204 protein-coding genes and 6 pseudogenes (2 of these 210 cut by a window edge) are annotated in these 228,622 nt (G+C 65.4%); 96 read left to right on the plus strand and 114 right to left on the minus strand.

The window, feature by feature from the left end; translation table 11 throughout:
* Window positions 1–131: the start of a nuclear transport factor 2 family protein gene (locus tag ACVWY5_RS29945; protein ID WP_028334791.1), read on the minus strand. 292 nt of this gene lie to the left of the window's left edge; only the first 131 of its 423 coding nucleotides appear in the window; its start codon is at window positions 129–131; the stop codon falls past the left edge of the window.
* Window positions 132–282: 151 nt separating this feature from the next.
* Here ACVWY5_RS29945 and ACVWY5_RS29950 point away from each other — a divergent pair, with 151 nt between their 5' ends.
* A complete protein-coding gene (locus ACVWY5_RS29950; RefSeq protein ID WP_028334790.1) occupies window positions 283–1,197 on the plus strand; it encodes a LysR family transcriptional regulator in 915 nt (304 codons plus the stop codon).
* Between the two features lie 79 nt (window positions 1,198–1,276).
* On the opposite strand, the gene ACVWY5_RS29955 is transcribed toward ACVWY5_RS29950, so the two are convergent.
* Complete coding sequence (locus tag ACVWY5_RS29955; protein ID WP_028334789.1) at window positions 1,277–1,894, minus strand: glutathione S-transferase family protein; 618 nt, start codon at window positions 1,892–1,894, stop codon at window positions 1,277–1,279.
* Between the two features lie 170 nt (window positions 1,895–2,064).
* On the opposite strand from ACVWY5_RS29955, the gene ACVWY5_RS29960 reads away from it, so the two are divergent.
* A complete protein-coding gene (locus ACVWY5_RS29960) occupies window positions 2,065–3,330 on the plus strand; it encodes a flavin-dependent oxidoreductase (protein ID WP_028334788.1) in 1,266 nt (421 codons plus the stop codon).
* A 136-nt stretch (window positions 3,331–3,466) separates the two neighbouring features.
* Here the strand turns inward: ACVWY5_RS29960 and ACVWY5_RS29965 are convergent, their stop codons facing one another.
* Together ACVWY5_RS29965 and mutY are read right to left on the minus strand one after the other, a co-directional pair.
* A complete protein-coding gene (locus ACVWY5_RS29965; protein ID WP_028334787.1) occupies window positions 3,467–3,886 on the minus strand; it encodes a PaaI family thioesterase in 420 nt (139 codons plus the stop codon).
* A 147-nt stretch (window positions 3,887–4,033) separates the two neighbouring features.
* Window positions 4,034–5,125, minus strand: a complete 1,092-nt coding sequence (gene mutY, locus ACVWY5_RS29970) for an A/G-specific adenine glycosylase (protein WP_028334786.1) — start codon at window positions 5,123–5,125, stop codon at window positions 4,034–4,036.
* Window positions 5,126–5,266: 141 nt separating this feature from the next.
* Between mutY and ACVWY5_RS29975 the strand changes: the two genes are divergently transcribed.
* The 4 genes from ACVWY5_RS29975 (at window position 5,267) to ACVWY5_RS29990 (ending at window position 11,424) form a co-directional block, all read left to right on the plus strand.
* Entirely contained in the window at window positions 5,267–5,746 is a 480-nt protein-coding gene (locus ACVWY5_RS29975) for a DUF721 domain-containing protein (protein WP_028334785.1), read from the plus strand.
* 122 nt (window positions 5,747–5,868) lie between these two features.
* Complete coding sequence (locus tag ACVWY5_RS29980; protein ID WP_026193256.1) at window positions 5,869–6,525, plus strand: DsbA family protein; 657 nt, start codon at window positions 5,869–5,871, stop codon at window positions 6,523–6,525.
* A gap of 333 nt (window positions 6,526–6,858) precedes the next feature.
* The gene (smc, locus tag ACVWY5_RS29985) at window positions 6,859–10,323 is read left to right on the plus strand and encodes a chromosome segregation protein SMC (RefSeq protein ID WP_028334784.1); all 3,465 of its coding nucleotides are present in this window, start codon (window positions 6,859–6,861) and stop codon (window positions 10,321–10,323) included.
* 135 nt (window positions 10,324–10,458) lie between these two features.
* Entirely contained in the window at window positions 10,459–11,424 is a 966-nt protein-coding gene (locus ACVWY5_RS29990; protein ID WP_028334783.1) for a small ribosomal subunit Rsm22 family protein, read from the plus strand.
* Here ACVWY5_RS29990 and ACVWY5_RS29995 read toward each other — a convergent pair whose 3' ends face one another.
* A complete protein-coding gene (locus tag ACVWY5_RS29995) occupies window positions 11,425–12,441 on the minus strand; it encodes an IS30 family transposase (RefSeq protein ID WP_456671729.1) in 1,017 nt (338 codons plus the stop codon). It abuts the gene before it with no gap.
* Between the two features lie 268 nt (window positions 12,442–12,709).
* On the opposite strand from ACVWY5_RS29995, the gene ACVWY5_RS30000 reads away from it, so the two are divergent.
* The 4 genes from ACVWY5_RS30000 to ACVWY5_RS30015 all read left to right on the plus strand — a co-directional run bounded on the left by ACVWY5_RS30000 (window position 12,710) and on the right by ACVWY5_RS30015 (window position 16,345).
* On the plus strand, window positions 12,710–13,270 hold the full coding sequence (locus tag ACVWY5_RS30000; protein WP_028333175.1) for a LemA family protein: 561 nt from the start codon (window positions 12,710–12,712) through the stop codon (window positions 13,268–13,270).
* 146 nt (window positions 13,271–13,416) lie between these two features.
* A complete protein-coding gene (locus ACVWY5_RS30005) occupies window positions 13,417–14,646 on the plus strand; it encodes a M48 family metallopeptidase (RefSeq protein WP_028333176.1) in 1,230 nt (409 codons plus the stop codon).
* 226 nt (window positions 14,647–14,872) lie between these two features.
* Window positions 14,873–15,616: a P-loop NTPase family protein gene (locus ACVWY5_RS30010; protein ID WP_016839706.1), complete on the plus strand. Its 744-nt coding sequence runs from the start codon at window positions 14,873–14,875 to the stop codon at window positions 15,614–15,616.
* A 60-nt stretch (window positions 15,617–15,676) separates the two neighbouring features.
* The gene (locus tag ACVWY5_RS30015) at window positions 15,677–16,345 is read left to right on the plus strand and encodes a P-loop NTPase family protein (protein WP_028333177.1); all 669 of its coding nucleotides are present in this window, start codon (window positions 15,677–15,679) and stop codon (window positions 16,343–16,345) included.
* 149 nt (window positions 16,346–16,494) lie between these two features.
* On the opposite strand, the pseudogene ACVWY5_RS30020 reads toward ACVWY5_RS30015, so the two are convergent.
* Window positions 16,495–17,033: pseudogene (locus ACVWY5_RS30020) on the minus strand (adenine phosphoribosyltransferase).
* 115 nt (window positions 17,034–17,148) lie between these two features.
* The gene (locus tag ACVWY5_RS30025) at window positions 17,149–19,314 is read right to left on the minus strand and encodes an anthranilate synthase component I (protein ID WP_028333178.1); all 2,166 of its coding nucleotides are present in this window, start codon (window positions 19,312–19,314) and stop codon (window positions 17,149–17,151) included.
* A 357-nt stretch (window positions 19,315–19,671) separates the two neighbouring features.
* On the opposite strand from ACVWY5_RS30025, the gene ACVWY5_RS30030 reads away from it, so the two are divergent.
* Entirely contained in the window at window positions 19,672–20,670 is a 999-nt protein-coding gene (locus ACVWY5_RS30030; RefSeq protein WP_038377345.1) for a VOC family protein, read from the plus strand.
* A 215-nt stretch (window positions 20,671–20,885) separates the two neighbouring features.
* On the opposite strand, the gene ACVWY5_RS30035 is transcribed toward ACVWY5_RS30030, so the two are convergent.
* From ACVWY5_RS30035 to petA, 3 genes are all read right to left on the minus strand, one after another.
* Window positions 20,886–21,560, minus strand: coding sequence for a dienelactone hydrolase family protein (locus tag ACVWY5_RS30035; RefSeq protein WP_028333180.1), 675 nt, complete (start codon window positions 21,558–21,560; stop codon window positions 20,886–20,888).
* Window positions 21,561–21,744: 184 nt separating this feature from the next.
* Complete coding sequence (locus ACVWY5_RS30040; protein ID WP_028333181.1) at window positions 21,745–23,817, minus strand: cytochrome c1; 2,073 nt, start codon at window positions 23,815–23,817, stop codon at window positions 21,745–21,747.
* A gap of 72 nt (window positions 23,818–23,889) precedes the next feature.
* A complete protein-coding gene (gene petA / locus ACVWY5_RS30045; RefSeq protein ID WP_016839713.1) occupies window positions 23,890–24,420 on the minus strand; it encodes a ubiquinol-cytochrome c reductase iron-sulfur subunit in 531 nt (176 codons plus the stop codon).
* A 277-nt stretch (window positions 24,421–24,697) separates the two neighbouring features.
* Here petA and ACVWY5_RS30050 point away from each other — a divergent pair, with 277 nt between their 5' ends.
* The 6 genes from ACVWY5_RS30050 (at window position 24,698) to ACVWY5_RS30075 (ending at window position 28,227) form a co-directional block, all read left to right on the plus strand.
* Entirely contained in the window at window positions 24,698–25,183 is a 486-nt protein-coding gene (locus ACVWY5_RS30050; protein ID WP_028333182.1) for a tRNA (cytidine(34)-2'-O)-methyltransferase, read from the plus strand.
* Window positions 25,184–25,193: 10 nt separating this feature from the next.
* The gene (queE, locus tag ACVWY5_RS30055) at window positions 25,194–25,826 is read left to right on the plus strand and encodes a 7-carboxy-7-deazaguanine synthase (protein WP_028333183.1); all 633 of its coding nucleotides are present in this window, start codon (window positions 25,194–25,196) and stop codon (window positions 25,824–25,826) included.
* Between the two features lie 27 nt (window positions 25,827–25,853).
* Window positions 25,854–26,219 (plus strand): 6-pyruvoyl trahydropterin synthase family protein, encoded by a 366-nt coding sequence (locus ACVWY5_RS30060; protein WP_028333184.1) that lies wholly within the window; start codon window positions 25,854–25,856, stop codon window positions 26,217–26,219.
* A 2-nt stretch (window positions 26,220–26,221) separates the two neighbouring features.
* The gene (gene hemF / locus ACVWY5_RS30065; protein WP_028333185.1) at window positions 26,222–27,118 is read left to right on the plus strand and encodes an oxygen-dependent coproporphyrinogen oxidase; all 897 of its coding nucleotides are present in this window, start codon (window positions 26,222–26,224) and stop codon (window positions 27,116–27,118) included.
* Window positions 27,109–27,849 carry an HAD family hydrolase gene (locus tag ACVWY5_RS30070; protein WP_028333186.1) on the plus strand — a complete coding sequence of 247 codons (741 nt, stop codon included), beginning with the start codon at window positions 27,109–27,111 and terminating at the stop codon, window positions 27,847–27,849. The genes hemF and ACVWY5_RS30070 overlap by 10 nt, the downstream gene beginning before the upstream one ends.
* 111 nt (window positions 27,850–27,960) lie before the next feature.
* Window positions 27,961–28,227, plus strand: coding sequence for a DUF2158 domain-containing protein (locus ACVWY5_RS30075; RefSeq protein ID WP_028333187.1), 267 nt, complete (start codon window positions 27,961–27,963; stop codon window positions 28,225–28,227).
* Window positions 28,228–28,369: 142 nt separating this feature from the next.
* Here the strand turns inward: ACVWY5_RS30075 and ACVWY5_RS30080 are convergent, their stop codons facing one another.
* The 4 genes from ACVWY5_RS30080 to ACVWY5_RS30095 are packed head-to-tail and all read right to left on the minus strand — an operon-like array spanning window position 28,370 to window position 31,192.
* Window positions 28,370–29,626, minus strand: a complete 1,257-nt coding sequence (locus tag ACVWY5_RS30080) for a CCA tRNA nucleotidyltransferase (protein WP_028333188.1) — start codon at window positions 29,624–29,626, stop codon at window positions 28,370–28,372.
* Window positions 29,623–29,886: a DUF6111 family protein gene (locus ACVWY5_RS30085; RefSeq protein ID WP_028333189.1), complete on the minus strand. Its 264-nt coding sequence runs from the start codon at window positions 29,884–29,886 to the stop codon at window positions 29,623–29,625. Before ACVWY5_RS30085 ends, ACVWY5_RS30080 begins: the two co-directional genes overlap by 4 nt.
* Complete coding sequence (locus ACVWY5_RS30090) at window positions 29,883–30,518, minus strand: CoA pyrophosphatase (protein ID WP_371852161.1); 636 nt, start codon at window positions 30,516–30,518, stop codon at window positions 29,883–29,885. The genes ACVWY5_RS30085 and ACVWY5_RS30090 overlap by 4 nt, the downstream gene beginning before the upstream one ends.
* Before the next feature lie 32 nt (window positions 30,519–30,550).
* Entirely contained in the window at window positions 30,551–31,192 is a 642-nt protein-coding gene (locus ACVWY5_RS30095; protein WP_028333191.1) for a DUF1285 domain-containing protein, read from the minus strand.
* Window positions 31,193–31,433: 241 nt separating this feature from the next.
* Between ACVWY5_RS30095 and ACVWY5_RS30100 the strand changes: the two genes are divergently transcribed.
* The 6 genes from ACVWY5_RS30100 (at window position 31,434) to ACVWY5_RS30125 (ending at window position 41,318) form a co-directional block, all read left to right on the plus strand.
* Window positions 31,434–32,438 carry an AAA family ATPase gene (locus ACVWY5_RS30100; protein WP_028333192.1) on the plus strand — a complete coding sequence of 335 codons (1,005 nt, stop codon included), beginning with the start codon at window positions 31,434–31,436 and terminating at the stop codon, window positions 32,436–32,438.
* Window positions 32,438–33,379, plus strand: coding sequence for a DUF58 domain-containing protein (locus tag ACVWY5_RS30105; RefSeq protein ID WP_028333193.1), 942 nt, complete (start codon window positions 32,438–32,440; stop codon window positions 33,377–33,379). Before ACVWY5_RS30100 ends, ACVWY5_RS30105 begins: the two co-directional genes overlap by 1 nt.
* Window positions 33,379–36,189, plus strand: coding sequence for a DUF4159 domain-containing protein (locus ACVWY5_RS30110; RefSeq protein WP_028333194.1), 2,811 nt, complete (start codon window positions 33,379–33,381; stop codon window positions 36,187–36,189). The genes ACVWY5_RS30105 and ACVWY5_RS30110 overlap by 1 nt, the downstream gene beginning before the upstream one ends.
* Window position 36,190: 1 nt before the next feature.
* On the plus strand, window positions 36,191–38,254 hold the full coding sequence (locus ACVWY5_RS30115) for a membrane protein (RefSeq protein WP_028333195.1): 2,064 nt from the start codon (window positions 36,191–36,193) through the stop codon (window positions 38,252–38,254).
* Window positions 38,255–38,417: 163 nt separating this feature from the next.
* The gene (locus ACVWY5_RS30120) at window positions 38,418–38,840 is read left to right on the plus strand and encodes a DUF2946 family protein (RefSeq protein ID WP_028333196.1); all 423 of its coding nucleotides are present in this window, start codon (window positions 38,418–38,420) and stop codon (window positions 38,838–38,840) included.
* A gap of 111 nt (window positions 38,841–38,951) precedes the next feature.
* Entirely contained in the window at window positions 38,952–41,318 is a 2,367-nt protein-coding gene (locus ACVWY5_RS30125; RefSeq protein WP_028333197.1) for a TonB-dependent receptor, read from the plus strand.
* Between the two features lie 170 nt (window positions 41,319–41,488).
* Here the strand turns inward: ACVWY5_RS30125 and ACVWY5_RS30130 are convergent, their stop codons facing one another.
* The 3 genes from ACVWY5_RS30130 to ACVWY5_RS30140 form a co-directional block, all read right to left on the minus strand.
* Window positions 41,489–41,806: an EthD family reductase gene (locus ACVWY5_RS30130; protein WP_016839733.1), complete on the minus strand. Its 318-nt coding sequence runs from the start codon at window positions 41,804–41,806 to the stop codon at window positions 41,489–41,491.
* 113 nt (window positions 41,807–41,919) lie between these two features.
* On the minus strand, window positions 41,920–42,432 hold the full coding sequence (locus ACVWY5_RS30135; RefSeq protein WP_028333198.1) for a GNAT family N-acetyltransferase: 513 nt from the start codon (window positions 42,430–42,432) through the stop codon (window positions 41,920–41,922).
* Between the two features lie 39 nt (window positions 42,433–42,471).
* A complete protein-coding gene (locus tag ACVWY5_RS30140; protein ID WP_050387377.1) occupies window positions 42,472–42,996 on the minus strand; it encodes an NUDIX domain-containing protein in 525 nt (174 codons plus the stop codon).
* 112 nt (window positions 42,997–43,108) lie between these two features.
* Between ACVWY5_RS30140 and ACVWY5_RS30145 the strand changes: the two genes are divergently transcribed.
* Window positions 43,109–43,996: a metallophosphoesterase family protein gene (locus ACVWY5_RS30145; RefSeq protein ID WP_028333200.1), complete on the plus strand. Its 888-nt coding sequence runs from the start codon at window positions 43,109–43,111 to the stop codon at window positions 43,994–43,996.
* Here ACVWY5_RS30145 and ACVWY5_RS30150 read toward each other — a convergent pair.
* The 3 genes from ACVWY5_RS30150 to ACVWY5_RS30160 form a co-directional block, all read right to left on the minus strand.
* A complete protein-coding gene (locus tag ACVWY5_RS30150; RefSeq protein ID WP_028333201.1) occupies window positions 43,993–44,718 on the minus strand; it encodes a glycine-rich domain-containing protein in 726 nt (241 codons plus the stop codon). The two genes, ACVWY5_RS30145 and ACVWY5_RS30150, sit on opposite strands and share 4 nt — an antisense overlap.
* A gap of 21 nt (window positions 44,719–44,739) precedes the next feature.
* Window positions 44,740–45,312, minus strand: coding sequence for a hypothetical protein (locus tag ACVWY5_RS30155; RefSeq protein ID WP_028333202.1), 573 nt, complete (start codon window positions 45,310–45,312; stop codon window positions 44,740–44,742).
* A gap of 312 nt (window positions 45,313–45,624) precedes the next feature.
* On the minus strand, window positions 45,625–45,834 hold the full coding sequence (locus tag ACVWY5_RS30160; protein ID WP_016839740.1) for a DUF4170 domain-containing protein: 210 nt from the start codon (window positions 45,832–45,834) through the stop codon (window positions 45,625–45,627).
* 428 nt (window positions 45,835–46,262) lie between these two features.
* Between ACVWY5_RS30160 and ACVWY5_RS30165 the strand changes: the two genes are divergently transcribed.
* A complete protein-coding gene (locus tag ACVWY5_RS30165) occupies window positions 46,263–47,705 on the plus strand; it encodes a helix-turn-helix domain-containing protein (RefSeq protein ID WP_028333203.1) in 1,443 nt (480 codons plus the stop codon).
* 797 nt (window positions 47,706–48,502) lie between these two features.
* Here ACVWY5_RS30165 and ACVWY5_RS30170 read toward each other — a convergent pair.
* Window positions 48,503–48,838, minus strand: coding sequence for a GYD domain-containing protein (locus ACVWY5_RS30170; protein ID WP_028333204.1), 336 nt, complete (start codon window positions 48,836–48,838; stop codon window positions 48,503–48,505).
* Window positions 48,839–49,243: 405 nt separating this feature from the next.
* Between ACVWY5_RS30170 and ACVWY5_RS30175 the strand changes: the two genes are divergently transcribed.
* Entirely contained in the window at window positions 49,244–50,194 is a 951-nt protein-coding gene (locus ACVWY5_RS30175) for an aldo/keto reductase (RefSeq protein ID WP_028333205.1), read from the plus strand.
* A gap of 255 nt (window positions 50,195–50,449) precedes the next feature.
* Here the strand turns inward: ACVWY5_RS30175 and htpX are convergent, their stop codons facing one another.
* The gene (gene htpX / locus ACVWY5_RS30180; RefSeq protein WP_028333206.1) at window positions 50,450–51,379 is read right to left on the minus strand and encodes a zinc metalloprotease HtpX; all 930 of its coding nucleotides are present in this window, start codon (window positions 51,377–51,379) and stop codon (window positions 50,450–50,452) included.
* Window positions 51,380–51,616: 237 nt separating this feature from the next.
* Window positions 51,617–53,269, minus strand: a complete 1,653-nt coding sequence (locus ACVWY5_RS30185; RefSeq protein ID WP_051376065.1) for an ATP-binding protein — start codon at window positions 53,267–53,269, stop codon at window positions 51,617–51,619.
* A gap of 215 nt (window positions 53,270–53,484) precedes the next feature.
* Between ACVWY5_RS30185 and ACVWY5_RS30190 the strand changes: the two genes are divergently transcribed.
* From ACVWY5_RS30190 to ACVWY5_RS30205, 4 genes are all read left to right on the plus strand, one after another.
* On the plus strand, window positions 53,485–54,801 hold the full coding sequence (locus ACVWY5_RS30190; RefSeq protein ID WP_028333207.1) for a lytic murein transglycosylase: 1,317 nt from the start codon (window positions 53,485–53,487) through the stop codon (window positions 54,799–54,801).
* Between the two features lie 256 nt (window positions 54,802–55,057).
* A complete protein-coding gene (locus ACVWY5_RS30195; RefSeq protein ID WP_028333208.1) occupies window positions 55,058–55,561 on the plus strand; it encodes a DUF1993 domain-containing protein in 504 nt (167 codons plus the stop codon).
* A gap of 99 nt (window positions 55,562–55,660) precedes the next feature.
* Entirely contained in the window at window positions 55,661–56,521 is an 861-nt protein-coding gene (locus ACVWY5_RS30200) for an SDR family oxidoreductase (RefSeq protein WP_028333209.1), read from the plus strand.
* Between the two features lie 85 nt (window positions 56,522–56,606).
* Window positions 56,607–57,710, plus strand: a complete 1,104-nt coding sequence (locus ACVWY5_RS30205) for an alkene reductase (protein WP_028333210.1) — start codon at window positions 56,607–56,609, stop codon at window positions 57,708–57,710.
* Window positions 57,711–57,911: 201 nt separating this feature from the next.
* On the opposite strand, the gene ACVWY5_RS30210 is transcribed toward ACVWY5_RS30205, so the two are convergent.
* The 20 genes and pseudogenes from ACVWY5_RS30210 to ACVWY5_RS30305 all read right to left on the minus strand — a co-directional run bounded on the left by ACVWY5_RS30210 (window position 57,912) and on the right by ACVWY5_RS30305 (window position 82,014).
* Window positions 57,912–59,654, minus strand: coding sequence for an ABC transporter substrate-binding protein (locus ACVWY5_RS30210; RefSeq protein ID WP_028333211.1), 1,743 nt, complete (start codon window positions 59,652–59,654; stop codon window positions 57,912–57,914).
* Window positions 59,655–59,769: 115 nt separating this feature from the next.
* Window positions 59,770–60,096 (minus strand): DUF2160 domain-containing protein, encoded by a 327-nt coding sequence (locus tag ACVWY5_RS30215; RefSeq protein WP_016846242.1) that lies wholly within the window; start codon window positions 60,094–60,096, stop codon window positions 59,770–59,772.
* A gap of 9 nt (window positions 60,097–60,105) precedes the next feature.
* Window positions 60,106–60,912: a carbohydrate ABC transporter permease gene (locus ACVWY5_RS30220; protein ID WP_028333212.1), complete on the minus strand. Its 807-nt coding sequence runs from the start codon at window positions 60,910–60,912 to the stop codon at window positions 60,106–60,108.
* A complete protein-coding gene (locus ACVWY5_RS30225) occupies window positions 60,912–61,814 on the minus strand; it encodes a carbohydrate ABC transporter permease (RefSeq protein ID WP_028333213.1) in 903 nt (300 codons plus the stop codon). The genes ACVWY5_RS30220 and ACVWY5_RS30225 overlap by 1 nt, the downstream gene beginning before the upstream one ends.
* On the minus strand, window positions 61,814–62,899 hold the full coding sequence (locus ACVWY5_RS30230; protein ID WP_028333214.1) for an ABC transporter ATP-binding protein: 1,086 nt from the start codon (window positions 62,897–62,899) through the stop codon (window positions 61,814–61,816). The genes ACVWY5_RS30225 and ACVWY5_RS30230 overlap by 1 nt, the downstream gene beginning before the upstream one ends.
* Before the next feature lie 12 nt (window positions 62,900–62,911).
* Entirely contained in the window at window positions 62,912–64,051 is a 1,140-nt protein-coding gene (locus ACVWY5_RS30235) for an ABC transporter ATP-binding protein (protein WP_028333215.1), read from the minus strand.
* Window positions 64,048–65,592, minus strand: a complete 1,545-nt coding sequence (glpD, locus tag ACVWY5_RS30240; RefSeq protein WP_028333216.1) for a glycerol-3-phosphate dehydrogenase — start codon at window positions 65,590–65,592, stop codon at window positions 64,048–64,050. Before glpD ends, ACVWY5_RS30235 begins: the two co-directional genes overlap by 4 nt.
* Window positions 65,487–65,723 carry a hypothetical protein gene (locus ACVWY5_RS30245; protein WP_321176725.1) on the minus strand — a complete coding sequence of 79 codons (237 nt, stop codon included), beginning with the start codon at window positions 65,721–65,723 and terminating at the stop codon, window positions 65,487–65,489. Before ACVWY5_RS30245 ends, glpD begins: the two co-directional genes overlap by 106 nt.
* A 335-nt stretch (window positions 65,724–66,058) precedes the next feature.
* A complete protein-coding gene (locus tag ACVWY5_RS30250) occupies window positions 66,059–66,718 on the minus strand; it encodes a hypothetical protein (protein ID WP_028333218.1) in 660 nt (219 codons plus the stop codon).
* 212 nt (window positions 66,719–66,930) lie between these two features.
* On the minus strand, window positions 66,931–67,770 hold the full coding sequence (locus tag ACVWY5_RS30255; RefSeq protein ID WP_028333219.1) for a DeoR/GlpR family DNA-binding transcription regulator: 840 nt from the start codon (window positions 67,768–67,770) through the stop codon (window positions 66,931–66,933).
* Window positions 67,771–67,908: 138 nt separating this feature from the next.
* On the minus strand, window positions 67,909–68,103 hold the full coding sequence (locus ACVWY5_RS30260) for a hypothetical protein (protein ID WP_016846235.1): 195 nt from the start codon (window positions 68,101–68,103) through the stop codon (window positions 67,909–67,911).
* 175 nt (window positions 68,104–68,278) lie between these two features.
* Complete coding sequence (locus ACVWY5_RS30265; protein WP_283090571.1) at window positions 68,279–68,710, minus strand: acyl-CoA thioesterase; 432 nt, start codon at window positions 68,708–68,710, stop codon at window positions 68,279–68,281.
* Between the two features lie 26 nt (window positions 68,711–68,736).
* The gene (locus ACVWY5_RS30270; RefSeq protein ID WP_028333221.1) at window positions 68,737–70,833 is read right to left on the minus strand and encodes a 3-hydroxyacyl-CoA dehydrogenase NAD-binding domain-containing protein; all 2,097 of its coding nucleotides are present in this window, start codon (window positions 70,831–70,833) and stop codon (window positions 68,737–68,739) included.
* Between the two features lie 2 nt (window positions 70,834–70,835).
* On the minus strand, window positions 70,836–72,119 hold the full coding sequence (locus ACVWY5_RS30275) for an acetyl-CoA C-acetyltransferase (RefSeq protein WP_028333222.1): 1,284 nt from the start codon (window positions 72,117–72,119) through the stop codon (window positions 70,836–70,838).
* Window positions 72,119–74,387 (minus strand): annotated as a pseudogene (locus ACVWY5_RS30280) (acyl-CoA dehydrogenase). Before ACVWY5_RS30280 ends, ACVWY5_RS30275 begins: the two are co-directional and overlap by 1 nt.
* Before the next feature lie 373 nt (window positions 74,388–74,760).
* Window positions 74,761–76,002, minus strand: a complete 1,242-nt coding sequence (locus tag ACVWY5_RS30285; protein ID WP_028333224.1) for an SMP-30/gluconolactonase/LRE family protein — start codon at window positions 76,000–76,002, stop codon at window positions 74,761–74,763.
* A 310-nt stretch (window positions 76,003–76,312) separates the two neighbouring features.
* Window positions 76,313–76,936 (minus strand): flavin reductase family protein, encoded by a 624-nt coding sequence (locus ACVWY5_RS30290; RefSeq protein WP_028333225.1) that lies wholly within the window; start codon window positions 76,934–76,936, stop codon window positions 76,313–76,315.
* A gap of 159 nt (window positions 76,937–77,095) precedes the next feature.
* On the minus strand, window positions 77,096–77,704 hold the full coding sequence (locus ACVWY5_RS30295; RefSeq protein ID WP_028333226.1) for a TetR/AcrR family transcriptional regulator: 609 nt from the start codon (window positions 77,702–77,704) through the stop codon (window positions 77,096–77,098).
* A gap of 21 nt (window positions 77,705–77,725) precedes the next feature.
* Window positions 77,726–80,863 (minus strand): efflux RND transporter permease subunit, encoded by a 3,138-nt coding sequence (locus ACVWY5_RS30300; RefSeq protein WP_028333227.1) that lies wholly within the window; start codon window positions 80,861–80,863, stop codon window positions 77,726–77,728.
* 44 nt (window positions 80,864–80,907) lie between these two features.
* On the minus strand, window positions 80,908–82,014 hold the full coding sequence (locus ACVWY5_RS30305) for an efflux RND transporter periplasmic adaptor subunit (protein ID WP_028333228.1): 1,107 nt from the start codon (window positions 82,012–82,014) through the stop codon (window positions 80,908–80,910).
* Between the two features lie 183 nt (window positions 82,015–82,197).
* Between ACVWY5_RS30305 and ACVWY5_RS30310 the strand changes: the two genes are divergently transcribed.
* The gene (locus ACVWY5_RS30310; RefSeq protein WP_028333229.1) at window positions 82,198–82,479 is read left to right on the plus strand and encodes a hypothetical protein; all 282 of its coding nucleotides are present in this window, start codon (window positions 82,198–82,200) and stop codon (window positions 82,477–82,479) included.
* A 61-nt stretch (window positions 82,480–82,540) separates the two neighbouring features.
* Here ACVWY5_RS30310 and ACVWY5_RS30315 read toward each other — a convergent pair whose 3' ends face one another.
* From ACVWY5_RS30315 to ACVWY5_RS30325, 3 genes are all read right to left on the minus strand, one after another.
* Complete coding sequence (locus ACVWY5_RS30315) at window positions 82,541–83,866, minus strand: MFS transporter (RefSeq protein ID WP_028333230.1); 1,326 nt, start codon at window positions 83,864–83,866, stop codon at window positions 82,541–82,543.
* A 221-nt stretch (window positions 83,867–84,087) separates the two neighbouring features.
* A complete protein-coding gene (locus tag ACVWY5_RS30320) occupies window positions 84,088–85,251 on the minus strand; it encodes a winged helix-turn-helix domain-containing protein (RefSeq protein ID WP_028333231.1) in 1,164 nt (387 codons plus the stop codon).
* A gap of 78 nt (window positions 85,252–85,329) precedes the next feature.
* Complete coding sequence (locus tag ACVWY5_RS30325; protein WP_028333232.1) at window positions 85,330–85,572, minus strand: hypothetical protein; 243 nt, start codon at window positions 85,570–85,572, stop codon at window positions 85,330–85,332.
* A gap of 157 nt (window positions 85,573–85,729) precedes the next feature.
* Here ACVWY5_RS30325 and ACVWY5_RS30330 point away from each other — a divergent pair, with 157 nt between their 5' ends.
* Entirely contained in the window at window positions 85,730–86,362 is a 633-nt protein-coding gene (locus ACVWY5_RS30330) for an OmpA family protein (protein ID WP_028333233.1), read from the plus strand.
* 62 nt (window positions 86,363–86,424) lie between these two features.
* Here ACVWY5_RS30330 and ACVWY5_RS30335 read toward each other — a convergent pair whose 3' ends face one another.
* The 4 genes from ACVWY5_RS30335 to ACVWY5_RS30350 all read right to left on the minus strand — a co-directional run bounded on the left by ACVWY5_RS30335 (window position 86,425) and on the right by ACVWY5_RS30350 (window position 90,098).
* Window positions 86,425–87,729 carry a phospholipid carrier-dependent glycosyltransferase gene (locus ACVWY5_RS30335; protein ID WP_028333234.1) on the minus strand — a complete coding sequence of 435 codons (1,305 nt, stop codon included), beginning with the start codon at window positions 87,727–87,729 and terminating at the stop codon, window positions 86,425–86,427.
* 290 nt (window positions 87,730–88,019) lie between these two features.
* Entirely contained in the window at window positions 88,020–88,508 is a 489-nt protein-coding gene (locus ACVWY5_RS30340) for a VOC family protein (RefSeq protein ID WP_028333235.1), read from the minus strand.
* 30 nt (window positions 88,509–88,538) lie between these two features.
* The gene (locus tag ACVWY5_RS30345; RefSeq protein WP_028333236.1) at window positions 88,539–88,976 is read right to left on the minus strand and encodes a VOC family protein; all 438 of its coding nucleotides are present in this window, start codon (window positions 88,974–88,976) and stop codon (window positions 88,539–88,541) included.
* 105 nt (window positions 88,977–89,081) lie between these two features.
* Window positions 89,082–90,098 carry an alpha/beta fold hydrolase gene (locus ACVWY5_RS30350; RefSeq protein ID WP_028333237.1) on the minus strand — a complete coding sequence of 339 codons (1,017 nt, stop codon included), beginning with the start codon at window positions 90,096–90,098 and terminating at the stop codon, window positions 89,082–89,084.
* 216 nt (window positions 90,099–90,314) lie between these two features.
* On the opposite strand from ACVWY5_RS30350, the gene ACVWY5_RS30355 reads away from it, so the two are divergent.
* Complete coding sequence (locus ACVWY5_RS30355) at window positions 90,315–91,841, plus strand: amidohydrolase family protein (RefSeq protein WP_028333238.1); 1,527 nt, start codon at window positions 90,315–90,317, stop codon at window positions 91,839–91,841.
* 112 nt (window positions 91,842–91,953) lie between these two features.
* Here ACVWY5_RS30355 and ACVWY5_RS30360 read toward each other — a convergent pair whose 3' ends face one another.
* The gene (locus tag ACVWY5_RS30360) at window positions 91,954–92,691 is read right to left on the minus strand and encodes an enoyl-CoA hydratase-related protein (RefSeq protein WP_028333239.1); all 738 of its coding nucleotides are present in this window, start codon (window positions 92,689–92,691) and stop codon (window positions 91,954–91,956) included.
* Window positions 92,692–92,766: 75 nt separating this feature from the next.
* A complete protein-coding gene (locus tag ACVWY5_RS30365; RefSeq protein WP_028333240.1) occupies window positions 92,767–93,285 on the minus strand; it encodes a cupin domain-containing protein in 519 nt (172 codons plus the stop codon).
* A gap of 146 nt (window positions 93,286–93,431) precedes the next feature.
* On the opposite strand from ACVWY5_RS30365, the gene ACVWY5_RS30370 reads away from it, so the two are divergent.
* Window positions 93,432–93,635: a CsbD family protein gene (locus tag ACVWY5_RS30370; RefSeq protein ID WP_028333241.1), complete on the plus strand. Its 204-nt coding sequence runs from the start codon at window positions 93,432–93,434 to the stop codon at window positions 93,633–93,635.
* A gap of 57 nt (window positions 93,636–93,692) precedes the next feature.
* Here the strand turns inward: ACVWY5_RS30370 and ACVWY5_RS30375 are convergent, their stop codons facing one another.
* The 3 genes from ACVWY5_RS30375 to ACVWY5_RS30385 all read right to left on the minus strand — a co-directional run bounded on the left by ACVWY5_RS30375 (window position 93,693) and on the right by ACVWY5_RS30385 (window position 96,346).
* Window positions 93,693–94,682: a D-2-hydroxyacid dehydrogenase family protein gene (locus ACVWY5_RS30375; RefSeq protein ID WP_028333242.1), complete on the minus strand. Its 990-nt coding sequence runs from the start codon at window positions 94,680–94,682 to the stop codon at window positions 93,693–93,695.
* A 47-nt stretch (window positions 94,683–94,729) separates the two neighbouring features.
* Window positions 94,730–95,188: an FKBP-type peptidyl-prolyl cis-trans isomerase gene (locus ACVWY5_RS30380; protein ID WP_028333243.1), complete on the minus strand. Its 459-nt coding sequence runs from the start codon at window positions 95,186–95,188 to the stop codon at window positions 94,730–94,732.
* Between the two features lie 63 nt (window positions 95,189–95,251).
* Complete coding sequence (locus tag ACVWY5_RS30385) at window positions 95,252–96,346, minus strand: NAD(P)/FAD-dependent oxidoreductase (protein ID WP_028333244.1); 1,095 nt, start codon at window positions 96,344–96,346, stop codon at window positions 95,252–95,254.
* Here ACVWY5_RS30385 and ACVWY5_RS30390 point away from each other — a divergent pair.
* Window positions 96,287–96,478 carry a hypothetical protein gene (locus tag ACVWY5_RS30390; protein WP_028333245.1) on the plus strand — a complete coding sequence of 64 codons (192 nt, stop codon included), beginning with the start codon at window positions 96,287–96,289 and terminating at the stop codon, window positions 96,476–96,478. The two genes, ACVWY5_RS30385 and ACVWY5_RS30390, sit on opposite strands and share 60 nt — an antisense overlap.
* A gap of 100 nt (window positions 96,479–96,578) precedes the next feature.
* Here ACVWY5_RS30390 and ggt read toward each other — a convergent pair whose 3' ends face one another.
* On the minus strand, window positions 96,579–98,165 hold the full coding sequence (ggt, locus tag ACVWY5_RS30395) for a gamma-glutamyltransferase (RefSeq protein ID WP_028333246.1): 1,587 nt from the start codon (window positions 98,163–98,165) through the stop codon (window positions 96,579–96,581).
* Window positions 98,166–98,335: 170 nt separating this feature from the next.
* On the opposite strand from ggt, the gene trhO reads away from it, so the two are divergent.
* Complete coding sequence (trhO, locus tag ACVWY5_RS30400; protein ID WP_051376067.1) at window positions 98,336–99,127, plus strand: oxygen-dependent tRNA uridine(34) hydroxylase TrhO; 792 nt, start codon at window positions 98,336–98,338, stop codon at window positions 99,125–99,127.
* Complete coding sequence (locus tag ACVWY5_RS30405; protein ID WP_028333247.1) at window positions 99,120–99,335, plus strand: SlyX family protein; 216 nt, start codon at window positions 99,120–99,122, stop codon at window positions 99,333–99,335. The genes trhO and ACVWY5_RS30405 overlap by 8 nt, the downstream gene beginning before the upstream one ends.
* 29 nt (window positions 99,336–99,364) lie before the next feature.
* Here the strand turns inward: ACVWY5_RS30405 and ACVWY5_RS30410 are convergent, their stop codons facing one another.
* Complete coding sequence (locus ACVWY5_RS30410; protein ID WP_244482612.1) at window positions 99,365–100,252, minus strand: LysR family transcriptional regulator; 888 nt, start codon at window positions 100,250–100,252, stop codon at window positions 99,365–99,367.
* 379 nt (window positions 100,253–100,631) lie between these two features.
* Here ACVWY5_RS30410 and ACVWY5_RS30415 point away from each other — a divergent pair, with 379 nt between their 5' ends.
* The 3 genes from ACVWY5_RS30415 (at window position 100,632) to ACVWY5_RS30425 (ending at window position 103,157) form a co-directional block, all read left to right on the plus strand.
* Window positions 100,632–101,045, plus strand: coding sequence for a TadE/TadG family type IV pilus assembly protein (locus ACVWY5_RS30415; RefSeq protein WP_028333249.1), 414 nt, complete (start codon window positions 100,632–100,634; stop codon window positions 101,043–101,045).
* A 1-nt stretch (window position 101,046) separates the two neighbouring features.
* The gene (locus ACVWY5_RS30420) at window positions 101,047–102,717 is read left to right on the plus strand and encodes a pilus assembly protein TadG-related protein (RefSeq protein WP_028333250.1); all 1,671 of its coding nucleotides are present in this window, start codon (window positions 101,047–101,049) and stop codon (window positions 102,715–102,717) included.
* A 152-nt stretch (window positions 102,718–102,869) separates the two neighbouring features.
* The gene (locus ACVWY5_RS30425) at window positions 102,870–103,157 is read left to right on the plus strand and encodes a PilZ domain-containing protein (RefSeq protein WP_321176714.1); all 288 of its coding nucleotides are present in this window, start codon (window positions 102,870–102,872) and stop codon (window positions 103,155–103,157) included.
* Window positions 103,158–103,281: 124 nt separating this feature from the next.
* On the opposite strand, the gene ACVWY5_RS30430 is transcribed toward ACVWY5_RS30425, so the two are convergent.
* A complete protein-coding gene (locus ACVWY5_RS30430) occupies window positions 103,282–103,467 on the minus strand; it encodes a hypothetical protein (protein ID WP_028333252.1) in 186 nt (61 codons plus the stop codon).
* 122 nt (window positions 103,468–103,589) lie between these two features.
* Here ACVWY5_RS30430 and hemE point away from each other — a divergent pair, with 122 nt between their 5' ends.
* The gene (gene hemE, locus ACVWY5_RS30435; protein WP_028333253.1) at window positions 103,590–104,636 is read left to right on the plus strand and encodes a uroporphyrinogen decarboxylase; all 1,047 of its coding nucleotides are present in this window, start codon (window positions 103,590–103,592) and stop codon (window positions 104,634–104,636) included.
* Window positions 104,637–104,738: 102 nt separating this feature from the next.
* On the opposite strand, the gene ACVWY5_RS30440 is transcribed toward hemE, so the two are convergent.
* The 3 genes from ACVWY5_RS30440 to ACVWY5_RS30450 all read right to left on the minus strand — a co-directional run bounded on the left by ACVWY5_RS30440 (window position 104,739) and on the right by ACVWY5_RS30450 (window position 109,096).
* A complete protein-coding gene (locus tag ACVWY5_RS30440; RefSeq protein ID WP_028333254.1) occupies window positions 104,739–106,352 on the minus strand; it encodes a choline dehydrogenase in 1,614 nt (537 codons plus the stop codon).
* A gap of 157 nt (window positions 106,353–106,509) precedes the next feature.
* Window positions 106,510–108,099 carry a bifunctional 3-(3-hydroxy-phenyl)propionate/3-hydroxycinnamic acid hydroxylase MhpA gene (gene mhpA / locus ACVWY5_RS30445; protein ID WP_028333255.1) on the minus strand — a complete coding sequence of 530 codons (1,590 nt, stop codon included), beginning with the start codon at window positions 108,097–108,099 and terminating at the stop codon, window positions 106,510–106,512.
* 1 nt (window position 108,100) lies between these two features.
* On the minus strand, window positions 108,101–109,096 hold the full coding sequence (locus ACVWY5_RS30450) for a VOC family protein (RefSeq protein WP_028333256.1): 996 nt from the start codon (window positions 109,094–109,096) through the stop codon (window positions 108,101–108,103).
* Between the two features lie 271 nt (window positions 109,097–109,367).
* On the opposite strand from ACVWY5_RS30450, the gene ACVWY5_RS30455 reads away from it, so the two are divergent.
* Entirely contained in the window at window positions 109,368–111,329 is a 1,962-nt protein-coding gene (locus tag ACVWY5_RS30455; RefSeq protein ID WP_028333257.1) for an EAL domain-containing protein, read from the plus strand.
* Between the two features lie 37 nt (window positions 111,330–111,366).
* Here ACVWY5_RS30455 and ACVWY5_RS30460 read toward each other — a convergent pair whose 3' ends face one another.
* The 5 genes from ACVWY5_RS30460 to ACVWY5_RS30480 all read right to left on the minus strand — a co-directional run bounded on the left by ACVWY5_RS30460 (window position 111,367) and on the right by ACVWY5_RS30480 (window position 117,230).
* Window positions 111,367–112,302 (minus strand): PDR/VanB family oxidoreductase, encoded by a 936-nt coding sequence (locus tag ACVWY5_RS30460; RefSeq protein WP_321176722.1) that lies wholly within the window; start codon window positions 112,300–112,302, stop codon window positions 111,367–111,369.
* Window positions 112,303–112,411: 109 nt separating this feature from the next.
* Window positions 112,412–113,401: a DUF2778 domain-containing protein gene (locus ACVWY5_RS30465; RefSeq protein ID WP_028333259.1), complete on the minus strand. Its 990-nt coding sequence runs from the start codon at window positions 113,399–113,401 to the stop codon at window positions 112,412–112,414.
* Between the two features lie 261 nt (window positions 113,402–113,662).
* On the minus strand, window positions 113,663–116,029 hold the full coding sequence (locus ACVWY5_RS30470) for an EAL domain-containing protein (RefSeq protein WP_028333260.1): 2,367 nt from the start codon (window positions 116,027–116,029) through the stop codon (window positions 113,663–113,665).
* 148 nt (window positions 116,030–116,177) lie between these two features.
* Window positions 116,178–116,588: a DOPA 4,5-dioxygenase family protein gene (locus tag ACVWY5_RS30475; RefSeq protein ID WP_028333261.1), complete on the minus strand. Its 411-nt coding sequence runs from the start codon at window positions 116,586–116,588 to the stop codon at window positions 116,178–116,180.
* A 21-nt stretch (window positions 116,589–116,609) separates the two neighbouring features.
* On the minus strand, window positions 116,610–117,230 hold the full coding sequence (locus tag ACVWY5_RS30480; RefSeq protein ID WP_028333262.1) for a class I SAM-dependent methyltransferase: 621 nt from the start codon (window positions 117,228–117,230) through the stop codon (window positions 116,610–116,612).
* Between the two features lie 188 nt (window positions 117,231–117,418).
* On the opposite strand from ACVWY5_RS30480, the gene ACVWY5_RS30485 reads away from it, so the two are divergent.
* Window positions 117,419–118,123: a hypothetical protein gene (locus ACVWY5_RS30485; protein WP_028333263.1), complete on the plus strand. Its 705-nt coding sequence runs from the start codon at window positions 117,419–117,421 to the stop codon at window positions 118,121–118,123.
* Between the two features lie 21 nt (window positions 118,124–118,144).
* On the opposite strand, the gene ACVWY5_RS30490 is transcribed toward ACVWY5_RS30485, so the two are convergent.
* Window positions 118,145–118,798, minus strand: a complete 654-nt coding sequence (locus ACVWY5_RS30490; protein ID WP_028333264.1) for a PilZ domain-containing protein — start codon at window positions 118,796–118,798, stop codon at window positions 118,145–118,147.
* Between the two features lie 392 nt (window positions 118,799–119,190).
* Here ACVWY5_RS30490 and ACVWY5_RS30495 point away from each other — a divergent pair, with 392 nt between their 5' ends.
* On the plus strand, window positions 119,191–120,003 hold the full coding sequence (locus ACVWY5_RS30495) for an enoyl-CoA hydratase (RefSeq protein WP_028333265.1): 813 nt from the start codon (window positions 119,191–119,193) through the stop codon (window positions 120,001–120,003).
* Window positions 120,004–120,280: 277 nt separating this feature from the next.
* On the opposite strand, the gene ACVWY5_RS30500 is transcribed toward ACVWY5_RS30495, so the two are convergent.
* The 8 genes from ACVWY5_RS30500 to ACVWY5_RS30535 form a co-directional block, all read right to left on the minus strand.
* Window positions 120,281–121,063 carry an SDR family NAD(P)-dependent oxidoreductase gene (locus ACVWY5_RS30500; RefSeq protein WP_028333266.1) on the minus strand — a complete coding sequence of 261 codons (783 nt, stop codon included), beginning with the start codon at window positions 121,061–121,063 and terminating at the stop codon, window positions 120,281–120,283.
* A gap of 85 nt (window positions 121,064–121,148) precedes the next feature.
* Entirely contained in the window at window positions 121,149–122,066 is a 918-nt protein-coding gene (locus ACVWY5_RS30505) for a DUF1932 domain-containing protein (protein ID WP_028333267.1), read from the minus strand.
* 5 nt (window positions 122,067–122,071) lie between these two features.
* Window positions 122,072–122,941: an ABC transporter substrate-binding protein gene (locus tag ACVWY5_RS30510; RefSeq protein WP_028333268.1), complete on the minus strand. Its 870-nt coding sequence runs from the start codon at window positions 122,939–122,941 to the stop codon at window positions 122,072–122,074.
* A gap of 19 nt (window positions 122,942–122,960) precedes the next feature.
* Window positions 122,961–123,692 carry a TetR/AcrR family transcriptional regulator gene (locus ACVWY5_RS30515; protein WP_028333269.1) on the minus strand — a complete coding sequence of 244 codons (732 nt, stop codon included), beginning with the start codon at window positions 123,690–123,692 and terminating at the stop codon, window positions 122,961–122,963.
* Between the two features lie 59 nt (window positions 123,693–123,751).
* The gene (locus ACVWY5_RS30520) at window positions 123,752–124,630 is read right to left on the minus strand and encodes an SMP-30/gluconolactonase/LRE family protein (protein WP_028333270.1); all 879 of its coding nucleotides are present in this window, start codon (window positions 124,628–124,630) and stop codon (window positions 123,752–123,754) included.
* A 35-nt stretch (window positions 124,631–124,665) separates the two neighbouring features.
* Window positions 124,666–125,736: an aldose epimerase family protein gene (locus tag ACVWY5_RS30525; protein WP_028333271.1), complete on the minus strand. Its 1,071-nt coding sequence runs from the start codon at window positions 125,734–125,736 to the stop codon at window positions 124,666–124,668.
* A gap of 2 nt (window positions 125,737–125,738) precedes the next feature.
* On the minus strand, window positions 125,739–126,668 hold the full coding sequence (locus ACVWY5_RS30530; RefSeq protein ID WP_028333272.1) for a Gfo/Idh/MocA family protein: 930 nt from the start codon (window positions 126,666–126,668) through the stop codon (window positions 125,739–125,741).
* A gap of 238 nt (window positions 126,669–126,906) precedes the next feature.
* On the minus strand, window positions 126,907–127,932 hold the full coding sequence (locus ACVWY5_RS30535; protein WP_028333273.1) for a histone deacetylase family protein: 1,026 nt from the start codon (window positions 127,930–127,932) through the stop codon (window positions 126,907–126,909).
* 178 nt (window positions 127,933–128,110) lie between these two features.
* Between ACVWY5_RS30535 and ACVWY5_RS30540 the strand changes: the two genes are divergently transcribed.
* Window positions 128,111–128,722, plus strand: coding sequence for a TetR/AcrR family transcriptional regulator (locus ACVWY5_RS30540; RefSeq protein WP_028333274.1), 612 nt, complete (start codon window positions 128,111–128,113; stop codon window positions 128,720–128,722).
* 3 nt (window positions 128,723–128,725) lie between these two features.
* On the opposite strand, the gene ACVWY5_RS30545 is transcribed toward ACVWY5_RS30540, so the two are convergent.
* Both ACVWY5_RS30545 and ACVWY5_RS30550 read right to left on the minus strand, forming a co-directional pair.
* On the minus strand, window positions 128,726–129,676 hold the full coding sequence (locus tag ACVWY5_RS30545; protein WP_028333275.1) for a fatty acid desaturase: 951 nt from the start codon (window positions 129,674–129,676) through the stop codon (window positions 128,726–128,728).
* A 14-nt stretch (window positions 129,677–129,690) separates the two neighbouring features.
* The gene (locus ACVWY5_RS30550; RefSeq protein ID WP_028333276.1) at window positions 129,691–130,722 is read right to left on the minus strand and encodes an alpha/beta fold hydrolase; all 1,032 of its coding nucleotides are present in this window, start codon (window positions 130,720–130,722) and stop codon (window positions 129,691–129,693) included.
* Between the two features lie 213 nt (window positions 130,723–130,935).
* Between ACVWY5_RS30550 and ACVWY5_RS30555 the strand changes: the two genes are divergently transcribed.
* The 7 genes from ACVWY5_RS30555 (at window position 130,936) to ACVWY5_RS30585 (ending at window position 139,345) form a co-directional block, all read left to right on the plus strand.
* Complete coding sequence (locus ACVWY5_RS30555) at window positions 130,936–132,273, plus strand: MFS transporter (protein ID WP_028333277.1); 1,338 nt, start codon at window positions 130,936–130,938, stop codon at window positions 132,271–132,273.
* 321 nt (window positions 132,274–132,594) lie between these two features.
* Window positions 132,595–133,500, plus strand: a complete 906-nt coding sequence (locus ACVWY5_RS30560) for a LysR substrate-binding domain-containing protein (RefSeq protein ID WP_028333278.1) — start codon at window positions 132,595–132,597, stop codon at window positions 133,498–133,500.
* A 126-nt stretch (window positions 133,501–133,626) separates the two neighbouring features.
* Window positions 133,627–134,568, plus strand: coding sequence for a 5-dehydro-4-deoxyglucarate dehydratase (gene kdgD, locus ACVWY5_RS30565; protein WP_028333279.1), 942 nt, complete (start codon window positions 133,627–133,629; stop codon window positions 134,566–134,568).
* Window positions 134,569–134,611: 43 nt separating this feature from the next.
* Window positions 134,612–135,967 (plus strand): glucarate dehydratase, encoded by a 1,356-nt coding sequence (gene gudD, locus ACVWY5_RS30570; protein ID WP_028333280.1) that lies wholly within the window; start codon window positions 134,612–134,614, stop codon window positions 135,965–135,967.
* An 18-nt stretch (window positions 135,968–135,985) separates the two neighbouring features.
* Entirely contained in the window at window positions 135,986–137,434 is a 1,449-nt protein-coding gene (locus ACVWY5_RS30575) for an aldehyde dehydrogenase family protein (RefSeq protein ID WP_028333281.1), read from the plus strand.
* 108 nt (window positions 137,435–137,542) lie between these two features.
* On the plus strand, window positions 137,543–139,084 hold the full coding sequence (garD, locus tag ACVWY5_RS30580; RefSeq protein WP_028333282.1) for a galactarate dehydratase: 1,542 nt from the start codon (window positions 137,543–137,545) through the stop codon (window positions 139,082–139,084).
* Window positions 139,085–139,177: 93 nt separating this feature from the next.
* Complete coding sequence (locus tag ACVWY5_RS30585; protein ID WP_410712152.1) at window positions 139,178–139,345, plus strand: hypothetical protein; 168 nt, start codon at window positions 139,178–139,180, stop codon at window positions 139,343–139,345.
* Window positions 139,346–139,356: 11 nt separating this feature from the next.
* Here ACVWY5_RS30585 and ACVWY5_RS30590 read toward each other — a convergent pair whose 3' ends face one another.
* Both ACVWY5_RS30590 and ACVWY5_RS30595 read right to left on the minus strand, forming a co-directional pair.
* Entirely contained in the window at window positions 139,357–140,862 is a 1,506-nt protein-coding gene (locus ACVWY5_RS30590) for a CYTH and CHAD domain-containing protein (RefSeq protein ID WP_028333284.1), read from the minus strand.
* A gap of 92 nt (window positions 140,863–140,954) precedes the next feature.
* Complete coding sequence (locus ACVWY5_RS30595) at window positions 140,955–141,212, minus strand: hypothetical protein (protein ID WP_028333285.1); 258 nt, start codon at window positions 141,210–141,212, stop codon at window positions 140,955–140,957.
* 197 nt (window positions 141,213–141,409) lie between these two features.
* On the opposite strand from ACVWY5_RS30595, the gene ACVWY5_RS30600 reads away from it, so the two are divergent.
* On the plus strand, window positions 141,410–141,586 hold the full coding sequence (locus ACVWY5_RS30600) for a hypothetical protein (RefSeq protein ID WP_167350459.1): 177 nt from the start codon (window positions 141,410–141,412) through the stop codon (window positions 141,584–141,586).
* 48 nt (window positions 141,587–141,634) lie between these two features.
* On the opposite strand, the gene ACVWY5_RS30605 is transcribed toward ACVWY5_RS30600, so the two are convergent.
* Genes ACVWY5_RS30605 through leuC form a run of 6 tightly spaced genes read right to left on the minus strand, consistent with a single transcriptional unit; the run spans window position 141,635 to window position 147,582 of the window.
* Complete coding sequence (locus tag ACVWY5_RS30605; protein WP_028333286.1) at window positions 141,635–142,507, minus strand: ABC transporter permease; 873 nt, start codon at window positions 142,505–142,507, stop codon at window positions 141,635–141,637.
* Window positions 142,504–143,337 (minus strand): ABC transporter ATP-binding protein, encoded by an 834-nt coding sequence (locus ACVWY5_RS30610; RefSeq protein ID WP_051376069.1) that lies wholly within the window; start codon window positions 143,335–143,337, stop codon window positions 142,504–142,506. The genes ACVWY5_RS30605 and ACVWY5_RS30610 overlap by 4 nt, the downstream gene beginning before the upstream one ends.
* On the minus strand, window positions 143,334–144,395 hold the full coding sequence (locus ACVWY5_RS30615) for an ABC transporter substrate-binding protein (protein ID WP_028333288.1): 1,062 nt from the start codon (window positions 144,393–144,395) through the stop codon (window positions 143,334–143,336). Before ACVWY5_RS30615 ends, ACVWY5_RS30610 begins: the two co-directional genes overlap by 4 nt.
* The gene (leuB, locus tag ACVWY5_RS30620) at window positions 144,395–145,528 is read right to left on the minus strand and encodes a 3-isopropylmalate dehydrogenase (RefSeq protein ID WP_028333289.1); all 1,134 of its coding nucleotides are present in this window, start codon (window positions 145,526–145,528) and stop codon (window positions 144,395–144,397) included. The genes ACVWY5_RS30615 and leuB overlap by 1 nt, the downstream gene beginning before the upstream one ends.
* Window positions 145,525–146,175, minus strand: a complete 651-nt coding sequence (gene leuD / locus ACVWY5_RS30625) for a 3-isopropylmalate dehydratase small subunit (RefSeq protein ID WP_028333290.1) — start codon at window positions 146,173–146,175, stop codon at window positions 145,525–145,527. The genes leuB and leuD overlap by 4 nt, the downstream gene beginning before the upstream one ends.
* 3 nt (window positions 146,176–146,178) lie before the next feature.
* Complete coding sequence (gene leuC, locus ACVWY5_RS30630; protein ID WP_028333291.1) at window positions 146,179–147,582, minus strand: 3-isopropylmalate dehydratase large subunit; 1,404 nt, start codon at window positions 147,580–147,582, stop codon at window positions 146,179–146,181.
* A 145-nt stretch (window positions 147,583–147,727) separates the two neighbouring features.
* On the opposite strand from leuC, the gene ACVWY5_RS30635 reads away from it, so the two are divergent.
* The gene (locus ACVWY5_RS30635; RefSeq protein WP_028333292.1) at window positions 147,728–148,516 is read left to right on the plus strand and encodes an IclR family transcriptional regulator; all 789 of its coding nucleotides are present in this window, start codon (window positions 147,728–147,730) and stop codon (window positions 148,514–148,516) included.
* A 277-nt stretch (window positions 148,517–148,793) separates the two neighbouring features.
* On the opposite strand, the gene ald is transcribed toward ACVWY5_RS30635, so the two are convergent.
* Entirely contained in the window at window positions 148,794–149,909 is a 1,116-nt protein-coding gene (gene ald / locus ACVWY5_RS30640) for an alanine dehydrogenase (protein WP_028333293.1), read from the minus strand.
* Window positions 149,910–150,035: 126 nt separating this feature from the next.
* Here ald and ACVWY5_RS30645 point away from each other — a divergent pair.
* From ACVWY5_RS30645 to ACVWY5_RS30655, 3 genes and pseudogenes are all read left to right on the plus strand, one after another.
* Window positions 150,036–150,526: pseudogene (locus ACVWY5_RS30645) on the plus strand (Lrp/AsnC family transcriptional regulator).
* 192 nt (window positions 150,527–150,718) lie between these two features.
* Window positions 150,719–151,693 (plus strand): hypothetical protein, encoded by a 975-nt coding sequence (locus ACVWY5_RS30650; protein ID WP_321176721.1) that lies wholly within the window; start codon window positions 150,719–150,721, stop codon window positions 151,691–151,693.
* An 85-nt stretch (window positions 151,694–151,778) separates the two neighbouring features.
* Window positions 151,779–152,489, plus strand: a complete 711-nt coding sequence (locus ACVWY5_RS30655; RefSeq protein WP_028333295.1) for a type 1 glutamine amidotransferase — start codon at window positions 151,779–151,781, stop codon at window positions 152,487–152,489.
* Here ACVWY5_RS30655 and ACVWY5_RS30660 read toward each other — a convergent pair.
* On the minus strand, window positions 152,486–153,364 hold the full coding sequence (locus ACVWY5_RS30660; protein ID WP_028333296.1) for an NmrA/HSCARG family protein: 879 nt from the start codon (window positions 153,362–153,364) through the stop codon (window positions 152,486–152,488). The two genes, ACVWY5_RS30655 and ACVWY5_RS30660, sit on opposite strands and share 4 nt — an antisense overlap.
* Before the next feature lie 124 nt (window positions 153,365–153,488).
* Between ACVWY5_RS30660 and ACVWY5_RS30665 the strand changes: the two genes are divergently transcribed.
* Window positions 153,489–154,385 (plus strand): LysR substrate-binding domain-containing protein, encoded by an 897-nt coding sequence (locus ACVWY5_RS30665; RefSeq protein ID WP_028333297.1) that lies wholly within the window; start codon window positions 153,489–153,491, stop codon window positions 154,383–154,385.
* Between the two features lie 22 nt (window positions 154,386–154,407).
* On the opposite strand, the gene ACVWY5_RS30670 is transcribed toward ACVWY5_RS30665, so the two are convergent.
* Both ACVWY5_RS30670 and ACVWY5_RS30675 read right to left on the minus strand, forming a co-directional pair.
* Window positions 154,408–154,758, minus strand: coding sequence for a hypothetical protein (locus ACVWY5_RS30670; protein WP_051376072.1), 351 nt, complete (start codon window positions 154,756–154,758; stop codon window positions 154,408–154,410).
* A gap of 187 nt (window positions 154,759–154,945) precedes the next feature.
* Window positions 154,946–155,881, minus strand: coding sequence for a LysR substrate-binding domain-containing protein (locus ACVWY5_RS30675; protein ID WP_028333299.1), 936 nt, complete (start codon window positions 155,879–155,881; stop codon window positions 154,946–154,948).
* A 186-nt stretch (window positions 155,882–156,067) separates the two neighbouring features.
* Here ACVWY5_RS30675 and ACVWY5_RS30680 point away from each other — a divergent pair, with 186 nt between their 5' ends.
* The 6 genes from ACVWY5_RS30680 to ACVWY5_RS30705 all read left to right on the plus strand — a co-directional run bounded on the left by ACVWY5_RS30680 (window position 156,068) and on the right by ACVWY5_RS30705 (window position 164,360).
* Window positions 156,068–157,054 carry a hydroxyacid dehydrogenase gene (locus ACVWY5_RS30680; RefSeq protein WP_038377330.1) on the plus strand — a complete coding sequence of 329 codons (987 nt, stop codon included), beginning with the start codon at window positions 156,068–156,070 and terminating at the stop codon, window positions 157,052–157,054.
* Window positions 157,055–157,105: 51 nt separating this feature from the next.
* Complete coding sequence (locus ACVWY5_RS30685; protein ID WP_028333300.1) at window positions 157,106–158,437, plus strand: MFS transporter; 1,332 nt, start codon at window positions 157,106–157,108, stop codon at window positions 158,435–158,437.
* Between the two features lie 29 nt (window positions 158,438–158,466).
* Window positions 158,467–159,795: an MFS transporter gene (locus tag ACVWY5_RS30690; protein ID WP_028333301.1), complete on the plus strand. Its 1,329-nt coding sequence runs from the start codon at window positions 158,467–158,469 to the stop codon at window positions 159,793–159,795.
* 21 nt (window positions 159,796–159,816) lie between these two features.
* A complete protein-coding gene (locus ACVWY5_RS30695) occupies window positions 159,817–160,842 on the plus strand; it encodes an amidohydrolase family protein (protein WP_028333302.1) in 1,026 nt (341 codons plus the stop codon).
* Window positions 160,843–160,875: 33 nt separating this feature from the next.
* On the plus strand, window positions 160,876–161,550 hold the full coding sequence (locus ACVWY5_RS30700; RefSeq protein WP_028333303.1) for an RraA family protein: 675 nt from the start codon (window positions 160,876–160,878) through the stop codon (window positions 161,548–161,550).
* Between the two features lie 323 nt (window positions 161,551–161,873).
* Window positions 161,874–164,360 (plus strand): TonB-dependent receptor, encoded by a 2,487-nt coding sequence (locus ACVWY5_RS30705; protein WP_283809438.1) that lies wholly within the window; start codon window positions 161,874–161,876, stop codon window positions 164,358–164,360.
* Window positions 164,361–164,377: 17 nt separating this feature from the next.
* Here the strand turns inward: ACVWY5_RS30705 and ACVWY5_RS30710 are convergent, their stop codons facing one another.
* From ACVWY5_RS30710 to ACVWY5_RS30720, 3 genes are all read right to left on the minus strand, one after another.
* A complete protein-coding gene (locus ACVWY5_RS30710) occupies window positions 164,378–165,151 on the minus strand; it encodes an SDR family NAD(P)-dependent oxidoreductase (protein WP_028333305.1) in 774 nt (257 codons plus the stop codon).
* A 195-nt stretch (window positions 165,152–165,346) separates the two neighbouring features.
* Entirely contained in the window at window positions 165,347–165,967 is a 621-nt protein-coding gene (locus ACVWY5_RS30715; protein ID WP_028333306.1) for a hypothetical protein, read from the minus strand.
* A 63-nt stretch (window positions 165,968–166,030) separates the two neighbouring features.
* The gene (locus tag ACVWY5_RS30720) at window positions 166,031–166,939 is read right to left on the minus strand and encodes a LysR family transcriptional regulator (protein WP_028333307.1); all 909 of its coding nucleotides are present in this window, start codon (window positions 166,937–166,939) and stop codon (window positions 166,031–166,033) included.
* Between the two features lie 135 nt (window positions 166,940–167,074).
* On the opposite strand from ACVWY5_RS30720, the gene ACVWY5_RS30725 reads away from it, so the two are divergent.
* The gene (locus tag ACVWY5_RS30725) at window positions 167,075–167,848 is read left to right on the plus strand and encodes an SDR family oxidoreductase (RefSeq protein ID WP_028333308.1); all 774 of its coding nucleotides are present in this window, start codon (window positions 167,075–167,077) and stop codon (window positions 167,846–167,848) included.
* 19 nt (window positions 167,849–167,867) lie between these two features.
* On the opposite strand, the gene ACVWY5_RS30730 is transcribed toward ACVWY5_RS30725, so the two are convergent.
* Both ACVWY5_RS30730 and ACVWY5_RS30735 read right to left on the minus strand, forming a co-directional pair.
* Complete coding sequence (locus ACVWY5_RS30730) at window positions 167,868–172,217, minus strand: translocation/assembly module TamB domain-containing protein (protein WP_028333309.1); 4,350 nt, start codon at window positions 172,215–172,217, stop codon at window positions 167,868–167,870.
* A complete protein-coding gene (locus ACVWY5_RS30735) occupies window positions 172,217–174,241 on the minus strand; it encodes an autotransporter assembly complex protein TamA (RefSeq protein ID WP_456671730.1) in 2,025 nt (674 codons plus the stop codon). The genes ACVWY5_RS30730 and ACVWY5_RS30735 overlap by 1 nt, the downstream gene beginning before the upstream one ends.
* A gap of 977 nt (window positions 174,242–175,218) precedes the next feature.
* Between ACVWY5_RS30735 and ACVWY5_RS30740 the strand changes: the two genes are divergently transcribed.
* The 20 genes and pseudogenes from ACVWY5_RS30740 (at window position 175,219) to ACVWY5_RS30835 (ending at window position 197,449) form a co-directional block, all read left to right on the plus strand.
* Window positions 175,219–176,469, plus strand: a complete 1,251-nt coding sequence (locus ACVWY5_RS30740) for an ABC transporter substrate-binding protein (RefSeq protein ID WP_028333311.1) — start codon at window positions 175,219–175,221, stop codon at window positions 176,467–176,469.
* A 136-nt stretch (window positions 176,470–176,605) separates the two neighbouring features.
* Entirely contained in the window at window positions 176,606–177,424 is an 819-nt protein-coding gene (locus tag ACVWY5_RS30745; RefSeq protein ID WP_028333312.1) for a helix-turn-helix transcriptional regulator, read from the plus strand.
* Between the two features lie 120 nt (window positions 177,425–177,544).
* A complete protein-coding gene (locus ACVWY5_RS30750) occupies window positions 177,545–178,555 on the plus strand; it encodes a branched-chain amino acid ABC transporter permease (protein WP_028333313.1) in 1,011 nt (336 codons plus the stop codon).
* 3 nt (window positions 178,556–178,558) lie between these two features.
* Window positions 178,559–179,644 (plus strand): branched-chain amino acid ABC transporter permease, encoded by a 1,086-nt coding sequence (locus tag ACVWY5_RS30755; protein WP_028333314.1) that lies wholly within the window; start codon window positions 178,559–178,561, stop codon window positions 179,642–179,644.
* Window positions 179,637–180,420 (plus strand): annotated as a pseudogene (locus ACVWY5_RS30760) (ABC transporter ATP-binding protein). Before ACVWY5_RS30755 ends, ACVWY5_RS30760 begins: the two are co-directional and overlap by 8 nt.
* Window positions 180,413–182,623 carry an ABC transporter permease gene (locus ACVWY5_RS30765; protein WP_028333315.1) on the plus strand — a complete coding sequence of 737 codons (2,211 nt, stop codon included), beginning with the start codon at window positions 180,413–180,415 and terminating at the stop codon, window positions 182,621–182,623. Before ACVWY5_RS30760 ends, ACVWY5_RS30765 begins: the two are co-directional and overlap by 8 nt.
* Before the next feature lie 3 nt (window positions 182,624–182,626).
* Window positions 182,627–183,460 carry a phosphoenolpyruvate hydrolase family protein gene (locus tag ACVWY5_RS30770; RefSeq protein ID WP_028333316.1) on the plus strand — a complete coding sequence of 278 codons (834 nt, stop codon included), beginning with the start codon at window positions 182,627–182,629 and terminating at the stop codon, window positions 183,458–183,460.
* A 25-nt stretch (window positions 183,461–183,485) separates the two neighbouring features.
* Window positions 183,486–186,380 (plus strand): flotillin family protein, encoded by a 2,895-nt coding sequence (locus tag ACVWY5_RS30775; RefSeq protein ID WP_028333317.1) that lies wholly within the window; start codon window positions 183,486–183,488, stop codon window positions 186,378–186,380.
* 9 nt (window positions 186,381–186,389) lie between these two features.
* Complete coding sequence (locus tag ACVWY5_RS30780; RefSeq protein WP_016847814.1) at window positions 186,390–186,827, plus strand: SRPBCC family protein; 438 nt, start codon at window positions 186,390–186,392, stop codon at window positions 186,825–186,827.
* 216 nt (window positions 186,828–187,043) lie between these two features.
* Window positions 187,044–187,487 (plus strand): SRPBCC family protein, encoded by a 444-nt coding sequence (locus ACVWY5_RS30785; RefSeq protein ID WP_028333318.1) that lies wholly within the window; start codon window positions 187,044–187,046, stop codon window positions 187,485–187,487.
* A 15-nt stretch (window positions 187,488–187,502) separates the two neighbouring features.
* The gene (locus ACVWY5_RS30790) at window positions 187,503–188,321 is read left to right on the plus strand and encodes an FAD binding domain-containing protein (RefSeq protein ID WP_028333319.1); all 819 of its coding nucleotides are present in this window, start codon (window positions 187,503–187,505) and stop codon (window positions 188,319–188,321) included.
* Between the two features lie 5 nt (window positions 188,322–188,326).
* Window positions 188,327–188,806, plus strand: coding sequence for a (2Fe-2S)-binding protein (locus ACVWY5_RS30795; RefSeq protein WP_028333320.1), 480 nt, complete (start codon window positions 188,327–188,329; stop codon window positions 188,804–188,806).
* A gap of 12 nt (window positions 188,807–188,818) precedes the next feature.
* The gene (locus ACVWY5_RS30800) at window positions 188,819–190,411 is read left to right on the plus strand and encodes a molybdopterin cofactor-binding domain-containing protein (RefSeq protein ID WP_028333321.1); all 1,593 of its coding nucleotides are present in this window, start codon (window positions 188,819–188,821) and stop codon (window positions 190,409–190,411) included.
* 2 nt (window positions 190,412–190,413) lie between these two features.
* Entirely contained in the window at window positions 190,414–191,436 is a 1,023-nt protein-coding gene (locus tag ACVWY5_RS30805; RefSeq protein ID WP_028333322.1) for a xanthine dehydrogenase family protein molybdopterin-binding subunit, read from the plus strand.
* Window positions 191,437–191,445: 9 nt separating this feature from the next.
* Complete coding sequence (locus ACVWY5_RS30810) at window positions 191,446–192,327, plus strand: AAA family ATPase (RefSeq protein ID WP_028333323.1); 882 nt, start codon at window positions 191,446–191,448, stop codon at window positions 192,325–192,327.
* Window positions 192,324–193,442: a VWA domain-containing protein gene (locus ACVWY5_RS30815; RefSeq protein ID WP_028333324.1), complete on the plus strand. Its 1,119-nt coding sequence runs from the start codon at window positions 192,324–192,326 to the stop codon at window positions 193,440–193,442. The genes ACVWY5_RS30810 and ACVWY5_RS30815 overlap by 4 nt, the downstream gene beginning before the upstream one ends.
* Window positions 193,439–194,329: an amidohydrolase family protein gene (locus ACVWY5_RS30820; protein WP_028333325.1), complete on the plus strand. Its 891-nt coding sequence runs from the start codon at window positions 193,439–193,441 to the stop codon at window positions 194,327–194,329. Before ACVWY5_RS30815 ends, ACVWY5_RS30820 begins: the two co-directional genes overlap by 4 nt.
* 51 nt (window positions 194,330–194,380) lie before the next feature.
* Window positions 194,381–195,229, plus strand: coding sequence for an MBL fold metallo-hydrolase (locus ACVWY5_RS30825; RefSeq protein WP_026193286.1), 849 nt, complete (start codon window positions 194,381–194,383; stop codon window positions 195,227–195,229).
* Window positions 195,230–195,241: 12 nt separating this feature from the next.
* Window positions 195,242–196,813 (plus strand): isochorismatase family protein, encoded by a 1,572-nt coding sequence (locus tag ACVWY5_RS30830; protein ID WP_028333326.1) that lies wholly within the window; start codon window positions 195,242–195,244, stop codon window positions 196,811–196,813.
* Between the two features lie 9 nt (window positions 196,814–196,822).
* Complete coding sequence (locus ACVWY5_RS30835) at window positions 196,823–197,449, plus strand: FMN-dependent NADH-azoreductase (protein ID WP_028333327.1); 627 nt, start codon at window positions 196,823–196,825, stop codon at window positions 197,447–197,449.
* A 218-nt stretch (window positions 197,450–197,667) separates the two neighbouring features.
* Here ACVWY5_RS30835 and ACVWY5_RS30840 read toward each other — a convergent pair.
* The 3 genes and pseudogenes from ACVWY5_RS30840 to ACVWY5_RS30850 all read right to left on the minus strand — a co-directional run.
* Window positions 197,668–198,603: pseudogene (locus ACVWY5_RS30840) on the minus strand (sensor histidine kinase); the annotation flags it as partial.
* Between the two features lie 424 nt (window positions 198,604–199,027).
* On the minus strand, window positions 199,028–199,720 hold the full coding sequence (locus ACVWY5_RS30845; protein WP_028333329.1) for a response regulator transcription factor: 693 nt from the start codon (window positions 199,718–199,720) through the stop codon (window positions 199,028–199,030).
* Window positions 199,721–199,870: 150 nt separating this feature from the next.
* Complete coding sequence (locus tag ACVWY5_RS30850; protein WP_080667014.1) at window positions 199,871–200,395, minus strand: hypothetical protein; 525 nt, start codon at window positions 200,393–200,395, stop codon at window positions 199,871–199,873.
* Between the two features lie 436 nt (window positions 200,396–200,831).
* Here ACVWY5_RS30850 and ACVWY5_RS30855 point away from each other — a divergent pair, with 436 nt between their 5' ends.
* Entirely contained in the window at window positions 200,832–202,295 is a 1,464-nt protein-coding gene (locus tag ACVWY5_RS30855) for a catalase (protein WP_028333330.1), read from the plus strand.
* A 184-nt stretch (window positions 202,296–202,479) separates the two neighbouring features.
* Here ACVWY5_RS30855 and ACVWY5_RS30860 read toward each other — a convergent pair whose 3' ends face one another.
* The 3 genes from ACVWY5_RS30860 to ACVWY5_RS30870 form a co-directional block, all read right to left on the minus strand.
* Window positions 202,480–204,819 carry a Tex family protein gene (locus tag ACVWY5_RS30860; RefSeq protein ID WP_028333331.1) on the minus strand — a complete coding sequence of 780 codons (2,340 nt, stop codon included), beginning with the start codon at window positions 204,817–204,819 and terminating at the stop codon, window positions 202,480–202,482.
* Between the two features lie 121 nt (window positions 204,820–204,940).
* Window positions 204,941–205,795 (minus strand): amidohydrolase family protein, encoded by an 855-nt coding sequence (locus ACVWY5_RS30865; RefSeq protein ID WP_028333332.1) that lies wholly within the window; start codon window positions 205,793–205,795, stop codon window positions 204,941–204,943.
* Window positions 205,792–206,838 (minus strand): aldo/keto reductase, encoded by a 1,047-nt coding sequence (locus ACVWY5_RS30870; protein WP_051376073.1) that lies wholly within the window; start codon window positions 206,836–206,838, stop codon window positions 205,792–205,794. The genes ACVWY5_RS30865 and ACVWY5_RS30870 overlap by 4 nt, the downstream gene beginning before the upstream one ends.
* A gap of 351 nt (window positions 206,839–207,189) precedes the next feature.
* Here ACVWY5_RS30870 and ACVWY5_RS30875 point away from each other — a divergent pair, with 351 nt between their 5' ends.
* Window positions 207,190–208,320, plus strand: a complete 1,131-nt coding sequence (locus ACVWY5_RS30875) for a hypothetical protein (protein WP_028333334.1) — start codon at window positions 207,190–207,192, stop codon at window positions 208,318–208,320.
* A 27-nt stretch (window positions 208,321–208,347) separates the two neighbouring features.
* On the opposite strand, the gene ACVWY5_RS30880 is transcribed toward ACVWY5_RS30875, so the two are convergent.
* On the minus strand, window positions 208,348–208,662 hold the full coding sequence (locus ACVWY5_RS30880) for a hypothetical protein (protein WP_028333335.1): 315 nt from the start codon (window positions 208,660–208,662) through the stop codon (window positions 208,348–208,350).
* Window positions 208,663–208,743: 81 nt separating this feature from the next.
* Between ACVWY5_RS30880 and ACVWY5_RS30885 the strand changes: the two genes are divergently transcribed.
* Window positions 208,744–209,322 (plus strand): TetR/AcrR family transcriptional regulator, encoded by a 579-nt coding sequence (locus ACVWY5_RS30885; protein ID WP_028333336.1) that lies wholly within the window; start codon window positions 208,744–208,746, stop codon window positions 209,320–209,322.
* A 49-nt stretch (window positions 209,323–209,371) separates the two neighbouring features.
* On the plus strand, window positions 209,372–209,776 hold the full coding sequence (locus ACVWY5_RS30890; RefSeq protein ID WP_028333337.1) for a GFA family protein: 405 nt from the start codon (window positions 209,372–209,374) through the stop codon (window positions 209,774–209,776).
* A 148-nt stretch (window positions 209,777–209,924) separates the two neighbouring features.
* Here the strand turns inward: ACVWY5_RS30890 and ACVWY5_RS30895 are convergent, their stop codons facing one another.
* The 3 genes from ACVWY5_RS30895 to ACVWY5_RS30905 all read right to left on the minus strand — a co-directional run bounded on the left by ACVWY5_RS30895 (window position 209,925) and on the right by ACVWY5_RS30905 (window position 211,886).
* Entirely contained in the window at window positions 209,925–211,043 is a 1,119-nt protein-coding gene (locus ACVWY5_RS30895; protein ID WP_028333338.1) for a branched-chain amino acid ABC transporter substrate-binding protein, read from the minus strand.
* A gap of 86 nt (window positions 211,044–211,129) precedes the next feature.
* The gene (locus ACVWY5_RS30900) at window positions 211,130–211,681 is read right to left on the minus strand and encodes an AraC-like ligand-binding domain-containing protein (protein ID WP_080667015.1); all 552 of its coding nucleotides are present in this window, start codon (window positions 211,679–211,681) and stop codon (window positions 211,130–211,132) included.
* Complete coding sequence (locus tag ACVWY5_RS30905; RefSeq protein ID WP_198400064.1) at window positions 211,593–211,886, minus strand: hypothetical protein; 294 nt, start codon at window positions 211,884–211,886, stop codon at window positions 211,593–211,595. Before ACVWY5_RS30905 ends, ACVWY5_RS30900 begins: the two co-directional genes overlap by 89 nt.
* A 57-nt stretch (window positions 211,887–211,943) precedes the next feature.
* Here ACVWY5_RS30905 and ACVWY5_RS30910 point away from each other — a divergent pair, with 57 nt between their 5' ends.
* Window positions 211,944–212,210: a hypothetical protein gene (locus tag ACVWY5_RS30910; protein ID WP_157340657.1), complete on the plus strand. Its 267-nt coding sequence runs from the start codon at window positions 211,944–211,946 to the stop codon at window positions 212,208–212,210.
* 41 nt (window positions 212,211–212,251) lie between these two features.
* The gene (gene paaZ / locus ACVWY5_RS30915) at window positions 212,252–214,279 is read left to right on the plus strand and encodes a phenylacetic acid degradation bifunctional protein PaaZ (protein ID WP_028333341.1); all 2,028 of its coding nucleotides are present in this window, start codon (window positions 212,252–212,254) and stop codon (window positions 214,277–214,279) included.
* An 8-nt stretch (window positions 214,280–214,287) separates the two neighbouring features.
* Here paaZ and ACVWY5_RS30920 read toward each other — a convergent pair whose 3' ends face one another.
* The gene (locus tag ACVWY5_RS30920; protein ID WP_028333342.1) at window positions 214,288–214,947 is read right to left on the minus strand and encodes a TetR/AcrR family transcriptional regulator; all 660 of its coding nucleotides are present in this window, start codon (window positions 214,945–214,947) and stop codon (window positions 214,288–214,290) included.
* A gap of 585 nt (window positions 214,948–215,532) precedes the next feature.
* Here ACVWY5_RS30920 and ACVWY5_RS30925 point away from each other — a divergent pair.
* A pseudogene (locus ACVWY5_RS30925) lies at window positions 215,533–216,482 on the plus strand (FAD/NAD(P)-binding protein).
* A complete protein-coding gene (locus ACVWY5_RS30930) occupies window positions 216,463–216,933 on the plus strand; it encodes a hypothetical protein (RefSeq protein ID WP_321176710.1) in 471 nt (156 codons plus the stop codon). Before ACVWY5_RS30925 ends, ACVWY5_RS30930 begins: the two are co-directional and overlap by 20 nt.
* Window positions 216,934–217,007: 74 nt before the next feature.
* Here the strand turns inward: ACVWY5_RS30930 and ACVWY5_RS30935 are convergent, their stop codons facing one another.
* From ACVWY5_RS30935 to ACVWY5_RS30945, 3 genes are all read right to left on the minus strand, one after another.
* Window positions 217,008–217,805 carry a MetQ/NlpA family ABC transporter substrate-binding protein gene (locus ACVWY5_RS30935; protein WP_028333343.1) on the minus strand — a complete coding sequence of 266 codons (798 nt, stop codon included), beginning with the start codon at window positions 217,803–217,805 and terminating at the stop codon, window positions 217,008–217,010.
* A gap of 33 nt (window positions 217,806–217,838) precedes the next feature.
* Window positions 217,839–219,164: a PLP-dependent transferase gene (locus tag ACVWY5_RS30940; RefSeq protein ID WP_028333344.1), complete on the minus strand. Its 1,326-nt coding sequence runs from the start codon at window positions 219,162–219,164 to the stop codon at window positions 217,839–217,841.
* A 149-nt stretch (window positions 219,165–219,313) separates the two neighbouring features.
* Window positions 219,314–219,550, minus strand: a complete 237-nt coding sequence (locus ACVWY5_RS30945; RefSeq protein WP_321176709.1) for a hypothetical protein — start codon at window positions 219,548–219,550, stop codon at window positions 219,314–219,316.
* A 30-nt stretch (window positions 219,551–219,580) separates the two neighbouring features.
* On the opposite strand from ACVWY5_RS30945, the gene ACVWY5_RS30950 reads away from it, so the two are divergent.
* Window positions 219,581–220,981, plus strand: coding sequence for an LLM class flavin-dependent oxidoreductase (locus tag ACVWY5_RS30950; protein WP_028333345.1), 1,401 nt, complete (start codon window positions 219,581–219,583; stop codon window positions 220,979–220,981).
* 41 nt (window positions 220,982–221,022) lie between these two features.
* Here the strand turns inward: ACVWY5_RS30950 and ACVWY5_RS30955 are convergent, their stop codons facing one another.
* Window positions 221,023–221,799: a MetQ/NlpA family ABC transporter substrate-binding protein gene (locus tag ACVWY5_RS30955; RefSeq protein ID WP_028333346.1), complete on the minus strand. Its 777-nt coding sequence runs from the start codon at window positions 221,797–221,799 to the stop codon at window positions 221,023–221,025.
* 28 nt (window positions 221,800–221,827) lie between these two features.
* The gene (locus ACVWY5_RS30960) at window positions 221,828–222,622 is read right to left on the minus strand and encodes a MetQ/NlpA family ABC transporter substrate-binding protein (protein WP_028333347.1); all 795 of its coding nucleotides are present in this window, start codon (window positions 222,620–222,622) and stop codon (window positions 221,828–221,830) included.
* A 372-nt stretch (window positions 222,623–222,994) separates the two neighbouring features.
* Between ACVWY5_RS30960 and ACVWY5_RS30965 the strand changes: the two genes are divergently transcribed.
* Window positions 222,995–223,945: an aliphatic sulfonate ABC transporter substrate-binding protein gene (locus ACVWY5_RS30965; protein WP_431017559.1), complete on the plus strand. Its 951-nt coding sequence runs from the start codon at window positions 222,995–222,997 to the stop codon at window positions 223,943–223,945.
* Window positions 223,946–223,958: 13 nt separating this feature from the next.
* Here ACVWY5_RS30965 and ACVWY5_RS30970 read toward each other — a convergent pair whose 3' ends face one another.
* From ACVWY5_RS30970 to ACVWY5_RS30985, 4 genes are read right to left on the minus strand one after another with little or no spacing between them, the layout of a single operon-like run.
* Window positions 223,959–224,624, minus strand: coding sequence for a methionine ABC transporter permease (locus ACVWY5_RS30970; protein ID WP_028333349.1), 666 nt, complete (start codon window positions 224,622–224,624; stop codon window positions 223,959–223,961).
* Window positions 224,614–225,738: a methionine ABC transporter ATP-binding protein gene (locus tag ACVWY5_RS30975; protein ID WP_028333350.1), complete on the minus strand. Its 1,125-nt coding sequence runs from the start codon at window positions 225,736–225,738 to the stop codon at window positions 224,614–224,616. The genes ACVWY5_RS30970 and ACVWY5_RS30975 overlap by 11 nt, the downstream gene beginning before the upstream one ends.
* A gap of 50 nt (window positions 225,739–225,788) precedes the next feature.
* A complete protein-coding gene (locus tag ACVWY5_RS30980; RefSeq protein WP_028333351.1) occupies window positions 225,789–226,109 on the minus strand; it encodes a 4Fe-4S dicluster domain-containing protein in 321 nt (106 codons plus the stop codon).
* Window positions 226,106–227,734 (minus strand): FAD-dependent oxidoreductase, encoded by a 1,629-nt coding sequence (locus tag ACVWY5_RS30985; protein ID WP_028333352.1) that lies wholly within the window; start codon window positions 227,732–227,734, stop codon window positions 226,106–226,108. The genes ACVWY5_RS30980 and ACVWY5_RS30985 overlap by 4 nt, the downstream gene beginning before the upstream one ends.
* 313 nt (window positions 227,735–228,047) lie before the next feature.
* Here ACVWY5_RS30985 and ACVWY5_RS30990 point away from each other — a divergent pair, with 313 nt between their 5' ends.
* Window positions 228,048–228,622, plus strand: partial view of an LLM class flavin-dependent oxidoreductase gene (locus tag ACVWY5_RS30990; protein ID WP_028333353.1) — the start only. The gene runs 766 nt beyond the window's last position; only the first 575 of its 1,341 coding nucleotides appear in the window; its start codon is at window positions 228,048–228,050; the stop codon falls past the right edge of the window.

A 228,622-nucleotide genomic window follows, 5' to 3' on the forward strand; every position in this document is an offset into this window, starting at 1 on the left:
CCGGTCACGGTCCAGATCGCGTCGTCGGCAAGCGTTGCCATGAACAGCGAGTTCTCGCGCACCGCGGGATCGGGACTGCCTGCGATCACGAACATCTCCTGCACCAGTTTCTTGTTGTCGGCTGCGCTCATGGCGCCTCTCCTTGCGATTGATAGACCTTGATTTCAGGCGTTTGCTCACGCGATACGGTCTTCGGCTCGCGTGAAAAATGCCTTGCCCGCAATCCTGCGGCGCCTGCGCGCATTCTTCCAATCGATAGGTGGTATGATATATATTCACGGGATGAATTTGAATTCGCTTGACCTCAATCTGCTGGTCGCGCTCGACGCCCTGCTGCGTGAAGCCAATGTCAGCCGCGCCGCGATGCGGCTCAATCTGTCGCAGCCCGCGACCAGCCACGCGCTGCAGCGGCTGCGCGACCTGATCGGCGATCCGCTTTTGGTCCGCAACGGCGCGCGGATGGAGCTGACGCCGCGGGCGCAGGCGCTGCGCTCGCCGCTGGCCCATGCGCTCGACCAGGTGCGTACGCTGTTCGTCTCCGACGATTTCGACGCCGCGCGCAGCGACCGGCACTTTCGCCTGATGATGCCCGACCTCGCGGTCGAGCTCCTGATGCCGTCGCTGATGGAAAAGGTGACGCTGATCGCGCCGAACGTCACCATCGACGTAGTGCCGTGGCGGGGACCTGCGATCTTCACGCCCGAATTCGCCCGCACCATCGATCTCGTGATCTCGATCGGCGACTCCTTCAAGGGCTTTCACCGCCAGCGGCTCTACACCGACAGCGATGCACTCGCGGTGCGCCGCGGCCACCCCGCCGGCACGAAGCTGAAGAAGCGCGAGGCGTTCCTCGCCGCACGCCATGTCGCCGTGATCATCCGCGGCCAGAACGAGGACCTGATCGACACCTGGCTGCGCGCCAAGGGCATCGAGCGGCGGATCGCGCTGGTGGTGCCGGGCTATATCGAGGCGCTGCACGTCACCGCGCGCACCGACCTCGTCGCCTTCGTGCCGCGCCGGCTGATCTCGGCGCTGTCAACGCAATTATCGCTGATGACGGTGACGCCGCCGCTCGATCCCGGGATCGACGAGCAGCACATGTTCTATCCGACCCGCGCGCAGATGGACCCCGGCTCGCTGTGGCTGCGCAAGCTGATGCTGGAGACCGGACGCGAGTTGGAGACGGGGAAAGTGTAGCGGCGCGCTCTATCCCCGCGTCGTCCCGGCTTGCGCCGGGACGACAGCGAGTTCTTGGCTTCCGCCTTGTCCTCCGCGCTTACACCCTCTGCTCCGCCAGCACCTTCTGCACCGCCGGGCGGCTCTCCATCGCAGCGCGATGCGCCTTCACCTTGGGCAGCGTTGCGATATCGACGCCGTCGCCGTCGAGCCAGAGGGTCAGCGTGTAGAGATAGGAGTCGCCGACGGTGTAATTCTCGCCCATCACCCACGGGCCCTTCAGCATGTCGCGCTCGATCAGGTTGAAACAGGCGCCCATGGTCTTCGGGACCATCGCCTTCATGTCGGCGAACGAAGTCTCCTGCGTCGCCCAGCGCGCACCGCGCATCTTGTGGGCGTGGCAGATATGCACCGTGGAGCACAAATAGGAGTTGAAGGCCTGCAGCCTGGCGAATTCGAAGGCGTCGTCGGGCGCGAGCTTCGCCTGCGGAAAGGTCTGCGCGATGTAGGCCAGCATCGCCGGCGTCTCGGTCAGCACGCCGCGATCGGTCACCAAAGTGGGCACGCGGCCCTTCGGATTGATCTTCAGGTATTCCGGGCTGTTCTGCTGGTTGGTCTTGAAGTCGATCTTCTCGGTCGTGTAGGGAGCGCCGGCCTCGGCCAGCGCGATGTGAGACGCGAGCGCGCAGGTGCCGGGGGCAAAATAGAGCTTGAGCATGTCGTTGTCCTCTCCGGGCCTTGTCGGCTCGCTCTGAACCCGGCCCTGGCTTTTTATGGGATGCAACGGAGGTTAGCGGCAGCCCCCTTTGCCGTCCACCCCGCGCGCCGCGGAGCTTGCCCGCGGCGGTGCCGTCGTGCGATGACCATGGCCAATCGAGGGGATTTTTCATGACTGTGCTCATTGCAGGCGGCGGAATTGGCGGGCTGACGCTGGCGCTCAGCTTGCACCAGATCGGCGTGCCGGCCCGCGTCTTCGAGAGCGTGCCCGAGCTGCGGCCGCTCGGCGTCGGCATCAACGTGCTGCCGCATGCGGTGCGCGAACTGATCGAACTCGGCCTGCACGATGTGCTCGACGCTTCAGCAGTGCGCACCCGCGAGCTCGCCTATTTCTCCAAGCACGGCAAGCCGATCTGGAGCGAGCCGCGCGGGCTCGAGGCCGGCTACAAATGGCCGCAATTCTCGATCCATCGCGGCCGGCTGCAACAGCTGCTGGTCGATGCCGCGACCGAACGGCTCGGCGCTGAAAACATCCTCACCAGCCATCACCTCACCGGCTGGACCGAGACCGCCGACGGCATCCGCGCCGACTTCATCGACCGCGCTACCGGCAAGTCCGCCGGCAGCTATGACGGCGCGGTGCTGATCGCCGCCGACGGCATCCATTCGGTGGTGCGCGAGAAGCTCTATCCGCAGGAGGGGCCGCCGATCTGGAACGGCCGCATCCTGTGGCGCGGCATCACCCGCGGCGATGCCTTCCTGACCGGACGCACCATGATCATGGCCGGCCATGAGATCCTGAAATTCGTCTGCTACCCGATCTCGAAGGAGGCCGGCCCCGACGGCAAGTTCGACATCAACTGGGTCGCCGAGCGACACATGCCGCCGACCTATCAATGGCGCCGCGAGGACTACAACCGGACCGCCAAGCTCGACGAGTTCCTGCCGTGGTTCGAGAGCTGGAATTTCGACTGGCTCGATGTCCCCGGCCTGATCCGGAACTGTCCGCACGCCTACGAATATCCGCTGGTCGATCGCGATCCGATCCCGCAATGGACGTTCGGCCGCGTCACGCTGATGGGCGACGCCGCGCATCCGATGTATCCGATCGGCTCCAACGGCGCCTCGCAGGCGATCCTGGATGCGCGCGTGCTGACGCGCGAGATCCTGGCGCGTGGCCCGACCCAGGCGGCGCTCGCCGCCTATGAGGCCGAACGGCGGCCCGCGACCACGGACCTCGTGATGCTGAACCGCCGCAACGGCCCGGAGCAGGTGATGCAGCTGGTCGAGGAGCGCGCGCCTGATGGCTTCAACGTCGTCACCGACGTGCTGTCGCAGCAGGAGCTGGAAGACATCGCCGCCAACTACAAGCGCGTCGCCGGTTTCCAGGTCGAGGGACTGAACGCCAAGCCGCCGATCGTGCAGCGGGCGGGCTAAGTTGTAGCGCGGCGCACTATCTATCACCGTCACCTGAGGAGCCGCGAAGCGGCGTCTCGAAGGATGAACGGCCCGGCTGGTGAGGCTCGCTCCGCTCGCACCTCAGCATGACAGCCTTACCAATGCGGGCGCGGCTTCACCGCAGCGCGCGCGCCGCCTCCACCAGGCGGATGCTGCTGCTTGCGGTGGCGAGCAGTGTGCCGTCGACGGCGATCAGCTTCCCCTCGACGAAGGCGATGGTCTTGCCGAGCTGGGTCACCGTCGCCTCGCCGGTGATCGGCCCCGGTTTTGCCGGCGCCAGGAAATTCACGGTCATCGTGATGGTCGTGGTGAAGAGCCGGCCCTCGGTCATCACGAACACCGCCGGCCCCATCGTATCGTCGAGCATTGCCGAGAGCATGCCGCCTTGGATGAAGCCGGCCGGATTGCAAAAATCCGGCTTGCCGTCGAACACGATCCTGATCCAGCCCTCCCGCGGACGGGCGTCGACCACGCGCCAACCCAGTAGCTTTGCGACGGACGGCATCGGAATGCGGTCGAGTGCGGTTGCGATCATGGCGGCCTCCGGTTTCCGGAGGTAATAGCGAAGCCCTGCTGCCAGCATGGTGTCAGCAGGTCAGAGCATGATCTGGAAAAGTGGGAACCGGTTTTCCGAAAAGATCATGCTCAAAAAAATGAGCCGATGATGTGATTCATCCCATCGTCAGAGATCGAGCCCATGCGCGACAACCTTGCGCATCAGGTTCGGAAACGCCTCGCCGTCCAGCGTCGCCACCGGCACCCAGCGCATGCCGTCCGGCGCGCGGCTCCGCGGCGGCACGCTGGCGGTATAGACGACGAGCTCGAGCGGGAAGTGCGTGAACACGTGGGTGACGACGCCCGCCTTGCGGTGCCAGTGCGTGACGCCCTTCAGTTCCGGCGCCTGGGCAAGTGCCGCAGCGTCTTCCTGCCCGGCCAGCCATTGCGATCCCGGAACCTCGGTCATGCCGCCGAGCAGGCCCTTTTCCGCGCGCGAGCGCACCAGGAGCTCGCCGCCACGCGTCACCACGAAGGCCGCGCCGCGGCGCAACGTGCCGCTCTTCTTCGGTGCCTTGCGCGGGAACGACTCCTGGTCGCCGCGCGTGCGCGCCGCGCAGTCGTCGTTCAGCGGACACAATGCGCAGGCCGGCTTCTTCGGCGTGCAGATCGTGGCGCCCAAATCCATCAGCGCCTGAGCACTGTCGCCGGCGCGGGACGGGCCGAGCAATGTTGCCGCCATCTCCTTGATCTGCGGCTTGGCCTGCGGCAGCGCCTCCTCGATGGCGTAGAGCCGACTGACCACGCGCTCGATGTTGCCGTCCACCGGCATGGTGCGGCGGTCGAAGGCGATGGCGGCGATCGCGGCAGCGGTGTACGACCCGATGCCGGGCAGCGCGCGCAGGCCGTCTTCGGTGTCCGGAAACACCCCGCCGTGGTTGCTCATCACCGCGACCGCGCAGGCGTGCAAATTGCGCGCCCGCGAATAGTAGCCGAGCCCGGCCCACATCCTCAGGACGTCGTCGAGCGAGGCACGCCCAAGCGCGGTCACATCGGGCCAGCGCGACATGAATTTCTCGAAATAAGGCCCGACCGCCCGCACCGTGGTCTGCTGCAGCATGATCTCCGACAGCCAGACGCGGTACGGATCGGTCCGCTGCCCCGCCACTGCGCGCCACGGCAGTGTCCGGCGATGCCGGTCATACCAGGCGAGCAGCCGCGCCGGGCGGTCGGCCTGCTGATCGGTCGATTTGATTTTGGCGGCCGCGCGAGAGCTCATGAACGTATCTTAGCCACATCTCGCCATGTCATGCCCGGGCTTGACCCGGGCATCCACGTCTTTTCTTCGCCCGGCACGGAAACGCCGGCACAATGATGAACACGGTTTCAGCCACATCACCACCACTGCTATAACCCTCCCATGTCCAGACCCGGCCCGATCAGCGCCAAGCCCCTGTCGATCCTGCTCAGCGACGTCTTCACCGACGCCTACGCCAAGCAGGGCTTTGCCGCGCGCGAACTGGTGACGCGCTGGACCGAGATCGCGGGCGAGCGGATCGCGGCCTATTGCGAGCCGCTGAAGATGCAATGGCCGCGGCCGGTGGAGGGACAGCCGCAGGAGCCGGCGACGCTGGTGCTGCGGGTCGAAGGCCCGATGGCGCTGGAGATCCAGCACTCCTCCGACGTCATCCTGGAGCGGGTGAACCGCTTCTTCGGCTGGCATGCGGTCGGCCGCCTGACCATCCGGCAGGCACCGCTCTCGCGCCGCAGCCGCCCGGTACGGCCGCGCCCGCCGGACGCCAAAACCGTGGCCCGGGAGGCGGCAAACCTTGCGGCCGTCGAGGACGACGATCTGCGCGCGGCGCTGGCCCGTTTGGGTGCCTCGATCAAGCGAAATTGACGCTTTTCGGCAGGCCGGTCGCGAGACCGCGGCATTGCCACCATGGCCGTTTCAAGCTAGCGAAGGCTTCTTTTTCGGGACCCCTTCATTGTGGCGTGAATGCGCCAATCCGGGAGCTGACCTTGATCATCACGCGCCGCGCTTTCACCACCGCTCTCTCGCTGACCGGGCTCGCCGCCCTCGCCGGCCTGTCGCCGCTGCGCCTGATCACCGACGCGTTCGCGCAGACTGCCGCCGAGGTCGCCAAGCCGCAGTCGCTGCCGGACATGGGGCTCGGCCCGCAGGACGCCAAGGTAACCATCATCGAGTACGCCTCGATGACCTGCCCGCACTGCGCCAATTTCAACGAGACAGTGTTCCCGAAGATCAAGTCGACCTACATCGACCCCGGCAAGGTCCGTTACGTGTTCCGCGAATTCCCGCTCGACATCAAGGCCGCCGCCGGCTCGATGCTGGCGCGCTGCATCGCCAAGGACGACGCGCCGAAGTTCTTCGCCGTGATCGATTTGCTATTCCGCCAGCAGAACGACTGGGTGGTCAAGAACACCACCGAGACGCTGACGCGGATCGGCAAGCAGGCCGGCCTCAGCCAGCAGCAGGTCGAGGACTGCCTGAAGGATCAGAAGCTGCTCGACAAGATCGCCGCAGACCAGAAGTACGCCAACGAGGTGCTGAAGGTGAACTCGACGCCGACCTTCTTCGTCAACGGCGAGATGCTGAAGGGCGAGACCTCGTTCGAGGAGTTCAGCAAGCACATCGATCCGCTGCTGAAGAGCTGATCGGGAGCCCGCGAACCTGACGTCTTTGTGCCTCGCTTCGAGTCGAGGCACGATAATTGTGGATGATTTGCGATCACGGCACGCGACCGTCGCATCATTTGGTTGTTGAAAACTTGATTCGCACGATGCGAATCGTCGAGGACATGCAAGGGCCATAAAACCCTGCAAATCCCTTGGGAAAAGCTTGCTCAAGCGGTTGCCCTCACGCGCTCGCATCGCCATTGTCGCCGCTCATGAGAGCTGCACGCAGCAACTCACCCACACACCGACATTGCCTTCCATGGTATTGTCACGGCAGGGAGATTCGCGCCCGGCCAAACGAGATTTGTGTACATGAAGCTCACGCGCCTCCGCCTGCACGGTTTCAAGTCGTTCGTTGAACCCACCGATTTCATGATCGAGCCGGGCCTGACCGGCGTCGTCGGACCGAACGGCTGCGGCAAATCCAATCTCGTCGAAGCGTTGCGCTGGGCGATGGGCGAGACCTCGCACAAGTCGCTGCGTGCCGCCGACATGGATGCGGTGATCTTCGCCGGTTCCGGCAACCGTCCGGCGCGCAACCACGCCGAAGTCGTGATGACGATCGACAATTCGGATCGCTCGGCGCCGGCTGCGGTGAACGACAGCCAGCTCCTGGAAATCTCCCGCCGCATCGAGCGCGAGGCGGGCTCGGTCTACCGCATCAACGGCCGCGATGTCCGTGCAAGAGATGTGCAGATCCTGTTCGCCGATGCCGCCACCGGCGCGCGCTCGCCGGCGCTGGTCCACCAGGGCAAGATCGGCGAGATCATCCAGGCCAAGCCCGAGCAGCGCCGCCGCGTGCTGGAAGACGCCGCCGGCGTGGCGGGTCTGCATGCCCGCCGCCACGAGGCGGAACTGCGGCTGAAGGCGGCCGAAACCAACCTCACCCGCGTCGAGGACGTGATCGGCCAGCTCACCGGCCAGATGGAAGGCCTGAAGAAGCAGGCGCGCCAGGCGATCCGCTACCGCGAGGTCGCGGCCAAGGTGCGCAAGTCCGAGGCCATGCTGTTCCATCTGCGCTGGATCGAGGCCAATGCCGACGTCAACGACGCCGCGCAGACCCATGACATCTCCGTGCGCGAGATGGCCGAGCGCACCCGCGAGCAGGCCGAATCCGCCCGCATCCAGGCGATCCGCGCCGCCGAATTGCCGGCGCTGCGCGATGCCGAGGCGCGCGCCGCCGCCGGCCTGCAGCGCCTGACCAACGCGCGCGAGATGCTCGACCGCGAGGAGCAGCGCGCCAAGGAGCGCGTCGGCGAACTCGATCGCCGCCTCACCCAGTTCGCCCAGGACATCGCGCGCGAGCAGCAGCAGACCTCCGATGCCGACATCGCGCTGCAGCGGCTCGACACCGAAGATGCAGAGCTGAAGGAAGAGATCAAGTCGCGCGTCGAGAAGCGCTCCGGCGTCGACGAGCGCGTCGCCGAGGCCGAGGAGATCCTGGCCGCGACCGAGCGTCAGTTCTCCGAGCTGACCACGCAGCTCGCCGATCTCACCGCCAAGCGCAACCAGCTCGAAGCCGGTGTGCGCACGCATCGCGACAGGCTGGCGCGGCTCGATCAGGAGATCGCCAGCGTCCAGGCCGAGGAAGCCAAGCTCGCGCAGGAGACCGGCAATCTCGGCGACATCGACGCGCTGGCCGCCGCCATGGAGATGGCGCAGCAGACGCTCGCCGAGTCCGAGGCCGCCGTGCAGACCAGCGAGGCGCATCACGCCGCCGCGCGGCAAACGCTGGAAGCCTCGCGCAATCCGCTCACCGAAGCGGAGAAGCGCGTGCAGCGGCTCGAGACCGAGGCCCGCACCATCTCCAAGCTCGTCACCAGCGAGACCAAGAATCTGTGGCCACCGATCATCGACGGCATCACCGTCGCCAAGGGCTACGAGAAGGCGATCGGCGCCGTGCTCGGCGACGACCTCGATGCGCCGGTGGATTCCTCGGCGCCGATGCGGTGGACCAATATCGGCGTGGCCGGCGAAGATCCTTCGCTGCCCGATGGCGTCGAGCGGCTGGCCGACCATGTCCAGGCGCCGCCGGAATTGGCACGCCGCCTGGCCCAGATCGGCGTCGTGGCCAAGGAACGCGGCGCCGCGCTGGTGTCGCAGCTGAAGACCGGCCAGCGGCTGGTGTCGCTCGAAGGCGACGTCTGGCGCTGGGACGGCTTCGTCGCCGACGCGCATGCCCCGACCGGCGCCGCCCGCCGTCTTGCCGAACGCGCCCGTCTGGTCGACATCGAGCACGAGCTGGAACAGGCTCGCATCGATGCCGCCGCCAAGCGCCAGGCGCTGGAGACGGCTGAAGAGGAACTGCGCTCGGCGGCCGCCGCCGAGGGTGCCTCGCGCGAAGCCGTCCGCGCCGCCCGCCGCGAGGCCGACGCCGCGCGCGAACGCCATGCCGCCACCGAGCGCGAGATCAACCGCCACGCCGCCCGCAAATCGGCGCTGACCGAGGCGCACAGCCGCGTCGCCGCCGACCGCGCCGAGGCCGAAGCCGCGCATGAGAGCGCGGCTGCCGCGCTCGCCGAACTGCCGCCGGGTGTCGAGACCGAGGCCCAGCTCGCCGCGGTTCGCGCCGAGATCGACAACCAGCGCCGGGCCGCGGCGCAAGTCCGCGCCGAGGCGCAGGCGCTGGCCCGCGAGGCCGAGCTCGCCGACCGCCGCGTGCAGGCGATCGTTGCCGAGCGCAATGAGTGGCAGAACCGCAAGACAAGCGCCGCCTCGCAGGTCGAGACCGTCGAGGCGCGCATCGCCGAGGTGTCGGCCGAGCGCGAGGAACTCGCCAACGCGCCCGAAGTCTTCGCCGAGAAGCGCAGCGCGCTGATCACGGAGATCGAGCACGCCGAAGGCGATCGCCGCATCGCCGCCGACGCGCTGGCGACCGCGGAAGCCGCGATGGCGGAAACCGATCGCCTCGCCAAGGCCTCGCTCGAAGCGCTGTCCTCATCCCGCGAAGCTACCGCGCGCGCCGAAGAGCGTATGGAAGGCACGCGCCGCCGCCTCGCCGACATCGAGCGCGAGATCCACGACATGCTCGAGGTCGAGCCCAGCGCGGTCGTCGGCATGGCCGAGATCGAACCCGGCCAGGAGCTGCCGCCGGTCGCGCAGGTCGAGGAAGAGCTCGAAAAGCTGCGCCGCGACCGCGAGCGGCTCGGTGCCGTCAATTTGCGCGCCGAGGAAGAGCTCAAGGAAGTCGAGACCCAGCACACCGCACTGACCACCGAACGCGACGATCTCGTCGAAGCGATCAAGCGGCTGCGGCAGGGCATCCAGAGCCTCAACCGCGAGGCGCGCGAGCGCCTGCTGACCTCGTTCGAGACCGTCAACAACCACTTCAAGCGGCTGTTCACCGAGCTGTTCGGCGGTGGCGAGGCCGCACTGCATCTGATCGAGAGCGACGATCCGCTCGAGGCCGGCCTCGAGATCATCGCCAAGCCGCCCGGCAAGAAGCCGCAGACGCTCTCGCTGCTCTCGGGCGGTGAGCAGGCGCTGACGGCGCTCGCGCTGATCTTCGCGGTGTTCCTGACCAACCCGTCGCCGATCTGCGTGCTGGACGAGGTCGACGCGCCGCTCGACGACCACAACGTCGAACGGTTCTGCACCCTGCTGAACGAGATGACCGGCTCGACCGAGACGCGCTTCATCATCATCACGCACAATCCGATCACGATGGCGCGGATGAACCGGCTGTTCGGTGTCACCATGGCCGAGCGCGGCGTGTCGCAGCTGGTGTCGGTCGACCTGCAGGGCGCGGTGGACATCCTCGACCAGAACGTGGCGTAACGATTAAATGCCGTCATTCCGGAATGGTCCGAAGGACCATATCCGGAATCTCGAGATTCCCCGGGGGCGCAATTGCGCCCCTGGGGTTCGATGCTGCGGCATCGCGTCGGAATGACGTGCAAATGACGGCGAGCCATGACCTCACCCGACCTCCCCGCCGAACTGCGCGCGGCCCTCAACGCCAGGCTCGAAGGCCTGTCGCGCAGCGACGCCGCCGGCCGCGCGGCGGTGATCTCGCAGACCTATCGCGAAGGCGGCGGCTCCTCGACGATCAGGACCGAGACCGATGCGCTGGCCTATGCGCTGGCGCGGATGCCGGCGACCTATGCTGCGGTCGTGGCATGTCTCAATGCGCTGACCGAGATCAGGCCGGACTTCGCGCCGGCGCGCCTGCTCGATGTCGGTGCCGGTCCGGGGACCGCGACCTGGGCCGCCGCGGAAGCGTTCACGTCGCTGCGGGACTTCACTCTGCTTGACGCCAATGGCGCGTTGCAGACGCTCGCCGAGGGGCTGTTTCACGGCAGTATTCGCCTGCATGACATCAGCTACGAACTCGGCCAGGCGCGTGCCCTGCTCGGTAAGGCCGAGCCCGCCGACCTCGTCGTCGCCAGCTACATGATCGGCGAGCTCGGCGACGCGGAGCGCGGGGCGCTGGCCGATGCGCTGTGGTCGAAAACCAGCGACACGCTGCTGGTCGTCGAGCCCGGCACGCCCGCCGGCTATGCGCGGATCATCGCACTCCGCGCGCGATTGATCGCTGCGGGTGCGCATGTCGTTGCCCCCTGCCCGCATGACGGCGGCTGTCCGCTGGTCGCGCCCGACTGGTGCCATTTCTCGCAGCGCCTGCAACGCTCCCGCGCGCACAAGCAGCTCAAGGGCGCCAACGTCCCGTTCGAGGACGAGCGCTTCGCCTATGTCGCGCTGAGCCGCACCAAGGCCGCGGCACGCCTGTCCCGCGTGCTGGCGCAGCCGGATCTCGGCAAGGTCGAGATCGCGGCCAAGCTGTGCACGCCCGAGGGCGTCACGGTCGCCAGAGTGCCGCGCCGTGCCAAGGGCGATTACGCCCGCGCGCGGCACTGGCGCTGGGGCGATGCGGTCTAGTTACTTGCGTCGTCCCGGCGAAGGCCGGGAGGTGGATTCACATTCGAAGTGCAACACTTGAGCAAAAGCCTCGGCAGGCGTGCGGTAGTCAAGGCATTTGCGCGGGGTGTTGTTGTAGGCGGCGATGAACTGGCGGAATCTGGCGGTCGAGAGGGTTACGAGATCGGTCTTGCGGGGAATAAAGCGGCGCATCCTGCCGATGGCGTTCTCGATGCCGCCCTTCTGCCAGGGGGCGTGGGGATCGCAGAAGAAGGTCTCGATCGAGAGGCGGTGCAGCGCCAGGTGACCGGCGAACTCGGTGCCGTTGTCGAAGGTCACGGTCTGGCGCAGCTCTTGTGGCAGGGTCGCGAAGAAGCCCACGAGATGGCGGGCGACACCGCGCGCGACCTTGCTGGCAAGGCGGATGCCGAGCAGCAGACGCGAGGTGCGCTCGTGCACGGTCAGCACGGCCTGACCGTATTTCGAGAACATCATCAGGTCGGCCTCCCAGTGTCCGGGCACGCTGCGGTCGGCCACTTCGATCGGCCGATTTGCCAAGGAAACACGGCCTTCGATGAAGCTTGCGGGGCTGCCGCCCCTCTTGCCGCGGCGGCCGCGCTTGCTCTTGGCGCGCGGCAGATAGCGCCGCCAGTTGAAGTTCGTGGTGCGCCTGAGTTGGGCATAGATGAAGCGGTAGATGGTCTCGTGCGAGATCACCTTGCGCCCGGACTCGCGGGCCAGCCGGCCGGCGACCTGCTCGGGCGACCAGCCCCGGCGAAGGCGTTCCAACACCGCGCGGCGCAGGCCGGGCTCCCGTTCGAGGCGTCCGCCCGTCCAGCGCCGCGCTCGCATCTGGTGCTGGGCATAGTTTGGCTTGTAGCCGACCTGGCTCCCCCGATTGCGCCTCAGTTCCCGAGAGACCGTTGATGGCGAGCGATCCAGAGCTGCCGCGATTTGCCGGACCGAGCTGCCATTGGCCGATAGGCAGGCAATCTCGCATCGGTCGTCCAGAGAGAGCTGCTTGTAACTCCGCCCCATGGCAACACCTCCTCAAGGAAGTGTTGCACTTCGTTTGTGAACTCAGGGGACCCATAACCACCGAGGTTTGTTGCGAGTGAAGTCGTCGCCGCTTGCGCCCCTTCCGCGGGCCGCGGCGTATGGGTCCCGGCCTTCGCCGGGACGACGATATTGAACTAATTTGCGGCCATCACCGACTAACGCTTGCCCACCTTTCCGCGGCGGGCTGCCCTGCGCCCCGATCTTGGGCTACGGTGCCGCCGTCTCGTCCATCAGGAGCTGCCCCGTCATGTCGACCAGCTGGATCGTTATCGGCGTCATCGTGCTTCTCATGCTGTTTGCATTCGGCGCTTACAACCGCCTCGTGGCGCTCAGCCAGCGGGTCGGACAGGCCTTTGCCGACATCGACGTGCAGCTCAAGCAGCGTCACGACCTGATCCCGAACCTGGTCGAAACGGTGAAGGGCTATGCCGCGCATGAGCGCGGCACGCTCGACGACGTCATCAAGGCGCGCAATTCGGCGATGTCGGCGCAGGGTCCGGCCCAGGTCTCGGCGGCGGAGAACCAGCTCTCCGGCGCGCTCGGCCGGCTGATCGCGCTGTCGGAGGCCTATCCGGACCTCAAGGCCAACGCCAATTTCCAGCAACTCGCCTCGGAGCTGTCCGATCTCGAGAACAAGATCGCCGCCAGCCGTCGCTTCTTCAACAACGCGGTCCAGGAATACAACACCGGCATCCAGCAGATGCCGGCCGCGCTGTTCGCCGGCATGTTCGGCTTCACGCGCAAGGATTTCTTCGACCTCGGCGCCAGCCGCACGGAGGTCGAGGCGGCGCCGAGCGTGAAGTTCTGATTACTTCCTTCGAGATGACGCCCCTTCGGTCATTCCGGGGCGATGCAACGCATCGAACCCGGAATCTCATCTCACTCACTAATCTCGAGATTCCGGGTTCGCGCGTGCCACGTGCCCCGGAATGACGGTGGAAGCGGACGCGCACCATGGCCGCCTATGGTCTCTACACGCATATCGCATCGAACAAGTTTCGTTCGATGCTGCTGCTTGCCGGCCTGTTCCTGCTGATCTACGTGCTGGTCTATGCCGGCGCGCTGGTCGCGGAGGTGATGATCGATAGCGGCCGCACCGTCGACTATTACCTGACGCGGGCCTCGCGCGACCTGGTCTCGGCCTTCCCGTGGGCGACGATCGCGGCAGCGGCCTGGATCGTGATCGCCTATTTCTTCCACCAGAAGATGATCGATGCCGTCACCGGCGGCGAGAGCGTGACGCGGCAGCAAGAGCCGCGGCTCTACAATCTCCTGGAAAATCTCTGCATCTCGCGCGGCATCCCGATGCCGAAGCTGAAGGTGATGGACAGCCTGGCGCTGAATGCGTTCGCGACCGGACTGAACCGGAGCCAATACGCCATCACCGTCACCACTGGCCTGTTGAAGGCGCTGAACGATAAGGAGATCGAGGCCGTGCTCGGCCACGAGCTCACCCATATCAAGAACGGCGACGTGCAGCTGATGGTGATCGCCGTGATCATCGCCGGCGTGGTCGGCTTCTTCGGCGAGTTGTTCTTCCGCCTGTTCACAAACCTGTCGTGGAACTCGAGCGGCGGCGGAGGCGGCTGGTCGTCTTCATCCTCTCGCTCCTCGTCATCCTCCTCGGACCGCGACAGCAAGGGCTCGGGCGGCGGCGCGATCATCGTGATCATCATCGCGGTCGCGCTGATCGTGCTGGCCTGGCTGCTGTCGCAAGTGGTCAAGCTCGCGCTGTCGCGCTCGCGCGAATTCCTCGCCGATGCCGGATCGGTGGAGTTGACCAAGAACCCCGACGCGATGATCTCGGCGCTGCGCAAGATCGAGAACCGCGGCGAGCTGCCGGACGCCACCTCGGCGGTGATGGAACTCTGCGTCGACAATCCGCGCGAGGGGTTTGCCGACCTGTTCGCCACCCATCCCTCGGTGAAGTCCCGGGTCGATGCCCTGGTGAAATATGCCGGCGGCCACGATCCCGGACCGCTGGCGCTGTCGGACGAGACGGAGCCGCAGGATGAGCCGTCCGCGGCAGGCGACCAGCCTCCGCCGGCGACCCATGGCCCATGGGGCGATACGCCGCCGGCGCAGCCGAACAATCCGCCGCCGCTTCCGGGCACAACTCCCAGGCAGGGACCGTTTGGTCCGCTACAAGGTCCGCTCCAGGGCCCTTGGGGCCCGCGCCGCTGACCGCTTTAGCGGTTTGATTTGACCATGATTGCCTCGGAAAATCGGCTGCGCATTCTTCCGGATCATGGCCCTAGCTTACTCAGTCCATTAAGGAAATTCCCACCAAACCGATCGTGGGCGCCTTAAGGAATTGAATTCTCCCTCGTTTCTGCCATGTTCGCGCCCAAAGCAGTGTGGGGACTTGCCGATCGCCATCGCGATCGGGAGCGCGCTTTAAGGGACTTCCATGGCAAAGCCGGTTGTGATTGTGGTGGGTGCCGACAAGGGCGGGGTCGGCAAGACCACCGTCTCGCGGACGCTCCTCGACTATTTCAGTGCCAATAACGTGCAGACCCGGGCGTTCGACACCGAATCGCCGCGCGGGACGCTGAAGCGCTTCCATCCCGACATCACCGAGATCGTCGACATGACGACGACCGCGGACCAGATGAAGATTTTCGACACGCTGAACTCGGGGCCCTCGGTCACCGTGATCGACGTCCGCGCCGGCCTGTTGTCGCCCGCGCTGGCCTCGTTGCGCGATATCGGCTTCCTCGACGCAGCGCGCTCCGGCCAGATCACCTTCGCCGTGTTCCATATCCTCGGCCCGTCGATCGCCTCGCTGGACGAGATCGCCGAAACTGCCAACTTCATGAGCGGCGCGAAATATTTCCTGGTGAAGAACTTCATCAACGACACCCAGTTCTTCCAGTGGGACCAGGCGACCTACAATTCCTACTTCCACCGCATCAAGGATGCCGTGGACCTGACCATCCCGAAGCTCAACGAAATGGCCTATGAGCAGGTCGAGGTCTCCTCGGTTCCGTTCCTGAAATTCGTCGCCAACAAGGGCATCAACGACGACGCCGCCAACTACTCCTTCGTGCTGCGCGGCTATGTCCGGCACTGGCTCGCCAATGTCTGGAGCGAGTACGACCGGATCAAGCTGACCGACCTCGTCGGAGCCAAGTCGGCCAAAGGCGAAAAATAGTCAGATCTTCGACCTTGATGGGGCTGGATTAGGCGAAAATTTGGCCTGATATAGCGGGCGATGTCATCCACGCCCGTTTACATCATCTGCTCGCCCCGCCCGCAGGTCGGCAAGACGCTGATCGCGCGGCTGCTCGGCGAATTCCTGTTGCTCAAGAACGGCGACGTGGTCTGCTACGACATCAATCTGAAGGAGCCGTCGCTGCTCGACTACCTGCCGCGGATCACCGAAACCGCAGACGTGATCGACACCTACGGCAAGATGCAGCTGATGGACCGCGTCATCGTCAATGACGGCATCGGCAAGGTGATCGACCTCGGCTACCACGCGTTCGACGAATTCTTCAGAATGTGCGACGAGATCGGGCTGATGAAGGAGGCGCTGCGCCGTCGCGTCGCGCCGGTCATCCTGTACGTCGCCGATACCGACCGCGCCTCGGTGCGCGGCTACCAGACGCTGCTCGGCATGATCCCGCCGAATGCGCTGATCGTCATCGACAACGAGTTCGTGGTGCGCGGCGAGCTGCCGCCGGTCATGACCGCCAGCCGGGTGCTGCGCTTCCGCGCGCTGCCGGTGTTCCTGAAGACCTATATCGACCGGCTGAACTTCTCCTTCACCGGCTATCTGCGCCAGGAAAAGGATTCATCGACCGAGCTGCATCAATGGATCCGGCGGAATTACACGACGTTCCGCGATCTCGAATTGAGCGTGCTGTTGCAGCGGGGATGACCGTCGTCCCGGCCAAGCGAAGCGCGAGCCGGGACCCATAACCATCGCTGCGCGTTTGGCGAAAGCTGCGCCTACAGCGTCGCTCCACAATCACTGGTCGTGGTTATGGGTCCCGGCTTTCGCCGGGACGACGCGTGGAGGGAGCGGCGCTAATGTCCCTCGAACGCCATCAGCGTGCGCACCGGCACGTCCATCGCGCGCAGCTTGGCCGCGCCGCCGAGGTCGGGCAGGTCGACGATGAAGCAGGCAGCGACCACGTTGGCGCCGATCTGGCGCAGCAGCTTCACCGCGCCCTCCGCAGTGCCGCCGGTCGCGATCAGATCGTCGACCAGGATCCGCGCTCGCCGGGCTGCACGGCGTCGGCATGCATCTCCATCTCGTCGATGCCGTATTCCAGCGAATAGGCGATCCGCACCGTGGTGTGCGGCAGCTTGCCCTTCTTGCGGATCGGCACAAAGCCGGCGGAGAGCTGATGCGCCACCGCGCCGCCGAGGATGAAGCCGCGGGCCTCGATGCCGGCGACCTTGTCGACCTTCGCCCCCGCCCAGGGATGCACCAGCTCGTCGACCGCACGACGGAAGGCCCTCGCATCCGCCAGCAGCGTCGTGATGTCGCGAAACAGGATGCCCTTCTTCGGGTAGTCCGGGATGGTGCGAACGGTCGCCTTGATGTCGTGGTCGAAGGTCATTGGTCTCGCTCTGAGGGTCATTCCGGGGCGATGCGAAGCATCGAACCCGGAATCTCGAGATTCCGGGCCTGGTGCTAACGCACCATCCCGGAATGACGATGGTTAAACTTTGCCTTCACTTGCTACTCACATTAAGCCGGAATGCATTCTCGACAATGCGCAGGCCCACCTCGTTGCCGAGCGACATCAGCGATTCCGGGTGGAATTGCACGCCGCCGACCGGCAGGGTCTTGTGCTCGATCACCATCGCGACGCCGTCTTCGGTGGTCGCGGTCACCGCCAGTACCTCGGGCACGCTGTCGCGCTCGACAAACAGCGAATGGTAGCGGCCGATCACGATTTCATTGGGCAGGTTCCGCATCAGCCGGCCGCCGCGCACCTGAACGCGCGAGGGACGGCCATGCGCGGGCTGGCCGAGCTGGCCGAGCTGCCCGCCGAAATACTCGCCGATCGCCTGCACGCCGAGGCAGACGCCGAAGATCGGCAGCTGCTTCTCCAGCGCGGTGTCGATGGTCTTCGCGATGCCGAAATCCTCCGGGCGACCCGGCCCGGGCGACAGCACCAAAAGGTCCCAGCCCTTCTTCTTGAGCATGTCCTGGGCATGGACGTGCCTGACCACGGTGACGTTGGCGCCGACCTGGCGGAAGTAATCCGCCAGCATGTGCACGAAGCTGTCGTCGTGATCGATCAAGAGCACGTTCTTGCCGGAACCGGTGGCGTCGGGCGCGAAATCCGACAGCGGCTTCGGCGGATCACCGCGCAGCGCCTGGAACAGCGCCGCCGCCTTGACCTGGCACTCGCGATCCTCGGCAGCCGGATCCGAGTCAAACAGGCAGGTCGCACCGACGCGCACCTCGGCGAGGCCGTCCTTCATCCGGATGGTGCGGATAGTGAGCCCGGTGTTAATGCTGCCGTCGAAATTCACGCAGCCGATCGCGCCGGCATACCAGCGCCGCGGCGACCGCTCGTGATCCTCGACGAATTGCATCGCCCACAATTTCGGCGCGCCGGTCACGGTCACGGCCCAAGCGTGGGTCAGGAAGGCGTCGAGCGAATCGAAGCCCGGCCGCAGCATGCCCTCGACGTGATCGACGGTGTGGAACAGCTTTGAGTAGGTCTCGATCTGACGCCGCGCCAGCACCTTGATGGTGCCGGGCACGCAGACGCGCGCCTTGTCGTTGCGGTCGACGTCGGTGCACATGTTGAGCTCGAACTCGTCCTTCTCCGAGTTCAACAGCTTGCGAATCTGCTCGGCATCGCCGATCGAATCCGAACCGCGCGCGATGGTGCCCGAGATCGGACAGGTCTCGACCCGGCGGCCGTCGGAACGGACGAACATCTCCGGCGACGCCGAGACCAGGAATTCGCCGTCGCCGAGGTTCATCAGCGCGCCGTAGGGCGACGGGTTGATGCGGCAGAGCCGCTGGAACACTTCCGCCGGCGAGCGCTCGCAGGGCTCGGCAAACAGCTGCCCAGGCACCGCCTCGAACAGATCTCCGCGGGCGAACGCCGCGCGCGCGACCTCGACGGTCGCCTGGTACTCGCCCGGGGCGTGATCGGCAAAGCCCTGCCGGCCGTTCCTGGCGTAGAGGCTCGGCGCGGTCTCCTGCGACAGACCAGCCGTGGATTTGCCCTTCCACGCGAACTCGTAAGTGAGCGCCACGCCGCGGCCGGTGGCGCGGTCATAGGCCAAGAGACGGTCCGGCACGTAGAGCACGATGTCGCGCTGGTCGGCCTCGCGGGCGCGCTTCTGCACGAGATCTTCGATCTGGAACACGAGGTCGTAGGCGAAGGCGCCGAACAGGCCGAGCAGCGGATCGGCATTGGAGGTGAACGCCGCCACCATGTCGCGCACCAGCGACATCACGCTGGCGCGACGCGTGCGTTGGTCTTCCTCGACCGGCGCGGCGCCGCGGATGATATGGCCGGCGAGCCGCGTCGCACTCCGCTCCGAGATCACGACGCAGGGTTCGCGCAGCACGTCGCCGAGGAAGGCGATCAAGACCTCGCCGCGCGGGTTCAGCGCCTGCAACGAGAAGTTAGTGCCCGACGTCTCCAGCACCAGCGGCGGATCGGCGAAGCCGAGGTCAAAGCTCTCGTAGCGGCCCGGCACCGTCGTGCCCGAGGACAGCACCACGCCGCGGCGGCGGTCCAGCAGCGCGATCAAATCGTCGAGGCGGTTGGCGCCGCCGGTGAACTGCTCGACCACGCGCGCGACCGCAAGGCCGCCATTGGTCAGATATTCGCTTCGAGCCGGCAGGGAGAAGACTGTCCTGTTCATGTGATCCTCTTACGAGACTTGCCGAGAGAGCGCCACACAGGACAAACGAAGGGCAAATAAACGAACCATCGGTCGCACTGCGATGGCGACCTTCGACGTTTGTGAAAAAAGAAAACGCACCGGCCACCTATGAAAAGGTGGGCCACCAACGACGGGATGGGCTGGCAACGGTGCTCATGGCCCGTTACTCACCACCCGGCGCGGGCCGTGTCAAGGGATGGCGCGGCACCCCTGCCCCAGGGCGGGACGCCCCCTGGATGGCATTTTCGGGGTTTGAAGGGGCAAGAAACCGCGTAGCATTTGTCGAAATGGCGGCCGGTCGGCCGTCCAAAAAACAGACAGATGGCGGAGGCGCAGATGGCGATTTTGGGTCTCGGATATGCCGGCTTCGGCTCCGACGCGCTCGACGACTGGCGGCAGTTCGGCACTGGCCTCGTCGGGCTGCAGGCGGTCGAGCGCGGCAACTCGTTGCTCGCGTTCCGGATGGACGACCGCAAGCAACGCATCGTGATCGACCGCGCCCAGGGCGAAGGCACGCGGTTCTTTGGCTGGGAGGTGGCTGACGGTGTGGCCCTCGACGCGCTGGCGGCACGGCTGGAGCGCGCCGGCGTCGCGGTGATATCAGAGCCGCAGGCCCTCGCCGACGCGCGACGGGTGCGCGGCCTGATCTCGTTTCGGGATCCCGCCGGCAATCGTCTTGAGGCGTTTCATGGCGCCGAGATCGACGACACGCCGTTCAGGCCGGGCCGCTCGATCTCGGGCTTCCGCACCGGGCCACTCGGCCTCGGCCACGCCGTGCTGACCGTCGAGCACATCGCACCCGTGATGAGCTTCTATGTCGACGTGCTCGGCTTCGGCTTGAGCGACTACATCGAAAAACCGTTCCGCGCCTATTTCTTCCACATCAATGCCCGCCACCACTCGCTGGCGCTGATCGAGACCGGCACGAACGGCATGCACCATCTGATGGTCGAGCTGTTCTCGCTCGACGATGTCGGCCAAGCCTATGACGTCGCGCAGCAGGAAGACCGCGTCAACGTCACGCTCGGCCGCCACACCAACGACCTGATGACGTCGTTCTACGCGAGGTCGCCGTCCGCCTTCATGGTCGAGTGCGGCTGGGGCGGCCGCGAGATCAATCCCGCGAACTGGACACCGTTCGAGATGCATGACGGCCCGAGCCTGTGGGGCCACGAGCGGGTCTGGCTGTCGCCGGAGGACCGGGCGGTCGCGCGCGAGATGCGGATGCGTGCAGCCGCCGAGGGCAAGCGCGCACCGGTGCAAGTGATGGAAGGTAATTTCAAGCTGATGTCCGGGACCTGCCCGTGGTGGGACGGGGTGCGAAATAACAGCTGACAATCGGTAGCCCGGATGAAGCGCAACGCAATCCGGGCGACGAGCTATGCGTAGTGAGATGGCGCGCCTCACACTCACCTGTCGTCCCGGCGAACGCCGGGACCCATAACCACAGGGTGCAGTTGCTGGCGCATGACTACCAATCTGCCCATTACGGCGGTCGCGGCGTATGGGTCCCTGCTTTCGCAGGGACGACAGCTTGCTTGAGGATACACCTACCCTAGGTGCTTCTTGAAGAAGTCCGTGGCGCGGCCCCAGGCGAGTTCGGCTGCCTCGCGGTCGTGCACCGACTGGCGCTGCTCGTTGACGAAAGCGTGCTCGGCGTCATAGCGGAACAGCTCGAGCGACTTGCCGGCGGCCTTCATCGCCTTCTCGAAATTGCCGACGAGTTCCGGCGTGCACCAGTCGTCCTTGTTGGCGAAATGCGCCTGCAGCGGGATCCTGACGTCGGCGGGCTTGGCGGCCTGCTCCGGCGGGATGCCGTAGAACACGACGCCGGCGGTCAATTCCGGCACATGCACCGAGCCGATGATGGTCACCGCGCCGCCGAGGCAGAAGCCGGTGAGGCCGACCTTGGCGCCGTTCTTGGCGAGATACTGCGCAGCGCCACGCACCGTCTGCGTGGTGGCGTCCATGAAGTCGAGCGAGTTCATCTCTTTGCCCGCGGCATCGGTGTCGTGATATGGCACCACCTTGCCCTTGTAGAGATCGGGCGCCAGCGCATCGAAGCCAGCCACCGCGAAGCGGTCGCACAGGCCCTTGATCTGGTCCGACAGGCCCCACCATTCCTGGATCACGACGACGCCGGGCGCGTTGCCGCGCGCCGCATTGGCGAGATAGCCCGACGCTTCCTTGCCGTCCGGACGCTTGAAGCTGATGCTGGTACCCATGAGTTCCTCCGCAATGTTTGCCGGCTGATTGGCCGGCATCTTGTCCGCACTCGGCGGTCGACGCAATTGACGACACTGTCATTCCGGGTTCGATGCTACCGCGTCGCCCCGGAATGACGGAGAGATTGCAAACAAAAAAGCCCCCGAAGGGGCTTTTTCAAACTCGATATACCGTACCCCGAGATCAGTGGGCGTTGGCCCAGACCTTGCGCTTGGTGAAGTACATCAGGAAGGCGAAGACGACCAGGAAGAAGAACACCTGCATGCCGATCCGCTTGCGCTCCTCCATGTGCGGTTCGGCGGCCCACATCAGGAACGTGGTGACGTCATGCGCATACTGCTTGACCGTCGCCGGCGAACCGTCGTCGAAGGTCACCTGACCGTCGGACAGGGGCTTCGGCATCTTGATGGCGTGGCCGGGGAAGTACTTGTTGTAATACGAGCCCTCCGGGATCGTGACGCCGGCCGGAGCCTTGTCCTCGAAGCCCTGCAGGATGGCGTCGACGTAATCCGGTCCCTGCTCCTGGTACTGGGTGAAGAAGTCGATCGCGAACTGCGGGAAGCCGCGCTTGTAGGACCGCGCCTTGGTGATCAGCGAGAGGTCGGGGGGCGCCGCGCCGCCGTTGGCCGCGCGCGCGGCCTGCTCGTTCGGGAACGGCGACGGGAAGTAATCCGCCGGGCGGCCCGGACGCTCGAACATCTCACCCTGGTCGTTCGGGCCGTCCTTGATCTTGTACTCGGACGCGAAGGCCGCCGCCTGCGCCGGCGAATAGCCGGGGCCGCCGGGATCGGCAAGGTTGCGGAACGCGACATAGGACAGGCCGTGACAGGCCGCGCAGACTTCCTTGTAGACCTTCAAGCCGCGCTGCAGCGAACCACGGTCAAACTTGCCGAAAGGGCCGGAGAACGACCACTTCTGGGCCGGCGGCGCAGTGCCGCCCTCATCTGCCTTGGCGTTCTGGGTGCCGCCGACGAGCAGGCTGCCGGCCACCACCATCGCGAGCATTACAGAGGCCGCGGTCGCGGCCCTGCCCTTGCTCTTCGCCAGCACGTCGTCGGCGATCGAGTTCGGCACCGGGCGCGGCGTCTCGATGCGGGCGAGCAGCGGCAGCACGATCAGGAAGTAGGCGAAGTAGCAGACCGTCAGGATGCGGCCGGCGATCACATAGATGCCCTCCGGCGGCTGCGAGCCGAGGTAGCCGAGCAGGATGCAGACCACCACGAAGATCCAGAAGAACTGCTTGGCCAACGGACGATACTTCGACGAACGGGTCCGTGCGCTGTCGAGCCAGGGCAGGAAGCACAGGATGATGATCGCCGAGAACATCGCCACGACGCCGGCGAGCTTGTTCGGGATCGAACGCAGGATCGCGTAGAACGGCAGGTAGTACCATTCAGGCACGATGTGCGCCGGCGTCACGCCCGGGTTCGCCGGGATGTAGTTGTCGGCATCGCCGAGATAGTTCGGCATGTAGAAGATGAACCAGGCGAAGAAGATCAGGAAGCAGGACACGCCGAACATGTCCTTGATCGTCGCATACGGCGTGAACGGCACGGTGTCCTTCTCGGTCTTGGCCTCGACGCCGGCCGGGTTGTTCTGACCCGCGACATGCAGCGCCCAGACGTGCAGCACGACCACGCCGGCGATCACGAACGGCAGCAGATAGTGCAGCGAGAAGAAGCGGTTCAGCGTCGGGTTGCCGACCGAATAGCCGCCCCACAGCAAGGTCACGATGCTCTCGCCGAAATAGGGCACGGCCGAGAACAGATTGGTGATGACGGTGGCGCCCCAGAAGCTCATCTGGCCCCACGGCAGCACGTAGCCCATGAAGCCCGTCGCCATCATCAGGAGATAGATGATGACGCCGAGGATCCACAGCACCTCACGCGGCTCCTTGTACGACCCGTAATAGAGGCCGCGGAACATATGGATGTAGACGGCGAAAAAGAACATCGACGCGCCGCAGGCATGCATGTTGCGCAGCAGCCAGCCATAGTTGACGTCGCGGACGATCAGCTCGACCGACTTGAAGGCGAGGTCGGCGTGCGGCGTGTAGTGCATCGCCAGGATCACGCCGGTCAGGATCTGCAGCGCCAGCATCATCGACAGGATGGCGCCGAAGGTCCACCAGTAGTTCAGGTTGCGCGGCGTCGGATAGGCCACGAACGAGGAGTGGATCAGGCCGAAGATCGGAAGGCGCCGTTCGATCCACTTCAAGGCGGGGTTGCTCGGTTGGAAATCAGATGGTCCGCTCATTGATGCGATCCTGAAGAAGAAAAACGACGCGATGGGTCCAAGTGGAAGCTGAAATCCCGGAGGGGCCGGGACTTAGCCGATCTGGATTTTGGTGTCGGAAAGGAAGGCGTAGGGCGGCACCGCCAGGTTGGCGGGCGCCGGCCCCTGGCGGATACGACCGGAGGAGTCGTACTGCGAGCCGTGGCAGGGGCAGAAGAAGCCGTCGTAATTGCCCTCATGGGCGATCGGGATGCAGCCGAGATGGGTGCAGATGCCGATCACGACCAGCCACTGGTCGTGGCCGGCCTTGACGCGGGCCGAGTCGGGCTGCGGATCGGGCAGGCTCGAGAGCGCCACGCTCTGGGCCTCCTGGATCTGCTTCTTGGTGCGATGGCTGATGTAGATCGGCTTGCCGCGCCAGAAGACCTTGATGTCCTGGCCCTCGGCGATCGGCGTCAGATCGACCTCGATCGGCGCACCGGCCGCGATCGTCGCGGCATCCGGGTTCATCTGCGCAACCAGCGGCCAGACGGTGGCGGCTGCGCCGACCGCGGCGGCAGCTCCGGTTGCAACAAAGAGAAAATCACGGCGTGTCGGATGGTCCGCCGAAGACGCTGTCGTCACGATTCCTAGCCCTTTCTTTTCTGCAGCCGGTGGAACCGCCCCGGAGACGCAGGACGCGCCCCAAGAAAGGCTGCCGGCGCCCGCGGCCCCCGCGGCGGCAGAAAACCGCTATTCCCCACCCCAAATGGCGGAACAGCAGTCCAGAATCGTTCTATTGGCACCCTTGCCGGACGAGCGCAAGCCCGCTATCGGCTCGCACACGTGCAATGCACGAAATCCGCGCCGAGCGATGTTTTATTGAGACAATTTCATCCGGATTTCACAGGCCGCCCGCACCATGCAGATCGCGCTGTTCCAGCCCGACATCCCCCAGAATACAGGGACGATTCTGCGCCTCTGCGCCTGTCTGGACGTGGCAGCCCATATCATCGAACCGGCGGGATTCGACACCTCGGACCGGAATTTCCGCCGGGCGGGTATGGACTATCTCGACCATGTGCGGTTGAAGCGTCACGACTCGTGGTCGAAATTCGAGGAATGGCGGGCCGAGGCCGGATGCCGGCTGGTGCTGTTCACGACCAAGGCGGCGAAATCCTATCTTGATTTCGCGTATACGGCCTCCGATGTGCTGCTGTTCGGGCGCGAGACGGCAGGGGTGACCGACGCGGTGGTGGCGGCTGCGGATGCGCGGCTGGTGATTCCGATCCGGCCGACGATGCGTTCGCTCAATGTGGCCGTCACGGCGGCCATGGCCGTCGGCGAGGCGCTGCGGCAGACCGGTTCAGGAAGCGCCGGTTCGGGAATTGCCGGTTCGGCAACTTAAGGGATTTTTGGTGAGCTACGCGGTCAAGGAGATCTTTCTCACCCTGCAGGGCGAAGGCGCCCATGCGGGCCGCGCCTCCGTGTTCTGCCGCTTCGCCGGCTGCAACCTCTGGAGCGGCCGCGAGCAGGACCGCGCCGGCGCCGTCTGCAAGTTCTGCGACACCGATTTCGTCGGCACCGACGGCACTCTGGGCGGCCGCTATGCGACCGCCGAAGAGCTTGCGGGAACCATTGCCGCGCAATGGACCGGGGGCGAAGCCGACCGCTACGTGGTCCTGACCGGCGGCGAGCCGCTGCTGCAGGTCGACGCGGCCTTGATCGATGCCCTGCACGGCCGCGGCTTTGCGATCGCGATCGAGACCAACGGCACCATCGCCCCGCCCGACGGGCTCGACTGGATCTGCGTCAGTCCCAAGGCTGCAGCCGAGCTCGTGGTGCGCAAGGGGCACGAGCTCAAACTGGTCTATCCGCAGGTGGAGAACACACCGGAGGATTTCGCGGGGCTTTCCTTCGAGCGCTTCTCGCTGCAGCCGATGGACGGGCCCGACGTGATCGAGAATACCGAGCGGGCGATCGCCTATTGCCTGAAGCACCCGCAATGGCGCCTCAGCGTGCAGACGCACAAGTCGCTCGGGATCAGATGAACTAACAGAATCGGATTGTTGAACGAGATGTGGGAATTGACGAAAGCGTTTCGGTTCGAGGCTGCGCATGCGCTGTCCGGAACGACCTTTGGCGCCGCCAGCGAGGAGATTCACGGTCACTCCTTCCGCGCCGAAGTCACCGTACGCGGCACGCCCGATCCGAAAACCGGCATGGTGGTCGATCTCGGCCTGCTCGAACGCGCGATGGCCGAGGTGCAGAAGACGCTCGACCACAAGTTCCTGAACAAGATCGAGGCGCTCGGCGTGCCGACGCTGGAGAATCTGTCGCGCTTCATCTGGGAGCGGTTGCAGCACGCAGGCAAGCTGACCCGCGTCAGCGTCCATCGCGACAGCTGCAACGAGAGCTGCACCTATTTCGGCCCGCAAGGTTAGTCATGCTGCCAACAGATCCCGCCATCATCGAGGACCGCAAGGCGCGTGCGCGCGGCTGGTTCGAGGCGCTGCGCAACGACATCTGCGCCGCCTTCGAGAAGCTCGAGGACGACGCCCCGTCCACGCTTTATCCCGGCGCCGCCGGCCGGTTCGCGCGGACCCCCTGGGACCGCACCGACCACACCGGCAAGCCCGGCGGCGGCGGCGTGATGTCGATCATGAAGGGCCGGCTGTTCGAAAAGGTCGGCGTGCACTGCTCGACCGTGCACGGCGAGTTCGCCCCCGAATTCCGCGCGCAGATTCCCGGCGCGGCCGACGATCCGAGGTTCTGGGCGTCGGGCATCTCGCTGATCGCGCATTTGCGCAATCCGAACGTGCCCGCCGTGCACATGAACACCCGCTTCGTCGTCACCACCAAGGCCTGGTTCGGCGGCGGCGCCGACCTGACGCCGGTGCTGAACCGCCGGCGCACCCAGGAAGACCCCGATACGGTCGCCTTCCATGCCGCGATGAAAGAAGCGTGCAGCGGGCCGAACGGCGTCGCCGACTACGACAAGTACAAGAAATGGTGCGACGAGTATTTCTATCTGCCGCATCGCAAGGAAGCGCGCGGCATCGGCGGCATCTTCTATGACTGGCACGACAGCGGCGACTGGGAGGCCGATCTCGCCTTCACCCAGGACGTCGGCCGCAGCTTCCTGAAAATCTATCCCGACCTGGTGCGGCGCAATTTCGCGGCCGCCTGGAGCGCCGAGGATCGCGACGAACAGCTTATCCGCCGCGGCCGCTATGTCGAGTTCAACCTGCTCTATGATCGCGGCACCATCTTCGGCCTGAAGACCGGCGGCAATGTGGATTCGATCCTGTCGTCGCTGCCGCCGGAGGTGAAATGGCCGTGATGAACCTGCCGCGCGCGATGCTGATCGACATGGATGACACTATCCTTTCGGCCTATGGACGCCCCGAGATCGCCTGGAACACGATTACCACGGAGTTCGCCGCGGAACTGGCGCCCCTGCCCCCGGACCAGGTCGCGACGGCGCTATTGGCCTATGCACGGCAATTCTGGTCGACCGCCGAGCCGATTTGGCGGATCAAGCTCGGCGAGGCGCGGCGGCTCACCGTGAAGGGCGGCTTCGCGGCGCTTGCGGCGGCCGGTCACCGCGCGCTGCCCGACGATCTCGCCGACCGCATCGCCGATCGCTTCACCGCCTACCGCGAGGAGGAGATGTTTGTCTTCCCCGGCGCGCATGAAGCGATCGACGCGTTGAAGGCCCTCGGCATCAAGCTCGCGCTGGTCACCAACGGCGCCGCCGACATGCAGCGCGCCAAGGTCGAGCGCTTCGCGCTCGGCCATCGCTTCGATCACATCCAGATCGAAGGCGAGCACGGCTTCGGCAAGCCGGAGGAGCGCGCCTACCTGCACGCGATGGAAGCGCTCGGCGTCACCGCACCGGACACCTGGATGATCGGCGACAATCTCGAGTGGGAAGTCGTGGCGCCGCAGCGGCTTGGCATCTATGCGATCTGGATGGACGTCCATGGCGTCGGGCTGCCGCCGGGATCGACCATCAAGCCGGACCGCATCATCCGCTCGCTGGGCGAACTGGTTCCTGCCGCGCGCAAATAACGCAGCGGCTGATTTCACAGCAAATCCACTGCGCCAGGCGCCGGCCGTGATTTGACTGTCATCACCGGTCGCTAGCCTGCCGCCCGCGTTATCCAGCGCGGAGGGAAAATCATGGAACTGAAACCAGGCGATATTGTCATGCTGAAGTCCGGCGGCCATCCGATCACGGTCGTCGAAATCGACGAGGACAAGGTCGAGTGCCTGTGGATGGGTACGGACGGCGATCTGTTTCGCGAAACCTTGCCGCTCGTCGCGCTCGAATCGACCGAGCTCGATCCGGAGGACGATGAAGAGGAAGACGACGAAGACGAGGACGACGCGGAAGAAGAGGACGAAGACGACGACGGCGACCGCAAGAAGAAGCGCAAGGCGGCGTGATCTTTTGGCGCGATGCTGACTGGCAGGTGCCGGCAGCATCGTCTCCATGCGACGTTCGACCGATCGTCGTTCAGCCAATTGCCACCGTGCCGCCGCGGATCACGGCGGCATCGAGACGCCGGCAAGAAAACTCAGAGGAAATTCAAAGCCGATGATCGCGGGTGAAACGGGCCGCGGTCTGGTCGGCGATATCGGACAGTATCTTCGGCTCCAGCGGAAAGTCCGCGGCCAGCCAGGCATCCTCCGCCAGGGTCAGGACATGCCCCAGTGCTGGTCCCTCGGCAATGCCGCGTGCGATGAAATCCGAGGCCCGCAATGGAAAGTGAGGGGCGCGCCAGCGCTCTGGCAGCGTGGCGAGCGCGCGCCACTGATCGACGTCCTGGCCCGCGCCGGTTCGCGCCCAGGCCAATAGCACCCGGTCGCGATAGGGCTCCTCGTCGAGCCGGTAGAGCCTGCGCCTGGCATGGGCCTCGTCCATGCCGGGCAAGCGCCACCAGCGATGGCCCATCGAATCGAGCGCCTTGGCCTCGGCGTTGGAGAGCCGCAGCCGGCTGGCGATACGCCGCGCGTCCTCCGTCACGGCGACCGTCAGCGCGGCGAGCCTTCGCATCGCACTCGGCGCGAGCGCCATCAGCCGCTCGATTTCGATCATCGCCGCGAACGGCCCGGTATAGGCGACGCCGCCGAACAGCGGCTGCAGCAAGCCGCCGTCACCCATCGCGACCACCGCGCTCGCGGCGCCGTTCGCGACCACGAGCTTGAGCATCTCCATACGGATCCGCTCAGCCGAGAGGCCGCTCAAGCCGGCGCGCCCACTGACGCAGGCGAGATAGCCGGTGCGATCGACCTCGCTCGCGCCATAGGCGGCATGGAAACGGAAGAAGCGCAGGATGCGCAGATAGTCCTCGGCAATCCGCTGCGCGGGGTCGCCGATGAAGCGCACGCGCCTCGCCTCGATGTCGGCGAGGCCGCCGACGTGATCGTGCACGACGCCCGAAGCGTCGACCGACAGGCCGTTGATGGTGAAGTCGCGCCGCTCGGCGTCACGCACCCAGTCACGCCCGAACGCCACCCTGGCCTTGCGGCCATAGGTCTCGGTATCCTCGCGCAGCGTCGTCACCTCGAAGGGTTGGCTATCGACGACCAGGGTCACCGTGCCGTGCTCGATGCCGGTCGGCACGCTCTTGATGCCCGCCCGCTTGGCGCGGCGGATCACCTCCTCCGGCAGCGCCGTGGTGGCGATGTCGATGTCGGCGAGCGGAATCTGCATCAAGGCGTTGCGCACGGCCCCGCCGATCACCCGCGCTTCCTCGCCGTCGGCGTTGAGCAGGTCGAGTACGCGCGCCGCAGGCCCGGAAGCGAGCCATGGCGCGTCGGACAACAGGCGCACCTCGCTCATTTCTCAACTCCCGGCACCAGCTTGCCGTTCTCGATATGGGCTGGAACGTAGGTCGAATTCGGCGGCGCGCCAGTCAATTCGGCCAGCAGCACGAAGCTCACGATGACCATCACCAGCGCCACCAGCGTCAGCTTTGCGATCATGTCGAGCGGCCATGACGCCGGCAGCGTCACGCCGGACCGCGTCGCGATGAGGAAGATGGCATAGACCGCGAACGGGACCAGAAAGATTCCGATCTCGGTCAATACCGTGCGGATCATGACAGATAGATCCGCTCATACAGCACGCGCAGAATGCCCGCGGTCGCGCCCCAGATGTAGCGCTCGGCGAACGGCATCGCGTAATAGGACCGGTCCATGCCGCGGAATTCCTTGGTGTGGATCTGATGATTCTCGGGATTCATCAGGAAGGCGAGCGGCACCTCGAACGCATCGACCACCTCCGCCTCGTTGATCGCAAGCGTGAATCCCGGCTTCACCTTCGCGACCGTCGGCAGAATGCGGAAGCCGAACGCGGTGCCATAAAGGTCGAGATAGCCGACCGGGTCGATGAATTCCCGCTTCAACCCGACTTCCTCGCAGGCCTCGCGCAGCGCGGCATCGAGCGGCGAGGCGTCGGTGGCGTCGATCTTGCCGCCGGGAAACGAGATCTGGCCGGCATGGCTCGACAGATTGGGCGAGCGCTGCGTCAACAGCACGGTCGGCTCGGGGTGATCGACCACCGGGATCAACACCGCGGCCGGCCGCACCGGCTGCTCCTGCGCCACGATCTCGAGCATGCGGTCGTTGCCGGAGTCTCCGGTGCGCGGAATGATATGCGGATCGACCAGGCCCGGCGGCACATCGAAAGTGAGCCGCGTGCGGGCCCGCGCGAAGAATTCCGTCGAGCTGATCGTCGCCGGCTCCACCTTCAGCAACGGCTCGTTCAAAGTGCGTCCCTCACCTGACTGGCATCGGCCATCGCGAAGAACTCGCCGCCGGACTCGATGCCGAACATCTCCTGACCATCGACCATCCGCTGCTCGCCCATGTCAACCAGATCGTAATAGAGTGCGCGGGTGACCTTGGCCCACAAATCGGCGCGGACATGCAGATAGGGCGTCAATCCGCCGTCCTCGGCCGCCTCGAATCTGAGGCCGTGGCCTTTTTCGCAATCGACCCAATCGTCGACATTGGTGCGGAACCTGAGCAGGCGGCCGCGCACGTCTTCCCCGGTCTGCATTTCCACGGCAAGGAACGGCGCGTCATCGACGCGGATGCCGACCTTCTCCACCGGTGTCACGAGAAAGTGCTTGCCGTCCTCGCGCTTCAGGATCGTGGAGAACAGCCGCACCAGCGCGGGGCGGCCGATCGGCGTTCCCATGTAGAACCAGGTGCCGTCAGGCGCGATTCGCATGTCGAGATCGCCGCAGAATGGCGGATTCCACAGGTGAACCGGCGGCAGGCCCTTGCGTCCGGCCGGACCCGATGTCGCAGCTTGATTGGCGGCCGTGGTGAGCCCTTCGAGACCCTTGCTCCCGAGGCCCGTAGTTTCCCTGCCGGAATCGCTCTGCCCTTGCTTCGCCATTGTTTGCCTTAAAGTTTCCTACCTTCAATCTGGCACGTTTGGTGCACATATCCTGAGATGTGGTCGGGATGTCATTCTCGCCACATCGTGATGCTGTTCATACCCTGAAACACCGATAAGGTGGGGATAGTTTAATTCAACGAATACATGGCCTTCGCTCAGGTTTAGCATGAGGGCCGAGATGACGACAGATGATGACGACGCGCCAATGTGCGCGCATCGTCAAGAAGGAGCGGATCGAATGGCTGGTGCAGACAGCGTCGAGAAACTGGAGGATGTGATCGTCCGTTCGGCCGAGCAGGTCGCGGGCCAGATCAAGGCCGCCAAGGAAGCGGTCTCCACCGTCATCTTCGGCCAGGACCAGGTGATCGAAAACACCCTGGTGACGATCCTGTCCGGCGGCCACGCGCTGTTGATCGGCGTGCCCGGCCTCGCCAAGACCAAGCTGGTCGAGACCCTCGGCGTCACGCTCGGCCTCGATGCCAAGCGCATTCAGTTCACCCCGGACCTGATGCCGTCGGACATTCTCGGCGCCGAAGTGCTCGACGAGAGCTCGGCCGGCAAGCGTTCGTTCCGCTTCATCGCAGGTCCGGTGTTCGCGCAGTTGCTGATGGCCGACGAGATCAACCGCGCCAGCCCGCGCACCCAGTCGGCGCTGCTGCAAGCCATGCAGGAGCAACACATCACCATTGCCGGCGCGCGGCATGATTTGCCAAAGCCGTTTCACGTGCTCGCGACACAGAACCCGCTCGAGCAGGAAGGCACCTATCCGCTGCCCGAAGCGCAGCTCGACCGCTTTCTGATGGAAATCGACGTCGACTATCCCGATCGCGACGCCGAGCGGCGCATCCTGTTCGAAACCACCGGCGCCGAAGAAGCCGCGGCCAAACCGTCGATGGATGCCGAGACGCTGCTCACCGCGCAACGCCTGGTGCGGCGCCTGCCGGTCGGCGATTCCGTGGTCGAGGCGATCCTGACGCTGGTCCGCGCCGCGCGTCCCGGCACTGAGGGCGGCGAGGCCGGCAAGCTGATCGCCTGGGGCCCAGGTCCGCGCGCCAGCCAGGCCTTGATGCTCGCGGTGCGCGCCCGTGCATTGCTCGACGGGAGACTCGCGCCGTCGATCGACGATGTGCTCGATCTCGCCGAGCCCGTGCTCAAGCACCGCATGGCGCTGACCTTCTCGGCGCGCGCCGAGGGCCGCACCATTCCCGACGTGATCAAGCAACTGAAGACCCGGATCGGTTGATGGCCGCAGACAACAGGCACCAGAACGAGGAGATCCTTGCGGTTCGACGTGCCGATGGCGAAAGCCGAACGCTCGCCGCATCGCTGCCGCGTCTGGTTCTTGAGGCCCGCCGTGTCGCTGCCAACGTCATCCATGGCCTGCACGGCCGCCGCCGCGCCGGCTCGGGCGAGAATTTCTGGCAATACCGCCGCTTCGTCTCCGGCGAGCCGTCGCAGCGCGTCGACTGGCGCCGCTCGGCACGCGACGACCATCTCTATGTCCGCGAGCAGGAGTGGGAAGCCGCGCACACGGTGTGGATCTGGCCCGACCGCTCGCCGTCGATGGCCTTTGCCTCGCGCGAGGCGCGCGACAGCAAGCTGGAGCGCGGACTAATCGTAGCCTTCGCGCTCGCCGAGCTGCTCGTTGCGGGCGGAGAACGCGTCGGCATTCCCGGCCTGCTGAATCCGACGGCAAGCCTCAACGTGATCGACAAGATGGCGGAAGCGATGTTGCACGACGAGAAGACGCGCGCGAGCCTGCCGCCGTCCTTCGTGCCGTCGTCGCTGGCCGAAGTCGTCGTGTTGTCGGATTTCTGGTCGCCGATCACGGAGATCACGGCGATGCTGGCCGGGCTTTCCTCCTCCGGCGCGCACGGCACCATGATCCAGGTCGTCGATCCGGCCGAAGAGACCTTCCCCTATTCCGGGCGCGTCGAATTCGTCGAGCCGGAGATCGGCAGCGTTATCACCGCGGGCCGCGCCGAGAGCTGGGCGAGCGATTATGTCGCCCGGGTCGCGCTGCATCGCGACCAGATCCGCGGCGAGACCAATCGGCTCGACTGGCTGTTCTCGACCCACACCACCACCCGCTCCGCGGCCGAGCTGTTGTTGTTCCTGCATGCCGGCATGATGGTGAGCAAGGGCGGCGGCCGCTCAATAGTCAAGGCGGGACGCAGCGCATGATCGCAGGCCTCCCCCTCTCCTTCGCCGAACCGCTGCTGCTGCTGGGGTTGGTCAGCCTGCCGGTGCTGTGGTGGCTGTTGCGCGTGATGCCGCCGCGGCCGCGCCGGATCGAATTCCCGCCGACGCGGCTGTTGTTCGACATCGCGCCCAAGGAGGAGACGCCGTCGCGCACGCCGTGGTGGCTGACGCTGCTGCGGCTCGCCGCCGCCGCGCTCGTCATCTTCGCCGCTGCCGGCCCGATCTGGAATCCGCAGACTGGCGTTGCCGCCGGTAAATTGCCGCTGGTGATCCTGCTCGACGACGGCTGGAGCGCGGCCTCGAGCTGGGACGCGCGGATCAGGGCCGCGGACGAACTGATCGCCAACGCCGACAGCGACCGCCGCGGCGTCGCGCTGGTGCCGCTGTCCGAGCCCGCGCGCGACATCACCCTGATGCCAGCCGGCGCCGCGCGCGTCGCGCTGCGCCAGCTCGCACCAAAGCCCTACTCGGTCGATCGGGTTGAAACCCTCGGCGCGCTTGGACGTTTCCTCAAGTCGACCGGCGACTGCGATATCGCCTGGCTGTCCGACGGCGTCGACACCGGCCGCGGCAGCGAATTCACCGAGGGGCTCGGCAAGGTGATCGAGAGCCGCAATCTGACGATCTATGCGGGCGGAGCCCAGTCGGCGCAGGCGCTGGTCGCGGCCGAGAACGCCGCCGCCAAGATGACGGTGAAGGTGCTGCGCACCGAGAGCGGCATCGCGGCGGGAACGGTGCGCGCGGTCGACGCCAAGGGCTCGCCGATCGGCGAGGCCCGTTACACATTCGGACCGCAGGATCGCGAGACCGAAGCCGCCTTCGATCTTCCGGTCGAATTGCGCAACGACATCGCACGGCTCGAAATCTCCGGCGAACATTCGGCCGGCGCCGTGCAGCTGCTCGACCGGCGCTGGCGCCGCCGCGCCATCGGCGTGGTCTCGGGTGCGAGCAACGACACCGCGCAGCCACTGTTGGCGTCGACCTTCTATCTCTCCCGCGCGCTGTCGCCATTCGCCGATGTCAGGCTCGGCGATCGCGGCGCGCCGCAGCAGGTGATCGGGCAATTCCTCGACCAGCGGCTGCCGATGATCGTGATGGCCGACGTCGGCACGCTATCGCCGGAGATTCGCGACCGGCTCAATGCCTGGATCGAGCAAGGCGGCGTGCTGGTGCGCTTCGCAGGTCCGCGCCTCGCCCAGGCCGATGACGACCTCGTTCCCGTCAAGCTGCGCCGCGGCGGACGCACGCTCGGCGGCAGCCTGACCTGGGAGAAGCCGCAGCACATGGCCTCGTTCGCCGCCGATGGCCCGTTCTCGGGCCTCACCGTGCCGAAGGACATCACCGTCAACCGCCAGGTGCTGGCCGAGCCCGACGCCGTGCTCTCGACCAAGAGCTGGGCCTCGCTGGAGGACGGCACGCCGCTGGTCACCGGCGAGCGTCGCGGCAAGGGCGTGGTCAGCCTGTTCCATGTCGGCGCCGACATGCGCTGGTCGGACCTACCGATGTCCGGCACCTTCGTCGAGATGTTGCGCCGGCTGATCGACATGTCCGGCTATACCTCGAAGCCCGGCCCCGGCGTCGCCAGCGATCCCAATGCCGAGACGGTTGCGCCGCTGCGCACGCTCGACGGCTTCGGCGTCTTCGGCCCGCCGCCCTCGAGCGCCAAGCCGATGTCGGCGGACTATCGCGATCGCGGCACGGCCGACCATCCGCCCGGCTTCTACGGCACTGCCGAGAGCCCGATCGCGGTCAACACGCTCGCCTCCGCCGATCGGATCGCGCCGCTCGACACCTCGGCCCTGCGCGCGACGCGTGCGAGCTACACCAACGCCGAACCGCGCGACCTGCGCGGCATCATGCTGTCGACGGCGCTGGCGCTGTTCCTGCTCGATGCGATCGTGGTGGCCTTGCTCGGCGGCGGCCTTGCCGCGCTGGTCCGGCGGCGCGCGGCGCCGGCCGTTCTCGCGTTGGCCTTCATCCTTGCGACCACGATGGTGCCCGCGCCGAGCCGCGCGCAGAACGCCAGCAGCGACGACTTCGCCATCAAGGCGGTGTCGCAGACGCGGCTCGCCTACGTCGTGACCGGCAATGCCGACGTCGATTCCATCGTCAAGGCGGGGATGTCCGGACTGACGCTATTCCTCGGACAGCGCACCGCGCTGGAAGCCGGCGATCCCGTCGGCATCGATCCCGCGCGCGACGAGCTGGCGTTCTTCCCCCTGATCTACTGGCCGATCGTGCCGGGCGCGGCGAAGCCGCCGCAGGATGCCATCAACAAGATCGACGCCTACATGAAGCAGGGCGGCACCGTCATCTTCGATACCCGTGACGCCGTCGAAGCGCCGCCGGGGGACAACGGCTCATCGCAAACGCCCGGCATGCAGACGCTGCGCGAATTGCTGTCGACTCTCGACGTGCCCGAGCTCGAGCCGGTGCCGCGCGAGCACGTGCTGACCAAGACGTTCTATCTGCTGCGCGACTTCCCCGGCCGCTTTAACTCCGGCCAGACCTGGGTCGAGGCGCTGCCGCGCGAGGACGACGACGAGGCTGCGCAGCGCCCGGCGCGCGGCGGCGACGGCGTCTCGCCGATCATCATCACGTCGAACGACCTCGCCGGTGCCTGGGCGATCCGCCCCGACGGCCAGCCGATGCTGCCGCTGACGCCGGGCGAGCCGCGCCAGCGCGAATTCGCCTTCCGCGCCGGCGTCAACATCGTGATGTACACGCTGACCGGCAACTACAAGGCCGATCAGGTGCACGCGCCTGCCTTGATCGAGCGGCTGGGACAATAACATGAACTACGGCATCGCGTTCACACCGTTGGTTCCTTCGCTCGTGCTGTGGCTCGCGCTCGGCGCGATCGTCGTCATCGCCGTGTTGCTCCTGGTGTCGCGCGCGCGGGGCGCCGCGGTGCGGGTCGCCGCGCTGGCGCTGATCCTGCTGGCACTGGCCAATCCCTCCTTCACCCGCGAGGACCGCGAGCCGCTGTCCTCGGTCGCTGCCGTCGTGGTCGACAAGAGCCCGAGCCAGAATTTCGGCACGCGCAACCAGGAGACGGACAAGGCGCGGCAGGCGCTGGTCGACAGCCTGAAGCAGATCAAGGGCCTCGAGGTCCGCGTCGTCGAGGCCGGTCAGGCCGATGGCGAGACCGATGGCACCAAACTGTTCGGCGCGCTGACGTCGGCGCTGTCGGACGTTCCGGTCGAGCGCGTCGCCGGCGCCTTCATGATCACCGATGGCCGCGTGCACGACATTCCCGCCAACGCCCAGGCGCTCGGCTTCCAGGCGCCGGTCCACGGGCTGATCACCGGCCGCAAGGACGAGCGCGACCGCCGCATCGCGATCACAGCCGCGCCGCGCTTCGGCATCGTCGGCCAGACCCAGACCATCACCTTCCGGCTCGATGACCAGGGCGTCACCGGCGAGCGCGCCAAGGTCACGATCCGCCGCGACGGCGAGGTGATCAACGAGCGCACGCTGACCAGCGGCCAGACCTCGAGCGTCGACATCGACATCAAGCACGCTGGGCCCAACATCGTCGAGATCGAGGCCTCGCCGCTCGAGAACGAGCTGACGCCGGTCAACAACCGCGCCGTGGTCGCGATCGACGGCGTCCGCGACAAGCTGCGCGTGCTACTGGTGTCCGGCGAGCCGCATTCCGGCGAACGCACCTGGCGCAACCTGTTGAAGTCCGACCCCAGCGTCGATCTCGTGCACTTCACCATTCTGCGTCCGCCGGAGAAGCAGGACGGCACGCCGATCAACGAGCTGTCGCTGATCGCGTTTCCGACCCGCGAGCTGTTCCAGCAGAAGATCAACGAATTCCAGCTGATCATCTTCGATCGCTACGCCCGCCAGGGCGTGCTGCCGATCGCCTATTTCGACAACATCGCGCGCTATGTCCGCGCCGGCGGCGCGGTGCTGGTCTCCGCGGGTCCCGACTACGCCTCGACCACCAGCATCTGGCGCACCCCGCTGGATTCGGTGCTGCCGGCCGAACCGGTCGGCGTGACCGAGAAGCCGTTCTACGCGCACTTAAGCGATGCCGGTAAACGTCATCCGGTGACGCGCGGGCTGGAAGGCTCGAATGCCGAGCCGCCGCATTGGAGCCGGTTCTTCCGCACCGTCGATACCCGCAACGCGATCAATCCGCCGGTCATGACCGGCGCCGACGGCAAGCCGCTGCTGCTGCTGTCGCGCTTCGGCGAAGGCCGCGTCGCGCTGCTGCTCTCCGACCACATCTGGCTGTGGGCGCGCGGCTACGAGGGCGGCGGCCCGCATCTCGATTTGTTGCGGCGGGTGTCGCACTGGCTGATGAAGCAGCCCGACCTCGATGAAGAGGCGCTGCGCATGCAGGTGCAGGGCAAGGATCTCATGGTGGTGCGCCAGACCATGGCCGACACCGTCTCGCCGGTCACCGTGACGTCGCCGAGCGGTACCACGCGTGAACTGACGCTCACCGCCGGCGATCCCGGCGAGTGGCGCGCGACGCTGCCCGCCAACGAGCTCGGCCTGTGGCAGGCCACCGACGGCACGCTGAAGGCGCTGATCAATGTCGGCCCGACCAATCCGAAGGAATTCTCGGAGGTCACCTCGACCACCGACATGCTGAAGCCGCTGGCGCAGGCGACCGGCGGCGATGCACGGCGCATCGTCGACGGTTCGAGCCTCGACATGCCGCGCGTCGTGCCGGTGCGCTCCTCCTCGATCTTCCGCGGCGACGGCTGGCTCGGCGTCAAGATGCGCGACGCCAGCGTCGTCAAGGGTGTCGGCGTGCTGCCGATGTTCGCCGGCCTGGTCGGCCTGCTGCTGTTGCTCGGCGCATTCGCGGCAACATGGCTGCGCGAGGGACGCTGAGTCCGGCCGGGCTCACGTCTGCGTTGCATCAAGCACACACAGGCAACGCATCGACACGGTTTGTCTGAACGCTGGTTGACATCGCGCAAGCCATCCGATGTTATAATGTAACATCGGAGCGCTGGGGTGTTGATGCGCTCCCGATTGGGCGGGCGTTATCGGCATGCAGTGGTTCCGGCGACACATCAAGACTGGCTCACGGCTGGCGCTGTTCGCGCTCGCCGTCCAGTTCTTGCTGTCATTCGGGCATTTCCATCCGATCGCGGCTGCGCAAGCGGCGCCCGCAGTCCAGACCGGGCTGTCGCTGGTCGATCTCGCCTATATCGGGACCTCGGCGACGCCGGACCTCGCCGTCCAGGTGACCGGGACGCCACAGCCTGCCAATCCCGACAACGACCGGCATCCAACCGACAATTGCGCGATCTGCGCCGTCATCTCGCTCGCGAGCAGCATGCTGTTCACGGCGCCGCCGGTGCTGTTGCTGCCGGAAGCCATCGAGCTTCTGTTCCGCACCACCAATGCCGAATTTGCCCATCTGAAATCGGCGCCGGCGGCCTTCCACTCCCGCGCACCTCCCCTGTCCTGACATCGACTGATTGCTGCACGCCCTGAGCGGACGGTCGCGTCACATTCGCGGCCTGCGCCAGCGGGGCAAATCGGAATCGATCCGTCATTTCGACGGGCCTGGATCGGGACAATGACACTTCAGAAGAAACGAGCACTCCACATCGGGAGCGTGAGCTGGCTATTGCTGGGCGCGATGAGCCACAATGCGCTTGCCGACGACACGCCGACGCAACTCCCTGACATCACCGTGACGGCACCGAGCCCGATCCAACGGCACCGGACCGCGCCAACGCGCACGCCGAGCCATGTTGCCCGGTCCGCGCCGAGCCGCAACCGCGAACGCGCCGCGGCCGTGCAACCGGCGCCTGCGGCACCGGCGCCGGCACCGCAGCAGGGGGTGCTGCCCGTGGTGACCGATCAGTTCGCCACCGTCACCGTGATATCCAACGAGGAACTGCGGCGCTCCGGCAGCGCCACGCTCGGCGATCTTCTGTTCTCCAAGCCCGGCATCACCGGTTCGAGCTTCGCGCCCGGCGCGTCGAGCCGGCCGATCATCCGCGGCCTCGACGTCAATCGCGTCGGCATCGTCGAAAACGGTCTCGGCGGCGGCGGCGTGTCGGATCTCGGCGAGGATCATTTCGTCCCGATCGATCCGCTCTCGACCAACCAGATCGAAGTGGTGCGCGGTCCGGCCGCGCTGCGCTACGGCTCGACCTCGATCGGCGGCGTCGTCAGCGCCACCAACAACCGGATTCCCGATGCGATACCGACCTGCGCGGCGGCGCCGTTCCAGAGCTACGGATTGCCGGTGAAGGCTCCGCTGGCCGACGCCGGCGCGCCGGGTTGCCTCAATGTCGAGACCCGCACCTCCGTGAGTTCGGTCAACCGCGGCGTCGAGGGCGGCATGCTGCTGGACGCCGGCGGCAACAATGTCGCCGTGCATGCCGACGTCTATGGCCGCACCACCAGCGACTACAGCATCCCGAGCTATCCCTATTTATTTGTGCCCGGCCAGCCATTCAACGGCCGCCAGCCGAACTCCGCGACGCAGTCGGACGGCGCGTCGGTCGGCGCCTCCTATTTCTTCCAGGGCGGCTATATCGGCGCGGCGATCACCCAGAACGACTCGCTCTACCACATCCCCGGCACCGACGGCGCCGATCACCAGACCCGGATCGACGCGCACCAGACCAAGATCGCCGTCAAGGGCGAGTACCGGCCCGATACTGCTGCGATCGATGCGGTGCGGTTCTGGGTCGGCGCGACCGACTATCGCCACAACGAGCTCGGCCTTGCCGATCCGACCGACCCGTTCAGCGACGGAGTGCGGCAGACCTTCACCAACAAGGAGCAGGAAGCCCGCGTCGAGGTCCAGATGATGCCGTTCAACGCGCGTTTCGCCACGGTGACAACCGCGTTCGGCGTGCAGGCCGGGCATCAGGAGCTGACCGCGCCGAGCCCGGACGATCCAGGCTCGCTGTTCAACGGCCTGTGGAGTCCGAACAACAACAACCGCATCGCGGGTTACGTGTTCAACGAGTTCAAGTTCACGGATTCGACCAAGGCGCAAATCGCCGGCCGCATCGAGCATGTCGACCTGCACGGATCGATGCCGAATTTCCCGGCGGACTATCTGCCTGACGGCGCACCGCAGAGCTCGATCGCACGCAATCCGTCCTACACGCCAGTCAGCGGCAGCATCGGGCTACTGCAGAACCTGCCCGGCGATCTCGTCGGCAGCATCACCGCGCAATATGTCGAACGCGCGCCGAAGCCTGCGGAGCTGTTCTCGCGCGGCGCGCATGATGCGACCGCGACCTTCGACATCGGCAATCCGAACCTGACCATCGAGACCGCGAAATCGGTCGAGATCGGCCTGCGCAAGGCGACCGGACCGTTCCGCTTCGAAGCCACCGCCTACTACACCCGCTTCAGCAACTTCATCTATCGCCGCCTGACCGGCGTGATGTGCGGCGACGATTTCGACTCCTGCGGCAATGGCGACCCCAACAATGAGGCGCGGCAGGCGGTTTATTCGCAGCGTGACGCGATCTTCCGCGGCGCCGAATTCCAGAGCCAGTTCGACATCGGCCCGCTCAACGGCGGCATCTGGGGCATCGAGAACCAGTTCGACGTGGTGCGCGCCACCTTCACCGACGGCACCAATGTGCCGCGAATTCCACCGGTGCGGCTTGGCGGCGGCTTCTATTGGCGCGACAGCAACTGGCTGACCCGCATCAATCTGGTGCACGCCTTTGCGCAGAACGACATCGCCGTCATCGGCGAGACCCCGACCGCGGGCTACAATCTCCTCAACGCGGAGATCACCTACAACACCAAGCTGAATTCGTCATGGATCGGCGCGCGCGAGATGACGCTCGGTCTGGCCGGCAACAATCTGCTCAACCAGAACATCCGCAACTCCGTTTCCTATACCAAGGACGAGGTGCTGATGCCGGGCCTCGGCGTGCGGGCGTTCGCCAATCTGAAGTTCTGAGCCAAGCGTATCCCTCTGCCGCCAGCGGCAGAGGGATTTTGCGATCGCGTAGCCCGGATGGAGCGCAGCGCAATCCGGGAGATTGCTCCCGCGATGAGACTGATCCCGGATTTCGCTTCGCCCCATCCGGGCAACCAGCGTCTCTGAGGGGAGCCGCGTAACCTGCTCGATCAGTGGCCGACGACGACTTCGCTGATCTGGATCACCGGCTGCAGATCGGTGTAGTTCGGGATGTCCCCCATGATCTCTTGGGCGTGCTTGCCCATGCCGGCGGCAAAGGCCTCAACCGAGTCACAGAAGATGTGGCACATTCCGACATAGGTTGCGGGTTGCCCCGGGGCGCCGCCGGCGAGGCCCTTGTCGACGGTGTAGTATTTGCATGCGTCGCCCAGCCGCGCCTTCACCAGCGGCATGTGCTTGTCGCGATAATAGTCGTGATCAAAGCGTGCGCCTGGATTATTCGGATACATCACACTGACCTTGATCATGGCGCACACTCTCCCTGTTGATATGACATGCGCCGGTCTTGTCCCGGCGCTTGCCTCAACTGTGCTTCAGTTTCCGATGGTGCGCAACCGTTCCGGCACCGCTCGCGCGGATGTCAGATCGCCTTGCTCCAGTCCGGCTGGATCGGCCCGGATACGCCCTCGAACGCGCCGTCGACCAGTTCCATGACAAGCAAGCGACTGTAATCGACCGGGCCGGGCATGGTCATGCGTCCCTTCGGGACCGGCTTGAAGCCGATCCGCGCATAATACGGCTCGTCGCCGACCAGCACGATCAGCCGATGGCCCTTGGCGCGGGCATCATTGATCGCACGCTCGAGCAGCGCACGGCCGACGCCGCGGCTGCGGAACGGCGGCTCGACCGTCAACGGCCCAAGCATCAGGGCCGGCGTATCGCCGATCGTGACCGGCAGCTGGCGCACCGAGCCGACCAGCAGCGTGCCGATCCGCGCCGTGAAGGAGACATCGAGCAGATGGTCGACATGCTCGCGCAGCCGGTAGGCGCTGAGCACGAAGCGGCCGGGCCCGAAGGTGCGCTCGTGCAGGCGCTCGATCGCCTGGGCGTCTTTCGGGGTCTCGGTCAGGATGGTCAGGGACAATTCGGTCATTGTGGGGCGCGGGATAGCATCTGGCGCGGGCGCGGTCCATCACCGCCATGTCGCCGTCGGCGGCTTGCCCTCGAGCACCTCCGCGATCCGCAGCCGCGTGCCGGGGGTGGTCTCGTCAGGCAGATCAGCCGGATCGAAGAAGCCGCAGGCCACGATCTCGCGATTCGGCTCCGGCAGGCGGTCCTGCCGATAGTTCCTGACGACGTAGACCGCGACATGATCGCGCGGCGAGACGTGGCTGTTGTGGAAGATGCCGTGCAGCGCCGGCTCACCCTTGAGCTCGATCCGCCCTTCCTCCTCCAATTCGCGCCGCAGCGACTCGATAAAGCTTTCGCCGACCTCGACCCCGCCGCCGGGCAGATACCAGCCGTGGACGTAGCTGTGCTTGACCAGGAACACCCTGTTGTCGGCATCGAGCACGACGGCACGGACCCCGAGCGTCATGCTGCGGACCAGCCGCCAGTAGAAATGAAACACCCATCTGATCTGCGGCTCGTAGCGCTTGCGTAAATCGAGCAGGACCGTCACTGAACCCTCGACATCATGGTGCTTTGATCCGTGCATTGATCCTTGCGCGCCTGCGCGGCTCTTGCCAATACAGGGCAGGACGTTCGGGATAGCACGACATGACCGGCTGCCGGCCACTTTTCGCGGACAATCCGAAGGGAATCGCATGATGGCGGCGTTCCGCCTCGCGCATCTGTCGGACCCGCATTTGCCGCCGCTGCCGGCGGCGCGGCTGCGCGATCTCGCCGGCAAGCGCGCCTTCGGCTACCTGAACTGGACGCGCAACCGTCACAAATATCACCGCCGCGACGTGCTCGACGCGCTGGTGTCGGACATGCAGGCGCAGCAGCCGGACCATGTCGCCGTGACCGGTGACCTGGTCAATCTGGCGCTGGATGCCGAGTTCAATCCGGCCCGGCAATGGCTGGAGGGCGTGGGTTCACCTGCCGACGTCACCGTGGTCCCCGGCAACCACGACGCCTATGTGCGTGCGACCCGGCATCGCTTCGTCAGTCACTTCGGCGACTATCTGCGCGGCGACGCCGACGGCGCGGCAACGCATTTTCCGTTCGTGCGCCGCCGCGGGCCGCTTGCGCTGATCGGCGTCTCCTCGGCGGTGCCGACGCCGCCGCTGATGGCGACCGGCTGGCTCGGCCATCCCCAGCTCGATGCGCTTGATGCGATTCTCGCGCAGCTGTCGCGGGAGAACGCCTTCCGCGTCCTCCTGGTGCATCACCCGCTGCACTCCGACGGCCGCGCCAAGCGGCTGACCGATTCGCATCAGCTGCTGGCGCTGCTCAGGCGCCACGGCGTCGAGCTGGTGCTGCATGGCCACGACCACATCCATTCGACGATGTGGTTCGACGGCCCGGAGCGGAGGATCCCGGCGATCGGCGTGCCGTCGGCATCGGCGCTGGCGCGCAAGCACTATCCGGCTGCGGCCTACAATCTGTTCACGATCGAGCGTGACGGCAATGGCTGGCGCTGCGAGCAGACCGTACGCGGCCTCGGCGATCACGCCGGCATTCGCGAATTGAAGCAAGTACGACTGTCCTAATCGCCGCCCCCGCCGCCGCCACACCCACCGCCGCCGCTGTCGCCGCCGCCGCCGTCACCGCTGCCACTGCTCCCGTCGCTGCCGGCATCGTCGAAGCCGGCTGACGATCCGTCGATCGAGGAGTCGGAGAAATCGCCGCCGCAATAGGGACTGCTGCCACCGATGCCGCTGCGGCGCAGCGCCTCGCAGTCGGTGTGGTAGATGAAGCCGTTCGCGATGTTCAGCTTGGCGTCGAGCGCGAACAGCAGCGGCAGCCGGGTCGGCCTGACCGGATCGATGTTCTCGTATTTGCAGCAGTACCACCAGACCCGCCGCAGCCCCTCATTGCTCCTGCGCCGCTCCTTCACCAGGACGACCGCGGGGGTGTGATGCAGGAAGCCGCCGAAGGCGCGGCGGCAGAACGCGTCGTATTCGCGGGTGTAGAGAATGAATTCGTGCCAGAGGTCGTCGGCCGCCTGCGACGGCATCGAGACGTAACGCCTGCCGCTCATCAGATAGGCGAGGAAGAACTGCCGCAGGCCGCGCGAGACCAGCGCGCTGTCCTTGCGGGTGAAGCCGGGGTGACGCTTCTCGAGCCGCGCCAACAGGCCCGCCGGCCAGTGAAAGGTGCGGATGTATTCGGCACGCCGCAACGTCTGCCACTTGCCGAACAGCACGGCGCTGCCGACCACCGCGGCGGCCGCGAGGACGCCGAAAAATGCCGAGGCGGGTGTTATGACCACGATGCCCCGCCCCTCGAGCGGCTAGAAGTTTTGCAAGCTCGCAAACAGCGCGAGGCCGAACAGCGCGAGCGCGCCCATGACGAAGCCGAACACGAACACGCCGATCCCGCCACGGCGCTTCGGCGCCACCGGGACGGGCGGCGGCGCCGGCCGCTCGGCAACCGGAAGCGGCGTTGCCACCATCGCATGCTCGCGCTCGATCAGGCGGCGCGCGACATAGTCGGTGACGGCATCGACGATCGCGGCCACGTCATGCGATTCGGCGAGCACGATGCGGCCGAACCTCGTGTCCTGCACGAAGCGGTAGATCCGCTTGTCGCGCCCCATCAGCACATGCGCGACCACGTCGATCCACAGCCGCGGCGTCTCGCCCTGGCTGATGCCGCGGTCGAACAGATCGACCTTGTCCGGCACCTGCGCGAACAGCGGATCGAGCGCATCGTTGAGGATCTCGAGCCGCGCCACCTCGGCGTCGCGCAGTTCGACGACAACACCGGTGCGATCGGCCGCCTCGATCCGCGCCCGCCGCAGCGCCTCTCGCAGCGTCGGCCGCATCTCGCGCGCCTCGCTGCCGGTGTTCTGCGGATCGGACATGCCTTGCGGCCTCGTGGTGACGGGTTTCCTGCGCATTAACCTATCAGCAACCAAGATGTCCGCAAAGGGCGTTGGTTCCCAAGCACTTAGGCCGCCACTTATCCCCAGATCAAGGGCCTGACGCTGTCCCAAAAGCGGTCGACCCCACCCGGATGAAACCGGATGGGGCCGCCGTCCTTGGACGTTTTCTTAGCTGCCTCACGATGCGATCGCGTATCGCGACGTCATCTCTTGTTTGAGCATCATCTCCGCGCAAACGCTTGCGTTTGTCGCGAGGGAAAACCGGTTCCCACTTTTCCGGATCACGCTCGCTCAGGCCGAAACCCGTGACGGCTCCTCGACGATGGAGAAGCGCACGCCGGCCTTGTGGCGGCTCTCTTCCGAGACTTCCTTCCAGCACTCTTCGGCTTCCTTGCGGGTCTTGAACGGACCGCGGACCTGGGCCGAGCCTTCGACGAGCTTGTGGAAGTTCATCGACCCGAACTCGCCGCCGATCACCCAGAAATTGCTGCCTTTGCTCATCGTCAGTCTCCTTCAAAAAATCGGGCTGCCTTTGCCCAGCCGCCTGCACCTTAATTCCCGCAACTGTTCGCCGCATCGACATTCTTGACAGCGCATTGCGAATTGCGTGTCAGGAGATAAACGCGAAAACGCGAAGTTCGTACAGATGCCTTGTTTTTTATTGGTGATGTCATGTAACATCTGAACTTGTAATAAATGTCGATTTGTAAATATTGTCACAACATAGGTCAGGAAGCCTGCCATGCCCGCCGGTTTTTCTTCTCCCTCTCCCCGTTCTTACGGGAAGAGGGTTGAGGTGGGGGGCTATCTCCGCAGCGAGACTCGCGGAGAGTCCCCCTCACCCGGATCGCATCTGGCGATGCGATCCGGCCTCTCCCCGCGCGCGGGGCGAGGCGGTCAGAATTTGCTGCGACAATCGAGACCAACCCGTGCCCGGTGAATCCGGCAAGAAGCTGTTCGTCGGTCCGCGCTTCCGGCGGATCCGCCAGCAATTGGGGCTGTCGCAGACCCAGATCGCCGAGGGGCTCGGGATCTCGCCCTCCTACATCAACCTGATCGAGCGCAACCAGCGCCCGGTGACGGCGCAGATCCTGCTGCGGCTGGCCGAGACCTACGACCTCGATCTGCGCGACCTCGCCACCGCCGACGAGGACCGCTTCTTCGCGGAACTCAACGAGATCTTCTCCGATCCCCTGTTCCGCCAGATCGACCTGCCGAAGCAGGAGCTGCGCGACCTCGCCGAGCTCTGCCCAGGCGTGACGCATGCGCTGCAGCGGCTCTACGCCGCCTACACCGAGGCCCGCCGCGGCGAGACGCTGGTGGCGGCGCAGATGGCCGATCGCGAAGGCTCGCAATTCGACGCCAACCCGATCGAGCGGGTGCGCGACCTGATCGAGGCCAACCGCAACTATTTTCCGGAGCTCGAGACCGCCGCGGAGAATTTGCGCGACGAGCTCAACGTGCCGACCGAAGGCCTCTTCACGGCGCTGACCACGCGCTTGCGCGAAAAACATTCGATTCTGACCCGCGTGATGCCGGTCGACGTGATGCGCGAGACGCTGCGCCGTTTCGATCGGCACCGCCGGCAGCTCTTGATCTCCGAACTCGTCGACAGCTCCGGCCGCAGCTTCCAGCTTGCGCTGCAGATCGGCTTTGTCGAGTGCGGCGCCGCGATCGACGCCATCGTCAGCCGCGCCGGCCCGCTCGACGACACCGCGCGCCGGCTCTACCGCATCACGCTCGCCAATTACTTCGCAGCCGCCGCGATGATGCCCTATCAGGCGTTTCATTCCGCAGCCGAAGCCTTGAGCTACGACGTCCACGTGCTAGCGCAGCGCTTCAACGCCGGCTTCGAGCAGGTCTGCCACCGTCTCACCACGTTGCAGCGGCCGAACGCGCGCGGCGTGCCGTTCTTCCTGCTGCGTGTCGACAATGCCGGCAACGTGTCGAAGCGGTTCTCCTCCGGCACCTTCCCGTTCTCCAAGTTCGGCGGCACCTGCCCGCTCTGGAACGTGCATTCGACCTTCGACATGCCGGATCGCCTGCTCAGCCAGGTGATCGAATTGCCGGACGGCACGCGCTACTTCTCGATCGCGCAGATGGTGCGCCGGCCGGTGGCGCCCTACCCGCAGCCGCAGCCGCGCTTCGCGATCGGGCTCGGCTGCGAGATCCGGCATGCGGCCAAGCTCGTCTATGCCACTGGCATGGATCTGGAAAAGGTCGAGGGCACCCCGATCGGCGTCAACTGCCGGCTTTGCGAGCGCGAGAATTGCAGCCAGCGCGCCGAGCCGCCGATCACGCGCACCTTGATCCTGGACGAGACCACGCGGCGCGTGTCCTCGTTCGCGTTCTCGAATGCGCGGGAGTTGTGAGCTCAGGATCAATCCACCGCGGCAAAGGCCTTGCACCAGCCATCCTTGCTGATCGCGCCCCGACCACCTTGCAGCCATCGGGCGCGACAAACAGCGTGCACATGCCGCAGGAGTAGATGCCGTTCGGCGTATCCTGATATTCCGCCTGCGGTTTGGTCATCTTGTCGGAGGCCGCGGCGGTTCGCGGCAGAAGTGTCGCAGGAAGCCCTGCGATGGCGGCGCCGATGAAAGTGCGGCGCGAACGTCCGGGTTGTTGTTTGGCCATGATGTTCACCCCATGCGTCGTCCCTGCGAAAGCAGGGACCCATACGCCGTGACGGACATTGTAGACGGGACTCGTCGTCCCAGCGTCGCTCGACAATCAGCATTGGTGGTTGTGGGTCCCTGCTTTCGCAGGGACGACACCGAGCTTGTGGCTCAGCCACTGAGTCATGCCTCCGCATTCTCGCGACATGAGACATCAACGGTCGCACAACTAGTCGCTCATTGTTTTAGACATGTGACGCGCGCCGAGATGCCGGCGGTGCGATGCGCGCGTGACTCAGGAATGGCGGCGATTTTCGCCCGACGACATGCCGAGCGAGGCGGCGGACGTCATGCGACGGCACAACCAGCCGGGGCTTGCGAGCCGGCATGCGCGCAGGACATCCGCCTGAGCGACTGCCCATCCGTCGACCGCGCCCCGGATCTGTGGCGCGCAACGGCCCTCGCCTTCGCGCGGCGCGCTGGCAAGCGCCGCCGCGCGAGAGAGACAACAGCGTCAGATCGATCTGCGCCGTTTTGGATCGCTCGGTCTGCTAGCCGCCGGGCGGCGTGTAGGCGGTCTTGAGCTTGGTCGCGTGCTGACGCACCACCTTGATCTCATCCTGGGTAAAGAGCCGGACCAGCCGCACATTCTGCATGGCGCCGGCCGCCACGACCACGCCGCTGATCGCAGGCGCGAAGCTCGGATCCGGCACGTCGAAGATCACCATCACGCCGGGGCCATCGGTCGCCGTGCTGTACATCGAAATCAGCTTTCCGCCGGCGGCCTCAATCAACTTCTTCGCGGCCTCGTATCGATTGGTCGTCGGGTTTTCCATGATGTTGTTCAGGGAACGCGGGGTGTATTCACCAGAGAAGCAGAAATGCATGGCAATCGCTCCGTTTGGTTGGAATGAAAAAAACATTCACCCAGGCGCGCGGCCCGAGCAGAGCATTTCGTACTGAAAAATGAGAAGAAATGGCCTGCCGATGGCCAGTCGCGCTGCCGCTCATTCTCCGGATTTCGGCGCAACCGGTGGCAGCTCGCCGCGCAATCTACATCAGACCCGCGGCAAATAAAATCGCGTTTCTGCTCTGCGACGAAATCTCTCCTTGGTCGATGCGGCACCGAGGGGCAGCGCGCCTGACCTGACCGACGAACGGATCCGATCCATCCGAGCTGGCCAAGCGACGCATGGGCGCCTGCCAGGCGGTTACGGGACGACGCCTTGCAAACAAGGGCGATCTGCCTCAGTGTCCGGCGCCCGCTATCAAGAACAAGCGAAAGAAAATTCATGAAGCATCGCGCGCTCGGCCGCTCCGGCCTCACTGTTCCTCCCCTGTGCTTCGGCTGCAATGTATTCGGCTGGACAGTGGACGAGACGTCGTCGTTTCGCCTGCTCGACACCGTGCTCGATCAGGGGCTGACATTCCTGGATACGGCGGATGTCTATTCGCGCTGGGTGCCGGGCCACAGCGGCGGCGAATCCGAAACGATCATCGGCAAATGGATGAAGGCGCGCGGCAACCGCAACCGCATCATCCTCGCCACCAAGGTCGGCATGGACATGGGCGGCGGCAATGTCGGGCTGAAGCCGGACTACATCGCGCGCGCCGTCGAGGACTCGCTGCGGCGGCTGCAGACCGATTTCATCGACCTCTACCAGTCCCACAAGGACGATGAGACAACACCGCAGGAAGAGACGCTCGCGGCCTATGACAAACTGATCAAGGCCGGCAAGGTCAGGGCGATCGGCGCCTCGAACTTCTCGGCGGAACGACTCCAGAGCGCGCTCGACATTGCCAAGGCGAACGGCCTGCCGCGCTACGAGAGCATGCAGCCCGAATACAGCCTCGCGGAGCGCTCAAGCTACGAAGGCGCGCTGCAACGCGTCTGCGAGGCGAACGACGTCGGCGTGATCACGTTCTTCTCGCTCGCCGCCGGATTTTTGACCGGCAAATATCGCTCGGAGAGCGACTTCGCCAAGAGCCCGCGCGGTGCACGCAGCATTCCAAAATACATGAACCCGCGCGGCATGCGCATCCTGGCCGGTCTCGACGAGGTCGCCGCGGAAACCCACGCCGAGCCGGCCGCGGTTGCGCTCGCCTGGCTGATGGCAAAACCCGCCGTCACCGCGCCGATTGCCAGCGCCACCAGGCCCGAGCAGGTCGCAACGCTGGTCGCGGCGACCAAACTTGAGCTGAGCAAAAACCAGGTCGAACGGCTGGATGCCGCGAGCGCGTAGCGCGGCTCCACTTCACCTCGCCCCGCGTGCGAGGAGAGGCAGAGGCCGCCTTCGGCGGCCGTTCTCAAGAACGCCGAAGCAAGGCTTCGGCTATGACGCATCGCTAGATGTGTTCCGGGTGAGGGAGAGCTTCCGCGAATGCAGCTACCGCCGTATTTGCGGAGACAGCCCCTCACCCCAACCCTCTCCCCGTAAGAACGGGGCGAGGGAGCACACCGCCTTCGCGGCTGCCGTCCAATCCCGCCTCACCTCACCCTAGCCCCACGGGCCGCGCTGGCCGGATCCGCCCCACGGGCTGCGCGGCGGATAGCTTCCACCGGCCGGGCGCGGCGCGGTCTGGGTGCCGAGTTCGGCGGCGAGCTGCTGCAGCGCGGCGATGCGGTTCGCGGTCGAGGGGTGGGTCGCGAACAGGTTGTCGACGCCGTGGCCCGACAGCGGGTTGATGATGAACATGTGCGCGGTGGCCGGATTGCGCTCGGCCTCCATGTTCGGCACCTGGTGCGCGGCGTTCTCGATCTTCGCGAGCGCCGAGGCAAGCCACATCGGCTGGCCAACGATGCGGGCGCCATAATTGTCGGCGGCGTATTCGCGGGTGCGGCTGATCGCCATCTGCACCAGCATGGCGCCGAGCGGCGCCAGGACCATCATCGCGATCGAGCCGACGATGCCGGGTCCGTTGTTGTTGCGGTTGCCGCCGAAGAACATGCCGAACTGCGCCAGCATCGAGATCGCGCCGGCGATCGTCGCCGTGATCGTCATGGTGAGCGTGTCGTGATGCTTGATATGCGCAAGCTCATGCGCGATCACGCCGGCAAGCTCCTCGCGGCTGAGCTGCTGCATCAGGCCCGTGGTGACGGCGACGGCCGCATTCTCCGGATTGCGGCCGGTCGCGAACGCATTGGGCTGCGCCTCGTCCATCAGGAACACGCGCGGCATCGGCAGCGCGGCGCGCTGCGCCAGCTCGGCGACGAGATTGTAGAGTTCGGGCGCCGAGCCCGCATCGACCTGATGGGCGCCGTACATCGACAGGACCATGCGATCGGAATTCCAGTAGGTGAACAGATTTGTCGCAGCCGCGACCATCAGCGCGATCACGGCGCCGGTGCCGCCGCCGATCAGATAGCCGACCCCCATGAACAGGGCGGTGAGGCCGGCAAGCAGGAGCGCGGTGCGGAAATAGTTCATCGTGGTTCCCTGACGGCAGACGGAATGCTGCCACAACTGACGCCACTGAGGTAGGGATTTTGCCGCTGACGCCGCAAGGGGAACCAGTGCGTCGCAGCGACGCGGCGCGGGTTAACATCGGTTATGTGCAAGCAGTCACCCCTAGCCCGGATGAAGCGCAGCGAAATCCGGGATCGCTTCTGCGGCGCACATTGCCCCCGGATTGCGCTTCGCTCCATCCGGGCTACAGGGGCGCGCCTACGCCGCCGGCTCCTGCGCGATCGCCGCTTCGTCCTCGCGCAGCGCGACGCGCAACATACGGGCGAGCTCGGCGCGGCTGTAGGGTTTTGCCAGGAACAGGATGCCCTGCTCGAGCTTGCCGTCCTGATCGATGGCGTCATCGGTATAGCCCGACGTGAAGAGGACGCGAAGGCCGGGGCGGCGCTTCCGCGCCTCGGTGGCGAGGTCGCGCCCGTTCATCGCGCCCGGCATGATGACGTCGGTGAACAACAGATCGATCGGCGCGCCGCTGTCGAGCACGGCAAGGGCTTCGCGGCCATTATTGGCCGACAGCGTGGTGTAGCCGAGGCTCTCGATCTGGGTCAGCACATAGGAGCGCACCAGTCTGTCGTCCTCGACGACGAGCACGATTTCCCGCGCGCCGCGCGCGTCCGGCTGCCGCCGCTCGGGTACTGCTGCCGCAGAGACCACCGCCGCGCGCGGCAGATAGAGCATTACCCTGGTGCCGCGACCGATCTCACTGTCGAGCACGACGTGGCCGTTGGATTGCTTGACAAAGCCGTAGACCATGCTGAGGCCGAGCCCGGTGCCCTTGCCGACGTCCTTGGTGGTGAAGAACGGTTCGAACACCTTGGCCAGATCGGCTTCCGCAATGCCCCGGCCGTTGTCGGTCAGCGCGATCGCGACGTAGTCGCCGGCGGCAAGCCCGTCATGGCCGTTCACGTCCGATGGCTTGAGCTCGGCGGTGCGGGTCTCGATCGTCAGCCGGCCGCCCTTCGGCATCGCGTCGCGCGCGTTGAGCGCAAGGTTGATGATCGCGGTGACGAGCTGGTTGCCATCGACCAGTACGCGCGGCAGATCGGGTTCGGAGCGAAAATCGATGTCGACATGGTCGCCGATGGTCGGCCGCAGCAGCTCGATGGTGTCGACCATCAACGCGTTGACGTCGATGTCGCTCGGCTGCAGCGGCTGCTTGCGCGCGAAGGCGAGCAGATGCCGCGTCAGCGATGCGCCGCGCTCGGCGGCGTCGCGGATCAGCGCGGTGATCTCCGTGAGCTGGCGGTTGTGAGTGACCGCCTCGGCCAGGATGTCGATCGTGCCGGTGATGACGGTGAGGATGTTGTTGAAGTCGTGCGCAATGCCGCCGGTGAGCTGGCCGACCGCTTCCATCTTCTGCGCCTGACGGATCTTGCTCTCATTGGCCTCGGCCTCGCGGAAACGCTCGAGCAGGAATTCCGAGCGCTGGCGCTGCCGTCCCTCCTCCGCGAGCGCGACATGGGCCTCGCGCAGCTGCTCTTCGGTCGGGATCGCGAGGATCCGCGGGATCAGCGGCCAGAGCAGCACTGCGGTGAAGATCGAGGCGACAGCGGTCAGCGCCTTGAGCAGGCCCTCGAGACCGTAGATCGGCACCCACAGCGTGTAGATCGAGAACACATGGTTGAGGCCGCAGGCGAGGATGAACGCGGCGAACGGCCACGCCATCCAGCCGAACTGGAAGTCGCGCCGCTTGGAGACGAGGATCGCCAGCGCAAACGGAATCGAGAAATACGAAGCGGCAATGATCGCGTCTGAAATCACGTGGAGCCAGATCAGCTCCGGCTCCCACAACAGGCAGATGCCGTGCGGCGAAAACGTCGACGAATCCAAGAGACGCTCGAGAAAACTCCACATGGGTCCCTCCGGGCGTGATCGATCCGCCGACACCCCTGCCCGCGAATCACCCGCCGATCATAGCGGCGGCGTCTTGCCGTGCCGAAGCCCAATTGGTCTAAGAGCGGCACCCCCGTTGTTGCCTGGTGTCGCCCTGGTGTATGCAGATTGGGCTTCAATTCCCCTTTTTCCAACCGGTGACATCGATGCCAGCCTTTCCCCTCCGCGCCCCGATCATGATCGCAGCGATCGCGGGGGCGCTGGCGCTCTCTACCCTCGCCTCGGCGCAGCAGCCGTTGCCCAGCCCCTTGAATCCCGCGCCGGTCAGGCCGCGCCCTGCCGCCGTCGCCTCGCCGAGGGCTGCGTCCTGCCACAACGGGCAAACTTTCGATCGCTTCCTCGCCGAGCTGAAGCAGAAGGCGGTTGCCGCCGGCGTCTCGCAGCGCACGATCGCGGAGGCCGCGCCCTACCTGATCTACGACCAGGGCATCGTCAACCGCGACCGCGGCCAGCGCGTGTTCGGGCAGATCTTCACCCAGTTCGCCGGCCGCATGGCCGCGAACTATCGTATGCAGCAAGGCCAGCAATACATCCGGACCTATGCCGCCGCGTTCGCGCGCGCCGAAAAGGAATATGGCGTGCCGCCGGCGGTGATCGCGGCGTTCTGGGGACTGGAGAGCGATTTCGGCGTCCAGATGGGCAATTTGCGGACGCTGAAATCGCTGGTGTCGCTGGCCTATGATTGCCGCCGCTCGGAGATGTTCCAGGGCGAGACCATCGCCGCGCTGAAGATCATCGAGCGCGGCGACCTGACGCCCGACGAGATGATCGGCTCATGGGCCGGCGAGCTCGGCCAGACGCAATTCTTGCCGACGCATTATTTCAACTACGCGGTCGACTATGACGGCGACGGCCACCGCAATCTCCTGCAAAGCGGCCCCGACGTGATCGGCTCGACCGCGAACTACATCGCCACCGGATTGAAATGGCGGCGCGGCGAGCCGTGGCTGCAGGAGGTGCGTGTGCCGCAGGCGGCAAACTTCCCGTGGGACCAGGCCGACCTCACCATCAAGCTGCCGCGCTCGACATGGGTATCGCTCGGCGTCAGCTTGACCGACGGCAAGCCATTGCCGAATGACGAGATGCCGGCCTCGCTGCTGCTGCCGATGGGCCGGATGGGTCCGGCGTTCCTCGCCTATGCGAATTTCGCCGCCTACACCGAGTGGAACAACTCGCTGATCTATTCGACCACCGCCGGCTATCTCGCCGGCCGCATCGCGGGCGCACCGCCGATGCAGCGGCCGCACGCGCCGGTCGCGCAATTGCCGTTCAATGAGATCAAGGAGCTGCAGGGACTGCTCGCGCGCGCCGGCTACGACGTCGGCAAGATCGACGGCGTGCTCGGACAGGCAAGCCGCAGCGCGGTGAAGGCGATGCAGATGAAATACGGCCTGCCGGCGGATTCCTGGCCGACTGCGGAGCTCCTGACGCGGATGCGCGGCGGGCCCCGCACCCAGCCGGCCGCCGATGCCGCGGCACCGGGGATGCGGTAGAGCGAACGCCCATTTTCCGTAGCCCGGATGCAGCGCAGCGAAATCCGGGACAAGCCCCGATGCGCCTCCCCGGATTGCGCTTCGCTCCATCCGGGCTACGCGGCCTCGAACGATCCGTCACCCTGTGAAGGCGCACGGCTGGGAAATATTTGACCAACTGTTACAGCCGCCCGCAGTTGTATTCTTCCCTTCGCCGCCCCACTTGCAGCATCGCCGTTCGGTAACATCCGAATTTCATCAGAACAGGGAGCATCACATGTCCTTTCATGACGCCGTCGTCCCCGCCTACCTGCAGATCCTCAATAGCCTCACCGGCGAGCTGACCAAGGCCGAGGTGCATTGCGAGGCGAAGAAGATCGCGCCCGAGGTGCTGCTGGGATCGCGGCTCTATCCCGACATGCTGCCGCTGACCAAGCAGGTGCAGCTGGTCTGCGATCACGCCGCACGGGGCTGCGCGCGGCTGACCCATAGCGAAGTGCCGTCGACGCCCGACACCGAGAAGAGCTTCAGTGAACTGAAGCAGCGGCTCGCCAGGACGATCGACTATGTGAAATCGTTCAAGCCGGCGCAGTTCGACGGCGCCGACGCCAGGGACGTCACCTTCCCGATCGGCCCCGATCGCACGATGACCTTGAAGGGCCAGCAATTCCTCAGCGCGTTCTCGTTCCCGAACTTCTATTTCCACGCCGTGACCGCGCACGACATCCTGCGCCACAACGGCGTCGAGATCGGCAAGCGCGATTTCCTCGGCGTCAGCTGACGCGTTTCGGCGATCATATTCCCCGCGACGGGATTTTCGCTTCACGCCCTCGCCCGTGCTACTGCTCCCTGACAACAACAAGACGTCAGGGAGCACGCCATGTCGACCACAACCCACGCACCGAAAGCCATCGATCCGTCCGCTTCGCTGCATGCCGAAGCACTCGGGCTGGCGAAGAACCACGGCCGCCTCGCCGGGCGGCGCATCATCGTGGTCGGCGCGGGACAGCGCACAACCGTGGATGAAGCGCCGCCGATCGGCAACGGCCGCGCCATAAGCGTGCTGTTCGCGCGCGAGGGCGCGTCGGTCGCCTGCCTCGACGTCAACAAGGACGCCGCCGACGATACCGTCGCGCAGATCACAGGCGAAGGCGGCAAGGCCTTCACCGATGTGGTCGATGTCGCCGACGTCGCAGCGATCGCGCCCGCGGTCGAACGCTGCGCGCAAAGGCTCGGCGGGCTCGACGGGCTGGCGCTCAATGTCGGCATCTCCTCCGGCCTGTCGCTGCCCAAGATGACGGCCGAAGCCTGGGACCGCGACTATGCCGTCAATGTGCGCAGCCACATGCTGTTCGCGCAGAAGGCGCTGGAGGTGATGGCGCCGGGCGGCGCGATCATCCTGGTCTCCTCGATGGCGAGCCAGCGCGCCGGCGGCCGCAACCCGGCCTATGAATCCTCCAAGGCGGCGCAGATCGCGCTGGGGCGGGCGATCGCGCGGGCCGGCGAGGACAAGGGCATTCGCTGTAATGTGATCGCGCCCGGCTTCATGGACACGCCGATGGGGCGCGACGCCAGCCGCAGGCGATCTGACCGCGCCGTGACAGTGCCTTTCGGCCGCCAGGGCACCGGCTGGGAGGTCGCCTATACTGCGCTGTTCCTGATTTCGAATGAATCCTCCTACGTCAACGCGCACACCCTGTTCCTCGATGCCGGCCACATGGGCGGAATTGTGCGCAGCTAGCCTGCGGAGCGCGAATGCCTCGGGCATTGCGCTCGTCGCGGCAATGCACAATTCTCCTTCATCAGTCATTCTCTGGAACATTTACATGAGCCAATCGACCAAACTTCTCGAGCCCTACAAGCTCGGCCCGCTGACGCTGCCGAACCGCCTGGTGATGGCGCCATTGACGCGCAACCGCGCGGTGCCGCCCGGCATGGTGCCGAGCCCGCTCGCGGTGGACTATTACGGCCAGCGCGCCTCCGCCGGCCTTCTGATCACCGAGGCGAGCCAGGTCTCACAGCAGGGCCAGGGCTATCAGGATACGCCCGGCATCTATTCGAAGGAACAAGTCGAGGGCTGGCGCAAGGTCACCGATCGCGTGCACGAGCGCGGTGGCCGCATCTTCATCCAGCTCTGGCACGTCGGCCGCATCTCGCATGTCGCACTGCAGCCGAACGGCGGCGCGCCGGTGGCGCCGAGCGCGATCCGCGCCAAGGGCAAGACATTCGTCAACGGCACCTTCGCCGACGTGTCCGAGCCGCGCGCGCTGGAGCTGTCGGAAATTCCCGGGATCATCGAGGACTTCAAGCGCGGCACTGCGAATGCGCTGGCGGCCGGCTTCGACGGCGTCGAGATCCATGGCGCCAACGGCTATCTGCTCGACCAGTTCGCCCGCGACGGCACCAACAAGCGCACCGACGCTTATGGCGGCGGAATCGAGAACCGCGCCAAGCTGATGCTGGACGTGTCCAAGGCGGTCGCCATCGAGGCCGGCGCCGATCGCACCGGCATCCGGATCTCGCCGGTCACGCCGGCCAACGACATCACCGACTCCAATCCGCAAGCGCTGTTCGACTACATCGTCGACCAGCTCAGTGCGCTGAAGCTGACCTATCTCCACGTCGTCGAGGGTGCAACCGGCGGCCCGCGCGATATCGCGCCGTTCGACTACGCCTCGCTGCGCAAGCGCTTCAAGCAGGCCTATGTCGCCAACAACGGCTACGATTTCGCGCTGGCGGAGAAGGTGCTGGAGGCCGGCGCGGCCGACCTGATCGCGTTCGGCAAGCCGTTCATCTCCAACCCCGACCTGGTCGAGCGGCTAAAGGCCGGCGCGCCGCTCAACGAGTGGGACAAGGCGACCTTCTACGGTGGCGGCGCCAAGGGCTACACGGATTATCCGACGCTGAAGGCGGCCGAGGCGGCGGAGTAAGGTCGACCAAAGACTGTCATGCCCCGCGAAGACGGGGCATCCAGTATTCCAGAGACGACAGCGATTGATCGAGACGCCGCGGCGTACTGGATCGCCCGATCAAGCCGGGCGATGACAGCGGAGAAAACAAAAAGGCCGGGATCGCTCCCGGCCTTTCGTTGTCTTCGGATGGCGTGGGCTGGTACGCCTTTGCTTGCTGCCTTACTTCGCTTCGGCGCGCTTCGGCGGGTTGGCCGGCCACGACTTGATCAGCGTGTCGTAGTCGACCGTCTCGCCCTTCGGCTTCTCGTTCGCGAGCTTGCGCTGCGGAGCGATGGTGCCGTCCTTCTCGGCCTTCTTGTACCAGAACTCGGCGGTTTCCTTCTTGTTCAGCTTCGGTCCGCAGGCGCCCTGCACACCGGACTTCTCAAGACGCTCCATCACCGAATCCTGGGCCGCGGCCAGCGCGTCCATCGCCTGCTGCGGCGTCTTGGTACCGGACGACGCATCGCCGATGTTCTGCCACCACAGCTGCGCGAGCTTCGGATAGTCGGGCACGTTGTTGCCGGTCGGGGTCCACTGCACGCGCGCAGGCGAGCGGTAGAACTCGATCAGGCCGCCGAGCTTCGGCGCACGCTCGGTGAACGACTTGTCCCAGATATCGGACTCACGGATGAAGGTGAGACCGACATGGCTCTTCTTCAGCGACACCGACTTGGAGATGATGAACTGCAGATAGAGCCAGGCTGCCTTGCGGCGATCCGGCGGGGTCGACTTCAGGAGCGTCACGGAGCCGGCGTCCTGATAGCCGAGCTTCATGCCTTCCTTCCAGTAAGCGCCGTGCGGCGACGGAGCCATACGCCACTTCGGCGTACCGTCCGCGTTCATCACGGCGATACCCGGCTTCACCATGTCGGCGGTGAAGGCGGTGTACCAGAACATCTGCTGGGCGATGTTGCCCTGCGCCGGCACCGGACCTGCTTCCGAGAAGGTCATGCCCTGGGCCTGCGGCGGGGCATACTTCTTCAGCCAGTCGAGATATTTGGTGATCGAGTAGACCGCGGCCGGGCCGTTGGTGTCGCCACCACGCTCGACCGAGGAGCCGACCGGGCGGCAGCCTTCCATGCGGATGCCCCACTCGTCGACCGGCAGGCCGTTCGGGATACCCTTGTCGCCGTTGCCGGCCATCGACAGCCAGGCGTCGGTGAACCGCCAGCCGAGCGAGGGATCCTTCTTGCCATAGTCCATATGGCCGTAGATCTTGACGCCGTTGATCTCCTTGATGTCGTTGGTGAAGAACTCGGCGATGTCTTCATAGGCCGACCAGTTCACGGGAACGCCGAGCTCGTAGCCATACTTGGCCTTGAACTTGGCCTTGTACTCGGGGTTGGTGAACCAGTCGTAGCGGAACCAGTAGAGGTTCGCGAACTGCTGGTCGGGCAGCTGGTACAGCTTGCCGTCCGGCGCCGTGGTGAACGACTTGCCGATGAAGTCGTCGACGTCGAGCATCGGGTCGGTGACGTCCTTGCCCTCACCCTTCATGTAGTCCGACAGGATGATGGTCTGGCCATAGCGGAAGTGGGTGCCGATCAGGTCGGAGTCGTTGATCCAGCCGTCATAGACGTTCTTGCCCGACTGCATCTGGGTCTGCAGCTTCTCGACGACGTCACCTTCCTGGATGATGTCGTGCTTGAGCTTGATGCCGGTCAGTTCGGAGAACGCCTTGGCCAGCGTCTGCGATTCATATTCGTGCGTCGTGATCGTTTCCGAGACGACGTTGATCTCCATGCCTTTGAAGGGTTCGGCGGCCTTGGCGAACCACTCGAGCTCCTTCTTCTGGTCTTCCTTCGACAGCGTCGAGGGCTGGAATTCCGCGATCCACTTCTGGATCACGGCTTCGTCGGCGGCGCGGGCCGGCGTGGCGACCGCGAGCGAGGCGGCGATCAGCGCGGCGGCGCTGGTCATAGTCAAAAGACTATCCTTTGTCGTTCTCAAATGTCGCATTATGATTCCTCCGGTTGCAGCGACAAACAAAACCCCAGGCCCGGGTAGACCCCGGATCTGCTCTTCTTCGCTTTCGTCAGACGGTGCGAAAGATCGCCACGGCTGAAAGAAGCGAAATCAGCGTTGCGAGCCACAGGCTCGAAATTTCCACACCCTCGCCGATCGGCAGGGTGAGGATCGGATCGGTGCCGACGAGGCCGATCCACACCAGGTGGATCACCGCCGCCAGCACCAGCGAAATGAACAAACGATCGCCGCGCGTGGTCGGGATGCGCAGCACGCCGACCCGCTCGGCCTCGGGATAGACCGCCGCTAGCCAGGTCATCACGCCGAGCGTAGAGGCCAGCAGCACGAAGAAGATCGCGGTCGGCAGCGTCCAGGCCATCCATGCGATGGATTCCATAAGTGCCTCCTAGACCCGGCCGAGCGCGAAGCCGCGCGCGATGTAGTTGCGGACGAACCAGATCACCAGCGCGCCCGGAATGATGGTGAGCACGCCGGCGGCGGCGAGCAGGCCCCAGTCCATGCCGGCCGCCGAGACCGTGCGCGTCATGATCGCCGCGATCGGCTTGGCCTGCACCGAGGTCAGCGTGCGCGCGAGCAGCAGCTCGACCCAGGAGAACATGAAGCAGAAGAACGCCGCGACGCCGATGCCGCTTGCGATCAGCGGCACCAGGATCTTGATGAAGAAGCGCGGGAACGAATAACCATCGAGGAACGCGGTCTCGTCGATCTCGCGCGGCACGCCGGAGACGAAGCCTTCGAGGATCCACACCGCCAGCGGCACGTTGAAGATGCAGTGCGCGAGCGCGACCGCCCACGGCGTATCGAACAGGCCGATCGCCGAATACAGGTTGAAGAACGGCAGCGCGTAGACCGCCGCCGGCGCCATGCGGTTCGACAGCAGCCAGAAGAACAGATGCTTGTCGCCGAGGAAGCGGTAGCGCGAGAACGCATAGGCCGCCGGCAACGCCACCGCGATGGAGATGATGGTGTTGAGCACGACGTATTCGAGCGAATTGATGTAGCCCGAATACCAGCTCTCGTCGGTGAAGATGCGCTTGTAGTGCTGCAGCGTCGGCGTGTGCGGCCACAGCGTCATCGTCGAGACGATCTCGGCGTTGGTCTTGAAGCTCATGTTGACGAGCCAGTAGATCGGCAACAGCAAGAAGATCAAAAACAGCGCCATGATCAGGCGGCGGCCGGGGATCGAATGCATCACGCCGCTCCTTCCTTGGCCGGACGCTCGGAGCCGGCATTGACCATCACGGTGTAGAACACCCAGCACACGATCAGGATGATCAGATTGTAGACCAGCGACAGCGCCGCGGCCTTGCCGAGGTCGAACTGGCCGAGCGCGATCTTGACGAGCTCGATCGAGACGAAGGTCGTCGAATTGCCTGGGCCGCCGCCGGTGACCACGAACGGCTCGGTGTAGATCATGAAACTGTCCATGAAGCGCAGCAGCACCGCGATCAGCAGCACGCGGTTCATCTTCGGCAGCTGGATCGCCTTGAACACCGCCCAGCGCGAGGCGCCGTCGATCTGCGCCGCCTGGTAATAGGCGTCGGGGATCGACTTCAGCCCGGCGTAGCAGAGCAGCGCGACGAGGCTGGTCCAGTGCCAGACGTCCATCACGATGACCGTGACCCAGGCGTCGACCTCATTGGACACGTAATTGTAGTTGAGACCGAGGTGGTTCAGCACATAGCCGAGCAGGCCGATATCGGGCCGGCCGAAGATCTGCCAGATGGTGCCGACCACGTTCCACGGAATCAGCAGCGGCAAGGCGAGGATGACGAGGCAGGCCGCGACGCTCCAGCCCTCGCGCGGCATCGACAGCGCGACGACGATGCCGAGCGGCACCTCGATCGCGAGGATCACGGCAGAGAAGAACAGGTTGCGACCGAGCGAGGCCAGGAAGCGGCCGCCGAGATCGGTCGATGGATCGAGCAGCTCCTTGAACCAGCCGACACCGTTCCAGAAGAACTGGTTGTTGCCGAAGGTGTCCTGCATCGAATAGTTCACGACGGTCATCAGCGGCAGCACCGCCGAGAACGCGACCACCAGGAACACCGGCAGCACCAGAAACCAGGCTTTTTGGTTGATCGTCTTGTCCATCAGGCGACCCCCTCCACCAAATGGCTGTCGGCATAGACGTGAACATGCGCGGGATTGAAGATCAGCCCGGCGGTATTGCCGGAGACCGAGAAGCCCGGCGGCACGCGCGCGGCGAATTTGGTATCGCCGACCTGCACGCGGGCGAACTGGATGCGGCCGAGATCGTCGATCCGCTCGATGGTTGCCGACAGCAGCCCTGACGCCGGCGGCGCGACATCGACGAATTCCGGCCGCACGCCGACCTCGATCTTCTTGCCCGCAGGCAGCACACCATAGTTTCGATGCAGGCCGATGACATGGCCGTCGACCCGCGCCTCGTGACCACGGACCTCGGCGGGCACGATGTTCATGCCGGGCGAGCCGATGAAATAGCCAACGAACGTGTGCGCCGGCTTGTCGAACAGTTCGGCCGGCGTGCCGCTCTGCACCACGCGGCCGTCATGCATGACGACGACGGTGTCGGCGAAGGTCAGCGCCTCGGTCTGGTCGTGAGTGACGTAGATCATCGTGAGGTCCAGCTCGCGATGCAGCGCCTTCAGCTTGGAGCGCAGCTGCCACTTCAGCTCGGGATCGATCACCGTCAGCGGTTCGTCGAACAGGACGGCCGCGACGTCGGAGCGCACCAGCCCGCGGCCGAGCGAGATCTTCTGCTTGGCGTCGGCGGTGAGCCGCGTCGCCTTGCGTTTGAGATAGGGCGTGAGGTCGAGCAGATCGGCGATCTGCCTGACCCGCGCGTCGACCTCGGCCTTCGCGACGCCGCGATTCTTCAGTGGGAAGGCCAGGTTCTGGCCGACCGTCATGGTGTCGTAGATCACCGGGAACTGGAACACCTGCGCGATGTTGCGCTTCTGCGTCGACAGCGGCGTGATGTCACGGCCGTCGAACAGGATCTTGCCGCGCGACGGCGTCACGATGCCGGAGATCAAATTGAGCAGCGTGGTCTTGCCGCAGCCGGACGGCCCGAGCAGCGCATAGGCGCCGCCTTGCCGCCAAGTCATGGTGACCGGCTTCAGCGCAAAGGATTCCTGCGGCGCGTCGTTGCCACCGTAGGAGTGCGCGAGATCGACGAGGTCAATGCGGGCCATGAAGCATCTCCCTCACTTGCCGTTGCCAGCTGACGCGTTTGCTGTACGCGCACTGCGATGCACGTTGCCCGAAAACGCGGTCGCAGGCGACGCGACGAGGCGGTCGGCCGCGTCGAACACGAAGATGTTGTCGGGATCGAGCGCGGCGTCGAGCACCTGCCCGGGTTCATATTCGTGCACGCCGTGCAGCACCGCGACCCAGTTCGAGCCGTGGACATGGACGTGCACAAAGCTCTCCGACCCAGTGATCTCGGTCACCGTCACCGCGGCGGAAAATTTGTGGCGGCCGGCCGCGACATTCCCGACCTCGAGCTGGTGCGCGCGGAAGCCGGTCCGGTAGAGGCCGTCGGGCAGATTGGCATAGAGGCCGGCCGCGGGCGCCTGCTCGCCACCGGCATAGATCACTTGCGCCCCCTTCTTCTCGATGCCGATGATGTTGAGCGGCGGATCGGAAAACACCTGGGCGACGCGCAGCGTGTCGGGATGGCGGTAGACCTTCGGCGTCGCGCCGGTCTGCAGCGCCCGGCCTTGCCACATGCACACCGTGTCGCCGCCGAGCAGCAGCGCTTCCGACGGTTCGGTGGTGGCATAGACGAAGATCGCGCCGGAGGCCTCGAAGATGCGCGGCAGCTCGGCGCGCAGCTCCTCGCGCAGCTTGTAGTCGAGATTGGCGAGCGGCTCGTCGAGCAGCACGAGGTCGGCGCCCTTGACCAGCGCCCGCGCGATCGCGGTGCGCTGCTGCTGGCCGCCGGAGAGTTGCAGCGGCGTGCGCTTCAGGAACGGCTCGAGCCGCAACAGGCCGGCCGCTTCCGCTACCCGCCGCTCGATCTCGGCGCGCTGCTTGCCCTGCACGCGTAGCGGCGAGGCGATGTTCTCGTAGACCGTCAGCGAGGGATAGTTGATGAACTGCTGATAGACCATCGCGACCGAACGCTGCCGCACGTCGGCGCCGGTGACGTCCTTGCCGTCGACCAGCACGCGACCGGTGGTCGGCTTGTCGAGGCCGGCGAGCAGCCGCATGATCGAGGTCTTGCCCGACAGCGTCGGCCCGAGCAGCACGCTGAGCGTGCCACGCTCCAGCGTCAGCGACACATCGCGGATGGTCGCAATGCCATCCACGGTTCGCGTGACATTCTGCAGTGTGACGCTCATGCCCGTCCTCCCGCTTCGCGGAGGGGACGTTCACCGGACACGCGGTTGGCGAGCATCCACTCGTCGAGCGCGGCGATTTCACCCGCCGTCATCCGCAAGCCCAGCTTGGATCGTCGCCAGACGACATCGTCCGCAGTCCGAGCCCATTCGTTCGCCATCAGGTACCTGACTTCGCTTTCCGTCAAGGTGGCGCCGAAGGAGCGGCCGAGATCGGCCGTCGATATTGCGTTGCCCAAGACTTTGCTGGCGCGCGTGCCATAGGCATGGGCGAGACGATTGGCGTGCGATTGCGCGAGAAACGGATAGTTGCGGATCAATTCGGCGCTCAGCGCCGCGACCGCGGATACATCCATGTCGCCGCCGGGCAGCGGCGCCTTGCCGGTCCAGCCCTCCTGCGCCTTTGTGCCGCGGAGATAAGGCGACAGCCGCTCCAGCGCCTCTTCGGAGAGACGGCGATAGGTCGTGATCTTGCCGCCATAGATCGACAGTAGCGGCGCACCGCCGGGCGTATCGAGCTCGAACACGTAGTCGCGGGTCGCGGCCTTGGCTTCGCTCGCGCCGTCGTCATAGAGCGGACGCACGCCGGAGTAATTCCAGACCACGTCCTCGGGCTTCACCGGTTTGGCCAGATACGCGCTGGCGGACGCGCAGAGATATTCGATCTCCTCCTGCGTCGCCTTAACCTTGGCCGGATCGCCGTCATAGTCGCGATCGGTGGTTCCGATCAGCGAGAAGTCGCCCTGATAGGGAATGACGAAGATGATGCGGCCGTCGGCATTCTGGAAGATGTAGGCACGATCATGGTCGTAGAGCTTCGGCACCACGATGTGCGAGCCCTGCACCAGGCGCACCTTGGCGCGCGCGTTGACGCCGGCGCCCGAGGCCAGGACCTGTTCGACCCAGGGGCCGCCGGCATTGACCAGCACGCGTGACTGGATCGTGTCGCGGGCACCCGTGACACTGTCCTCGACCGTGACGTGCCAGACGCCGTCGACCTGCCTGATCTCGACCGCGCGGGTGCGGGTGCGGATCTCGGCGCCCCGATCGGCGGCATCGCGCGCGGTCAGCGCAACCAGCCGGGCGTCGTCGACGAAGCAGTCGGAATATTCGAAGCCCTTGGTGTAGCGGCCCGGAATCAGCGGCTTGCCGACCACGTCGCGGGTCAGATCGACCGAGCGCGTCGCCGGCAGCAAATGCCGGCCGCCGATGTGGTCGTAGAGGAAGAGGCCGAGACGCAACAGCCAGGCCGGGCGCAGGCCGGCGTGGTGCGGCAAAACGAAACGTAGCGGCCGAATGATGTGGGGCGCGATCTGCCAGAGGATTTCGCGTTCGATCAGCGCCTCGCGCACCAAACGAAACTCGTAATATTCGAGATAGCGCAGACCGCCATGCACGAGCTTGGTTGACCAGGACGACGTCCCGCTAGCCAAGTCATTCATTTCACAGAGGAAAACAGAGTTACCCCGGCCTGCCGCATCGCGCGCGATGCCGCAGCCATTAACGCCGCCTCCAATGATGGCGAGGTCGTAAATTCGATCCAAAGAACGCTTCCCCCGGCAACCGCCTTCGCTTTGACGGTTTTACTTTCGGATTGGAGTAAATCACAACCAAAAACGAAAGCAAAGTGAAAATGGGGAACTTTCGCTGGGGATTTCTTGGGCGGCGTGCTCACGGTCAGAGCTTTTGGGGAGACGGGAGGGACGACGCTTGAGGCAACGCCGGGCAAGACGGTGGCGGACGATCAGGGACGCTGTGGCGATCGTCCAACGCGCAATTCCGGCAAGGCCTTCTCGGGGTCGTAGGTGCGGCGAGCGCCACTGCCGACCCGCCTTGCACACGCGCGGCTGTCACGCACAAGCCAAACGATGAGCGCAAGCACGCCGATCATCGCGACGGCCGTATGACCGCCGCCGAACAGCACGAAGAGAACCAGGGATGCGACGAAAAGGATCGCATACCATTTGAGGGCGAAGCGGAGATAGATTCGCCCGACGGAGCGATCCCTGTTCACCTGACCACCCGATTGCCTGGCAGCGACGCCGACAGCACGAGAAAGAAAAGCGGAAAGAACACGAAGACCGCGACATAGGCCCAGAGGTGTCCGCCGCCGAGCGCGACTTGCAGGCCGCTATGTCCCGATGATTTTCGGTGCGCCAGGATCGCCCAGAATGCAAAGCAGAACAGCGGCATCGTGAGATACTTCCACTGCTCGCGCCAGTCGCGCAGGATGGTCACGAGGTCGCCAAGCAATGCAATCATGAACAGGGAAAACGTGACGGCATAGAGCGAGACCAGAGGCAGGAAGAGGTGCTCGAACCTCACTCGCGCGATTGCTTCAGCCGACATCGGGATGCCATCCGCAAACATGCTCCCGAACGGCGGGATTGCGAACAACCGCATGTCAAAGCCCATCGCCTGGCCAAGCCAGAACACGACGATCGCCATCAGGCCGATCGCCGACTGCGCGAGGAAGGCCCCGCTCGCGGTGCGCTGACACAGCGATCCCGAAAAGAAGATCCGCGACAGTCCGTAAAGCAGTTTCCTGCCACGGCCGTTCTGCGTTTCCAGCTCTGAAAGCCAGGCCGGGCCGTTCCCGCCGCCGAAGCGAAAGATGTCGGCCCGGACGCTACGCGATGGCGGCTGGGTCTCACCATCGAAAGCGCGCATGACCGCAAGCGCGGAAACACCGCCGGCCAGCGCCGTTGCGCACGCGGATGGACGTTAAAGCCAAGGACGAACGAGACGATACCGAACAGCGCCGCCATGCCCAATGCCGTGACGATCTTGAATTGCGTGCTGACCAACGAACCGCTCCACCTCAGGCAGGCTACAGCAGCAGCCGAAAGGCATCCGAAACAAGTTCGCTAAAACTTGAGTGATCAAGCGCCTTGCGCGCTGCGCAGCGTCGCGGGTGCCGCGTCGGCGGCGTTGTCGTCGAGATCGACTTGCGGCTTGTCCATCGCGACGACCACCTCGATACCGCGGCTATGGCAGATATTGGCGAGGCCTGCGGGGAGCGGTGAATCGGTCACGAAGGTCTGGATCTGGCTCATATGGGCGATCCGCACCGGCGCGCTGCGGCGCAGCTTGGTCGAGTCCGAGACCAGCATCACGTTGCGCGCATTGGCGATGATCGCCTGCGCGACCTGCACCTCGCGATAGTCGAAGTCGAGCAGCGCGCCCTCCTCGTCGATCGCGGATGCACCGATGATGGCGTAGTCGACCTTGAACTGGCCGATCAGCTGCGTCGCGGTGGAGCCGACCACGGCGCCGTCGGCGCGGCGCACCGTGCCGCCGGCCACCACCACCTCGATGCGCGGATGGCGGTACAGCAGCATCGCGACGTTGAGGTTGTTGGTGATGACCAGCAGATCTTCATGTGAGGTCAGCGCGCTCGCGACCTCTTCCGTGGTGGTGCCGATATTGATGAACAGCGAGCAGCCGTTCGGAATCCGTGCCGCCGCGGCCGCGCCGATCGCCTTCTTCTCCTCGGCGGCGACGAAGCGGCGCGCCTCGTAAGCGAGGTTCTCGACGCCCGAGGCGATGATCGCGCCGCCATGGATGCGGGTCAGCGACCGCTGGTCGCAGAGATCGTTGAGGTCCTTGCGGATGGTCTGCGCCGACACCTCGAATCGCTTGGCGAGGTCTTCGACCATGACCCGGCCGAACGCGCGCGCGATGTTGAGGATTTCAGTCTGGCGATGGGAGAGTCCGGCCACGGCGGCCCCCTTGAAACGGCGAGTCGCCCATGGTGCGACCGTTCGGCACGGAGGTCAACGTGCAGTGCCGGGTCAGGGAAGGCCTGGGCGAAGGTGGACGCTTCGCCCAGGCCACGCGCAATGACGCGAAGGCGCGTTCTACGACGCCATCTGCATGGATTGACCGGTGAGCAGCCGGCGCGCCGCGCGCTCGGCCTCGCGGGCATTGCGGAAGATCTGGCCTTCAAGGCGGTCGAAAAGGTGCGATGCAGCAAAGAACTGATATCCACGCGCATCGCGCACCACGATACCCGCCGTCTGCGAACTCACTTCGATCACGTAACTGTCGGACATTGTCAGCCTCGGTTTGACTCCGGCCCGACAACGGAGTCGCTGACTGTTTGTTCCTCGATTATTTGCGCGGCGAAGCGCAATAAACTCCGGGTTTTTGCAATCAAATCACGCTCCGGACTCAGTTTCGACGCGTTTCCTTTCCCACCGAATCAGCGGCACTGGCGCGCGAAAGATGTCAGGTTTCGATCGTCGCACCGTCGCGCTGGATCGGCTGCGGATGGCCCTGCTCGTCGATCGAGACATAGGTGAAATTGCCGTCGGTCACGAGGATCGACTGCTGCTCGCGGCGGCGCAGCACCCAAGCCTCGAGATGCACCGTGATCGAGGTGCGGCCGATCCGCACCAGATTGGCGTGGACGGAGACGAGATCGCCGACATTGACCGCCTTGCGGAAGTTCATCGCGTCGATCGCGACCGTCACGGTGCGCGACTTCGCCGCCTTGGAAGCGAACACGCCGCCACCGAGATCCATCTGGCTGAGCAGCCAGCCGCCGAAGATGTCGCCATTGGCATTGGTGTCGGCTGGCATCGCCAGCGTGCGGATGCAGAGATCGCCCTTCGGCTCGATCTCGCTGCTGAGCGGCGCGTGAGCGTGGGCGTCGGTCACTTGCGAGTCGGTCACTTGCGGATCGCTCACTTGAATGCCTCCCAGCCGGGATCCGGCGCAAATCGTCCGCCGAACTTGCGCATCAAGGCCTGCATGGCCGACACCACATTGTCGACGCCGCGGCTGCGCGCATAGTTGAGCGGGCCGCCGCGGAACGGGGCATAGCCGGTGCCGAAGATCATCGCGCCGTCGACCATGTCGGGATTGTCGACGATGCCTTCGCGCAAGGCGGCAACGCAGACATTCGAGATCGGCAGCACCAGGCGGTCGATCATCTCATCGGTGACCCGGGGACCGGTCTCCGGCAGCGGCGCCTTTTCCGCCTTGCCGTCCTTCCAGGTATAGAAGCCCTTGCCGGTCTTGCGGCCGAGCTCGCCTTTGACGACTTTTTCGCGCAACCATGCAGGCGTCGGCGGCAGGGTGTCGCCGAACTTCGAGCGCAGCATGTCGCCGACATCGAGGCAGATATCGAGGCCGACCTGGTCGGCGAGTTCGATCGGCCCCATCGGCATGCCGAACTCGACGGCGGCCGCGTCGATCAGGCGCTGGTCGGTCTTCTCGTCCAGCATCATCATCGCTTCCAGCATGTAGGGCGTCAGCGCGCGGTTGACGAGGAAGCCGGGCGAACTCTTCACCGGCAGCGGCAGGCGGTCGATGGCGCCGACGAAAGCGAGCGCCTCCTTGAGCATCGTGGCATCGGTGTCGTCATGGCTGACGACCTCGACGAGTTGCAGCCGCGACACCGGGTTGAAGAAGTGCAGGCCGAGCAGCCGCTCCGGCCGTGCCAGCGTGGTGCGCAGATCCTGCAGCGGGATGCTCGACGTATTGGTGGCGAGGATCGCGCCCGGCTTCAGCTTCGGCTCGAGGCCGGCATAGACCTTCTGCTTCAGCTCGAGCTTTTCCGGCACTGCCTCGATGATCAGATCGGCATTGCGGACGCCCTCGCCGTCCATGTCGGGAATCAGCCGGTCCAGCGCGTCGCGCTGGTCGATCCGCTTGCGCATGATCTTGCCGAACAGCTCCGACGCCCGCTTCATCGCGCCCGCGATCGGCTCGGCCTTCATGTCGGCGAGCGTCACGCGCATGTCCTGGTTGGCGCACCACGCCGCGATATCGCCGCCCATCGCGCCGGCGCCGATGACGTGGACGTGCGCAACCTTGTTGCCGCTGCCGGCGAGCTTCTTCATCTGCTCGCGCAGGAAGAACACGCGGATCAGATTCTGCGCGGTCGGCATCACCATCAGATTAGCGAACGAGGCCTTCTCCGCATTCAGCATCGCCGAGCGGTTGCCGGCGTACTTCTCCCACAGATCGATCAGCGCATAGGGCGCCGGGTAATGCTTGCGTGGTGCCGCCTTCTCGGCCTCGCTGCGCATCCGCGAGGCGAGGAAACCACGCGCCGCGCCGAGATTGAGGAGCGAGTTGAGCGCGCCCGGCCTGGCGCGCTTCAGCCGGCCGAACACCGCGTCCTTCACCGCGTTGCGGACATGGCGCTCCTGGGTGACGGCGTCGACCAGGCCGAGCGACTTGGCGCGGCGCGCGTCGATCGTCTTGCCGGTCAGCATCAAGGTCATGGCCTGCATCGGGTTGACCAGCTCGGTGAAGCGCACGGTGCCGCCAAGACCGGGATGCAGGCCGAGCATCACCTCGGGGAAACCGAACCTGGCATCGTCGATCGCGATCCGCATCTGGCAGGCCAGCGCGACCTCGAGGCCGCCGCCGAGGCAGAAGCCGTGGATGACGGCGACCGACGGCACGCGCAGCGCCTCGAGCCGGTCGATCACCGCATGGGCGCGGCCGATCGCGGTCTCGACCGCGCTGGAATCGCTGGCGCCGCGAAACTCATTGACGTCGGCGCCGGCGATGAAGCCGCTTGGCTTGGCCGAGCGCACCACGAGACCGGTCGGCCGCTGGTTCTCCAGCGCCGCGACGATGGCATCGAGCTCCTCGAGCAGATCGGCCGACAGCGTGTTGGCGCTGGCGCCGGCGCGATCGAACAACAGCCAGGCGATGCCATCCTCGTCGCGGGTCAGCTTGAAATTCTTATAGGGGCTGTCGGCGGCAGGCTTCGGCCCGAGTTCGAGCACGCGGCCGGCGAGAACGTCCATGATCCGTGAATCCATGATCACACCGTCTCTATCAACATCGCGCCGCCCTGCCCGCCACCGATGCATTCGGTGGCAACGCCGCGCCTGGTGCCGAGCCGCTTCATCGCATTGACCAGATGCAGCACGATGCGGTTGCCGCTGGTGCCGACCGGATGGCCGAGGCTGATCGCGCCGCCGTCGACGTTGAGCTTCGCGCGGTCGATCTCGCCGGCCGCGCCGTCGAGTCCGAGAATCTCGCGGCAGAATGTCTCGTCGTTCCACGCCGCGAGGCAGCCGAGCACCTGCGTGGCAAAGGCCTCGTTGAGCTCCCAGGTCTCGACATCCTGCAAGGTCAGGCTGTTGCGCTTGAGCAGCGCGCTCGCCGAGAGCACCGGGCCGAGGCCCATGATTGAGGGATCGAGCGCCGACCACTGGCTATCGAGGATGACGGCCTTCGGCGTCAGCCCGTGCTTGGCCACCGCCTTCTCAGACGCCAGGATCACCCAGGAAGCGCCGTCGGTGATCTGCGAGGAATTGCCGGCGGTGACCTGGCCCCACGGACGCTCGAACACCGGCTTCAGCTTTGCCAGGGTGTCGGGCGTCGAGTCCGGGCGGACGCCGTCGTCGTGGTCGTAGAACTTGCCGTCGCGGGAGAACGCGGTCTCGACCTCGCCCTTGAGAAAGCCCTGCTGCTGCGCGTTGGCCAGCCGCTGATGGCTCTCGGCAGCATATGCATCGGACTGGGCGCGGGTGATGCCGAAGAGATGGCCGACCTTCTCGGCGGTCTGCCCCATGTTGAGCTCGGTGATCGGGTCGGTCAGCCCGCGCTCGAGGCCGATGATCGGCTTGAAGTAGCTCGGCTTCACCTTCAGCGCCGCGGCGATCTTGGCGCCGAGCCCCTTGGCGCCGGCGAAGCCGGCAAACCAGCGCACGCCGGAATTGGGCCAGACCAGCGGCGCGTGGCTCAAGGCTTCGGCACCGCCGGCGAGGATCAGGTCGGAGATGCCCTCGCGGATGTAACGATAGCCGGTATCGATCGACTGCATGCCAGAGCCGCAATTGATCTGCATCGTGAAGGCGACCATCTGCTCGCCCATGCCGAGCCTAAGCGCCGCAACGCGTGCCGGGTTCATCTCGTCGGCGATCACGTTGACGCAGCCGAGGATGACCTGGTCGAAGGCGGTGGGCGCGAAAGGCTGCCGCGCCAGCAGCGGCCGGCCGCATTGCACGGCAAGATCGACCGGGGTGAACGGGCCGGGACCGGAGCGCGCCTTCAGGAACGGCGTCCGGCTGCCGTCGACGATAAAGACTGGTCGCGCCATCAGCTCGCCGCCCTCTGCTCACCAAGCTCCTGGAAGAACTGATGCACGTCGGCGGATTTCTTGTAAATCGGGGACAGCGCCTCCGGCGCAAAATCATCGACCTCGATGACTTTGGCGACGGCCTCGTGGGCAGCGGCAAGCTTCTCGCCGTCGGCCTCGGTGATGACGCCTTTCTTGACCGCCTCCTTCCAGTCATGCAGGCGCGCCGCGCGCAGCTGCTTGGCGGCATCCTCGGCCTCGGTGACGAGGCGGAAAGCCTTCTCCAGCCTTGCGATGCCGCCGTCATCCTCGACAAAAGCGAGGTCCGGCGTCAGGCGGTCACGCGCCGCGGAGGGCGACAGCACGAGCTGCGCGCATTGCTGCACGACGCGGTCCGTCGGGCCGGTGACGCGCGCGCCGAACGGCTGGATCAGGAATTTCAGCAGCCAAGCCACCGGACGGTTCGGCAGATTGGCGAAGATTTCCGCAAAGCGGTTCTCGATGGTCTTGAAGCCGGACGCCATGCACCATTGGAGCGCGGGAAGATCCTCCTGCTGCCGGCCCTCGTCCTGCCAGCGCTTGAGCGCAGCGGAGAGCAAATACAGCTCGGACAGGATGTCGCCGAAGCGCGCGGAGAGCATTTCCTTGCGCTTCAGCGCGCCGCCGAGGGTGAGCAGCGCCATGTCGGCGCACAGCGCGAACGCCGACGAATAGCGCGACAGCTGGCGATAGAACTCGGTGGCATCGCCGGCATCCGGCGCCGGCGCGAACAGGCCAAAACTCCAGTTGCGGCCCCAGGCGCGGAACATGGTCGCGAAGCTGTGGCCGACATGCTTCCAGAACGCGGTGTCGAACGCGGTCAGGCCCTTGTCGCGGTCGGTCTCGCCGAGCGCATTCATCTCCTGCAACAGATAGGGATGCGCGCGGATCGCGCCTTGCCCGAACACGATCAGATTGCGGGTCAGGATGTTGGCGCCCTCGACCGTGATGCCGACCGGCACCGAGCGGTAGAGCCCGCCGAGATAATTCTGCGGCCCGTCGATCACGGCCTTGCCGCCATGGATGTCCATGGCGTCGTCGATCGCGATCCGCATCCGCTCGGTGGCGTGCAGCTTCATGATCCCGGAGATGACGGCGGGATGATGCCCCCCATTCAGCGCGGCGCAGGTCAGCCGGCGCGCGGCGTCGAGCAGATAGGCCGTGCCGGCGATACGCGCGAGCGGTTCCTCGATGCCCTCGAATTTCGAGATCGAGATGCCGAACTGCTCGCGGATGCGGGCATAGGCGCCGGTGGTGCGCGCGGCATAGGCAGCGCCGGCGGCCGACAGCGACGGCAGCGAGATGCCGCGGCCGGCGGCGAGCGCCGTCATCAGCATCTTCCAGCCTTGGCCGAGCCGTGCCTCGCCGCCGATGATGTAGTCGAGCGGGATGAAGACGTCGCGGCCCCAGTTCGGGCCGTTCTGGAACACCTGCATCGCCGGCAGATGGCGGTGGCCGATCGAGACGCCGGGCAGATGGGTCGGGATCAGCGCGACGGTGATGCCGAGTTCTTCCTCGGTGCCGACCAGGTGATCGGGATCATAGGCCTTGAACGCAAGGCCGAGCAGCGTCGCGACCGGGCCGAGCGTGATGTAGCGCTTGTGCCAGTTGAGCCTCAAGCCCAGCACCTCGCGGCCTTCGAAATTGCCCTTGCAGATGATGCCGGTGTCGATCATCGAGGCGGCGTCGGAGCCGGCCTCCGGGCTGGTCAGGCCGAAGCATGGAATGTCCTGGCCGGAGGCGAGGCGCGGCAGCCATTTGTCCTGTTGCTCCCTGGTGCCGAACCGCATCAAGAGTTCGCCGGGCCCGAGGGAGTTCGGCACCATCACCGTGACGGCCGCGGTCAGCGAGCGCGATGAGATCTTGCGCACCACTTCGGAATGCGCATAGGGCGAGAAGCCGAGGCCGCCGAATTCCTTCGGGATGATCATGCCGAAGAATTTTTTGGCCTTGATGAAAGCCCAGACCTCGGGCGGCAGATCGCGCCATTCCCAGTTGATCTTCCACTCGTCGAGCATCCTGCAGAGCTCGTCGACCGGTCCGTGCAGGAAGGCCTGCTCTTCGTCAGTCAATCTGGCCGGCGCGAACGCCAGCAGCTTCGACCAGTCGGGATTGCCGGTGAAGAGATCGGCGTCCCACCAGACGTCGCCGGCTTCCAGCGCCTCGCGCTCGGTGTCCGACATCGTCGGCAGCACGCCACGCCGCCCAGGAGAAGATCGGTTTTGTCAAATAGTCGCGGCGGAAGCTCATGGCGGATCCCTCATGAAACGGCGGCGCGGATGGGTGATCTTATCGGAAAGTGCCGTTCACCGGTGAACACTTCGCTTCGCAGATAAAGCGAAATTGACGCGGCCCAGGCGCCATTTTGTTAACGGCACGCCGCGGGTTCAGTTCCGAAAGCTGAGCTGCGACAATCAGGTAGCTGGGGACGGCGCGGAGCCGTCCGATCCGCGCGAGGTTGGCCGAGTGGGGGCGGCAGCGGAAGTTCACCTCTCCCTTGGGAGAGGTCGGCGCGCAGCGCCGGGTGAGGGGTTGCGGTCTCTCCTTGGAGCGGCTCCCCCTTACCCGATTTGCTGCGCAAATCGACCTCTCTCCGCCGTGGAGAGGTGAAGTGAAACCGAGATCAGGCCGGCCCCGCTCCCTGGGTTGCGGTATAGACCGCGTAGAGCGACTGGCTTGCGGCCATGAACAGGCGGTTGCGCTTGGGACCGCCGAAGGTGATGTTGCCGCAGACCTCGGGCAACCGGATGCGGCCGAGCAGCTTGCCTTCCGGCGACCACACCGTCACGCCGCTGTAACCGACCGCGCGACCGGCATTGCTCGAGCACCAGACATTGCCGTTGACGTCGCAGCGGATGCCGTCCGGTCCGCACTTCACGCCGTCGATCGTGAAATCGCTGAACCGGTTGCCGTTGGAAAGCTTGTTGTCGGCGCCGACATCGAACACGAAGACGTCGCCCTTGCCGCCGGGGCCGCTATCGCCCGGTCCCTTGCCGGTCGAGACCACGTAGAGCTTCTTGTAGTCCGGCGAGAAGCAGAGGCCGTTCGGATCCGGCACCTGGTCCTCGCCGACCACGAGATCGACACGGCCGGAAGGATCGATGCGATAGCAATTGGTGGGCAGCTCGCGCTTGGCCGGCGCGAAGCCCGCCGGCTGCCCGATCCGGGGATTGAGCTTGCCGGCCGGATTGCCCGGGCCGCCTGCGGCGTCGGGTTCGCCCTCATAGAGCTGCCCGCCATAGGGCGGATCGGTGAACCAGTAGCTGCCGTCGGGATGCGCGACGACGTCGTTCGGCGAGTTCAGCCGCTTGCCCTGATAGTTGTCTGCGAGCACGGTCGCGGTGCCGTCATTCTCGTAGCGCGTCACGCGGCGGGTGAGATGCTCGCAGGACAGCTGGCGGCCTTGGAAGTCGAACGAATTGCCGTTCGAGTAGTTCGACGGCATGCGGAAGACGCTGACATGGCCGTCATCCTCCGACCAGCGCATCTGCCGGTTGTTCGGAATGTCGCTCCACAACAGATAACGGCCCTGCGAACTCCAAGCCGGGCCTTCCGCCCACAACAGGCCGGTATGGAGGCGCTTGATCGAGGTGTTGGGCTGGGCAAGGTCATTGAAGGACGGATCGACCGCGATGATGTCGGGGTCCCAGAAATAGGTGGTCGGCGCACCGCGCGGACTGAAGTCGCGCGGCGGGCTGGTGATCGTCGTCGGCGGCCCGACCGGCGCGGGCGCGTTCTGAGCCAGCGCACTGCCGATGCCCGCGACGGCGGCGGCGGAAACCGCCAACCCCTGAACCAGCGTGCGTCGTGAAACATTCGGATCGCGTTGTTCTTCGTTAGGATCGCGCCGCGATTGGCGTGTCATCGCATCCTCCCACTCTGTTGGCCGGCCGTTGATCCGGCCTGGCGGGTGGAGGTTAGACTGCTCTCGGAGAGGTTGCGAGTGACGGTTTTTCATCCCCGCGCGCGGAAATTTCACATTGTTGTGGTGCGGGCCGTCGTTGCGGAGCGACGTCTCTTACCTCGCCCCGCTTGCGGGGAGAGGTCGGATTGCATCGCAAGATGCGATCCGGGTGAGGGGGGTACAGGTCTCACGACGATCATAACCGATGGAAGCAGCCCCTCACCCTACCCTCTACCCGTGAAGAACGGGGAGAGGGAGGATAGAGCAGCACTCAATCCGGCCGGATCATCTCGAACATGTTTTCCGGCTTGATCTCGAAGTAGTCGCCGCGGCGGCCGGCGCGGACGATCGGGTGCGCGAGACCGGTCTGGTAGACGCCGTCCTTGATGAAGGCCTTGTCGATGTGGACGGCCACGACCTCGCCGAGCGTCAGCCACGCCTCGGCCTTCTTGCCGTCGGCACCCTGGAGCTGGACGATCTGGCTCACCTTGCATTCGAACGACACCGGGCTTTCGGCGACCCGCGGCACGTTGACGAGCTTGCCGGCGACCGGCGTGAGCCCCGCGAGCTTGAACTCGTCGACATCACGCGCGACATGCGCCGCCGTCGCGTTCATGTGCTTGGCGAGATCCATCGTCGCCAGATTCCAGACGAACTCGCCGGTGTCCTGGATGTTGGCGACGCTGTCCTTCCAGTTGGTGGAGGAGAAGCCGATGATCGGTGGCACATAGCAGAACGCGTTGAAGAAGCTGTAGGGCGCGAGGTTGACGTTGCCGCCCTTGTCGCGCGAGGAGATCCAGCCGATCGGCCGCGGCGCCACGATGGCGTTGAACGGGTCGTGCTTCAGGCCGTGGCCGTTCTTCGGCTCGTAGAAATGCAGGTCCTTGGCGGTCACGGCTAGCCCCTCTCACGTAGCCCGGATGGAGCGCAGCGTAATCCGGGACGGTCTCGCAAGCGGAAGTGGCCCGGATTGCGCTGCGCTCCATCCGGGCTACAAACCCGATTTGCCTGCTATGCCGGAAGAGTCAACTGACGAAAATGTCAGCCCTGGCGCTCAATTGGTGCGGCCGCGCGGCGACAGGCCGGCGATCACGAAATCGATCATCTGATCGATGGTCGGCCCCGGCTTGGTGGCACATTGGGCGATCATCTGCGGGTGGAAGAACCGCATCATCGCGGTGCAGGCGCACAGCGACGCGAGTTGCAGGTCCGTGATCTCGAACTCCCCCGACGCCGCTCCTTGCGCGATCACCTCGCCGATAATGGAGGCGATACACTCCATATGGGCGACGCAGACGTCCCAGTCCTCCTGCATCGCGATCTCGACCATCTCGTGCAGCTTGGAGTCACCGACATAGCGTTCGGTGTTCATGCGATTGATAGTCGTCATCATCTGGCGCAAGCGCGGCGCCGCCGGCCCTTCCGAGCGGGCGATGCGCTGCGCCTCGATCTCGACCTCGCCCATCAGGCCGCGGGCCACGCTTTCGTGGATCGACTTCTTCGAATCGAAGAAGCGGTACACGTTGGCGGGGCTCATCCGCAGCTCTTTGGCGATGTCGGCGACCGTCGTCTTCTGATACCCGATCTGCCGGAACAAGCGCTCCGCCACCACAAGAATCCGCTCGCGGGTGTCGGTTTCGCTATGTTCCGAGATCAGTGTCATGTTGGCCTGCTCAATCTTCAATTATTCGGCCGCCTCAGCAAGCGGAAATGCGCGTTGCGCATCGCCGGCATGCTGCGGCGCAGTATCGATTTGCTCGGAGCCGCTTTCCTCGAGGGTCTTGCGGAACCAGAGGGCGTAAAGGCCCGGCAGATACAGCAAGGTCAGGAAAGTCGCAACAAACAAACCGCCCATGATGGTGATCGCCATCGGGCCCCAGAACGCCGAGCGCGACAGCGGGATCATGGCGAGGATGGCGGCCAGGGCCGTCAGCACCACCGGCCGGGCGCGCCGGACGGTGGCTTCGACGATCGCCTCGCGCCGGGTCAGGCCGGACGCCACGTCGCTCTCGATCTGGTCGACCAGGATCACGGCATTGCGCATGATCATGCCGGCGAGCGCGATCAGGCCGAGCAGCGCCACGAAGCCGAACGGCTGGTTGGCGACGTTGAGCCCCAGCGAGGCGCCGACGATGCCGAGCGGCGCGGTCAGGAACACCAGGAACAGGCGCGAGAAGCTCTGCAGCTGGATCATCAGCAGCGTCAGCATCACCATCACCATCACGGGGAAGAGGATGAAGATCGACGCATTGCCCTTGGCGGATTCCTCGAACGCCCCGCCCGGCTCGATCCGGTAAGCCGGCTCGAGATGGGCCTGGATGTCCTTCAGCTTCGGCGAGATCTGGTTGGTGACGTCGGGCGCCTGCACGCCGTCGACAACGTCGGAACGCACGGTGATCGCCATGTCGCGGTTGCGCCGCCACAGGATCGGCTCCTCATGCGCATATTCGATCTTGGCAATCTGCTGCAGCGGGACGGCGACGCCGTTGCGCGTGGTAATGGTGAGATCGCCGACGCGGCCGAGATCGAGCCGCTCGGACGGCACCGCGCGGGCGACCACGCCGACCTTCTCGATGCCGTCGCGGATCGTGGTGACCGGCGCGCCCGAGATCAGCATCGCCAGCGCCTGCGAGACGTCCTGCGGGGTCAGGCCGAGCGCGCGCGCCCGATCCTGGTCGACAGCGAGCTTCAGATAGGGCGACTGCTCGTTCCAGTCGAGCTGGACGTCCTTGACGTTCTTGTTCTGGCGCATGACGTCGCGGACCTGGTAGGCGATGTCGCGCACCTTGTTGGCATCGGGGCCGATCACGCGGAACTGGACCGGGAAGCCGACCGGCGGACCGAAATTGAAGCGATCGACCCGGACCCGCGCCTCGTTCAGCGCGCCGTCGGCGGCGGCCTGCTCGATCTTGGCCTTGACGCGCTCGCGCGCCTCGACGTTCTTGGCGAGGATCACGATCTCGGCAAAGGCCTCGTTCGGCAGCTGCGGGTTGAGGCCGAGCCAGAAGCGCGGCGAGCCCTGGCCGACATAGGCGGTGTAGGTCTGGATGTCGTCATCGCCCTTCAGCAGCCCTTCGGCCTGCTTCACCGCCTTCTCGGTGACGTTGAAGGCGGTGCCCTCGGGCAGACGCAGCTGCAGGAACAGCTCGGGCCGCTCCGACAGCGGGAAGAACTGCTGCTGGACGTGGCCGAACGCAACGATGGAGGCAACGAAGACGCCGACGGTCGCCGCCACCACCTTGATGCGGTGATCGACGCACCACTGCACGACGCTGCGCAGGCCGCGATACATCCGCGTCTCGTAGATCGCGTGCGGATCGTGGTTCTGGTGCACCTTGATGTTGGGCAACAGCTTGACGCCGATATAGGGCGTGAAGATCACCGCGACGAACCAGGAGGCGACCAGCGAGATCGCCACGATCCAGAAGATGCCGCCGGCATATTCGCCGACCGCCGAATTGGCAAAGCCGATGGGGAGGAAGCCAGCGGCCGTGACCAGCGTTCCCGTGAGCATCGGAAACGCGGTGGATTCCCAGGCAAAGGACGCCGCCTTCATGCGGTCCCAGCCCTGCTCCATCTTCACCACCATCATCTCGACCGCGATGATGGCGTCGTCGACCAAGAGGCCGAGCGCAATGATCAGCGCGCCGAGCGTGATGCGGTGCAGGTCGAGCGACATTGCGTTCATCACGATGAATACGATGCCGAGCACCAGCGGCACCGACAGCGCGACCACGATGCCGGTGCGCCAGCCGAGCGCGACAAAGGAGACGAACAGCACAATCGCGAGCGCCTCGACAAAGGAGTGTACGAACTCGCCGACGGCGTGCTCGACCACCTTGGGCTGGTCGGCGATCTGCTGGATATCGACGCCCTGCGGCACCGCCTTCAGGAACTCGGCGGTCGCCTTCTGGACCTCCTTGCCGAGCTCGAGGATGTTGGCGCCCTTGGCGGTGACGACGCCGATGCCGAGCGCCGGCTTGCCTTCCTGACGCACTTTGAAGCTTGGCGGATCGACATAGCCGTGGCTCACGGTCGCGATATCGCCGAGCCGGAACACGCGGCCGTTGCTCTCGACCGGCGTTTCGGCAACCGCCTTGACGCCGTCAAGCGCGCCGGTGACGCGCAGCGGCACGCGCTGCGATGAGCTCTCGACGGTGCCGGCCGGGGTGACGTTGTTCTGCTTGGCGAGCGAGTCGAACAGCGCCTGCGGCGTGATGCCGAGCGTCGCCAGCTTGGCATGCGAGAACTCGACGAAAATGCGCTCGTCCTGGGTGCCGTAGAGATCGATCTTGGTGACACCGGGCACCTTCAGCAGGCGCTGGCGAAAACCCTCCGCGACCTTCTTGAGCTGCGCATAATTGGCGCCGTCCCCGGTCATCATATAGAGAATCGAATCGACGTCGGAGAATTCGTCGTTGACGACGGGACCGAGGATGCCGGAGGGCAACTCGCCCTGCACATCGACCAGCTTCTTGCGCAGGAGATAGAAGAGATAGGGCACGTCCTTCGGCGAGGTCGAATCCTTGAAGGAGACCTGCATCGCCGTGAACCCCGGCTTGGAATAGGTCTGCACCTTGTCGAAGAACGGCAGCTCCTGCAGCTTCTTCTCGATCGGATCGGCGACCTGCATCTGCATTTCCTGCGAGGTCGCGCCCGGCCACATCACCGAGACGTTCACCACCTTGACGGTGAAGAACGGGTCCTCGGCGCGGCCGAGCTTCTCGTAGGAGAAGAAGCCGGCGGCGGCGAGGATGATCATCAGGAACAGGACCAGCGTCGGATGGCTGACCGCCCAGGCTGAAAGGTTGAAGCGCTTCATCGAACTCTCCAGGTCCCAGAACCGTTTCTGCTGCTATGCGAGGGTTAGAACGACAGCGACGACACGACCCGCACCTTCTGGCTCGGATCGAGTTTCTGCACGCCGAGGGCGACCACCTTGGCGCCATCGTCGACACCGCCCGAGATCACGACGTTGCTGCTCTCATAGGCCTTCACCTTGACCGGCTTCAGCGCGATGTCGCCCTTGTCGTCGACGATGTAGAGCGAGGGATCGCCGCCCTGGCTGTACAGCGCCGACAGCGGCAACTTGGCGACGCGCTCGCTCGCCTTGTCGGCCAGCGTCAGCGTCGCGGTCATGCCGAGCGACACCGCCTCGTCGGCATCCGGCAGGGAGAATTTTGCGAGATAGGTGCGGGTGGCGGGATCGGCCTGCGGCGCGACCTCGCGCAGCCTGGCGGCATAGCTCTTCTTGGCATCCGACCACAGCGTCACCGTGGCTACGCCCGACCTGGCACGAGCAAGAAGCGTCTCTGGGATCGCGACGACAGCTTCCTTCTCGCCAAGTCGGGCGACACGGATCGAAGCCTGGCCCGCGGCAACCACCTGGCCGGGCTCGATCATGGTCGCTGTGACGACACCCCGGGTGTCGGCCACCAGCGTTGCGTAAGAGAGGGAATTCTTGGTCAGCTCGACCGAGCGCTCGGCGCGGTTCAGCCTGGCGCGGGCCTCGTCGCCGGCGGCCTTGGCGGAATCGAGCGCCGCGTCGGTGGTCCAGCCCTTGGCCTTCAGATCCTTGGCGCGCTGCTCGGCGGCCGCGGCCTGCGCCAGCACGCCGGTGGCGGCGCGGAATTCCGCCTCCGCCTGCTCGGCCTGCAGTTTCAGGTCGACCTCGTCGAGGGTGGCCAAGGGCTGGTCGACGTCGACTGTCTGTCCGACCTCGACCAGCCGCTTGGCCACCTTGCCGGCGACCCGAAAGCCCATATCGGCTTCGATACGGGGCTTGATGGTGCCGACAAAGCTGCGCTCAGGGGTTTCAGCTTCATAATGGACTGTCGCCACCAGGACTGGGCGCCCCGGATCGGCGTTTTCGGCCGCCTTTTCATTGCAGCCGGTCAGCGCGAACACCGCGAAAGCCAATGATGCTCCCGTCAAGAGCCTGTAATAGCTCGAGAAAACGGAACGAACGAACATCTGAAATCTCCATCGGGCTGACGACTGATGAAGAGTATCGATTTATCACTGATAAATGTCAATATTCGTCAGTGATAACCAATTCGTGAGGACGGGGTCGGAATCGGGCTCCTCCAACCGATACCGCGACTTTCGTTTCAGCCTTTTACGGTTGCGGAAGCGCCAGCATGCGAGGCTGCGGCCATGTCATGGATCCTTGCCCTTGGTTACGCCGGCTTCTTGATCTGGTTCGTCGGCAGAGCGCGCGAACGCGCGGCTGAACACGCCGCGACTGGAATGCTGCGTTCGCCGCTCTATTGGTCCGGCGCGGGGCTCATCGGCATGCTGGTGATGCTGGCGCTTTCCGAGCGCTACGCCCTGACACAGGGCGGCATCCTGATGTGGACGTGGCTGGCAACGCTCGGCACCACGCTGGTCGCGATCTTCTTCGTCCGGCGCGCGCTGAAGTGGCGCTATCCGGTCTAAGCATTCAAGAACTGTAGGATGGGTAGAGCGAAGCGAAACCCATCCTACGCAGGCGCCACGGCTACTTCGCGCCGGCGAACTCGGTCTTGGTTTCGTGGCTGCCGAGGAAAACCAGCAGGCCCGCCGCGAGCGGCAGCAGCGACAGCACCAGCAGGCCGGTCGACGTGCTGCCGGTGGCTTCCTTGACCCAGCCGATCAGGTAGGGCCCGCCGAAACCGGCGAGGTTGCCGATCGAGTTGATCAGCGCGATCGCGCCGGCGGCGGCGGTGCCGGAGAGCCAGGCTGTCGGCAGCGTCCAGAACACCGCGAAGGTGCAGAACACCCCGATCGCAGCGACCGTCAGCACCACCATCGTCATGACCGGATCGGTGATGTAGCTGGAGACGGCGAGCGCCAGCGCAGTCAGCAGCAGCGGCGCGCCGACATGGAACACGCGCTCGCGCGTGGCATCGGAACGGCGTGCCCACAGGATCATCGCGACGGTGCCGAATGCGTACGGGATCGCGGTGACGAAGCCGGTCTGCGCGTTGGTGAGACCGAACGCCTTGACGATCTGCGGCAGCCAGAACTGCATGCCGTAGAGCGAGGCGACGAAACCGAAATAGATCGCGCTGAGCGCCAGCACCTTCGGCGAGGACAGCGCCTCGCCCAGCGTGAAATGCTTCGCCGCCTGCTTGGCCGCGACCTCGGCGTCGAGCTTCGCCTTGAGCCACGCCTTCTGCTCGGCCGAGAGCCACTCGGCCTTCTCCGGCCGGTCGGTCAGATAAAACCAGGTGACGATGCCGAGCAGCACCGAGGGAATGCCCTCGATGACGAACAGCCACTGCCAGCCCTTCAAGCCCATCACGCCGTCGAGGCCGAGCAACAGGCCGGAGATCGGCGCGCCGATCACGGTCGAGATCGGCACCGCGAGCGCGAAGGCGGCGAGGAAGCGCGCACGATACTCGGCCGGGTACCAATAGGTCAGATAGAGGATGATGCCGGGGAAGAAGCCGGCCTCGGCGACGCCGAGGAAGAAGCGCAGCGCATAGAAGCTGTGCTCGTCATAGACCGCCGCCATCAACGCCGAGAGGATGCCCCAGCTCACCATGATGCGGGCGATCCACTTACTGGCGCCGAACCGCTCCAGCGCCAGGTTGCTCGGCACCTCGAAAATGAAATAGCCGATGAAAAAGATGCCGGCGCCGAACGAGAACACCACCGGCGAGAACTTCAGCTCGCTGTTCATGGTGAGCGCGGCGAAACCGAGATTGACGCGGTCGAGATAGGAGAAGAAGTAGGCCAGGATCAGGAACGGGATCAGCCGCCACGAGATCGCGCGGATCGTCGACGTCTCGATCTCGCTGCGGGCGCCGCGATCAGGCGCGATGGTTGCTGTCTGGCTCATGAGCTTTCCCCGGGTGTTGCTTGCCGTGAGGATTATTGGGTGGCCCCGGCTTGAGCAATGGCAAAAACTCATAGCACACAGCACAAACCGGAACCGAGGCTGTGGTCGATCGCTCCCCAAACTCGTCATGCCCGGCCTTGTGCCGGGCATCCACGTCTTGTTATCCGCGTGAGAAAGACGTGGATGGCCGGGACAAGCCCGGCCATGACGGCGTAGCGGAGCTAATCCGCGAGCTGGAAGCGCTCGAAGCGGTCGAGCTCTTCCTCGATGCGCCGCTTCAGTTCCTTGCGCGAGGCCAGCTTCTTGCCGTTGCCGACCCAGCTCCATTTCTGCATCAGCAGCTTCTTGTTTTGCCGGTCGGTCTTGAGGTCGAGAGCGGCGACGATGTCGTCGCCGATCAGCACCGGCAGCGCGAAATAGCCGAACAGGCGCTTCTCCTTCGGCACATAGGCCTCGAAACGGTGGCCGTAGCCGAAGAACAGCTCGGTGCGCCTCCGCTGGATGATCAGCGGATCGAACGGCGAGAGGATGTGAACCAGGGTGGGATCACCCTCGCCGGTCGCCTCCAGCACCTCGGGCCGCGCCCAATGCTCCTGCTTGCCGGCGCCTTCCAGCCCGACCTGGACCAGCTCCTTGCGGCGCAGGCGCGCCTCGATCAGGCTGCGCACCGCCTTCTTGCTCGGCGCGTCGAGATGGCAGATCGAATCCAGGCTGACGATGCCCTGCGAGCGCAGCGCGCGGTCGAGCAGATAGGCGGTCCGGGCCGAGGCCGGGGCCGGCTTCGGCGGCTTGTCCCAGCCGAAGTGCCGGGTCATCAGCTCATAGGTCTTCAGCATGCCGGCGCGCTCGCTGATCGTGACCACGCCGCCATAGAAGGCGAGCTGCAGCGCGCGCTTGGAGGGCTTGCGGCTCTGCCAGAGATGCTCCTTCTCGGTCAGCACGTCGTCATCGATGTCGCGGATGGTCAGCGGACCGGCACGAAGCAGCCGCAGCACCTTGCGCGTATCCGCCGGGGTCACCGACGAGAACCATTTGTGGCCCTCGCGCTTATGCGCCTTCATCGCCGGCAGGAAGATGCCGATGTCCTTGGACGGAATGTAGGACAGCGCGTGCGTCCAGTACTCGAACACGCTCTTGTCCCGGCTCTGCGCCTGCTTGAGGTCGGCGCGGCGGTAGTCCGGAATGCGGGTGAACAGGATGTGGTGATGGCAGCGCTCGATCACGTTGATGGTGTCGATCTGCACATAGCCGAGATGATCGACGGCGGCCGCGACCGCTGACGCCCCCTCGCCGAACGGCACCTGGGTATCGAGCCGCTGCGCGCGCAGCCAGATATGGCGGGCGGCAGCATTGTTCAACGAAAGGGGTTCGGCGGCGCGGGACATTGCCCCAGCAATGTAGTGAGATTCGCGCTGCTGTGGAGAGCTGCGCGGCGGAAATCAGCTCCGCATCATTCGGAGCGGCTACGTCGATCCGACGACCCGCCGCAACCACGCAACGTCCCCGATCGCCGCCGCGAGCGCGGCGCTTTCTCCATGGAAGATGCGATGCGAATGACCGCCGACCGGAAACCAGCCACTACCATCTTCGACGTCCCGCCGATATTCCTCGAAGCCGATGCTGCCGTCCGGGCGAAGGAAGATATCGACGCAGCGCGAGGCAGCTTCGTCATTGATCGAGCGGAGGACGCGATTGACGTTGGCCATGATGTCCTCGCTTCCCGTCTGCCTGCCTGGCGCAAGGCAGGGCGGCACACTCAACCGTGACCCAGATCACATTCCGGGCTTTGAACCCGTCCTAGTCTCCCAGCATCAAAACGACAGCAAGCCGGATTGGCTAGCCCGACATTTGAGGACGAAAACCATGACCCGCTCTTTTTCCTTGTCTTTTCTGACAATCGGCGCCGCGCTGTCGATGACGGCGGGCGTTGCACTGGCCGGCAGCGAGGCCGTTCCGGCCGCACAGATTCTCAATGCGCTGAAGCCGAAGTCGGCCACCCGCGGCCTTTCCGCCGGCACGCAGGTCGACCTCGCGGCTTCCGCCAAGGAGGCAAGCTTCCTCAACACCGTCCGCAACCGGCAGACCCGTTCGTTGTCGCGCGTTGAACGCCAGGAGATCGCCGACATCGCGGCGAACAAGCCGAAGATCGATCTGGAGATCCACTTCGACTACAACTCGGCCGACATCAGCAAGGGCTCGACCCAGGCGGTGCAGGAGCTCGGCAAGGCACTGTCCGATGCCAGCATGAAGGGCTCGACCTTCGTCGTCGCCGGCCACACCGACGCGATCGGCAGCGAGGCCTATAACCAGGACCTGTCGGAGCGCCGCGCCGACACCATCAAGAAATATCTGGTCGAGCATTACGGCCTGAACGGCTCGGATCTCGTCACCGTCGGCTACGGCAAGACCCGGCCGAAGGACCCAAGTGCGCCGATGGACCCGAGCAATCGACGCGTGCAGGTCGTCAACATGGATACCAAGACCGCGTCGCAGTAATCTCCCGCAGCCTCGATCCGCCTGCCGCGCCCGGCAGGCGGATCACTTTACTTCGAAGACCGTCATATCCAGCCCTGAAACAGCATCAACCGGTTGAACGTCGCCATCGACGTCTCGATCACAGCGGCCGTGACCGGCAGCATCGCAACAAACCCTGCGCATCCAACCGCGACGAACGCCCACAGCAGCCAACGCGGCGCCCCCTTGCGCGTCAAGGCGTAGACCAGCACGAAGCTCGCGGTGGTCGCCGCCGGCAGATAGTAATAGATGAAACCGAGCGTGCGCGGCAGCAGCGCCCAGGCGAGATACGGGCCGAGGTAGAACGCCAGCACGAGAAATGCATCACGGCCGCGCCCGATGATCCAGTCGCGCAGCGCAATGATCAGCGCGATCAATGCCGGCCACAGCACCAGCGGGTTGCCGAGGAGCACGATGGCGGCGAACCTGTCATCGCCGACCTTCTCGAACAGGTACCAGACCGGGCGCAGCAGGAACGGCCAGGACGGCCATGAGCTCATATAGGTGTGCCCCGCGATGGCGGCCGTGGTGTTGTCGGCAAAGATGCGGCGCTGCGCCTCCATGATATCCGTGAACGAGAGGCCGTAGAGCGGCACGAAGGTCGCGAGATAGACGGCCACCGGGATCAGCACGAAACAGACGATGAAGTGAGGAAGACGAAAATCCGGCCATAGCTCCGGCTGATACCAATCCTCCGCATTGCCGTCGGCAAAGCGCGTGCGCCAGCCCTGCATCAGGCGGATCGCAACGACGATCGCGATGCAGGTCGCGAGCACGAACAGCCCGCTCCATTTGCAGGCACTGGCAAGCCCCGCGAAGAGCCCCGCCAGCGCAAAGGCGGATTGCGGCTGCTTTTGCCTGAGGCCGTGGACGAAAGCCGCGATGGCGAACAGGCCGAAGGCGAGCGCGAAAATATCCAGCATCGCGATCCGCGACTGCACGAACAGCATCTGGTTGAAGAAGGCGAGCAGCACGGCAGCGATCGCGCGTTGCTGCGACGCGAACAGCGCAAGCCCGCCGAGATAGACGCCGACCAGCGCCAGCGCACCGAACAGCGCCGCGGGATAGCGCCATCCGAGCGGCCCGTCGCCGAATGCCTTGATCGAGAGGGCGATGATCTCCTTGGCGAGCGGCGGATGCATCGGGTTGAGGATCGGGCCCTCGCGCACCGGCAACAGCATCTGCCGCGCCGCCGGCACATAGTGCACCTCATCGAAATAGAGCTTGTCGGGCGCCGTGATCCCGAGCAGGAGCACGACATGGGCGACGATGAAGATGATGGCAGCGGCGATCGCCGTGCGCGCGGCGCGACGTCGTGGAACAAAATGCGAATTGGATACGATGTTCAAAGGGCAAGCACGGTGCGAGGGGAACGCAGCTTGCGATAATTATACGATATCAGCTGCATCCGCGATCCGTCGCCACGGTCATGTGACGGAACCATCGTGCCCATACTGTCATGCCCCGCTTCATGCGGGGCATCCAGTACGCCGCGGCCTCTCGGCCGAGCATCGAAGTCTCTGGAATGCTGGATCGCCCGGTCCCGTCGACGCCAAGGCTTCGACGAGGCGACGAATCCCCGGCTCGCCGAAGCTTTAGCGAAGGCGGCGAGCCGGGCGATGACAGCGAAGTCCCTACCTCACGCGGCGGACTTGCCCTCATAGGCGCGGCGCAGGCCTTCGATATCGAGCTTGATCATCCCGAGCACGGCCTGCATCACGCGCGCGGCAGCGGCGGCGTCGGGCCCGCCGAGATATTGGCGGACCACTGCCGGCACGATCTGCCAGGCGACGCCGTAGCGATCGCGCAGCCAGCCACACTGCTCGGCGGTGCCACCAGCCGCGAGCAATGCGTCCCACAGGCGGTCGACCTCGGCCTGGTCGACACAGTCGATCGCGAACGAGACCGCGTGGGTATGCTCCATCCTCATCCCGCCGTTCAGCGCCATGAAGCGCTGACCGGCGAGCGTGAATTCGACCAGCAGCACCGTGCCGGCCTTTCCGCCGGGGCTGTCGATGACATTCTTCTGGACGGTCTCGATCCGCGAACCGGGCAGCAGCGAGACGTAGAGGTTCGCGGCCTCCTCGGCCTCGCCGTTGAACCACAGGCAGGGAGATACCTTGGACATGCTTGAGCTCCTCGCGATGGCAGGATGCGATCAGGCGGTCGCCGCGGCGGACTGCGCCTTCATCGCCGCCTCGACGTCCATCCACATCACTTCCCAGATGTGACCATCGGGATCCTCGAAGCTGCGGCCATACATGAAGCCGTAATCCTGCTTCGGAGATGGATCAGCGTTGCCACCCGCACCCTTCGCCTTGGTGACATAACCGTCGACCGCGTCGCGGCTGTCGGCGGACAGGCAGATCAGCACTTCGCTTGTGGTTTTGGTGTCGGCAATTTTCTTTGGAGTGAACTCGCGGAACTTGTCGTGCGTCAGCAGCATGACGTGAATGGTCTCGGAGATAACCATGCAGGACGCGGTATGATCGGAAAACTGTGCGTTCTTGGTCGCGCCGATCGCCTCGTAGAAGGCGGTCGCGTGGACGAGATTGCTGACCGGCAGGTTGACGAAGATCATTGTCGGCTGGGCCATGAGGTGCTCCTGTTGGCGGGGTTGTGCCCCGAGGACGAACCGCATGACCGGCTCCCGACATCGCCGTGCCGATTTTTTCTTGCGGCGTCCTGCCGCAGGGTGACGTCAGGTCACAATCGGTGTCGGCATGGTCAGGAATGCCCGCGTCACATGCCAGAACAGCTCCCGATTGGTGGCAAGCGCCACCGAATGGGCGGTGCCGGGCAGGATGATGAACTGCCGGTCGCCGTTCGGCAGCTTGTTGAAGAACTCCTCGAGGTCCGGAACAGCGGCGATGCCGTCATATTCGCCGCGGACCAGCAGCACCGGCGCCAGCACCCTCTCCGGATGCACGACCGGCAAATTGGCGGTCATGTCGAGATAGGTGCCGGTCGGGATCTGGTCGCCGAACTGCATCTCGACATCGGCCAGCACCTCGACCACGGCCGGGTCCGACGTGCCGGGCTTGTCGCGAGTTACGATCGAGCGGATCATGTCGCGGTCGCGCTTGCGCATGTTGTGGCTGCGGTAATAGGCGAGTTGCTCGGCGCGCTTTGCCAGCGTCGGCGAGCCCTCGCCCCTGTAGGTGAAGGCCGCGAACACCAGCCGGTCGATGCGTTCGGGCGCCGCCATTGCGAAAGCGCCGGCCCGCAACGCGCCCGAGGATTCGCCGACGAAGTGATATCGCCTCTGCCCGGTCTCACGCGCGATCACCTCGACCGCGGCCTTCAGATCCTCGACGCCGCTCGCAATATCCGCATTGCCCGACGTGCGGCCGGACTTGCCGTAGTTCTCGTGGTCCATGGTCCAGCAATCGAAGCCGTAGCGGGCAAATGTGTTCAGCAGCGAATACTCGCCCTTGCCCGGCACCGTGAGGTCGAACACCCTTGATGTCACCGACGAGCCGTGGACGAAGAACACCACCGTCCGCCCCGGCTCGCCCGGCTTCGGCACACCGATCCGCTTGCGGAACATCCACAAGGGGATGTCGCCCTTCTTCGCCCAGTATTCGTTGCTCCATATTTCTCCTTCGGCAGGAACCGCGGTCGCGGCTTGCGCCGACGCTGCGCCGAACGCGCCGGCGGCCGTTGCAATGCCGATGCCTTTGATCATGCTGCGCCGCGAATGGTCAGATGACATCATGGTCCGCTCCCTTCCGGATTTCTTCGTCCGATCCGGTGCGATCGAGCATAGCAGCGGGCAAAGCAGCCCGCGCGACGCCGGCTTCTCACGGCGGCAAATAGGATGCACGATTTTGTGAACGCGGCTTCCGGCCAACGGCGCGGACGACGGACGGACTTGGTCCTAGTCTCCGCGGCGATCCGACCGGAAAAATCCGGCGAGAAGCGGGAGCGAAGAATGAGCAGCAATCTCACCGACGAAGAACTTGCCGCCTTGATGCCCTCCGAACTGTGCCAGCACCAGACGCCGATCCCGACCCAGATCGTCTCCAGCGACGAATTCTATCCCGACCCGCAGAACGAACGTCAGCGCGAGGTCGAGGCGCGGCTGCTCGCGATGGCCGACGATCTCGGCGGCAAGCAGGGCCTCGACCGCCGCAGATTCTTCCAGACCGCGGCCGGCATGGCCACCTCCTTCGTCGCGATGAACCAGGTTTACGGGGAGCTATTCGCCGTGACGCCGGTGGAGGCCGCGACACCCGCGATGGCGCAGGAGCGCGCCAGCGCCCTGAAAGACCAGTTCATCATGGACATGCACACGCATTTCCTGCGCGACGACACCCGCATCATGGGCTTTGTGGAAATGCGCAAGGCGGTCGGCAAGGCCGGTTGGAACAAGGAGCTCAACGATCACGAGCAGACCATCGAGGATCTCAAATTCAACAACTACAAGAAGGAGATGTTTCTCGATTCCGACACCAAGATCGCGCTGATCTCCTCGGCGCCGTCGGATATCGAGCAGGACTGGTTCCTGACCAACGAGCAGATGGCCGACGCGCGCAAGAAAATGAACGACGAGGCCGGCTCGCGTCGCGTGTTCTGCCACGCCATCTTCACGCCCGGGCAGCCCGGCTGGCTCGACAAGCTCGACGCCGCATTGGCGCTGAAGCCGGAATCCTGCAAGGGCTACACGATCGGCGACAACACCCACAAGGAGATCAGCCGCTACCCTTGGCGGCTGGACGACGAGAAGGTCGCCTACAAGGGTTATGAGAAGATGGTGAAGGCGGGCATCAAGAACGTCTGCGTCCACAAGGGACTGTTTCCGCCCGGGATCGAGAAGCAGTATCCGAATCTGCGCGGCTTCGCCGACGTTGCCGATGTCGGAAAGGCCGCCAAGGACTGGCCGCAGCTCAACTTCATCATCTACCACTCGGCCTATCGCCATGTCGGCGGCGACCCGAAGGTCGCGCTCGCCGAGTTCGAGCGCACCGGCCGCATCGCCTGGACCTCGGATCTCGCCGACATCCCGGCGCAGTATGGCGTCAACAATGTCTATGGCGACGTCGGGCAATTGTTCGCGACCACGCTGGTCGCCGAGCCCAATGTCTGCGCCGCGCTGATGGGTATCCTGATCAAGGGGCTCGGCGCCGACCACGTCTGCTGGGGCACCGATGCGCTGTGGACCGGCGCGCCGCAATGGCAGATCGAGGGCCTGCGGCGGCTGGAAATCCCGGAGATGATGCAGAAGAAGTTCGGTTACGCGCCGCTCGGCCCCGCCGACGGGCCGGTGAAGACGGCGATCTTCGGCGAGAACAACGCCCGGCTCTACAACATCCAGCCGAAGCGCGCGATGCTCGACCTCAAGGGCGATCGCTTTGCGATGATGAAGGCGCAGTACGAGAAGGCCGGCGTCGAGCCGTCGAACACGCGTTACGGCTATGTGGTGCCGAACGGGCCGATCGATCACCGGGTGTTTGCCTGAGCCCGTCGTTCCGGGACGACGCGCGAGCGTCGAACCCGGAACCTCGAGATTCCCCGATGCGCAATTGCGCGTCTGAGGTTCGACGCTGCCGCGTCGCCCCGGAATGACGGCGTCACTTCCCTGTAAACCTCGGCTTGCGCTTTTCGCTGAACGCCCTGGCGCCTTCCTTGAGGTCCTCGCTGTCCTTGATGGCGTCGAGCTGCCGGCGCACCTCGGCGACCGTCTCCAGCGGCCCCTTCGGCATCGCGCCACGCGCGAGCTTCTTGAGCGCCTGCACGACCAGCGGCGCGTTGCCGGCGATCTTGGCCGCCAGCTCCTGCGCGGCCGCACGGTGCTGCCCCGGCGGCGTGATCCGATTGACGAAGCCGATCTGGTAGGCCCGCTCGGCCGAGAGCTCCTCGCCGACGAGCAGGAACTCCATCGCGATCTTGTGCGGCATGCGCGCCAGCACCGAGGAGACGCCGCCGCCGGTGGTGCCGATCTTGGCTTCCGGATAGAAGAACCGCGTCGTTTCCGAGGCGACGCAGATGTCGGCCATCTGCACCAGAACGAAGCCGCCGCCCACCACCCAGCCCGACGTCGCCGCGATCACCGGCTTGTCGAGCTCGACACCGAGCCCGGGCACCGCCTTCCACATATTGGCAGGGAAATCCCTGACGTCGGCGCCGACACAGAAATACTTCTCCTCGGCCGAGGCCAGCACCGCGACGCGGTCATCGCTGTCGCGAAAGCGCCGCCAGGCTTGCTGCAATTCGTCGCACAGCGCGTTGTTGAGCGCGTTGTGCGACGCGACGCGGTCCATCGTGATGGTCGCGATGTGGTCGGCGCTCTCGTAACGCACGAGCGTCATGCTGGCCTCCTCCCCTGGACTGTCATTCCGGGGCACGCGAAGCGTGAACCCGGAATCTCGACGCAAATGTCGCGGCTATTTCTTCTCGTCGGGATGGCGGTGCACCGGATCGACCCACAGCACGGTCTCCGGCTTCTCGATCGGCTCGATGTCGAGATTGATCGCAACCGCCTCGCCGTCGGAGCGCACCAGCACGCATTCCAGCACCTCGTCGCGGCTGGCATTGATCTCCTGATGCGGCACGTAGGGCGGCACGAAGATGAAATCGCCGGGGCCGGCTTCGGCGGTGAACTGCAGCTTCTCGCCCCAGCGCATCCGCGCCTTGCCCTTCACGACATAGATGATGCTTTCGAGATGGCCGTGATGATGCGCGCCGGTCTTGGCGTCCGGCTTGATGCTGACGGTGCCTGCCCACAATTTCTGCGCGCCGACCCGGGCAAAATTGATCGCGGCCTTGCGATCCATACCGGCGGTCGACGGCACGTTCGGATCGAGCTGGTTGCCGGGAATCACGCGGACGCCGTCGTGCTTCCAGCGCTCATCGTCGTGATGGTGATGATCTTGGGAATGGGTGTGATCGTGGGAACCGCTCATCATTCTTGCTTTCGTTGGCCTGATTTCCTGCGTGGAACGCTAGCGAAAAGCAGCCGCGCAGGCGAGCGGAAAATCGGAACACCGCCAAATCGGAACATCGCCATGTTCCGGCGCGTTACCTCAGCGTATTCCGAAGGAGTAATTTCATGGGTAGCACGACCGATAGGATGAAAGGCACGGCCAACGAGGCGATCGGCAGGTTCAAGCGGCGTCTTGGCAAGGTCACCGGCTCGCCGGCGATGCAGGGCCGAGGCGCGATCCTGGAAGCCAAGGGCAAGGGACAGAAGGCACTCGGAGGCATCAAGAGGATCGTCGGCAGGGTGACCGCAGCGGCTCACTGGCCTCGCTGAACGAGAGATGACACGGCCGCCCCATCGAGCCGGCCGATCGAGCATGAACGACGCTGCTCAGCCGCGCGGGCGCAGATGTGCCAGCACATCCGGATTGACGACATTGGTCGGCGCGCCGGCCGCGTAAGCCAATATCTGGTCGAAGATGTCGGTGAACTGGATTTCGTACTCGTCGCGCGAGACGTAGCCGAGATGCGGCGTGCAGACCACATTGTCCATGTTGAGCAGCGGGTCCGCGGTGTCGCGCAACGGCTCCTTCTCATAGACGTCGATCGCGGCCATGCCTGGCCGGCCGGCGCGCAGCGCATTGACCAGCGCGCCGGGCTCGATCAACGGCGCGCGGCTGGTGTTGACGATCAGCGCGGTCTGTTTCATTTGCGCGAGGTCTGCCGCCTTGACGATGCCGCGCGTCGCGTCCACCAGCCGCATATGCAGCGACAGCACGTCGCAACGGGCAAAGAAATCCGCCTTGCTGGCTGATGTCTCATAGCCGTCGGCGCGCGCCTTCGCCATCGCGCCCTCGCGCGCCCAGACCAGCACGTTCATGCCGAACGCCTTGCCGTAGCCCGCGACCACGGCGCCGATGCGACCGTAGCCATAAATGCCGAGCGTCTTGCCGCGCAGCGTATGACCGACGCCGATCTGCCACTTGCCCGCCTTCAGCGCCTCCATCTGTTGCGGGATCGCGCGCATCGCCGCGAGGATCAGGCCCCAGGTGAACTCGGCGGTGGCGTAGGACGGCGTATCGGCATGCTGGCTCGACGACACGATGATGCCGAGCCGCGTGCAGGTGTCGATGTCGATATGCGGATAGACGCTGCGCTGGCTGATCAGCTTCAGCTGCGGCAGACGTTCGAGCAGCGGCGTGCGGATCTGGGTTCGCTCGCGGATCAGGACCAGCGCGTCGGTATCGCGCAGCCGCTCGGCGAGCGCATCGACGTCCTGGACGTGATCGTTCCAGATCTTGACGTCATACCCGTCGAGCTTGCGGTAGCAATCGAGGGTACGCAGCGTGTCGAAATAATCGTCGAGGATCGAAATCTTCATCGCTGCGCCCCTTGTTGTTGCGGGCCGGTTACTTGACGCCCATCGGCTTATTTGACGCCGAGCAGTTCGACGTCGAACATCAGCGTGGCGTTCGGCGGGATAACGCCGCCGGCGCCGCGCGCGCCATAGCCGAGGTTCGGCGGGATGATCAGGGTGCGCTTGCCGCCGACCTTCATGGTGGCGACGCCCTCGTCCCAGCCCTTGATCACGTGACCCTGGCCGATCGGAAACTCGAACGGCTCGTTGCGATCAACCGAGGAGTCGAATTTCTTGCCCTTCTGGCCGTTCTCGTAGAGCCAGCCGGTATAGTGCATGACGCAGGTCTGGCCGGTCTTCGGCGAGGCGCCGGTGCCGACCTTGCTGTCGATGATCTGGAGGCCTGAAGCTGTGGTCATGGGCTTTCCTGCAGTTTGGGCCGTTGCCGTCCCGCTGACAACGGACGTGGAGACTGCCGCCGCAAGGCCGGCGAATGCAGTCTTGATGATCGTGCGTCGGGAAGATCGCATCTTGCACCTCTCGTGAAGGACGGCCGTCTCTAGCCCAGTGCGAGCCGAATCCCTAGCCATTTTTCAGTGACCGGCCATGCCGCCGTCGCGGTCCAGTGCAAAATCGTCGAGCAATGGCGACGACGCACCTGCGATCAGATCGCCGATCAATTGCGCCGCCAGATAGGAGAAGGTGATGCCGTTGCCGCCATAGCCATACGCGGCATAGACGCCCTTCGCGCCGGGCACCGGGCCGATCAGCGGCAGGCCGTCGCACGTGGTACCGAACGTCCCGGCCCAGCGATAATCGATCTCGGTCTCCGCAAGCGGCCACAGCGCGGCAAGGCGTTTCGCCAGCGCGCGCGATTTTTGCGGGATCAGGCGGTCGCGTGCGTCGGGCTCGATGATCTCATTGCTGTCCTCGCCGCCGACCATGATGCGGCCCTCCGGCGTCGTGCGCGCGTAGAGATAGTCTTTCGCGCACTCCCAGATCAGCACGCCATCCTTCCAGATGTTCTGCGGCTGCGGCGCGGTCGTGATCGCCCAGCTCGAGGACACCGCCTGGACCCTGGAATGAACGATGTCCGGCATCGCATAGCCGGTCGCCAGCACCACGGCTCTGGCGGCGATTTCGCGGTCATTGTCGAACCCGACCGTGACCGCCTCACCTGCCGGATCGAAGGCCGTGGCCTCGGCATCGAACGCCCGCGCACCGCGCGCGACCGCGAGCCTGAGCAGACTGTGGGCAAGCTGCAGCGGATCGGCATCGGCCGCGCCGGATGACACGATCGCGGCGGCGCGCGCCATGCCAAAGGTCTCGAGCAATTGCCTATGGTCGAGGAAATCGCCCGGCAGGCCGATGCGGCTGCGCAACCGGTGTTCGTCGAGCAATTCCGCAGCAGAGCTTCCAGTTGCCAGATACAGCGAGCGTTTCGCCCTGATCTCGCTGAGAATGTCGTGGTCGCGAACCAGCGTCGTCAGTCCGGTCACGGCCTGCAGGCTCGCCCGATAGACGCGCGCCGCGCGATCGAGGCCATAGATGTCCGTCAGCTCGACCAGCGGACGATCGATCTCCCACAACAGCATCGAGGTGCTCGCCGCGGTGCTGCCGCGGCCTGGATGCTCGCGATCGACGATGACGACGTCGAGTCCCTGACGCGTCAGCCGCTCGGCGACCAGCGCACCGGTGATGCCGGCGCCGACGATCAGCGCATCGCAGGAGAGATTTTCAGCGAGCGGCGGCGGACGCTTCGACGCCGCGCGCCAGGGTGGAGAGCCGCCACGCAGATCGGCCTGTTCGGTCTCGTCTGAATCGAGGGTGCGGATAGCGGACCTCGCGGGGATGGGCTTTCAGCACCAACCCTCGCGATAAAATCTTGTTCCCTCCGCCGAGCCTCGCCGGCCGCGACAATCAGTAGCCGAGCGCGCAGCCGTCCTTGCGCGGATCGGAGCCGCCGGTCAGCGTCCCCTTGTCCCAATCGATCCAGATGCCCTGCCCACCGCCGAGCGGCGCGACCACGCTGGTGGTCTTGTGACCGATCTTCTTCAGGCCTTCGACGATCTCCGCCGGCACGCTGTCCTCGAGCTGGTAGACGCCTTCGTAGTGCAGGCCGCGTGGCATATCGATGGCTTCCTGAATGTCGCAGCCATAGTCGAGCATGTTGGTCAGCACACGGGTCTGACCGACCGGCTGGTACTGCCCGCCCATCACGCCGTACGGCATCAGCGCACGGCCGTTCCTGGTGACCAGCGCCGGGATGATGGTGTGCAGCGGACGCTTGCCCGGTGCGATGCAATTCGGATGTCCGGGCTGGATGCGGAAGCCGCCGGCGCGGTTCTGCAGCAGGACGCCGGTCTTGTTGGAGACGATCGCCGAGCCGAACGAATGCGCGATCGAATTGATGAACGAGCAGACGTTGCGATCCTTGTCGACCACCGTGATGTAGACCGTCGACGGATTCATCGGCGGCGCGACGTTCGGCAGTTCGAGCAGCCGGTCCATCCGGATGTTCTTGATGTGCTCTTCGGCGAATTCCCTGGCGAGGATACCGGCAACGTCGACATGCACGTGCTGGGGATCGCCGATATGCTGCTCGCGCATCATGTAGGCGATGCGCGCCGCTTCGGCCTCGAGATGGAAGCGCTCGATGCTGAGCGGCTTGAACTTGGTCAGGTCGAAGCGCGACAGGATGTTGAGCATGACCAGCATGGTGATGCCGGGGCCGTTCGGCGGGCACTGCCAGACGTCATAGCCCTTGTACATCGTGCCGATCGGCGAGGTCGCCTCGGTCGAGTGCGCGGCGAAGTCCTCGAGCGTGTGCAGGCCGCCGATGCCGCGCAGCGTGTCGACCATGTCGGCGGCGATCTCGCCGCTATAGAAGGCGTCGCGGCCCTTCTGCGCGATCGCGCGCAGCGTCTTGCCGAGCTCGGGCCGGCGGATCACGTCGCCGACAACCGCGGGCTTGCCGTGCGGCAACAGATAGCGCTCGGTGTTGGTGCCGTTCTTCAGCTTCTCGAAGCCGTTCTTCCAGTCGAAGGCGATACGGGGAGCGACCACGTAGCCCTCTTCGGCGGCCTTGATCGCCGGCTGCAGCAGCCGGTCGAAGCCGAACTTGCCGTGGTCCTTCAGGATCACGTCCCAGGCATCGACCGCGCCGGGAATGCTGACCGCATGTGCCGAGGTCAGCGGCACCGAATGGATCTTGCGCTCGAGATACCAGTCGGCGGTCGCCGCCATCGGCGCCCGGCCGCTGCCGTTATAGGCGGTGATCTTGCCTTCCCCCCTCGGCTGGATCAGCGCGAAGCAGTCGCCGCCGATGCCGGTCGATTGCGGCTCGATGACGCCGAGCAGCGCGCAGGCTGCAACCGCCGCGTCGGCGGCCGTGCCGCCCTCCCGCATCACCTCGATGGCCGCGAGCGCCGCTTCCGGATGCGACGTCGCCACCATCGCGTTCTGGGCGTGGACCGTGGAACGGCCGGCGAAATGGAAATTCCTCATGACAGAGTGCTCGCTTGATCGTGATGGTCTGATGCGGCTGCGGCGGATGATGGCAAGTACATGGCACACTCATCCCCGGCTGAGCAATGCCTGGCATGCCAGGGGAATTATCCCGACAATGCATGGCTTTGCGGGTTTCCCCGGCCTGGCCGGCCTGATAAACCCCGGCGATGCCCTTCAAGGTCGCCGCCTTCTACCAGTTCGCCGCGCTGCCGGACTTCCGTGCGCTGCGCGAGCCGCTGCGTACGTTCTGCGCCGGGCTCGATCTCAAGGGCAGCGTGCTGCTCGCCCATGAGGGCATCAACGGCACCATTGCCGGCACCGACCAAGGCATCGATGACTTCGTTGCGGAGCTCAGGCACGGAGCGCTGTTCGGCGGCCGCCTCGACAATCTCGAGCTGAAGTTCTCCGAAGCCGCGCAGATGCCATTCCAGCGGCTCAAGGTGCGGCTGAAGAAGGAGATCGTCACGCTCGGCGACACCACGGTCGATCCGACGCGGCAGGTCGGCACCTATGTCGATGCCGCCGACTGGAACGAGCTGATCGCCGCGCCTGACATCATGGTGCTCGATACCCGCAACGCGTTCGAGGTCGCGATGGGCACGTTCGAAGGCGCGGTGGATCCCAGGATCGCGAGCTTTGGACAATTCAAGGAATTTGCGGCGCGAAACCTCGATCCGGCCAAGCACCGCAGGATTGCGATGTTCTGCACCGGCGGCATCCGCTGCGAGAAGGCCAGCGCCTATCTGCTCGCGCAAGGCTTTGCCGAGGTCTATCACCTCAAGGGCGGCATCCTGAAATATCTCGAGGACACCCCGCAGCAGGACAGCCGCTGGCGCGGCGACTGCTTTGTGTTCGACGAGCGTGTTGCGCTCGGCCACGGCCTGCGCGAGCGTGCGGGTGCGCTTTCGAGCGACGCGGAGCGCGAGAGTGCCCCCTGCGAGGCTGCCGTCCATGAATGACACGGCCAAGCTGAGCGAGCGGATCGATGCGTTGGAGGTTCGCCTGACCTATCAGGACGAGGCCATCGAGACGCTGAACCAGACCATCACGGCACAATGGAAGCAGATCGACGCGCTGACGCGCCAGATCGCCGAGTTGCGCGACCGGCTTCAGGAGGCCGAACGCCAAGCGCCCGGCCCCGCCAACGAGCGCCCGCCGCACTATTGATCGGTGCCGCCGAACCGCGGCAGCACCGGCTACATGTTGCTCACCTGACGCATCGGCTTCGCGCCGCTGAAGAACAGGCTGGACAACCGCTGCACCATCGCCGTGGCGCGGCTGCCTTCGAGACCAGGGCGAACGCATAGCAGGCGCTTCTGCACCGGAAGCTCCGGAAGATAATAGTCCTTCGCGGAGATCAGCGAGGACGGGATCATCCGCTCGGGGCACGCCGTCAGCCCGTACCCGGCCCGGGCGGCTTCCAGTCGCAGCTGGTGGTTCGGGCTCCTGAACACGATCTTGTACGAGATGTTGTGCTTGGTGAGCGTCCGGATCATCCAGTCGTCACCGGGCCAGGCCAGGATCGGGATCGGTGCGCCCGGCCGCAGCACAAAATCGCGCGATCGCACCCACACCGACCGCTCGTCGGCTTCGGCGGCGATCGTCACCTCGTCTTCGTTCTCCTGCGAAGGGTTGCTGTAGACGAACGCGATGTCGATGTAGCCGTCGATCAATCCCCTGATGACGGCCGGTGACATGTCGGCGTGCAGCAGAACGTCGGCGAGTGCATCGGAGGGATGCAGTTTCAGGAATTCCTCGGCGAGCATCGTGCTGATTCCCAGCCGCAACGGCTGGGGTCCTTCGTGATTGCCGCCGAGCCGAAGCAGTTGATCGTTGGCTTCGAGGATGCGCCTCGCCTGCTGCACGGCGACCTTGCCGAGCTCGGTGGTCGTGGTGCCGTTTGCGGTTCTGACGAAGAGTGCGCCACCAATCAGGCTTTGCAGGCGCTTGACCTGCGAACTGATCGCCGGCTGGCTGAGGCCGAGACGCTCCCCGGCTTTCGACAGGCTGCCTGTCTCCGCGATCGCAACGACGGTGCGAACGATTTCAGTAGGAATATTCAAATGCTGACGCGGTCTATGCATCGCGAGCCCTCCAGTCTCAGCACGGGACGCAATTCCAATCTCCACAGTATGTGATCAGGCTATACTAACATTTGGTTGCACTTTCGTTTAGCTACAATTACCGCCAAGGCACTGATATTGCAGGCCATATGTATTGTTACGTGCATTGCTCCGCATATCACGGTATCCGACAACTAGATCTCCACACGCTGCAGCACCTCAACCGCACCACACCCCGGGTTTTTGCGGATATGCATCAAATATTCTGATCGCCCCATAACGTTTCACTGACCCGATAAGTCTGAATTGCGGCCGCTGATTCGTGAAAGCGTTTTCATAGTTTTCCTTAATCAAAGCCTCGCAACGTGACGTCGTAGTTGGCGTTTCGAGGTGTGTTGCAATGACCAGATTTTTTCGCTGCCGAAGCGGTGCGTCCGCCGTCGAATTCGCGCTGATGCTGCCGCTGTTTCTTGCCTTCATTTTCGGCATCATCGTCTTCGGCTCGTATCTCGCCATGGTGCATGGCGTTCAGCAACTCGCCGCCGAAGCGGCGCGGTCATCCATCGCGGGAATGACCGACACCGAACGCAACAGCCTCGCGACGAGCTACGTCACCGCCAACGCGTCGACCTATCCGTTGCTCGTCCCCGGCAATCTCACGGTCAATGCAGCGCCGTCTCCATCGAATGCCAACGTCTACGTCGTGACGGTCAACTACAACGCAGCCGGCAACTTCATCTACAAGCTGCCCTTCGTCCCCGCCCCGGCGAGCACGATCGTCCGCTCCGCGGCGATTCAGTACGGGGGATTCTAGGATGAGAGGCGTCCTCATGCTGATGCGGCGCTTCGGCGCCGACGAACGAGGAAACTTCGCGATGATCAGCGCCGGCCTGATGACGCTCCTGATCGGGTGCGCCGGGCTCGCCATCGATCTCGGCACGATCTTCGCCGACCGGCGCAAGACGCAGAGCACCGCCGATCTTGCCGCGATCGTCGCCGCCGCCAACCTGAACAATCCGGTCAACGCCGCCACCGCGACGGTGACGCAGAACAAGTACCCGGCCAGTGCGCTGGTCAAGGTCGAGACAGGAACCTACACCGCAAACAGCGCCATCGCGCCGCAGGCCCGTTTCGTGACCCCGGCGGTCGGCACTCCCAACGCCGCGCGGGTCACGCTGAACACCCAGACCCCGCTCTACTTCGCGCGGTACCTTACCGGCGCGAGCAGCTTCACCATCAAGACAACCGCCACCGCGACATCGACCGAAATGGCCTCGTTCGCGATCGGGTCGAGGCTGCTCTCGGTCAACGGCGGCGCGCTCAATGCGCTGCTCGGCTCGATGCTCGGCACCACGCTGTCGCTCTCGGTGATGGACTACAATGCGCTGATCAGCGCGAAGATCGACGCACTGGACTTCCTGTCGGCACTGGCGACCCGGGTCAACCTGACCGGCGTCACCTATAGCGACCTGCTGAGCAGCAACATCAAGGTCGGCGACATCGTCGCGTCCGCGCTGACCACCCAGCAGATCACCAACGGCGCCAACGCGGCGACCACAGCGCTGTCGACGATCTCCCAGGCTGTCATCGGCTCCACCACCAAGATTTCGCCGGGCACGCTGGTCGACCTCGGTCCCTTCGCCAATCTCACGGTGGGGCAGAAACCCAAGGTCGGCGCCAGCGTTTCGGTATTCGACCTGATTTCCACGGTGGCCCAGATCGCCAACGGCAACCATCAGATCGCAACTTCGGTCAATCTCGGTCTGCCCGGCATCGCCAACGTATCCGTGCTCATGACCATCGGTGAACGGCCGGTCGGCTCGAGCTGGATCGCGATGGGCACCCAGGGCGTGAGCGTCCACACCGCGCAGACCAGGATCCTGGCAACGATCAATGTGCTCGGCTCCGGCTCCGTGTCTGCGATCAATCTCCCGGTCTATGTCGAGGTCGCCTCGGGTACCGCGACGCTCAACGCTGTGTCCTGCGGCCACCCGAACATCAACACCTCGCAGGTGACGATCGGCGTGACGCCGGGGATCGTGGATGCATGGATCGGCAACGTCACGGTCGCCGACATGACCAACTTCACGACCAAGCCCAATCCGCCGCCGGCGACACTGGTCAACCTCGGTCTCGCCACCGTCACCGGCCTCGCGCATGCCGGCATGGGCAACACCACGCCGACCAATGTCAACTTCAGTTACAGCGACATCCAGTCGGGCACCAAGAAGACGGTGACGACAACCAACTTCCTTTCGTCGCTGACAGGAAGTCTGCTCGGCAACATCTCGCTGACCATCAATCTCGGCCCACTCGGGCTGCCGATCCCGGGATTGGGGGCGCTCGTCATGAGCATCCTGAACGGCGTGACGAGTTCAGTCGATCAGGTGCTGGCCTCGCTGCTCGCGACGCTCGGCATCGGGCTCGGCCAGGTCGACGTTTGGGTGCTGGGCATTCGCTGCGATGGCGCCGTGCTGGTGAACTAAAGCATGATCCGGAAAAGTGCGAAGCGGTTTTCCCTCGCGACAAACGCAAAGCGTTTGCGCGGAGATCATGCTCAAACAAGAAGCGAAAGCGCGACCATCGCGCTTGAGGAGACCGATCGCGACGGGCATCACATCGGGGGTAGGAAACTGCCGTGAGCACAACGATAAGATACAAGACCGACAGCCAACGAACGATCCTGCTGAAGCGCGGGACGATCTTCTTCCGCAACACCAGTGTCGGATGCCTTGTGCTAAACCTCTCGACCGGCGGCGCGGGGCTCGCCGTGGAAAGCGACGTCGCAATCCCGCTCGCGTTCGAGCTCGAGATCGAGAGCGAACCGATCCGGCGGCACTGCATCGTGGCCTGGCGCCTGGAGCGCCGGCTCGGCGTGACCTTCGAATCTGACCGGATGCAGCGCCCCGCAAGCGGCGCCGTCTAGATTATCCCGGCGATCACGGTATGCGGACGGGCCCGGTCGCTCCAAGCCATCGCTCCGCGGCGAATAGTTCGCCGCATGTTGAACTCATGCGGCATCGTGGTTAGCAGCCGCTGGAATATACTAGCTAATTGTCCCGATTGCCGTCGTGCTTCGACGGCGCCGGCTGCGTGGCGCTGACCGGATCGGAGGCCGGGAAGGTATCCTCCAGCCCCTCCTTCAGCCGGGTGCGAGCCTTGCGGTCGGCAGCCTGCGCCTCGTGCGGCTTCTCGGCATGCTTGTCGTGCGGGGCAGGATCGAATTTGTCGGCCATGTCGTCCCTCCATTCGGGGGGACAACGCGGCCACGCAAAAAGGGGTTCCAGAACCGCCTTGGCCCATCGCGCTGCAGCGTGTATCAGGGGCGCAAACTTTGACCTGATCAGGAACTATCCGCGTGCCCCAGGATCCCACCAAAAAGCCGCTCATCGACGTCCTGTCGGGCCACCGGCAGGCCGTGCCGCCGCTCTGGATGATGCGGCAGGCCGGCCGCTATCTGCCGGAATATCGCGAGCTGCGTGCCAAGGCCGGCGGCTTCCTCGATCTCTGCTTCACGCCCGAATTCGCCGCCGAGGTCACGCTGCAGCCGATCCGCCGGTTCAACTTCGACGCCGCGATCATCTTCTCCGACATCCTCGTAATCCCCTACGCGCTCGGCCGCTCGGTGCGGTTCGAGGCCGGCGAAGGACCCCGGCTCGATCCGCTGGCAACGCCCGGCGAGATCGCGACGTTGGCGACCCATGCCAACTTCGACACGCTCGAGCCGGTTTTTGAAGCGTTGCGCCGCGTCCGTCGCGAACTCGCCCCCGAGATCGCACTGATCGGCTTCTGCGGCGCACCGTGGACGGTTGCGACCTACATGGTGGCCGGACAGGGCACGCCGGACCAGGCACCCGCGCGGATGCTTGCCTACCGCCATCCGGATGCGTTCGCCAGGATCATCGACGTGCTGATCGAGAACTCGATCCACTATCTCGTCGGCCAGTTGAAGGCCGGTGCCGACTGCCTGCAGATCTTCGACACCTGGGCCGGCGTGCTGCCGCCGCGCGAATTCGCCCGCTGGTCGATCGAGCCGACCCGGCGCATCGTGGCCGGAGTGCGTAAGCAGGTCCCCGATGCCAGGATCATCGGCTTCCCGCGCGGCGCGGCAGGCATGCTGCCGGCCTATGTAGAGCAAACCGGCGTCGATGCGGTCTCGATCGATTGGGCCACCGAGCCGTCAATGATCCGCGAGCGCGTGCAGAGCCGGGTCGCGGTGCAGGGCAATCTCGATCCGTTGGCCCTGATCGCCGGCGGCGCCGCGCTCGACCGCGCGGTAGACGATGTGCTGGAGAACTTCGGCAAGGGGCGGATGATCTTCAACCTGGGCCACGGCATCCTCCCCGAAACGCCGATCGCCCATGTCGAGCAGATGGTCGCGCGGGTGCGCGCATATAAGGGCTGAGGCCTCGTAGCCCGGATACAGCGCAGCGCAATCCGGGTGCCTGTTGCGGTGTAGAAGGTCCCGGATTTCGCTCCGCTGCACCCGGGCTACGTCACTGCGAGTCTACCGCGCATCCTCCAAAATCATGTCGGACGCCTTCTCCGCGATCATGATCGTCGGCGCATTGGTATTGCCCGACATCAGGTCCGGCATGACGGACGCATCGACCACGCGCAGACCTTCGATACCGCGCACCTTGAGCCGCTGGTCGACCACCGCGAGCGGATCGTTGCCCATCCGGCAGGTCGAGGTCGGATGATAGACCGTGCTGCCGGTGCGCCGGCAGAAATCGAGCAGGTCGTCGTCGCTGACCACCTTGGCGCCGGGATCGACCTCGCCCACTGAATAGGATTTCAGCGCCGGTGCGGCCAGGATCTTGCGCAGGATACGGATGCCGTCGATGAAGGCGCGGCGATCGGTCTCGGTCGCCAGATAGTTGATGCGGATTTCCGGCGGCACGCCCGGGTCCGCGCTCCTGATCTTCAGCGAACCGCGGCTCTCCGGACGCAGCTGGCAGACCGAGGCCGTGAAGCCCGAGAACGGATGCAGCTTCTCGCCCATCTTGTCGGTCGAGAACGGCAGGAAGTGGATCTGGATGTCGGGCGAGGCCAGCCGCGGGCTGGTCTTGAAGAACGCGCCGGAGGTGCCGGCGGCGATCGTCAACGGTCCTTTGCGCAGCGCGGCGTAGCGGAGGCCCGCCATGACGCGGCGCACGGGATGATTGATGACGTCGTTCAGCGTGACGGTCTGCGCGCAGCGCGTGACGATGCGGACCTGCATGTGATCCTGCAGATCGTTGCCGACGCCGGGCGCATCGAGCACGATGTCGATGCCGTGCTGCTTCAACAGATCGGCGGGGCCGACGCCGGAGAGCTGCAACAATTGCGGCGAGTTGTACGCACCGCTCGATACCAGCACCTCCTTGCGCGCCTTGGCCTTGCGCAATTGCCCGTTCTGCTTGTAGGCGACGCCGCTCGCGCGCTTGCCGTCGAACAGGATGCGCTGCGCCAGCGCCGAGGTCTCGATATGAAGATTGCCGCGCGTCAGCGCCGGCCGCAGATAGGACCGCGCCGTCGAGGCGCGCCGGCCGCGCCGCGTCGTGGTCTGGAAGAAGCCCGCGCCCTCCTGGGTCGCGCCGTTGAAATCCGGATTGGTGGGAATGCCGACCTCGGCTGCGGCATGCACGAAGGCCTCCGACAGCGGATCATGATGCCGCCAATCCGACACCGGGAGCGGGCCTCCGGCGCCGTGATATTTGTCGCCGCCGCGCTGCTGATCCTCCGCCTTCCTGAAATAGGGCAGGACGTCGTCATAGCCCCAGCCGGCATTGCCGCGCTGTCGCCAGCGGTCATAGTCCTCGTGCTGGCCGCGCACATAGAGCAGGCCGTTGATCGAGCTGGAGCCGCCGAGCACCTTGCCGCGCGGCTGGAACACCTGCCGCCCGTTCAGGCCCGGCTCGGGCTCGGTCTGGTACATCCAGTTGACGGATTTTTCCTTGAACAGCTTGCCGTAGCCGAGCGGGACATGGATCCAGATGTTGCTGTCCTTCGGTCCGGCCTCGAGCAGCAGCACCGAGTGCTTGCCGTCAGCGCTCAGGCGGTTGGCGAGCACGCAGCCGGCCGAGCCGGCGCCGACGATGACGTAATCATACTCCGCCGCATCATTATTGTTGTTCACTGGTTTCCCCCGGAATTTCTTTCTTCCGGTGGTACAGACAAAGCGGCGGCTTGAAAAGACTAGCGCCCCGTTCCGATGGCATCGGCACGGGGCCCCGGATTCCTGTCTTGACGCGCTTTCTTCGTGCGAACCGGCATCCACTTCGCTCGAAAACGCTCTAGTGCCATGCGCTGAGGTTCTGGAGCAGTTGCCCGACAAGCATATTGAGCTCTTCGGCGCCGCCTGCGGCACCGAACACGTAACGGTCGGGCCGCACGATCGCCGCCACGGCACCATGTTGCCGCATCCATTCGGCGAACAGCCCGTCGCGTTCGACCACGGTCAGGATACCGCCTCGATCGGCAGTTTCGCCTGATGTGGCGATGACGACGCGCTGGCCTGACAGACGCTGCCAGGCGGCAGCGAACGCGTCCGACAGCCACGCCATCGGCTCCGCCGTCGTCGTCACGATCGCGAGTTCCGGTTTCAGCAGATCGTCGAGCCGGCACGTCCGCCCATCAGCCGCGCGCACATGCGGCTGCACGAACAGCCGCCCGGCAAGCGCAGCATCGCGCGCGATCAGGCCGGAGACGAGATCGGGGATGAATTTCTGCCTGATGGTTTCGGCCTTGCCGGCCTTCAGGTCGGCGCGCAGCCGCATGTCGCGTTCGACGGCGGCCACCGGATCGAGCTCGCCGATGATCTTGCCGAACTCCTTGGCGCTGGCGACCACGGCGCGGACATGCGGCTTGCGCTCGATCTCGTAACTGTCGAGCAGCGCCTCGCCCGCGTCGCCGCGAAGAACCAGCCGCAACTTCCAGGCCAGGTTCACCGCATCGCGGATACCGGCGCACAGTCCCTGCCCGAGGAACGGCGGCGTCTGGTGCACGGCATCGCCCATCAGCAGCACGCGGCGGTCGCGCCAGCGCCGGCCGAGCAGCGCGTGAAAGCGATAGACCGCCGAGCGCCAGATCGTGAGGTCGGAGATATCGGTGAAACCCTTGAGCAGCTTCACGACGTTGTCGGGCGCGCCGGCCGCCTCGGGGTCCTCGCCGGGCAGCAACTTGATCTCCCAGCGCCGCAAATTGCGCGGGCCCGGCACGAAGGTGCCGGGACGCGACGGCCAGCAATACTGAAAGCTCTTGGCCGGCCGCTTGGCGGGATCGCTGGTCAGCGTGTCCACCACTATCCACCATTCATCGAAGGCGAGGTCGTCGAGGCCGATGCCGAGTTGCTTGCGGACGAAGCTGTTGGCGCCGTCGCAGCCGACCAGATAGCGCGCGCGGATCAGGAACTCCTCGCCGGACTCGCGGCGCGCCGTCAGCATCACCGCGCCATCGTCCTGCTGCAGCGCCACGCCCGTGGCCGCAAGGAAAATGTCGGCATGCGGATAGTCGGCGAGCTTGTCGCGCAGCGCCTGCTCGACGTCCGGCTGCACGAAGGTCACGTTCGGAATCCAACCGAGCGGAAACGGCGGCGGCATCGGGTCGAAGATCTTGATGATCTCGCCGTCGACGCCGAGATAGTGCGAGCCGTTATGCGGGGCGATCGCCTGTTCCATGAAATCGCCGAGTCCGATCGCCTGCAGCACGCGCAGCGCCTCGTGATCGAGCGTGATGGCGCGCGGCTTGTCGTAGATGTCGGCAACGCGCTCGACGACGGCGACCCTCAAGCCGGATTTCGCGAGCAGATTGGCGAAGATGGCACCGACCGGCCCGAGGCCGACGATGGCCACGTCATGGATGGGATTATCGGCTGGCAATGACATGCTACTTCGCGAGGTAGCTCTCGAGCGTCAGCGGTTTCGGCTTCACCTGCGGCTCGCGGATCGCGACACCTTCGAACGGCGTCGCCTCCTCGAACCAGGCCTGCCGCGCCGGCAGCCCCCACGGGAACGAAATCGTATGGTCGGACGGATCCCAGCCGACCGGCTCGTTCTCGATGTCCATGATCTGGTAGTGCGTGTTGAACAGCTCGACGCGATGCCCGTCGGGATCGCGCATGTAGACATACATCGCGTGTCCCGGCCCATGACGCCCGGGGCCGCGTTCGACGGCCGCGCCATAGCCGAGTTCGCCGGCGACATCGCAGGCGTTGAGCAGATGATGAACTTCGGGCGCGAGAAATGCGAAATGATGCAGCCGCGGTCCGGCGCCGTTGAAGAACACGATGTCGTGCGGATTGCCCTTGCGCTGCAGGAACACGCCGCGCAGATCGAACGTGCCCTCGGGCGCGATATACTCGCTGAGCCGGAAGCCTGCCGCGGTGTAGAACTCGCACGCCTTGCGCACCTCCGGCGTCAGGACCTGGTAGTGATCGAGCCGCAGCGCCGAGCCGCCGGCATGGCGGGTGAATTTGGTGATCATGCGCGGCTCGACCGGCATGGTCGCGCAGAACTCCAGCGGCGTGCCGGCCGGATCGGTCGCATGCAGGGTGCGACCCTGATGCGGCACCTCGGCCCAGGCGGCCCGGCATCCCTGCGCTTCGAAGAAGGCCTTGAGCCGGTCGAGGTCATCGTCCTGAAAGACCCGCAGGCCAAGCCGCGCGCAGGTGGCGCCCTCGCCTTTGCGCAACACAAGGCTGTGATGACAGGCCTCCTCGACGCCGCGGAAATAGAGCGCATCGCCCTCCTCCGCGGTCAGGATCAGCCCGATCACCTTTTCGTAGAACTGCCGGCTCGCCGCGAGATCGCGAACGGTCAGGACGACATGGCTGGCTCGCGTGATACGAAACCCGGGATCGTGGTTCGTGGTCGGGAGGCTCATGCGCACCTTCTGGTTTTTGCCTTGCCGTTCGCGGGAACCCGACTCATTGCGAAAAACCCGCGGTGGATCAAGCAGCGCGGCGTCAGGCCGGCTTTGCCGCTCCGTGACCTCGCGTCACGCATTTGTATCGATTTGTTAGCAATGCCTGCCGGTGGAACCGAAGGAGGGGCCCGCCGCGACACGGTCCGTTCCAATAGTTCATAGTTTGTCAAAGGTTTGCAGAGAATTCTTCGCCACTGCGCCATGGCCAAACCGGGCAGGCAACGTAGTGATGCGTACCCATCTGAGATCATATTTCGCGACCCTGTTCGCGGGCGACCTCGCGGCCTTCGGTGCACCACCGGCGGATGAAGCGCTTGTCGGCCACATCCGCGCCGAACAGGTCTCGCTGGTGCTCGGCTATTCCTTCGGCATCATGCTGGCCAACGCCTGCAACGCGCTGGTGCTGGCGATTGCGCTGTGGCAATCACCGGACTGGGCCTTTGCGCTGGTGTGGGCGGCCGCGGTGGGCAGCGCGGCGCTGTTCTTCGGCCTGCAGGCGCGGGCATCGCGCCGCATCGCCAAGCCGCAATTCGTGTCGCGCCGGACCATGTACCGGCTGGTGCGCAATGCGCTGGCGCTCGGGACGGCCTGGGGCGTCGTCCCCGTCGCGTTCTTCGCGAACGCATCGAGCGGCGCCCAGCTCGTCATCACCTGCCTGTGCGCCGGAATGCTGGCCGGCGGCGCCTTCGCGTTCTCCACCATCCCGATCGCCGCGATTGCGTTCACCGCGCCGATCTTCGTCGGCACCGCGATCTGCCTCGGCCGGGACGGCGATTTCGTCTACCTCCTGATGGCCGTGCTGGTGCTGGTCTACGGTTCGGTGCTGCTGCGCGGCGTGTTCGTCAACGCGTTCGAGTTCAGGCGCCGGATCATCGCCCAGCACGAGGCCGAACGGACGGTGAGGCAGGATCCGCTGACGCATCTGCCGAACCGCGTCGCCTTCAATGAAGCGCTCAACGGCGCACTGAACCGGCTGGCGCGGTCGGGCGAGGAATTCGCGGTGCTGCTGCTCGATCTCGATCGCTTCAAGGAGGTCAACGACAGGTTCGGCCATCCGGCGGGCGACGAGTTCCTGGTGCAGGTGGCGGCCCGGTTGCAACGCTGCACCCGCGCGGCCGAACATGTCGCACGGATCGGCGGCGACGAGTTCGCGCTCATCATGTCGAATCTGACGAGGCCCGAGGAGGCGCTGGCGATCGCCGAACGGTTCGTCGCGGCCTTTGCCGACCCGTTCCCGATCGACGGGCTGGAGGTCAACCGCACCATCAGCATCGGCATCGTGCTCGCGCCCCGGGACGGCAGCACGTCCCACGACCTGCTCAAGCATGTCGACATCGCGCTTTACCGGGCGAAGAAATCCGCCCCCGGCACCATCTGCTTCTTCGAGGCCAGCGACGACCGGTCGGCGCGCGACCGCCGCGCCTTGCAGCGGGATCTCGAGCACGCGATCGAGGCGGACGAGCTGTTTCTGGTCTACCAACCGTTCCTCGACATCCGCAAAGGCCGCGTCACCGGCTTCGAGGCCCTGCTGCGCTGGCAGCATCCGACGCGCGGCCTGATCCCGCCGACCGTCTTCATCCCGATCGCCGAGGAGAGCGGACTGATCCACCAGCTCGGCGAGTGGGTGATCCGCCGCGCCTGCACGATGCTGTCGCGCTGGCCGGATGACATCCGGATCGCGGTCAATTTCTCCGCGGTCCAGTTCCAGAATGTCGGCATCCTGCAGACGATCGTCGATGCGCTGGCCGAGGCGAATGTCGCGCCGAGCCGTCTCGAGATCGAGATCACAGAGTCGATGCTGATCTCGAAATATGGATCGGCGCCCGCGATCCTGCACGCGCTGCTCGAGCTCGGCCTGACGGTCGCGCTTGACGATTTCGGCACCGGCTTCTCGTCGCTGACCTATCTGCGCAAGCTGCCGTTCAGCCGCATCAAGATCGATCAATCCTTCATCCGGGACATGCTGACCCAGCCGGACTGCGCCGCGATCGTCAAATCGGTGATCGGCCTCGCGCAGGAGCTGCAGATCGGCGTCGTGGCCGAAGGCGTCGAAACCGCGGATCAGCTCGAATATCTGCGCCAGACCAGCTGCGACGAGGTCCAGGGCTATCTGATCGGGCGACCGATGTCAGGCAGCGAGATCTCCGCACTGCTCGATCACGATCCGCAGCACTCGGTGCACGCGGCGTAGCCCTGATCGGACGCCGCCCGAGCGCCGCTCGGTTGGGTCAGAGCGCGTCCGACCGATGCAGGGTATCGACCGTGATGGTGCCGCGGGCACGCGAGACGCAGGCGCAGATCTTGCGGCTCTCCTGCTTCTGATGGTCACTGAAGAAGACGTCGCGATGGTCGATCTCGCCGTCGACATCGACCACGTCGAGTGTACAGACCCCGCATTCGCCGCGCCGGCAGTCGCTCATCACCTCATGACCGGCTTCGTTGAGCACGTCCAGCATCGACCCGTCGCGCGGGATGACGAACTCGGTCCCCAGTTCGGTCCCTTGGCCCCTGAGCCGCACGCGGAACGGCTCGGTCGGCAACAGCCCGCTCGATCCAAAGGTCTCGTAGCGCAAATCGGAGAGCGGGCGACCTGATGCCTCCCAGGCGCGCCGCGCCGCGTCCAGCATCCGCATCGGGCCACAGAACAGCGTCATCGTATCCTGCGGCAGCGCCGCAAAGACGCCGCCGAGGTCGAGCCGCCTGCCTTCGTCGCCGGCATGAACGGTGAGGCGGTCGCCGAGCGCACGCTCGAGCGTGTCGAGACAGACCACATCGCCGCGCGTGCGCACGGCATAGTGCAGCGTCACGCCGGCGTCGCGGCGGGTCAGCACCTGTGCCGCACCGACGATCGGCGTGATGCCGATGCCGCCCGCGATCAGGCAATAGTGCCGCCGCGTCCAGTCGAGCTGCACCAGCGAGGCGGGCTGCGTGATGTTGAGCCGCGCCCCCGGCGCGAGCGACCACATGTAGCGCGAGCCGCCGCGGGAATCCGCTGCGCGCCGAACTGCGATCCGGTAGCCCTGCGGATCGACTTCGCCGACCAGCGAATAGGACCGCGTCTGCGGCTGGCCTTCGATGGTGACGCCGACATCGATATGGCTGCCGACGGGATAGGGCGCACCCGCCGCGCCGCCCAGGGAGAGCTGGCGACGACGTGGCGCGATTTTCCGAGACGATGGGAGAAGCAGCTAGGCCGCGCTGGAGGCGGTCAGCGGATCGAAGTCTGGACTCTTCAAGAGCCTGCGCAATTTGCCGGAGGCGCCGGCGCGCGGCCTACGAGTTCGACGCCGCGCGGGTCGAAGCCGACTGAACATCCTTGATGTTGACCACCACGGCGATGCGCTTGATCGTGCCGCTGCGGTAGGCCTGCAGGAACTTGTCGTAGTGCTTGACCGAGATGCAGCCGTTGGAGTCGCCATTCGGTCCGAGCATGTAGCTGTGGACCAGCAGGCCGACGCGCCCGAACGTGTCGCTGCCATCGACCGGGGTCATGCGCAGCGCGGGCACGCCGTGGAACAGCTTTTCACGCGGCTTCATCTCATAGATGCCGGGCGGCGTCGCGCCTGCGTTGCGGGCATTCACGTGCGCCGGGTCGTCGAGCAGATTGCCGAGGCCTGAATGCGCCTCGAACTTGGTGCCGTCGGGCATGTACACGATGCGGCCGGTGATGTCGTAGACCGCCGTCGTGCTGTCATAACCGAGCTTGCCGAGATCGGGACTCGGACCGGACAACAATCCGTCATTCGGATCGAGCGAGGCCAGCTGCAGCTTGCCCGGCATCATATCGGCGATCTTCTGCAGGAATGTCCGGTTGTCACCCTGCTGCACCGGCGCCTGCGGCGGTGGCGGCTGATCGTTACGCGCAAGCAGATTGGCCTCGGCCGGCCGCGACCGCGGCATCGGCACGGAGGACGTCGTCGCTGCGGTCGTGGCAGCGACGGACGCCGTTGCCGACTGGCTGGTCGGCAGTTCGGTCTGCGTGTCGCGCAGCTGGCCGGCCAGCGCGTCCTCGATCTGGCCGAACTCGGAATTGAAATCGCCGCGGCTCGAACGGAACCCGCGGCGCAGTGGATAATAGAGTGAGGCCGAATTGATCGTGGAGCGCGAGCCGAAGCGATCGTCGAAGTTCAGCGAGGCTGAGGTGTTGGCGAGCGCCGGACCGTGAAGCCATGCGGTGGGGTCGATGCCGACCATCCAGGCGGCAAGGCCAGACGACAGGGCAAGCGCGCTCACGGCAAACGCCGTGCTGCCCACCAGTGACATGCCGCGGCTCGACTTACGCCGGGCAGCTTTCGTCGTTCGTTGACCCATCAATCCCCAAGTTCGGTGCTCTGGGGCCTGTTACCCGGCCCACCGGGATTCACCGATCACTCATCATATCAGGGAATTAGAGTAAGGCATAATCGAGACAAAGCGGACAACGAGAGGATTTTTAAACGTTTTTCGGATGGAAAGCGCCAGAGAATCAGCCTTGGGCGGGCTAAATTGACCGAAAAGGTCCCGATTCGGGACGATTTCGGCGGCTCAGGCGATCTTTTCTTCCCAGAGGGTGAGCACCGGGACCGGCTTCCCGATGGCGTAACCCTGGGCGTAATCGACCCCGATCTGGCGCAGCTCGTCCAGGATCGCGAGGTTCTCGACGAACTCCGCGACCACCTGCTTCTGCATGATCTTCGCGGTCTTGGTGATCATCTCGACCATCGCCCGATCGACCTTGCTGTTCAGTATCTCCTTCACGAACGAACCGTCGATCTTGATGATGTCGACCGGCAGGTGCTTCAGATAGGCGATCGAGGACATGCCGGTGCCGAAATCGTCGAGCGAGAAGCTGCAGCCGATCTCGCGCAGCCGCGCGATGAACTTCTGCGCCTCGTCGAGGTTCGAGATTGCGCTGGTCTCGGTGATCTCGAAACACACCGATGCCGGCGAAACGTCAAGTTGCGCGAACAGCCCGGCGACGAAGTCGACGAAGTCGCTGTCGCCGATGGTGGCGCCGGACAAATTGATGGCGTAGCTCGCAATCTTGCGCGGCTGGTGCTTGCGCTCGGCGATGATCTCGAAGGCGCAGCGAACCACCCAGCGGTCGATCAGCGGCATCAGCCCGTAGCGTTCGGCGGCGGGCAGGAAACTGCCGGGCGGCACCAGCGCGCCGCTCTCGTCGCGCAGGCGCAGCAAGAGCTCGCGCCGGTCGTTGCCTTTCAGCGCGCCGTTCACCGGGCGGATCTCCTGCTCGTAGAGGCAGAAGCGCCCCTCGTCCAATCCCTTGCGGATGCGATTGACCCAGCTCATCTCGGCAACGCGCACGGCCATGCCGGTGTCGGACGGGCGGTGCTCCTGGACGCGGTTGCGTCCCTTGTCCTTGGCAAGGAAACAGGCGACGTCGGCAAGCCGCAACGCGTCCTGCACGCCGGTGCTGTCGGCCAGCCTGACCAGGCCGATGCTCGCGCTGATCCGGAAGCTCGACCCCTCATAAACGAAGTTCGACTGCTCGATCACCGCCCTGATCCGCTCCGCAACGTCGGCAGCGACGTTGTGCGTCGCGGAGCCGTCGTCACGCAGCAGAATGCCGAACTCGTCGCCGCCAAGACGCGCGACGAGGCCGCTGCTGCCGACTTCGGTTGCAAGCAGCCTCGCCACCTGCTTCAGCAACCGGTCGCCCGCGATATGGCCGCAGGTGTCGTTGACGATCTTGAACTGATCGAGATCGATCAGCATCAGATCGGCGCCGATGGCCGGCGAGCCCGACATCGCCTTGTGCAGTTCGAACTCGAACTGCCGCCGGTTGGCAAGGCCGGTGAGCGCGTCATGCGAGGCAGCCCACGCCAATTCCTCGACCAGCCGCCGCTCGGCGGTCATGTCGTGAATGATCATGACTCGGCCCGCCGGTTCTCCGGCATGCACGATCGGGGTCTCGACCACCGAGACCGGCACGCTGGAGTGGTCCGGCCGCACCAGGAGCTGCGGCCGGCTTTCGTCGGCGGCGTCGAACGATCCGCGCACCGGCTGTTCGGCAATGTTGAACAGCGACGCCAGCGGCCGTCCCGTCACCTCCTGCCCTGCCGCCATGAGCCGCTGCGCGGCGGCGTTCACGTAGTCGACCCGATCGTCCTGCGTCGTCACGATGACGGCATCGCCGATCGACGCCAGCGTGAGCTGGGCGCGCTCCTTCTCGACCGCGAGCGCGGTCTCGGCAAGCCAGCGCCGCCACAGCATCCGCCTCGTGTGGACCAGCACGATGCCGGCAAGGCAGGCCGCGATCACGAGGTTGACCAGCAGCAGCAGCGCGGAGACCTGCCGCGACGCCTTGCCGAGATGATCGGAGAAATCGACGGCGAGCGTGCTCAGCGCGGCGTCGACCATACCGATCCGTTCGGCCCAATGCCGGATGGTCGCAGCCGACGGGTCGTGCAGCGCGACGTCGCTCGCGGCCTCGTTCCGGATTTCAATCAGCTGATCGAGCAACGCATCCGAATTGCGCCATGCCGTCACCGCGCCGGCCACGTGGTGCATTGTGCGGAAGTATTTGAACAGCCAGATCAGGCCGCCGATGTCGTCATCATGATTACCTGCCCTGGCGAAGCCGGCGCTCGCCACCGCGTCATTGTCGCCAGGCGCCTCCAGGGCGCGCCGCGCCGTACGATCGGCCAGCGGCACCGCGATCGCGGCATCGAACTTCTGCAGATAGAGCGGCGCACCTGTGCTGACATAGGTCTGCAGGTAGTGGATGGCGTCCTTCTGCCCCTTCGACCACATACTCTCGCCGGCCACATAGGCCCTGACCGCGGACATCACCTGCAGGCTGCCCGCCGACAGGCCACCCAGCAACAGCACGATGGCCAGCAGCGGTCCCACCACCCGCCACAACGACCAGCTTCGAAACGAAAAGAACATGCCAAATGCGCCCCGACCCTGAAATTTATCGGGTAGCCTAGGAACGGTGACTTAACCTCACGTTGCAGAACGCGATGAGTTTGAAACGACTTGGCAGCAACGCAATTGCGTCAAACTTTACGCATCCCGACAGCCGGGGCGGCGACGCTCAGGGATGCAGTGTCGGCGACGTGTTCGGCGCGGGCGCCTGCTCCATCTCGGCCACCTCGGGCAGCTTGTCGGCGTGAACGGCCAACGGCGTGCCGATCCAGAGCGGATCGTCGTGGTGGTCGCGGCGCGGATTGGTGGTGTTGGGATGGACCAGGATGCTCAGGCTGCCATGGTTCAGCATCAGCCACGGCACCAGCGTCGGAAACAGTTCGGCCGCAAACGCCACCTGATACATCGCCTGATCGTGCGGACCGACCTTGACGTCGTGCCAGCGTCCGAGCGTGACCAGGAAGCGCTCGCCGATCCAGTTGCGCAGCCGCTCCGCCTCATCCCGGCTGGTCGCGGGGTCGTAATAGACATGAGCGTGATAGCTCGCGATCTCGCCGATCGTCCGTGGCGCGCCCGTCATCTCAGCTCTCCTTCTGACCGGTCATTTGCGCCGCAGCACACTGAACTGGAACGACTGCGTCGCGCCCCAGGGCGTGACGTGCCGGTGCGCCTCATGCGCGATCAACTCGAATGCCGGACCAATGGTCCTGCTGAGCGTCACGGGATCATAGCGCTGCACCGGCAGACCGCTGCACTTCTCCGGGCCGTCCAGCGCAAAGGTGCCGATCACGGCGTGGCCACCTGCTTTGACGCCGCGATGCAGCCGGTCGAGATAGGCCGCGCGATCTGGTTCCTCGACCAGGAAGTGGAACGCCGCACGATCGTGCCAGATGTCGAAGGCCTGCTCCGGCTGCCAGACCGTCGCGTCACCTACGATCCAGCGCACCGCGTCAGCTGCTGCGCCGATCCGCTCCCGCGCGCTCGCCAGCGCCGCCTCGGAGAGATCGAGCAGGGTCACATCATGAAAGCCGCTCGCCAGCAGCGCATCGACAAGTCGCGAAGCTCCGCTGCCGATGTCGACGATCGAGGCGTCGCGGCCGGGCGCAACCGATTCGATCAGGCGCAGCGAGGGCTGCGGATCGGCCTGCGACCAGCTCACCTGCTGCTCGCGCTTGGTCAGATAGACGGTCTGCCAATGCGATTGGCGATCAGAAGCAATCATGGCGATAGGTCCCGAAAGCGGCGCCAGCAACCCGCGTTGCGCACGATTAACCATGAGCTAGGCGCGGACGTTTCCCGCGTCAACCCGCAGCAGCCGACGCGCCAGCCTTGCAGCAGCAAATGCCGCATTTGATTTGCGGCATTTTCAGACTAACCTGACCGGCAGGTTGAGATCGGGGCGCCCGGGGGATGGCCAACTTCGGCTGGACACGCGTCAACAAGCCTGCACAAGCGGAGGACGCCGCCAGCGACTTGCGCGGCCTCAGCGATCCGGCGGCGTTTCTCGCCGCGCTCGACAAGGTGGTCCCGCGCTATCTCGATCTCGCCGACAATGGCGTGCTGGTCTATCCGGCCTGCAAACGCAAGTCCGGCGATCTGCTCGGCGACATCAGTGCGATCTGGGAGCACACGCGGCTTGAAGCGATGCGCTATGTCCCGATGGTGCCTCGGCAGGACATCTCGCTGCTGGTCGATCCGGCCCGCCAGGCGGAGATGATCGATGCTTTCCTGCGCCAGCGCGCACACGACAAGACCGTCGTCGATTTCACCGGCACCGCGATCGAAGACTACGGGATCGCGATCTACGCTGGCTTGAACTGGCTGAACCATTGCGGCGCCCTCGTGGGTGCCGATCCGCAAAAGTTCTCCGGCACATTGCGGAGCTTCCGCAGGGTCATGGTGGTCGCCCAACAGTGGTGGGCGATCGACGGCGCGGCCGAGCGCTGTCGGCAACTGCTCGAAGCGCGCGAACGGCCGCCGCTGGTGTTCTTCCTGCTGTGGGCCGAATGCACCAATTTGGCGCGGGAGATCGCGATCGCTGCGGCCGGTCCGAATGCAACCGAGGACACCATCTCGCGGATGCGCGCGGCCGAAGATCCGGAACAGCTGACCTAGGAAACAGGCGGAGCCCGGCCGTCAGGCGACAGGGTTCCCGTCGGCGGACGCCAGTTGCAATTCCTTGGACTTGCGCGAGATCAGGCGGGCCAGCTCGCTCTGCTTGTAGGTCTCGACGAACTTGATGGCGAAGCCGTTCGGCAGATGCCGGACCACTCGCCCGACGCAGGCGCCGATCGCAAGCGGCATGCCGATCGGCGGCTGCGCCTCGGAGGAGACCGCCGCGCCGGACAGCGACATATCGATGATGAAGCAGCTCTGCATGGTGCCGTCTGCCAGCGTCAGCATGGCATGCGGCGCGACGGGAACGAAACGCGGGTTGTTGCGCGCCTCGCGGATGCTCGGATCCTTTTGCTTCTTCTCGATCCAGGTCAGCTTGTCGGCGAACTTCTCACGCATGGCATGCGTCATCTCGAGCTCGAGCAGGAAGCTGCCGCTCATCGTGTCGGTGATGCAGCCCTCGAACTTGCCGAACTCCTCGAAATACGAAGTCAGCCGGTCGCCGACCTTGCCGACGACGGGCACGTCCACGATCATCCGGAACGGCGAGACGCGCGTGGTGCGGCAGGCGAAGGTGCGCAATTTGCCATGAACATCGTACCAGTTCGGCAACGTGTAGCTGCCGTTGACGGTGATCTTGACCGCGCGTTGCTTGAGAAATTTTTCGACGGACACGACTGAACCTCGCCCGAGGCGATGTGAATGCACGGAGGTCGGGATTGACCGGCTTCACTGCCGGTCCGGTGGAGGGGAAGTCCGCTACCGACGCGATGGTAGCGGGGAGCTGCGGCACGCATCCCAGCGCGTGGCGGAATGGTCTTGGCGCGATGGTCCTGGCGCGCAGGTGCGTACAGCCATACCGTCGAAAAACTAGGAAAAAGTTAAACGGGACGGAGCGCCGGCGGCGCCCTCTATGGCGCAACCGTTGCGCGACGGTTTATTTTGAGAACCGTACAACTACCGGGAGAGTTGCTGTCCGGTAATGCAATCGCGCCGTGCTCCAAACCGCCTGCCTCGGCTGTCGGCCGGGTGCTAGCCTTGGCCGAAATCAGACCGGACCCCCTCATATGCCAAACCTGTCAAACAAATCGCTTGCCGACGGCAAGATCCTGCAAGACGTCGTCGACGGCGTCGGCGTCATCACCTTCAACAATCCCGACAAGCGCAATGCGATGTCGCTGGAGATGTGGGAGGGGCTCGGCGAGGCGCTGACGGCGTTGCGCGACGATCCGGGCGTCCGCGTCGTGATCCTGGTTGGCGCCGGCGCCAAGGCCTTCGTATCGGGCGCCGATATCAGCCAGTTCGAAAAGACCAGGCACAACGCCGAGGCCTCCGAGGAATATTCACGGCGCAGCGCCGCCCAGCGCGCCCTGCTCGCCGACTATCCGAAGCCGACCATCGCCTGCATCCGCGGCTTCTGCCTTGGCGGCGGCATGCAGGTCGCAATGCTGACCGATATCCGCATCTCCGGCGCCAGCGGCCAGTTCGGCATTCCCGCCGCCAAGCTCGGCATCGCCTATGGCTATGACGGGCTGCGCCACCTGGTGTCGCTGGTCGGCCCGTCCTGGGCGCGGCTGATCATGTATACCGGCATGCGGATCGATTCCGCCGAGGCGCTGCGAATCGGCCTCGTCGATCGCGTGCTGCCGGACGCCGAGCTCTGGGACGCGACCATGGAGATCGCGCGCACCATTTCGGGCAACGCGCCGCTGGCGATCAAGGCCGCCAAGATCACCATTGCGCAGGTGCTGAAGGATCCAGCCGACCGCGACATGGCCGCGATCAAGCAGGTCGGCATCGAATGCATGGATAGCGCGGACTTCCGCGAAGGCCGCAGCGCCTTCATGGAAAAGCGCAAGCCGCAGTTCAAGGGCCGCTAACGGCGTCCCCATCCTCACCTGTCATCGCCCGGTTCAACCGGGCGATCCTGAACGCCGCGGCCATCGGCTCAAGCACGACTCGCCTCTGGAATACCGGATTACCCGCATGCGCAGGCGATGACACCGGATGGCTACTGTGATATTTCTGTATAACGGAATAATACCGCCGATTTGCCCGACGCGCTAGGCTGCCTGGTCGAACGCCGGCCGCCGGCGGCTACTTTGCATGGGGTTGTTTTCGATATTTTGGCAGTTTGCTCGCGATTGAACCTGCCCGCTACTTCTTCTCGCTGACCGGCACCGTGTAGTTCAGGATCAACCGCCCGCCGTCGGGATAGATGGTCTGGCCGGTGATGTAGGAGGCATCGTCGCTGGCCAGGAATGCCACGACGGAGGCGACCTCGCTCGGCTCGCCACAGCGGCCGGCCGGCGTCCGCGACAGCACGCTGCGCCGCGCGTCCTCCGAGGAGAAGATCGCCGTCGCCACCATCTCGGTCAGGATCGTGCCGGGTCCGACCGCCACGACGCGAATGCCGTGCGGCGCCAGCGCCACGGCGGCGACCGAGGTGAGCTGCTTCATCGCGCCCTTGGACATCGCATAGGTCGCGAGCGAGGGGATCGCGAGCAGCGCGTTGACCGAGGACATGTTGACGACGACGCCGCCACCGCCCTGCGCGATCATCTGGCGCGCCGCGGCCTGGACGCCGAAGAACGCGCCCTTGAGGTTGATGCCCATCACGTCGTCGAATTCGGCCTCGCTGATGTCGAGGAAGTCGCGGTTGCGCGCGACGCCGGCATTGTTGACCATGACGTCGAGCCGGCCGAACTCCTTCACCGCGGTCGCGACAATGCGATCGACATCGGCGCGCTTGCTGACGTCGGCCTCGACCGCCCGCAACTGATCGATATGTCCGAGTTCCTGGGCGGTGTGGACAAGCCCTGCAGCGTCGACATCCGAGATGACGACCCTGGCGCCGTCGGACAGGAAGCGCGCCGCGCACGCCTTGCCGATGCCGCGTGCCGCTCCAGTGATGGCGACGACCTTGCCGGAATTCTTCATGGGAGTGCCTCCAGAACAAACTGTTCATGGAGCAATAGCGCATTGCGCGTCGGCAGGGAACGCGGCGGATTCTCCGGGCGAGACCTCAGGACTTGATGCGCGCGAGAATCCGGTCGGCCTCGGTACGCCAGTCGGCGCTGCGGGCGAAGTCCGGCGTTCCCTTGGCTCCGAACACGCCCTCATCGGCAAGATCGGCGATCCAGCCCTGCCGCTCGGCGGTGCCGGAGGCGGACCACGGCGCGAGCCCCACCTCGCGCACGGTCTCCGCCACCTCGCGCACCTCCTCGGCGCGCCGCCGGCCGTGCTCGATCACTCGCTGAAAGAAATAGGCGCCCTGCTTCTCCCAGTCGATCGACGGAAAGGTTTCCTTGAGCGAGGCGAGCACCGCATCCTCGACGCCATAGGCGCGTGCGGTGGTGAAGCTCTCGATCACCATGGCCTCCAGCCCCTTGATCATGATGCTGCGGCACATCTTGACCGCCGAGGAGACGCCAAGCTCGTCGCTTGCGACCTTCGCCGCAAAGCCGAGCGCGAACAGCTGCGGCGCGAGCTCCCGCGCGCCTTGGCCGCCGAGCAGCAGCGGCACCTTGATCCGGTACGGCGGCAGCGAGGTCATCACCGCGCCCTCGACATAGCGGCCACCGGCGCCGTCGATATGCGCCGCCGCGCGCCGCTTGGCGCCGGGCGAGGCCGAGTTGAAGTCGAGAAACCAAGCGCCGTTGCGGATTGCGGGCGCGCAGGCCGCGGCCACCGGCACCGCCTGGCTCGCCGTCACCGCCGAGATGATGAAATCGGCCCGCGCCGCGAGATCGGCATGGGATTGTGCGAGCTCGACGCCGATCTCGGCCGCGTGTGCGCGCAGCGCCGCGCCCTGCCCGCGGTCAAGCTTGATGTCGTAGGCCGAAACCCTCACGCCCTGCTGGCGCAGATCCTCGGCAAGGATGCGGCCGACCTCGCCATAGCCGAGCATGCCGATTTGCCATTGCCTCGGATCGCCGGAGATTGTCATCAGTTCAAGTCCCGTGTTGTGTCGTCGAACAGCTCGTCGACCGTGACGTGCCGGGGGATCAACGCCTGGCGCGCGCAATAGTCGATCATCAGTTCGAGCGGCTTGCGGTTCGCCGCAACGCCGAACGGCAGCAGGTCCGGCATGCCGGGTGGTCCGGCCTCTTCCTTGCCGCGCTTGAGGAGATCGTACAGGCTCCGCACCACGTCCGGCCGCGACGCCGCAAGCCGCGATGTCACCACCACCAGATGATTGACCGGCACCACGCCGTGCCGCGCATACCACCGCGCCGCCTCTGCGGCCGGATCGGCGAACAATGGCTTGAATGCCGGATCGCTGGAGGTCTCGCCGAGCACGGCGTCGAGTTCGCCGTCCCTCAGCATCTGGACGATGGTCTTGCCCTTTGGCGCACGCTCGGTGCTGTCGACATATTCCGCGACATGCGGATCCTCGAACGTGACCCAGTTGATCCTGTCGAGGTTCACGCCATGGTCGTTGGCAAGGATGCCGCGCATCCATGCCCCGGTCGTGGTCGTGAACGAGCGGATGCCGACCCGTTTGCCTTCGAGATCGGCAGGCACGAGCGTACCGCGGTCGGCGCGACAGAGCGCATGGCCGTGCTGGAAGCGGCCGACCATCGCCGCCGGCAGCAGCACCAGCGGCTTGCCGTGTGCCCTTGCCATCAGATAGGTCACGATCGCCATCTCGCAGATGTCGAAGGCCTGGTCGCGCACCATCGGCTTGAAAGCGGCGTTGGTCGGCATGAATTCGGTGAAGTCGAGATCGAACAGGTCGGAGCGAAGCTCGCCGTTCTTCACCGCCCGGATGTGCGAATGATTGCCGAGCACGGCGCGTAGCCGAAGTTTCTCCATCGCGACAAGCTCCGGACGTTCAGGTCACCACTCGCCCCGGATTCGCGGCCGGGATCTTGCGCGGCGCCCCTTCGTCGAGCGGCGCGGCCTGCAACGCGGCGACGGTGGCGCGCACCAGCTCCTCGATGGCGTGGCCGGCATCGGTGCCGTCGGCGCTGCCGCGCGACAGGCGCGAGACGCGCTCCGGCGTCACCAGCGTGTAGTAGAGCGCGCCGAGCAGGAAGTGGCTGCGCCAGACCAGATCGGTACGCGGAATATGCGGCAGGCTTTCATGAATCGCGTCGATGAAGGCATGACTGGTGTCGTCGAAGGTCTGCGCGATGATCTTGCGCACGACCTCATTGCCCTCGGCCGACATGATCGCGCGCAATCGCGTGAACCGCGTTCCGCCGCCGGCAAGATCGCTGCCGGACGTAAAGGCCGGCAACACATAGGCGCGCACGATCGCCTCCAGCCGGTCCTGCAGATCGCGCACCCGCCGCGCCGCCGCCAAAAGCTCGGAACGTCTGCGGTTCATCGGGCCGCAATGGCGCCGATAGATTTCCAGCAGCAGGCCGTCCTTGGTCCTGAAATGATAGGTCACGCTGCCCGGATTGGCGCCGGCGGCCTGCGCGATGTCGCGCACCGAGACGGCGTTGAAGCCGTAGGTCGAGAACAATTCCTCCGCCGCGGCCAGGATCGCCTCGCGCATGTTCGGCTTGCGGGTGCTAGCGGCGGCCTTCACGTCAGACCTGGCAGGTTTGCGGACCATATTTGTACTATCGTCCAAATAATCCGGTCGCGTCAACAACGCCGCGCTGCACGCATCCGTCAGGATAGTTTGACGTCGGGCTCGGCACGACCGCGCGCGGCAGCGTCGAGCAGGAACGTCCTGCCATGGTCGGGATCGGCCGCACGCTGCGCCTCATCCATGTCCTGCCAGGCCGAGGTGACCAGCACGCGCGAGAAGTCGCGGCCGACGAATGCCGGGCAGCTCGATTGCCTCGCCGGTACGCGCAGCGAACGCAGATGCCGGCCGGCGGGATCGTAAACGTCGACGGAGCCACCGCCCCAGCGCGCGTTCCAGATCAGCCCGTCGGCATCGACGATCGCGCCGTCGAGCCCGCCGCTACCTCGATGCCTGATCAATTCGGTGAGCTCGCCGACCGGCAGTCCTGTTGCTGGATCGAGCGGCACGCGATGCAGTACGTTGGTCGCGGTATCGGCGAAATAGCCGATGTCGCCCGCGGGCGAAAAGCAGATCGCATTCGGGATGGTGATCCCGGGATACAGCCGCACGATGCGGCCCCGGTGCAGCGCATAGATCGCGCCGGCACCCTGCTCGGCATGGCGCCCCATGGTGCCGAGCCAGAACGTGCCCGACGGATGCACGCGCGCATCGTTGGAGCGCGTCAGCGGATTGTCGGCCTCCAGCGCGGCGAACAGCTCCAGGCGGCCGTCGGCAACGTGCCGGACATAAAGTCCATCTTCGGTCAGGATCAGCTGCCGCTCGCCGTCGATCCGCGCCAATGCACTCGCCATTTTCGGCAATTCATGGATCACAGTGGTGCCGCCTGCAAATCGATGCTCGAACAGGCGGCGCTCGCGGATGTCGAACCACCAGGCGGTGTCGGTTGCCGCATCATAGGTCGGACCCTCGCCGAGATGGCAACGCTCCGCCGACAGCACCGATGTCGGCACCTCTTCCATCAGCGGCTCGGCGGCACGGTCGGTCATTGCGTCACTCACGCGGTTGAGAAGCGGTAGACGATGCTGCGCCGATAGAGCTGCCCCGGATCGAGCCGCGCCGACGGGAAGTCGGGCCGGTTCGGCGTATCCGGCCAGGCATGCGGCTCGAGACAGAGCGCGTCGGATTGCCGGTAAAGACGATCGCCCTTGCCGGCGGTCGAGCCGTCGAGGAAATTGCCGGAATAGAACTGCAATCCCGGCTGATCGGTGAGCAGCTCCATCACGCGGCCGCTATGCGGCGCCTCGAGGCGGGCGGCCAGGCGAAGGTCCGTCCCCTTGGCCAGACAGAAATTGTGGTCGTAGCCGCGCCCAAGCTGGAGCTGCTCGTCATGCATCCTGATCCGCGCGCCGATGGCCGTGGGCTTGCGGAAGTCGAATGGCGTGCCGTCGACCGGCCGCGGCGGGCCCGGTAGCGGAATCGCCGTGGCATCCACCGCGAGGAAATGGTCGGAGACGATCGTCAGGCGGTGATCGAGTATCTGCATGCCCGAGCGCGCGCCCTCGAGATTGAAGAAACTGTGGTTGGTGAGATTGAGGCAGGTCGGCCGGTCGGTCGTCGCCTCGTAGGTGACCGAGAGCTCCATCGGACTGCGCACGCGATAGGTCACGCGCGCCGCGAGATTGCCCGGATAGCCCTCCTCGCCATGCAGGCTCTCGCGCTCCAGCACCAGCGTCGGTCCCGGATCATCCGATAGTTCGACGATCCGCCACAGCTTGCGATCAAAGCCCTGCAGGCCGCCGTGCAGCGCGTTGGGACCGTTGTTGGCGTCAAGCTGCACGGTCTCGCCATCGAGCACGAAACGCGCGCCGGCGATCCGGTTGGCATAGCGCCCGATCGTTGCGCCGAAGAATTTGCGCTGTGCGAGATAGCCGTCGAGCTCATCGTGGCCAAGCACGATGTCGTCGCAATGCCCCTCACGATCCGGCGCAAGCAGCGCTTGCAGCGTGGCGCCGAACGGAAGGATGGCGGCCTCAAAACCGTATTCGCCGCGCAAGATCACGCGCTCGACCACGGTGCCGTCGTGCAACTTGCCGAAGGGGGCGCGACCAATGCTGGCTGATGTCATTGTCAGTCCTCGAACGCCTCGACGAGGCGCCGTCGCCCGAGCATGAAGCTATCGGCGACAAGCCGCAAGGGCGCGAGGTCGACATCGGACTTTCCTTCCGAGGTCAGCGCGACGAAACGGCGGTAGAGCGCGGGGTATTCCTCATCCGGCGCATCGACCACGAGCCTGCCGCCATCGCGCAGCTGCCTTCCACCTTTCGACAGCGTCACAGGCCCAGCCTCGGTCTCGCACAGGATGTCCCAGCTCGGCGATCCGGTCTGGCGGAAATCGAATTCGGCGTGAATTGGCAAGCCACCCGCGTCGGAGAGTTCGATCTCTGCCGCAATCGGCGCCTCCCGATTGGATGGAAAGTCCAATGCCGCACTCCTGATGAAGACCGCACGCGGCAGGATCTCGGTCAGGATCGACAACGCGTTGATGCCGGGATCGAACACGCCGAAGCCACCCACCTCGAAGATCCAGGCCTGGCCCGGGTGCCAGACGCGCACGTCTTCCTTCCAGATGATGGTCACCTTGTTGATGGTGCGTCCCGCGAGCAATTGCCGCGCAGGACCGACCGCGGCCGCATAGCGTGAATGCCATGTGGCAAACAATGTCCGACCCGCCTCCTGCGCGGCCGCGATCAGCGGCGTGAGTTCGCTCAACGTCGTGCCCGGCGGCTTCTCCAGCAGCACATGCTTGCCCGACGCGAGCGCGGCGGCGGCCTGCGCGTGGCGCACCTGCGGTGGCGTACACAGCGCGACCGCATCGATCTCCGGCCCGTCGCGCAACAACTCCTGCAAATCGCGGAAATGCGGCAGGCCGGGCGGGGTTTTGACGGGATCAACCACCGCAACGAGAGCTACGCCTGACGTCTTCGCGATCGCAGGCACGTGCTGCCGGCACGCGATCTCGCCATAACCGACGATGGCGATGCGAAGCAGGTCACCCATGGCCGTCCTCGCGTTGCGGTCGACCCGGCCGGCTGAAACCGCCAGGCAGAATCATAAGCCAGCGCCGAATACCAACGGCATGATGTGATTTTGGTTGCGGACGCGCAAGTCCACGACGCTCTGTTGTGCGCCTCGCGGCCGGGGCATCGGCTTTGATCAAATCAAGGCCGATGCTCCAGATTCCGGTCTTAACGGGCTTTCTTCGCGCGGACCGGTCACCGCCTCGCCCGAAACCGCGTTAGCGCGCGGCCTCAAACCCGCCGAGCACCGCCGTCAGATTGGCGCCGAGGATGTCGGAGAGATAGCCGCCCTCCTGCACCAGCACCGTCGGCAGTCCGAATCGGGCCAGCCCCTCGCCGATGCGACGAAAGCCGTCGGTGGTGACGGCGAGACCGGCAAGCGGGTCCTTCTCGGAGGCGTCGAGACCGAGCGCGACCACGAGCGCAGTCGGAGCAAAGGAGCGGATCGCCTTCTCCGCCGCTGCGAGCGCCTTCATGTAGTCGTCGTCACCGGTGCCCTTGGCAAGGGGAATGTTGAGATTGGTGCCGAGGCCGCCTCCGGCGCCGCGCTCATGCGCATAGCCCCAGACGAAGGGGTAGAAGAACGACGGATCGGCGTGGATCGAGACGGTGAAGACATCCGGTCGCTCATAGAAGATGCCCTGCGTGCCGTTGCCGTGATGCACGTCGACGTCGAGGATCGCGACGCGCTCATGCTTCTGGCGCAGATGCTCGGCCGCAATCGCGCTGTTGTTGAGGAAGCAGAAGCCGCCGGCGAGGTCGCGATAGGCGTGGTGACCGGGTGGGCGGCACAGCGCGTAGACGGCGTCCTCGCCGTCGAGCACCATCTGCGCGGCGGTGACTGCGACGTCGCTCGCGGCGCAGGCGCCGGCCCAGGTGCCGGGACCGATCGGAGCCGCGGTGTCCATCGTGTGCCAGCCGAGCTTGCCGACGATATGAGCAGGGTACGTGCCGGCATTGCGCACCGGGTGGATGTTCGCGATCATCTCCGGTCCGGCATTGCCGAGCGCCGACCATTCGTCCCAGGCGTCCGCGAGAAAGCTCAGATATTCCGGACTATGCACGCGCGCCCGCGGCCCCTGGCCGAACCTGGTCGGCTCGATCAGCGTGTGCTTGCCGGCCTTCAGGCCCGCCAGCAGGCGGTCGGCGCGTTCGGGCTGTTCGGTGGTACGCTGGACCACACCGCGGACAAGGAAGAACTGCGGATCATGGCTGCGGTGCAGATCACTGTAGACGGCCTTCACGGGGACACTCCTGTTCGATCGGCTGAGCTGGACAGAGCGAGGGCAATGTGCCGCACGCAAGCTCTGGCTTGCGCGTTGTACACTATCAGCGACGGCGACGATCTGAAACCGAGCGCGATTTCATGCTATGCCCGCATGCAGCGCAATGATTGAAAGACGCAGGACGCGAAGTCCGGCCATGGCCAGCGGCAAGACGGAGATGGAGGAAACGGCAACGGGGCGGCGCGGGCGGCCGCGCTCCGCCGCGACCACGGCCGCGATCCTGGAAGGCGCCTATCAGCTGATGGCGACGACCGGCCTCGCCGCGACCACCATCGACGCGATCGCCAAACATTCCAACGTCTCGAAGATGACGATCTACAAATGGTGGCCGTCGCGCGAAGCCTTGCTGATCGATGCCTTCCTCGATCAGGCCTCGCGGGCCGTGCCGCTGCCCGAAACCGGCAATCCGGTGGCCCGCGTCCGCCGCCATGTCGCAACCTATGTCGAGGCGTTGCAGGGCGAGTTCGGTCGGGTGCAGCTCGCCGTGATCTCGGAATGCATCTCGAAGACCGGCACAGCGGAACTGTTCTACGAGCGTTACCTCGGCCTGCGCCGCAGCAAGATGCTGGAGATCATCGCCGCCGGCCAGAAGGACGGCAGCATCGGCGCGCCGGGCGTCCCCGGCGACATCTATGACGCGATCTACGGCAGCCTGTTCTACCGCTACGTCTTCGGCATCAAGCCGTTGACGCCGGCCTACGCCCGCAATCTCGTCAATCTGGTGCTGCGGCCACGCGCGGACGCTTGACTATCAAGCAGAGCGCTGGCGCTGACGGCGGAACCAGACCCAGGTCTCGCGCGTCACGGCCCGGTAACTGCTGCCGCGATACACGATGTGGCCATCGACGATGGCGTTGAGCTTCGGCAGCGCATGGAACGGCACCGTGGGATAGGCGTGGTGCTCGACATGGTAAGGCATGTTCCAGGCGAACCATTTCATGATCCTGCCGGTCATCGTGGTGCGCGTGTTCTCGAACGCGCTCCGCGTCCGCTCGCAGCCGGTGTGCTCGGCATAGAGATAGGGGCGCAGGACGAGCTGACCGGCCAGGAGCGGCACGATCCACACAAAGAGCAGGATCGCACTGTGCAGCGCGAACGATGCCGCGAGCAACAGCAGATAGCCCGCGAGATAGAGCCGCGCCTCCAGCACGATCGAGGCGCGCTTGTGCGCCGGAATCCACGGCACGACCACCTTTCCGGTGAGTGCATGCCAAAACATCAGGCGGATGCGAACCAACACCTGCAGCAGTCCCGAATAGGCGATCGCGAGCTGGGTGTCCGACGCAGGCTTGGGGCCGACGATCAGCTCCGGGTCTTTCTCGGGATCCTGCGTGTAGCGGTGATGGTCCCAGTGAAACAGGCAGTAATACTGGTAGGGCAGCCCGATCATGAAGGCGGACAGATTGCCGACGACAAGATTGAGCGCGGGACTGCGGAACGCCGTCTTGTGCGCGGTCTCATGCACCACCATGAACAGGAATGCGACGAAGTAGCCCTGCACGGCAATCAGCGGCAGCGCCCACGGCAGACCGTAGCGCGACGAGACCAGGGAGATCAGCGCACCGACGATGACGATCATCCCGTAATGGCTTGCCGCGCGCACCGCGCCGGCAAGGTTCGACTTGGTCGACAAATCGCGCAAGGTCAGCGGGCTGAGCGGCTTCAGGCGGGGTCCGGCGTCACTGGTCTCTGCGATGCTCATGGTCGTCTCACCTGTCAGCGTTGCAGCAGCGCCGAGATTTCGGCGTTGATGAAGGCGCGGTCTTCGGCGTTGTTGGCGGGATTGCCGGCCCGGTGCCCATGGATCGAGGGAATGGCGTGCAGCGCGGCCGAGCGCGCGTTGACCAGGCGGCCGAGCTCATCCTCGTTGTCGCGCGGGTCAAAATAGCGATCGGTACGCCCCGGCATCAGCAGGATATGCGCCCTGATCGCGGCCAGCGCCCGGTCGACGTCGCCGCCGAATTGATCGCAACGGCTGATATCACCAGCCTGCCAGATCGCGATCTGCGCCAGCAGATCATTCGCATCGCGCCGCGCGAAGGCACCGTCCCACGATCCCGCCAGATAGTCTTCCAGCGAGTTGAAGCCAACCTTGCGCCAGACTTCCTCGCGATAGAACTCATGCGACATCGCCCAGCCGGCGTAGACGCGCCCCATCGCGCGCAGGCCCGCCACCGGCTTGGCGACGAAGCGGCCATCCCGATAGGCCGGGTCGGCGGTCAGCGCGGCCTTCACGCCTTCGAGGAAGACATGACTATACGGCGAGCACCGCGCGCTGCCGCAAACCACGGCTGCGCGCTCCACCATGTCGGGATACCGCGCGGCCCAGTGATAGGCCTGCATGCCGCCCATCGACCAGCCATAGACCAGCGCGAGCCTGGTCACGCCAAACCGCTCGACCAGCAGCCGCCGCTGGATCGCGACCGCGTCATGATAGGTGAAGGCAGGAAACGGCGCGCCGCCCAGCAGCTCGGCGGAATTCGACGGCGAGGAAGACAGACCATTGCCGAACAGATTCGCGATGACGATGAAGTAGCGCTCGGGATCGAGCGCGCCGCCCGGCTGCACCAGCCATTCGATGTCGGTGTGCTGTGCGGCGAACGACGTCGGATAGAGGATGACGTTGTCCCGCGCCGCATTCAGCGTGCCATAGGTCTTGTAGGCGAGCCTCAGTTGCGGAAACACGGCACCGCCCTGCAGCGTCACATCACCTGCCTCGAACACCTCATAGTCGCGCAGCGTGGTCATCAGCATTCGACCTCGAGCAGCAGGCGCAACGCTGCGCCCTCCATAACTGTACTATTCGTACACTAAATGCGGAACCCCGGCAATAGCGGCGAAGGTGGAATGACACCGGGCCGATCCATTCAAAATCGGTATGGATCAATACCCGTTTCGGCTTGGACCCATTGTCGTCATCTCTCTAGGACAGACCCCGAGGAAATTTTCGAGGAGGCGCTAATGAGCGCAATTGTGTCCGCCGCAGACACGCGGCGATCCCGCGTCCGGCTCTTGATCGTGACGATGCTGTTTCTCGTCACCACCGTGAACTATGCCGATCGCGCCACGCTTTCGATCGCCGGCCCCGCACTTTCCAAGGAACTGCATCTCGATCCCGTCGCGATGGGCTACGTGTTCTCGGCGTTCGGCTGGTCCTATGTGGTCGCGCAGGTGCCGTGCGGCTGGCTGCTCGACCGCTTCGGCTCCAAATGGGTCTATGCGATCAGCATCATCGTCTGGTCGATCTTCACCGCGATGCAGGGCCTGGTCGGGTTCCTGTCCGCGGGCGCGGCCGTGGTGCTGCTGTTCGGGCTGCGCTTCCTGGTCGGCATCGCCGAGGCGCCGTCATTCCCGGCCAATGCCCGCATCGTCGCCTCCTGGTTCCCCGGCAATGAACGCGGCACCGCGTCGGCCTTCTTCAATTCGGGGCAGTATTTCGCCACCGTGATCTTCGCGCCGCTGATGGGCTGGATCGCCCATGCGTATGGCTGGCGCCATGTGTTCTACGTGATGGGTGCGCTCGGCATCGTCATGGGCATTGCCTGGATCAAGACCATCTACGAGCCGAAGGAGCACCCCGCGATCAACGAGGCCGAGTTCGACTACATCAAGCAGGGCGGCGCGCTGGTCGACATGGATGCGGCGAAGGCCGGCAAGACGCAAGACAGCGGCCCCAGCTGGGACCACATCCGTCAGCTGCTCGCCAACCGCATGATGCTCGGCGTCTATATCGGCCAGTACTGCATCAACACGCTGACCTACTTCTTCCTGACCTGGTTCCCGGTCTATCTGGTGAAGGAGCGCGGGCTCTCGATCCTGCAGGCCGGCTTCGTCGCGACCTTGCCGGCGCTGTGCGGCTTCATCGGCGGCGTGCTCGGCGGCGTGATCTCCGACTATATCCTGCGCCGCACCGGCTCACTGACCATGGCGCGCAAGATCCCGATCGTCGGTGGCATGCTGCTGTCGATGTCGATCATCGCCTGCAACTATGTCGACGGCCAGGCACTGGTGGTCGGCTTCATGGCGCTCGCCTTCTTCGGCAAGGGCATCGGCGCGCTCGGCTGGGCGGTCGTCTCCGACACCTCGCCGAAGGAAGCCGGCGGCGTCTCCGGCGGATTATTCAACACCTTCGGCAATTTGTCCTCGATCACGACGCCGATCATCATCGGCTACATCCTGGCCGCCACCGGCTCGTTCAACGGCGCGCTGGTGTTCGTCGGTGCCAACGCGCTGGTCGCGGCGATCGCCTATCTGTTCATCGTCGGCGAGATCAAACGGGTGCAGCTGAAGGCGGCCTGAACGCGCTTCACCTCTCCCCGCCCTTCCGCGGGGAGAGGTCGGAATTCGCACAGCGAATTTCGGGTGAGGGGCGAAGCAACACGTCTCCGCAGAGACAGTCCTTCCGACTCGTTCGGATCGCGCGTGCACATCGAGGCGGCCGTTGCGCAGAGAGAGCCGCTCACCCCAACCCTCTCCCCCGTAAGAACGGGGAGAGGGAGCAGAAAACCAAACGGCGGCTTCGGCCGCCGTCTTTGTCTGCTTGTTTGTCTTCTTGGCCAGTGGGAGGCATCGATGCTAGAACGTACAAATCCCCGCGCGATCAATTCCGGGCTTGCATCGATGTTCGACCTGAGCCAGCTTCGCTGCTTTGTCACGGTGGCCGAAGAATTGCATTTCGGCCGCGCCGCGGCGCGGCTCAATATGACCCAGCCGCCGCTGAGCCGGCAGATCCAGGTGCTCGAGCACATCATCGACGCGCCACTGCTGGAACGCACCAGCCGCTCGGTGCGGCTGACGCCGGCCGGACGCAGTTTCCTGCCCGAGGCGCGGCGCATCCTCAAGCTCGCGGAATCGGCCTCGCAGGTTGCCCGCCGCATCGCGCTCGGCAAGACCGGCTCGCTCAAGATCGGCTTCACCGCCGCGGCCGCCTACGGCTTCCTGCCCGACCTGATCGCGGCCTGCCGCTCGCGCCTGCCCGAGGTCGATTTTTCGCTGAAGGAGATGGTCTCCGGCGATCAGTTCGAGGCGCTCACCACCGGGCAGATCGATGCCGGCCTGCTGCGCCCGCCGATCGCGCGGCCGGAATTCGCCAGCCGGCGCGTCGTGGCCGAGCCGCTGCTCGCCGCGATCCCGAAGAAGCATCCGCTGGCTGCGGCCGAGACCGTCAGCATCAAGGATTTCGACGACCAGCCCTTCGTGATGTATTCGCCCTATGAGGCGCGCTATTTCCACGATCTCCTGGTGTCGATGTTCACGCGCGCCGACGTGCTGCCGCGCTATGTGCAGCATCTCAGCCAGATCCATTCGATCCTCGCCATGGTGCGCGCCGGGCTCGGCGTTGCGATCGTGCCGGAAGCGGCCGCGAGCCTGAAGATCGCGGAGGTCAAGCTGAAGCCGCTGAAGCTGCGATCACCCGTGCCGGTTGAGTTGTTCATGGTGTGGCGGCGCGATCACGAGAACCAGTTGCTGCCTTCATTGATCGAGATCGCAACCGAAATTGCAGCGCCGCATCTGCGCGGCGATTGATGCAGAGTTAGCATCGCTCGATACCGCGTTTGGCTTGGACGCGCATCGAACCATTCCCTAGAAATTCCGCCATGGACGCGCGCTGCTCGCGCATCCCGTTCCCAGAAACATTCAAGGAGTGGCGCCATGAGCAAGATGACCCCTCAGGAGATGGCCGCTAGAATCGGTGGCGGCCTCCTGTCCTTCCCCGTGACCCCGTTCAACGCGGACTATTCGTTCGACGAGGCGACCTATCGCGCCAACATGGACTGGCTGTGCGGCTATGACGTTGCCGGCCTGTTCGCCGCCGGCGGCACCGGCGAGTTCTTCTCGCTGACGCCGAGTGAAGTTCCCCACGTCGTGAAGATCGCGGTCGACGAGACCAAGGGCCGCGTTCCCGTGCTGGCCGGCACCGGCTACGGCACCGCGATCGCGCGCGAGATCGCGGTTGGCGCCGAGAAGGCCGGCGCCGACGGCCTGCTGCTGTTGCCGCCCTATCTCACGCATGCCGAGCAGGACGGCCTCGCCGCGCATGTCGAGGCGGTGTGCGCATCGGTCAAGATCGGCGTCATCGTCTACAACCGCGACAATGCGATCCTGCAGCCCGATACGCTGGCGCGCCTCTGCGAGCGCTGCCCGAACCTCGTCGGCTACAAGGACGGCATCGGCGATATCGAGCTGATGACCCGCGTCTACACCCGGCTCGGCGACCGCCTGACCTATATCGGCGGCCTGCCGACCGCGGAGACCTTCGCCCTGCCCTATCTCGACATGGGCGTGACCACCTATTCGTCGGCGGTGTTCAACTTCGTGCCGGAATTCGCCACCAGATTCTACGCCGCGGTGCGCCGGCGCGATCATCAGACCATCCATGCAGGCTTGAAGGATTTCATCCTGCCGCTGATCGCGATACGCAACCGCAAGAAGGGCTATGCGGTGTCGATCATCAAGGCCGGCATGAAGGTGATCGGCCGCGATTCCGGCCCGGTGCGCCCGCCGCTGACCGATCTCACCGAGCAGGAGATCGCCGAGCTCGCGGCACTGGTAGCCAAGCTGCCGCAGGTCGCCGCGCAGCAGGCGGCAGAATAAGCCGAACGGCCAGGAAGACAGCAAAAGACGAAGGGAGGAGCAGATGATCCAGGACACGATCCGCACCGGCTTTGCCGGCGCACCTGTTGTCACGGCGATGGAGGTGATCCCGGTCGCCGGCCGCGACGGCATGCTCCTCAATCTGAGCGGCGCGCATGCGCCGTTCTTCACCCGCAACCTCGTTATCCTCACCGACAACTCCGGTCACACCGGCGTCGGCGAGGTGCCGGGCGGCGAGAAGATCAAGAAGACGCTCGAGGACGCCCGCGACCTCGTCGTCGGCCAGACCATCGGCGCCTGCAACAACATCCTGGCCTCGATGCGCCAGGCCTTCGCCGATCGCGACGCCGGCGGCCGCGGCAAGCAGACCTTCGACCTCCGCGTCACCATCCATGCTGTGACCGCGGTGGAATCCGCGCTGCTCGATCTGCTCGGCCAGCATCTCAATCTCCCGGTCGCAGCGCTGCTTGGCGAAGGCCAGCAGCGCACGAGCGTCGAGACGCTCGGCTATCTCTTCTTCGTCGGCGATCGCAGGAAGACCAACCTTCCTTACGTCGAGGGCGAGACCGGCAAGCCCGACTGGTTCGATCTGCGCCACCAGGTGGCAATGACGCCGGAGGCGATCGTGCGCCTCGCCGAGGCGACGCAGGCGCATTACGGCTTTGCCGATTTCAAGCTCAAGGGCGGCGTGCTCAGGGGCGAAGAGGAGATCGAGGCCGTCACCGCAATTGCAAAACGCTTCCCGAAGGCGCGTGTCACGCTCGACCCGAACGGCGCCTGGTCGCTCGACGAGGCGATCCGGCTGTGCAGCAACATGCATGGCGTACTCGCCTATGCCGAGGATCCCTGCGGTGCCGAGGCCGGCTTCTCCGGCCGCGAGATCATGGCCGAGTTCCGCCGCGCCACCGGGCTGCCGACTGCGACCAACATGATCGCGACCGACTGGCGGCAGCTCTCGCACGCACTGCGGCTTGGCGCAGTCGACATTCCGCTCGCCGATCCGCATTTCTGGACCATGCAGGGCTCGGTGCGGGTGGCGCAGACCTGCCGCGACAACGGCCTGACCTGGGGCTCGCACTCCAACAACCATTTCGATATTTCGCTGGCGATGTTCACCCATGTCGGCGCCGCCGCGCCCGGTAAGGTGACCGCGATCGACACCCACTGGATCTGGCAGGATGGCCAGGCGTTGACGCGCCAGCCGCTGCAGATCAAGGGCGGCAAGATCGCAATCCCGGATCGGCCGGGCCTCGGCATCGAGCTCGATCGCGGTGCCATCGAGGCCGCGAACGCGCTATACAAGCAGCATGGCCTCGGCGCCCGCGACGACGCGCTGGCCATGCAGTTCCTGATCCAGGGGTGGACCTTCGACGACAAGCGTCCCTGCCTCGTGCGCTAAACAAGAAAGGTTGGAAACATGACCGCTCACCAGAAGAACTTCATCGCCGGCGAATGGGTCGACGGAACAGGCATCACGCGGGACATCAACCCCTCCAACACCGGCGATGTCGTCGGCGAATACGCCAAGGCCGACAAGGCGCAGACCGAAAAGGCGATCGCCGCCGCGAAGGCCGCATTCCCGGCCTGGGCGCGCTCGACGCCGCAGGAACGCTTCGACGCGCTGACCAAGATCTCGGTCGAAATCCTCGCCCGCAAGGAAGAGCTTGGCCGCCTGCTCGCCCGCGAGGAAGGCAAGACGCTGCCGGAAGGCATCGGCGAGGTGGCGCGCGCCGGACAGATCTTTGCGTTCTTTGCCGGCGAAGCGCTGCGGCTGATGGGCGAGAAAGGCGCATCGGTGCGCCCCGGCCTCGACGTCGAGATCACCCGCGAGCCGGTCGGCGTCGTCGGCATGATCACGCCGTGGAACTTCCCGATCGCAATCCCGGCCTGGAAGATCGCGCCGGCGCTGTGTTACGGCAACGCGGTGGTGTTCAAGCCGGCCGAGCTGGTGCCGGGCTCCGCCCATGCGCTGTCCGAGATCATCGCGCGTTCCGGCATTCCGGCGGGGGTCTTCAACCTCGTGGTCGGCTCGGGCTCGGTGGTCGGCCAGACCCTGCTCGATCATCCCGACGTGGCCGCGATCTCCTTCACCGGTTCGGTGCAGACCGGCCGCAAGATCGCGCAGGCCTGCGTGCTCTCCAACCCCATGAAGAAGTTCCAGCTCGAGATGGGCGGCAAGAACCCGCTGGTCGTGCTCGACGACGCCGACGTGAAGGTCGCGGTCGAGGTCGCCGTCAACGGAGCCTATTTCTCGACCGGCCAGCGCTGCACCGCGTCCTCGCGCCTGATCGTCACCGCGGGTATTCACGACCGCTTCGTCGCCGCCATGACCGAGCGGATGAAGGGGCTTTCGGTGGATGACGCGCTGAAGAGCGGCGTGCATGTCGGCCCGGTCGTCGACCAGAGCCAGCTCGACCAGGACCTGCGCTACATCAAGATCGGCCAGGATGAAGGCGCCCGCCTGCACTGGGGCGGCGAGTTGCTCAACCGCGAGACGCCCGGCTTCTATCTACAGCCAGCGCTGTTCACCGAGGCCAACAACCAGATGCGCATCGCCCGCGAGGAGATCTTTGGCCCGGTCGCCTGCGTGATCCGCGCCAAGGATTATGAAGAGGCGCTGGCGATCTCCAACGACACCGAGTTCGGCCTCGCCTCGGGCATCTGCACGTCAAGCCTGAAATACGCCTCGCACTACAAGCGCAACAGCGAGGCCGGCATGGTGATGGTCAACCTGCCGACCGCCGGCGTCGACTATCACGTCCCGTTCGGCGGCCGCAAAGGCTCGAGCTACGGCGCGCGCGAACAGGGCGCCTATGCCCGCGAGTTCTACACCACGGTGAAGACGGCTTACACGTTCCCGGGCTGAGGCTTGTGGCGTGGGTTCGCCGAAGGCGTAACTCGCCATGGCCACAACGTACCAAACATGACGGGTTACGCCTTCGGCTAACCCGCCCTACAACTTCCGGAGTCCACGATGGACCAGTCGATCGGCGCGCAGGAGCAGCCCCGCTACATCAAGCTCAACGAGCGCGACAATGTCGCGATCGTCGTGAATGATTTCGGGCTGCCGGCCGGCTCGCGCTTCGCCTCGGGCCTGACGCTGCGTGCTTTCGTGCCGCAGGGCCACAAGACCGCGCTGGAAGACATCGCCGAAGGCGCTCCGATCATCCGCTATGGCGAGGTGATCGGCACGGCGCTGTCGCCGATCCTCGCCGGCGAATGGGTCGACGAGGCCCGCATCCGCATGCCCGACGCGCCGCCGCTCGATCAGCTCGAGATTGCGACCGCGGTGCCGCCGGCGCTGCCGCCACTCGAAGGCTTCACCTTCGAGGGCTATCGCAATCCCGATGGCTCGGTCGGCACCAAGAATATCCTCGGCATCTCCTCCTCCGTGCAATGCGTCAAGGGCACGATGGAATACGCAGTCAAGCGCATCCGCGCCGAGCTCTTGCCGAAATACCCCAACGTCGACGACGTCGTGCCGCTGACGCATGCCTATGGCTGCGGCGTCGCGATCACCGCGCCCGACGCCGTGGTGCCGATCCGCACCCTGCAGAATCTCGCGCTCAATCCGAATTTCGGCGGCGAGATACTCGTCGTCGGCCTCGGCTGCGAGAAGCTCGCGCCGGAACGGCTGGTGCCGGAGGGCGTCGGCGACGCCATCGTGCGCATGCAGGACGAGGCCTTTGACGGCTTCGGCGCCATCGTCGACGCCATCATGACCCAGGCCGAGGCCCGGCTGAACGTGCTCAACGCCCGCAAGCGCGAGACCTGCCCGGCCGCCGATCTCGTGATCGGCCTGCAATGCGGCGGCAGCGACGCGTTCTCCGGCGTGACCGCGAACCCCGCGGTGGGCTTCGCCGCCGACCTGCTGGTGCGCGCCGGCGCGACCGTGATGTTCTCGGAAGTGACCGAGGTGCGCGACGCGATCCAGCTGCTGACCCGCCGCGCCGTCAACCAGGATGTCGGCCGCGCGCTGATCCGCGAGATGGAATGGTACGACGCCTATCTCGCCCGCGGCGGCGCCGACCGTAGCGCCAACACCACGCCGGGCAACAAGAAGGGCGGCCTTGCCAACATCGTCGAGAAGTCGCTCGGCTCGATCGTCAAGTCGGGCTCCGGCCCGATCGCGGGCGTGCTGTCGCCGGGCGAGAAGGCGCGGCAGAAGGGCATGCTGTTTGCGGCTACTCCCGCCAGCGACTTCATCTGCGGCACGCTGCAGCTCGCCTCCGGCATGACCTTGCAGGTGTTCACCACCGGCCGCGGCACGCCCTATGGCCTCGCCGCAGCCCCCGTCATCAAGGTCGCGACCCGCAGCGAGCTGGCACGGCGCTGGAAGGACCTGATCGATTTCGACGCCGGCTGCATCGCCAGCGGCGAGAAGACCATCGAGGAAACCGGCTGGGACCTGTTCCGTCTGATCCTCGACGTCGCGAGCGGTCGCACCCAGCCGTGGTCGGACCGCTGGGGCATCCACAACGATCTGACGCTGTTCAACCCGGCACCGGTGACCTGAGCATCCGCGGCTCCTTAACCACCCGTTAGCCACGTCCTGATCGGCCCGGGAACGTGGCAATTCGATTCAATTTGTCTGGGCATGGAGGCACACATGACCCGGACAACCAACGATCTCAGAGATCAGGCCGACCGCGCCGAGCGGCTGGCACGCACCGGCATAGACTCGTTGACGGTCGAGCGCCTGCGTGCCTACGCGGAGGAATGTCGCATCGCAGCGGCCGAGCGGGAGAGGCAATCGGGGGCATCACCACCGGCATAGATGTCCGGTCGTCAAAACGTCTTTAGGCCACGCACTTCCTTGGCGGCGACCTTGATCAGCGGCTTGACCGCCTGCTCCTCTCGGCCGAGCACGACGCCCGAGGCAAAGGCGCTGGCGCGCTCCTTCCGATGCGGGGCCTTCAGCGCCGCATCGACCGCCAGCTCGCGGTGCGCGACAAAATCGTTGAGCGAGCCGAGCGCATCCTGGACCCGCTTCAGATGCCGGGACAGCCGCGCGAGTTGCTTGCGCTCACCCTTGCGCGAAAACAGGCTTTCGAAGAAGTCGATCGCGTATCTGAGCTTCTTGGCCCTGATGCGCAGCTTGTGCCGCTCCTCGGCCGACAGCTCGTCGAGACGCCGGCCATCCTTGCGCAGCTTCCTGATGCGGCGATGCAGCAGCGCGGCGGCGAATTCCTCGATCGGACCGCCTTCGTCCTCCGCGGCAATGGTCTGCCTTGCCTCGATCCATTGCAGCGTGTCGATCAGCATGGACCGATAGCGCCGCGAATTGACCGCGTGCCTCGCGCCGGCAAATGCGCGGTCGCGGCGACCGGAAAACTCCCGCCGGATCGCTTTGCCGCCGCGCCGGAGCAGCGCGTCATGCGATGCAGGCTCGATATCTTCCTTGACGAACACATCAAGCTCGCGCGCCGGCGCGAGCGCGTTGGTGAGCCACTTCAGCTGCGTCTTGATCTCCTCCGTCGGAGCTACGGTGAGGATCTTCGAGAACAGCGAGATCGCAGCGCGCAGCCGCCGCAACCCGACCCGCATTTGGTGAATGCCTTCCGCCTCGCCCTCGCGGACCGCGTCGGCATTCGACGAGAAGTGACGAAGCGCGCTGCGCGCGACCACCCGGAATGCCGCGCCGGCGGTAAGTCCGGCGTCGAGCACGATGCTCCCGGCGGAGACGACGACATGCTCCTCGCCATCGGCAAGTTCATAGCCGTGTTCGGCTTTCGAGCGCAGATCGAGCTCCGCCGCCGCCTTCCGCTCCAGCGCCCTGGCGACCCGGAACAGGTCGAGCGGGCGGCCGCTCTTGAGCTCGAGTTCGACCTCGTCGATTCGGCGCGAACGGTGCCCGGCCGTGGTGTAGCCGCGATCGATCGCGAGTTCGATCTCGCTGCGTTTGGTCCGCAGCGGCACGGTGATACGCCGCACCGACGTTTCGAACACCGGCTTCAGCTTGCGACGCAGCCTGCCAGACGCGAGCTTTTCGAGCGGCGTACCTTCAGCCTTGTCGAGGTCGAGGTTTCCGTCCGCCAGGTCAGTCTCCCATTCGCCCCGTTCAAACTGCGGACCCGCTCCCGACTTGATAGTCTGAACATAGTTGCCGCCATCGCGCCGCACGCGCAGCGTCAGTCCGTGCCGCTTGAGCTTGTGCTTCGCCGTGTCGAAATAGGTCGAGACGAGATCGCTCTCGGATGGTGCACCGCTCCTGCTGCCGGCGACCCGCGGTTTCTTCAGTCCCTTGAGCTTGCGCGCGGGAACGTGGAATTTGAGCTCCGTCTCGGCCGCCATCGTCGCTCCATGCCTGGGGCACCAAGCAGACGTCCGCCGTGACGAAGTCAGCGACGGACGTTCATGCTCACACAAGATCGCCTGAGTTGGCGTCAATCGTCGTCGTTATGGATGACGGTCTTGCTGCGATTGCCGAATTCGTCCCGCTTCTTGATGACCGTGGTCCGGTCATGGCGCGGCTCACGCTCCCTGATCACGGTGGTGCGATCACGATCGCGGTCGCGATACTCGGGCGCCCGACCAACGGTCACGCCCGCGCCGACGGGACCTGCGCGGACACCGATATCATCGGCGAACACAGGCGATGCGATCGCGGTCACCATGGCCGCGGCTAGCAGATACGTCCTCATGCTGTCTCTCCTCCTCCAGTTGCGATGTGAAGAAGGAACGTCGAGTGAGACACACCGTTCCTGTATCGACCGTGTTGCAGACATCGCGCGGGGAACTCGCTGAACAAGCATTCATCTGTGTGGCGAAATACCCATGTTCCACGCGTTGAATAGCCTGAATTGATGTCCCACGTCCTTAACTAATAGGAGGACGTTCCATGAAACAGTCACAGCACTTCCGCGACAATGCGGAGAACTGCGCGCAGCTTGCCGAGCGTGCCGACGACGCGCCGACCTACAATCGCTTCAAGCGAATGGAAGCGGCCTGGCGCGCGCTGGCAAAGGAACAGGACTGGCTCGACGGCGAGACTTCGCCATCGGAAAATGCAGCCTAGATCCAGCCCGGCCGTGGCGGCAAATGCGACGTCGCCACGGCTCGCGGCCTATTCGGCGCTGCGTTGCCGCTGCCAGCGCAACAGATAGGCCTGCAGCCGCCAGATGATCGCCGACAGCACCACACCGACCAGCATCAGCACCACGACAGCAACCATCATGCCCGAGGCCTCGCCGCGCGCCTCCGATTCGATGATGAGACGGCCGATGCCGCGCTCGGCGCCGATGAACTCGCCGACGATCACGCCGATCAGCGCGAAGGAGATCGCAGGCGTCAGCGAAGCGAACACCCAGGCCATGGTCGAGGGGATCACCACCGTCCGGGTGATCTGCCATTCGCTGGCGCCAAGCAGCCGCGCGGCATTGGTAAAGCCCTCGTCGATCGAGCGCGCGCCCTCGAAAGTGTTGAAGAACACCAGGAACACGACGACGATCCACGACGTCACGATCTTCGACATGTCGCCGATCCCGAACGCCAGCACGATGATCGGCGCCAGCGCGATCCGTGGGATCGAATTCACCGCAGTGATGAAGGGCTGAAAGATCGCGCTCAGCCGATCGGATCGTCCCAGGATCAGCCCGGCGACGAAGCCGCTGACCACGCCGGTAACGAAGCCGAAGAAGGTATTCTTCAGGGTGATGGCGGTCGCGGCCCAGAGGTTGTTCTCGTTGCGCGCCAGGCACTTTCCGAAGTCGCCGTTGAACCAGCTGTTGAAGGCGCCGAGCTTCGAGGTCAGGCAGCTCTGGATCAGGAAGTTGTCGAAGATCATCGACGGCTTCGAGATGAAGTAGGGATCGAGCAGGTCGGGCACCAGCCAGGGCAGCTTGGTGCGGAGGTCGTAGCCCCATTGCCAGACCGACAGCACGACGGCGCAGATCAGGACCTGCCAGCCGACCGTGCCGAGCGTGCCGTATCTCTTCATGCGCTGCGGCCCTTGACGAATTCCTCGCCCAGCGAATGCCAGATGTGCTGGAACAGCTCGGCATAATGCGGGGTCTCTCGCACCTTCACCGCATCGCGCGGCCGCGCGAAGTCGACCTCGAACATGTCCTTGATCCGGCCCGGCCGCGCCGAGAACAGGATGATGCGGTCGGCCAATGTCAGCGCCTCGCCGAGATCGTGGGTCACGAACAGCACGGTCTGCTGCTCGCGTTCCCAGATCCGGAGCAGCACCTCGTGCATGTCGATCTTGGTGTGGGTATCGAGCGCGCCGAACGGCTCGTCCATCAACAAGATCTGCGGCTCGACGATCAGCGTCCGCATCAGCGCCGCGCGCTGGCGCATGCCGCCCGACAGCGCCGACGGATAGGCGTTCTCGAATCCCTTCAGGCCCGCCTGCGCGACGCATTCGGCGATGCGCTCCTTCCGTTCGTGAGCCGGCACGCCTGATAGCTCCAGCCCGTAGCCGATATTGTCGCCGACGGTCCGCCATGGAAACAGCGTGTCGCGCTGGAACACATAGCCGACATTGGGCGTCGCCTTGCCGGCGACGACGCGCTTGCCGTCGATCAGGATCTCGCCACCGGTCGGGCGGATCAGCGAGGCGATCATGTTGAGCACGGTGCTCTTGCCGGAGCCCGACGGCCCGAGCAGCGCGACGAACTCGCCGCGGCGGACGTCGAAGGTCACGTCGCGCACGGCCTCGATCGTGGTTTTGGCGAGCTGGAACGACTTGCTCAGGCCCTTGACCTCGACGCGGCGATCGGCCGAGGCGCGCGGCGATACGGTTGCGCTTGTCTCGAGCGCGCTCAACCCGGATAGGCCTTTCGCGCCGCTTCGATGAGGTTCGAGTTGACCACGTCGGCGATCTTGAGCGGCTTGATGCCGGTCATCTCGCGGAACCAGACCTTCTCGCCGCGCGCGAAGCTTGCGGCGTCGATCGAGCCCTCATAGTCCGCGACCTTCTGGATCGACGTGATCTCCAGCAGATTGGCCTCGCGCGAGGTGCTGCCGACATAGGGCTCGATGGCGTCATAGACCTCGGTCGGCTTGTGGGTCTTGATCCATTGCGACGCGCGCCACAGCGCGGTGACATAGGCCTGCATCTTGGCCGGGTCCTTGTCGATGGTGGCCTGCAGCGTGAAATGCGCGGTCACCGGCACCTTGCCGCCGATATGCTTGTTCCAGATCGCCTCATCGGTGCCGTCGAACAGCAATTCGCCCCAGCCCTGCTGCTGTGCCTCGTTCAACAGCGACAGCGAGCTGACGAGGATGTCGACCTGCTTCGACTTCAGCGATCCCAGCATGGTGTCAACATTGCCGGTGCCGATCCAGGTCACCTTGTCGTCGAGTCCCATTGTTTCCATGTAGTAGGACGACCAGACATGGTTGGTGCCGCCGAGCGAGGACACCGAGACGATCGGCTTGCGGCCGTCGGGCCGCTTCCATTGCGTGAACGCCTCCAGCGAGTAGATGCCCTGGTCCTTCAGGTCCTTGCGGATAATGAACATCACCGAGTTCGATCGCGTGTCGACCGGCAACAGCACGCGCGCGGCGCGGCCGTGATTGGTCAGTTGCATCGGATGGGTGACGTCGCCGATACCGATATCGCCCTGCGACGAGGCGATGATCTCGCGGGTCTTCACGCCGCTGCCGCCCTGCACCAGCTTGCAGTCGAGCCCGGCCTCCTTGAAGTAGCCGATACGATCGGCGACGAACTGCGTCTGATAGACCGGCACCGCGACCGGATAGATTGCGCGGCCCGCGGCCGCCTGCGCCCACGCACGCCCGGTCGCTAGCGCGGCGCCGCCGGCGGCGATCACCGTCAGCGCCGACCGCCTTGAAATGTGGGGCATGGTGAGGCGCGCCATCACGCGTGCTCCTTGGCCGAGATCTTGTCGAGCGCGCCGAGCACCGCATCGCCCATCTGGACAGTCGACAGCTTTTTCGCCCCGGCCTCGGCGATATCGGCCGTGCGCGCGCCGGAGGCCAGCGCGGTCTGCACCGCCTTCTCGAGCAGGTCGGCGTCCTCGGGCCGGTTCAGCGTCAGGCGCAGCAGCATCGCGACGCTGAGGATCGAGCCGAGCGGATTGGCGATGCCCTTGCCCGCGATATCGGGCGCGCTGCCATGCACCGGTTCATACAGCGCCTTGCGGCGGCCGAAGCGATCGACCGGGCCGAGCGAGGCCGACGGCAGCATGCCGAGCGAGCCCGAAGCCATCGCCGCGCAGTCGGACAGGATGTCGCCGAAGATGTTGCCGGTCACCATGACGTCGAACTGCCGCGGCTCGCGCACGATCTGCATTGCGGCGTTGTCGACATAGAGATGGGTCAGCTCGACGTCGGAGAACTCCTCCTTGTGCAGCTTGATCACCTCCTCGCGCCAGACCACGCTGGTCTCCAGCACATTGGCCTTGTCGACCGAGCAGACCTTGTTGCGCCGGGTCCGCGCCAGCTCGAAGGCCGAGCGCGCGACGCGGCGGATCTGGTTCGTGGTGTATTGCTCGGTGTTGAAGCCGCGGCGCTGGCCGTCGGGCAGTGTCTCGATGCCGCGCGGCTCGCCGAAATAGATGCCGCTCGTCAGTTCGCGAATGATGACGAAATCGACGCCGTCGAGCACCTCGGCCTTGAGCGGCGCGGAGGCCGACAGTGCCGGGCTCGCCACGATCGGCCGCAGATTGGCATAGAGATCGTACTTGCTGCGCAGGCCCAGCAGACTGCCGGCCTTGCGTGCCGCGGCCGGCACTTCGGTCGTCTCCGGCCCGCCGGTCGCGCCCCACAGGATGGCGTCAGCCTCGTCCATCGCCTCGGCGGTATCCTCGGGCAGCACCTTGCCGGTCGCCAGATACGGGATCAGGCCGTATTGCGCCTCGCGCAGCGTCATCGGCACGTTACGTTTCGCCGCGAACCAGTCGAGCACGCGACGCGACTGCGCGGTGACCTCGGGGCCGATGCCCTCGCCGCCGACGACGGCGACCTTGACCATGTTGGATTGCGCGCTCATGCCGGTGTCCTTGAAGCGGGTGTCCTTGTCGAATGAATCCATGGCCGCGCCGCGCGGTCGGAGGCCTGGAAAGCGTGGATCTCGTCGTCGCGCTGCAGCGTCAGCGCCACCTCGTCGAGCCCCTTCAACAGCCCCTCGCGCCGCCGCGGATCGATCTCGAACGAATGCCGCGCGCCCGACGGCGAGACGATGGTCTGGGCCTCGAGGTCGATCGAGACCTTACCCGCGCCCTGCGTCGCCTCGATGTCGGCGGCAAGCTGATCGACCACCGCCTTGTCTACGATGACGGGCAGGATGCCGTTCTGGAAGCAGTTGGCGAAGAAGATGTCGCCGAAGCCGGAGCCGATGATGGCGCGGATGCCGCGCTCCTGCAGCGACCACACCGCGCCCTCGCGCGAGGAGCCGCAGCCGAAATTCGGTCCGGTCACCAGGATCTCCGCCTCGCGGTATGGCTCGCGGTTCAGGATGAACTCCGGGTTCTCCGAGCCGTCGGGCAGATAGCGCAGCGAGCCGAACGCCCATTTGCCGAGCGTGCCGCGGATCGAATTACCCACCAGCCGCTCGATGCGGATGATGACGTCGGTATCGATATTGCCGCGCATGATCGGCGCGGCGGTTGCGGTGAGCCTGTCGAACGGTTTTGGCATGCTCTAGCGTCCCATCATCCTGACATCGGCGATCGCGCCGGCAATGGCGGATGCTGCGGCGCTCGCGGGGCTCGCCAGATGCGTCCGCGCGCGCGGCCCCTGCCGGCCGACGAAATTGCGGTTCGAGGTCGAGACCGAGCGCTGCCCGGGCGCCACCACCTCGCCATTGGCGGCAAGGCACATCGAGCAACCCGGCTCCCGCCACTCGAAGCCGGCGTCGATGAAGATCTTGTCGAGCCCTTCGGCGACCGCCTCGCGCTTGACATTCTCCGAACCCGGCACCACCCAGGCGCGGACCCCGGCCGCGACCTTGCGGCCGCGGGCAACCTCGGCCGCGGCGCGCAGATCGCTGAGCCGGCTGTTGGTGCAGGAGCCGATGAACACCCAATCGACCGGCGTGCCGGCGATCGGCGCCCCGCCTTGCAGGCCCATATACTCCAGCGCGGTCTCGATCGCGGCGCGCCGCAAGGGATCGTCGACCGCCTTCGGATCGGGAATCACGCCATCGACGCCGACGACGTGCTCGGGGCTGATGCCCCAGGTCACCTGCGGGATGATCTTCTCGACATCGATCACGACCTCGCGGTCGAACACCGCGTCGGGATCGCTCGGCAGTTCGCGCCACGCTTTCACCGCGAGATCCCACATCTCGCCTTGCGGCGCATAGGGACGGCCGCGGAGAAATTCGAACGTCTTCTCGTCCGGTGCCACCATGCCCATCTTGGCGCCGAGCTCGATCGAGAGGTTGCAGATCGTGAGCCGGCCCTCGATCGGCAGCGCGCGGATCGCACTGCCGGCATATTCGACTGCATAGCCGGTGCCGCCGGCGGCGCCGATATGGCCGATCAGCGCCAGGATCATGTCCTTGGCGGTGACGCCGAGCGGCAGCTTGCCCTCGAAGCGCGCGCGCATCGTCTTCGGGCGGCGCTGGATCAGCGCCTGCGTCGCCAGCACATGGGTGAGCTCGCTCGATCCGATGCCGAAGGCGAGCGCCCCTAAGCCGCCATGGGTGCAGGTGTGGCTGTCGCCGCAGACGATGGTCGCGCCCGGCAGGCTCAAGCCGAGTTCCGGACCGATGACGTGGACGATGCCCTGGCCGGGCTGGTCGACGTCGAACAGCGTGATGCCGCTCGCCGAGGTCTCGACCCGCAGCGCCGCCAGCAATTCCAGTCCGATCTTGCTGGTTCCGGCGCGGCCGGGCGCCGTGGACAGCGCGTGATCCGGCGTTGCAAAGGTCAGTTCGGGATTGTGGACCTTGAGGCCCCGGCTCTTCAGATCGAGCAGGCCGCGCGAACCACCGAGATCGTGCAGCAGATGGCGGTCGATATGAAGGAGGTCTGTGTCTTCGCTGAGGCGAGCAATGACATGCTGGCCCCAGATCTTCTCGAGCAAACTTCGGCCGGGCATCCGCCTTCCCCTGCTCTCTGCGTTTCCATGCGCCTTGATCTAATTGGCGCCAATCTGGGCCAAAGTTGTCGTCAAGTGAAGCAGTTTTGCCTTAACATCACATATGTGATGGAAGTGCGGTACTTGCCCCACCGAGGAGCCAGCCATGCCGAATCTGAATAAGACGGCCATCGTCAAGTCGGCCATGCGGACGTTTGCAGTTCTGGAGTTCTTTCGGAAAACAAAGCGGGCTGCTTCCGTGACTGAAATATCGTCCGCGCTGGAGATGCCCCAATCGAGCACGTCCGTGTTGCTTCGCTGTCTCGTTGAATTGAACTACCTGGAATACGAGCGAAAGACCCGACGTTTCATCCCGAGCTACCGGGTCAATCTGCTCGGTGATTGGATCCGTCGTTCTCCGTTCCGTGATACCAAGCTCACCGATCTGATGGAGGAACTCTGGACCGCGACGGGCGGCGAAACCGTCATGCTTGGGCAACAGGCCGGCGCGGCCGGGATGCAATATCTGCACGTGGTCCCTGGCGGCTCTCAGCTTCAGTACACTGCACAGGCCGGTCAAATACGGCCGATGGTTCGGACCGCGCTCGGACATGTGCTGCTGAGCCAAATGCCGAACACCAAAATTCGCGGCATTATCCGTCGCAACAACGCCGAGGAGCCCAGTCAGTCGGCGCGCGTTCGCGAATCCGCCTTTCTCGAGGAGGTCGAGCGCATTCGCCGCCGCGGCTTTTCCGAGTCAGGCGGCCGCACGACGCCGGGCGCAAACACAATAGGCATGCTCGTTCCCCTGCCAAAGCGACGCGCTCCGCTGGCCATCGGCATCGGCGGCCCCATCGAACGTATCGCGGCAAAGCGCTCGCACATCATTGAAGTCATGCAGAGCCGGCTGAAGGAATTGACGGAGGAAGCCGGGCCAAGATTCGTTGAGAAATGACCTCTCGGGACACCTAACGCGTGGTACGGATGGCAAAGCCGCAGCCCGGATGGAGCCAATGGGTCGCTCGAACGCGCGCCCGATGACAGGCTTCGCGCAATCCGGATTACGCGACGGCACAACACACTCGATGTCGTCCCGGCGAAAGCCGGGACCCATAACCACGAACGCCTGTTGCCTTGCTCAGCTGTGTCGACGAATCCCCCCATAACGTCCGCCGCGGAGTATGGGTCCCGGCTTTCGCCGGGACGACAATGGGAAAGGCTGCTCGCAAATGTTACGACGCCAGCGCTTCTTCCGGCATCACGGCCGACAGATGCTGGCTTTCGGCCACGGCGCGGTTGGTGATGCGGCCGCGATGCACGTTGAGGCCGGTGCGCAGATGCGGATCCTCGACCAGCGCGCGCAGTCCCTTCGAGGCCAGCGCCAGGCCGAACGGCAAGGTGGCATGATTGAGCGCGTGGCTCGAGGTGACCGGCACCGCGCCCGGCATGTTGGCCACGCAATAATGCACGATGTCGTCAACGAGATAAGTCGGCGCCTGATGCGTGGTCGGCTTCGAGGTCTCGAAGCAACCGCCCTGGTCGATCGCGACGTCGACCAGCACCGCGCGGCGCTTCATGCCCGCAAGCTGCGCGCGCGACACCAGCTTGGGCGCGCTGGCGCCGGGCACCAGCACCGCGCCGATCACAACGTCAGCCGCGAAGACCTCCTGCTCGATCGCTTCCAGCGTGGCGTAACGGGTGCGGACCCGGCCGAGGAAGAGATCGTCGAGCAGGCGCAGCCGCGGCAACGAGCGGTCGAGGATGGTGACGTCGCTGCCGAGCCCTGCCGCCATCCGTGCCGCATGGGTACCGACCACGCCGCCACCGATGATCGCAACCCGCGACGGCGGAACGCCGGGCACGCCACCGAGCAGCTTGCCCATGCCGTCGGCGGATTTGCGCAGCGCGGCGCCCGCGGCCTCGATCGCGAGCCGGCCCGCGACTTCGCTCATCGGCGCGAGCAGCGGCAGCCCGCCATGCGCATCCGTGACGGTCTCATAGGCGACCGCGGTGCAGCCGGAGGCGATCAGACCCGCGGTCTGCGGCACGTCGGGCGCGAGATGCAGATAGGTGAAGAGGATCTGTCCCTCGCGCAGCCTGATCCATTCGGACGGCTGCGGCTCCTTCACCTTCACGATCATCTCGGCGACGGAGAACACCTCTTCGGCGGTGTCGGCGATCCGCGCGCCGGCCTGGGTGTAGACCTCGTCGCCGGCACCGATGCCATCACCGGCGCCGCGCTGGACCACGACCTCGTGGCCGTGCGCCACATATTCCCGCACCGAGGCAGGCGTCAGCCCGACCCGATATTCCTCGACCTTGATTTCCTTGGGCACGCCGATGCGCATGGTCCGCTCCTTGAAGGATTCGTTTCCGCCGCCCTCAAGGCTATTCCCCGTCACATGGCGTTTCTCAGCGATTTCCGGCTTGCTCACAGCCAGATACGCTCATATCCTTCGCATTCAGCTCAGCTCTTGAAGGAAATCTGCGTGGACGGTCTCGATCGTATCGACCTCAGAATCCTCGCCGAGCTGGTCAGTGATGCCCGCGCGAGCCAGATCGAGCTTGCCGAGAAGGTCGGGCTGTCGCCGACCGCCTGCGCGCGGCGCATCCGCCATCTCGAGGAGATCGGCGTGATCCGCGGCTACCGCGTCGACCTCGAACCATCAGCGCTTGGCCTCGTGACGACCGTCGTCGTCACCATCACGCTGGAAAAGCAGAGCGAGGATTATCTCGCAGCCTTCGAGGCCGCGATCGCGCGCTGCCCCGACGTCGTGTCCCCTGCCATCTGATGTCGGGCAGCGACGACTATCATCTGCAGGTGATCGCCCGCGACATCGCCGACTTCGAGCGCATCCACAAACAGCATCTGTCGCGGATGCCGGGCGTCGCCCGCATCCATTCCAGCTTCGCGATGCGCGAAGTGGTCCGCCGTACCATCCCCGAAACCGCGCTGCGCGGCTGACGGTCACGCACCACCGCACACTGTCACAATCGGGCGCTGTCACAATCGAGCACTGTCATATTAGGACACTGTCATAATCGGACCTGCCCGGTTTGCTCCCACACGCATTTTTTAGTCGTGATTCGCCGCCTTCTATGACAAAATTACTACAGTTCGATATCAGTTCGGTTACGCGCGGAGCGGTGAATGAGCATGGAGTGGCGGGCACGGCCGGTTTCGCTGGCTTGGTCAAATCCAGTGGTCCGGTGGTGGGGCTTCTTGAGCCTCGTCAGCGCCACCAACATCGCGATCTGGTTCGCGCTTTACCGCCAGTTCAATGAACAGGCCAATGGCAGCTTCAGCAACACCTCGGGCATCGGCCTGATGATGCTGCTGTGCGCGGCCTATGTGTTCGGCTGCGCCTTCCGCTCGGTCCTGCCGCGCGCCGACGTGCAGCGCATCTGCCTGTTCGACACCTGGCTGTCGAGCGTCGTGGTCGGCCGCACCGTTGCCACCGTCGCCGAGGTCTGCTTCGCCGCGCAATGGGCGATCATCCTGCATCAGCTCGGCACCATGACCGGCGCCGAGACCACCGTGAACATCGCCTGGATCATCGTGCCGCTGATCGTGATCGCGGAATGCTTCTCCTGGTATGCGGTGCTGACCACCCATTATCTCTGCAACGCGATCGAGAACTCGATCTGGGCCGTGGTGTTCTTCCTGGTCGGGATTGCGCTGTGCCGGCTGCTGCCGGAGTTTCATGGCCCGGTGCGCTGGGCCTTCGTCGTCGCGATCCTCGGCATCGCCGGCTTCCTCGCCTTCCTGATGACCGTCGACGTCCCGATGTATCTGAACCGCTGGCGCGCCAACCTCGCCGCCGGCGGCACGCTGCTGCATCCGCTGGAAGGCCTGCGCGACGTCAGCCGGCGCTGGGTCGTGACCCACGACATCGCCGAGTGGCGCGAGGAGATCGCCTGGATGTCGCTGTATTTCAGCATGGCGGTCTGGTCGAGCCTCGCGCTCTGCGTCGGCTACTCGCTCGAGGATCAGCTGCCGCGCTACCGCACCGTACCTGCGATCGTGACGGCGACACCGGCGAGCGAGAGTACGACGCCGGCGACCGCAAGCATGACGCCGACAGCGCAGCACACCGCCACGATCGACGCGGCGGCACCGTCGCGGAATTGATCGGCGACCGCCACGCACGGCTTGTCGCTGCCGGTGCTTTCGGAGTAAAGGCTGAGGCGTCCCCGCTCATCCGTCAGCGCGCTCCATGCCCCGCATCACCATCATCGAAACCGGGCTCGTCAACCCGCAAGCCCGCGAGCGCCACGGCAGCTATCCGCAAATGTTTGAGCGGATGGTGGCCACCGCCGATCCATCTGTTGGCTGCGAAGTCGTCAGCCTCGCTAGCGGCGAGACACTGCCGGATCCCACCACATTGGATGCGATCCTGATCACGGGATCATCGGCCGGCGTCTACGACGATGTCGCGTGGATCGCGCCGCTCGAAGCCTTCGTGCGCACGGCCCATGACAAGCGCATTCCGACCGTCGGCGTCTGCTTCGGCCATCAGCTGATCGCGCGGGCGCTCGGCGGCACGGTGCGCAAATCCGAGAAAGGCTGGGGCATCGGGCGCCACGTCTATCGGATCGCGCCGGACAACGGGCTGATCGACGGCGAGACGATCGCCGTCGCCTGCTCGCATCAGGATCAGGTAATCACCCCGCCCGCCTCCGCGCGCACCATCCTGTCGTCCGGGTTCACGCCGCACGCCGCCCTGCTCTACGCCAACGGCACGACGCTGTCGGTGCAGCCGCATCCGGAATTCACCGCCGACTATGCCGACGCGCTGTGCGATCTGCATCGCGGCCGCGCGCCGGATGCCCTGATCGAAGCCGCCAAGACCTCGCTCACCGAACTGCTCGACCACGCCACGCTGGGCGGCGTGGTCACGCGCTTCCTCGTGCAAGGAGGCAGCTAGCCCTTGCGCCACTGCGCGGCGGCGTCGCGGGCGAAATCGCGATAGGCCCGCGGCGCGCGGCCGAGCAGCTTCGTCAGGCGTGCCAGCTCGTCGGCCGTCGCGACCGCGCCGTCGCTCTGGTACCGGCCGAACATGAGGCGCATGTCGAGCGCGAGCCATGCCGGCATCGCTGCCTTGAAACGCTGCTCCATCGCCGCGAGATCGTCGCCGCCATAGTGGACCGCGCGGCCAAGCTCATCGCGCCAGATCGCAGCCGCGCCCTCGCCGGTCACGACGTCGGGGCCGACCAGCGCGTAAGTCTCGCGGCCCAGCGGGGCGGACGCGCGCTCGCGGCGCAGCAGCTCGATCGCGGCCGCCTCGCCGATATCGCGGATGTCGACCATCGAGATGCCCTTCGCGCCGATCGGCATGCCGTAGGCGCCGAAGTTCAGCAGCGGCTCCTTCAGCCGAAGATCGTTCTGGATGAAATAGGCCGGACGCAGGATGGTCGCGGGAAGATCGAGCGCCTCGATCATCCGCTCGACCGTGTGCTTGCCGGCGAAATGCGGCACGTCCGCATAGGCCTCGCCCTTGAACACCGAGAGATAGACGATGCCCTTGACGCCGGCCTCACGCGCGGCGGTCAGCGTCAGCATCGCCTGCGTCAGTTCGTCGGCGGCGTTCGGCACCAGCAGGAACAGCGTGCTGACGCCGTCAAGCGCAGCGCGGACCGAATCCACGTCGGCAAGATCGCCGCGAACCGCCGTCACGTACTGCGGAAATTGCGCCTTGCTGGGCGAACGCGTCAGGGCCCGAACCTCGACGCCCTGACCGGCGAGATGATTGAGAACCTGGGTGCCGATGGTGCCCGTGCTGCCTGTCACCAGAATGGTCATGTCGAATACTCCTCTTTGGGGCAGACCGTCTGCCGTTGCGGAGAAGCTATCCGTTCCAATTTTCCTTTGGAGGTGGCATTATCTGAACAGGCCGTTTCGAATATGGAACAGTTGGAACAGTTCGATGGACCTTCAGGTACTCGCCGATTTCAATCTGGTGGCCGCGCATGGCGGGCTCGGCCGCGCCAGCCGCGCTTCCGGACGGGCCAAGGCCACGCTGTCCCGCCGCGTCGCCGAACTGGAACAGAGTCTCGGCGTCCGCTTGATCGAGCGGGGTTCGCAGAGTCTGCGATTGACCGATGAGGGCCGCGCGCTGCACGAGCGCACCAGCGGTCCGCTGTCCGACATCGCCGAGGCCGGCGAAGCCGTGGTGCTCGGTGCGTCGACGCCGCGCGGCCGCTTGCGGGTCAGTGCGCCGGTCTTGCTCGCCCATGTCGCGTTCGGCCGGATCGGTGCGCGCTTTGCGCACGCCTATCCCGACGTCCAGCTCGAGATCGTCGCCGAGGATCGCCTGGTCGATCCGGTCGAGGACGGCTATGACCTCGTCATCCGCATCAACCCGTCACCGGATGAACGTCTCGTCGGCCGCCGCTTCCTGAATGACGAACTGCTGGTCGTGGCGCATCCCGATCGGCAACGACCGACGACCGCCGCGCGCGATCCGGATGGCGTCTTCGTCGATGCCGTTCTGATGTCGCAGACGCCGCCGGACACGCTCTGGCGCATCCAGAATGAACGCGAAGAGATCACGTTCAGGCCACGGGCAGTGTTGCGTCTCTCATCGATGCTGATGATGCGCGATGCGGTGCTCGCAGGCGCCGGCGCGGCCCTGCTGCCCAAGCTGCTGGTCGATGACGACATTGCCGCGGGGCGCCTCGCCTATTGGGGAACGGATGCCAGACCTCCGGTCGAGATCTGGGCACTGCAGAGCTCGCGACGGCTGGTCGGCGCAAAGGTTCGCGCGTTTCTCGACGTCGTCGAGCAGGCATTCCCGAACCGGGTGTTCGTTCCGCCGGCCTGAGTTGCAGCCCGGACGATGCGCCTCAGGTCATGCTGCCCGGCATGAAGCAGCGCACGCGCGGGTGGCCGTCGATATAGTGCTTCCACACCATGGTGCGCCCGACCTTGTTCGGCTCGGTGATCACGGCCTCGTGCGGCACGACAACCCATTCATTGTCGATGAGCACGCGAAAGTGGCCGTGATCCGACTCCCAGTCGGGATCGGCGACCACATAGCCGTCAGCATCCGAGCAGCATTGTCCATAGCCGCTGTGCAGGCTTTCGAACCAGGGCTTTAGCGGTGAATTGGCGTAGCGGCCGTCGTCCCGCGCCAGGGTCGGCGATGTCAGCCACATCGTCCCGAGCAGCAGTGCCGCACGCGTGATGGCGTGCATATCGTCGTCTCCGTAAGCGTCTATCCAGCTGCGGGCACGTCACAGACTGCTCGCCTGCGACGCTGCCGCCGCAGGCGAGCACGCGACACATCCTCGCCCCAGCACCTGACATTGAACGATGCAAGAGCAAGGCCAGACGGGATGCCGGAAGACTAGGGCCGACGAAAGTATAGGGCGTGCGGCGCGATCAACGACTCACTGCCGCAACCTCCGGAACGAGCGGCGGTGCGCTGCGCGACGCCGCCTGCAGCGTGCATTCGACGAACCGGCGCGGCAGCAGCGAAGCGTTGGAGCGCATCGCCACCAGCATGCGGCTCTCCGCATCCGGCGTGTCCAGCGGCTTCGCCACCACATTCATCACGCCGGCCTGCTGGTAGCAGGACGGCAGGATCGAAAGCCCGATCCCGGCCGCAACCAGGCTGAGCACGGTGCGCAGCTCATGCGCCTCCTGCACCACGCGCGGGGCAAAGCCCGCCCGCCGGCACAGCATCGCGGCCTGATCACCGACGCCGCAACCGCTCTCGGCCATGCCGACGAATTCATGCTCGGCAAGGTCGGCCATCTCGAGCGCACCCTTCGCGCCGGCCAGCGGATGATCCAGCGGCAAAAACACCATCAGCCGGTCGCGCCACACCACATGCACCTGCAGATCGGCCGCCGGCCTGAAATCGAGCGGCGGGCGCATGATCGCGACATCGAGCTCGGCGTCGGCAAGCGCGCGCAGCTGCGTTGCCGTCGACATGTGCCGGAGCTCGATCTTCACCCGCGGATAGCTGGCGCGAAAGCTGCGGAACAGCTCGGCGAACATGTCGAGCATCGGGACCGAGCCGGTGAAGCCGACCCGGATCATGCCGGCCTCGCCGCGCGCCGCACGGCGCACCGTCTCCGACGCCAGATCAAGCTCGCTGACCGCTCGCCGCGCATGTTCCAGCAGCAACTGCCCGGCCTGCGTCAGTTCCACCGCGCGCCGCGTTCGCGCCAACAGGCGCGTGCCGAGCTCTTCCTCCATCGCCTTGATCTGCGTGCTCAGCGGCGGCTGGCTGACATGCAAGCGTTTCGCTGCGCGGCTGAAGCTGAGCTCTTCGGCCACCGCGATGAAGTAACGAAGCTGCCTGTAATCCATCGCTTATTCCGATTCCCTATAAGTCGGGGGTCAACAAGGTATTTGACCTCACGGGGCCGTTTCCCGATCTTCGCGCGAAATCACCAGTCCTCCAAGGGAGAAGCGCGCGAAATGCGTCAGGTTCAGGCACGACGGCGCGGCGCTCGCAGCGGGTCAGCCATGCAATATCGCAGCGGACGATAGAAGATGACCATTCCGTTTCGCGTTCTCGTCACCGGCGACAGCCTCGCGCCGGCCGCCGTCAATGTCCTCAGCGAGATCGGCGCAGATGTCGTGCTGATGCGCGATGCCGTCACGCCCGAACGTCTCACGCACGAGATGGCGCGGGCGTCGACGCAGGCGATCCTGATGCGCGGCAATCCGGTGTTCTCCGCCGCCACCATCGCCGGAAATCCGCACCTGCGCGTGATCGCAAAGCACGGCGCCGGCGTCGACAGCGTCGATATCGACGCCGCAACAGCCAGGCGCGTGCTGGTGATGGTCGCGGGCGACGCGAATGCGCCCGCGGTCGCCGAGCACACCATCGCGCTGGTCCTCGCGCTCGGGCGCGATGTCGTTAGCCTGAACGCACGAACCCATTCCGGCGCCTGGGACCGCACCACCTATCGCGGCCGCGAAATCCGCGGCCGCACGATCGGCCTGGTTGGCTTCGGTCGCATCGCCCGCCACGTCGCCCGCGCGGCGGGCGCGCTCGGCATGAGCGTCGTCGCGCTCGGCCGGAGCAAAGGCCGCGTCGATCCGGCGCTGGCGCGCGAAGCCGCCGACCTCGCCGAGCTGCTCGCGGTCTCCGACATCGTCAGCCTGCACGCGCCGCTGACCGATGCGACGCGCGGCATGATCGATGCCGGGCGGCTCAACGCCATGAAGCCCGGCTCCCTCCTGATCAACACCGCGCGCGGCGCGCTGGTCGACGAGGACGCGCTTTGCGCGGCGCTGCGAAGCGGCCATCTCGCCGGTGCCGGCCTCGACACGCTGGCGGAGGAGCCGCCGGCGAAGGACCGGCCGATCCTGCAGGCGCCGAACCTGATCGTGACGCCGCATATCGCGGCCCAAACCGGCGCATCGATCACGCGGACCGGCGTCGAGGCCGCGCGCAACATCGTGGCGGTCCTCACGCAACGCGACATCGATCGCGCCAATGTGGTGAACCCGGCGGCACTCGACGCGCCTTAAATCTCGCAGAAACGGCCCACCAAGAGGCCGCGATATCAAGAGGAAACGAACATGAATCTGGGGTGGCTGTCCAAGCTGTCCGCCGTCGAGCGCAAGACCTTCTTCGCCGCCTTCGGCGGTCTTGCGCTCGATTCGATGGACACGACGATCTACGCGCTGGTCACGCCGGCGCTGATCGCAACGCTGAGCCTGTCGCGGCCCGACGCCGGCATCCTTGCCTCAAGCTCGTTGGTCGGCACGGCCGTCGGCGGCTGGATCGCCGGAATTGCCGCCGACCGGTTCGGCCGGGTGCGCGTGCTGCAATTCACCATCCTCCTGGTCGCGGTCTCGACCTTTGCCGCCGCCTTTGCCGACGGCTTCTGGTATCTGCTGGTCGCGCGCGCCATCCAGGGCATGGGCTATGGCGGCGAGGCCGCGGTCGGTGCCGTGCTGGTCGCCGAAGTGGTTTCGGCCGGCATGCGCGGCCGCGTCGCCGCCGCGATCCAGAGCGGATACGCCGTCGGCAATGCGCTGTCGGTGGCGCTGTTTCCCGTCATCTTCGGCTGGCTGTCGCAGGACATGGCCTGGCGCGTGTTCTTCGCGATCGGAATCCTCCCCGCCCTGCTGGTCTTCTTCGTCCGCCGCTTCGTGCCGGAATCCGCGATCTTCGTCGAGGAGAGGGCGCAGCGCGCCGCCTCGCCGACGCACAGCTTCTGGACCATCTTCACCGGCGAGCATCTGTTCAAGACGCTGGTCGCGACCTTCTTCACCACAGGCACGCTCGGCGCGGCCTATGTGATGATCACCTGGCTGCCGACCTATCTGCAAACCGGGCTGCATCTGCCGGTCACGCACACCGCCGGCTATCTCGCCGTCAACATCTTCGGATCGTTCGTCGGACCGATCGCCTTCGGCCTGATCGCCGACCGCATCGGCCGCCGCAAGGGTTTCATGCTGTTCCTGATCTGCCAGGCGCTGAACGTCGCGGTCTACACCCAGGCGCCGATCGGCCAGGGCATCACCGTCATCCTCGGATTCTTCCTCGGCGCGTTGCAGGCCGGCCTCGCCTCCGGCCTGATGCCGACCTTTGCCGAGCTGTTTCCGACCAGCATCCGCGCCAACGGCGCCGGATTCGCGCTGAGCGCAGGGCGGGGCCTCGGCTCGATCGTGCCGGCGACCGTCGGCATTCTCTCGACGCGGATGCATCTCGGCGACGCGATGGCGATCTGCGCCATCTGCGGCTACACCGCCGCCTTCTGCGCGGCATTGCTGCTGCCCGAGCAGCAGGGCATCGACCTCAGAACAATGGCAGCGGGCGCCGCGCCGGACGAGACCGATCGCCTGCCGCACGAACGAGAGGCCGGACACCCAAACAACATCCGAAATGGCGTCGCGACCCAATGAACGCCATCACAACGAACGGGAGGATTGCAATGACCAGAGCGTCCGTCACTGAGCTCGAGCAGCAGACCATCCGCCGCGTCCATCGGCGGCTGATCCCGATCCTGTTCGTGATGATGTTCTTCAACTATCTCGACCGCATCAATCTCGGCTACGCCGGGCTGACGATGAACAAGGACCTCGGTCTCAGCCCCGCGATCTTCGGCTTCGCGGCCAGCATCTTCTTCCTCGGCTATATGGTGCTCGAGGTGCCGAGCAACCTGATGCTGCACTGGCTCGGGGCGCGGATCTGGCTGGCGCGGATCCTGATCACCTGGGGCCTCGTCGCCGCGCTGACCGCCTTTGTCTGGAATCCGCTCAGCCTCTATGTGATGCGGTTCGGCCTCGGCGTCGCGGAAGCCGGCTTCATGCCCGGCGTGGTGCTTTACCTCACCTACTGGTTCCCGGCGCGCTATCGCGCCCGCGCGGTGGCGGGATACATCATCGCCGGCTCGTTCTCGGCGGTTTTGGGCGGGCCGATCTCGACCAGCATCATGACCTGGTTCGATGGCGCTGCCGGTCTCCACGGCTGGCAATGGATGTTCCTCGCCGAGGGCGTGCCGACCATTCTGCTCGGCCTGTTCACGCTCTATTATCTCACCGACCGCCCGGCCAAGGCGAGCTGGCTCACCAAGGAGCAGGCGGCCTGGCTGGAGGGCGAACTCGCCGCCGAGCGGGCCGAGATCGAGCAACAGGGGCAGCACAGGTTGATCGAATGCGTGCTCGATATCCGGGTCTGGCTGCTGGCGGCGCTGTTCGGCTGCGCACTGGTCGGGATCTACGGGCTCTTGCTGTGGCTGCCGCAGATCATCAAGGGAATGGGCAATCTCAGCAACATCCAGGTCGGCTTCCTCTCGGCGATCCCGCCGCTGCTCGGCGTCATCGGCACCATCGCGGTCAGCCGCAGCTCGGACAAGACCGGCGATCGCAAGTTTCATCTTGCCGCGGTCTATCTGCTGGCCGCGGTTGCGATGCTCGGCAGCGCCTATGTGGCGAGCCCGGTGCTGGCCTTCGTGTTCCTGTGCATCGTCGGCTTCAGCCTCAACGCCGGCAATCCGCTGTTCTGGAGCATCAACGCCTCGCTGCTGACCGGTGCGGCCGGTGCCGCCTCGGTCGCGCTGGTCAACACGCTGGCGCAGTTCGGCGGCCTGATCGGACCCTGGTGCATCGGCCTGATCAAGGACTCCACCGGAAGCTTCTCCTGGGCATTGGTCGGCATCGCCGGCTTCCTGTTCGTCGCCTCCGCCATCGCCGCCACCATGCGCGTCAAGCCGCACGAGACGGAATTGATGGGCGCGATCCCGTCATCCGTCGCCCACTGACAACCTACCAAGGAAGCAACCATGATCATCGATTGTCACGGCCATTACACCACCGAGCCGGCCAAGCTGCAGATATTTCGTGACAAACAGCTCGCCGGCCTCGCCGACAAGTCGCGACGGCCGCTCACCACCAATCTCGGCATCACCGACGAGGAGATCCGCTCTAGCGTCGAGGGCGCACAGCTCCGCCTGCAGAAGGAGCGCGGCACCGACGTCACCATCTTCTCGCCGCGCGCCGCCGGCATGGCGCACCACGTCGGCAAGGAAGCGACCAGCCGCGAATGGACCACGATCTGCAACGACCTGGTGCACCGCGTCTGCACGCTGTTCCCGGAGAACTTCGTCCCCGTGTGCCAGCTGCCGCAGAGCCCGGGCGTCAAGCCTGCCAACTGCATCGAGGAGCTGGAACGCTGCGTGACCCAGCTCGGCTTCGTCGGCTGCAACCTCAATCCCGATCCGGCCGGCGGCTATTGGTGCGATCCGCCGCTGACCGACGAATGGTGGTATCCGCTGTACGAGAAGATGGTCGAGCTCGACGTGCCGGCGATGGTTCACGTCTCCTCGTCCTGCAATCCCTGCTTCCATGGCACCGGCGCGCATTACCTCAACGGCGACACCACCGCCTTCATGCAGTTCCTGACCTCGGATCTGTTCAAGCGCTTCCCGACCCTGCGGTTCATCATCCCGCATGGCGGCGGCGCGGTGCCCTATCACTGGGGCCGCTACCGCGGCCTGGCGCAGGACATGAAGCTGCCGCCGCTGTCGGAGCATCTCTTGAAGAACGTGTTCTTCGACACCTGCGTGTATCATCTGCCCGGCATCGAGCTGTTGACCAGGGTGATTCCGGTCGAGAACATCCTGTTTGCGTCGGAGATGGTCGGCGCCGTGCGCGGCATCGATCCTGAAACGGGTCATCACTTCGACGACACCCGCCGCTATATCGACGCGCTGCCGCTGAGTGCTGCGGACAAGGCCAAGATCTTTGAAGGCAATGCCCGCCGCGTCTATCCTCGCCTCAACGCCCATCTCGACCGCCGCGCGCATTGAGCGACCGCGCCGCCAACACACCGGAGAAAACCGATGGCCATAGGATTTGCTATTCACAAGGCGAAACGGAAAGTGTCGCCCGATCTCGTCGCGCGCTACCGCACCCTACCGGTCGCCAATATCAGCGATTCGATGTCGCGCATCGCAGGCACCAACCGGCTGCGGCCGATGCACGCGGGCGGCTGGCTCGGCGGCCCGGCGCTGACGGTCAAGACCCGGCCCGGCGACAATCTGATGGTCCACAAGGCGATCGACCTGGCGCAGCCGGGCGACGTCATCGTGGTCGATGCCGGCGGTGTGCTGGTCAACGCCATCATCGGCGAGATCATGTCGACGCTGGCTGAGAAGAAGGGCGTCGCGGGCTTCGTGATCGACGGCTCGATCCGCGATGCTGGCGCGATCCGCGCCGGATCGTTCCCGGTGTTCGCCGCCGGCGTCGCCCATCGCGGCCCCTACAAGGACGGCCCGGGCGAGATCAACTGCGCCATCTCGATCGACGGCATGATCGTCGAGCCCGGCGACCTCATCGTGGCCGACGACGACGGCGTGCTCTGCGTGCCCTATGACGACGCCGAAGCCATCTGCAAGCTCACCGAGGCCAAGAAGGCCACCGAGGAAAAGGCCATCCAGCAGATCCTCGCCGGCACCAGCGACCGCCGCTGGGTTGACGAGGCCCTGCAGCGCCTCGGCTGCGAGTTCAAGGACTAGACGACGACGGTCCCAAAAGGCGGCGATGCCTGCCTTTTGGGCACCAATTTGCGCCAAGTCGGCCGGAATCATCCCGCCCGTATCGGGTGCGCTTGCCCATCCATCAAAATCGGGAATTTTTCCCGATTACAGTTGGAAAAGAATCCCGGCCTTCCGGGACTGATGTTGTTTGCCAAAGCCACGCCGCTCCCGCAGTCTCCGAGCCAAGGTTCGTCGGGGATCAAGCGGACCGTGGCTTGGGGGTGGGCGTCATGGCTGGTGCGTTGTTGCGTGCGGCAACACGGTCTTTGTCTTCTTCGGTCTATACGCGCGGCGCTGCGGCCGTGCTGGCTGTTATTGGCTCTGCACTGCCCTCGACTGTCCTGCACGCTCAGACGGCCGATCCGGTCCCCACTGAACTGCCGCCCGTCAACGTGATTGCGCCCACACCGCTGGCCGGCACCCGCAGCGCAAAGCCGGCGGCACGGCCGGTGGTTCGGACCACGCGAACCGCGCGAACCCGAACCGGACCTGTTGCTCCGGCAGCGGGACCCGATGTCGGCACCGCTGCACCCGGCCCCTCCGACCGCGACTCCACCCTGATTGATCGCGACAAGGTCCCGTCCAACACCGCGGTGATGACGACGCAGGATTTCAGCCACAACTACTCGACCAACTTCCTCGATGCTGTGAACCGCAAGCTGCCCGGCGTCACGCTCGGCGACCAGACCGGCAATCCGTTCCAGCGCAATCTCGACTACCGCGGCTTTACCGCCTCGCCGGTCCAGGGCACGCCGCAGGGCATCGCGGTCTATCAGAACGGCGTGCGCATCAACGAATCCTGGGGCGACGTGGTCAACTGGGATTTCATCCCGGAAAAGGCCATCGACAGCGTCGCATTGTTTCCCAACAATCCGGTGTTCGGCCTCAACGCGATCGGCGGCGCGCTGAGCATCCAGATGAAGAACGGCTTCACCTATCAGGGCTCCGAGGCTGAACTGTTCGGCGGCTCTTACGGGCGCGTGCAGGGCAGCGTGCAGGCCGGCGGCCAGAGGGACAACATCTCCGCCTACGCTGCGTTCGAATCCGCGTATGATCGCGGCTGGCGCGACTACGCCAATTCATCGCACATCAACCGCATGTATGTGGATGTTGGCGCACGCAACGACGACACCGAATTTCACGTCAATTTCACCGGCGCCAGCAACCTGCTCGGCAACGTTGCGGCAACGCCGGTCCAAATGCTCAATCAGCGCTGGTCGAGCGTCTACACCTGGCCGCAGACGACGCTGCTTCAGCTCGCCTTCGTCAACGCGACGCTGAACCACAATTTCTCCGACACCTGGTCCTTCCAGGGCAATGCCTATTTCCGCGGCTTCCGGCAGACCCATGTCGACGGCAACGGCACCGACGTGCATGCCTGCGACGGTGGAGACAGTTTGTGCATCGGCGACGACCTGCCGATTTTCGGTCCGGCGGGCGGTCCCTCGGTTCCGAACACGCTGGGCAACGCCTTCCTTGGCGAAGTCGACCGCAACCGGGCCGCGACCAACAGCTTCGGCGGCACAGCCCAGCTGACCAACTCGGACAAGCTGTTCGGACACGATAACCACGTCGTGATGGGCGTCAGCGTCGACCACGGCAACACGAAATTCACGGCGACCAGCGAGCTCGGAACGATCGATCCGAACAACCTGTTCGTGACCGGCACCGGCATCTTCATCAACCAGCCCGACGCCGGTCTCGCCCCGGTCGACCTGCGCGCCACCAACACCTACACCGGCGTCTATCTCACCGATACCTTCGACGTGACGAACAGGTTCTCGGTCACTGCCGGTGGACGATTCAACTATGCCCAGATCGATCTGCAGGACCAGACCGGCACTAACGATGCGCTCAACAGCAGCAACCGCTTCCAGCGCCTCAACCCGGTGATCGGCGGCACCTACAAGATCACGCCGAACCTCACCTTTTATGCCGGCTATTCAGAGGCCAACCGCGCGCCGACGCCGCTCGAGCTCGGCTGCTCCGATCCGGCCCGCCCCTGCGTCATCGATTCCTTCCTGGTGTCCGATCCGCCGCTCAAGCAGGTCGTGTCGCACACCGTCGAGGCCGGCTTCCGCGGCACCTGGGGCAACGACGCCAGGACCGGCATGCTGAGCTGGGGCGTCGGCGCGTTCCACACTCTGTCCGACGACGACATCATCCGGGTGCAGAGCCCCATCGGCACAGGCAATTTCGGCTATTTCCAGAATGCGGGGCAGACCCTGCGGCAGGGCATCGAAGCCAAGCTCGACTACCGCGTCAATCGCTGGAACGCCTATGCCAACTACACCTTCATCGATGCGACCTATCGAAGCGCAAATACGTTGCCGGCTCCCGACAACCCGAACGCCCTGACCGACCCGAACAACGATGACGTCCGGTTCATCAACGTCAAGCCGGGCGACCATATCCCGGGCATTCCGGCGCACCGCTTCAAGGCAGGTGTCGAGTACCTCGCCACCGACGCATGGAAGGTCGGCGCCGACATCAATGTGGTGGGCAGCCAATGGCTGGTCGGCGACGACACCAACCAGAGCCAGAAGGTCCCGGCCTACGCGGTCGTGAACCTGCACACCTCCTACAGGATCACACCAAATATCGAGGTGTTCGGCCTGATCAACAACGTCTTCAACCAGCATTATTATCTCGGCGGCGCGTTCTACGAGACCGGCGGCTTTGCCAGCGCCGGAGCTGCGCCCAACCTGATGGCCCAGCTGACCGATCCGCGCACATTCGTCCCCGGCATGCCGCTCGCGGCCTATGCCGGCATCAGGGCGAAGTTCTAGGGCAATTCCTGAAGACGCTACGCCACCGTCCCGCCGTCGACCGGCATCGCGATGCCGGTGACGAACGACGCCTTGTCCGACAGCAGGAACACCGCGACTTCCGCAATCTCCTCGGGGCGCGCCGCGCGGCCCATCGGATTGCGGGTGACCGCGGCCTTGATCAGCTCCTCCGGATCGGCCTCGTTGTGGCCCGGCTGGTCCGGCCGGTTGACGAACACCCGCAGCATCGGCGTGTCGATCGCACCGGGGCAGATCGCGTTGACGCGGACGCCGTCCTTGGCGTGGCGCTTGGCGAGCGCGCGCGCCAGCCCGATCACGCCGGCCTTGGCCGCCGAATAGGTCGGACTCCACGGCGAGCCGACCAGGCCCGAGGTCGATGCGGTGAACAGGATGCTGCCCTGGCGCCGCGCGGTCATCTGGCCGAGCGCCGCGTTGGTGGTGATCAGCTGCGAGCGCAGATTGAGATCGACGCTGAGATCCCAGCCCTCGAGATCGTCGATCACGGACGGACCGGGAATGCCGAGATGATTCCACACGCAGTCGAGCGCGCCGAATTCCTTCACCGTCGCAGTGACGATATCGCGCGCAAAGCCGTCGTCGCGCAGATCGCCGGCCAGCGCCAGCGCGCGCCCGCCGCCCTTTTTGATCTCGTCGACCACCGCCTTCGCGCCGGCCTCGTTCTGGTCGACCACCGCGACCGCCGCGCCCTCGCGCGCGAGGATGCGTGCCCCGGCGCGGCCGGCGCCCGATGCCGCGGCGGTGACGAGTGCGATCTTGCCCTGCATGTCCATGTTTCGATCCTGACTGTGCCCGTGACTTCGAGCCTTCTTGGTTTGACGTTCTGGTTGAATCAGGACCGCAGCGCTGCCGTCTTGCGCTGACGCGCTAAAGCATGATCCGGAAAAGTGCGAAGCGGTTTTCCGAAAAGATCGTGCTCAAACAAGGAGCTAAAGCGCGATGGCGCTTCAACCTGATCTCGTCGCGCTTTAGCGCCCGCCGAACAGGACCGGAGACTGGCCGGGCAGCAGCTGCGAATGAATGTCGCTGTCCATGCGCTCGGCCCCCTGCTGGGTAAAGCTCGCGCCGAAAGACAGGCTGAGATTCGAAGTCGGCCGGAACTCGAGGCCCGCGCGCGCGGAATAGCCCGCGTTGACACCGGGATTGCCGCTGAACGGCGCCAGCGGTCCGCCGGCACCGGGCGGATTGTATTTCAGCGTGTCGAAGCCGGCGAAGAACGTCACGGGCGTATTACCGACACCCCTGAAATTGTAGCCGAACTGCGCGCCCTGATATTCCAGCGAGCCGAACGCCGCCGATTGGCCGAGCGCGTTCCAGCCGACGCGGCCACCTTCGCTGCCGGCGAACCAGCCGTCGGGCCGGCCGTTCAGATATGAGAAATCGCCGCCTTGCGCGCCGGCGGCGTCAAAGCTCGGAAAGTTTCCGTAGGTATCTGCCTTCTGGCCATCGGCAAGGCTGCCGCCGAAACCGAACAGCGAGCCCGGCGTCCAGTAGCGCACCGGGCCGGCCTGAGCACTGGCCTGCTGGCCGCTCAGGCACAGCGCCAACACTGCTATTGCGAGGCCGAGTTTACTTACCAAAGTGGTCATCAGGTTACCGTCACGAGCGCCGGGATTATACGGCCCACCGAGCGGGAACGCCAGCCTGCACCCCTACTCCGCCGCGAGCAGCTTCTGTTTCAGCAAATCCGTCAGCCAGTCGGCAAACACCTGCAGCCGCCGCGATAGATGCTGGCGGTGCGGATAGAGCAAGGTCATCGGCATCGGCGCGGCGCGGTGCCGCGTCATCAGCTCAATGAGCTCTCCGGCATCGATATGCCGCTTCACGTCGTAGGCGGGAATCTGGATCAGGCCGAGGCCGGCGAGGCAGCAGGCGATATAGGCCTCGGCGCTGTTGACGGTGACGCGGCCGCGCATCGCGACCGTGCGGGTTGCGCCCTGCTCGCACCACTCCCATTCCTCGATGCGGCCGGTGGAGGGCGAGGCGTAGTTGACTGCCCAATGCGCGCCGAGATCGTCGGGCGTTCGCGGCGCGCCGTGGCGCGCGAGATATCCGGGGCTTGCGACATTGATCAGCGTCAGATCGCCGAGCGGCCGCGCGATCAGACCGGAATCGCTGAGCGGGCCGACGCGCACGACGCAATCGGCGGAATCCTCGATCAGGTTGATGGCGCGATCGGTGACGCCGAGATCGATGTCGATTTGCGGATAGCGATCAAGGAAAGCCGGCAACGCCGGTGCGATGATCAGGCGGCCGATCCGCCCGGGCACGTCGACCCTGAGCCTGCCGGACGGTTCGGCGGCGGCGTGGCGGAACAGGGTCTCGGCTTCCTCGACATCGGCAACGACGCGCAAGGCTCGTTCGTAGAAGGCCGCGCCGTCATGCGTGGGCGACACCTTTCGCGTCGTGCGATGGAGCAGCCGCGCGCCAACGCGCTGCTCCAGTTCCGCGACCGCTGACGAGACCGACGAGCGCGGCAGGCGCAGCGTATCGGCTGCCCGCGTAAAACTCGCGCACTCGACGACGCGAGCGAAGATGCGGAACAGGTCGATGCGGTCCAAAATCGTCCTCGATTGTTCGCCATCTCTGACAAGTGAGATCACAATGCATGACTTTATCGGCGAATTCTAGACGATATCGTCGTCTCCAGAAAGCGGCTGCAGGGCGCGGCTGCGAGACCTGGAGAGGCGAACGCCATGACCGACCACAGCATCAAGGGCAAGACCGTCATCATCGCCGGCGGCGCCAAGAATCTCGGCGGCCTGATCGCGCGCGATCTCGCGGCTCACGGCGCGAAGGCGATCGCGATCCACTACAACAGCGCGGCCACCAAGGCCGATGCCGACGCAACAGTGGCGGCGGTGCAGGCCGCAGGCAGCAAGGCGGTCGCCTTCCAGGCCAACCTCACGACATCGGGCGCGATGGAAAAACTGTTCACCGACGCGGTCGCCGCGATCGGCCGTCCCGACATCGCGATCAACACCGTCGGCAAGGTGCTGAAGAAACCGATGGTCGAGATCTCGGAGGCCGAATATGACGCGATGAGCGCGGTCAACGCCAAGTCCGCGTTCTTCTTCCTCAAGGAGGCCGGCCGCCGCGTCAACGACAACGGCAAGATCTGCACGCTGGTGACGTCGCTGCTCGGCGCCTACACGCCGTTCTATGCAGCCTATGCCGGCACCAAGGCGCCGGTCGAGCATTTCACCCGCGCGGCATCGAAGGAGTTCGGCGCGCGCGGTATCTCGGTCACCGCGATCGGACCCGGACCGATGGACACGCCGTTCTTCTATCCGGCCGAAGGCGCGGACGCGGTCGCCTATCACAAATCGGCGGCAGCATTGTCCGGCTTCTCCAGGACCGGGCTCACCGACATCAAGGACATCGTGCCCTGGATCCGCCTGCTGGTGTCGGACGGCTGGTGGATGACCGGCCAGACCATCCTCGTCAACGGCGGCTACACCACGAAGTGAGGCGCGATCTCAGTCGCCTTTACCATTCGAATCGCGTGCCGACTCCGACGGATGTCGAGCCCTTCGCATCGACATCCGACTCGACGCGGATATGGCGCGTCACGTCGACATTGGCCGACACTCCTGACTGGCTGGCGCTCGCGCCCGTCCGCACGCCCACGCTCAGCCTGTCGCCGATCGCGCGCGAGGCACCGACCATCGGACCGCCCGCTCCGGCGCCCACATCCAGATTGTCGACCCCGAGCGAGCGGCGCATGCGGTCCACCGTTCCCTCGCCACCGCTCGCGAACTGAGCGGCGGCCCCTGCGAGTTGCACGGCCTGCGAGGTCGTCAGGCTGCCCGAAGCTTTCTGAAAGAGAATGCGCGACAGGATCTCGTCCTGCGGCAACTCGGGCTGCGAATGGAAGGCGAAGACCGGCGCGGCCGCCGGGCCCGAGATTCCGACCTGCGCGGTGATGTCAGAGGCCTGTATCTCTGCCGCGAAATCGAGCTCGGGCGCGAGATCACCATTGAAGGAGAGATTGCCCTTGGTGAAGGTCAGCGTCTTTCCGAGCACCACCAGCTTGCCCTGATAGAGCGAGAAGGCCCCCTTCGGGACCGGCGCGTTGCTCGTGCCGCCGACATGAACGGAGCCGCCGAGTTCCGCGGTTACCCCGCGGCCATGGATGAAGACGTGGTTGGGCGCCGAAACTGTCACGTCGAGCGCAGCATTGAAAAGCGCCGGACGCTTCTTGTTGCCTTTCGGCGTCTCGGCCTTGCGCGCAGCTGCGAGCCGTGCAGCGGCCTGTCCCGAGGCGTTCACATGGTTGATGCCGTCGATCGGCTTCAGCGTCGACGGCAGGCGATCCGGAATATCGACGTTGACGCGAGTCAAGTCGACGTGACCGACGATCCGCGGATCGCGCGCCAGGGCGCCTGTGACGTCGATAGCGAGATTGGCCTGCGCGGTCGCCAGCGCGCTGGAAGCAAGCGTCGCCTGCTGACCGCGAATCGAGATCGTGCCTGGAAAACCTGCATCCGGGGCGACCCGTACCTGACCGGAGCCGGACAACGTACCGCCGTTGGGCGTTACCGCGGCCAGGCGCTCCACGACGATGCGCTCTCCTCCGGCGGTGATTTTCGCCTCGACGGCATCGAGGCGCGTGCCGAGCATGCTGTCGCGGAAGGTACCCCCGCTCATGGTGGCGACACCGCCGATCTGTGGCTTGGTACGCGTGCCGCCGACACGGGCATCGAGCGTAACGCTGCCGGACACGGTACGGCCGGAGGCGGCAAGCGCAGCATTGGCGACGGCGGCATCGAGGCGGCCCTTCGCGGTCAGCGCGATGAGACCCGTGGCGTCGAGCGGCACCGTGCCCGACGCCGTGATCGCGCCGGCTCTTCCCGCGGCAATTGTGGTGTTCAGGCTCGCGCGGCCGCCATCAAGTCGTCCGTCCGCGGCAACGTCGATCGGCGGCAGGCCGGCGTTTCTGGTCTGTGGCGCCGTGAGCTGCCTGACCGCGACCTTGTACTGGCCGATCGGCGCGCTGATGGAGCCCGCAATCGCCGCTGACGCGTCGAGGGTCCCGCTCAGGCCCAGACCGGGTATCGCGACATCGGCCTCGCCGAGCGGGATCGCGCTCGCCATGACCTTGAGGTCGAGCACCTGGCCGGCTTTGCCGTCCACCGTGAAGCGGCCGCGTCCAATTGCGAGCGCCAGATGCTCGATCAGCACCGTGCGATCGTCGAGCGTGAAGCCCGCGGGGCCCTGCAGCGCAATCGCTTTGGCGCCACGGCGCGCGGTGAAGCGGTTGAGATCGAACCGCACCCGCTCCCTGGTGGTCAATGCACCCGCGGCATCGAGATCGAACCCGGCAGCCCTGGCGGACAGGCCGACCGTGCTCGCATCCGCATTGCCCGTGGCCGCCAGCGTGACGTTTGAGACTGTCTGACCGCCGAACTCGGCGCCATTGACCTGCGCATCAGCATTGAGCACCGGATGGCTGTAGAGATCGGCGCCATCGGCGCGCAGATCGAAACTGCGGACGGTCGCACCCGCGGCACGGATTCCCGCGCCCTTGCCGGCAAGCCGGACCGACTGCTGGCCGCCATCGGCCGAAGCGGCAAGGTCGAGTGAGGCCGAACCGGCGAGCTCTGTAAGGGCAAGCGGCGAGAGGTCGGTGAGCGCCCCGGCTGCGAAGCGAATCTGCCCGCTGGCGAATCTCTGTGCGTCAATCGTTGCCGCCCCCTTCAGGGATACCGACCCGATCGCGATGTCGATGGTCTTTGCGTGCCATCCCGCAGAGGCGGCAGCTGCGCGATCGTCGGGCTCCGACGACCGACGGCTCACCTGAACGATCCCGCGCGCAGGCTTGCCGTCGACGGAGCCGTCGAGCTTGGCCTCGACGGCACAGACTCCGTTAATGTCGTCGACCGTCGCGGCGAGCGCCAGATGCGGAATCGGACGCCGCATCGCGGTGGCGCGATCCACCGAGGCCACGAACGAAACCCCGGGATGCGCGAGCCCGCCGGTCAGGCCGACGTCGAGAGCTCCCGCGCCGGTAAGGCGCGCATCGGCCGCCGAGAGATCCGGCAGGTCGACACGCGCCGACAGGTCACTCGAGTCGCGCGTCAGTGTTCCTTTGGCGCGAACCGCAACATGAGCACCATCGATCGACGCGTCGCGGACCGTGTAAGTGTCGCGGCCATCAGCAGAGATATCGGCTGCAAGTGCGAGCCGCGCGCCCGCGAGCCCATCGAGCGCCGCAAGTCCGGTCGCAAGCTTCTCGCCGGCACCTGACATTCTGATATCAAAGCTGCCACGCTGGAGATCCGTATCGAGATCGAGGCCGAACGCCACCGAGCCCTTGAGCTTCAGCCCGGCAAGGTCGGCAAAGGCGCCGAGGTCGGGCACGGTTCCGGTTGCCCGGCCATTCAGGCGATCGGCGCTGACATCGCCTGCATAAGTTGCCTGAACCGTTGATGTGCCGATCTCGAGACGCTCGATCCTGGCGCGGCCGCCCAGGTCCGTATCGCCGTGGAGCACGATCGACGCGGTGTTGCCGATCGCGGCCGCCAAACTCGCGTCGCGTGGCACAATGCCGGAAGCGCGCAGTTTCCCGTCAAGGACGATACGCGTTGCCGGATCGCTGGCCTCGGCACGAGGAACGGCCGTGATGGACGCATCAAGCGTCTCGACGCCTCCGTCCGGCAGATGAGCACCCGATAGCGCGAGCTTGACCGATGCTGTCGGAGCCTTGATTGGGCCGTTGACGCGGCTGTCGAAGACGAGGCTGCGGATCGAGCCTTGGTCAGTCTCGGTCACGTCGCCGTTGCTTGGCAAGGCGCGGATCGAAGCCGCGAAATCCACGACCTTGTCGGCTGCGAGCTGACCTTTCGCGTCGAGCCGCGCGAGACGGCTCGTAAGCGTCAGCCCATCCAGGGTGACGCTGCCGTCGTCACCAAAATGCGTCGTGCTGTCGAGACTGGTTTCACCGGCGAAGACCGGCGCGGCGATCGCCGGCAACAACGGTTCGAGGTGGCTGGCAAGGCGCGTTGCGAGCACTCGGGCCGTGCCGTTTCGGTCGAGCGTAATCGCGCCGGTCGCATCGATCGAGGGGCCGGCCTGCAACTTCAGGGCACCGCGAAAGCTGTCGAGCGTGCCCTTGCCGCCCAGTGCGAATGTGACGGGCGGCTCGCCCGGCAGATGGCCGAGCTTCGACATGAGTCCGTGGGCCGGCTCGTCGAGCGTGACGTCGAGGGTAAGCGCATTTCCCTGCGGAACGTAGGCGAGAGCGGCCTTGAAGTGGCCCGGAAAATCCTTGCGGGTGGCATCGAGGTTGAAGACGAGCCCTTCCGAAGGCGAGCCGAGCTCGGTATTGCCGGTCGCTGCGACACTCAAAGCTTCACCCAGAATCGACTGTCCCAGCGTCAGGGCCCGCAGGTCGAAAGCCTTCACCTGCACCTTCACCGGAAGGTCAGGCAGGATCGGCTGATCGGACTCGGCGGCAGGCTGGTCGGACGGAAGCGGTTTTCGCTTGATCTCAAGCGTGCCGATCTCGAGACGGTCGATTTCCAGCCGTCCCAGCAACAATGCGCTGCGTCGCCAGACGAGGCGCGCCTTGTCCAGCGTCAGCCAGACACCGTCCTTGTCGGTGATGCTAACGTCGCGGACCGTTGCATCCGAGGACAGCACACCATCGACGGCGCCGACATGGACCTGGGTCGCCGGCGTCGAGAGCGTCCGCGAGACGAGAGTGGCTAGCACATCCTGCTGGTTCTCGCCGCTACCGCTCACCATTCCGTAGAGAACGACACCAAGCACCGCGGCAGCGATGAGGCCCAAGGCCGCGACGGCAGAACCGATAATGAACAGCCGTCGGATGCGCATCAGAAGGCTTGCCCAATGCTGACATAGATCGCGTAACGGCTGTCGCCGGGGCGAGGGTTCAGCGGTGTCGCAACGTCAAGGCGGATCGGGCCGACTGGCGTGAGATAACGCAAGCCAAGTCCCGCGCCGTAGCCCACATAGTCGTCGAAGCCTGGCAGGGATGATCGGGAGGCGGTGCCAAAGTCGAAGAATGGCACGAGACCGATGGTGGGCGTGATCCTGACCCGCACCTCGGCGGAGCCCTCGATCAGGCCGCGACCACCGGTGATTTGGCCGAACATCATCGGCGAAATGGTGTTGAAGCCGTAACCGCGCACGGATCCGCCGCCGCCGGCGAAGAAGCGATGTGCATCCGGAATCTGGTCGAGCGGCGCGCCCGCAAGCGAGCCTGCGGCCAACCGACCCGCCAGAACATAGTCGGCCTGCTCGTCGAGCGCATAGTAGGCCGAGCCCGCAACCCGCGCTTCGAGCAGATCGATCGTGGAACCCATCAGCTTCGGATAGGCATTGACGGTCGCCGAGAGGCGCACACCGCGCGTGGGGTCGAGCGGATTGTCTGTCGTGTCGTAGCGGCCGGTCGCCGTGAAGCCGATCAATGTCGCATCGACCCGCCCCAGCACGTCCTGCGATTTTGATTGCTCGACCTGAAGACCGGCCTGCAGCGAAGCCGCCTCCGAAAAGCGATGGATCACGCCGAATGTGCCGCGCACCGTGTCATCAGTGTAACCGCCGAGGTCGTTGTTGCCGACACGCTCGCGGAACGCGGTGGCCTCGATCAGTAGATCGTTGGCCGTACCGAACAAGCCTGGCTTGATGAAGGTGCCGGTAAACCGTGCGCCAAAATCCGAGCCGCTCAGATTATTGAAGCCGGTGAAGGACGTGCCGTCGATCCGTTGCAGGAGCGAGGCAGACGCTTCGAGCCTCAGGCGCTCGCCGCCGCCGAATATGTTCCGATCCTCGTAATAGCCAGCAATGCCGGGACCATCGACAGTGGAATATTTCGCCGAGAGGCCCACCGTGTGCCTGGGCCTTTCCGCCAAATCGATGAAGACCGGCAGATTGCCATTGGCATCGAGCTTCTCGGCCTCGCGGACGCGAATTCCCCCGATGGCCGGGATCTTTGCGATCGAGGTTTTCGCCAGGGCAAGCCGCTCTGGCGAATAGGGCTCGCCTTCCCTCAGGTAGACATGCGTGGCCACCACTCTCGGATCGACATCTCCGCCCGAGATCATCACGGCGCCGATGCCGGCCTTGGGGCCCGCTTCGACCCGCAACCGAAAGTCCATCGCAGCGGCGCCATGATCGACAGTGGCCTTGACGTCGGCGACCTTCGCGAGCGGATGTCCGTTGCTGCGGAACCAGTCGACGAGCTTCACTTGCGCGGCGCGCAGGTCGGCAGAAATCGCAGGATCCCCGGACTTCAGTGCAAACGCGCGGCGCGGCAAGCCCTGCGGCGCTTGGTCGCGCGGATAATCTACATCAACGGCGCGCAGCTTGAACAACGGACCAAGTCGCGCGATGACCTTGACGGGCACAACCGTCCGATTGCGAAAGCTGTCGGCCCGATGCGCGGCCGCGGCAAGCCCAGTCTCGTCGAGGGAGATTGGAACTCCATCTATCGTCACATCGATCTGGGCGTTGTAGCGGCCAAGCCCCCAAAGTGCATCGAGCATCGGATTGATATCCGCCTGCAGCCGGCGCGCGAGACCATCCCCGTCCGGCGGCGGTTCCTGTCGAAGGCGATAGGTGCCGGCGGCATCGCGCAATGCCTGTTCGGCGTCGCTATCGTTCTTGCCCTCCGGCGTCTTGGCTTCGATCTCCAACCGATAGGACAACGTCGTGGCGCTGACCGGCGGCGGATCGTCGGAACCGAACAGACCAAAGAAGTCGAGCGCGTGAGCCTGCTCGCACAGCGAGCAACCGACGACAGCGACGCACGCCGAACGCAGAACGCGTCGCGCCGCAGCGATGAAATACCTTCGCCTTGCCCGCGCCGGCAAAGGCGGCAGGCATCGTCGCACCACGATTTGCTTGATTGTTCCGCTCCGCCTGCCTGTTGACACGACCCGAGTCTCCGCACCTCGGGTTCCGGCGATCCCCTGTCTCCGCATTCAACAGGCACCACACGCGAAGTTGATAGACTCATGATGGACAATGTTGGGCAAACGTAAGGGAACCTCGATGTTCGTCGCAGTTATCCGACCTCCAATGCGCGCCTCCATCGGTTCCGGCAACCGCATCTTGCGAGCAATCCGCCACGCGCGTGATCAGGATTACGTGGCGCTGATGCTGGAATCGTCGACAGTTAAAAGCAGAGTGCAAGCTCGGCCGATCCAATCCGCAAATGCAGGGGAACAAGTTCAGGCCGAGCCGGCAGGCTGCTGCCGCGGCCGATCAACGCAGAGCCCGTCGGGTGGTGCGTTGCGCAGGCGCATTAACCAATCCGGGCCCTGCCACTGATTTGCCCGACGGCGCAAGCCGCCGCAGCTGTGATCTTACCTCCCGCGTTCTTTATTACGCGGGACCTATGGGTGCGATCGGCACCCGGCTTTCCCTGCGCCCTTTGTTTCCAAAGTGGCGAAACGAAATGCAAAGCTCGGACAGATCATGTCGCAAGAGCGCGGAAGTATGACTCACCGGCGCGCAATACATTCGGTGTCGTCTCGGCGAAAGCAGGGACGACGTGGGGAGGGAGTCGTGTGCTTTCATTCTGCCCGGTATTATGCCCGCGAAGGCGGGCGATCCAGTACGCCGCAGCCTCTCGGCGTCTCTGGACCGGATCACCCGCATGCGCGGTGATGACACAGAACAAGCTCCGCGGCATTGCGCCGCGAGCCGCGCTGCGGCGCAACAATCAAAATGAGACTGCCCGTTAAGCCACCCGGCGCCGACGACATCCGCGCCGCGCCCGCCTTCGGCTAGCTTTGCCGGCAACAACCGGACGTCCACCAGCCTTCGCACGCCAAGCGGACGCCGGCGACAACACAGAGGGAGGAGCGCGATGTTGAAAGGCAGTTTGGGACTGATTGCGTTGAGCAGCCTGTTGCTTTCGGGCACGGCGTTCGCTCAGGAGAAGATCAAGGTCGGCGTCACCGCGACGCTCGAGGGCACCTACACGGTGCTCGGCGAGGACGGCATGCGCGGCTTCCAGACGGCGCTCAACGTGCTCGGCAAGAAGATCGGCGACAAGGAGCTCGAATTCGTCGTCGCCTCGACCGACGCGACGCCCGACTCCGCGGTGCGCGCGGTGCGCAAGCTGATCGAGCAGGACAAGGTGCAGATCCTGCTATCGCCGCTGTCCGGCGACGAAGGCATCGCGGTCAAGAATTTCGCCAAGACCCATCCGGAGCTGACCTTCGTTAACGCCGCATCCGGCGCGCAGGAGACGACCTATGTCGATCCGGCGCCGAACTTCTTCCGCTACAACATGGACGGCGCGCAGTGGCAGGTCGGCCTCGGCAAATACGCCTACGAGACCAAGGGCTATCGCAAGATCGCGACCGTCGGCGAGGACTACTCCTTCATCTACACCCAGGTGTTTGGCCTGGTGCTCGAGTTCTGCGGCGCCGGCGGCCAGGTCACCAACCGGCAATGGGTGCCGCTCGGCACCAAGGACTTTGCCTCCGTGATCGCCGCGCTGCCTGACGATGTCGATGCGATCTATCTCGGCCTCGGCGGCGCCGATGCCGTCAACTTCCTCAACCAGTATCAGCAGGCCGGCGGCAAGGCGCATCTGATGGGCGGCTCGATCATGATCGACCAGACCATCCTGTCGTCGAAGGGCAATGCCAAGAACGCGCTGATCGGCACCATCGCCGCCAGCGGCCAGGCCGATACCTGGGAGGATCCGGGCTGGCAGAAATTCGTCAAGGCCTATCAGGATGCCTTCCCGCCGGCCAAACGCTTCCCGAGCCCGTCGCTTCTCGCGACCAACTATTACGGCTCGACGATGGCGCTGATCCTGGCGCTGCGCCAGGTCAATGGCGATCTCTCCAACAACCAGGCCAAGCTCAAGGACGCGCTGGCGAAGATCGAGATCGACGCGCCGAACGGCAAGATCAAGCTCGACTCCAACCGCCAGGCGATCGGCACCAATTTCGTCACCGAGGTGGTCGATGACGGCAAGGGCGCGCTGTTTAGCAAGGTCGTCAAGGTGATCCCGAACGTCAACCAGACGCTGGGCTACGATCCGGCCGTGTTCGCCAAGATCGGCCTGCCGAGCCGCACGGTCCCGGAGTGCAAGAAGTACTGACGTATTTGTTGCAGTGCAGGCTGAACGGCCGCGGCATGGTGCGCGGTTGCATCAAGAGCCCTGCTCGCCCTTGCTTTCCGCGGGCGGATGATGAACGCTTGTCGAAAAGACAAGAACATCCCGCGGGAGGGGAGGCATGAGCAGGGCGCTTGCCGTCTTCCACGGCCGGTTCGGTCGCGCGACGGTCTATCAGTTGAACCGTCCCTTCAACGTGCATGCGCACCGCGAGGGGCATCTGATCTTTCATGTCGGCGGAACGCCGGCGCAGATCGACGTCTCGGAGCAGCGGCTGCTGCTCAAGGACGATACCGTGGTCGCGGTCAACCCGTGGGAACCGCACAACTTTCTGCCGACCGACATGGACCACGGCGCGATCTTCTTCGTGCTCTATGTCAACGCCGAATGGTTCGCGCCGCAGCCCGCGACGGCACAGGGCCTGCGGTTCGGCCGCACCTTCTTTCCGCGCACCGAAGTGCTCGACCGGCTGATCCGCCGCACCGCAGCACTGGTGTGCGGCGCGCCGTCGCTGCGCAGCCTCGATTGCGAACTCCGGCAGCTGATCGACTCCTGCTACGAGGAGAGCTGGCAGGCCGCGCAGGACGCGCGCGCGGCGGCCGCGGTAACCGACTTCAGGGTCCGCAAATCGATCAAGCTGATGTCGGAAAGCCCCGGCGCCGAGATCGAGCTCGATGCGATCGCGCGCGAGGCCGGGCTGTCCCGGCCGCATTTCTACCGGCTGTTCCGCACCCAGACCGGCGTCACCCCTCACCTCTACATGAACACGCTGATCATGGAGCAGGCGCTCGATGCGCTGGTCGCGACCGAGACGCCGATCGCCGATATCGGCTTCGACCTCGGTTTCTCCTCGCAGAGCGGCTTCACCCGCTTCTTCGCCGCCAATGTCGGCATGGCGCCGACCGACTATCGCCGCGCCGCCAAGGTGTTGCGGCCGTGAAGGAGTTCCGGAGCACACGATAAAAGATACTGTCGATCAAATCCTGAGCTCTCGCCCTCGGTAGGATACTGGACACGCGGCCCGGCAGACGGCCGCGACCAGTGAGGGAACGCGACGGAGATGGCCAGGTTCATCGAACGCCATCCGGCCTGGGCGCTGATCGTAATCATCGCGGTCGCGGTGCTCGCGTGGCTGGTGTTCGCGATCTGGCCGCCGGGGCTGGAGGCCGCGATCGGCCGCAAGCGCGTGTTCCTCAACGCGGTGCTGAACGGCATCACGCTCGGCGGGCTCTACTTCCTGGTGGCCAGCGGCTTCACGCTGATCTTCGGCCTGATGCGCAACGTCAACCTTGCGCACGGCTCGCTCTATCTGTTCGGCGGCTATGTCGGCTACGCGATCAGCAGCTGGACCGGGTCGTGGCTCCTCAGCTTCATCATCGCCTTCATCGCGGTGGCGCTGGTCGGCGTGATCCTGCAGCTCGTCGTGTTCCGACGCATGGAGGGTCAGGACCTCAGGCAGACCATGGTGACGATCGGGCTGTCAATCGTGTTCGCCGATCTGATGCTCTGGGTGTTCGGCGGCGACTTCTACCAGATCCAGACCCCGAGCTGGCTGATCGGCCCGATCCAGCTGCCGCTGCTGACCGCGATCAAATCATCGGGCGAACCGGTCTATCTACAATATCCGCTGGTGCGGCTGGTGATCTTCGCGGCCGCCGTCGTGATCGGGATCGCGATGTGGCTGGCGCTCAACCGCACGCGGATCGGCATGATCGTGCGTGCCGGCGTCGACGACCGCGACATCCTGGCCGCGACCGGGGTGCGGATCCAGCTGGTGTTCGTACTGGTGTTCGCGCTCGGCGCGGGCCTTGCCGGCATTGCCGGCGTGGTCGGCGGCACCTTCCAGTCGCTGTCGCCGGGCGAGGATACGCGGTTCCTGCTCGCCTCGCTCGTCGTCGTGATCGTCGGCGGCATGGGCTCGATCCCGGGAGCGGCGCTCGGCGCCGTCATCATCGGCCTCGCCGAGCAGCTCGGCTCGGTCTACATCCCGACCTACGCCATCGTCGTCACCTTCCTGATCATGGTGCTGGTGCTGGCGCTGCGGCCGCAGGGCCTGCTCGCGAGGCGATGACCGATGTCGCTGCTCCAGAGCGCCCAGTTCCGCCCCGATCCATCCGCCGACGCGCCCCGCCGCGCCTGGGTCCGTGCCTGGCCGGAATTACAGAACCCCGCGGCCTGGCTGGTCGCGCTGGTCCTCGTGATCATGCCGCTGATCGCCAACGGCTTCTTCCTGATCGAGATCTTCGCCACCACCCTGATCCTCGGCATCATCGCGCTCAGCCTGATGTTCCTCGCCGGCTATGGCGGCATGGTCAGCCTGATGCAGCTCACCATCGCGGGCTTCGCCGGCTACATGGTCGCGGTGTTCGGCATCAGCGGCAACGCCAATATCAGCCTCGGCTGGCCGTGGTGGCTGGCAACCCCGATGGCGCTGGCGCTGGCGACGCTGTTCGGCACGCTCGGCGGCGCGCTCGCAGTGCGCACCGAGGGCATCTACACCATCATGATTACGCTGGCGATCGGCGCTGCGTTCTACTACTTCACCAACCAGAACTGGGCGATCTTCAACGGCCACACCGGCATCAACACCGTCGCGACGCCGCATTTCTGGGGCGTCGACTGGCGCGCCGATATCGCCTTCTATTATGTCGCGCTCGGCGTCGCCGCGATCTGCTACTTCGCCGTCCAGTATGTCTCGCGCGCGCCGTTCGGCCTCGCACTGCAGGGGGTCCGCGACAATTCCCGCCGCATGGCGGCGCTCGGCTTCAACCCCAATGCGCACCGCATCGCGGCCTACGCCTTCGCGGCCTTCATCGCCGCGCTCGGCGGCGTGCTGCAGGTCTGGAACTATCGGCAGATCTCGCCCGGCTCGGTCAGCGTCGGCGCCTGCATCGACGTGCTGATCATCGCCGTGGTCGGCGGCATCACGCGGCCGATCGGACCTTTCATCGGCGCGCTGATCTTCGTGCTGCTGCGGACCTTCGCGCTCGACGTGCTGATCAAGTTCGGGCTCGACGGCAATCGCTTCCGGCTGCTGATCGGGCTCGGCTTCCTCGCCATCGTGTTCTGGTCGTCCGACGGCGTGATCGGCCTCTGGGAACGCTGGCGGCGGCGCAATGCATCCTCGACCCAACGCTCAGGCGGAGGCCGCCATGGATAGCGTCGCGCAGCGGCTGTCCGTGGTCGGCGCCGGCGCGGCGCTCGAGTTGCGCGGCGTGACGCGGCTGTTCGGCGCGCTGGCCGCGCTGACCGACGTCACCATCACTGTGCGGCCGGGCGAAAGGCGCGCGGTGCTCGGCTCGAACGGCGCCGGCAAGACCACGCTGTTCAACTGCATCACCGGCGACTTTCCGCCCTCCCTCCGGCACGATCCGCTTCTTCGGCGAGGACATCACCCAGTTCCCGCCCTATGAGCGCATCCGCCGGGGCCTACGCCGCACCTACCAGATCTCGGCGCTGTTCCCCGGCCTCACGGTGCAGGACAACGTCTACCTCGCCTGCCGCGGCGTCTCGCGCGGCCGCTTCTCGTTCCTGCGCCCGGGGCAGAACGATGCGCTGATGCACGCGACCGAAACGCTGGTCCAGGCCGTGCACCTCAGCGGCGTGAAGGACCAGCGCGTCGCCGAGCTCGCACATGGTCAGCAGCGGCAGCTCGAGATCGCGCTGGCGCTGGCCGGCGCGCCGCGCTTCATCCTGTTCGACGAGCCGGCGGCGGGTCTGTCGCCGACCGAGCGGCGCGAGCTGATCGAGATCTTGACCTCGCTGCCGGCGCATATCGGCTACATCATCATCGAGCACGACATGGACGTCGCGCTCCGCGTCGTCGAGAGCGTCACGATGATGCACAACGGCCGCATCTTCAAGGAAGGCCTGCCGCGCGAGATCGAATCCGATCCCGAGGTGCAGGAGCTTTATCTCGGAGGCGGCCATGAATGACCGCCGGGCAGTGCCCGCTCTCGAGGTGAAAGGCCTCGACGTCTACTACGGCCATTCGCACGCGTTGCAGGGCGTCGATCTCACGCTCGAGTCCGGCGTGTTCTCGGTGGTCGGCCGCAACGGCATGGGCAAGACCACGCTGTGCAAGGCCATCATGGGCCTCGTGCGCGCCAGCGGCGGCTCGATCCGGATCCGCGGCGAGGAGGTCACGCGGCTCAATCCGGCGCGGATCGCCCGGCTCGGCGTCGGCTATGTGCCGCAGGGCCGCCGCCTGTGGCGCTCGCTGACCGTCGACGAACACCTCGCGCTTGCCGGTGGCCTGCGGCGCGGCGCCTGGACCATCGAGCGAATCTACGACACCTTCCCGCGCCTCGCCGAGCGCAAGAACAACGGCGGCAACCAGCTCTCCGGCGGCGAGCAGCAGATGCTCGCGATCTCGCGCGCATTGCTGACCAATCCGCATCTGCTGATCATGGACGAGCCGACCGAAGGCCTTGCGCCCGTGATCGTTGCCCAGGTCGAGGACATGCTGCTGCGCCTCGGCGATGAGGGCGACATCTCCGTGCTGGTCATCGAGCAGAACATCGGTGTGGCGACGGCGGTGTCGCGCAACGTCGCCATCATGGTCAATGGCCGGATCAACCGGATCATCGATTCCGCCCGCCTTGCAACCGACCGCGAGCTGCAGCAGCGGTTGCTCGGCGTCGGCACTCATGGCGCTGACGAGACCGACGCCGAGACTGCGCCGGTAAAGATCGAAACGGCCGGCGCGCCGCAGCCGCAGCGCAGGGGACCGACCCGCGTCTACGTCTCCAATCCCGTGCTGCCGACCCGCTGGTCGCAGCCGGTGCCGATCGCCCGCATCGAGGCCGCCGCGCGGACACAGTCCGCCGGAGTCACGCGGCTCGAGGAGGCAACCCGGCAGCGACGCGAACCGACGACCTCCCGAACGTCCGGGCCGCCGGTCGTCCTCATCGTCGGCACGCTCGACACCAAGGGTGCCGAGCTGCGCTTCATCCGCGATATCATCGCCGGCAGCGGCCTGCGCACGCGACTGGTCGACGTCTCGACCAGCGGCAAAGCGGCGAGCTGCGATGTCACCGCGCAGGAGATCGCACTGAACCACGGCCGCGGCGGCTCCGGCGTGTTCGGCGCCGATCGCGGCGCCTCGGTGACGGCGATGGCGGAGGCGTTCGAGCGATGGCTGCGCCGCCAGGGCAATATCGCCGGGATCATTTCCGCGGGCGGCTCCGGCGGCGCGTCCCTGGTCGCTCCTGGCATGCGCGCGCTGCCGGTCGGCGTGCCGAAGCTGATCATCTCCTCGGTCGCGTCCGGCGACGTCGGTCCCTATGTCGGTCCCGCCGACATCACCATGATGTATTCGGTGACCGACGTGCAGGGTCTCAACTCGATTTCGCGCACGGTGCTCGGCAACGGCGCTCATGCGCTGGTCGGCATGGTCAAGGCGCGGCTCGATGAGCAGACCGGCAAGCAGCGCGATGCAGGCGCGAATCTTCCGGCGATCGGCATCAGCATGTTCGGCGTCACCACCCCGGCCGTGCAGAAGATCGCGGCCGACCTGCGCGAGGATTTCGAGTGCCTCGTCTTCCACGCCACCGGCGTCGGCGGCCGCTCGATGGAGAAGCTGGTCGAGTCCGGGCAACTCGCCGGCGTGATCGACCTCACCACGACCGAGGTCTGCGACTTGCTGATGGGCGGCGTGTTCCCGGCGACCGAGGATCGCTTCGGCGCCATCATCCGCAGCCGCGTGCCCTATGTCGGCTCGGTCGGCGCGCTTGACATGGTGAACTTCGGCGCACCCGACATGATCCCGGAACGCTATCGGCAACGCAAATTCCACATCCACAATCCGCAGGTCACGTTGATGCGGACCACGCCGGAAGAAAACGAGCGCATCGGCCGCTGGATCGGCGAACGGCTCAACCAGATGGACGGGCCAGTGCGCTTCTTCCTGCCCGAGGGCGGCGTCTCCGCGCTCGATGCGCCCGCCCAGCCGTTTTGGGACCCGGAGGCCGATGCGGCGCTGTTCCGCGCGCTGGAGCGCACCGTGCGCCAGACCGGCAACCGGCAGATCATCCGCATCAAGCGCAACATCAACGATCCCGAGTTCACCGCCGCTATCGTCAACGCGTTCCGCCCTTTGCTCGGACGCGCCGGTGGTCGGCGGAGAGTGGCGAGGTGACCCATGGCCAGGTTTGAACGCAATGCGCTGTTGAAGAAATTTCACGCCATGATCGCACGCGGCGAGCCGATCGTCGGCGGCGGCGCCGGCACGGGACTGTCGGCGAAATGCGAGGAGGCTGGAGGCGTCGACCTGATCGTGATCTACAATTCCGGCCGCTACCGCATGGCCGGCCGCGGCTCGCTCGCCGGACTGATGCCCTATGGCGATGCCAACGCGATCGTCGTCGAGATGGCCGGCGAGGTGCTGCCGGTGGTGAGCAGGACGCCGGTGCTCGCCGGCGTCAACGGCACCGATCCGTTCCGCGACATGGACGTCTTCCTGGACCAGCTCAAGGCGCTCGGCTTTGCCGGCGTGCAGAACTTCCCGACCGTCGGTCTGATCGACGGCACCTTCCGCGCCAATCTCGAAGAGACCGGAATGTCCTACGCGCTGGAGATCGACATGATCGCGAAGGCGCATGAGAAGAACATGCTGACCACGCCCTATGTGTTCAGCGAGCAGGAGGCCGCCGCGATGGCGATCGCCGGCGCCGACATCATCGTCTGCCATATGGGTCTGACCACAGGCGGCACGATCGGCGCGCAGACCGCGCCGAAGCTCGCCGACTGCCCTGCCCGCATCGAGGCCTGGGCGGAAGCTGCGCTCAGCGTCAATTCGAACATCATCGTGCTCGCGCACGGCGGTCCGATCGCGGACCCCGCGGATGCCGACTTCATTATGAAGAAGACCCGCAACTGCCACGGCTTCTACGGCGCCTCCTCGATGGAGCGCCTGCCGGTCGAGCGGGCGCTGACCGATCAGGTTCGCAAATTCAAGGCGATCGGCGCGCGCTAGCCGCCGTGGACCAAGGGAGGAAGAGATGTCGGGGATGCTGGTCGGTGAATTGATCCTCTGGCTCATCGTAGCAATCGTCGCGATCGTCATCATCGTCTATGTCGTGAACTGGCTGTATCACCGCTCGTCGAAGGAGGTCTCCTTCGTCCGCACCGGCTTCCTCGGTGAGCGCGTGGTGATCAATGGCGGCGCTTTCGTGCTGCCCTTCATCCACGACTACACGCCGGTCAACATGAACGTGCTGCCGATGGGGATCGTGCGCTCCCGGCAGGACGCCGTGATCACCCGCGACCGGATGCGCGTCGACATCGAGGCCGATTTCTACGTCCGGGTTCAGCCGACCCGCGAAGCGGTCTCGATCGCTGCCGCCACGCTCGGCCGCCGCACCATGGAGCCCGAGCAACTCCACACCCTGCTCTCCGGCAAATTCATCTCCGCGATCCGCTCGGTCGCCTCCGAGATGACGATGGAGCAGATGCACGAGCAGCGCGGCGACTATGTGGCGCGCGTCAAGGCCAATGCCGCCGAAGCACTGGCGCAGAATGGCCTCGAGTTGGAGTCGGTCGCGATCACCGATCTCGATCAGACCGACCTCGAATATTTCAATCCCTCGAACCGCTTCGACGCCGAAGGCTTGACCCGCCTGATGGAAGACATCGAGGCCAAGCGCAAGCTGCGCAACGACATCGAGCAGGACTCGATGATCAAGATCCGCTCCCGTAATCTCGAGGCCGAGCGGCAGGCGCTGGAGATCGAGCGCGAAAGCGAGACCGCCCGCCTCGAACAGGAACGCGACATCGAGATGCGCCGCGCCTTGCAGCGCACCGAAGTGGCCCGCGAGCGCGCACTACGCGAGACCGAGGCCGAGCAGGCCCAGATCACCGCGCGCGAAGCCATCGAGAAGGCGCGCATCGCCAACGAGCAAGCGATCACCGAAGCCCGGATCGCCTCGGAACGCGAGACCCGGCACAAGGAGATCGAGCGGACGCGGGCGGTCGAAGAGAAGGAGCTGCTGGCCCGCGAGGAGATCGAGAAGGTCCGGATCGCCAACCAACGCTCGGTCGACACCACCCGCATCGCCTCCGAGCGCGAGGTGCGCCAGCGCGAGATCGAGCGGATGCGCACGGTCGAGGAAGCCGAGATCGCCGCCCGCGAAGCGATCGAGAAGGCCCGCATCCAGCAGGACCGCGTCGTCACCGACGCCCGCATCGCCAATGAGGAAGAGACCCGGCGCCGTGAGATCGAGCGCACCCGCGCGGTCGACGAAGCCGAGATCGCCGCGCGCGAGGCCACCGAGAAGGCGCGTATCGCCCAGACCATGACGGTCAATGTCGAGCGTATCTCATCCGACGAGCGCACCCGCGCGCTGGAGATCCAGCAGGTCCGAACCATCCAGGAAGCCGAGATCGAGGCGCAGAAGGCGGTCGAGGCTGCCCGCATCGCGCGCGAGAAGATGCTGGCCGCCGAGCGCATCGCCGCCGACCACACCACGCGCAAGCTCGAAATCGAGCGCAACCAGGCGGTCGAGATCGCCGGGATCAGTGCCCGCGAAGCCACCGAAGCGTCGCGGATCGCCCAGGAAGAGCACGTCCGGGCCCTTGAGATCGCGCGCACCCGCGCGATCGAGGAAGCCGATATCGCCTCCCGCGAGGCGATCGAGGCGGCGCGGATCTCGCAGGAGAAGTCGGTCGCCGCGCAGCGCATCCGCGCCGAGCGCGAAACCCGCGGGCTCGAGATCGCGCGCACCGAGGCGATCGAGGCCGCCGAGCTGAAGCGCCGCGACGCCATCGAACGGCAGCGCATCGATGTCGAGCTGACGCTGGAGAGCGAGCGGATCGCCTCCTCCAGGACCCGCGAAGTACTCAACATCGACCAGAAGAAGGCGATCGAGCTCGCCGACGAGGAGCGCGTGATCGCGCTCGCCGCCAAGCGCTCCGAGCGGATCGATGCCGACCGGCAAGTCCGGCAGGCCGAAATTGTGGCGCGCAAGGACATCGACACCACCGACGTCTCGCGCGAGCAGGCGCTGGAGACGGCCCGGATCGAGCGGCGCCGTGCGATCGAGCAGCTCGAGGTCGCCCGCAACCAGTCGTTGCAGGAGGCCGAGATCGTCGCCCGCGAGGAGGTCGAGCGCGCCCGCATCGCCTCCGACCGTGGCCTCGACGAGGCCCGCATCGGCCGCGAGCGCGAGCTGCGCAAGCTCGAGGTCAACAGAGAGAAGGACGTCGAGACAGCACTGATGGAGAAGGCTATCGCGCTGCATCAGAAGTCGCTGGAAGAATCCGCGGCGCGCGCCGCGGCCGAGGACGCCCGGATCCGTGCAACCGAAGCGGCCGAGCGCGTCGTCACCGCGCGCGAAAGCGAGATCGCCAAGCGGCGCAAGACCGTCGAGGTGCTGCTGGCCGAGAAGCAGGCCGAGGAGACCAGGATCGCCGCGGAAGCCGAACGCGTCCGCGCCGCGGTCGAGGCCGAGGCGCAGCGCCTGCTCAACGAAGCCGAGAACGTGTTGACCGACCAGGCGCGCTACTCGCTGTTCCGCCGCAAGCTGCTCGACCGGATCGAGGGCATCGTCCGCGAGAGCGTCAAGCCGATGGAGAAGATCGAAGGCATCCGCATCCTCCAGGTCGACGGCCTCAACGGCAATGGCCACGGCAACGGCACCGGCCGCAGCGCCACCGACGAGGTGATCGACTCGGCGCTGCGCTACCGCGTGCAGGCGCCGCTGATCGACTCGATCCTGTCGGATATCGGCGTCGAGGGCGGCAGTCTCGCCAAGATGCCCGGCCTGATCCGCGAGGCCCGCGACATGCAGGGCATCAAGGATTCCGCACGCAAGAGCGGCAGCGATGCCACGCCGACGGCGCCCGAGGGCGGCGGCGAGCCGGCGCGACCTGAGCGCACGCCGCGCAAGAAGGACTGAGCTCACGCCATGGCACGGGTTTACGTTTCCACCGTCGTCAACGCCCGCAACGACCGGGTCTGGGCCCGCGTCCGCGATTTCAACGGGCTGCCGAACTGGCATCCCGCGATCGCCGAAAGCCGGATCGAGGGCGGCGAGCCCTCCGACAAGATCGGCTGCGTCAGGGATTTCCGACTGCGCAACGGCGATCGCATCCGCGAGAAGCTGCTCGGGCTGTCCGACTACGACATGTTCTGCACCTATTCGATCCTGGAATCGCCGATGGGCGTCGAGAACTACGTCGCGACCTTGCGGCTCACGCCGGTCACCGACGGCGACCAGACCTTCCTGGAATGGACCGCCGAATTCGACTGCGCGCCGGAACGCGAGGCGGAGCTCGTCAACAATATCGGCGGCGGCGTGTTCCAGGGTGGCTTCGACGCGCTGAAGCGGGCGTTCGGGGGATAGCGGAATGCATAGATCAGATCTCTCCGAGCAGACGGTCCACTTCTCCCCTTGTGGGAGAGGTCGGATCACATCGCAAGATGCGATCCGGGTGAGGGGTTGCGGACCCTCGTGGGACCTGCGCTCCCTCACCGGGCGCAACGCGCCGACCTCTCCCCGCTGGGGAGAGGTGAGGCACGCGGCTCGAGACATCAAAACCGCAGATATTGGATTTTGACCGTGCCGCATATCGTCAAGAGTACGATCCTGGATGCGCCGACCGATGCGGTGTGGGCCGTGCTGCGTGATTTCAACGGTCATGACCGCTGGCATCCGGCGGTCGCAACCAGCGGCATCGAGCGCGCGCAGCCGTCCGACAAGATCGGCTGCGTCAGGCGCTTCAAGCTGAAGGACGGCGCCGAGCTGCGCGAGCAATTGCTGGCGTTGTCCGATCTTGAGCAATCGTTCAGCTACTGCCTGCTCGATACGCCGATCCCGATGTTCAATTACGTGGCGCATGTCCGCCTGCTGCCGGTCACCGACGGCGACCGCACCTTCTGGCACTGGGAGGCGCGCTTCATGACGCGGACCGAAGACAGCGAGCGCATCACGCAGATGGTTTCGGAAGACATCTACCAGGCCGGCTTCGACGCCATCCGCCGGCATCTGAAGGAGGCCGCGTAAGCGGAGAGCACTATCATGCCAGTCACGGTGAAGACCTTCACCAGCACCCATGACGCCGCGGCGGCGCTGTCGTCGGATCGCAGCGCCCGCTATCTCGGCGGCGGCACGCTGGTGATGCGGGCGCTGAACGAGGGCGACATCTCGATCTCGACCATCGTGCGCGCCAGCGACCATGCGATGACACGGATCGACGCGTCAGGCTCGCGCATCACGCTGGGCGCCGGCGTCACCTTCGCGCGCATCCTGGCCGAACGCGACCTCACCTTCCTGCATGCCCCGGCGCGCTCGATCGGCGGACCGGCGGTGCGCAACATGGGCACCGTCGGCGGCAATCTGTTCGCGCCGGTGCCGTATGGCGACTTCACGGTCGCGCTGCTCGCGCTTGATGCCACCGTGTCCGTCCAGGGCGGCCTCGGCGGCCGCGAGATCCCGATCGAGGAGTTCCTGCAATCGCGCGATCGGCAGGCCGGATCGCTGGTGCTGGCGATCTCCTTTGCCAGGCCCGGCAGCACTGAGGCCTTCCGCTACCGCAAGATCGCGCGGATCAAACCCAAGGGCGGCGCGGTGATCACCCTCGCAGCACATCTGCCGGTCAACGGCAGCCGGATCGTCGGCGCCCGCGTCGCGCTCGGCTCCATGGCGCCGACGCCGATCCGCGCCCGCGCCGCCGAGCGTGCGCTGGAAGGCCGCGCGCTCGACGCCTCCACCATCAGCGCCGCTGCTGCGGCAGCGGTCGAGGGAACGTCACCCGGCGACAATGCGCTTGCCAGCGCCTGGTATCGCCGCGAGATCGTCGGCGTGCATCTCCGCCGCCTGTTGTCCGGTCAGGAATAATCATCATGGCCAAGACTGCCCTTCAATTCCAGCATAACGGCCGCGACGTCGCGATCTTCGTCGACGGCGGCACCAACCTCCTGGTCGCGCTGCGCGAGCTGATCGGCGACATGACGCCGAAATTCGGCTGCGGCCAGGGCGGCTGCGGCACCTGCAGCGTGCTGATCGACGGCGAGCTGCATCTCTCCTGCCTGACGCTCGCCGAGACGGTTGCCGGCCGCTCGGTCGAGACGCTCGACGGCATCAAGGACGGCCCCAATCTGCACCCGCTGCAGCGCGCCTTCGCCGACAATTTCGCCGCGCAGTGCGGCTACTGCACGCCGGGCATGCTGATGGCCGCGAAGGCGCTGCTCGACCGCAATCCGCAGCCAAGCCGCGCCGAAGTGGTCGAGGCGATCTCCGGCAATATCTGCCGCTGCACCGGCTACGAGCCGATCATCAACGCCGTGCTATCAGCCGCGTCCGGCGGCCGGGCGCGTGCGTAAGGGAACAGTGCCATGCTGGAACTGCGCAAGGACATCTTCGCCGACGAGCGCGACGACAATCTGAACGAGATCGGCAAAGGCACGCAGCGCCAGGACATGCTCGGCCATGTCACCGGCACCTCGCCCTATTTCGATGACCACAAGCTGCAGGGCATGCTGCATCTGAAGGTGGTCCGCAGCGCTCATGCGCATGCACGGCTGCGCCGCATCGACACCTCGGAGGCCGAGCGGTCGCAGGGCGTGCGGCGCGTGATCCGCGCCTCCGACGTGCCGCGCAACCTGAACACGCTGCTCAGCCTGATCAATTTCGGCAAGGATGACGAGCCCTCGCTCGCGGTCGACAAGGTGCGCTACAAGGGCGAGCCCGTCGTCGCGATCGTCGCCGACAGCCCGCGCGAGGCCTATGAGGCCATCGCAAAGGTCAAGATCGACTATGAGCCGCTGCTGGCGGTGTTCGACGTCGAGGACGCGCTCAAGCCGGGCGCGCCCGTGGTCAACGAGGTCTATCCCGGGAACACCTTCACCTATCACGAGACCTATGATCACCAGCAGCTGCGCTTCGGCGATGCCGACCGCGCGCTCGCCACGGCCGACCATGTGCTGGAACAGCGCTATCAAATGTCGCCGATCGAGCACGCGCCGACCGAAACCAACGGCTCGATCGCAGCTCCCGACACCAACGGCCGTTACATCGTCTACACCTCGACGCAAGCGCTGTTCTTCTCGGTGGACACCTGCGCGAAGATCCTCGACGTGCCTTCCAACACCTTCCACTTCATCGGCGGCACCGTGGGCGGCGGGTTCGGCGGCAAGGTCGATACGCTGACAGAGCCGCTCTGCATCCTCGGCGCGATGCTGACCGGTCGGCCGGTGCGCTATGTGTTCGGGCGCGAGGAGGAGATGCAGTACGGCCCGCCGCGCGGCGCCGAGCGCATCTACATCAAGGACGGCGTGATGCGCGACGGCCGCATCGTCGCCCGCAAGGTGCGCGCCTACTTTGACAGCGGCGCCTATACGCGGCTGTCGAGCTATGCGGCGGTGAAATGCGCCGCCCATCTGCCCGGCCCCTACACGATCCCGAACGTCCATGGCGACGTCTACTGCGTCTTCACCAACCGGACGCCGGCGACCGCGATGCGCGGCTTCGGCGTCACGGCGATGGATTTCGCCATTGAATGCCAGATGGACAAGCTCGCCCATCTCGTCGGCATGGACCCGATGGGGTTCCGGATCCTCAATGCGTATCGCGACGGCGACATGAAGGCGCACCGCCGCGAGGCAAAGAACACCGCGCTGATCGAATGCGTGCAGGTCGCCGCGGAGAAGGCCAAGTGGCCGCTCCGCGAGGACTTCAAGCGGATGTCGTCGCGCAGGGATGGCGGCGGCGCGCGCGCCGCGGTGACGCCGACCCCGCGCGAGACACATGCGCCGCCGGCCGCGCCGTCCCAGCAGCGCACGACGTATGACCGCGCGCCGGCCGCGACCCGCGAGCCGCCGCCACCGCCGCCCTCTTCGCCGCCACCGTCATCTCCGCCGCCGCGGCCGAGCGCGCCGTCGCATGGCGCGACCCGCTTCTCTTCCGTCTTCGGCACCAGGAGGCGCTGACCATGACCCGGCATCGCGGACGCGGCATCGCGTCGGTCAATTATCCCATCGGCATGAATCTCGGCGGCGATCCGAGCCAGGCGCTGGTGCATTCCAACCCCAGCGGCAAGTTCACCGTTGCGCTGTCGTCGATCGATCTCGGCCAGGGCATGAAGTCGGTGACACGGCAGATCTGCGCCGAGACGCTCGGCGTGCCGGTCGAGGACGTCTATGTCGATACCGCGGATTCCGACACCGGCCCGCACTGCATGGGCTCGTTCGCCTCGCGCGGCACGCATCGCGTCGGCAACGCCGTGATGGCGGCCGCGCGCGAGGCGCGCGGTGTGATGATGGAGGCGGCCGCCGAGGAACTGGAGGTGAATGCCGCCGACCTCGAGACCGACGGCCGCGGCAACATCCACGTCAAGGGCGCGCCGCATCGCTCGATCTCCACCAAGGACGTCGCGATCGCCGCGCAGTTCAAGCAGGGCAAGACCATCTCCGGCCGCGGCATCTTCCTGGTGCCGCTGTCCGACGTCGACCCCGAGACCGGCGAGATGTCGCCTGCGACATGCTACGCGCATGCCTGCCTCGTCGCCGAGGTCGAGGTCGACGACGAGACCGGCGAGGTCGACATGGTCCGGATGGACTCCGCCTATGAGCTCGGCCGCGCGCTCAATCCGCGGCTGGTCGAGCAGCAGCTGGTCGGTGGCGCCTGGATGGGCGTCAGCCACGCGCTCTATGAGACGCCGGAGCCCTATTATCCGGAGCCTGTGCACGGTCCGCGCGATTTCGTCGAATATCTGATGCCGGGTCCGGGCGACATCTGCCCGCACGACATCGCGGTGCTGGAACGCCCGGCGCCCGACGGTCCGTTCGGCGCCAAGGGACCAGGAGAAATGTGCGCCAATCCGGTGTTGCCTGCGGTCGCCAACGCAATCTTCAACGCGGTCGGGGTGCGGATCGACGATCTGCCGATCACGCCGGAAAAGGTGCTGCGCGCCATCAAGGCGCAAGGCGGCGCGCGGCCGCAGCCACGGCGCTGAGGTTTCTCTATGCCGGTCCGCAGCAACATCGTCGGCATCGACAGCCCCGAGGCGCTGGAGAAGGCGCTGCGCGCGGCCTATTACCTTGCCGACGACAGCATCGCGACCGCCTCCTACCTCTCGCTCGCGCTGGGCAAGCCGCTGCTGCTCGAGGGCGCGCCGGGTGTCGGCAAGACCGAGGCCGCCAAAGCGATCGCCGCCGTGCTCGGCCGCAGGCTGATCCGCCTGCAATGCTATGAAGGCATCGACGCCGCCGCGGCCCTCTACGAATGGAACTACCCGCGCCAGATGCTGGCGATCCGGCAGGCCGGTGAGGAGAGCATCGACATCTATGGCGACGCCTTCCTGATCGAGCGGCCGATGCTGGCAGCGCTGCGCGCGCCCGACGCGACGGTGCTGCTGATCGACGAAATCGACCGCGCCGATCAGGAGTTCGAGGCCTTCCTGCTCGAATTCCTCTCCGACTTCCAGATCTCGATCCCCGAGCGCGGCACGGTGCGCGCTGCCGAGCATCCCGTCGTGGTGCTGACGTCGAACCGGACGCGCGATCTGCACGAGGCGCTGCGGCGGCGGTGCGTCTACCACTGGATCGATTATCCGAATGCCGAGCGCGAGGCGCGTATCGTGATGATGCGGGCGTCCAGCGTCGCCGAGGCCACCGCCCGCGCCGTGGTTGCCGCCGTCGGCCGGCTGCGCCGCGAGCCGCTGAGCAAGGCGCCCGGGATCGCCGAGGCGGTCGACTGGGCGGAGGCCGCGACCCTGCTCAACAAGGGTGGCGCGCGCTGGCCGGACGCGTTCAAGCGCTCGATCGGCGTCGCGCTGAAGGACGAGGAGGATCTGCATTTCATTTCACCGCGGCTCGATGCGATCATCGCGGAGGCGGCCGCGTGAACGACGACCTGCAGCTGCCGCGCGCCGCGCGAATATTTGTCTCGTTCGTCGCGCTGCTGCGCGCCAACGGCTTTTCGGTTGCGCCGGAGCAGACGACAAGCTTCCTCGCGGCAATCGAGCTGCTCGGTCCGCGCAATCTTGAGCACATCCGCCAGGCCGGGCTCGCGACGCTGGCGCCGCCGCCGGAGCGCCGCGCGACCTATGACCGGCTGTTCGACATCCATTTTCGCGGCGCCGAGGCGATCGAGCAGGCCGAGGGCGGGGATGAGGAGACCGTTCGCCTGCAGGAGGAAGGCCGCGGCGAGGACGAGCCACCGCTCGCCGACGAGGCCAATGAGTCCGGCCTCGCCGCGGCGCGGGCCGAGGCACTGGTCGAGCGCCGCTTTGCACAGGCCGCGACCAGCGATCCGCTGCGAAAACTGTCGCGCGAGGCGGCAAGGCGACTGCCGCGACGGCGCGGCCACCGGCGACGCCGCGCGCGCAGCGGCCCGTTCGCCGATCTGCGCCGCACGCTGCGCGACAGCGTCCGCAATGACGGCGAGGTGCTGCGGCTCGGGCGGATGCGCCGCCGCCAGCGCCCGCGCAAGATCCTGTTCCTGATCGACGTCTCCGGCTCGATGAAGGCGCGCACCGAGGAGAACATGAAGCTCGCGCATGTGCTGGTGCAGGCGGCGGGCAATGTCGAGGTCTTCACCTTCGGCACAAGACTGACCCGCGTCACGACGGCGCTGCGGCTGAAGCGCCGCGAGCAGGCGCTGAGCGCGGCGTCCTTCCTGGTCAGCGACTGGGACGGTGGCACAAGGATCGGCGATGCGCTGCAGGCGTTCCTCGCCGTGCCGCGGTTCGGCGGATATGCCCGCGGCGCCGCGGTCGTGATCGTCTCCGATGGCCTCGAGCGCGGCGACCCGGCGGCATTGCGCGATGCGGTGGCAAAGCTGTCGCGGCGGGCCTGGCGCGTCAGCTGGCTGACGCCGCTCGCAACCTCGCCCGGCTTCACGCCGCAAACCGAGGCGCTGATTGCGATCCGGCGCTTCGTCGACGATCTCGTGGACGGCGGATCGAGCGCGGCTGTGGTCGCGCATCTGCTGTCGCTTGGAACAAGGAGAGCTGCGTGACTGGCATTGTCGACGGACATCATCACATCTGGCGGCAGGCCGATCTCGCCTGGCTGTCCGGCCCGATGCAGCCGCGCATCTTCGGCCCCTACGAGCCGATCCGCCGCGACTATCCGATCGAGGAATATCTCGACGACCTCAAGGGCACCGGCGTTACCCGTTCGGTCTATGTCCAGACCAACTGGCCAAACGGCCAGTTCGAAGACGAGGCGGCCTGGGTGCAGCAGACCGCGGACCAGCACGGCTGGCCGCACGCCCTGGTCGCCTATGCCGATTTTTCCGTCGCCGACGTCCGCCCGCAACTCGATCGATTGAGGCGCTATCCGCTGGTGCGCGGCGTGCGCATGCAGCTGCACTGGCACGAGAACCCGCTGTACCGCTTCGCCGCCCGTGCCGATCTCTGCACCGATCCCGTAATCCGGCGCAATGTCGGCCACCTCGCCGACTACCGCTGGAGTTTTGACCTGCAGGTGTTCGCGCCGCAGATGGCCGATGCGGCCGGCCTTGCGGAGGCCTGCCCTGACGTGACGTTCATCCTGCAGCATGCTGGCATGCTGGAGGATCTGTCGCCGCGGGGCCGCGCCGCCTGGCGCAGCGGGATGACGCGACTCGCGCAATATCCCAACGTGGTATCGAAACTGTCGGGGCTCGGCACCTTCATCCATCGCAACGATGCCGCGCATATCGCCGGCATCGTGACCGACAGCGTTGCGATCTTCGGCGCCGACCGCTGCCTGTTCGGCTCCAACTTTCCGATCGAGAAGCTGTGGACCAGCTACCGCGAACTCATCACCGCTTTCAAGACGGCAGCCGAACGGCTCAGCCCCGAGCAGCGCGAAGCGATCTTCAGCACAACGGCGGCGCGGGTCTATCGGCTGGGGCCGTAGGCGCACCGCGGGCTCGAACATAACAACGAACACGAATTGGGAGGGAGACAGATGCCGCTAGAGATCAAGATTCTGGACTATGGCGATATCGAGCTGGAATCGAGCTTCCTCGTGCTCGGGCACAATTGCGGCCGCACCCGCCGCGTGCTGACGCTCGGCTTCCTGATCCTCGGCGGCCCCTACCCCGTGCTGGTCGACACCGGCTATCGCTCCAACCAGATCATGGAGACGCTCGGCATGCGCGGGCTCCAGTTCCACGAGAACATGATCGAGAACCAGCTCGCCCGGCACGGCGTGCGGATGGGCGACGTCCGCTTCGTCTGCCACACCCATCTGCACATCGACCATGCCGGCAAGGACGATCTGTTCCCGATGAACACGACCGTCGTGCTGAACCGCAAGGAGCTGGAATACTCCGTCTCCGGCCTGATGCATCCGCAGTATCCGGCGCCCGACATCAAGCACCTGATTGATCGCCTGCACACCAAGAGCGCGCTGCGCTTTCTCGACCTCGAAATCACCGGCCCGGTCGAGCTGATGCCGGGCGTGTATTGCGACGCCGCCAACGCCCACACCGAAGGCTCGATGAACATCCATGTCCACACCGCCGACGGGATTGCGACGATCTGCGGTGATGTGATCTACGATTTCAACGACCAGATCGTGAATCCCTTTAACGAGATCCACGACGCCGAGCCGCGCACCACGGGCAACCACGGCACCAGCAAGCGCGCCGAGAAGGCCGCGATCAAGAAGCTGCTCTCGAGCTCCCGCTATCTGCTTCCGGTGCATGATCGCCCGGCCAAGATCGAGGGCGGCATGGTGGTCGGCCGCCTGCATGACCAGGTACCCGGGCCTGTCGTGCAGAGCCTGCCGCAGCGCAACTGGTTCCCGGCGTAGAGGATCGAGGCGATGACGCATGTCACGCTGCGCAGCGAGTTCGAAGACCTGATCGATCCCTACGCGCCGGTCGGCCAGGTCGGGACCGGCTTCGATTTCACGGAGGGACCGATCTGGCATCCGGTCGATCACTTCCTGCTGTTCTCCGACATGCCGGGCGATGTGCGCCGGCGCTGGGATGCGCGGCGCGGCGTCGTCGAGGTCAAGCGGCCGTCGAACAAATGCAACGGCATGACCTATGACGCGGACCTCAACCTGATCGTCTGCGAGCACGCAACATCCTCGCTGATCCGCGAGCGACCCGACGGGCGGCGCGAGGTGCTGGCTTCGCATTACGAGAACCAGGAGCTCAACAGTCCGAACGACGTCTGTGTGCATTCCTCCGGCGCGATCTATTTCTCCGATCCCTGGTACGGCCGCATGCCGGTCTATGGCGTCGAACGGCCGCGTCAGCTCGGCTTCCAGGGCATCTATCGCGTGCCGCCCGGCGGCGGCGCGCCGAAATTGCTGGTCGACCGCTATCTGTTCGAGCAGCCGAACGGGCTGTGCTTCTCGCCCGACGAGCGCATCCTCTATGTCAATGACACCGTGCAAGCGCTGATCCGCGCCTTCGACGTCACGGCGGACGGCTCGCTCGGTAATCCGCGCGTGTTCGCCTCCGGCATCCGCTCCGAGCTCGAGCCCGGCGTCCCCGACGGCATGAAGTGCGACCAGCGCGGCAATGTCTGGGTCACCGCGCCTGGCGGCGTCTGGGTCTATTCGCCCGCCGGCGGCCTGCTCGGCAAGGTCCGCCTGCCCGAGCTCGTCGCCAACCTCGCATGGGGCGGCGCCGACTTCCGCACACTCTATCTGACCGCGACCCATTCGGTCTATGCGATCCCGACCAAGGTCGGCCCGCGCCACGAGCCCTATGTGAGCGGCAAGCGCGGCGGCGCGGGTGCCGCTTCGTCCACGCCTGCGCCGAATCTCGCCGCCGGCGAGATGCAGCTCGATCCGCAACGCTGCGCGATGATCATCCAGGACATGCAGAACGACGTCATCATGGACGGCGGCGCGTTCGCCGAGTCCGGTGCGCCCGCACACGCCCGCCAGCAGCATGTCGTCGAGAACGTTCGCCGCGTCGCGGAGGCTGCGCGGGCGCGCGGCGTCGCCATCATCCATGTCTGGTTCGTCGTCGAGCCGGGCGCGCCCGGCGTCACCTTGAACGCGCCGCTATTCGAGGGATTGGTCGACAGCAAGGCGATGGTGCGCGGCAGCTGGGGCGCAGCACCAGTCTCGGGACTTGAGCCGCGCCCGGGCGACTTCGTGGTCGAGAAGATGCGGATGAGCGCCTGGGAGGGCACCCGGCTCGAGACCTTCCTGAAGGCAACCGGCCGCGACATGATCATCAATACCGGAGCCTGGACCAACATGTCGGTCGAGCACACCGCGCGCACCGGCGCCGACAAGGGCTATTTCATGATCGTGCCGGAGGATTGCTGCTCGACCATGAATGCCGACTGGCACAACGCCGCGATCAATTTCGCGCTCCAGAACGTCTCCGTCGTGACCAACGCCGACGCCGTGATCAAGGCACTCGGCTAGGGAGGCGCGGTGCCGAAGCTGCTGCACCTTAACTGCTCACCGCGCCCCGATTCGGAATCGGCGGCCGGCGCGCGTGCTTTTCTCGATCGCTTCCGTCAGGCGCGGCCGGACTGGGAGATCGACGCGATGAACCTCTGGCGCGAGCCGCTGCCGGAATTCGAGGGATATCTGCTCGAGGCCAAATACGCCCGGATCGACGGCAAGAGCTTCACCAATTCGCAGCACGACGCCTTCGCAATCGCCGAGCGCCTCGCGCTGCGGCTGTCGCTGGCCGATCGCGTGCTGATCTCGACGCCGATGTGGAATTTCGGCATTCCCTACAAGCTCAAGCAATGGCTCGACGTCATCATCCAGCCCGGGCTGGCCTTCCGCTTCGATCCAGCGCAGGGCTATCTGCCGCTGCTCAAGGACCGCCCGACGATCGTGATCCTCGCAAGCGGCAGCGACTTCGTCACCGGTATGAACCGCGGCCGCATCGACATGGCAACGCCCTATCTGCGCGAGGCGCTGCGCTTCATCGGCATCAGCGACGTGAGCTTCGTGCCGATCGGCCCGACCACCGGGCCCGCCGAGCCGATCCGCGCCGCCCGCGAGGCGGCGCACCGGCGGCTGGCGGAGATGGCAAGACGGTTTTGAAAGAGACTCCACTCCGTCGTCGTCCCTGCGAAAGCAGGGACCCATAACCACAGGATTGCGTTGTTAAAGTGAACTGTGGCCCCAGCGGCCCAAGCCAATCGGTAGCGGTGGCTATGGGTCCCTGCTTTCGCAGAGACGACATCGAATGTATGGCTTGGCCGGCGGGCCATTCGCTTTCATTCTCGCGAAACGATTTTGTGGGCCACTCCGCGCTAGCCCTACGTTTCCGCGGCGGGAAAGACCAACCTGCACAACAATCCCGGCGCATTGTCGCGCAACTCGATCCGCGCGCCGTGCAGACTCGCCACGGCCGCAACCAGGCTGAGGCCGAGGCCGTTGCCGGGCGTGTAGCGGCTCTGTTCCAGCCGGTAGAAGCGCTTGAAGACGTGGTCGTGCTGCTCGGCGGGTATGCCGGGGCCGTCATCGGCGATCGAAATCACCGCGCCTCGCTCATCGTTGTCGCAGGTCACCGTCACCCGCCCACCCGGGCGACCATGCTTGATAGCGTTGTCGACGAGATTGGCAATCGCATCGAACAGCAGGTCGCGGTCGCCGGTGACCAGCACCGCTTGATCGCCGGCAAGATCGAGGCGGGTGGTAACCTCCTCAGCCGCGGCATCGTAGAGCTCGACCACCTCGGCGGCGATCTCGACGAGATTGACGGTGCGAAACGCACCCTTGCGGGCTCGCGTCTCGATCTCGGAAATCCGCGTGATCGACGCGAACATCCCGAGCACCGCGTCGAGATCTGCGATGGTGTCGCCGATCAGCGCAGCATCCCCCTCGCCGCTCCGCGGGGCGTGATAGGCCTTCTCGAGCCGGCCGCGCATCCGGGTCAGCGGCGTGCGCAGGTCGTGGGCGATATTTTCGCTGACCTGCTTGACGTCCCCCATCAGGGTCTGGATCCGGTCCAGCATCAGATTGAGATTCTCGGCGACGCGATCCCATTCGTCATGGCTGCCGCGGAGCGGGATGCGCTGGTCGAGGCCGGAGAGCATGATGGCGCGACTGGTCGCATTGATCGACTCGATCCGGCCGACGGTTCGCCGCGTGACGCCGATGCTGGCAGCAGCCGCAAGCCCGATGATCAGCACGACGACGGCAATGCCGGCGGCCCTGATCTGCGCCATGAAGCCGTCAAGATCGCTGATGTCATGGCCGACCAGCAGCCGATCGCCGTTTGACAGGGTTTCCGTCACGCCTCGCAGCAGGGAGGAGCCCGAGGCAAGCTGTGGCAGGGAGGCACGAAATTCAGCCCATCCCTTCTCGGCAGCGCCCGCCGGCCACTGCCTGAGATTTCCCGCCAGCACGGTCGATCCGGGACCGACCAACAAATACACATGATCGGCAAAGCCCTTGTCCGCGACGCGTTGCGCGATCAACGCGGTCAGTCCATCGCGGCCGGACCGCGCGTAGGCATCATCGAGGCTCGCCTGCTCGGTCATGATCGCGCGGTCGGATCTGTCGCGCACATAGGACAACGTCGACCAGTAAACATAGGCGAAGATCGCGGAGACGATCAGGCCAAAGACACCGATGGCGATCAACGCCAGGCGGAACGTCGACGACTTGAGGGTCTTAGCCAGGAGCACGGAGGCAGTACCCGATGCCGCGGATCGTGTGGATCAGCGGATAGGCTTGCTGGTCGTCGACCTTGCGGCGCAAACGCCCGACATAGACGTCGATGATGTTCGTCGAGGGATCGAAGTGCAGATCCCACACGTGCCGCAGCAGCATGGCGCGCGACACCACGCGGCCTTCGTTGCGCGCCAGATATTCGAGCAGCTGGAATTCTTTCGGTAGCAGCGGAATTCTGCGGCCGCGGCGGCTCGCCGTCCGCGAAATCAGATCGATCGCAAGATCGCCGACCCGCAAGATGGTCTCCTTTGCAACGGTCTCGCTGCGGCGGCCAAGCGCCTCCAGCCGCGCCAGCAGTTCGACAAAGGAGAACGGCTTGACAAGATAGTCGTCGCCGCCGGCGCGCAAGCCACGCACCCGGTCGTCGATTTCGCCAAGCGCGCTGATGATCAGGAACGGCACTGCAATGCCGCCGTCGCGCATCTGACGCATCACCGTGATGCCGTCGATGTCGGGCAGCATACGATCGATGGTGATCACGGCATAGTCGCGCGCCGCACCCTGGCTAAGCGCCTCGCGGCCGTTCGCCGCCAGATCCACATCATAACCGCTGGTGGTGAGCTCCTCGACGAGCTGATCCGCGGTTTCCGGATCGTCCTCGACGACGAGAATGCGGCGGTGGGCACCGGTCATATTCATGAACTCTCCGAGCTGTCTTGAACTCTCCGAGTTCGCAAACTCTCCGAGCGGCCGCCCCGCGACAATCGCCGCCAGACTATCCCATTCCGGGGCTGGATGGAACGTTTGGCGACGACCGCGACAACGGTGCGGTTGGTTGGGCGATCACCAATAGTCCCCGCACACATTGACCCATTGCAGACCGTAGGCCGTCCATACCCTGCGATAGCAGCCATAGTCATAGCCGGCGTAGAGATAGGGCGCGCCGAAGAATGCGAAGCGATGGAAGCGGTGGTGGCGGAAGCCGCCATGATGGAAGAAGCGCGAACCGCGGAATCCGGCGCCGGCAAACCGCGGGCCGATCGCCGGTGCACCGACGAAGCGGGGACCACCAACGTGCCCGCCGGCGAAATGTCCGCCACCGCCCATGGCGGCGAACGCCGCTCCACCACCACGCATCCCGCCGCCGAAACCACCGCCATGCATGCCGCCGCCAAAGCCGCCACCATGCATGCCGCCACCCATGGCACCCATGGCACCACCAACGCCACCGCCGTGGCCGCCACCGAAGCCACCGCCGCCGCCATGTCCGCCGCCACCACCGCCACCTCTGGCGAGGGCAGCGGGTGCAAGCGCAACGCTGACGGCGAGCGTCGCTGCCGTGAGACACTTAAGAAGCCTGTTCTTCATGAAACCCTCCCTGATTGAGACCGCGGCGAATTCGTATCGCCGCACGCGAGCATGATCAGAAGACGCAAGCCGATGCCCGACTTCAACTGACAAATGCGCCAGATTCTGACACCCGATTTAGAATTGGCGTGCCGGCATGCCGAGCGGCGGATGCCTGGATCCGCCGCCACGATTGCGTTGGCCGGGATCGACGGACATTTGGCTGGAATCAGCGGATAGCGCTCGTTGAATCGATCGGCCGCGGTTCTTAATCCTGCAGCTGTCGGAGAACAACGACGGCGTCGAGGGATCGCAGACCCGCTTCACAATTTGTCGATCACCGGACTTTCCCCCTCCCCGCCGGCCGTCATCCAACCCGCGATGCAATCGCCTTTCGCCTGGCCTCCCTGCGGGGCGCTGGGACGGCGAGGTGCTGACCTTCAGCAAGGAGCTTTCGATGAGCGACGAGACCAAAAGACCGTTTCTGACCCACGCCTCCGGCGCCCCCGTTGCCGATAATGTGAACATCCTGACGGCGGGGCCGCGCGGACCTGCATTGCTGCAGGATGTCTGGCTGATCGAGAAGCTGGCGCATTTTCACCGCGAGGTGATCCCGGAGCGGCGCATGCATGCCAAGGGCGCCGGCGCGCACGGCACCTTCACCGTCACCCACGACATCACGCGCTACACCAAGGCCAGCATCTTCTCGGAGATCGGCAAGCAGACGCCGATGTTCGCGCGGTTCTCGACGGTCGCCGGCGAGCGCGGCGCAGCCGACGCCGAGCGCGACATCCGCGGTTTCGCGCTGAAATTCTACACCGATGAAGGCAATTGGGACGTGGTCGGCAATAACACGCCGGTGTTCTTCTTCCGCGACCCCTTGCGCTTCATCGACCTCAACCACGCCATCAAGCGGCATCCGCGCACGGGGGTGCGCGACCCCGACATGAACTGGGATTTCTGGACGCTGCTGCCGGAAGCGCTGCACCAGGTCACCATCGTCATGAGCGAGCGCGGCATCCCGAGAAGCTTCCGTCACCAGCACGGTTTCGGCAGCCACACCTACAGCATGATCAATGCCGACAATGAGCGCGTCTGGGTGAAATTTCATTTCCGCACCCGGCAGGGCGTCCAGAACCTGACCGATGCCGATGCCGAGGCGCTGGTCGGCAAGGACCGCGAGAGCCACCAGCGCGACCTGTTCCAGAGCATCGAGCGCGGCGACTTCCCGCGCTGGACGCTGTTCATCCAGGTGATGACGGATGCACAGGCCAAGGCATTCCCGTTCAATCCGTTCGATCTGACCAAGGTGTGGCCGAAGGCGGATAATCCCTTGATCGAGGTCGGGTATTTCGAGCTCAACCGCAATCCGGAGAACTTCTTCGCCGAGGTCGAACAGGCGGCGTTCACGCCGGCGAATGTCGTGCCCGGCATCGGCTATTCACCTGACAAGATGCTGCAGGCCCGCCTGTTCTCCTATGGCGACGCGCAGCGCTACCGGCTCGGCGTCAACCACCACCAGATCCCGGTCAACGCGCCGAAATGCCCATTCCACAGCTATCACCGCGACGGCGCGATGCGCACCGACGGCAATCTGGGCGCCACGCTGACATACTGGCCGAACAGCCATGGCGAGTGGACGGATCAGCCGCAGCTGAACGAGCCGCCACTCGAATTGTCAGGCGCGGCCGCGCATTGGGATCATCGCGTGGATGACGACCACTGGCAGCAGCCGGGCGACCTGTTCCGCAAGATGAATGCCGCGCAAAAGCAGGCTCTGTTCGACAACACCGCCCGTCAGGTCGGCAATGCGTCGAAGCACATCCAGGAACGGCACGTCGCGAATTGCAGCAAGGCCGACCCGGCCTACGGCAAGGGCGTCGCGGATGCGCTGGCGAGGTTTGCGGCGGGCAATTTGTAGCGAACGCCGGAGCGAATTAAGTACCGCATCCCGTCATCCCCGCGCAATGGCGCAGCCATTGTCGCTGGAGGTGCGCGCGCAGCGCGCCTCGAAGGATGAACGGCCACAGCCGGCCCGTCGTGCTTCGGGACGGCCGCTCCGCGGCCTCCTCAGCATGACGGGAACGGAATTGTGCCCGCGCGGACTAGGTCGGCTTGCCGCGTCCGTTCTTCTCGGCCGCGCGGCGCAGTGCGTCGGCGAGCGCGCCGCCGCCGGACTGCTCCTGCGGCCGGCGCGGAGCCGACGACGTCATCTTGCCGGAGCCGCGCGAGAAATCGCGCGACAGCGCCGCATTGTCCTTCTTCGGCCCGATCTCGTCGTCAAGCCGCAGCGTCAGCGCGATGCGCTTGCGCGCGACCTCGACGTCCAGCACCTTGACCTTGACGATGTCGCCGGGCTTCACCACCTCGCGCGGGTCCTTGATGAAATTCCGCGACATCGCCGAGATGTGCACCAGCCCATCCTGGTGCACGCCGATATCGACGAAAGCGCCGAATGCAGCGACGTTGGTCACGGTGCCCTCGAGGATCATGCCCTTCTTGAGGTCCTTGACCTCCTCGACGCCTTCCTTGAACACCGCCGCCTTGAACGCCGGACGCGGATCGCGGCCGGGCTTTTCCAGTTCGCGCAGAATGTCGGTGACGGTCGGCAATCCGAACGTATCGTCGACGAAGGATTGCGGCTTGAGACCCCGCACCACGTCGGCATTGCCGATCAGCGCCTTGATGTCGCTCTTGGTCGCCTCGAGGATGCGGCGCACCACCGGGTAGGCTTCCGGATGCACGCCGGATGAATCGAGCGGATCCTCGCCATTGCTGATACGCAGGAAGCCGGCACACTGCTCGAAGGCCTTCGGGCCGAGCCGCGGCACCTCCTTCAGCGCCTTGCGCGACTTGAACGGGCCGTTGGCATCGCGGTGCTGCACGATGCTTTGCGCCAGTCCCTGGCCGATGCCCGACACCCGCGCGAGCAGCGGCACCGAGGCGGTATTGGCGTCGACGCCGACCGCGTTCACGCAGTCTTCCACCACGGCATCGAGCGAGCGGGCGAGCTTGGCCTCGCCGAGATCGTGCTGGTATTGGCCGACACCGATCGCCTTCGGATCGATTTTGACCAGCTCGGCCAGAGGATCCTGCAGGCGCCGTGCGATCGAGACCGCGCCGCGAATGGTGACATCGAGGTCGGGCAGTTCGTTCGAGGCGAAGGCCGAGGCGGAATAGACCGATGCGCCGGCTTCGGAGACCACGATCTTGGTCATCTTGCGCTCGGGCAGCCGCTTCACGAGCTCGGCGGCGAGCTTGTCGGTTTCGCGCGAGGCGGTGCCGTTGCCGATCGCGATCAGCTCGACGCCATGCTCGATCGCGAGCTTGCCGAGAATGGCCAGCGCCTCATCCCAGCGCCGCTGCGGCTCGTGCGGGAAGATCGCCGTATGCGCCACCACCTTGCCGGTCGCATCGATCACTGCGACCTTGACGCCGGTGCGATAGCCGGGATCGAGCCCCATGGTGGCGCGCGCGCCGGCCGGCGCCGCGAGCAAGAGGTCGCGCAGATTCGAGGCGAACACGCGCACCGCCTCGGTCTCGGCCGCGGTCCACAGCCGCAGCCGCAAATCGATGTTGAGGTGGATCTGGATCTTGGTGCGCCAGGCCCAGCGCACCGTCTCGGTCAGCCATTTGTCGCCCTTGCGGCCCTGGTTGGAGATCGCAAAGCGGTTCATGATCTTAAGCTCGTAGAGGCCGGGCTGGCCGACGACCGGCTCCTGCGCCTCCGGCTTGATCGCGAGGTCGAGGATCTCTTCCTTCTCGCCGCGGAACAGCGCCAGGATGCGGTGCGACGGCAGCTTCGGCAGCGGCTCGGAGAAATCGAAATAGTCCTTGAATTTCTCGCCTTCGGTCTTCTTCCCGGTGCGGACGGTCGAGGCCATGATGCCGTTCGACCACATCTCCTCGCGCAGCGCGCCGATCAGGTCGGCATCTTCGGCGAAGCGCTCGACCAGGACCGCGCGCGCGCCGTCGAGCGCCGCGGCGACGTCGGCGACCTGCTTCTCGGCATTGACGAAGGGCGTCGCGGCCTCGTTCGGATCGCTCTCGGGCTGCGTCAGAAGTTGATCGGCGAGCGGCTCGAGGCCGGCCTCCTTGGCGATCTCGGCCTTGGTGCGACGCTTCGGCTTGTAGGGCAGATAGATGTCCTCGAGCCGGCCCTTGCTGTCGGCGGCCATGATCTGGGCCTCGAGCGCGGCGTCGAGCTTGCCCTGCTCACGGATCGAATTGAGCACCGCGGTGCGGCGCTCCTCGAGCTCGCGCAAATACGTCAGCCGCTCCTCCAGCGTGCGCAGCTGGGCGTCATCAAGCGCGCCGGTGAGCTCCTTGCGGTATCGCGCGATGAACGGCACCGTGGCGCCACCGTCGAGCAGCGTCACCGCCGCCTCGACCTGTTCGTCGCGAACCCCCAGCTCCTGCGCAATCTGATGATGAATCTTTGCCACGCCTGTCTCTCTGAAATTCCGTTGCGCCGCCGGATCACTGATGGCGCGGAGGCCGCTTATGAACCATCCCGGATTGATTCATCAAGGCGCGCTGTGGATCAAATTGGGCGCGGGCTGCAATCTATTTCCGGGATGTTGACCGTCCGCGGCTTGACAAATAGATGCGCGCCGCATTGCCGCCGAAAATCGCGGCCCTCGCGTCACTTGACAAATCAGCCAGCAAGGTCTCCGCCGCCGCGAGCCAGTGCCCATAGCCGCCCGCGAGATTGACGACGGGCCAGTCGCTGCCCCACAGCATCCGCTGCGGCCCGAAACATGCCAGTGCATGATCCACAGCCTCGCTGAGATCGGCGACCTGCCAGTTCGGTGCCGCCTCAGTCGCAAGGCCCGAGAGTTTGCAGACGACGTTGGATCGTGTGGCGAGGCTTGCGATGTCGTCCTTCCAGGCCGCGATGTCGCCGGTCGCAAGGTGCGGCTTGCCGAAATGGTCGAGCACGAATTGCAGGTCCGGATGGCGATCGACCACCTGAATGAGCCGCGGCAAATGGCGCGGCAGCACCAGCGCGTCGAAGACGAGGTCACGCCGCGCCATGGCCTCGAACGGCGCCGCCAGTTCGGCGCGCAGCAGCCAGTCGTCATCGGCGATGTCCTGCATCATCGGCCGCAGCCCGACGAGGAGCTCGCGCCCGGCGATCGCATCGATCCGCGCCGCGGCATCGGCGGCGTCGAAGTCGACCCAGCCGACCACGCCGCGCACCTGCTCGGCGCCTTTTGCGATATCAAGCAAAAATGCGGTCTCCGCTTCGGTCGGCGCGGCCTGCACCAGGATGGTGCCTTCGATCCCGGCCGCGGCGAGATGCGGCGCGAGATCGGCCAGGCCGAAGTCGCGGTAGATCGGCCCGCGCTCGGGCGTCAGCCAGCCGTAATCCGCGCGCGCCAGGGTCCAGACATGGTGATGGGCGTCGATCCGCATCATGTCGGCACCGGCGCATGCTGGTCGAGCAGCCCCTCATTCTTCAGGTCGCGCCACAGCGCGGCAGGCACGGGCGACGACACCGCGGCGACGTTGCGCTCGACCTCCTGCGGCGTCTGCGCGCCGAGCACGAGGCTTGCCACCGCCGGATGGCCGAGCGCGAAATGCAGCGCCGCGGTCGGCAGCGCCACGTTGTGGGCGCGGCAGACCCGATCGATCGCCGCCACCTTCCGCATCACGTCCGGCGGCGCGTCCTTGTAATTGTACTTGGCACCGGCAACCGCGCCGGTCGCCAGGATGCCGGAGTTGAAGACGCCACCGAGCATCATGCCGATGTCCCTTGCTTGCGCCGGCGGCAGGAATTCGGCGAGCGCGGGTTGCTCGAGCAGCGAGTAGCGGCCGGCGAGCAGCATGGTGTCGAACGTTCCGGCCTTGGCGAAGCGCCCGCACATCTCGGCCTCGTTGACGCCGATCCCGATCCCCTTGACCACGCGCTCGGAACGCAGCTTGTCGAGCGCAACATAGGCGCCCTCCATCGCCTCGCGAAACCGCGCCTCGATCGCGTCAGCTCCGTGGGTCCAGACGTCGACGTCGTGGATCAGTAGCAGGTCGATGCGATCGGTGCCGAGCCGCAGCAGCGACTGCTCCACCGAGCGCATGGTGCCGTCATAGGAATAGTCGAACACCGCGCGATGCGGCGCGCCGCCGGCGAAGTTGGAGCCGTCGCCGCGGCCATGGAACGGGTCCATCCAGCGCCCGACCTTGGTGCAGACGACGACGTCGTCGCGCGCCACGCGGCGCAGCGCGGTGCCGCTGCGGTGTTCGGCGAGGCCATGGCCGTAGAGCGGCGAGGAATCCAGCAGGTTGACCCCCAGCGCGAATGCCCGCTCCACCGTCGCGATCGCAGCAGTGTCGTCGAGCCGTGCGAACAGGTCGCCGAGCGGCGCCGTGCCGAAGCCGAGAATGGAGACATCGAGCCCGGTGCGGCCGAGCCTGCGGCGTGGCAGTGCCGGGGAGCCTGGATCGGAGGATTGTTGTTGGGTCATTATGGCCTCCCGCCTGCGTTTCTTGTTAGCCCCTCATCAGACTAGCGTCGTTGACCGGGATCGTGAAGAGACCTTGGCGGCCGACGCCGCGGTGAGGTCTCTCATCGCGCACGCACCACATCGCTAAAATGCAATGCACAGCTTCACGTTGCCTATCGGCGGGAAATAGGCTATGGGAGCGCTCCGCAACTTCAACGCAGGAGGCGACGATGTTCAGGTCTGCGCGCCTCCCGGGTTCGCCGCGCGATATTTGACGCGCGTCCCGGGATCGTATCCCGGGTGAAATCGCAACACCCACACGCAATCGAATCTGCTGCGAGCCTTCGGCTCCGCGCTTGCGGAACTTTTGTCATGACCTCGACGCTTCCGGTGGCCTCTCGTCGCGAGGCCACACGCTCCGCGCTGCTCGAACGTCAGCTGCAGAGGTATCATCCGAACGTTCAGGGAAAGGTCCGCGCGCTGGCCATGCGGCACACGCGTCTTGCGGACCTTGCCGCGAGCTTTCCTGCGCTGCTGTTCGCGCTGGCGGTCCCGCGAGCCGGGATCGCTTCGGCGCGCGCACGCGCATGCGTCGTCGACGGCCGCTCCCTCGCGGACGCCGCGGCCGCGGCGGGCATTCCGCTGTGGCTGCGCAGATTGCCGCCGGAGGCATTCACCGCTCCGATCACGGGACTGCCCGATGACGAGCTGTTTCGCCGACAGATCGCGAACCACCTGCCGTTATCACCGAAGCTCGCGCCGATCTGGCTGAGATCCGTCGCGGCGGTTGCCGAGCTCGCACATGGACCGGCGGCGGTCTGGATCGCGCGCGAGCTGGTCCGAGCGCCGCCGCGCACCGATCCTGTGCGATTGCGGCTCGTCGGCCTGTGGGCGTGGTTCTCCACGCAGCCGGCGACGCTGGGACATACGCTGATCGACCGGAGGTGGACGCCGAGCATGCAGATCGGCTCGGCGCTCGCGGCCGCCGATGCATGGAGCACGATGATCGCGCTGCATGTCAGCCTCGGCTCGGAGAAGATCGCGGATATGTGGCTGCAGCCGGGCCGCGTTGACGGTTACGACTTCATCCCGCTGAACTCGACCACGGATATCTCGGAGGAGGCGGAAGCGATGCAGAATTGCCTGCGCACCTACGGTCCCAACCTCGCCCACAATCGCTCGCGGCTGTGGAGCATCAGGCGGAATGGGCAACGCGTCGCCACCCTGAGAGTCGCGGCGCGTTTTGAGGGCCCGTTGCCAGGCATCGCCGAGCTCACCGGTATCCGGAACGCCGAGATGCCGCGCGAGGTCTGGTGGGCGGCGCGCCAATGGCTGCATAGCCACGGCCTGTTGCGGATGGAGGTCGAGCAACGCAGATGGGGCACCGCGCCTCTCGACCGCCCGACCTGGCGCGCGATCTGGCGGCCGTACTGGCTCGCCAGGCGGCAGATTCCGGGATGGCTGCCGCTCGCTCCGTCGCGCAAGGCACTCAATGCGCTGTGATGCGCATCCGCCACCGCCGTGTCGTTGCTAATCGTCGGCAACAATCTGCTGGGCAAGGTTGTCGACCACCACAGGACTCTCGAAATAGGTGACGATCGGATCGGCGCCATATTTCTCCCGTGCGCGGGCGCGCCACGCATCGGTGTACAGCGCCTCAGCCTCCACTCTCGAGTTCCAGAAATAGATGCCGCCGGCCGTCATCCCGTCCTCGGACAGCACATAGGTCTTTCGGAACAGCCCCAGAATGCCGCGATAGATCGGCGCGGTACTCAGGAAGATGCCGCGAGCTTCCTCGCGCGTGATCGGCTTCGGCAGCTTGAACGTCGTGACAGCGGTAATCATCCGGATCTCCTGCAGCATCATCCTTGACACGATTGTCAATATTGACATTAATGTCAAGAATGAATCGATGGAGCGAGCCGCATGGTGGGCGTGCGTCAGTTTGACGAAGACGAGATGATCGCAACCGCGCTCGACGTGTTCTGGCGCAAGGGCCTGCACGATGCGACCATGCAGGACCTCGCGGCCGCGACCGGCGTCCAGCGCGGCAGCCTCTACAACGCCTATGGCGACAAGGAAGCGATCTTCCTGCGCGCCTTCGATCAGTATGCCGCGCAATTCCTGGACGCGGCCAGCAGCGCGCTGGCGCAGGGCGATACCTCAGCGAGACTGAGGGACTTCTTTGACATGATCATCGTCAACATGACCGACGGCACGCCGCAGCGGGGCTGCCTGACCACGCGCACCGCGCTCGACGCGGCCATTTCGAGCCCGGATGTGCGCCAGCGCGTGCAGGACGTGCTCACCCGGCTTGAGCAGCTGGTCGGCAAGGCCATCAGCGCGACGCCGAACAGGCGCAGCACGGCCGATGCAAACCGGCTGGCGCGCGTCATCGTGACGTTCACGCGCGGGCTCGCCGTGATGGAGCGCGCCGGATACAGCCGCAAGCAGTTGAGGGAATCCGCCACCACATTCATCGATGCCGTGATTGGCGGCGCCTGAGGCGGCGTCCCTGTCCCGGCGACGGCGTCATCGTAAGGGAGAAACCAGCATGCAGGAACGGAACGGCGGCTGCCTGTGCGGCGCGGTGCGTTACACGCTCAAGAGCGAACCGCGGAGCATCGCGATATGTCATTGCACACATTGCCAGCGGCAAAGCGGCAGCCTGTTTTCGTTCAACCTCGTGATCCGCGAAGCCGACTACCAGCAGTCGGGCGAGACCGTGGTGTTCGTCGACAAGGGCGACAGCGGCCATCCGGTCCATCGTCATTTCTGCGGGCGCTGCGGGTCCCCTCTGCTTGCGAAGACTGCATTGATGCCCGGCAAGGTCGTAGTGAAAGCCGGCACGCTCGACAGCATGGAGGGATTGCAGCCGCAAGCCGAGATCTATACCGATCGCGCCGTCGCATGGCTCGCGCCGATCTCCGGCGCTGCGCGCTTTGCCCGGAACGTGTGACCGGACGCGCCGGTCACGGACGCAGCGGGAAACGATTCAGCCTGGCCAGGGTTGCCTCCGTTCCGATTGCATCGGAACGGAGCTCTCGATTTTGCCTTGACGCGTTTTCTTCACGCGAACGGTACTTCGCTCGAAAACGCTCCGGCGATCATTGACCGGCCGGCAATTCAGCGTAGTTGCCGTCCTTGTCACGGCGGTACACGACGTAGTCGATCAGGCTGATGTCACCCTTCGGCGTGTAGCTGATCTTGCCGAGCACGGTATCCCAGCTTCCGGCCTTGATGGCCGCCGCGACCTTCTTGGCGTCGGTGGTCTGGGCACGGGCCGCGGCCTGGCTCCAGATCTGGAACGCGGCATAGCTGTAGAGCGTGTAGCCGTCGGGATCGATGCCCTTGTCCTTGAACTTCTTCAAGGTCGCGGCCGCGGTCGCCTTCTTGCGCGGGTCGGGCGAGAAGGTGAACAGCGAGCCTTCGGCAAGCGGACCTGCGATCGCGGCGAACTGCTTGTCGACCAGGGCGTCGCCGCCCATCAGTACAGCATTGACGCCCTGCTCGCGCATCTGGCGCAGGATCAACGCAGCCTCGGCATAATAGCCGCCGACATAGACGAAATCGATCGACTCCTTCTTGAAGCGGGATACCAGAGCGGCAAAATCCTTGTCGCCCTTGGTATAGGCCTCATAAAGCTTTTCCTTCACCCCCGCGGCGTTGATGGCGTTCTTCGTTTCGTCGGCAAGGCCTTTGCCGTAGGTCGTCTTGTCGTGGATGATCGCTACGTTCTTGGTCTTGTAGTTCTTGATAATGTAGGCGGCCGCAACCGTGCCCTGCTGGTCATCCCGGCCGCAGACACGGAACGTGTTCCACAGCCCGCGCTCGGTGAATTGCGGATTGGTCGAGCCCGGCGTGATCTGCAGCACATTGCCCTCGGCATAGGCGTCCGACGCAGGGATCGAGGTCGATGAGCAGAAATGCCCAACGACGAACGGAATCCTCGCGCCTGCCATCTTCTCGGCAACCGACACCGCCTGCTTCGGATCGCAGGCATCGTCGCCGACCTCCAGCTTCAGCTTCTTGCCAAGCACGCCACCCGCCGCATTGATGTCGGCAATCGCAAGATCAGCACCGTTCTTGAACTGCTGGCCAAAGCTCGCCTCGGAGCCCGTCATCGGCCCGACCACGGCAACACTGATATCCTGTGCCATGGCGGCGCCGGACAAGGCCAGGCTCGCGCCGAGCGCAAGAAAATATCCTCGAAGTGCAAACTTCATCACATTCTCCTCGATGGTCTCAAGTCGCCTCAATGCATCGCAGTCGACGAATCCGCCGATTGCAACGATCACCGGGGGGCTGCCTTTTAAGCGCGAGACGATTGGCAGGCTCGGACTCGGGCGACGGGGATTGGACATATGCGACATCGGGCAACAATGTGAAACACGTTGTCGTGCATTGGCGTCTGGAATCGCCCGCAGCGGACGTGATTGGGCGGCGATGTTGTGTGCGCGACAGCACACAGGCTGGCGGAGAGCGCTGTTTGCGACGTCGCCCCGAGATCGACCAGATGCCGGACGACGGCGCCGCGCAGCTCGGGCGTCGCGAGCTGGTAGCTGTCGTCAAGCTCCCTGATGTAGAGCGCCAGCAGACGCATCGCCTCGGTGTTCGCGGGCGACGGCCGGATCAGCATGTCCTCGGGATCGCGGACCAGCGATGCGAGCGCCTTGCGCGGCAGCCTGAGACCGACGAAACGGCTCGGCGAGACCGGGACCACCATGTTCCCGGCCTCCGCGCTCGACCGCAGCACGGCCTGCCCCGGGCCGAGCTCAACGTCGCGGCCGCGCGATCTTGAGGTTGCTGCACGCCCAGGATCCGATCCCGAGCCCAGGCAACTCGCGCACATTGGCTTCGGCATGGAACGCGCCTACGCTCGGCGGCTCCGGATCGAGCTTCACGATCATCGGCCCGATCTGCTCGCGAAAGATCGGCAAGCGGTCGCGCTCGCCGAATTCCGCGGTCGAGAACCGAAACCCGGCGATATCCGGCGACTGCATCGTCATCGGCTGATCCTCATCGCGGCGGGAGGTCGCCGCTGATATGCGGCCGATTTGTGGCAGCATGACACCGCTCGAGTGCACGGGACCGTGCTTACGCGTCGGCACTTACACGGATTATAATTGACCGACCGGACGGTCAATAGTAATCCAAGCGCAAGTCACGTAACCTTCGGCCGCCAGAAGCCGCAACGGGAGGTCATCATGGTCAGCGATTTGGTGTTGACCGATATCCGCGCCGGATATCGCGTCGTGACGCTCAACGCCTTTCTCGAAAAGCGCGCGACGCGCTTTGTCGGACGAGCCAAAGCTCGAACGTTCGAATTGAACATTCCGCCGTCAAGGCGAGACGCATCATTGATCACAAGTCAGAAGGTCCAATTGCGATGACACAGCCTCAATCCAGTGGTGCACGGACGGCAGACAACGTCATGAAGCTCGACAACTTCGTGCGCGGAAAATGGTCCGGCCCGGGCGAACCGGCAGCCGAGATTCACAGTGCCGTCACCGGCGACGTGGTGGCGGTCACGACCAGGAGCGATCTCGACATGCGCGAGATCCTCGCCTATGGCCGCGCGATCGGCGGCAAACATCTCAGAAAACTGACGTTCCACCAGCGCGCGGGCCTACTGAAGGCGCTGGCCGACTATCTGACCCAGCACAAGGACCGGCTCTACAAACTGTCATTCCATGCAGGCGCAACCCGCACCGATGCAATGATCGACGTCGACGGCGGCATCGGCACGTTGTTCGCCTATGCCGGCAAGGGCCGCCGTGAGCTTCCGAACAGCAAATTCCTGCTCGACGGCAATGTCGAGGGGCTCTCCAAGGGTGGCGCATTCGCCGGTCAGCATATCGTGACGCCGCTGCACGGCGTCGCCGTGCACATCAACGCATTCAACTTCCCGTGCTGGGGCATGCTGGAGAAGCTGGCGCCGGCGCTGCTGGCCGGCGTGCCCGTCGTGACCAAGCCCGCGACGGTCACCTCCTATGTCGCCCACGAGCTGGTCCGGATCATCACCGAATCCGGCGCGCTGCCCGAAGGCGTGCTGCAATTCATCATCGGATCGACCGGCGACTTGTTCGACCATCTGACCTGCCAGGACGTGGTGTCCTTCACAGGCTCGGCCGACACGTCGCAAAATCTGCAGCGGCATCCGGTCATCGCGCGCGAAGCGGTCAGGTTCATCGCCGAACGGGATTCGCTGAACGCCGCAATCCTCGCTCCGGACGCCGTACCGGGCAGTCCGGAGTTCGACCTCTTCGTCAAGGAAGTGGCGAAGGAGATGACGGTCAAGGCGGGGCAGAAATGCACCGCGATTCGCCGCGCGCTGGTGCCGTCAGCGCAGCTCGACGCCGTGATCACGGCGCTGCGCGACCGCCTGGCCAAGGTCACGATCGGCAATCCCGAAAACGACAAGGTCAGGATGGGGCCGCTGGTCGGGCTCGGCCAGCGGAGCGATGTGCTTGCCCATGTCGCGAAGCTTCGCACCGAAGCCGAACTGGTGGCCGGCGATCCCGGCGACTTCGCGCTGCTCGATGCCGACGCGACGCGCGGCGCTTTCATTCCGCCGCTGCTGCTGCATTGCGCCAAGCCGCTCGCCGCATCCGCGGTCCACGAGATCGAGGCGTTCGGGCCTGTCAGCACCGTGATGGGTTACGACGACCTGGAGCAGGCGATCGCGCTGACCAATCGCGGCGGCGGCAGCCTCGTCGCATCCATCTACACGCACGACATCCCGGCCGCGACCGAACTGGCATTTGGCATCGGCAGTTTTCACGGCCGTGTCGCGATCATCGACCGCGACTGCGCGAGCGAGCACACCGGACACGGTTCGCCGATGCCGCAGATGGTTCACGGCGGCCCCGGCCGGGCCGGCGGCGGCGAGGAACTGGGCGGCGTCCGCAGCCTCCAGCACTACATGCAGCGCACCGCGTTGCAGGGCTCGCCGACGATGCTGAGCGGCGTCACCGGCCGCTGGTTCAAGGGCAGCCCGATGCTCGAAGGCGACCTGCACCCGTTCCGCTATCACTATGACGATCTCGAGATCGGCCGCACGCTGGTCTCGAAGGCACGGCAGATCACGCTCGACGACATCGAGCACTTCGCGCATTTCACGGGCGACACCTTCTACGCCCATATGGACGAGGAAGCGACCAAGGGGCATCCGTTCTTCCCGGGCCGCGTCGCGCATGGCTACCTGCTGCTGTCGTTTGCGGCCGGCCTGTTCGTCGATCCCGACTATGGGCCGGTGCTGGCGAATTACGGCCTCGACTCGCTGCGCTTCGTCAAACCCGTCCAGCCCGGCGAACAGATCCAGGTGCGGCTGACCGCGAAGGAGAAGATGCCGCGCAACAAGCAATATGGCGAGGTACGCTGGGACGTCGAGATCACGACCGGCACCGGCGAAACCGCGGCGACCTACGAGCTGCTGACCATGAACGCGATGCGGGGTTAAGAGGCGCGTCAAAGCAACTCGGCCTGCCGGCTGCGGCCGGCCGATTTCGCCTTGCCGCGCGGCCGGGTGGCGGCGGCCGCGGCATCGTCGGCGCCGGCCAGCACGAGCTGCGCGACGAAACCGGCATATTCGGCGCGGGTCATCGGCCCGCCCTCGCGGAACCACATGTAATGCCAGTTCAACATGCCGAAGACGCTCATCGTCAGCGGCTTGAGCACGCGCTTCTGCTTCGCCGCCGGCACGGCGGCAGCGAGTGCATCCGACATGATCCCGACCAGGATCCGCTCGCTTGCGAGCAGCGGCTGCTGCTTATCCTTCGGCAACAGCTTGAGACTTGAGATCTGGACCTGATGTTCGGCATCGGCATGCCGGTAGAGCTCGAGTAGGGTCGCAACGATCGTCCTGAAGCGTGCGGCCGGATCGCCGGCCTGTGCGCTCGCCTTGCGGAGTGCCGCCAGCAGTTTCGCGAGATGCGACGACAGGATATCGAACAGGATCGCTTCCTTGTCGGGATAATAATGATAGAGCAGAGCCTTCGAAACACCGCAGGCATCGGCGATGGTGTTCATCGACGTGCCGACATATCCCGATGCGGCAAACAGCTCGGCCGAGCGATGCAGCATCGAGAGGCGCTTGTCGTCATAGTCCTTGGCGCGCGATCGGGCCATGTCTTGTCCGTTCCACCAGGCGGCCGTTCGGCCATCGTCCAGAGATGTCAGTCAATAGTCGCAAGGTTCCGGGACCACAGCCCCGGCGCCTCCGAACTGCTATTTATTGACCATCCGGTCGGACAATTCCATAAGCCCGGCGATCGGGCAACATTGCCCGGAATGAATTTTCCTGGCGCAGCGTCGCGAGAGCATCTCTCTGCTGCAAATCGCCTCGTCATGCGCGTCTGATTGCAAAGTTCGCGGCGCCGCCGAGTTTCGCGCGCGTCCCGAACAGGAGCGTGTTATCGTTCATCGAACGGCTCGGAATGCGAAGGAGGCTCTGGGTGCGGACATCCTCTTGGCTCCACGTCCTTCGTCGCGCGGCCCGTCGGCTGAAGAGATGGCAGCGGCGATTAGCGCGCGCTGCCAACCCCGACGGCAAGGACATGCACGAACTCTTTCTGTTTGGTCCTCACGGCTGATCGCTCGTTGCCGCGACGCATGCCCAATCGAGACCGCGGCAGATGTGATCCATCGCCACGCTGACGTCAGTCTGCCTACGCCGCACATGTCGAGCGGCAGGATCACGCACAGAGCGATAGCATGACAGCTCCTCGAGCGCGTCACGTCATCATCATCGTCGGCGGCGGCGCGAGCGGCGTCCTGCTGGCACATCAGTTGCTGCGTCAATCGGCGGACGATGTCCGGGTCAGCCTGATCGAGCAGGGCCCCGATATCGGGCGCGGCATCGCCTATCATACCGGCAATCCGGATCATCTGCTCAATGTACGGTCGCCAATATGAGCGCGCTGCCCGATCAGCCGGATCATTTCTGGCACTGGCTGATCTCGCGCGGGGCGGACGCGACGCTCTGCCCTGATCCCTATTGCTTCGTGCCGCGGCGCATCTTTGGCGACTACATTGCCAGTCTGCTCGAGCAACAGGCGTCCGATCAGGCCGACATCCAACGCCTGTCGATCGTGCACGGCAGATGCATCGCGATCCGCGAACGGCGAGGCGACGTCACCGCCAGCCTCGACGACGGCCGGCAGCTGATCGGCGACATCGTCGTTCTCGCAACCGGGCACGATCCACGCGCGAACAGTCCGGGACATGCCGGTCCCTGGGCGGTACCGTCTGTCGCTGCGATCGCCGACGACGCGACCGTCCTGATCCTCGGCACGGGGCTGACGATGGTCGATTACGTGCTGTCGTTGCTCCGCGACGGGCATCGCGGGCCGATCGTTGCGATGTCGCGCCGGGGCCTTCTCGCGAAACCGCACCGCCGGGTCGACGCCGTGCGCATCGAGGAGGCGGAGGTCCCCTTCGGCTCCGGAATCGGCAGCCTGCTTCGCTGGCTTCGCGGCCGCATCGACCGGCACATCGCAGCGGGCGGCGACTGGCGCAGCGTGATCGAGGGCTTCGCCCCCCACACCCAGCGGCTGTGGCGTGAGCTCCCGCTTTCGTCCAAGCGCCGGTTCCTCGAACACGCACGTGCCTGGTGGGACGTACCGGCACCGGATGGCGCCGCAAGTGGAGGTCCGGATCACTGAAGCAATCTATGGAGGCCGGCTCACCCCGATAGCCGCAAAGCTGATCTCGGCCGAGCCCGACCGGACAGGCGCGATCGTCAGTTACCGGCGGCGCGGCGAGAGCAGGCTCCGTCGCATGCACGTCGGCGCCATCGTCGACTGCACCGGCATCGTCAAGGATCCACGCGCAACCGCCAATCCCGCGGTGCGCAGCCTGCTCGAGCTTGGCCTGGCGCGCGTCGATCCGCTCCGCATCGGCATCGAAACCGATCGCAACTGCGCGATCATCGGTCACGAGCGTCCCATCGCGCCGCCTCTATGCCGTCGGCCCGCTCACGCGTGCCGCATTCTGGGAAATCAGTGCAATTCCCGATATCCGCAACCAGTGCACCGAGCTTGCCGCTCTGCTGGTTCGCTCAGACGAGGAGCGGCGACTCGCACCCCTCGCGCGCGTCTAGAGCTTCGGCTCTGATCAATCAGAACCGAAACTGCAGCCTCTTGTTTTGACGCGCTTTCTTCACGCGAACCGGTGTCGACTTCAACGCCCTAGCTGCCGAAGCCGGCCGGAATGAACGCCGGCAGCTTCTCCTCGATGAAGTGCTTGACCTCGGGCGAGTTGAAGACCTGGATGAAGGCCTTCAGGCGCGGATCGTCCTTCTTGTCCGGCCGCGCGGTAAAGCGCAGCACGAGACCATCATCGACCGTGCGGTCGATCACCAGCGCCGATTTCGGATCACCGCCGGCCGGTATCAGATAGGTGATATTAACGAGCGCAAGCGAGACGTCGTCGAGCGACCGGTAGGTCTGCGCCGGATCGAGCTCGACGATCTTCAGGTTCTTGGGATTTTCGATGATATCAAACCGGCTCACCGAAAAACCCTTGCCCGGCGCCAGCTTGATCAGTCCGGCGCGTTCGAGCAGGATCAAGCCACGCGCGCCGTTGAGCGGCTCGTTCGGGATCGCAACGCTGTCGCCGGACTTGATCTCGTCGAGCGACTTGATCTTCTTCGAGAACAGCCCGACGGGCGCGATCACGCCGACCTTGTCGACCTGGATCAGGTTGAAACCGCGCTGCTTGTTCTGGATCGCGAGATAGGTGGCGTGCTGGAACAGGTTAGCGTCGACATCGCCGCTGTTCACCACCTCGTTCAACGCGACCCAGTCCGACAACTCGACGATCTTGACGTCCTGCCCCTTGTCCTTGGCGAGCTTGGCGGCAAAGGCAGCCAGCTGACCAACCGGGCCGGCGCTGGTCGCGATCTTGAGAGGTTCGTCCGCAACGGCGGCCGCAGTCATGGCAAGCAGCACGCCAGCTGCCTGCGCCAGGCGCAACAATGTCTTCATGGTCTCGGTTTCAACTCCGTCTTCAGGGATCGATCAGGCCGCCTTGCGGCCGCTGCTTCCCGCCTCAGCCTCGTCCAACGCCTGGGTGAGGTCGGCGAGGATGTCGTCGGGATGCTCGATGCCGACCGAAAGCCTGATGTAGCCGGGCGTCACGCCTGCCGCGAGTTGCTCCGCGGCGCTCAACTGCTGATGGGTGGTCGACGCCGGATGGATCGCCAGCGAGCGCGCATCGCCGATATTGGCGACGTGATAGAATAGTTTCAGCGCATCGATGAAACGACGGCCGGCCTCGACGCCCCCTTTCAGCTCGAAGCCGACCAGCCCGCCATAGCCGCCCTTCAGATAGAGGTCGGCGCGGCGCCGGTCCTCCCCGCTCTGCAGTCCGGGGAAGATCACATGCGAAACGGTGGGATGCCGTGCCAGGAAATTCGCGACCTTGATTGCGTTCTCGTTGTGCTGACGCAGCCGCAGCGGCAAGGTCTCGAGTCCCTGGATGAACTGAAATGCGTTCTGGGGAGCGACCGCAGCGCCGAGATCGCGCAGCAGCTTCACGCGTGCGCGCAGGATGTAGGCGATCGGGCCAAGCGGCTTGGCGGCTTCTGTCCAGATCGCGCCGTGATAAGCATCGTCCGGCTGCGTCAGCAACGGGAAGCGTTCGGCGTGCGCCGCCCAGTCGAAATTGCCGCCATCGATGATCGCCCCGCCGATCGATGTGCCGTGGCCGCCGATATACTTTGTCGCGGAATAGACGACGATCGCTGCGCCATGCTCAAACGGGCGCGCAATGAGCGGGACGGCGGTGTTGTCGAGAATGAGCGGCACGCCGAGCGAACGGCCGATATCCGCGACTTCCCTGATCGGGAACACGTTGAGCTTGGGGTTTGGCAGCGTCTCGGCGAAGTAGGCCCGGGTCTTCGCATCGGTCGCGCGGCGGAAGTTTTCCGGATCGGCCGGATCGACGAAGCGAACCTCGATGCCGAACTGCTTCAGCGTCTGCGACAGCAGCGTCAACGTGCCGCCGTACAGATCGGTCGCTGAGACGATATTGTCGCCGGCTTGCGCGATGTTGAAGATCGCGTAAGCCGTCGCCGACTGGCCCGACGCTACGGCCAGAGCGCCAACGCCGCCTTCCAGCGCGGCCAAGCGCTCCTCGAACACGTCAGCCGTCGGGTTCTTGATCCTGGTGTAGATCTGTCCGATCGCCTCCAGGGCGAACAGCCGCGATGCGTGATCGGTATTCTCGAATTGAAAGGACGTCGTTTGGTAGATCGGAACAGCCACGGCGCCGGTCGCCGGGTCGGATCGGTACGATCCGCCATGCAAGGCGAGCGTCTCGACATTCTTGGTTTCGATCGGCATTTCGAAATCTCCTGAAATCCGTGGACCCAGCATCAAAAGGCAGAGAATGATGCGCAGCAGCGTCCGCGACTGTCGAGACATCGGAGAAAATAGCGATGAGCGTGCTGGCGGCGCGTCTGATGGCGTCACTAATTTTTCAGCCGCTGCGCCTATCGCGTAACATTTGTTTCACTGCGCCGCCGTGTTGAACGGATCAGCGGAGTTGGTGAGCCATCAGCTGATCGAGCCTGCAAATCAATACGCAATGTCGCGCAGGCCGTCATTTCGAACAGCACCACGACGTTGAACAAACGAATCTCTGCTGCGCCCGATCGAAGATGGAGCACGATTTTGATCCTGTCTTTGCGAATAGAAAATAAAGCCGCGCAGCGGTCGTGATAAATCACCTCTCAGTCCTCAATTGGGGGAATCGCGCGATGACCAGACCGAAGGAACTTCGTTTCAACGCGTTCAACATGATGGCGCCGAGCCACAACTGGGCCGGCCTCTGGTCGCATCCGCGCGACACTTCACTTAACTACAACTCGCTGGACTATTGGGTTGACTACGCCAGAACAGCCGAACGCGGCCTGCTCGACGGCATCTTCCTCGCCGACGTCTTTGGCATCTATGACGTCTACGGCGGCAGTCCTGAGACGGCGCTGCGTCACGCCGTTCAATTGCCGAACGCCGAGCCGACCCTGCTCGTCTCCGCCATGGCTTATGCAACGAAGCATCTCGGCTTTGGCATCACGTCCAACCTCACCTACGAGCATCCCTACCAGTTCGCCCGCCGCTTCTCGACGCTCGACCACCTCACCGGCGGGCGGATCGGCTGGAACATCGTCACCGGCTATCTCGACAGCGGCGCCCGCGGAATGGGTCTTGAGGCCAACCGCGCGCATGATGAACGCTACGAGGCGGCCGAGGAATTCCTCACCGCGGCCTACAAGTTGTGGGAAGGCAGCTGGGAGGACAGCGCGGTCCGCCGTGACCGGACAGCGCGCGTGTTCACTGATCCGGCAAGGATCCACAATGTGCGGCACCAGGGACTTCATTACCGGGTCGACGGCATCCACCTCGCCGAACCCTCGCCACAGCGCACGCCCCTGCTCTATCAGGCGGGCACCTCGAAGCGCGGCCGCGCCTTCGCGGCGAGGCACGCGGAGGCGATCTTCCTCAACGGCCAGACCAAGCCCATTCTAGCCCGCGCCGTACGCGAGATCAGGGAGGCGGCCAAGGCGTTCGGACGCGATCCCTATGATATCCGCCTGTTCGCCGGCGCGACCGTGATCGTTGCCCCGACGCGCGCGGAGGCCAACGATCTGCTCGAGGAGTACGCAGGGTATGTCGATCAAGCCGGCCAGCTGGCTCTGCTCTCGGGCTGGACCGGCATCGATTTCTCGAACTATCGCCCCGACCAGGCGGTGCAATATGTCGAGAGCAACGCGATCCAGTCGATGGTCGAGAATTTCACGTTGCGGAGCGACCGGCCGGTCAAGGTCGGCGATCTCGCGACGCTGAGCCGGGTCGGCGCACGCTCGCCATTCGTGGTCGGCTCACCCCAGGACGTGGCGGACGAGCTGATCGCCTGGGTCAACGAAACCGACGTCGACGGCTTCAACCTGTTCCGCCTCGTCACGCCGGAATCGCTGACGTCATTCGTCGATCTCGTCGTGCCGGAATTGCAGTCACGCGGGGTCTACAAGACAGCCTATCGCGAAGGCACGCTTCGCGAGAAGCTGTTCCCCGGACGCGGACCCTATCTTGACGCCACGCATCCCGGCGCCGGCTTCCGCCGCGCCTCGCCGGCAGCGCGCACCGATGCCGCTGAATAGATCAGCCTGGAAACCTCCTGGCGATGGGCGATGAACGCCCGTCACCAGGTTGCGATGTAGGTGCCCTTGAAGCGCTTCTCGAGGAACGCCTTGACCTCTTCGGAATGGTAGGCGTCGATCAACTGCTTGACCCAGGGCTTGCCCTTGTCCGCTTCGCGCACGGCAACGATGTTGACCCACGGGCCATCGGCCGCCTCGCGAGCAATGGCATCGGTGGCGGGATTGAGCCCGGCCTGAACCGCATAATTGTTGTTGATCGAGACCAGGTCGACATCTTGCAGTGAACGCGGCAGTTGTGCGGCATCAAGCTCGACGAAGCGCAGATGCTTCGGATTGTCGGTGATGTCGGCAACAGTCGACGCGACGTTGTTGGGATCCTTGAGCTTGATCACGCCGTGCAGCGCAAGGATCATCAGGCCGCGCGCGCCATTGGAAGGATCGTTGGCGATCGCCACCCGCCCGCCATCCGGAAGATCGGCCAGCTTCTTGTATTTCAGCGAGTAGACACCCTGTGGTGACGCAATCGTGTTGGCGACCTTGACGATTTTCCAACCGGTCTTCGATATCTGGTTCTTCAAATAGGGCTCGTGCTGGAATGAATTGGCCTCGAGATCCCCGAGCGCGAGCGCCTGGTTCGGGATCACGTAGTCCGTGAATTCGACCACCTTGATGTCGAACCCATGGCCCGCAGCCACCTTCCTGACGATCTCCAGGATCTCGGCATGTGGTCCGGCCGTGACGCCGACCCGGATCGTCTCGGCCCTCGCGGTGCCGACCAAGAGTGCTACCGCGGCAACCGCCATCATCAGGATACGCATCATCTTCCCTCGACAATTGGATCGGTAACTACCAGCTCGGTAGCACCGCGCCCTTGAACTTGGTCTGGACGAATTCCTTGATCTCGGGCGTGTGGTAGCTATCGACCAGGATCTTGACCCACGGCTTGTCCTTGTCGGCAGCGCGAACCGCGATCAGATTGACGTATGGCCCCTTCGGATCCTCGCGCAGGATCGGATCCTTGACCGGATCGAGACCGGCCTGCGTCGCATAGTTCGTGTTGATGACTGCCGCATCGACATCGTCGAGCGCGCGGGGCGCCTGGGCTGCGTCGACCTCGACGAATTTCAGCTTCCTGGGATTATCGGTGATGTCGATGACGGTCGGCTTGAAACCGACGTCGCTCTTCAGCTTGATCGCGCCCTTGTCGCGCAGCAGCAGCAGGGCCCGGCCGCCATTGGTCGGATCATTTGGAATTGAGACCTTGGCGCCCTCAGGAAGATCGGCCCAGCTCTTGTGCTTGCGTGAATAGACACCGATCGGAAAATTGACCGTCAGTCCCACCTGCTCGATCTTGTAGCCGCGATCGGCTTTCTGGTTGTCCAGATAAGGCTGGTTCTGAAAGGAGTTGGCCTGGATGTCTCCGGCGTCGAGCGCCGCGTTCGGAACGACATAGTCGGAGAATTCGATGAGCTGAAGTTCGAGCCCGCTCTTGGCCGCGATCGGTTTCACGGCCTCGAGGATTTGGGCATGCGGCCCGGGCGTCACGCCGATCTTGATCGTTTCTGCCGCGGCGGCGGTCGACCAGATCGCAACAACGCCTGCAAGAGCGAAAATCGATCGAAGCAACATCTTGGTCTCCATGGAACTGAACTCGCTATGAAGCTCATCGCCCGCGCCGGGGACGAAATCAATGAAATGAGAATCCAAATTTTTCCCCATAACGAGTCGCCGCTGCTGTAGCCGCGATGAAAAGAGAATGGAGCCGGCCGGGCATCTTGGCGCAGCGAGCGACTTATCTGCTGATGCCGGCTGCAACGCGCAGGCCAAAAATACTTTTCTCGCGGACTTCGCTTGCAGAGAAAATTGCACTCGTTCGGACGACTTCTCCGCGATTGCCTCCGGCGCACCGATTGCACACAAATGGCAAAAGATCGAACCGGCTCAGGACAACCTGCCATGCCCATCTTTGCCCGCCCCATCCCTCAAGCGCAGGCCGCATCATCGGCGACTGCGATGTCGCGCCGTCTTGCTGTCGCCGCCATCGGGCTGCTTGCGATGACCTCGCTGGTTCGGCCTGCGGCCGCCGAGGAAATCCGGATCGGCTACCAGAAATCGTCGACGCTGACCGCGATCCTGAAGACCAACGGCGCGCTGGAGAAGGCGTTGGCGCCGCTCGGTATCACCGTGTCGTGGCACGAGTTCACCAGCGGCCTGCCGCTGCTCGAGGCCATCAATGTCGGCAGCATCGATTTCGGAGCCGACGTCGCCGACACCGTGCCGATCTTCGCCCAGGCCGCCGGCGCCAAGCTCGCTTACGTCGCCGAGGAAGCCGCTTCTCCATCGGCGCAGGCGATTCTGGTGCCGAAGGATTCCGCGATCAAAGCGCCGGCCGATCTCAAGGGCAAGAAGGTCGCGGTGACAAAGGGCGCGGGCAGCCACTTCCTGCTGCTGGCGGTGCTCGCCAAGGCCGGACTGTCCTTCAAGGACATCACGCCGGCCTATCTGACGCCGGCCGATGGCCGCGCGGCATTCGTCAGCGGCAATGTCGACGCCTGGGTCGCCTGGGATCCGTTCTTCAGCAGCGCGCAACGCCAGTCCGGCGCGCGCATCCTGACCGACGGCAGCGGCGGGCTCGCAAGCTACAAGCGCTACTATCTCGCGTCGGCCGCGTTCGCCGAAAAGCGGACCGATGCACTGAATGTGATCTTTGCCAGGCTGGTCGAAACCGGCACCTGGGTCAAAGCCAATCCGAACGTGGCAGCGGCGCTGCTCGCCGGCCTGTGGGGCATCGACGCCGCCACGGTGGAGGAGGCCAACAGCCACCGCTCCTACAAGGTCGGCGTAGTCACCCCGGCCGGCCTTTCCGAGCAGCAGCGGATCGCCGATACCTTCACGTCCGAAGGTCTGCTGCCACGCAAGGTCGATACCGGCGACGTCAAGATCTGGGCGCCGAAGGGATCGTGACGGCGCCGCCTCTTTAGCGATGGCGCAGGCGGCGGTTGACGCGGCGCGCTAGATAGTCGCCGGCGGTCTGCACGGTCTGAACCAGCGCGATCAAAACGACGACGACCGCCAGCATCATTTCGGGCATGAAGCGCTGATAGCCATAGCGAATGCCGAGGTCGCCGAGGCCGCCGCCTCCGACGGCCCCAACCATTGCGGAATAGCCGAGCAGGCTGACCACCGCGAGTGTCAAGGCCAGCACCAGGCCCGGCAACGCCTCCGGGATCAAGACCTTGAACACGATCTGCAGCGGGCTCGCGCCAAACGAAGATGCTGTCTCGATCAGACCAGCATCGACCTCGCGGATCGCCGCCTCGACCAGACGGGCAATGAACGGCGTCGCCGCGATGGTGAGCGGCACGATTGCCGCGCCCGATCCGATCGAGGTGCCGGCAATCAGCCGCGTGAAAGGAATGATCGCAACGACCAGGATGATGAACGGCGTCGAGCGGGTCGCATTGACGATCACGCCGAGCAGGCCATTGGCTGACGGCGCGGCGAACAGCTCCCCTTTCCGGCTGGTCGCCAGGAAGACGCCAAGCGGAAGGCCCAGCGTGGTCGCAACCAGCGCGGCCACCGAGACCATGAAAAGGCTCTCGCCCGTGGCCTGAACGATCAGGTTGATGAGTTCACGCGACATGGCCGAGACGCTCCGCCAGAATGTCATGCTGAGAAAGATAGGCGAGGGCCTGCCTGGCCGCGGCTTCACCGCCGGGAATGCCGAGGATCAGCGAGCCCACGTGCCGGCTGCCGATCTCGTCGATGCGGGCCGACAGCAGCGCCACGTCATGGGACAGTTCGCGCGCAAGCCGTGCCACCACGGTGTCGCCGGCTTCGGTACCGCGCACCTGCACGCGAAGGACCGCCTGCCCGCCGGCAACCGGCTGTGGCGAAAGGCGGCTCGCCAGCGAGACCGGAACACTGTCCCCGATCACCTCGGAAAGGAACGCCTGCGTGACCGGATGCCGGGGATGCGTGAAGATTTCCGCGACATGGCCGCGTTCGACGACCTGGCCGCCGTCGATCACCGCGACTTCCTTGGCGAGCTGGCGGACCACCGACATCTCGTGGGTGATCAGCACGATCGTGACCCCGAGCTCGCGATTAATGTTGGCCAGCAGGTCCAGAATCGCGCGCGTGGTCTGCGGATCGAGCGCCGACGTCGCCTCGTCGGACAACAGCACATTCGGCCGCGTCGCCAGCGCGCGCGCGATGCCGATGCGCTGTTTCTGGCCGCCGGACAATTCGGAGGGATAGCGATCGTACTTGTCGGCAATGCCGACGAGCTCGAGCAGCTCGGCCACACGGACGGCGATGTCGGCCCTGGACCAGCCGGCGATCTCGAGCGGCAGGGCGATATTGTCCGCCGCCGTCCGCGACGACAGCAGGTTGAAGTGCTGGAAGATCATGCCGATCGAGCGCTGCGCCAGGCGCAGCTCGCGACCGGCAAGCGCCGAGATCTCACTGTTATCGACGACGACGCGGCCGCTCGACGGCTTCTCAAGCCCGTTGATGAGGCGGACGAGGCTCGATTTGCCAGCGCCGGAGCGGCCGATCACGCCGGTGATCGAGCCGCGCGGGATCGCGAAGTCGATCGCCTGCAAGGCATGCACGCTCGGCTTGTCGCGATAGGCCGGATAGACCTTCGAGACGGCCTCGAAGCGGATCATGGCATCGCTCGCGCCTGATGCGAGCGGGATGGGCGGCAGCGGCGCAACAGCCTGCGCCGTCGTCAGGGATTGATGTACATTCATTCAGTCGATCCAATTAGGAAATGGCTTCGGTCGCCGGGCGCAGCCCGGGCTCAATGACCAAAGAGCAGATAGCTGCGGTCGATGCCGCGGAGACCGCGCGTCTCGTCGGTCCAGCCGACCGCGCGGCGGTAGCTGCCCAACGCGGCAGTCTGCCGCAACGCGACCACGTCGGTCGGGCGAGGCTCCTCCGCATAAGGCGACACGTAAAGCGCGTCCTCGGGACAATACAATTCGCAGAGGAAACAGGTCTGGCAATCGCCCTGACGGGCGATCACCGGGATCCCCTCCGTCTTGTCGAAGACATTGGTGGGGCAGACGTTCACGCAAATGTCGCAGGACGTGCAGCGCTCGGCGTCGATCACCTCGATCATTCCGCGGCCTCTGAGTAGCTGGCATCGGCATGCGGCCGCACCGTGGTCCAGACCTCGTCCAAGCCGCCGCTCGTCACGTAATGGCATTGGCGGTCGTCTTGATAGGGATAGTCGTCGCGGCGATGCATGCCGCGGCTTTCGTTCCGCGCCAGCGCGCTGCGGTACATCCAGCGCGACGTCGCCAGCATGGCCGCGCTCTCGCGGGCACGCAGCAGATCGTCCTTGCTCGCCGCATCGGCCGATGATGCATCGACCCACGCCGCATCCAGCCGCTCGAGGGCGCTTTCGAGACGCGAGGCGTGCCGGAAGTAGTTCAGCTCATACGGGTAGACCTCGTCCTGGACCGCTTTTGTCAGCGTGGCGGGCTCAAACGCGCGACCCGCCTTGCTTCGGAACGCGACGGTGCCGGCGGACGCCAGTCGTCGCTGACGTGCTGGGCCCAGCTGCCTTGCATAGCCGGCAGCGCCCCATCCGGCCCAGGTCCCCGATGACATCGCCCAGGCGGCGTTGTGGCTGCCGCCGCCGGTGAAGCCGCCGCAGATCAATTCGCGCGTCGCTGCGTCACCGGCGGCATAGAGTCCCGGCACGCTGGTGGCGCAGCTGTCGTCGACAATGCGAAGGCCGCCGGTGCCGCGCACGGTGCCTTCGAGCCGCAAGGTGACGGAAAAACGCTCCCTGAAGGGGTCGATGCCGGTGCGATCGAACGGCAGGAAGAAATTCGGCTGCGACGCGCGCATGTGACGCTGCACGTCGTCGTCGGCCTTGTCGAGCCGCGCATAGACCGGCCCCTGAAGCAACGCGCGCGCAATCGCCGATCGCCCGCCCTTGGATGCCGCACCGGGAACGACGCTGCCGTCCTCGTAGCTGAAGGTCGCCCAGCCATAAAACAGCGTCTTGGTCACGGAGCCGAACGCCGGCGAGATCGCATAAGGATTCGAGAATTCCATGCTGCTGAACTCGGCCCCGACCTCCGCGGCCATCAGATAGCCGTCTCCGGTCAGCACATTCGATCCCAGCGTCTTGCTCAGGAACGCGCAGCCACCGGTCGCGATGACGACGGCCTTGGCGCGCACGATCCAGCGATCGTGCTTCTGGCGGCGCACGCCGCTGGCTCCCGCAACCGAGCCGTCGTCATCCACCAGCAGTTCGAGCGCCGGACTGTGATCAAGAATGGTGACGCCGGCCTGCTTGGTGCGCTTGCGCATCAAGCGCATGTATTCCGGCCCCTGCAGCGAGTTGCGCTGCGACGTGCCGGTGTCGTCGACCGGGTAAGGGTAACCCCAGGCGGCCAGACGATTGCTGTCCTCGTAGGTCTGGTCGAGCACGCGCGCCATCCAGCGGCGATCCTGCAGGTGCCCGCCCATCTTTTCGCGATTGGCCATCGCGGCCTCGCGCAGCGCCGGCTTGGGATCGACATACCAGACGCCGGTGCCGGCAGCCGCGGTGGCACCCGACGTGCCGCAAAATCCCTTGTCGGCGAGCACGACGCGAGCGCCGCGCTCGGCGGCGCTCACCGCGGCCCACGTGCCCGCCGGTCCGCCGCCGATCACCAGCACATCAGCGTCGAATTCGACCGAGCCGCCTGGCGCGGTTCGCTGTTCGGCGCGTCGCTCGTGGACTGTCATGGTTCAGTGCTCCGGGCGGCACCAATTGCTTGCAACGCGCCGCAACAGCATCGTTGCGCGCGCAGGCTGCTCTGGCAATTTCAGATATTTGCGCAGACTTGGACGAAGCTTCCCCTGCCGCGGCACGTGGCAGAATATTCATGCGGCGGCGGAGAGGACGTTCCGTTCATCGCAGGAGATCGACACCGGATTTGTCCGCAGATCACGCAGCGGAGACGGATATTTCTTTTTGCATGCACGCGCCGGCCGTTCGTTTTCATGTGGCCTGACAGGCGGTACTTCGTGAGTCGTTTCACCTCACTGCGTGGCAGCCATGTCCGATCGTCAGCTTCACCTCAATGTCAACCTGCTGCACTCCGGCGTCTATGCGTCGGCGTGGCGCCTGCCCGAAAGCGATCCTCGCGCCTGCTTCGACGTCGGCCATTATGTGCGCGTGGCTGAGATCGCCGAGCGCGGCAAGCTCGATGCGATCTTCCTTGCCGACACACCGGCGATCACCGACCGCATCGACTACCGCTCCTTCATGTCGATGGAACCGACGATCGTGCTGGCGTCGGTGGCCGCGGCGACCAGCCATGTCGGGCTGATCGCGACCGCCTCGACCACCTACAACGAGCCCTACAACATCGCGCGCCGCTTCGCGACCCTGGATCTCGCGAGCGGCGGCCGCGCCGGCTGGAATGCGGTGACCACTGCCGACACGTCGGCCAGCCGAAATTTCGGCCTCAGCAACGTGCTGGAGCACAAGGCCCGCTACGAGCGCGCCAAGGAGTTCGCCGAGGTCGTCCATGCACTGTGGGACAGTTGGGAGGACGACGCCTTTGTCGGCGACAAGTCCTCGGCGCGATTTGTCGATACGTCGAAGGTTCATCCGATCGCGCATCGCGG

Source organism: Bradyrhizobium sp. USDA 3256, assembly GCF_054058275.1.

Excerpts from the sequence above, each read along its gene's own strand:
- ACVWY5_RS29950 (WP_028334790.1), top strand. The coding sequence starts at position 283 with ATGAATTTGAATTCGCTTGACCTCAATCTGCTGGTCGCGCTCGACGCC.
- ACVWY5_RS29955 (WP_028334789.1), bottom strand. The coding sequence starts at position 1,894 with ATGCTCAAGCTCTATTTTGCCCCCGGCACCTGCGCGCTCGCGTCTCAC.
- ACVWY5_RS29960 (WP_028334788.1), top strand. The coding sequence starts at position 2,065 with ATGACTGTGCTCATTGCAGGCGGCGGAATTGGCGGGCTGACGCTGGCG.
- ACVWY5_RS29965 (WP_028334787.1), bottom strand. The coding sequence starts at position 3,886 with ATGATCGCAACCGCACTCGACCGCATTCCGATGCCGTCCGTCGCAAAG.
- mutY (WP_028334786.1), bottom strand. The coding sequence starts at position 5,125 with ATGAGCTCTCGCGCGGCCGCCAAAATCAAATCGACCGATCAGCAGGCC.
- ACVWY5_RS29975 (WP_028334785.1), top strand. The coding sequence starts at position 5,267 with ATGTCCAGACCCGGCCCGATCAGCGCCAAGCCCCTGTCGATCCTGCTC.
- smc (WP_028334784.1), top strand. The coding sequence starts at position 6,859 with ATGAAGCTCACGCGCCTCCGCCTGCACGGTTTCAAGTCGTTCGTTGAA.
- ACVWY5_RS29990 (WP_028334783.1), top strand. The coding sequence starts at position 10,459 with ATGACCTCACCCGACCTCCCCGCCGAACTGCGCGCGGCCCTCAACGCC.
- ACVWY5_RS29995 (WP_456671729.1), bottom strand. The coding sequence starts at position 12,441 with ATGGGGCGGAGTTACAAGCAGCTCTCTCTGGACGACCGATGCGAGATT.
- ACVWY5_RS30000 (WP_028333175.1), top strand. The coding sequence starts at position 12,710 with ATGTCGACCAGCTGGATCGTTATCGGCGTCATCGTGCTTCTCATGCTG.
- ACVWY5_RS30005 (WP_028333176.1), top strand. The coding sequence starts at position 13,417 with ATGGCCGCCTATGGTCTCTACACGCATATCGCATCGAACAAGTTTCGT.
- ACVWY5_RS30010 (WP_016839706.1), top strand. The coding sequence starts at position 14,873 with ATGGCAAAGCCGGTTGTGATTGTGGTGGGTGCCGACAAGGGCGGGGTC.
- ACVWY5_RS30015 (WP_028333177.1), top strand. The coding sequence starts at position 15,677 with ATGTCATCCACGCCCGTTTACATCATCTGCTCGCCCCGCCCGCAGGTC.
- ACVWY5_RS30025 (WP_028333178.1), bottom strand. The coding sequence starts at position 19,314 with ATGAACAGGACAGTCTTCTCCCTGCCGGCTCGAAGCGAATATCTGACC.
- ACVWY5_RS30030 (WP_038377345.1), top strand. The coding sequence starts at position 19,672 with ATGGCGATTTTGGGTCTCGGATATGCCGGCTTCGGCTCCGACGCGCTC.
- ACVWY5_RS30035 (WP_028333180.1), bottom strand. The coding sequence starts at position 21,560 with ATGGGTACCAGCATCAGCTTCAAGCGTCCGGACGGCAAGGAAGCGTCG.
- ACVWY5_RS30040 (WP_028333181.1), bottom strand. The coding sequence starts at position 23,817 with ATGAGCGGACCATCTGATTTCCAACCGAGCAACCCCGCCTTGAAGTGG.
- ACVWY5_RS30050 (WP_028333182.1), top strand. The coding sequence starts at position 24,698 with ATGCAGATCGCGCTGTTCCAGCCCGACATCCCCCAGAATACAGGGACG.
- ACVWY5_RS30060 (WP_028333184.1), top strand. The coding sequence starts at position 25,854 with ATGTGGGAATTGACGAAAGCGTTTCGGTTCGAGGCTGCGCATGCGCTG.
- hemF (WP_028333185.1), top strand. The coding sequence starts at position 26,222 with ATGCTGCCAACAGATCCCGCCATCATCGAGGACCGCAAGGCGCGTGCG.
- ACVWY5_RS30070 (WP_028333186.1), top strand. The coding sequence starts at position 27,109 with ATGGCCGTGATGAACCTGCCGCGCGCGATGCTGATCGACATGGATGAC.
- ACVWY5_RS30075 (WP_028333187.1), top strand. The coding sequence starts at position 27,961 with ATGGAACTGAAACCAGGCGATATTGTCATGCTGAAGTCCGGCGGCCAT.
- ACVWY5_RS30080 (WP_028333188.1), bottom strand. The coding sequence starts at position 29,626 with ATGAGCGAGGTGCGCCTGTTGTCCGACGCGCCATGGCTCGCTTCCGGG.
- ACVWY5_RS30085 (WP_028333189.1), bottom strand. The coding sequence starts at position 29,886 with ATGATCCGCACGGTATTGACCGAGATCGGAATCTTTCTGGTCCCGTTC.
- ACVWY5_RS30095 (WP_028333191.1), bottom strand. The coding sequence starts at position 31,192 with ATGGCGAAGCAAGGGCAGAGCGATTCCGGCAGGGAAACTACGGGCCTC.
- ACVWY5_RS30100 (WP_028333192.1), top strand. The coding sequence starts at position 31,434 with ATGGCTGGTGCAGACAGCGTCGAGAAACTGGAGGATGTGATCGTCCGT.
- ACVWY5_RS30105 (WP_028333193.1), top strand. The coding sequence starts at position 32,438 with ATGGCCGCAGACAACAGGCACCAGAACGAGGAGATCCTTGCGGTTCGA.
- ACVWY5_RS30115 (WP_028333195.1), top strand. The coding sequence starts at position 36,191 with ATGAACTACGGCATCGCGTTCACACCGTTGGTTCCTTCGCTCGTGCTG.
- ACVWY5_RS30120 (WP_028333196.1), top strand. The coding sequence starts at position 38,418 with ATGCAGTGGTTCCGGCGACACATCAAGACTGGCTCACGGCTGGCGCTG.
- ACVWY5_RS30125 (WP_028333197.1), top strand. The coding sequence starts at position 38,952 with ATGACACTTCAGAAGAAACGAGCACTCCACATCGGGAGCGTGAGCTGG.
- ACVWY5_RS30130 (WP_016839733.1), bottom strand. The coding sequence starts at position 41,806 with ATGATCAAGGTCAGTGTGATGTATCCGAATAATCCAGGCGCACGCTTT.
- ACVWY5_RS30135 (WP_028333198.1), bottom strand. The coding sequence starts at position 42,432 with ATGACCGAATTGTCCCTGACCATCCTGACCGAGACCCCGAAAGACGCC.
- ACVWY5_RS30140 (WP_050387377.1), bottom strand. The coding sequence starts at position 42,996 with ATGCACGGATCAAAGCACCATGATGTCGAGGGTTCAGTGACGGTCCTG.
- ACVWY5_RS30145 (WP_028333200.1), top strand. The coding sequence starts at position 43,109 with ATGGCGGCGTTCCGCCTCGCGCATCTGTCGGACCCGCATTTGCCGCCG.
- ACVWY5_RS30155 (WP_028333202.1), bottom strand. The coding sequence starts at position 45,312 with ATGTCCGATCCGCAGAACACCGGCAGCGAGGCGCGCGAGATGCGGCCG.
- ACVWY5_RS30160 (WP_016839740.1), bottom strand. The coding sequence starts at position 45,834 with ATGAGCAAAGGCAGCAATTTCTGGGTGATCGGCGGCGAGTTCGGGTCG.
- ACVWY5_RS30170 (WP_028333204.1), bottom strand. The coding sequence starts at position 48,838 with ATGCATTTCTGCTTCTCTGGTGAATACACCCCGCGTTCCCTGAACAAC.
- ACVWY5_RS30175 (WP_028333205.1), top strand. The coding sequence starts at position 49,244 with ATGAAGCATCGCGCGCTCGGCCGCTCCGGCCTCACTGTTCCTCCCCTG.
- htpX (WP_028333206.1), bottom strand. The coding sequence starts at position 51,379 with ATGAACTATTTCCGCACCGCGCTCCTGCTTGCCGGCCTCACCGCCCTG.
- ACVWY5_RS30185 (WP_051376065.1), bottom strand. The coding sequence starts at position 53,269 with ATGTGGAGTTTTCTCGAGCGTCTCTTGGATTCGTCGACGTTTTCGCCG.
- ACVWY5_RS30190 (WP_028333207.1), top strand. The coding sequence starts at position 53,485 with ATGATCGCAGCGATCGCGGGGGCGCTGGCGCTCTCTACCCTCGCCTCG.
- ACVWY5_RS30195 (WP_028333208.1), top strand. The coding sequence starts at position 55,058 with ATGTCCTTTCATGACGCCGTCGTCCCCGCCTACCTGCAGATCCTCAAT.
- ACVWY5_RS30200 (WP_028333209.1), top strand. The coding sequence starts at position 55,661 with ATGTCGACCACAACCCACGCACCGAAAGCCATCGATCCGTCCGCTTCG.
- ACVWY5_RS30205 (WP_028333210.1), top strand. The coding sequence starts at position 56,607 with ATGAGCCAATCGACCAAACTTCTCGAGCCCTACAAGCTCGGCCCGCTG.
- ACVWY5_RS30210 (WP_028333211.1), bottom strand. The coding sequence starts at position 59,654 with ATGACCAGCGCCGCCGCGCTGATCGCCGCCTCGCTCGCGGTCGCCACG.
- ACVWY5_RS30215 (WP_016846242.1), bottom strand. The coding sequence starts at position 60,096 with ATGGAATCCATCGCATGGATGGCCTGGACGCTGCCGACCGCGATCTTC.
- ACVWY5_RS30220 (WP_028333212.1), bottom strand. The coding sequence starts at position 60,912 with ATGCATTCGATCCCCGGCCGCCGCCTGATCATGGCGCTGTTTTTGATC.
- ACVWY5_RS30225 (WP_028333213.1), bottom strand. The coding sequence starts at position 61,814 with ATGGACAAGACGATCAACCAAAAAGCCTGGTTTCTGGTGCTGCCGGTG.
- ACVWY5_RS30230 (WP_028333214.1), bottom strand. The coding sequence starts at position 62,899 with ATGGCCCGCATTGACCTCGTCGATCTCGCGCACTCCTACGGTGGCAAC.
- ACVWY5_RS30235 (WP_028333215.1), bottom strand. The coding sequence starts at position 64,051 with ATGAGCGTCACACTGCAGAATGTCACGCGAACCGTGGATGGCATTGCG.
- ACVWY5_RS30250 (WP_028333218.1), bottom strand. The coding sequence starts at position 66,718 with ATGCGCGCTTTCGATGGTGAGACCCAGCCGCCATCGCGTAGCGTCCGG.
- ACVWY5_RS30260 (WP_016846235.1), bottom strand. The coding sequence starts at position 68,103 with ATGTCCGACAGTTACGTGATCGAAGTGAGTTCGCAGACGGCGGGTATC.
- ACVWY5_RS30270 (WP_028333221.1), bottom strand. The coding sequence starts at position 70,833 with ATGGATTCACGGATCATGGACGTTCTCGCCGGCCGCGTGCTCGAACTC.
- ACVWY5_RS30275 (WP_028333222.1), bottom strand. The coding sequence starts at position 72,119 with ATGGCGCGACCAGTCTTTATCGTCGACGGCAGCCGGACGCCGTTCCTG.
- ACVWY5_RS30285 (WP_028333224.1), bottom strand. The coding sequence starts at position 76,002 with ATGACACGCCAATCGCGGCGCGATCCTAACGAAGAACAACGCGATCCG.
- ACVWY5_RS30295 (WP_028333226.1), bottom strand. The coding sequence starts at position 77,704 with ATGACACTGATCTCGGAACATAGCGAAACCGACACCCGCGAGCGGATT.
- ACVWY5_RS30300 (WP_028333227.1), bottom strand. The coding sequence starts at position 80,863 with ATGAAGCGCTTCAACCTTTCAGCCTGGGCGGTCAGCCATCCGACGCTG.
- ACVWY5_RS30305 (WP_028333228.1), bottom strand. The coding sequence starts at position 82,014 with ATGTTCGTTCGTTCCGTTTTCTCGAGCTATTACAGGCTCTTGACGGGA.
- ACVWY5_RS30310 (WP_028333229.1), top strand. The coding sequence starts at position 82,198 with ATGTCATGGATCCTTGCCCTTGGTTACGCCGGCTTCTTGATCTGGTTC.
- ACVWY5_RS30315 (WP_028333230.1), bottom strand. The coding sequence starts at position 83,866 with ATGAGCCAGACAGCAACCATCGCGCCTGATCGCGGCGCCCGCAGCGAG.
- ACVWY5_RS30320 (WP_028333231.1), bottom strand. The coding sequence starts at position 85,251 with ATGTCCCGCGCCGCCGAACCCCTTTCGTTGAACAATGCTGCCGCCCGC.
- ACVWY5_RS30325 (WP_028333232.1), bottom strand. The coding sequence starts at position 85,572 with ATGGCCAACGTCAATCGCGTCCTCCGCTCGATCAATGACGAAGCTGCC.
- ACVWY5_RS30330 (WP_028333233.1), top strand. The coding sequence starts at position 85,730 with ATGACCCGCTCTTTTTCCTTGTCTTTTCTGACAATCGGCGCCGCGCTG.
- ACVWY5_RS30340 (WP_028333235.1), bottom strand. The coding sequence starts at position 88,508 with ATGTCCAAGGTATCTCCCTGCCTGTGGTTCAACGGCGAGGCCGAGGAG.
- ACVWY5_RS30345 (WP_028333236.1), bottom strand. The coding sequence starts at position 88,976 with ATGGCCCAGCCGACAATGATCTTCGTCAACCTGCCGGTCAGCAATCTC.
- ACVWY5_RS30350 (WP_028333237.1), bottom strand. The coding sequence starts at position 90,098 with ATGATGTCATCTGACCATTCGCGGCGCAGCATGATCAAAGGCATCGGC.
- ACVWY5_RS30355 (WP_028333238.1), top strand. The coding sequence starts at position 90,315 with ATGAGCAGCAATCTCACCGACGAAGAACTTGCCGCCTTGATGCCCTCC.
- ACVWY5_RS30360 (WP_028333239.1), bottom strand. The coding sequence starts at position 92,691 with ATGACGCTCGTGCGTTACGAGAGCGCCGACCACATCGCGACCATCACG.
- ACVWY5_RS30365 (WP_028333240.1), bottom strand. The coding sequence starts at position 93,285 with ATGAGCGGTTCCCACGATCACACCCATTCCCAAGATCATCACCATCAC.
- ACVWY5_RS30370 (WP_028333241.1), top strand. The coding sequence starts at position 93,432 with ATGGGTAGCACGACCGATAGGATGAAAGGCACGGCCAACGAGGCGATC.
- ACVWY5_RS30375 (WP_028333242.1), bottom strand. The coding sequence starts at position 94,682 with ATGAAGATTTCGATCCTCGACGATTATTTCGACACGCTGCGTACCCTC.
- ACVWY5_RS30380 (WP_028333243.1), bottom strand. The coding sequence starts at position 95,188 with ATGCGATCTTCCCGACGCACGATCATCAAGACTGCATTCGCCGGCCTT.
- ACVWY5_RS30390 (WP_028333245.1), top strand. The coding sequence starts at position 96,287 with ATGCTCGCGATCGACGATGACGACGTCGAGTCCCTGACGCGTCAGCCG.
- ggt (WP_028333246.1), bottom strand. The coding sequence starts at position 98,165 with ATGAGGAATTTCCATTTCGCCGGCCGTTCCACGGTCCACGCCCAGAAC.
- trhO (WP_051376067.1), top strand. The coding sequence starts at position 98,336 with ATGCCCTTCAAGGTCGCCGCCTTCTACCAGTTCGCCGCGCTGCCGGAC.
- ACVWY5_RS30405 (WP_028333247.1), top strand. The coding sequence starts at position 99,120 with ATGAATGACACGGCCAAGCTGAGCGAGCGGATCGATGCGTTGGAGGTT.
- ACVWY5_RS30410 (WP_244482612.1), bottom strand. The coding sequence starts at position 100,252 with ATGCATAGACCGCGTCAGCATTTGAATATTCCTACTGAAATCGTTCGC.
- ACVWY5_RS30415 (WP_028333249.1), top strand. The coding sequence starts at position 100,632 with ATGACCAGATTTTTTCGCTGCCGAAGCGGTGCGTCCGCCGTCGAATTC.
- ACVWY5_RS30420 (WP_028333250.1), top strand. The coding sequence starts at position 101,047 with ATGAGAGGCGTCCTCATGCTGATGCGGCGCTTCGGCGCCGACGAACGA.
- ACVWY5_RS30430 (WP_028333252.1), bottom strand. The coding sequence starts at position 103,467 with ATGGCCGACAAATTCGATCCTGCCCCGCACGACAAGCATGCCGAGAAG.
- mhpA (WP_028333255.1), bottom strand. The coding sequence starts at position 108,099 with ATGTCATTGCCAGCCGATAATCCCATCCATGACGTGGCCATCGTCGGC.
- ACVWY5_RS30450 (WP_028333256.1), bottom strand. The coding sequence starts at position 109,096 with ATGAGCCTCCCGACCACGAACCACGATCCCGGGTTTCGTATCACGCGA.
- ACVWY5_RS30455 (WP_028333257.1), top strand. The coding sequence starts at position 109,368 with ATGCGTACCCATCTGAGATCATATTTCGCGACCCTGTTCGCGGGCGAC.
- ACVWY5_RS30465 (WP_028333259.1), bottom strand. The coding sequence starts at position 113,401 with ATGTCACTGGTGGGCAGCACGGCGTTTGCCGTGAGCGCGCTTGCCCTG.
- ACVWY5_RS30470 (WP_028333260.1), bottom strand. The coding sequence starts at position 116,029 with ATGTTCTTTTCGTTTCGAAGCTGGTCGTTGTGGCGGGTGGTGGGACCG.
- ACVWY5_RS30475 (WP_028333261.1), bottom strand. The coding sequence starts at position 116,588 with ATGACGGGCGCGCCACGGACGATCGGCGAGATCGCGAGCTATCACGCT.
- ACVWY5_RS30480 (WP_028333262.1), bottom strand. The coding sequence starts at position 117,230 with ATGATTGCTTCTGATCGCCAATCGCATTGGCAGACCGTCTATCTGACC.
- ACVWY5_RS30485 (WP_028333263.1), top strand. The coding sequence starts at position 117,419 with ATGGCCAACTTCGGCTGGACACGCGTCAACAAGCCTGCACAAGCGGAG.
- ACVWY5_RS30495 (WP_028333265.1), top strand. The coding sequence starts at position 119,191 with ATGCCAAACCTGTCAAACAAATCGCTTGCCGACGGCAAGATCCTGCAA.
- ACVWY5_RS30500 (WP_028333266.1), bottom strand. The coding sequence starts at position 121,063 with ATGAAGAATTCCGGCAAGGTCGTCGCCATCACTGGAGCGGCACGCGGC.
- ACVWY5_RS30510 (WP_028333268.1), bottom strand. The coding sequence starts at position 122,941 with ATGGAGAAACTTCGGCTACGCGCCGTGCTCGGCAATCATTCGCACATC.
- ACVWY5_RS30515 (WP_028333269.1), bottom strand. The coding sequence starts at position 123,692 with ATGGTCCGCAAACCTGCCAGGTCTGACGTGAAGGCCGCCGCTAGCACC.
- ACVWY5_RS30520 (WP_028333270.1), bottom strand. The coding sequence starts at position 124,630 with ATGGAAGAGGTGCCGACATCGGTGCTGTCGGCGGAGCGTTGCCATCTC.
- ACVWY5_RS30525 (WP_028333271.1), bottom strand. The coding sequence starts at position 125,736 with ATGACATCAGCCAGCATTGGTCGCGCCCCCTTCGGCAAGTTGCACGAC.
- ACVWY5_RS30530 (WP_028333272.1), bottom strand. The coding sequence starts at position 126,668 with ATGGGTGACCTGCTTCGCATCGCCATCGTCGGTTATGGCGAGATCGCG.
- ACVWY5_RS30540 (WP_028333274.1), top strand. The coding sequence starts at position 128,111 with ATGGCCAGCGGCAAGACGGAGATGGAGGAAACGGCAACGGGGCGGCGC.
- ACVWY5_RS30545 (WP_028333275.1), bottom strand. The coding sequence starts at position 129,676 with ATGAGCATCGCAGAGACCAGTGACGCCGGACCCCGCCTGAAGCCGCTC.
- ACVWY5_RS30550 (WP_028333276.1), bottom strand. The coding sequence starts at position 130,722 with ATGACCACGCTGCGCGACTATGAGGTGTTCGAGGCAGGTGATGTGACG.
- ACVWY5_RS30555 (WP_028333277.1), top strand. The coding sequence starts at position 130,936 with ATGAGCGCAATTGTGTCCGCCGCAGACACGCGGCGATCCCGCGTCCGG.
- ACVWY5_RS30560 (WP_028333278.1), top strand. The coding sequence starts at position 132,595 with ATGTTCGACCTGAGCCAGCTTCGCTGCTTTGTCACGGTGGCCGAAGAA.
- kdgD (WP_028333279.1), top strand. The coding sequence starts at position 133,627 with ATGAGCAAGATGACCCCTCAGGAGATGGCCGCTAGAATCGGTGGCGGC.
- gudD (WP_028333280.1), top strand. The coding sequence starts at position 134,612 with ATGATCCAGGACACGATCCGCACCGGCTTTGCCGGCGCACCTGTTGTC.
- ACVWY5_RS30575 (WP_028333281.1), top strand. The coding sequence starts at position 135,986 with ATGACCGCTCACCAGAAGAACTTCATCGCCGGCGAATGGGTCGACGGA.
- garD (WP_028333282.1), top strand. The coding sequence starts at position 137,543 with ATGGACCAGTCGATCGGCGCGCAGGAGCAGCCCCGCTACATCAAGCTC.
- ACVWY5_RS30585 (WP_410712152.1), top strand. The coding sequence starts at position 139,178 with ATGACCCGGACAACCAACGATCTCAGAGATCAGGCCGACCGCGCCGAG.
- ACVWY5_RS30590 (WP_028333284.1), bottom strand. The coding sequence starts at position 140,862 with ATGGCGGCCGAGACGGAGCTCAAATTCCACGTTCCCGCGCGCAAGCTC.
- ACVWY5_RS30595 (WP_028333285.1), bottom strand. The coding sequence starts at position 141,212 with ATGAGGACGTATCTGCTAGCCGCGGCCATGGTGACCGCGATCGCATCG.
- ACVWY5_RS30600 (WP_167350459.1), top strand. The coding sequence starts at position 141,410 with ATGAAACAGTCACAGCACTTCCGCGACAATGCGGAGAACTGCGCGCAG.
- ACVWY5_RS30605 (WP_028333286.1), bottom strand. The coding sequence starts at position 142,507 with ATGAAGAGATACGGCACGCTCGGCACGGTCGGCTGGCAGGTCCTGATC.
- ACVWY5_RS30615 (WP_028333288.1), bottom strand. The coding sequence starts at position 144,395 with ATGGCGCGCCTCACCATGCCCCACATTTCAAGGCGGTCGGCGCTGACG.
- leuB (WP_028333289.1), bottom strand. The coding sequence starts at position 145,528 with ATGAGCGCGCAATCCAACATGGTCAAGGTCGCCGTCGTCGGCGGCGAG.
- leuD (WP_028333290.1), bottom strand. The coding sequence starts at position 146,175 with ATGCCAAAACCGTTCGACAGGCTCACCGCAACCGCCGCGCCGATCATG.
- leuC (WP_028333291.1), bottom strand. The coding sequence starts at position 147,582 with ATGCCCGGCCGAAGTTTGCTCGAGAAGATCTGGGGCCAGCATGTCATT.
- ACVWY5_RS30635 (WP_028333292.1), top strand. The coding sequence starts at position 147,728 with ATGCCGAATCTGAATAAGACGGCCATCGTCAAGTCGGCCATGCGGACG.
- ald (WP_028333293.1), bottom strand. The coding sequence starts at position 149,909 with ATGCGCATCGGCGTGCCCAAGGAAATCAAGGTCGAGGAATATCGGGTC.
- ACVWY5_RS30650 (WP_321176721.1), top strand. The coding sequence starts at position 150,719 with ATGGAGTGGCGGGCACGGCCGGTTTCGCTGGCTTGGTCAAATCCAGTG.
- ACVWY5_RS30655 (WP_028333295.1), top strand. The coding sequence starts at position 151,779 with ATGCCCCGCATCACCATCATCGAAACCGGGCTCGTCAACCCGCAAGCC.
- ACVWY5_RS30660 (WP_028333296.1), bottom strand. The coding sequence starts at position 153,364 with ATGACCATTCTGGTGACAGGCAGCACGGGCACCATCGGCACCCAGGTT.
- ACVWY5_RS30665 (WP_028333297.1), top strand. The coding sequence starts at position 153,489 with ATGGACCTTCAGGTACTCGCCGATTTCAATCTGGTGGCCGCGCATGGC.
- ACVWY5_RS30670 (WP_051376072.1), bottom strand. The coding sequence starts at position 154,758 with ATGCACGCCATCACGCGTGCGGCACTGCTGCTCGGGACGATGTGGCTG.
- ACVWY5_RS30675 (WP_028333299.1), bottom strand. The coding sequence starts at position 155,881 with ATGGATTACAGGCAGCTTCGTTACTTCATCGCGGTGGCCGAAGAGCTC.
- ACVWY5_RS30680 (WP_038377330.1), top strand. The coding sequence starts at position 156,068 with ATGACCATTCCGTTTCGCGTTCTCGTCACCGGCGACAGCCTCGCGCCG.
- ACVWY5_RS30685 (WP_028333300.1), top strand. The coding sequence starts at position 157,106 with ATGAATCTGGGGTGGCTGTCCAAGCTGTCCGCCGTCGAGCGCAAGACC.
- ACVWY5_RS30690 (WP_028333301.1), top strand. The coding sequence starts at position 158,467 with ATGACCAGAGCGTCCGTCACTGAGCTCGAGCAGCAGACCATCCGCCGC.
- ACVWY5_RS30695 (WP_028333302.1), top strand. The coding sequence starts at position 159,817 with ATGATCATCGATTGTCACGGCCATTACACCACCGAGCCGGCCAAGCTG.
- ACVWY5_RS30700 (WP_028333303.1), top strand. The coding sequence starts at position 160,876 with ATGGCCATAGGATTTGCTATTCACAAGGCGAAACGGAAAGTGTCGCCC.
- ACVWY5_RS30710 (WP_028333305.1), bottom strand. The coding sequence starts at position 165,151 with ATGGACATGCAGGGCAAGATCGCACTCGTCACCGCCGCGGCATCGGGC.
- ACVWY5_RS30715 (WP_028333306.1), bottom strand. The coding sequence starts at position 165,967 with ATGACCACTTTGGTAAGTAAACTCGGCCTCGCAATAGCAGTGTTGGCG.
- ACVWY5_RS30725 (WP_028333308.1), top strand. The coding sequence starts at position 167,075 with ATGACCGACCACAGCATCAAGGGCAAGACCGTCATCATCGCCGGCGGC.
- ACVWY5_RS30730 (WP_028333309.1), bottom strand. The coding sequence starts at position 172,217 with ATGCGCATCCGACGGCTGTTCATTATCGGTTCTGCCGTCGCGGCCTTG.
- ACVWY5_RS30740 (WP_028333311.1), top strand. The coding sequence starts at position 175,219 with ATGTTGAAAGGCAGTTTGGGACTGATTGCGTTGAGCAGCCTGTTGCTT.
- ACVWY5_RS30745 (WP_028333312.1), top strand. The coding sequence starts at position 176,606 with ATGAGCAGGGCGCTTGCCGTCTTCCACGGCCGGTTCGGTCGCGCGACG.
- ACVWY5_RS30750 (WP_028333313.1), top strand. The coding sequence starts at position 177,545 with ATGGCCAGGTTCATCGAACGCCATCCGGCCTGGGCGCTGATCGTAATC.
- ACVWY5_RS30755 (WP_028333314.1), top strand. The coding sequence starts at position 178,559 with ATGTCGCTGCTCCAGAGCGCCCAGTTCCGCCCCGATCCATCCGCCGAC.
- ACVWY5_RS30765 (WP_028333315.1), top strand. The coding sequence starts at position 180,413 with ATGAATGACCGCCGGGCAGTGCCCGCTCTCGAGGTGAAAGGCCTCGAC.
- ACVWY5_RS30770 (WP_028333316.1), top strand. The coding sequence starts at position 182,627 with ATGGCCAGGTTTGAACGCAATGCGCTGTTGAAGAAATTTCACGCCATG.
- ACVWY5_RS30775 (WP_028333317.1), top strand. The coding sequence starts at position 183,486 with ATGTCGGGGATGCTGGTCGGTGAATTGATCCTCTGGCTCATCGTAGCA.
- ACVWY5_RS30780 (WP_016847814.1), top strand. The coding sequence starts at position 186,390 with ATGGCACGGGTTTACGTTTCCACCGTCGTCAACGCCCGCAACGACCGG.
- ACVWY5_RS30790 (WP_028333319.1), top strand. The coding sequence starts at position 187,503 with ATGCCAGTCACGGTGAAGACCTTCACCAGCACCCATGACGCCGCGGCG.
- ACVWY5_RS30795 (WP_028333320.1), top strand. The coding sequence starts at position 188,327 with ATGGCCAAGACTGCCCTTCAATTCCAGCATAACGGCCGCGACGTCGCG.
- ACVWY5_RS30800 (WP_028333321.1), top strand. The coding sequence starts at position 188,819 with ATGCTGGAACTGCGCAAGGACATCTTCGCCGACGAGCGCGACGACAAT.
- ACVWY5_RS30805 (WP_028333322.1), top strand. The coding sequence starts at position 190,414 with ATGACCCGGCATCGCGGACGCGGCATCGCGTCGGTCAATTATCCCATC.
- ACVWY5_RS30810 (WP_028333323.1), top strand. The coding sequence starts at position 191,446 with ATGCCGGTCCGCAGCAACATCGTCGGCATCGACAGCCCCGAGGCGCTG.
- ACVWY5_RS30825 (WP_026193286.1), top strand. The coding sequence starts at position 194,381 with ATGCCGCTAGAGATCAAGATTCTGGACTATGGCGATATCGAGCTGGAA.
- ACVWY5_RS30830 (WP_028333326.1), top strand. The coding sequence starts at position 195,242 with ATGACGCATGTCACGCTGCGCAGCGAGTTCGAAGACCTGATCGATCCC.
- ACVWY5_RS30845 (WP_028333329.1), bottom strand. The coding sequence starts at position 199,720 with ATGACCGGTGCCCACCGCCGCATTCTCGTCGTCGAGGACGATCCGGAA.
- ACVWY5_RS30850 (WP_080667014.1), bottom strand. The coding sequence starts at position 200,395 with ATGAAGAACAGGCTTCTTAAGTGTCTCACGGCAGCGACGCTCGCCGTC.
- ACVWY5_RS30855 (WP_028333330.1), top strand. The coding sequence starts at position 200,832 with ATGAGCGACGAGACCAAAAGACCGTTTCTGACCCACGCCTCCGGCGCC.
- ACVWY5_RS30865 (WP_028333332.1), bottom strand. The coding sequence starts at position 205,795 with ATGATGCGGATCGACGCCCATCACCATGTCTGGACCCTGGCGCGCGCG.
- ACVWY5_RS30870 (WP_051376073.1), bottom strand. The coding sequence starts at position 206,838 with ATGACCCAACAACAATCCTCCGATCCAGGCTCCCCGGCACTGCCACGC.
- ACVWY5_RS30875 (WP_028333334.1), top strand. The coding sequence starts at position 207,190 with ATGACCTCGACGCTTCCGGTGGCCTCTCGTCGCGAGGCCACACGCTCC.
- ACVWY5_RS30880 (WP_028333335.1), bottom strand. The coding sequence starts at position 208,662 with ATGATTACCGCTGTCACGACGTTCAAGCTGCCGAAGCCGATCACGCGC.
- ACVWY5_RS30885 (WP_028333336.1), top strand. The coding sequence starts at position 208,744 with ATGGTGGGCGTGCGTCAGTTTGACGAAGACGAGATGATCGCAACCGCG.
- ACVWY5_RS30890 (WP_028333337.1), top strand. The coding sequence starts at position 209,372 with ATGCAGGAACGGAACGGCGGCTGCCTGTGCGGCGCGGTGCGTTACACG.
- ACVWY5_RS30895 (WP_028333338.1), bottom strand. The coding sequence starts at position 211,043 with ATGAAGTTTGCACTTCGAGGATATTTTCTTGCGCTCGGCGCGAGCCTG.
- ACVWY5_RS30900 (WP_080667015.1), bottom strand. The coding sequence starts at position 211,681 with ATGCCGAAGCCAATGTGCGCGAGTTGCCTGGGCTCGGGATCGGATCCT.
- ACVWY5_RS30905 (WP_198400064.1), bottom strand. The coding sequence starts at position 211,886 with ATGCTGCCACAAATCGGCCGCATATCAGCGGCGACCTCCCGCCGCGAT.
- paaZ (WP_028333341.1), top strand. The coding sequence starts at position 212,252 with ATGAAGCTCGACAACTTCGTGCGCGGAAAATGGTCCGGCCCGGGCGAA.
- ACVWY5_RS30920 (WP_028333342.1), bottom strand. The coding sequence starts at position 214,947 with ATGGCCCGATCGCGCGCCAAGGACTATGACGACAAGCGCCTCTCGATG.
- ACVWY5_RS30935 (WP_028333343.1), bottom strand. The coding sequence starts at position 217,805 with ATGAAGACATTGTTGCGCCTGGCGCAGGCAGCTGGCGTGCTGCTTGCC.
- ACVWY5_RS30940 (WP_028333344.1), bottom strand. The coding sequence starts at position 219,164 with ATGCCGATCGAAACCAAGAATGTCGAGACGCTCGCCTTGCATGGCGGA.
- ACVWY5_RS30950 (WP_028333345.1), top strand. The coding sequence starts at position 219,581 with ATGACCAGACCGAAGGAACTTCGTTTCAACGCGTTCAACATGATGGCG.
- ACVWY5_RS30955 (WP_028333346.1), bottom strand. The coding sequence starts at position 221,799 with ATGCGTATCCTGATGATGGCGGTTGCCGCGGTAGCACTCTTGGTCGGC.
- ACVWY5_RS30960 (WP_028333347.1), bottom strand. The coding sequence starts at position 222,622 with ATGGAGACCAAGATGTTGCTTCGATCGATTTTCGCTCTTGCAGGCGTT.
- ACVWY5_RS30965 (WP_431017559.1), top strand. The coding sequence starts at position 222,995 with ATGTCGCGCCGTCTTGCTGTCGCCGCCATCGGGCTGCTTGCGATGACC.
- ACVWY5_RS30970 (WP_028333349.1), bottom strand. The coding sequence starts at position 224,624 with ATGTCGCGTGAACTCATCAACCTGATCGTTCAGGCCACGGGCGAGAGC.
- ACVWY5_RS30975 (WP_028333350.1), bottom strand. The coding sequence starts at position 225,738 with ATGAATGTACATCAATCCCTGACGACGGCGCAGGCTGTTGCGCCGCTG.
- ACVWY5_RS30980 (WP_028333351.1), bottom strand. The coding sequence starts at position 226,109 with ATGATCGAGGTGATCGACGCCGAGCGCTGCACGTCCTGCGACATTTGC.
- ACVWY5_RS30985 (WP_028333352.1), bottom strand. The coding sequence starts at position 227,734 with ATGACAGTCCACGAGCGACGCGCCGAACAGCGAACCGCGCCAGGCGGC.